We start from the raw sequence: 230,686 nt of genomic DNA, 5'->3' as shown, positions 1-230,686 counted from the left end.
CACTATATAGCGATAGTCGATAGTTCTCTCCCTGAATTGCCAGAGGTCAAACAAACTCTCAGTGAGTTAGAGCACGTAGATGCGACTGTATTGGTCAACGCAGAACCGAATCTGAGGATCGAGAGCTTACTCACTTGGTCAAACTTGAAAGGTTTGTTCTATTTTGAGGATGATTTCGACAAGGTAATGATGGGGCTAAAAGGCATTTTGAACGGAGAGAATTGGCTCTCTCGCGATATTCTCAATCAACTGATTGGCCACCTATTGAGCCTAAACAATACCGTCGGTGAGCTAGAAACGAAACTCGAAATGGAACTGACCCGTCGTGAGATGCAAGTGCTCTCTGCACTGTGTCAGGGTGGCTCAAACCTTGATATTGCCGATTCGCTCTTTGTCAGTGAGCACACGGTGAAATCGCACCTCTATAGTATTTTCCGTAAGCTCGAAGTCAAAAACCGCATGCAGGCCATTACGTGGGCAAAACGTAATTTGCTCTAGTGTGAAACAACAAAGGGAGCATGGAAGCCCCCTTTCAACGTTGAGTTTGTGTTTACTGCATCAAATGGTAAACCCGTAATGATGCCGACATTGCGGCCAGATCGTCTCCCAAAAACTCAATCGTTACAGGTTGGTTCGCCAGAAGAGTGAGGCTGGAATCACTAAAACGACCTTGCGTATCACACTCCACATGCACAAAGAAAGCAGGCTTATCCGCAACCAATGTAATTTGGCTGCTCTCAATCGAGACATCAATATTGGCTTTCGCCATCGGTAAAGTTTTCAGCTCATGAGTGCAAAACCATGTGTTGCTTATTCTGTCTTCACCGATTTGCGCTTCAACGTAGAAGAAGCCTGACGTAAGTTCATCCTTCTCAAACGATTCATCCAATTGCCACAAAATCGTATTACTGTCTGCTATGACCGTCTGTTCTAAGCTCCAACATTGCTTTTCTTCCCCTTGCCAATCTACCCACTTGAGCTGTGCACTGACGCTTGCGGGATCTTTGGCATCATTGAGCAAATGCAGGCTCAACTTGCCTGTATGCTCGGAAAATACCAAATACTGCGGCGCAAAAAATCGCTTCGCATGGTAGTGCAACTGCTTCCAACGGCCGCTGTACTCCAAGCTTGACCACGAACTGACGGGCCAGTTGTCATTGAGCTGCCAATACAGCATACCTCGACAAATTGGAGAAATCGCACGCCAGTGATCACACGCGGTTTTGATGGCCATCGCTTGTTGCACCTGGCTCAAATACAACATCTGCTCAAAGCCCGATGGAAAACGGAAGTAACGAGTAAACATCTCAGTGATGATGCTGTTACCACGTGGATTCTTTTGGTGTTGCTCGAACGTTGGTGAAGTGATGTTCCAGTCTCGCTCGGGTACAAACTGCTTCACCTCCGCGAAAGATGGCCAAGATTGGAAGCCAAATTCAGAGCAAAAACGCGGGTTAATGTTTAGATACGCGCTAAATGATTTACCCGAATGCCATACATCCCAAAAGTGCATGTCGCCTTTACTATCGTCGTGCCATGCGTCACCAAAATCCAACTCGCCATTGCAGGGAGAGCTCGGCCAAAAGCGGCGCGAATCATCTTGCTGAGTAATCACTTGTTCAATCATGCGATTGAGGCGGTCATAATTGACGGTGTATTTCACTTTGTTGTGCTTAGATTCGTCATACCAACCAATGGCACCAATTACTTCGTTATCGCCACACCAAAGTGCAATGGAAGGATGCGCTTTAAGACGCGGAATTTGGAATCGAAGTTCTTCTTCTACGTCTCTTAAAAACTCGTCGTTTGATGGGTACAACGAGCAGGCGAACATCATGTCTTGCCACACCAGCAAACCGAGTTCATCGCAAAGGTTATAAAAGGTTTCACTCTCGTACTGACCGCCGCCCCACACTCGAATCATGTTCATGTTGGCATCAACCGCACTTTGCAGTAGGTCTCGATAGCGGCGTTCACATTCTCGCCCCGGCATCGCATCGACAGGAATCCAGTTCGCACCTTTGGCATTAATAGGCGTGCCATTGACGATAAATTCCATCGCAGAGCCATGTTCATCTGCCTGACTATTTAAGCTCAACTGACGAAGTCCAATCTTGCGCGACAGCGTTTGCTCACCACAACCAACAGAAATGGTGTACAAATGCGCATCGCCGTAACCTGCTGGCCACCAGAGTTGCGGCTTTTGAACATGGAACTGACAGTGATAGTGACCACTTCCTTCGGTTTGAATAAATTGAACTTCGCCATCAAATTCCACGGTAACATGATGGCTTTGGTTGCCGGTTTGCACTTCCACCAGCGCGTCTAAAATCACACTGCCATCGGCTTGCCATTGTTGCTCGGTTGAGACATTTTTTAACCAAATGTCGGTCACTACATCTATTTGGATTGGGTCGTAAATTCCCGATACCATCAAACAAATGCCCCAATCCCATCCGGAATGGCATTGTGTTTTGCGGATCAAATTCATGTGTGGAATTTGGTTGTTGCCCATTGCCGATGGAATAGGAAATGGCAGTTTTTTTGCTCTTGCGATACCTTCTAAATCCACCCGAGCAAACTCAACCCGAATTGTGTTAGTACCTTGTTTTAAATACGGTTTAATATCCACACGTTGCTGGGCAAACATATTGCTGCTAGTTAGTACTCGCTCACCATTGATAAAGAACTGAGCCAAAGTGTCAACGCGAGTCAGCGTCATCCAAATATGAGAAGCGCGCAGCGTGGAATCGCCCACTTCAAACTGTCGTTCAATATGCCAATCACACGCTTCGATCCAGCGGACTTTGGCTTCGTTGTCAGCAAAGTAAGGATTGGGGATGAGCTCTGCTTGCAATAATGCCGAGACATTATCGCCGGGTAAATTCATAGGAATATCGATATCTGAACGCTGTGGTGAGGTAAGTTGCCACGTCCCGTTGAGTTCAATTTGAGCCATAGGGTAAGACCTTTAATTTTTATTAGAACAGGTTGGCTCAATGTAATTCTGATGAGTCCCTACAAGAATAAGGGGAATGTCATTTACAAACGAAATGCGGCGCACTTCACGCTAAAATTTCAGTCAAAATCTCTGCAAAAAAATCAGAGGCTTGGCTAAAGTGTTAAAAATTAATCTAAATCTACGGTTATATTCGCTATCTCGACATGTTACCATCAGCGGCTTTTTGAACATCCTCACACTTTTCATCGACTTGATGTGAGGGGAAATGCACGGCTTCCGAGCCCTAAAAAGCGAAGTAATTATGTCAAATATGACGAATGCCGCCCCCCATACTCCTATTCAGGAAGCAGACTATTCTGCCATTCATCCCCCTTCCCTACTGAAACGCCTCGAACTCACCAATCCAGTATTCTGGTTGAGTGGTAGCTTCCTCAGTTTGTTCGTTCTGCTTGCATTGACGAACACCGAATCTCTAACCGCAATGGTTAACGCAGGCTTTGGGTTTGCGACAAAATATTTCGGAGCTTACTGGCAAGTATTGCTTCTTCTCAATTTCCTTATCGGTTTGGCTCTCGCGTTTGGTCGTACAGGGTATGTACGTTTGGGCGGCTTAGCGAAACCAGACATCGACACATTTAAATGGCTGTCGATTGTACTGTGCACCCTACTCGCTGGTGGTGGTGTTTTTTGGGCTGCTGCCGAGCCAATTGCTCACTTTGTTACAGCGCCACCTTTGTATGCTGAAGCTTCACCAAAAACTTCTGCAATCAATGCATTATCTCAGTCGTTTATGCACTGGGGATTTTTGGCTTGGGCGATTCTCGGTTGCCTTTCTTCCATCGTATTGATGCACCTGCACTACGACAAAGGCTTGCCACTTAAACCACGCACGTTGCTTTACCCAATCTTTGGCGACAAAGCGATTCATGGCTGGATTGGTAACCTGGCGGATGCGTGCAGCATCATCGCCGTTGCCGCTGGCACTATCGGCCCTATTGGCTTTCTTGGTTTGCAAATCAGCTACGCGCTGAACTCATTATTTAGTTTCCCAGATAACTTCATTACCCAAAGCATGGTGATTGTCGCTGCCATCGTTATGTACACGCTTTCGGCGCTAAGTGGCGTAAGCAAAGGCATCCAACTTGTGAGCCGTTACAACATCATCCTGTCGGTACTGCTGATCGGTTACATCCTGTTCTTTGGCCCAACGAGCTTTATTATTGATGGCTATGTGCAAGGCGTAGGCCGCATGGTGGATAACTTCTTCCCGATGGCGCTTTATCGCGGTGACACTGGCTGGTTAAGCTGGTGGACGGTGTTCTTCTGGGGTTGGTTTATTGGTTACGGGCCAATGATGGCAATCTTCATCGCACGTATTTCGCGTGGCCGTACAATTCGCCAATTGATTTTGTCCATCAGTATTGCTGCGCCGCTGATCACCTGTTTTTGGTTCAGCATCGTGGGCGGTAGCGGTTTAGCATTCGAGCTCGCGAATCCGGGATTGATCTCTTCGGCTTTTGAAGGCTTCAACCTTCCAGCCGTATTGCTTGCAATCACTGGTGAACTGCCATTTCCAATGATCATTTCCGTGCTGTTCTTGATTTTGACCACCACCTTCATCGTTACGACTGGAGACTCGATGACCTACACCATCAGTGTAGTAATGACGGGTTCTGCCGAGCCAAACGCAGTGATTCGCTCGTTTTGGGGATTGATGATGGGCGTTGTGGCTATCGCGCTGATTTCTATGGGTTCTGGCGGCATCACTGCGCTGCAATCCTTCATTGTGATTACCGCAGTTCCTGTATCTTTCATTTTGCTACCTAGTATTTTGAAAGCACCGAGCATTGCCAATCAAATGGCGAAGGATCAAGGTTTGGTTTAAGTCTGGTTTAGATACCCAACCCCATAAAATGCAAAGAGCCCTTAATTGGGCTCTTTTTAATTCTGCTGTTTATCCCACGCTGTCTATGCGAATCATCACCGCGTCAGGTCGCCAGTATTCCAACTCGCAATCCATTAGCTCGCCGTCTTGCTTGTAGTTCACGCGACATATTTTCAGTACAGGTTGTCCTTCAGCCAGATTCAATGCTTTAGCCACATGTGCTGGTGCTGACGTTGGAATGACATCGAATCGAGAACGCATTGTTTCGTAGCCATATTTCTCACGGTAAATGCCCGTCAGCGACATAGTCAGATTCTCTGCCAAAATACCATCGAACAAACTCGCTTTTAGCACGTTTTCAACAAACAGCACGGCTCGCCCATCAATACAACGCAAACGCTCAATGATGTGGATTGGCGTCATCTGCTCGATATCAAGCGCTTTTGCGTAATCCCCTGCCGCCATTTCACTGCGCACGCTGATCAGTTGGGTGGCTGCAATCCGATGCTGCTCACGAATCATTTGATGAAAGTGAGAACGCGACAACGGGTTGTAGCAGATTCGCTCAGGAGACACGTACCAACCACGGCGTTCTTCTCGATAAATCAGTCCTTCGGTTTCCAACGAGACTAACGCATCTTTAATCGTGATTCGGGTGGTAGAAAACAGCTCACTTAACTCTCTTTCTGAAGGCAGTTTTTGCCCTTGAGAAACCACGCCAGAGTGAATTTGCTGTCTCAAGCTGGTTTTAATTTTTCCTAACTGCGTCCCTAACTGGCCCGCACCTGTTGCTTTCATTCTGACCTAGTCCAATAGATATTTTCTCAACAACATAAGCGGCTTAAGTAACAGAAATATGACAAGTCAAACTGCTCACTTCTTCATCAAATGAAATACAAACGCCACAGAAGTGAATCATAACTGTCAAATTATCTGCACCAAACCGTCACATTCCCCCCATAGGATAAAAAGCGAACTTACTGACCTAGTCCAGAAGGATAGAGACAATGAAAACTTTGCTTAGCCGTTCCACTGCCGTGCCTGCCAAACTGCTTGCAGCCACCGCAATTACAGCAACATTATCGGCGCCTGCTTTTTCAGCGAATGCCAATGTAGAATCCCTAGTAAAAGCCGCTCAAAAAGAAGGCTCGGTTTACAGTGTGGGCATGCCAGACAGTTGGGCAAACTGGAAAGACACGTGGGCTGATTTGCAATCAAACTACGGTTTGAAACATCAAGACACTGACATGAGCTCTGCACAAGAAATCGCGAAATTCGAAGCAGAGAAGAAAAATGCGACCGCAGATATCGGTGACGTCGGTTTTGCATTTGCGCGAGTTGCCGTGAAAAAAGGCGTAACTCAACCGTATAAACCGACCACTTGGAATGACATTCCCGATTGGGCGAAAGATAAAGATGGCCATTGGGCGCTGGCATACACTGGCACTATCTCTTTTATCTCAAACAACAACCTAGTCAAAGACGCACCAAAAACTTGGGGTGACTTACTCAAAGGTGACTACAAAGTGACGGTTGGAGACGTAGGCGTTGCGGCGCAAGCGAACAACGCGGTTTTGGCAGCCGCTTTTGCCAACGGTGGTGACGAATCGAACCTTAAACCAGCAATCAAGTTCTTTGCTGAACTGGCGAAACAAGGTCGCTTGTCATTTACCGATCCGAACATCGCCAACCTAGAAAAAGGCGAAGTTGAAGTGGCGATCATGTGGGACTTCAACGCGCTGAACTACCGCGACAAGATTGACCGCGAGCGCTTTACTGTCACGATTCCACAAGATGGTTCCGTGATTTCTGGTTACACAACCATCATCAACAAATACGCGAAAAATCCAAACGCAGCCAAATTGGCTCGTGAGTACATCTTTAGTGACCAAGGCCAAATCAACCTAGCAGAAGGTTACGCACGTCCAATTCGCACCAGTATTACTCTGCCAAAATCTGTGCAAGACAAGCTGATTGCAAATGACCAGTACAGCAACGTTCACCCAGTGACCGACTTCTCTGCATGGGAAAAATCAGCACGTAAGCTGCCACGTCAATGGCAAGAAAGTGTGTTGATTCACCAACAGTAACCTCCCTCCAAGAAGTATTGAGAATTTATCATGAGCAATAAGGTTATCCTTGTTGTTCTAGATGGACTGAACTATCAGGTAGCCCGCAATTGTATGGGCTACCTAAACGGTCTACTAGAACATGGTCATTCACGACCAGAAATGCGCGCCACGCTTTACCCCGTGCAATGTGAACTCCCTTCAATGTCGCGTCCACTGTATGAGTGCATTTTAACTGGGGTTCGCCCCGTAGAAAGCGGCATTGTGAACAACAATATCGTTCGTCTGTCGAATCATGATTCCATCTTTAGTTTGGCAAAATCGCAAGGCAAAGTGACGGCGGCGGCGGCTTACCACTGGGTGAGCGAGCTCTATAACCGCGCCCCATTTGAGCCGATTCGCGATCGTTTTACGAACGATGAAACAATGAATATTCAGCACGGCTGTTTCTATCATTGGGATCATTATCCTGATGAAGCGCTTTTCATAGACGCTGAACATTTGCGTCGCACTCACCAGCCTGATTTTTTGCTGATCCACCCAATGAACATTGATGACATGGGTCACAAGCACGGATTGGATTCTCGCCAATACCGCAACTCAGCACGTGGTGCAGACATCATTCTCTCCAATTACATCGTGCAATGGTTGGCCGATAGCTATCAGATCATCGTCACCAGTGACCATGGCATGAACAACGATCTTTCTCACGGCGGTATTCTCCCTGAAGAGCGTGAAGTTCCGATGTTTGTGATTGGCGACAAGTTCACACATCAAGAGTGTCACGTTAAGCAAACCGAGATTTGTGGCACGGTTTGTCAGTTGTTAAACCTTGACCACAATAAACCTTACACGCAAGCGTTGTTAGCACTATGAGCAGTTCTGTTTTATCACCAAGCGCGAGCCGCACGGCGAAACCAACAACGAGCGTTTGGCTCAAGCGCATCAAACCCGCAATCTGGCTGGTTCCCTTTGTGCTTTTTTTCTACCTATTTCAACTCGCGCCCATGATTTGGGTGCTGTTTAACAGCTTTATCTACGATGGAGAGTTCGCTCTTGATAACTACATCGAAGTACTCGATTCTGCGTTCATGCTGCAAGCATTCGGAAACAGTTTATGGCTGTCCGTTTGGTCGAGTATTTTCGGACTCGCCATCGCGACGCTGTTGGTTTCTTCCTTACGCCGAGTAGACAGTAAGCTAAAAGACGCCGTGATTGCCTTCACCAACATGAGCAGCAACTTTGCAGGCGTACCTCTGTCGTTTGCCTTCATCATCATCTTAGGCACAAACGGCGCGATTACGTTGTTGCTCAAGCAATATGGTTTGCTCAGTGATTTTGACTTGTACGGCAAATGGGGCTTGCTGGCGATTTACATCTACTTCCAAATCCCACTGGCGGTTTTACTGCTTTATCCCGCTTTTGATGCGCTGAGCGATGATTGGCAAGCGGCGGCTGCACTGTTGGGGGCAAGAACTTCGCATTATTGGGCGAAAGTGGCTTTGCCTGTGCTTTCTCCTGCCCTGTTTGGCACTTTCATTATTTTGATCGCCAATGCGATCGGCGCGTATGCCAGCGTCTATGCGCTCACTTCTGGTAACTACAACGTCATTACCATTCGTATAGCTAGTTTGGTGTCTGGTGATTTGTTCCTAGAGCCAAATTTAGCAGCCGCCATCTCGGTCATCTTAATGGCGCTGTTGGCGTTTATTACGGTGATTAACCAGTGGCTGATTGCCAAAAGTTACGCAGCTAAAAAAAGCAGGAAGTAAACCATGCAAGACATAAATTCTCGATTCCATAAAAGCGTCGTTTACACCATCGTCGGAATCATGCTGATCCCGATTCTAGCGACGTTCATTTACTCGATTTCTTCTCGCTGGGGCGCAACGATTCTGCCTGATGGTTTCACTTTTGACTGGTACATTAAACTGCTTACGGATCCTCGCTTCTTACAGGCGTTTGGTCGCTCGCTCTTTATTGGCCTTTCAGCACTAGCGCTAAGTGTTGTTCTCGTACTGCCTGCGATTTTCGTAGTGTTTTACTACTTTCCGAAACTCGACAAACTGATGAATATCCTGATTTTGCTGCCATTTGCAGTACCACCCGTGGTTTCGTCTGTGGGCCTTCTTCAACTCTATGCTGACAGCGAAATTTCCCTCATCGGTACACCCTGGATTTTAGTGGGCACTTACTTCACCATCGCATTGCCATTTATGTATCGCGCCATTTCCAACAGCTTTGACGCCATCAATTTACATGATTTGATGGACGCCGCGCACTTGCTTGGCGCAAGTACGACCAAAGCTTTTTTGTTGATCATTTTGCCCAATTTAAAGAAAGGGTTAATGGCATCGTTGTTCCTCTCCTTCTCATTCTTACTAGGAGAGTTCGTGTTCGCCAATATTTTGGTTGGCACTCGCTACGAAACCCTACAAATCTACTTGTACAACATGCGTCAAACCAGCGGCCACTTCACATCTGCGCTCGTGATGACCTATTTCCTGTTTATTTTCTTACTGACTTGGTTGGCAAGTCGTTTCAGCCGAGGAGTCGAATAATGAGTTACGTAACCGCAAAAAACCTTACCAAACGTTTTGGTGACAATACGGTATTTGAAGACATTCAATTCGCTATCGAACAAGGCGAGTTCATCACGCTTTTAGGGCCTAGTGGCTGTGGTAAATCCACCCTACTTCGCAGTCTTGCGGGTTTAAATCCGGTTGATGGTGGAGAAATCTGGGTAAATGGCGAAGAGATCACCCACCAAGTGCCACAAGAAAGAGGCATCGGTATGGTTTTTCAGTCTTACGCGCTGTTTCCAAACATGACGGTTGAGGGCAACATCGCCTTTGGCTTGAAAATGAAGAAACTCGCCTCTGATGAAATTCAACGCGAAGTGACAAAAGTCATAGAGTTAGTTGACTTAAAAGGCAAAGAAAAACACTACCCACACCAACTTTCTGGAGGCCAACGTCAGCGTGTGGCGTTAGCCCGAGCGCTCGTGGTTAAACCTCGTATTCTTTTACTTGATGAACCGCTTTCGGCACTGGATGCAAAGATCCGTAAGCATCTTCGCCAACAGATCCGCGATATACAAAAAGAGATGAACCTAACTACCATCTTTGTGACTCATGACCAAGAAGAAGCGATGATCATGTCTGATCGAATCTTTTTGATGAACAAAGGGGAGATTGTTCAAGCCGGCACACCAGAAGCGATCTACACTCACCCTGCCAATGAATTTGTGGCTGGGTTTATGGGGCATTACAACTTGGTCGATGCTAACAAAGCCAAACAACTTTTTAATATCGATACCGAATGGAAGGTGGCAATTCGTCCAGAGTCCATCTACGTGAAAGAGCATGGTCGCCAATACGGAAACCATATTTCTGCACCGCAGATGGGAACCATCAAAAATCACCAACTGCTTGGCAATGTAATTCGCTACCAAGTATGCGTCGAAGAGTGCAATCTTACAGTCGATTTGCTCAACCGTTCATCCGAACGCTTGCTAGCTAACGGCAGTCAACTAGAGCTGCTGTTTAACCTTAATGAAATTCAACCAGTGAGAGCCTAACATGTCCAAACCTTTGTACGTCTTTGATATGGACGAAACTCTAATCAACGCCGACTGTGCGATGATTTGGAATGCGTTTTTGGTTGAAAAAGGCATAGCAACGCAACCAAACTTCATCGAGGAAGATCAGCGTTTAATGGCCTTGTACGCAGAAGGGAAAATGGACATGGAGGACTACTTAGAATTCTGTATGACACCATTGGCTGACATGCCCGTTGCACACGTCCATACGTTGGTAGAGGAGTGTGTAGAGCACCACATCCTGCCTAAGCAGTTTGAGCAATCCAAAACGTTGATAGCACAGTTGGATCGCGATGACATCGATATGGTTATCATCTCTGCGAGCGTGACATTCTTAGTCGAAGCGGTCGGCCGTCGATTAGGAATTCCCGTCGCATTAGGAATTGATTTGGTTGAGAAGCACGGCAGCTACAGCGCTGAAATTGCAGGCGTTCCGAGTTATCGAGAAGGCAAAGTTATACGCTTGAAAGCATGGTTAGATTCTCAGCCAGAATCTTATTCTGAAGTCCATTTTTACACCGACTCCATCAATGATTTGTCTTTATGTGAATATGCAGATTACGCATATTTGGTGAATCCATGCCCTCAATTAAAAGCACGCGCAGATAACGCCAATTGGACGGTTTTGTCTTGGGATTAGCCGTCAACATCTCAAGCGAATCTTAACAAAGTAAAAGAGCGAAATAGGCTGCTCTTTTACTTTCTTGGCTTTAATTTCCATCGCACCTAAGAGCATAACCTACCACTCAAACACGCTGCTGCTCTCGCGCAAAAACAAAACACATCATTAACAAACGCAAGGACTTTATGTCACCTTAATCTGAGATATGAAAGATTGAGAACATACTGAGAGCGAATTTATATAACAAAAACAAATAAGCAAAACTCAATTTATGAGTCAATTGGTTATCAAAAACTGAGTTTATGCACACTGCGCGTACAGTCGAACAACATATTCACAATCCAGACTAACGATAATGAAATCATTGATTGAAGAATTAACATTTTAACAATGATTACAACAATGTTAACTTTAGCCCCGTTGGTCGCGCTGGTGGTAAGCCTTTCACCAAGCCTATTGTCAGTTTTATATGGACGTTCGACCACCTCCAAAATGAATAGACACCCAATTTGGTGCCCTTTTTACGCCCGCAGAGGAAATTCTTTGCGGGCTTTTTTCTTTAAGTTGAAAGTCAGAGCGCACAGGATCAGTTTTGTTTCGTCAATCTCTCTACCTTGGAGGTAGTATACGAATCAACAAGCGGAGACAATTCTAGTAACTCTAACACCTTTTTCTCAAAGGTTTCATCAGCACTTCTCACCCAATCTAAAAACTTCTTTTGAGCAAACATAGGCTCGATTTCGTATAAAAACTCGATACTAAAGTAAAACTCGTTTTTGATATGCAAATTGTAAACTCTTCGATAGTCCTTCTTATACTCCAAGTTACCTTCTACGTATTTTGAGTAAGTTTTCTCTCCAACATCAATAGCTTGGCATTTAATTGGGGGGTAGCCGCGAAGAAACTCCCCTACGAGAAACTCTTCTTTCGCTCTCTTTTTTTCTTCGTTTATCGGCTCTAATCCCCAGCGATGATTTGCGTAATCGATAGCATCATTCATCATCTCTGTATGATCTCCTTGCTTAGATCCATCAGGAGACTCTAGAGCATGATAAAACTCCACATACTCTTTTTCTATGAATAAAGACAACTGATTGATAGAATGAATACTCTCATTGGCAGACTTGATCCGTAGCCTAATATATAAACCACCTTGTTTATTTATAGGTAATAGAGGGTTTAATATTTTTTTTTGAAATGAGAAATAAATAGAAGCCAATTTTATTAACTGTTCATGCCGTTCTACTTTTGAGTCAACATCGAATTGTTTTAACTCCACAAGATCTTGGTATACATGCCCTTCATATATATTGTTCGGACACTCAAATGACAATACTAAGTCATCTATCTGGAATACATTATGTAGCAAGTTTGAAAAATCTGGTTTTCCTCGAAAGCCACCTTTACAAATTTTAATAAGGCCCATATTTCTAACTCTTGTTCTTTAAATATGCATCAGTATCTTTTAAACGTTTACTAGCCATATTAGTACCAGATACTCTGCTAACAAATTAGTAATCTTCATGCCGACTTTTTAAAAATAATGAAAATTTACATAATATCCCATGAATTATATAATAAAAATGGATAACGAGAATAATACCCCACTCAAGGTGCATTCAAACTTAACAACCAGAATTATAGAAGTAACATAGCAATATATGTCACTAAAACTAACTACATGTTATGTCTTTCGCTTGTGGCAAGTTTATAGCCAGTGGGACATTCAAGCTCATCTAAAATGAATGTATCTCCTCTTAGTTTGAAGCCCTTTTTCACCCGTGAAGTTATTTTTACATTGAAGTGCATTACTCTGCATTAGTGTCTTCGCCCAACCTCTTTATCCTAGCGGTCGTACAGGAATCGATAAGTGGCGACAAATCTAGTAACTCTAGTACTTTTTTTTCAAAAGTTTCATCGGCACTTCTCACCCAATCTAAAAACTTCTGCTTGGCGAACATCGATTCGTACTTATACCAAAATTCTATGCTCAGATAGAATTCATTTTTTATAGGTAAATTGTACACTCTTCGTAATTCATTCTTATACTTCAGGTTGCCTTCTGAGTATTTTGAGTATTTATTTTTTCCAACTTTAACGGGCTCACACTTTATTGGTGGATAACCTCTTAAAAAACCTCTAATTAAATATTCTTCTTTTTCCCTTTTTCGGTCTTCACCTTCTGGGTTCTCCCCCCATTGTTTGTTCGCACGTTCAGTCACATCTTTCATCAAGCCTGTATGATACCCCCGCATAGAGCCTTCGTTTTGCTCAGATGCATGGTAAAACTCATAATATTCCCTTTCTAAAAATGAAGATAATTGATTAATATTATTAATACCTTCACCAGCAGATTTTACCTTTAACCTAATATATAAACCACCTTGTTTATTAACAGGAAACAAGGGGTTTAACATTACTTTGTGAAACAAGAAGCATACCGTAGCTAACTTTATAAACCTTTCATGCCTCTCTATTTTTGATTCAACATCGAACTGTTCTAAATTAACAAGATCCTGGTGTACATGTCCTTCATAAATGTTATTCGGACACTCAAATGACAGTACTAAGTCATCTATCTTAAATGCATTATGTAATAAGTTAGAGAAATCCGGCTTTCCTCTAAAACCATCTTTACACATTTTAATAAAGTTCATATTTCTATCTCTTGTTCTTTAAATATGTATCAATATCTTTTAAACGTTTACTAGCCATGTTGGTACCAGACATCATCAGTTGTCTTCGATAGGATTCAACACCAAAATAGGGTAATGTATGTGGGCTCTCTGTGACCTCTCCATTCATCACCAATCCTAAAAACTTACAGCAACGGACGAGACTACTTGTCGACAATGGAGTTTGCCTCGCAGCAATGTTGGGGACAATATCAAAAGGGTTAGTCCTGGTTTTCGTGTAATTAATCTTCAAGCCAAGCTGCTGTGCATTTTTCCCTATCTTCGTTGTGTTTGCGCCCCCTGCGTGCACCACGACTTGTTGATTCAATAATCTTAAGCTCGGATTCTTTTTTCTAACATACTCAAGCGCAGAGTTAAAAATAATGGCACCTTGGCTATGTACTGTCCATTTGACTTGTTTACCCTGCTTCGCACATTGTTTCATTACCGCTGCAAGGTGTTGAGCATTGTGCGAAGTGAAACGAGTTTTGTCATAAACACATTCAATCAGATCTAGCTTCGCATTATCAGAAGGGTTGTGAAACAACGTATACTCTGTAGGCTTATCTTCTGTATATGCCACCTGCGTATGAACTCCCATTAATGTCGCTGCTTTCTCATAATCATTCAGCATTCCATTTACCGAGGCGTGAAGCGTGTTAACTTGATGTGTAGAGCGTGCCTGAGCATGATCCCACTCAGCCAAAAGTAACTCCGCTTCCTCGTTACTCTGTGTTCCATCGTATTCACTTCTTCTACCTTCTATTTTTTTCACATGGTACATCTGGGTTCTTTGTTCTGGATGTCTTCCGATCTCCTTGCCATGCAATCTTTCATCAAATGCAATATCATGAATTACAACGTTTCCATCTATAAGTATGCAAGTTAACAGGTAATGGTAATTTTTGAAGGGATATCTGGTGCGAAATATTCGAAGCAATGGATTACGTTTATGTCTAACTACCGACGGTGCGCTTGGATTCGATGAAAGAAAATACATTTCTTTGATAACTTGTTTCTGATCATACTCATTTAGAGACGCAAGCATGATGAGAGATTGTCTTGATAGATACAGCTTTTTATTGCTAAAGAGTGCAGCCGAAATTCTCACTCGCCCATGTAAGAATTGTTCAATTTCATTAACCGATTTATTATTTAGCCCAATGTAATCAAAAGCCTCTTTCCTTTCAATAAACTCCCAAGTCATTACGAATCCCTATTCAAATAAAAGTGGGACATATACTAAGGTATGATGAAGGATAAAAAGGAGACTAGATCTTTTCGAAATTTCAAATATATAGCATCGCCTCCAATTTAATGAAAACAACAATTTTAAAAATTACACTCATTCCTATACTTGATGATAATTCACTAGATATATACATCTATTGATACAGAGGTTAAGTGCCTTAAATCTCGTTTGAAACAAGAGACACTTAACCATTGAACTAGAAATTATTGAGATACTTATCCATAGATACTAATTATACAGTACACCTGTAACAAAAAGGCCAGCCTGAAAGGCTGGCAAGTAGAGCAACAAGGTCAACGCCTACTGCTAACTAGCGTCGAACTCGTATTGGATACATCATTTTAATTTTATTGATTGTTCACAATCGGAGGTTATGACTTGCTCGCTTCGTCTTTGCGGCACTTCACCTTTACTAGCTGTGCCTGCTCATCTTTGATGTTTTTCACGATTCGAGCATCACGCGCATCAATTGCGTCTATGTTCATTTGCTGAATATCTGCTACAGCTTCATGCTTCATTTCAGAAAAGTCCTGACGTAAATCTGAGCTCCACTCTTCTCTGTCTAAAGTGTTAGCAGCAGCGATTGGCGATGAAGTTACAACAATAAGACCTAGAGTAGATAGAATTACGCTTTTCATAATAAGCTCCTTGAGGATTAGCAGTTCATTTTGGTTACAATTTAGATATTGCACATACAATGCCAACTTTTTAATCCTTTAAATTCAATAACTTAATAAATTTTTTATTTTTATATTTATATCAGCATGGTAAATTTCGCACCCCAAGTGTTAAATTAACCAAGCAAATCCAACATCCAATTTCATTCAGTTAATCTATAGTATAGAGCGCCATTTCTCCTCACAGTTATCGGCTCAAAACGTGCGCCTCAAACATTCATCTAAAGTCATTCAGGCCTAAATCCTCGGCATAAAAAAAGCAGCCCGAAGGCTGCTTTTTTATTAAGACAAGAGATGCTAGTTCGATGTATTCGCAGAAATATCTGAAGATACTGACGATTTTCTAAAACGACCAATGACACGCTGGAACAATCGCTTAATCGCTCGAAAGATGTTTTTAATATCTTCAAGCATTAGATACAGACAAGGTACTAACACCAACGTCAGGACTGTGGCATACAGCACAGCAAAGCCCAAAGCGACGGCCATTGGTATTACGAAACGTGCTTGTAGACTGGTTTCGAACATAATAGGCAATACACCCGCAAAGGTCGTGATGGATGTCAGCGTAATCGCTCGGAAACGCGCGCAACCAGCCTCAACCACCGCCTGCTTGATGGTCATCCCTTTCTCTCGCACTTGGTTCACATAATCTGTCATCACCAACGAGTCGTTGATCACCACACCTGCAGCTGCGATCAAACCAAATGTCGACATCATGCTAATGTCTAGCCCCAACCAGAAATGCCCCCAAATAGCCCCTGTTAAACTAAACGGGATAACAGACATCACGATAAGAGGCTGGGTATAGCTCTTCAATGGTACGGCAAGCAAGATATAAACAATGATCATCCCTGCCACAAAGAACATGATTTGTTCGTTGCGTTGCGCGGCTTGCTCTTCGATGTCACCACCCAGCTCTGTTTTGACACTTGGGTGAAGCTTCTTCATATCAGGCAAAATACTATCGTCGATGATTTCCACAATTTCTTGTGGCTCAACGAGTTCTTCATCAATAGAGCCGTACACATAAACGGTTTGATAACCACCTTCGCGACGAATTGTGCTAACCCCAGGCTGCTCACTGATATTCACGACATCGCCCAACATCACTTTCTTGCCTGCTGGCGTAGTAATGACAGCGTAACGTAATGAAGAAAACGCTTCACGAGTCAGTTGAGGATAGCGAACCATGACTTTGATCTCTTCACCGTCGCGAATCAAACGCTGTGCTTCTCCGCCGTAAAAACTGCCGCCGACTTGTTGCGCAATCATGGTCAAGTCAAGACCGAGATCGTACGCAACAGGTGCAAGAGAAAGAAGTACTTCTTTGCTTCCTGAATCAATGGATGACGAGATATCGTACAGCCCTTCTTCTTGCTGCAAACGTTCAATCAAGTAACGTCCTGCTTGATTAAGTTCATTGATGTTGGAGCCAAACAGTAAGTAGCCAAACTCATCACGATCGCCACCACCGGCACTTTGTTCGCGGATCTTGATACTCTTCATCCCCGGAATAACAGGCATCGCCTCACGCCAGCGTCGAGCAAGTTCAAAGGTATTGAACGGACGAATTTCCTCATCGACAAGCGGCACTAACACTCGTCCTTCGGTGCGGCTTCTGTTGTAAGAAAGCACATCGCGAATCATACCTTGCCCATGTTCAGCAATAGTTTGAGACTCGACCTCTTGCATGACACGCTCGATGGTTTTCAACGCTTCAATGGTTTGCTCACTGGAAACCGTGTCATTCATCTCGATAGTAATCGCAGGGTAATCCGTCGGTACTTTCGGGTTAGGGATAACACGCACATAGTTGGATTTAACCAATGCAGCACTGATCAGCAATAAACCACAAAACACAGCAAATACCGTCCAACGCCAATGCGTACAGGCTTTCACGAAGTTACGATAAGTGCCGTTTACAAAGCCGAAGAAACGTTGGTTGAAACGATCTCGCCATCCACCAGGTTTGACGGGTTTAAAATGGGTATGCGCCAAGTGCGCTGGTAGGATCAACTTTGATTCAATCAAACTGAAGATCAAACACAGAATCACGACACCAGCAATGCCGTAAAAGAAAGCGCTATCAATACCACTCGAAAGCAAGAATGGTGCGAATACAGCAATCGTTGTCAGAACACCAAATGTCGCTGGCGTAGCAACGCGTTTGACACCGCGTACCACGTTCTCGACACCGCCGCCCTTTTCTTCGATTTCACTGTACGCACTTTCTCCCATGACGATGGCGTCATCCACCACAATTCCGAGCACCATGATGAAAGCGAACAGCGAGACGATGTTCACTGTAATACCCAAAGCTGGCATCATCATCACCGCACCAAGGAAACACACTGGTAAGCCGATCATTACCCACATCGCCAAACGGAAACGTAGGAAAATCGTCAACATGATCGCAACAAGCACCGCGCCTTGCAGCAAGTTTTTCAGCATCATGTCGAGACGACCATTTAGGTAGTACGTCATGTCGACCAGAATTTTTAGCTGAACATCACTCGGCAAGGTTTTGTTTTTGGCTTCGATGTAGTCACGAACTGACTGAGCAACCGGAATGATGTTTTGATCGCGCGTCGCTTCGACTGACATGTAGATAGCATTTTGACCCGAATACTCGAAGTAGCGCTCTTCTTCGGTAAAACCATCTTTGATGGTGGCAATGTCTTGCAACAATACCTTGGCACCATTGGCACCTAGCTTAACGGGAATATTTCTAAACTCATCTCCACGGTAATATTGGTTCTCAATTCGAACAGCAATCATCCCAGAGTTTGTTTTGACTTCGCCTGCCGAGAAGTTCGCAGAGTAACGACGAATGGCATTGCTTACGTCATTCAACGTTAGGTCGTACTTACGCAGCACGAGGGGATCGACTTCAATCGCAATCTCTTCCTCTGGCGCACTTAAATACACCAACATGACGTTATTAAGCTGCAGAAGCTCATCTTCAATCTGCTTCGCAATCGGCTTAAGCTCTTCAAGAGGCCTGTCCCCCACCAGCCCCATTTCTATCACGTCTTGTCGCCATTCAACCTGATAGACATTGATGGGCTCCATGCCAAGAGGCAGGTTAGAAATAGTATCGATGCGCTGATTCACATCATCAAGCACTCGCTTGATATCCGCGTTGACATCAACTTCGATAGAAATATAAGCACTGCCACGAGAAGCTCGTGACACCACTTTTTTAATGCCAGTAACGTCTTTGATCGACTCTTCCACTTTGACCAAAATACTCTCTTCAATTTCTTGAGGAGACGCACCTGGATAAGTCGCGCGAACGTCGATGTAGTTCACTTCGATATTCGGGAACATCTGACGCTGGATAAACATGTAACTCACGATACCCATGATGATGATAAACACCATCAACAGGTTGGCAGCCACAGGATTATTGGCAAAATAGGCAATGATGCCCTTTTGATTCGTATCTTCCATGACAAACTCCTACTTACTGTACGACGGTTTCGGAGTCGTCATTCTTTTTTGCAATTTGAACCGCCATGCCTTTTTGCGGGTATTCAGGAAGAGTCAGGACCAATTGGTCACTTTGTTCCAAACCTTCACCTACCAACATGAATTCTCCCTCCGCTCTTAACACTGTGACAGTGCGAGGCTGAAGTTGATTTTCATCGTTGACGACCCAAACCGTGCGGTTTTTCACTAATTCTTGTGGAAGACGATAGATGTGCTTGAGCTCTTTGCCCGTAAAGCTGACTTCTACGTAAGAACCAAATTTGATTGGCGGTTGCTGGTTATCGATGCCATAAGGGTCTTCAACCTGAATCACCATATTGATCATGCGCGTGGCGCTATCAATCATTCCCAAATCGCGAACGACTTTACCTTCACGTGTGGTCGAGAGAATGCCTTGCTGAGTTACGGTTGCTGTCAGCTCTTTGATTGACTCCGGCAAAAACGCACTATCAAAACCAGCAATTGGAACATGCACTTCCGCCACTTCGATGTTATTCAAAGTTGCGACACGAGATCCCGACGTCACAAACTGACCCACACCGACATCACGCTCGACCACTAAAGCATCGTATGGCGCAACCACTCGGCAGTTTTCCAAGTCGCGATTTGCACGTTTGAGAGCGGCTTGAGCAGACTTCACTTGCGCTTGCGCGCTAAGCACCTGAGGTTTACGCAAGTACAGATCGGTAACTTGCTTGTCGCTAAGTTTCTTCGCTTGGCGTTTCGCCACTTCCGCTTTTGCTTGTTCTTCAATTAACGATGCACGAGCGCTAGCCAGACCCGCTTCAGCTTGAAGTACGGCCGCTTCATAATTATCGCTTTCTATCGTGAATAGCACTTCCCCACGCTTCACGATGCCACCGGTTACAAAATTAGGGTGCCAACTGATCACTTCACCGCTGACTTGAGCAGAAAGGTGTGTTTTTTCGAATGGAACCAATTCGCCATGGCTGGTAATCACGACTTTATGGTCAGTAGGAAAAAGAGAAGAGGCTCGAACTGTGGGTTCGGTTATGGTTTCTTTTGTTGACTCTTTCTCTGGTGCTGTCGCTGCAATCGCAGCATATCCAGCGTAAGATCCGCCGACGACAACGAAGGGTAAAAGCCAACGTACTATGGGTTTTGCTAACATCAAAAATCCTTTTTTATTGTTGTATTCAGCCGAATGCTCGTGTTGGTTTTTTCAACCTAAATGCGACATCAAAAAGCATAATGCTCAATGAGTTAGCAAGTACTCCCTGTGAGCAATCGGTGAGTTCATTGCATCTGAAATAGACGAAGATATTTGTACTTCTGTAGCGACTAACAACATAGTGTGTGGCCGTTACATCATTCAACTAACTTGAAACGAAATCATGCAGTTCAAGGCAAGGAACCCGTGTTCGTTGCCTGCTTGCTGAGGCCAATTACAAGTAAAGTAAGAGAGCTGCGTTTTTCTGTGGTGACTAGCCACAAATAACCGTCTATTCAAAGTTAATAAAATTAACAAAAAATTAACCAGTTCCGCAAGTTGTGCTGACTTACTTCTTTTGTCTCTAGGCAAACGCTGTGCCAAACATTTACCTCAATAAATTCATATGGTTATATATTTCAATTGATTTATTACAGAGCGCTATTGGTTATTATCGCCAGATATTAGTGATATTGACCAATACAACAAGAAACATAAGTAAAATAAATGATTTTGTGCGCCATAAAAATAAACTGAAATTAGGAGAAAAACGCGCCCAATACCGCTTTCTTCCCGCAGTATGATCTCACTTCATGGATTTACTTGACTAAACACTCGTTCTTTAGCCGTGATAACTGCACGTTGAAAGCACTTATGTCTATACTTCAATACAGTAAGGTTTTGTAAGACAAGGAAATGTGCCATTGTTACATACGCTCTCCAAATTCATTTTCGTATCCATGTTCTCAGTGCTTTCAGCATGCTCATCAATCGAATCAAATCAGCCAAGTGAGAAATCCACAACTTTTCATTTCGGCTATCAACAAGATTCGGTTCTGGCTCATTACTTTGAAGCTTATGGCAAAGATCCTAAAACCATCACTGGCTTTTACCCGCTCAACCAAGGACACGATGCCCTTCTTGCTCGTACTTCTCTCATCGAGTCCGCACAAAAAAGCTTGGATCTTCAGTACTATATTTATCGCGGTGACGAAACCAGCCAGCTGATCACTTGGCGTTTGTACGAAGCAGCCAAACGAGGCGTCAGAATCCGACTGCTGCTTGATGACATGCAAAAACGCAACGACAACGTCATGGCGGCTCTAAATGCGCACCCCAATATTGAAATACGCCTGTTCAATCCTCATCAATACCGCTCTGCACGAATCTTTGCGTTAACCAGTGACTTCGAACGTCTGAACCGCCGAATGCACAATAAATCGCTGATTGCTGACAGTGTCTCTGCGATTGTCGGTGGACGAAATATTGGTAACGAGTATTTCTCTTTTGAATCAGAAGTAGAGTTCGGCGACTTCGATTTACTGCTCTACGGGGAAGCCGTGCAGCAAACGGCGGATCAGTTTGATCTTTATTGGAACAGCGTACACGCCGTGCCGATGGAGTGGATATCGCCAGAGTCTCAAAGCGTCTCCGATGCCGCGATTCAAAAACAAGTCACCAAACTGAACTTGCAAGAGAAATTCTCTTCTGGCCGATACGATTTTACCGCCTTGGATATGTATCAAGACCTCAAACAAGGCAAACTGAACTTGTACTGGGGTGACGGACAAGTTTGGTTCGATTTGCCAGATAAAGTCACGACACACGATAGCCAATTAGTCGGAAACTTAACCGAGCTACTAAAAAGTGTTGAGCACTCTTTCGTGCTCATCTCGCCTTATTTCATCCCAACAGAAGCTGGCACAAAAGCTCTGACGAATGCAGCTAAGCGAGGTGTCGACATCACCATCGTCACCAACAGCCTTGCGTCGAATGACGTCTTTGCCGTTCATGGCTGGTACGCCAAATATCGTGAAGATTTGCTCGAATCCGGCATCAAACTTTGGGAAATGAAATCCAGCGCGAAGCTCAAGAGTAAATGGAGCTTAACGGGCAGTAGCCGTGCGAGCTTGCACGCCAAGGCAATGACGATTGATGACAAAACATTGTTCGTCGGCTCCATGAACTGGGACCCTCGATCTGCGGCTTTGAATACCGAAATGGCCGTTGTGATTGAACAACCGGAATACGTGCAAGCATTTTTGGCAAAATTACCCAGCCAACTGAAAGACAACGCGTATCGACTCACTCTACGTGACGGAGACATTGTTTGGACAAACACCAAAACTGGTGAGGAATATGATTCAGAACCCGAAGCAGGCGTTTTTCGCCGATTAGGCGCTTGGTTCTCCGGCATTTTACCAATAGAAGATCAACTTTAACTTGGTCACATTCTCTGCATTTCGTTAGCGCCGCAAAAAATAGAGTTGTGTAGGCTAGCTTCAAAGACAGCAAAAACGCTATTCAAATTTGAATGGCGTTTTTTATAACGAAAAGGAAATTCAATGTCAGTTTCATGGGATCCGTACTATCAAAAAGTCGCTCAACAACCACACAGGGTCAATGTAGAGAAAGCCCTACAATTTCACACATTAGCAAAGAAAATTGCCGTTGACGCTGGCTGCGGTACAGGGAGAGACTCCAATTTTCTTCTCGCACAAGGCTTTCGTGTTCACGCATTCGACAACAACTCAGATGCAATAAAAACCTGTGAGACGCGTTTTTCTGAACAGCCGAACTTCTCCATCTCGCAAGCGTGTTTCAGCGATTTTGATTACCCTAAGTGCACCCTATTTATTGCTAGCGCCAGCCTGTTCTTTTGCCCAAAAGCGCACTTTGAAAACGTGTGGAATCAAATCGATTCTTCTTTGCCATCAGGTGGTGTTTTCTGCGGGGACTTTTTAGGCGTGAACGATTCTTGGGTTGATTCAAACTCGCATGCTCATCTAACCTCACTCACTCGCCAGCAAGTCGAGCAATGTTTTGAAGGCTATGACATCGTCTCCATGCATGAAAGAGATGAAGATGGCACCACCATAGTCGGGACGCCTAAACATTGGCATGTATTCAGCGTCACGGCAGTGAAACGCTAATCTGAACGCAGGAATAAAAACAAAAAACAGCACCAAACTCGGTGCTGTTTTTTAGTCACTCAACGCTGATTATTCAAATGGATACACCACTTTAAAGCGTTCTAGAACCAGCAAACGTTGCTCATGCCAATCGATGTTCAACTCATCGCACTCGGCTTTAAAAAATGCAGCATGTGCGTCACGCCACCAGTTCAAGGTTCTATCACCTTCGCCTTCTGCGTAGGCAAACTCTGCGGTGACTTCATCATATCGACAAGTGCTCACGTCCGTCATTTGAATCACACAAACAGGCTCACCGTCCCAATTGGTGACGACTTGCAAATGTCCGACCTCTGGCATCGGCTCCCCGTGCTCGCTGTACCACAACTCCATACTGCACGATGCCGTTTTCTGCCCAATACGAACGAGTTCGGCGCACACATTCGCGTTGTATTCATCGGCACAATAGTAGTCAGTACTGACTGATGGAATAGCACTTTTCTGCTCTGGGGAGAGCGAATCAAGATACCGATTTAAGTAGTTTTTTGCTTTTGCGTCCATGCACTTATCACACTTGAGAAAGAATTAAGGACGAGCATAACCAGTTGTAAAACAAAGAACAACTGACCAAAGAATTTACCGTTCACAAACCCGTCTTTCTGCTTCCACTTTTGTCTTGAGCCATAAAAGTTGCGCACAAGCGTGACAAGCATTTCTTTTGTAATAACTTTGCTAAACGTTTGTTCGATTTGCTATGGTTGCAGGGTCTATCTGTACTCTTCACGCAAAAGGACGTTTTATGCGCTTATTTATTGCCTTCTTCTTCTCCCTGATTCTTTCTCTCCCGACTCTGGCATCCGAAGAAAAATATTCTGAATCAGATCTATTAGATAGACCGTTAATGGAACGCTATATTTTAGATGAACTTAAATCCTTACGTCAGGATTACCAAAGCCTTGAAAAACGAATGATCACCGAGATCACCGATCGTGAATTAACGGTGGCGGATAAATCGCTGAACTACGCAAATGTGACGGTAACGTACTTCTTCTACATCATCGCGGGCGTGGCATCATTGATCGCCTTTGTAGGTTGGCAGTCGCTGCGCGAGTTTAAGCACAACACAAAAGAAATGGCGGACAAGCGATTGGAAAAAATCGCTCAAGAATATGAAAAGAAATTTGTTGCGCTGGAACGAGATTTAAAACGCAAAACTCGCATCATCAGTGAAAACAACAAAGAGATTGAAAAGATCAACGAAATCCACAACTTGTGGTTACGTGCTCAAAGTTCGCAAACGCCGGAACAGCGTATTGAGATTTATGACGAAATCTTGGTAATTCGACCTGGTGACCTTGAAGCATTGACTTACAAAGCCGATGCGGCCATGGAAATCAACGAATACCATTGGGCGCTAAGCATATGTAACCGAGTGCTCGAGGTAGATTACACCAATGGCCCTGCGCTTTACCAACGCGCTTGTGCGTACTCTCGATTAGGGATTGAGGAACAAGCGATTGAAGATCTGGAACGCGCCATTGACTACAGCCCTTCAATTCGCGATTTGTTGGCAGAAGAACGCGATCTTGAATTGCTGCACGGTAACGAGCGATTCGAGAAGCTGTTGCAGCTGAACAATAACAACGAATAACGGAACCTACAACATGAGCAGCCACTTTAATCTTGAAGATGCCAGCCAAGTGTTGGTTGGCGCTTTTGCCCTTGCTGTGCCTATCTCTTTTTCGGAAGAAGCATGGCGATTGGGTGAAAGCTTACCCATGATAAACCTGCTCATGTTGTTAAGCCTTTCTGTGATTTTTCTCAGCTTTTTCGCTTATCAAAGCGTATTTCAAAGCCACATTAGAAAACGCATTCCCATCTTTGTATTTCGCGTTGTGATCGCCTATTCCATCGCCGCTATCGTGGTGGCTTTGGTGCTATTTTGTCTCGACAAGTTGCCACTCTTTACTGACCCGATCGTTGCGATAAAACGCGTTATCGTCATCACAATGCCAGCGTCGATGGGCGCGATTGTGGTGGACAGTTTCGACAAAGAATAACGCTTACGCCTCTTCTTCTAAGGTCAAATTAGAACCTGAGTGATCTTTGCCTAACACATCTTCTGGGTTTCGCAGTGCGCAAGTTTCTAACGACAAACATCCGCAGCCAATGCATCCACCCAAATCGTTTTGCAAGGCTTTGAGCTTTTGAATCTTTTGTTCTAACTGTACATGCCAATGGCTTGCCATGACTTCCCATTGCTCTTTGTTCGGAGCTTGATGTTTCGGCAGCTCATCTAGCGCATGTTTGATTTCTTCTAACGATAACCCAACTTGCTGAGCCGCTTTAATCACCGCGACACGGCGCAAAACGCTACGGTGGTAGCGGCGCTGATTGCCTTGATTTCTCCAACTCGAAATCAGTCCTTTTTGTTCATAAAAATGCAGGGCAGAGACTTTCACTCCGGAACGTTTTGCCACTTCTCCTACGCTGATTTCCATCCTTGACTTCCCGTGTTTCTATTTTGTTAAAAAAAAGCTTTACCTCAAGTTTACTTGAGGTTCTAAAGTTACACCATCTTAAATAACGCTAAACCCAGACGGTCTCGAAATATTGCGTTCAGGACGCATAACTTGGTTGACAAACACAGCACCGCTAGAAGCCAACGTTTGAAATCCATTGGGAATTTGAGGCAAACATAATGAAAAATAAAACTCAGCCGTACTTAGCAGGCCGCTTCTTCGACAGTATATCCTCTGGCTTGTTCATGATGGCACTGCCATGGGTCATGCTTTCCGAGCCCAAAATGGGCACATTCGTCGCTTTAGTTTCTCTGAGCTGCACCGCGATTTCTTTTCTGACAACGCCTTTCTTTTCCACTTTAGTGGACCGACACTCACGAAAAGCACTCCTCGTGCTCAATCAATGGATTCAATCGGGCATGGCTTTGGTGGTGTTCATTGCTTATTGGTTAGGGTTTGAGTCCCATTGGCTGTTGGCTTTTGCGCAATTGGTGTATTGGGTTTCGAGTAACTTTGCATGGACGACCAACAACGCCTTCACTCAAGAAAATTATCAGCATCACGAATACGCAAAAATTTCGGGGCAGCAAGAAATTGTAATGCAATCCACGACCCTCGGCGCTGGTGCGTTGGGTATTGTTTTGCTTGAAATGTGGGGCATGAAAGAGTTTGCTTTGTTTGCGGCCAGCGCTTCCGCTTTAGCGGCGATGTTCTATATTCTGACGCCTTATACCCAACAATTAAGGGCATCAAAATCCGTTGCTTTCATCGCACAACTCAAAGAGAGCAAACAAATATTCCGTCTCGAACCCCGCTTTTATGGCTTTATTCTGCTCTCTTGCCTCTCTTATCCAGCATTGACGTATTTGAGCAAATTGGTGCCGATTTGGTTTTCTGAACAAGGCATCTCTGGCGATTGGTTTGCAGGGTTCAACATCAGTTTTGGTCTCGGCTCGTTACTAACAGGTTTCATTGTCACCAAAGTGCTGAGTCGCGCCTCCCATAGCCACATTATGTTTGCTTCGATGGTCATGGTATCTCTAGCGTTTATCGGAATGAGTTTTGCGATAAGCCCGCTGACCATCTTATTGTTTACGGCGCTGTTTGGTGTGTTTAACGCGCTAAATCGCATTGCGAGAGTCAACTGGATGCATCACACCGCAGCGGTTCATCAACGAGGTCGCGTCGATGGCGGCATCAGCATGTTTGCCACCACCATTCAATCTCTCAGTTACGTGTTAATCGCGATGTTGAGTCATTACGAGCTAACACAATACGGTTTTGCAATAGCAGCTGTTGTCATGGTGTTAGCAGTGGTTTTGATGGGATTACTCAGCCGAGACGTCGAGCCGTTTAACGACCTGCCCCTTCATGCAGCAGCAAAGTGAAGCATAGAAATTGAGAAGTTGAGAAATTGAAAAAGCGAGATAAGAAGGCAACCAACATCCTCTTCCTATTTTTTACGCCAGCACTTTTGCCTCTATCGCTCATCAGCAAGGTTGGGTATTCTGAGGTGACCAATATGAGCAGAGGGAAATCGTCGTGAACTTAAGACAATTGGAAGTCTTTTACGCCATTATGCAAGCAGGAACGGTGTCTGGTGCTGCTCGCTTACTGCACGTTTCCCAGCCCAATGTCACTCGGGTTCTCGCCCATACAGAGCAACAACTGGGCTTCGCTTTATTTGAACGCGTAAAAGGTCGTCTCGTTCCCACTCAAGAAGCCAAAGCCTTATTGCCAGAGGCAGAAAAAGTCTATCAACAACTCGGACAATTTCGCTCTCTGACCAACAAAGTCAAACAGGGAACTCAACATTTACGAGTCGGTGCCCCGCCTGTTTTGGCCGCGCACTTGTTAGCACCGACTGTCGCGTTGTTGTCGAAAGAGCACGGCATCTCCTTTGAGCTCTTAACGGCCAATCGCGATGAGCTGTGCTCAGGATTACTGAAACATGAATTGGATCTCGCCATTGCGTTCGGTGAAGAAACACCACCAGCGATCATGGGGCACGTGTTATTGAAAGAAAACTTGGCGCTAATCGCCCCTAAAAGCGCAGTGATACTCGAAGAAAAAACCGTCATTTTAGAAGAACTCATCAGTCACGATTTACCTATTATCGGTTTAGATAGCCGAGATCCTCTGGGCTTATTGCTGCATCAAACCTTATCGGCGCGTGACGAGCATTATCAACATGCCATCACTGTACGCAGCTACTCCGCGGCGGCTGAACTGGTGAAACACCAAGCAGGGTTCGCCATTGTAGACCCATGGACCACAAAACAATATCGCCAAGATGATGCCGTATCCGTGCATGCTTTGGAGCCAAACATGTCCTTCTCTGTCTCTATGTTATTCGCAGAGCACACACCTCAATCCATTGCGACAAAGCAATTTATCACCGCCCTAAAACAACAGATGGTTTAAAGGTATAACTTGAAGTTATACCTGCCTAACAAATAAGCATTCGGTTTCTTAATTCAGTCTGGCTACATTAATGAGCAATAACGATGACGAAGGGAACCATCATGCAAATTGCTCAACCTTACCTACTCTTTCTTGGCGATGTAACCGATCCACTCGCAGCAAAAACCGCGCGTGGCATTTACCAGTGGCGACCTGAGATTTGTCTTGGCCAAATCCGCCTGACGCCAGAAACCGTATCGCTTGGTTTAACCAACATGACACTACAACAAGCGCAGCAGCAAGGAGCAAAAACGCTGGTGCTTGGCACAGCAAACCCCGGAGGCGTCATTCCCGAAGCTTGGCAAGCAACCTTACTTGAAGCGGCAGAAATGGGATTTGAAATTGCATCGGGCATGCACCAACGTTTGGCGGAGTTTGCTCCTCTTGCCGATCTAGAACAACGTGGATTAACCAAACTGTATGATGTTCGCCATTATGATGCCCCGCTCAAGGTCGGCAATGGCAAAGCTCGCGCAGGCAAGCGAGTACTTACTGTAGGAACAGATTGCTCCGTTGGCAAAATGTACTCTGCCCTCGCCATTGAACACGCATTAAAGCGTAAAAACTGTCGCGCAGAGTTCAAAGCAACAGGTCAAACCGGAATTCTCATCGCAGGCTGTGGCATTTCAATTGATGCCGTAGTTGCCGATTTTATCTCCGGCGCAGTAGAAGCGATCAGCCCCGACTTCACTGACCACGATTGGGACATCATCGAAGGGCAAGGTTCGTTATTTAACCCTTCGTTTGCTGGCGTAAGTTTGGGCTTACTTCACGGCGCACAAGCGGACGCTCTGGTACTGTGCCATGAGATTGGTCGCCCGCACATCCGCAACTTACCACATGCGAGCTTGCCAACCATTGAACAAACGATAGAAGCGAATCTGGCCGCTACTCGCCTAACAAATCCTAAAGCTCAATTAGTGGGTATTTGCTTAAACACTTCGGCGATCAGCGAAGAAGATGCGGCGCAGTTATGCCAGGATTGGTGCGACACATATCAGGTGCCCGTCACCGACCCTGTGCGTTTTGGCGTTGATGCGGTTGCAGATAAGATCCTTACTATTTAGGAAACATTTACGGTTTATAAAATAACTGCGGTTTAGGGAAAACTAGTGAGATGAAAATTCATGTAGAACCCGTCACGATTGCTATGGCGACACCATTTCGCATCTCTCGCGGCAGTCGGACAGAGTGCCACGTAGTCCGCGTGACAATTGAACATCGAGGCATGATCGCCCAAGGAGAATGCACGCCATACCCTCGTTATGGTGAATCGGTTGAATCGGTAATTAAGGCGATTTCTCACGCCGCGCAAGAACTGCAAAGTTTGTACGCCAAAGGTGACGCTGATGTGATGGCTCTCAAAAGCCAGCTTCAATCGTTATTGCCCGCAGGAGCGGCAAGAAATGCATTGGATTGCGCCCTTTGGCATCTTCACGCGCTTTTGAGCCACAAGCAGCAGGTTCACGACCTCTTTACGTTACCCGAGGCGATTGTGACGGCGATGACGGTTTCTATCGACACGCCGCAAGCGATGGCCAAACAGGCGCAAGCTTACCTTAGTCAAGGCGCAAAACTGCTTAAGGTAAAACTGGATGGTGAAAACGTGATTGAGCGCGTTGCAGCAGTACGCGATGCCGCGCCGCACGCGCAAATTGTTTTAGATGCGAATGAAGCATGGCAAAACCTCGACCTCGCTACGGTATTTGCTCAACTCGAACCGTTTAATATCACCATGATCGAGCAACCGTTGCCACAAGACTGCGACGACGTACTCACCAGCATTCCGCACCCCATTCCACTTTGCGCCGATGAAAGTTGTCACACCAGAGAGCAATTGCATCAACTGGTTGGAAAATATGAAATGGTGAACATTAAGCTAGATAAAACAGGCGGGCTCAGTGAAGCATTATTGCTGGCCGACGATGCAAAAAAACTCGGTTTTAGCCTCATGTCCGGTTGTATGTTGGGGACGTCGCTTGCGATGCGTGCTGCGTTACCCATTGCTGCTCAGGCAAGCGTTGTCGATCTTGATGGCCCGGTGTTGCTCGGACAAGATGTAACGCCGAGCTTAGTTTATCGCGACGGCGAAATCGTTCTTTCCAAATAGCCTAAACAATCCAGAGGTTTTGATCGAAAAGTCAGAACCTCTGAGTTTATGATCTCGATTAAAAAACAATCAGCCCCATCATGAAATAAGTCACATAAATTATACGGTTATTACGGCATGCTAAGATTACAGTAGTCCAAGAAGGTGGTCTTATGCATCGAGTCATCCGGAAAATGACATGGAAGACGAATAGGCGGTAATCCCGCCCTACTCCAATGCTGTGCGTGGGTTTCTATAGCAACCCACTTCCTAGCAATTCGTAGGTTTTTCACGCCATCTTGCAAGGAGGCTCTATGCCTATCAACAAAATACGCAATATCGCTTTTGTCGGCCAAACCGGGACCGGTAAAACCACGCTGATAGAAAAACTGCTCTTCACCTGCGATGCCACGCACCATTTAGGCAGCGTAGAAAAAGGCGATACCGTTACCGACTTCGACCCTCAATCCATCCAATATCAACACAGTATTGAAGCAACGCCAGTCGCACTGCGCTGGAATAAACACCGGCTCAATATCATCGACACTCCGGGACAAAACGAGTTACTTGGCCGTACGATCAGCGTTTTTCCTGCCGTTGAAACATCCGCCCTTGTCATCGACCCTCAAACACCACTAAACCAAACTTCCGATCGCCTATTCACCTTTGCAAAAGAGCAGCAAAAATGTCAGATGATCATCATCAATAAGCTCGATAACCACGGTAATCAGTTAGAAAGATTGATGGGGAACATCGTTGAGCATTTTGGGGACCACTGCTTGCCGATCAACTTACCTTCGGCTGACGGGGAATCTGTAGTTGACTGCTATTTCGAACCAGAATTGGGACGAGAAACCTTACTTGCAACGGTAGATGAAGCTCATGAGACCTTAATTGACCAAGTTATCGAAGTCGATGAAGAACTGATGGAACTGTATCTGGAACAAGGCTCCGAACTCACCGCAGAGCAACTGCATGATCCGTTTGAAGAAGCACTGAGAACTGGACATGTGATTCCGGTCTGTTTTGTCTCAGCACAAACCGGGGCGGGCGTCGAGCTGCTGCTACGTACCTTGTCGGAGATCATGCCCATGCCAAACGAGGGTAACCCTCCTCTACTGGAAAAGAACGGCAAAAAAATCAAAGTAAATTGCGAAACCTTAGAACACACCGTCGCACACGTGTACAAAGTCAGCGTCGACCCATACATGGGTAAACTTGCCTACTTACGTGTGTATCAGGGTGAAATCAATGCAGGCAGCCAGCTTTATATTGGCGAAAGCAACAAGGCATTTAAAGTTGGGCACTTATATCAACTGCAGGGCAAAGATAGAACCGAGATCCCTCGCGCGCTAGCAGGCGACTTCTGCGTTTTAGCCAAAGTGGATGATCTCGAATTCGATTCAATCGTTCATGACTCTCACGAAGAAGATGGTGTTCAACTCAAAACGTTGGATCTTCCTGACTCCATGTATTCTTTGTGCTTGAAGCCTCTTAAGCGTGGAGATGAGCAAAAATTAGGAGATGTGCTGAATAAAATCGCCAGTGAAGATCCTTCGCTGCGCATCGAACATCGCGCTCGCACCAACGAAACCATCATCAGCGGACAAGGGGAGTTTCACCTCAAAGTCGCATTAGAAAAGATGGCGAACGTGTACAAACTGGACGTCGAAACCTGCCAACCAAGCGTCGAATATTTTGAAACCATCACCAAACCTGCCGAAGGGCATTATCGACACAAAAAACAAAGTGGCGGTGCAGGCCAGTTTGGTGAAGTGCAATTGAAGGTTCGTCCACTCGAGCGTGGCGCCGGATTTAAGTTCATCAACAAAGTGGTGGGTGGCGCCATTCCAACCGCGCTCATTCCTGCTGTTGAAAAAGGTATTTTGCAAGCGTTAGAGGAAGGCGCGATTTCTGGCAACCCAATTAAGGATGTGGAAGTCACCGTTTATGACGGTAAATATCACTCCGTCGATTCGAAAGAAATTGCATTTGTCATCGCAGGTAAGAAAGCCTTTTTAGATGCGATTAACAACGCCGATCCTATTGTGCTAGAACCCATTGTCCAGATGGAACTGCACATCCCAACCGCGAACGTTGGCGATGTTTCTGGTGATTTATCTGGAAACCGAGGCTTGATCGAAGGCACCGAGCCAATCGACAGCAGCTTCACCTTACTCAGAGCCAAGTCACCAGTAAACGAGCTGCAAGATTACGCTCGTCGATTACGCTCCATCACTGGTGGTGAAGGCAGCTTTAGTATGACCTTAAGCCATTACGAGCCCGCGCCACCAGCAGTGCAGAAACAAGTCTGCCAAGGCAGTACACAACAAGGTTAACTCCCTACGATTCAAATCAATCATATAAATAAAAAAGCGCCCTCATTTTGAGGGCGCTTTTAGGTAAAAGAAAAATTATTTATCGAGAGACAAACCTATCTGACTGATTTTGCTTTCAAACTCTTCGATGCTGTTCGCTTTGTAAGTCGGAGCACCGTTAAAGTAGCGCGGTTTCTCTGGCAGCATCGCATTTTTCAGCTCTTGTTCTTGGTCGATATTGTCATGGTAAACCGTTACACGATTTGGAATATCCTGCTTCATTACAGCCATTGTGGTTCTCCTTTATTAAGACGAATAGTAAGCGTAGAACGAATTTATCGGAGTACAGGCGTAACTGTGTAAAATTTAGACACTCACAGCAAAATCATATTTAAACAGTTGCATTTAATGTTTTTGAGGCACTTTGTCATGGCTATTGGCAAACGTGAGTGCAGCGATTAAGGTGAGCTCTCTCTACATGAAGACAGGAAGTCCGGTGTCACAACAAGAACTCAACCAAATGGGCAGTGCAAAAGTTTTTCTCATCGAAAAAGATGGCGTCCAAGTAATAGAAAAACGTAACCCTACTCAAATAGAAGTGGCGTTTTATCAACGCTATGCCGAACAGTTTAACGCGCTTGGAATACACGTACCGCGCTTGATTCAATTCGACGACCAGAAAAACGTTCTGCACATTGAATACGTTCCCCACGCAGTCGAGCAAGCATTCTTACTTGAAGATGGTCGAGTCATTGAACAACTCGTCAAACTGCACCAACTTCCACCAACATCAGATGGTATTTATCACCGCCACCAGTGGACACCACAAGCGACTCAACAAGCACTCGCTACACTTGAACTGGGCTCAGAGACAGAACAGTTCTTCCACAACCTCCAACAACGATCGGCGCACCTTTTCGATGGACAGAACTTGATCTCCGGAGACTCGAATGCTGGAAACTGGGGACAGCGCGAAAATGGCGAGCTAGTGCTGTTCGACTGGGAACGCTTTTCTACAGGGCATGTCGCGATAGATTTAGCGCCGCTCATCGAAGGCATGGGCACATTTGATGATTACTTGAAGGTGGCAGGCAGGTATATAAAGTGCGCCGAGAAAGGTGAAACAACAGAATTGGCGCTCGATATAGGATTAGCAAAAGCGTGGATCGTCGTCGAGGTAGTCAACATACTGGTCTCCAGAAAAAATCCGCAGACCAGCAAATATTTGGACTGGTTTCGACAAACCTTGCCGCAATGGGCCAAAAGCCTTAGCGCTCAGGTGATGAGTTAGGCTCTGAGATTTGATACAAGTGACGCTCAGGCTCTGCGCACGTGGTTTCGCAGTTACATACTTTATCAACACCAACGTTGTTTAAACCGCCGCAACTTCCTTGAATACGCTTGTTATGAAAGATAACCCCAAGTGACATCAACAAAATAATCGCGAGAAAACCAAGAAAGGTAAACAACCAAACCATACTAACCTGCCTTTTTAATCGACGCCTTTACGCTAAGTATAGCTGGGCTCGATTTTGCGGCGAATAATGCAGCAGCCTGTTTGGGACGTGCTAGCAACGAGGGTTTGGCTTTTTTACCGCCGCAGCCACATGATCCGCATCCACCTTTTTTCTGATGATTGGTTGATGGACGACCTTGCGATGCGTCTGTCAGTGGCTCTCTCGGAACGGCAAGTACATCTTCCAATGAGCTGCGCGTTGAAAGTCTGAACACTTGTTTGCCACTGTGCAAAAGCTTTTCTAATGCGCGCTCGCCGATGTTGCGCACCAGCACAGCTTCTACATTGTAGTCTTGTAAAGATTGGATAAGCTGGGACTTCGCTTTGCAGCCAGCTTGGGGCATTGCAGCGATGTTTGCTAGGTTTTTAAGCATTCCGTCAGTATCAGAATAAATAGCGATGTAAGGCGCTTTGACAAAATGGTTTGCCACCCGCTCACCATCATTAGGAATAGCATAAATCATAAGTTTGACTCCTCATTCGGAAAAACTAATGCATGACCTTCAACTAAACTTTTTGCGACCTTGAACCGCGCACTTTTTACTGTGTTGCCAAAAGTTTGTCTAGATATGCCCATTTGATCTGCGGCTTGTTGTTGGCTGAGTCCCTCTAAATCAGCCAAGCGCAGTGCTTCAAGTTCTTCTGGCAATATGGCGACTTGCTCCAACTGATGGAATGGCACGCCATTGGGCTTGAAACAATGGTGCGCTGCACGGCCGCATATTCTTCTTTCTATTTTTGGTCTTGCCATTATCGTCCCTCTCAAACACTGTGCTACGTTACGCCCAAATTATGGCATATGCCAATAACATTTTTAGCATATGCTAATAATCTAAGTTTGCAAAAATCGTATTTAATAAGATGCTGGCTGTTTTCACACCACAACGCATCTTCAATTGCCACTTGCTTAAAGCCAGCTCAATACTCAGTCCTACAATTCAAGCATTTACATGCGTTTGATGATTCTGACTACTTTGTCTCCAAGTCATGGCGCGACGCTTGGATAGCGCCAAAAACACCGGTTTTATTGACACAGATAGATCATTCTATTGCTTTGTTATGACGTAAACGTCGGAAACAGGGCTAATATTAACGGCATACAAAATCTTGATTTAAAGAGGGATAAAATGAAAAAGACAATGTTGGCATTAACTGGTGCGGTAATTATTCTTGCAGGCTGTCAAGACGAGAAACCAGTAGAAACAAGTGCAGTTGAAACTCCTCAAGCAGTAGAAATGGAAGTCACTGACACTGAACTGCCTGTCGATGCAGTACCAGTGGAAGAAGAACAAGTGATCACCACAGAAACGTTTGTAGACTCAGAGCACAACGCGAAAAACGCGCTAGATTGGAATGGCGTTTACAAAGGCACACTACCATGTGCTGATTGCGCAGGCATCGACGTAACTCTGACGCTAAATCAAGATGGCAGCTACGTGCTTGAGCAAAACTACCAAGACAAAGAAGATGGCAAGTTCAAATCAGAAGGCCACTTCACATGGGATGAAAACGGCAGCATCGTAACGCTGACCGACGAAGACGCACCAAACCAATACTTCGTAGGCGAGAACATGCTTATGATGCTAGACATGAACGGTGAGAAAGCAACTGGCGAATTAGCTTCGTTTTACAACCTAACAAAGCAACAATAATCGTCACTCTGACCTGATAGATGTTGAAAACCGAGCCTCCCCAAGCTCGGTTTTTTTGTCCTCCTCAACCTTCCCTTCCCCCAACCATACTGTTTTGTCATTAAGCAAAAAGCGAAATCACCGAAAGCCATACATTTCCATACGCTTTGCTGATAGAGGCTTACAACACCATTTTGTACACTGTTCAAAATAAAATAAACGGTACAGGAAATACAAATGAACAAGACACTTATCGCACTACTAACTTTGGCAGCAGCTGGCACCGCAACGGCAGGTGACACATACATCCGTAACGGCAACATCTACAACAACCAAGGTGGTTGGATTGCGGAAGTGGGCGTAGCTCAAGGTAGTGATCTATTTAAAGATCAAAAACACAATACTGCACCAATCCTAAACGGTGGTTACCACGGTGAAGACTTCAACGCAGATTTAGGCGGCATCAACTACCGCTTCTTGGGTGAAACCAACGATCTGATCAACATGAGCGCATACGTGGTAGGCAGCGGCATTATTCGTGATGGCGATGTAGCAAAGAGCTTGAAAGGCACACAAAAACGTCGTTTAGCGGTTGATTTAGGTCTAAATACCGATTTCACTCTAGATGAGCACAACGTCATCTCGACATACCTACAACACGACATCAGCGGCGCATACAAAGGTTACTTAGCGGGCGCGACGTACTTCCACATCATGAACTTCGGTAGTGTTGATTTTGTTCCTTTTGCTAACCTAACTTATCAAAGTGAAGACTACGTAGATTACTACTTTGGCATCAAAGATCGTGAAGCGACGGCAAACCGCAAAGCATACAAAGGTGATGCAACGGTAAGCTACGGTCTGGGCTACAAGCTGGTTATGCCAATTAATGACAAGTGGCAAATTAACCAAACAACTCAATACACTCGCCTAGGCAGTGGTATCAGTGATTCATCTGTTGTAGACAGCGCAAACCAATGGGTTGTTGGCGCAAGCGTGTCTTACAACTTCTAACTCAGATTTTAATTTAAAATCTGAAAAAGCCATCGTACTGATGGCTTTTTTGCTTTCTAGAATATGATGATGCGATTGCCATCAAACGGGCTAACTACTGTGAGCAAGCCAAAGTCGGTGTAAGTCGCTGTAGCCTGTATTCTTAACTTGCACGCCCCGAACTTGTTGGGTTTTTGTCACTTCTTCGTAGCCAATGAACAAAGGCAAATAGACATATTGCCCGCGCAGCGCTTCTTCAATACCCAGCAAATGAGAAATCGGTTGTTCATAGGCAATGGCTTCTTGAAGCTGCTCGCGGTGACGCTCCATCTGGTTTTGTTCGAAACTAAAACGTAAGCCAGTCGCCACCGATAGCCATTCAAATACCCCATATTCAAATGGCGCTTCCATGACCTCTTCAATGAACAATAAATCCGCCAAGTGTGAAACTGACTCGGGAAAACTAATGTCTTCCACTTTGATGACCTCTAACTCTAGCCCCGTGCTACGAATCACCTCATGCAACCATTCAGAATGTCGCATCAGGCTCGGGATAGTCCATATCGGTTCAGCAAGCACGACTTTGCCTTGTAGCGTTGGCGCTGTCTCAGCGCTACAACTAGGCTCAAGAGGCGATAACTGAATACTGTCGACGGCACTTTGTGGCTCATGGTGCCGCTTTTGCTGATTAATATAGTTGGCAAGCTGGAGCCACTCTTGTTTCGTCAGTTGCGAATCTTGCCTCTCACGATAGGTGAGATAGGAAAGTGCGCTGATTTTTTCAATCTCAACATGGTCTGAAACTTGATTGAAACTCAGCATATTCAAGTTTTGAACATCGCCGTGAGAAAGCGTAATTTGATCCAAAAGCGCGCGTGCAGAAAAATACTCTTTGTGCGCTTGCAGCGTGATGCTCTCTTTGTTCCAACTGCTGATTCGAAATGGCCCAGTGCCGATATGATATGAATAACCCGAGCCAAAAGAGGCCGTGTCTCGACACAATATTGAGGCATGTGGCGTGGCTAACATGTACGGAAAGAATTGGTTTGCGCGTTTGAGCACTATCTTCAAGCAGTTCGGTGTTTCGGCTGTAACGGTTTCAATGCATTGCCAAAGCTCATAAACCGGCCCTTTAATTTGCTTGAGTCTTTCTAAACTCCAAACCACGTCGTCTATGCTCAGAAGCTCACCATCATGACGAAAAATGCCTGGCCTTAACCATAACGTCATGACGTTTTCTTCCATTTTCCATTCATGCGCTAAAGCGGGCTCGATGCCACCATTGGAGTTTTGTGTTAGCAGCCCATCATAAACACTTTTGACTACGTGTAATTCGGTATGACGGAAGGTTTCTGCGGGATCGATATTTGAAACCCACGGATAAGAAGAAATAAGAATGGCGTTTTTAGACTCATTCAGCTCGTTCACTTTTTCTGATGCAATCGTAAGCGAACGAACTGCCGTTTGACCGAACCAGTCGATAAGCTTTGTTATCGAATTCATTCTGCCCCTAGCAAGCTCTTCCACCAAAAACTCGGTCATCGCTTGTTGCAAAGTAATGGTGATACTCAAGCGGCTTGGGTTGCTTCGCCCAATCGCCGGTTGCCAATCCACCCAACCGTAAGCCGCCAGCTTTTTCATCACAATGGAAACGTTACGTCTGGACGTGCAAATCACAGATTCGAGTTCACTAAGCGTCACTAAATGATGCTTATGCGGTTCAAAATGTTTGAGCAGAAAATCTAAATATCTAAGATTTACATCGTTCACAGTGCTTCCTGAGCGTTTTTCTAAAAACCAAAAATAACACAGGAAGCTTAGTGACCAAACTTCCTGTGTCATATCTATATGAATTCAAACTGAGGGCTTAACTGAACAAACAACAGCACACCGCTTGGGTTAAGCCCAAAGAACTTGAATAAAAATGCTTAGAAACGGTAGCTCATACCGACAGAGAACGCGCTGATTTCAGCTTCAACGGTGACTTTTTCACTGCCGAGTTTCGCTACGTCTAACTCAGGTTTCATGTATTCCCATTCAACCTGTAGTGCTAGATTTTTTGTGATCGCGAACTCAGCACCTAAGCCGTAAAGTCCGGTTACTGTCGTTTCAGAAAACGTCGTGTGGCCTTCGTCACCAGTTAGCACAGAATTGCTTACTTTAAATTCCGCGTTGAAGTAAGAAAGACCCGCTTTCGCGAAAAGATTGAAACGGTCACCGATTGGCAGCGTTAATTTAGGTTGGATAGCCAAAAACTTCATATCACCAACGGTAACGACGGAGCCGTCTAGAGCGTCGTAACCACCGATCGCACCTTCAAGAGAGATGTACTCGTTGAATGTGTAACCACCAAAAACTTTGCCAGACAGACTTTCGTTGTCTTTAACTTCAAGTTTCTCGCTTGCGTTGTAGGTATTTGATTTGATTGAACCACTGATATCATCAAACGTTGCTTTACCGATCGATGCACCAATGTAAGGAGCGGCGTTTGCCATAGAACAAGTTGCTAGAAGGGCTGCTGTTAGCCATGTTTTCTTTAACATTGTATTTCACTGCCTGTTTTATTATTGAGTTTGTGTATCGCCCTTCCTTAAGCATGTCGCGTTATCCATCTCGCTTGGCGTTAAACCGAGCGAGATGTTAGTGAATAAAAACTCAATAAAACACGAAATAATTAGACACAACTTTTCTATTTTCCTTCTTAATTAAGAATATTTAATCTTAATTACAGACACTGTTGCTTTAACCAGTTGGTCAGTTTGACGATCTCGGCCTGCTTTGCTCGGTTCTTCTTGTGCACAAAATAAAAACTGTCGCCGGTTTCTAAACCATGAGATGGGATGTAAACCAAGTCTTGTGCTTTATCTCGCTCGTTCAACATGAAGTCATTGGCAAACGCGATGCCTTGATCGTACCTTGCAGCCTCGATCGCCAAGAGCATGTGGCTAAAATGCTGAACATCGACATCATTTGGTAACGTGTAACCGCCCGCTTTGCACCATTCGGCCCAATCTTTCCCTCGTTCACGATAAATAGAATCTGTCGAGAGAATGGGATATTGCCACAGTGCGTCGGGGATAGATTGGTCTTGGATTTCTTTCCAAATTTTATGGCTACAAACTGGGTACAGCGTTTCAGCATAAAGCTTAACCGCCATATAGTTTCGTTTCGGTTTTTGCACAGTAATAAAGCAGTCGCCCACGCTGTCCGTTTGCTCTGGATCGCCCGCGACCATATTGAGTGTTAGGTCGATTTCAGGATACAAGCGCTTAAAGTCTGCCAAACGTGGGATCAACCACTTCACCGCCAACGAGCTGTAAATCGCTAGCCGAATACTGCCTTTATCCCCTTCTCTCACCTTTTGGCTCGCCATCGCAATTGAACTAATAGCCGGGCTGATGTCTTCTAAATACCGCGCGCCCGTATCCGATAGTGAAAGCTTGCGACCTTGGCGAATAAAAAGCGATTCGCCCAAATAATCTTCAAGTAAACGAATCTGATGGCTCACCGCACTTTGCGTCACATTAAGCTCCTCGGCAGCAAGGGAGAAACTCAGATTTCTCGCAACAACTTCAAAACAGTGAACCGCTCGCAATGGTGGCAATTTCATTATCTAAAAATCTCATACTTAAACTAATAAATATCACTTCACTTCATCCTATGACATCACCTAATCTTTGGCAAAGAATGAGGAGAAAAATGTGAAAGTCACATCTGTCGGGGCAGCAATGCTGCTATTAATTGTCGGGAATCTTATTGCGGTGCTTTCGGACTCTTTGATCAAAAGTGTCGCGAATGAAGTGCCGATGTTTCAGTTTGTCTTTTTTCGACAAATATCAGCGGTTATGTTCCTCCTTCCTGTTTGTTTGTTAGCAAAACAAACCAACTTTATGGAAGGATTTAAATGGCATGCGGTTCGTGCTCACGTGTGGCTGTTGGGCGCGGTATTTATGGTCATGGCGATCTCATCTTTGCCGCTCGCAACTGCGAACGCTATCTTTTATGCCGCGCCATTGATCATGCTCCCTCTCGCTGCGATTTTTTTCGGTGAACAGCTATCTAAACAATCGGTCGCTGCGGCGGTAATGGGATTTGCAGGGGTCTTGGTGATTATTCGCCCAGATCAAATTGATTGGGCAGCAATCTCAGCGTTTGTGGTCGCGTTAACGTTAGCCATTAACAATCTGTTGATTCGTAAGTTGCCAAAGAACCAATCAGTGATGCAAACCTTGCTGATGACCAACTTGGCCGGTATTCCGGTTGCGTTGCTGTTGGTGCTCATAGAGGATCAACCTTGGCAATGGGGTGCGTTCCCTGTCGCGGCAGGGTCAAGTTTGTTCATTATGATCTATGCGGCGACTTGTGTACTGGCGTACCGTTCTATCGATAGCAACAAAATCGCGAGTGCAGAATACAGCGGTTTGATTGGTGCGGTTGTCGTTGGCTTTATCTGGTTTGGTGAAATACCAGATATTTTCATGGCCATCGGTACGGTGATGATCGTGGTGCCACTGATCTGGCTATCGAAACGCGAGCGTCGCAAGCAGAAAGAACATGCTCAGCTTCAGGCTCAAAAGGAGCACGAGCAGCAACAAGCACACGTTGCTTAATAAAGCCTACAAAACAAAAACCGAGCTTTCTGTGCTCGGTTTTTTTGTTGGTATCGAGAATCGAATAAGCCGCTAGGTTGTTCTTACGTAGGCAACCACGTGAGATAAAAACTGCATGGCATAACGTTCATTGAATCGCATTCTATATTCGTGCTCGGCTTCAGAAACAAAACGCCAGTCTTCACCAAAATACGCTTTGATGTCATCGACTGCTTCTGCCCGATCCTTAATATGCTTAGCATTCCATTGATATGTGCAGGAAACAACAAGTACGCCACCGATTTGCGTCGCTTGTTTCAACGCGTTAATAACTCTTAATGGCGATTCACACTGATCCAGCACGTTTAAACACACCACCAAGTCGTAAAACTTAGAGACGGTGTCTTTCTCTAACGGTTGATTAATCAACTCTAAATCGACGTGTGCACAATTTTGCACTAACTCTCGATTATCTACCTCAACAGTTTTGAACGTGTTGAGCCCATGAATATAAGTCAGCTCGACCTGTTGTTCTTCCACCAACAACTGTTTCAATCCATTCAACAACATACCTGACGGCTCAACAAGCGTTGCTTGTTTTAGGCTATCTAATCGCTGAACTAACTCATAATAGTTTCTACCTAACGCGGCGCCAACCTCAAGCAAAGCATGAGGCGGTTTTCCATTCTTCGATACCGCTTGAGTAATAAAATCCGCCACTTGCGAACAATGGGATGATTTAGCAAAAGAAAGTGGAACAAGTTTCGACTCACTGGTGATCGCATCAACCTGCTTATCTTCCACAAATTTATCGAACCATTGTGCCTCAAAATAACCCGCCAAACCTCGACTGTTTAGGTAAAAATCTTCCATGCTGATTCCGTGTGTACTTTCAAAGGTTCTATTGTATCGAGCAGAGAAATTTAAGCGGGTTCTAGCTACACATTCTTGCGAGCAAAAAAATGAAAATACGATGAATGCAAAAAAGCCCTTTCGTCTATCAGACCAAAGGGCTTGTCTTTATCACTCAATTCAAGCGTAGATTATTGTGGCAGAACCACTTTGCCATCTTGAATTGGGAAAGTTTTCGTCGCAGGTTTGCTTGCCATACGAACTGTGGTTGGTGCACCAGCCACTTCATACGTTACGTCGTAACCTACCACCTTCTCAGAAGTCGTGTATTCGGTGTGACACTGCTTCTTCGTGGTCGTAATTACATCGCCCTTCTGCACATTTTCTTGAATCTTACGACCCGTCAATGCGCCTGCGATCGTGCCTGCTGCGGTTGCGATGACTTTACCAGAGCCACCACCAATTTGGTTGCCTAGTGCTGCACCAGCTGCCGCGCCGCCTACCGTACCGATGATTTTGTTGTCATCTGTTGGCTCAACTTGCTGAGTCACTACCACATCTTTACATACTTGGTGAGGTTTTTTCACAGTTTCAGTGACCGCTTCCACCAAAGTAATGTTTGCTTGAGTTGGCGCTGGTGGCGTTTTGTCTTTACAGCCAGCTAGTACAGCAACAACTGCCGTTGCAATTGCGATAGATTTCATATTCATGATTTACATCCCAGTATGGTTTGCTTTGATGAACGGTATAGTAAATCGCGAAGAGAAATTCACATCAGGCGAAAACAAAGCCTCTGTCATTACGGAGTAAAAAAACGGTGTTTTATAAAGAGAGCGTCAGAACAATCTCAGCAAGAGGTTAATTGAGGCCAATTCACATCACTGAGGTTTATTGTTTTGCGCTATTCACTGTGGGAGGTGATGGCTTGCACTTGGGCAAAACCATCACTAAAGACATTTGAGTTACGCCAAACTCAAAAACAGCTCGTCGTCTGTGAGGTACTTATGACGATGGCTCAAATTGCGAACATGCATGAACATAAAATCCGGAAAACCAGGGGCGATGATGTTGTTTGGTTCCCAGCACACGCCGCCAACAAATACGTAGCGGCCTTGCTTCTCTTCATCATGCAGTTGATTGTTAACAACTGAAGATAACTCGGCGCGACACCCTTCTACCACACAGACGATTTGGCCTTTAAACAAGCCAATGACACGTCGCACGAGGTTCGCTTTAATACCGCATTTCCAGGCTTGGCGTGTTGCCATCTCATAGCCGTGTTTTCTTATCGCTTTCTTTTGCAAATGTACAACTAAATTCATTTTTGACTCCTGATTCAAGCTATTACGTGAAGCCCAAAGTCATGAAAAAGCAGATAAACGCATAGATAAACTATGTGATCAGGCTAAGTGAGTGCTCTGCGAAAGAACACTTTCCACAATGCCGCAACGTTGGGAGTATCTATCAATCATAGTCTCTAGCGAGTCAAAAAACGCAAGGGAGCAAAGATTGATATAAGACTTACTATAACGAAATCACCCTCTTCGTTTACCGATATAAATTTATCGAAACGATAGAGGGTGATTATCAAGAAAGGAGCTAAAAAGCGTGGTGTTTACGCATCAATAAGGTAGTTCTGCCCTTCGCTTTCGAGGCGATCAATGAGCTTACGACATTCATTTAAATCAAGCGGTTGTTCAAAACGACGTTTAAGATTCATCAAAAAGAAAATGTCTTCACACATTGCCTTTTCTGGCTCGTCACTGATCTTGGCGACTGGAGAGCCATTACAAGTCACCATTTTAATCACGATGGAAAGCGGCTGATATGCCTCGCCTTGATCGTTAACGTAATTACCCATGTCATTTGCCAGCGACGTACCGATACCGAAGCTCACTTGCACACGGCCTTGGAAATGCTCACAAATGTCTAGCGCTTGCTCGAAGTTCAAACCATCCGTAAAGACTAGTGTCTTCGTCATCGGGTCGATGCCAAGCGACTCATAGTGCGCAATCATCTTTTCGCCCCAAGTGAATGGGCAACCGCTGTCGTGACGAACGCCAACGTACGCATTACTCAGCTCTTCATCGAAGTCTTTGAGAAATGCGTCGATGCCGATGGTATCCGTCAGTGCGATACCCAGTGCACCATTGAACATTTTTTGCCAACGTTGCAGGGCAATTTTCTGCGAATCACGCACGTTTACTAACGCTTGATGGCCCATAAACCACTCGTGAGCAACCGTGCCAATTGGGGTAAGATCTAACTCTCTCGCCAAATGGTAGTTACTGGTTCCCGTCAAGCATTGTGGCAATTCCTTGCTTAAGTACTCCAGCATGGTGCGCTGCGCTTGAAAAGAGAAACGGCGACGCGTCGACATATCTGCGAATTTGAAGTTAGTAATGTTGCGACGTTCTAGTTCGGCTTTCAAATAGCGAACTTTGTCTTCCAATACGGTTTGGAACTGCTCGAACGGGATATCTGACCAACGTTGACGGCTGCGAACTTCCGACACAATGCTCATGATGATGGTTTCGTACAGAATGGTTTCCTTCCACAAACCATTGATTGTAATGCGTAACTGGCTTGAGCCATCCGACATGGTTTTGTTATGGAAAGAGACATCGCTTTGCGGGTTAAAACGGAAGTGACGTAACGCTTCGACAAACTCGGGCTTTAGGTACGGCGCAACGCGCTTCATGTACGCAATTTCATCTTCAGTAAAGCGAACATCTTGAAGTTTAAGAACTTCTGCCTTTACCTCTGGCAGCAATTCCGACAGATCTTCTTCGCTACGCACGATGAATTTGTATGACACCATCGCATCAGGATAAAGTGCGGCAACGGCACTCATCATGTTTACTTTGTACACATCAAAGTCCAATGCACTTTGAATGATGCGATAAGAAAATAGTGTGGTCGTCATTCGGAGCCCTTCTACATGCCCTTCCGTGGGTATATAACTTTTTGTTACTAACTAATTTGCGTAAACAATAAACACCCATCTTTAGTTTGTCAACTTTTGTTACTAACCACTCTTTTTTATATGGTTTTTCCGTTTAAAAATTCAGCACTGATTGTGAATAAGTCAGATTTATAGGCATTGTTATGCTCAATCGATTTCGTTAACAGCGTCGACAATGTTTCTAACAACTCGTTACTTACCCATTGATTGACCACTTGTTATGCGCTAGATTACTTACAAATCAATATTAGGACCCAACCATGATCGTAACTGTCGACATTATTCCATTCAGGCTATCTGGCTGTGCCGATAAAGGATTGGAAGTGTTGCTGATTAAACGTTCAAATCCGAATCGGCCTTACCATGGTGTCTGGGCATTACCGGGCGGGTTTGTCTTTGATAAAGACTTGACCAGCGAAGGCGGACGTCCGGCAGATGAAAACTTTGAAGCGGCGCGCCGACGCATTTGCCGCGAGAAGATTCATACCTATCCTCGTCACTTCAGCGAAGCGTTTATCGACGGTGATCCTAAGCGCGATCCGGAAGATTGGAGCTTAAACATCACCCATTACGCATTAGTTGACCGCAACAACGTCGAGCAAATCAACAATGCTGGCGTGCCCGAGTGTCAGCTCAAATGGTTCCCATTGCAGGCGATCCTCAATGGAGAAGAAACTCTAGCGTTTGACCACCAAAAAACCATCGAAAAAGCATGGCAGAAACTGCGTGCTTCGATTGAGTACACATCAGTGCTGCTGTTCGCACTCGATAAAGAATTTTTGGTCGCAGACATCATTTCTGCATATCAAGAATTTGGCATCGACATCAGCCGCATGACTATAAAACGCCGTTTGATCGACTCAGGTGTGTTGAAGCCGACCAACAAAGTCGCGTCCACCAACAAAGGCAAAGGCGGTAAGCCAGCCATGGTGTACACGCTAACAAGCGATGAAGTGACCTTTTTTCAAAACTGTTTGCGTGGCTAAACGCAAGCAATCAGACAGACAAGGAGTCTGCCATGACTGTTCGAGTTAACTATCAAACTACAGCCGTGATCGACGTTGATCCAGAGAAAGGCTTTAGTGAGCTTTGTCCAGATGAATTACCTGTAGCAGGCGCATTGGACATCGTGCCGGAGCTACTAAAAAACCATGCGAAAGGTCGCTTGAAGCTAGTAAGCCGTGACTTGCACCCACCGAAAGCTGCTTGGGATGCAGAAACGCCCGCGAACATGCTAGAGCCTGTTGGCTTGCCAAATGTCGACGTAAAATGGAATCGCCACTGTGTGCTTGGCACAACAGGCGTAGAGCTTCTGGATGGATTACCTCCAGTGCTTGACTACGATTTCCAAGTTAATAAAGGGATGGATCCGGACGCACACCCTTACGGCATCTTCTTCCATGACGTGGCTGACACCAAAACTACGGGCGCAAATGAGTTTCTGAAATGCAATAAAATAGATACCGTCGTAGTTGGTGGACTAGCGCTCGATTTCTGCGTCAAGAAATCCGTTATGCAAGCGTTAGATCTCGGCTTTAAGGTGATTGTGAATCTAGCTGCAACTCGCGCCGTTCTGCCAGATACGGTCGACAGCGTGATCGCAGAGATGAAAGAAAAAGGCGCACTGTTTGTTGCAAATGCCGATGACATTATTGTTGAGCGCTTCGCGTAATTAACCGCTTTCCTTGTGTAAAAACGGCCCAGATTTCTGAGCCGTTTTTATTTGCTTATTTTGGGATCGCGTCTTACTCATCATTTGCTTGCTTGGTTTTTCTTGATCTGTTTTTGCTCTATTTATTCTGAAGAGATTTCAACACTTCCGACTGGCCATAAATCTCTGCAAACGTCTTCAAGTCGAGTCCGGCTTTGTTGCGCAAATCGGGCGAACATTCCGCTTGATACAAGTCTTTCGCTATACTAATTTCGCGCTTAATCAGCGCCCCCATCAGGGCCGTGTTACCACGCTTGTCTTGTAAACAGGCATTCGCTCCAGAGTCGAGCAGTAACCGTACCGTGTCTTTATTACCCTGATATGCCGCCACCATTAGCGCGGTGTAACTTTCATTGTTGCGTTGATCAATCGGGAAACCTTGCGATACAAAGGTTTCAACCACTTCATTGTTACCAATGCGCGCAGCATCAAAAAAGAGCTCTACTAAGGATTGATATTGAGTTTCGAGTTTATCTTGAGAGGCGAGCAAGCTAAAAGATAAACCCAAAGAAAATAGTACAGAGCTGAGCAAGAATACGTTTTTCATTCACCCATCCTCATTAAAAATGACAGAAAATGGCCTACGGGAGCCCTGATTTTCGGGCAGAAAAGAGCAGATACTTCTCCCGCAGGCCAAAACTTTACGCCTTACATCATCGCTTTGTTTTTCACTTGCGAGAGATTGGTATCGGTCGCTTCAGCAAGACGCGAACCGTATTCTTTGTCTGCACGATAGAAATAGCTCACCATCGTCGCTTTGATGTCTTTATCCATTACCTTATTCAGGTCGCCCGCTAGGTTACCAATCAGATCGCTTCTGTCTTGTTCATTCATGCTGCGGTACAATACGCCAGCTTGGTAAAAATCTCGTGGTTCACTGATCGCTTTTTGCTGAACCGTACCGACGAGCTTGGTTTCTACCGCTTTAAACTGATTGTCTTCAGCCAAGTTAAGCTTGCGGCTTGGTTCATAATTTACGTCCCCATTGCTCAGCTGCGCGTTATTGCTCAAACCATTTTGATTATGGTTACTAACAGACGTTAACGGACGGTTCACTGGCAGCTGGAACAAGTTCGCGCCTAAGCGGTAAAGCTGAGTGTCAGCGTACGCAAACAAACGGCCTTGCAACAAACGGTCTTCCGATGGCTCAATACCTGGGATCAAGTTTGAAGGTGCGAATGCCGACTGTTCGGTTTCTAAAAAGAAGTTTTCCGGCAGACGATTAAGCGTCATTGTGCCCACTTTGCGATCCGGTACATTCAACCACACTTTGGTTGCATCAAGGCCGTTGTAATCTAACTTGCTTAACGCTTCTGGCGACAACACCTTCACGTACAGATCCCACTTAGGGTAGTTTCCACGACCAATTTCGGCATACAAATCATTCGTAAGGTGATTGAAGTCTTTACCCTGCATTTCCGTCACGTCATTAGGACGAAGACTCTTAATGCCTTGTTGGCTCTTCCATTGGAACTTCACATAGTTCACATCACCTTGTTGGTTGATCCACTTGTAAGCGTGAACGCCAAAGCCATCCATTGTGCGATAGCTCGCTGGCGTACCAAGATTGCTGTACACCCAAGTCAGCATGTGAGTCGCACTTGGTTCATGGCTAAAAAAGTCAAAGAATCGGTTTGGATCCTGAACATTGTTCACTGGTGACGGTTTCAGAGAGTGCACCATATCCGGAAACTTGATTGAATCACGGATGAAGAACACAGGCAGGTTGTTCCCTACCAGATCCCAGTTACCCTGTTCAGTATAAAATTTAGTGGCAAAACCTCGTGGATCACGCAGCGTCTCTGGCGACCCTTTTGAGTGAATAACGGTCGAAAAACGAACGAAAACAGGAGTTACCTTCCCCTTTTCAGTGAAGGGAGCGGATACCGTTAAATCACTAAAATCGCCAGACGCAACAAATTCACCGTGCGCACCCGTGCCACGAGCGTGTACAACTCGCTCAGGAATACGTTCTCTGGCAAAACGTTGCAATTTTTGGATCAGGTGAACGTCTTGCAGCAATACGCTGCCGTTTTCACCTGCTGTGATTGAATTTTGGTTGTCACCGACTGGTGCACCGTTATCTCTTGTCAGGGTTTGCGCCTGTAGAGATGTGCTGGCTAAGCCAACTGTAATTAATAAAAAGCTTTTTGACATCTGCATGGTTGCTCTCCAATGCGTGCTAACCATTTAGTCCACGAGTGGTAAATGGATATTCAAAAGCTCTTTTCTGCCCACGAAGAATATATCTTCAAAGATTCCATTTGTTTAATGGGAATTGGCGATAGATTTGATAGGGATAAACGATGAAAGTTTTCGTTTTTCATCTATTTAGATTAAAAAACAAACCAAAAGCATGAGAATCTCGTGGCGAGAGTGATTACACTGAATAAACATCACCAAGCAGAAAGGATATCGCATGCATCAACATGAAAAATTGAACTACGTTGAATTTGGTACGCCCAATATCGGTGCCACTAAGGCGTTTTTTGAGCACGTTTTTGGTTGGCAATTTGTCGACTACGGCCCTGACTACGCGGCCTTTTCTGGCCAAGGTTTGGATGGCGGATTTTATTCGGCAGAACAAGTCAGTCAAACCTCAAACGGAGCAGCACTATTGGTGTTCTATAGCTCTGATATTCATGCCACGTTAGAAAAAGTAGCGAAGTTTGGCGGACAAATCATCCGCCCTATTTTCGAGTTTCCGGGCGGATGTCGTTTCCACTTCACTGAGCCAAGCGGAAACGAGTTTGCAGTGTGGTCGGAGAGTCACTGAGTCACTGAGTCACTGAGTCATCGGTATTGTGTTGTTAACCCAACACCACTTCAACGCCGAGTTTTTTCAACTGTTCGAGGTCGCTTTTCGGAGCGGCTTTGTCAGTTAACAACACTGAGATTTCGTTTGTCTTGCCAATCGACGAAGGATAAATCTGACCGAACTTGCTGGAATCCGTCAGGACGATATTGCGTCTTTTCTTTGCCAGAATGGCCTCTGCAATGTCAGCACGCATCATGTCTCGGCTAGTAAAACCTGTGTCTTGGTGAAATCCGTCAATACCTAAGAAAGCCGTGCTGAAATGAATGTTTTCAATACAGAGTTTGGTGAGCGGGCCAACGAGGCTTTCGCCTTGGTGCTGATACACGCCACCCAACAAGATGATATTGGCCGATGTATTGCGGATAAGATGCGCAATATAGGCCGATGGCGTAATGATGGTCACATCGCCGCGCTCGGCTAACGTGCGAGCCAACAGCGCATTTGCACTGCCCCCTTCAATCAGCACCGTCTCATTCGGTGCGACCAAATCCGCGGCTTTGTTAGCAAGTGTTTGTTTAATATCAAAACGCACTTCTAAGCGGGTATCTATATCATCACTTTGCAGTGCGGTAGCAGCGCCGTGAACACGCTTTAAGTAGCCCTGTTGCTCAAGAAAATTCAAATCCTGCCTGATGGTCACGCCCGACACGCCGATGATGTCAGAAAGCTCCGTCACTTGAACGCGTTTACGGTCATTCACTAATTGCAGGATTTCATTTTGTCTTGGATTCACAGGCTCGCTCCTTATTGATGAGCTTGCAGTATACGCCCGAATACTTTCATATGAAAGCAGCCTGTGAACAGGATCAATAAGCTAAGTCGCGTTAAACAGTAAGCTCAATACGGTTGCCATCTGGATCTAATACGCAGCTTTCGTAATAACCATCACCAGTGTATCTCGGCCCGTCAATCCTTTGATAACCATCTTCCACCAAGGTTTTGGTTATTTGGTCAACGGCCTGCTCTGATCCTAATGCGAAGGCAAAGTGTGCCAACCCTGTTACTTGCATCGAGTGAGAGTTTTCACAGGTGGTCACTCCTTCCATCGACATCAACTCCAATCGAGCACCACTTTCAAACGAAAGAAAGTAAGACGAGAAGTGCTTCTTCGGATTGTGGTATTTATCGTTGGATACGGCGTTAAAATATTTCTCATAAAAGCCTTTCAGCTCTTCCAAACGCTCTGTCCAAATTGCGACATGTTCTATTTTCATGTTGGCTCTCTTCGTAAGTATTTGTGATTCAATAATTGCTGGCATTGGCATCAAATCTAACGAGGACGACTTGAATGAAAAAGAGAGCAAATCACTGCAACCTTGTTCCTGTTTTATGGTAGGAGTTGTGTTTGCATGACGGTGATGTCCATAATGGCGCAAAATTTTACAGGATAAAATGATGGAAGAGATTTACTTCGCAGGCGGCTGCCTTTGGGGCGTACAAGAATTTATGCGCCACCTTCCGGGCGTAATCAGCACCGAAGCTGGACGCGCAAATGGCAAGACGGATAACACTCAATCTGAATACGATGGCTACGCAGAATGCGTTCGCACCGAGTTTGATCCAAGCCAAGTGTCGGTTGAAACCTTAATGGGCTATTTCTTTGAAATCATCGACCCATATAGCATCAACAAGCAAGGGGACGATGTTGGTGAAAAATACCGTACCGGCGTATACAGCCGTGATACCAAGCACCTTGAAATCGCCAAATCGTTTATAGCAACAAGAGACGATGCCGATAAGATTGCGGTTGAAGTATTACCACTAAAAAACTACGTTCCAAGCGACGAAGAGCATCAAGATAGGCTCACTCGTTTCCCAAACGATTACTGCCACATCCCGTTAGATTTGCTGCATAAATATAAGAACAAGTAGCCCGCTGAGTGTAAGCGACAAGTAGCTCCAGCATACCTTGTAGTACGGAATCATCCGATTTAGCAACGGCAGGATTCACGAACTGAAGAAATAGCGAAGCAGCGAAGATTTTCACTGTAATATTTTCATTTTATGACCTAATCATTATCGTTACATAGACTAAATAATGGCCATCATTTTTGGTTGTAAAAAATAACGAGAGGAGCAATTAAATTACTCCTCTGTAAACCATCAAATAAATTTATAAATATTGATTCTTTCTATTTGATTTTTAACACGTCGTCAGGCTTCCAAGTCTGGTCAAAGAATTCAATACCCGTTCCGTACAAACGAATTGCGGTTAAGAAATCTCTGCCCGGAATGGTTTTAATATAATTGGACTCTGGTGCGCCATTAGGAAGCTGAGGTCCAAAATATAAATCGATTGAACCGTCTGTGTTTTTCTCTATGTTGTCAAAACCATTTTTAGAAGGGAGTAACTGCGATGTTTCTGGCATGGTGCCATCCACCACGTTGTACAGTGTCACAGCCCAAAAGAGTTTCGCTGGTGGGTTTGCAGGCAGATGAAGCTTGTATTGATGGCTACCATTTAGAATGTCACCCTTACTATCTCGCACAGTGAAAGGATACTTCGAGCCTGCATTCATCGTACGCATCACCATCGCTGGCGCTGAAGAGTACGCATACTGGAAGAAAGCGGCACGTTGGTCAATGTCCAAATATGACTCCTGCATGTATTCAGACGTCGCACCAGCCCAAGCTCGTTCATATTGACGATCCTTGTAGTAAAGATTACGTTCGTCTTTGCGGCCCAATAGGCGCTGCGCGGTAATCATTTTAGGAGCGGTTTTTACCGCTTTCTCAAGCAGTTGTTTTTCTTCAACGGTGGGATTAAACGGCTTACCTTTTACGATACCAATCGACGCAAGTACGCCTCGTAGCTCTGGAGAGATGGCAGAAATTGGCTCTTCATCAACAAACTGTTTCATTTTCTCCCAGTAAGAGAAGTCGGTTGGGTACATCATGTTGATGCGTTGACCAGAAGCGTTTGGAAATTTCATCGGTTGGATGTTTTTCTCTTCATCCCACAATGGATAAATACGAGTCTGTTCTGCAATCTTGACAGCATCTGATGGGTCAGCGCCGTTTTCGCCTTTCTTCATGACGGTTCTAAAGAACAAGAACACGTTGTTGGTGCTCGATGTAAATGTGAAATATCCTTTCGGTACAGGTCCGTCATAGTTCGGTGGGAGCAACAAATACAAGCCACCGCGAGCACGATCTGGGCCAATCAAACCGACATCAGTGATCGTTCGTTGGAAAAAGTCTGTGAACATGCCAATTACTTTTGGCGGCGCTGCGACAACCAACGGGCCTGTTTCTTTCAGATCGAGATAGTTCATAGAGTAGACAACATCCGCATTTGGTGTCGGAACTAACGTTCTCGAATCCATTCGGTCTTTCCAAATTGGCAACACGTTGTAACCCTTGCCAAACTTACTTTCCGAACCATCACGCATGCCAATCACATTCATAGCAGGCTGCATTTGGTAGTACGCACTAATGGCTCTTTGGTAATACAACTCTTGGACGAGTTTTTCCGCTTCGTTTTGCGTGGGCCAGTTACCTTCCCATTGCTGTTGAACAAGAGAGGACTCATTGGCATTCGGCGCTGCATAAGCGACGGAAGAAAGTGGTAAAGATGACGCAAGTAAGGTCACTAATAGCGCTTTGGGTACCGCTTTTAGGTTCATAATGTGCTCCTGTTTAAGAAATCAACACGTCTCCTAATCACATTACTTCCAACAGCACTTTGGTGATATTGACTTATGTTTATGTCAACTATACCAAATAGAGCATAAATAAACGGCCACAAGTGTGGTACGTTTAGCTGGTATAAAAACCACTATTTGAGCCACGTGATCAACGATGTCCCCATCCAGAAAATTAACGAAAGGTTTATTGCATCAGCTCGATCTTAACCTCTTGAAGGTTTTTATCGTGCTCGCAGAAGAACAGAAAACCGTGCTTGCTGCCAAACGACTGAACATGACTCAGCCAGCAGTCAGTCGCGCGTTATCTCGACTGCGCCAGCACTTTAACGATGAGCTTTTTGTTCGCACTCGGCATGGTTTAAAACCGACTCGAAAAGGTCAACTCTTGGCAGACAACTTACCTCGAATTATTGACGAGTTATCCATCGTTCTCGAAGGTTTGGATGACTTTGATGCAGGCTCTCATGCTGCGCATATTCGAATTGCGATCAACAACTTTTTTGGCGTCTCTTTGCCCGCGAAGTTTTACTTAAAGCTCAATAAACTGGCTCCAAACATGGTTTTTAGCATCGAGAACTGGGGGCCTACAACGTTAAACCGGCTGGTGAATGGCGACATTGACCTTGGCATCAACTACAGCCTCAATAACGTTCCGAAAGAAATCTCTCGCCGATATTTAGCCAATGATCATTTCCAAATTTTTGCGAGAGAAGGTCACCCTCTGACGGAGAAGATCGTCACGGTGCAAGACATTGCCTCTTTCCCTATCGTCAGTGCGATCGTGCCAGATTGGAACGAGAAAAAGCCTCGCATCATTCAACTCGATCAATCTCAAACACTTGGATTCAACGTCGCCTTTCGATCTGAGTCTATCGCCTCGCTTTTAGAAATTACCGCCACTAGTGATGTTCTCTTTCCCACGTCCATGTATCTGCTACAAAATCATCACCCACGACTCTCAAAACTGACATTAGCAGAATCGATTGTCGAAACACTGGTGTCAGAATCTCAGGAAATCGAGCTCTACATGCATTATCGAAACCGTAGCAACCCGATGTTTAAGTGGCTACTTTCCATCATCAATGAACTTTTCGAATACGATTTTCCTCAAGATTGAGCCGATTTGTCGGTTCAATCATCACCGCATAAATATCCACCAGCCCTTCACTCACGTTTAATTATTGTAACTACAGCGGCCACCACAAATAAATGGAATATAAATCACATAATAAATTTTATAATATTCCGCGTTATTAATGACGGCTATCACACTTAAGCTTGGGTGATACAAAAGTATAGTTATTGTATTTTTTTTACTATTTCCGAAAACCACTTCATTAATTAAATTTGACTCATTACTTCAGTACCAATGAGTCAAAAAATGATTACAGAACTAACAAACGTCAATTTAATTAAAGGCAATCTTCAAGCAAATAATAAAAAAGAAGTCTTTGAAGAGCTAGCGCAAGTGCTATTCGAAAATAATCGAATCAGCAGCAAAGAGGCTTTTTTAACCGACATAGAAGCACGTGAAACATTAAGCGTGACTTCAATGGACGGCATCGCCTACCCACACGCAAAAAGCAAAGCGGTCACAGAGCCTGCAATCGCTGTTGGCGTAAAGCGCGAAGGCATCGAGTATGGCGACGAAGAGGGAGTCAAACCGACCGTATTCTTCATGATTGCTTCACCAGATAACGGTGCCGACCACCATATTTATGTTCTTCAAGAATTATTCGGAAAATTTAGCGAAGAGTTTATTGAAGATATTCATAACGCAAAAGACGAAAACCAAATACTAAATATTTTAATTAATTCATAAGGCGTGAAATTATGAGTACAATCACAGCTCAAGCTACTAATAATAGCGATTTCAAAAAACTACTCAGTACCATGAAAGGTCACCTTTTATTCGGTACTTCTCACATGCTTCCATTTATCGTTGCGGGTGGTGTACTACTGGCGCTGGCGGTAATGGCATCAGGTAAAGGTGCGGTTCCTGCGGACGGTTTATTGGCGGATATTTCTAATATCGGTATTAAAGGTCTGGTGCTGTTCCCAATTATTCTTGGTGGCTTCATTGGTTACTCAATTGCAGACAAACCGGCACTTGCTCCAGCGATGATCTCTTCTGGCATCATGGCTGACATGGGCGGCGGCTTCCTTGGTTGTATCGTAGCGGGCTTCATCGCTGGTGGTGTGGTATTCCAACTTAAGAAGATCCCTCTTTCTGCTAACATGACTGCGTTGGGCGCTTACTTCATCTACCCACTTGTTGGTACGCTTATCTCTGCAGGTATCGTTCTATGGGGTATCGGTGAGCCAATCAAGATCTTCATGGCTTCTATGAACGAATTCCTAGCTTCTATGGCTGGCGCTTCTAAAGTGGTTCTAGGTACGATTCTTGGTGGTATGACTGCATTCGATATGGGCGGTCCAATCAACAAAGTAGCAACGCTATTCGCTCAAACTCAAGTTGATACTCAACCATGGCTAATGGGTGGTGTTGGTATCGCAATCTGTACGCCTCCTCTAGGTATGGCACTAGCAACATTCCTATTCAAGAAGAAGTTCACTAAGCAAGAGCAAGAAGCAGGTAAAGCAGCAGCAATCATGGGTTCTATCGGTATCTCTGAAGGTGCTATCCCATTCGCAGCAAACGACCCAGTACGCGTTCTTCCTTCAATCGTTGCTGGTGGTATCGTTGGCTGTGTGTTCGGCTTCCTAACAGACGTACTACTACACGCACCATGGGGCGGTCTAATCACAGCACCTGTATCAAGCAACATCCCAATGTACGTTGTAGGTATCGCACTAGGCTCACTAACAACAGCAGTTATCGTTGGCTTCTGGAAACCAGTTGCTGAAGAAGAAGCAGAAGACGAAATCGTAGAAGCAGCACCGACGCAAGCTCAAGCGGCTCCAGCAGCAGGCGAAGGCGAGTACGACATCGTAGCAGTAACATGTTGCCCATCAGGCGTAGCACACACATTCATGGCAGCGAAAGCACTAGAGAAAGCAGGTGCAGCAGCGGGTCTGAAAATCAAAGTAGAAACTCAAGGTCAAAACGGTATCCAGAACCGCATCACTGACCTAGATGTAGCAAACGCGAAGCTGGTTATTCTAGCTCACGATATCCAAGTAAAAGACGCTCACCGCTTTGCAAAAGCAAACGTTGTTGAGTGTTCAACGAAAGAAGCGATGCGTAACGCAACGACTCTTGTGAAAGCTTAAACCTTAAGCTCCTCCCCCTAAGAGCCCTTTCCCCCAAAGGGCTCTATTTCAAGTTTTTAAGTTTTAGTAATACCCCTGATTTTTTTAATTATATAACCCTACAATTTACAAGGCTTTAAAAATGAAATTCAAACCTTCCCTACTCGCTTGCGCAGTTTTAAGTGGTCTAGTCGGTCTGACTGGCTGTAACGACGACACAACCAACATTTATGAAGGCGGTGACACCAACCCTGCACTGCCGGATATTCCTGACGGTGGCAAGCCAGTATGTCCTCCAGTTGGCGATGGCGACTGCGATGACAAGCCAAACCCAGAAACACCTGAAATCGACATGGGCGTTCACATCCCAGTAGATTTCACCGATATGGACGTAACACGCTACGTCAACCCATTCATCGGCACAGGTAACCTAGGCAACACCTACCCTGGTGCAACCACACCACACGGCATGGTGCAGCTTTCTCCAAACAACGGTTCTAACGGCTGGGAATACATTTCAGGCTACTACTACCACGACGCACGTACTTCCGGTTTCTCTCATACCCACCTTTCCGGAGCAGGTGCAGGCGACTTGAACGACATTCTCGTCATGCCAATCAACTCGCGTTCGGATTACATGATTGATGAAGGTTCGGCAACGCTAAACCTAGAAGCGTCTCGCTTCCAACATCGTGACGAACAAGCGACAGCAGGCTACTACAAAGTCGACCTATTGGATTACGACATCAAAGCCGAGTTAACGGCGTCGGATCGCGTTGGTGTACACCGTTACACCTTCCCTCGTGATGAGAAGTCAGAAATCATCGTGAACACTGGCTTCAAAATTAACTGGGACTACACCTCTGATTCTTACTTGAAATGGGACAAAGAAAATAACCGCCTAGAAGGTCACCGTTTCTCTGATGGTTGGGCACCAAGCCAAAAAGAATTCTTCGTGATGGAATTCGACCAACCAATCAAAAACGTTCGTTTTGCTTACTACGATAAAGAGCAAGGTCGTTACATGGACGTGCCAGAAGGCATTACAGAAATCGGTAACGAAACACGTGGCAAGTATCAATACGCACGCGCTTACGTTGAGTTCGATACATCCAAAGACGGCTTAACGGTTGAAGCGAAATTAGCGCTATCAAACGTTGAGATCGGCGAGAACGGCAAGTCAGGTGCTTCTCTTAACATGACAGAAGTTGCGGGCATGAACTTCGACCAAGTACGCGAAGCGGCAACGAAGAAATGGGAAGACGAACTCGGCAAGATCCAAGTCTCTGGCGACGAAGATTACAAACAGACGTTCTACACCGCGATGTACCACTCGTACCTAGGTCAAACCATTCACTCTGACTTAGATGGTCGCTACCGCCAAGTTCACCAAGGTCGTAACGCCTACCCAGATGGCAACACGCCTTGGGGCGATAAGATTGATACGCTGAAAGAGTCGATCCGCACTGCCGATGCTAACAAAGATGGCAAAGCAGACTTCACGCGCTACGACACTTTCTCACTGTGGGATACCTACCGCGCGGTTCAACCGCTGTCTTCGATTCTTGAACCAGACCGCCTAGCAGACGTGGTGCTGTCTATGCTGTCTTACGCCGAAGAAGAATGGGTAGATGACAAAGGCAACGTGCGCAAAGGTCGTCTGCCTGAGTGGACATTCAAAGGCAACGAAACTGGCATGATGATGGGCATGCACTCAACGCCTGTGATTCATGATGTGTTGTCGAAAGGCTCACTAGAAAAACGCATGATCGATCTTGGCTTCACAGAAGCAGAGCGCAAAGACGTAAAAGAGCGTTTAGTTGAAGCGATGATCACAGACGCACGCGCCGCAACGAGCCAAGGCGTAGCATGGATCAAAGAGTACGAGAAACAAGGTTACGTACCAGCGCAATTGCACGACACTCCACCAGATTCTTACGGCGGTCACTCACCATTTAAAGATTCTTGGACAGCATCTTACTCGCTTGAATACTCAATGAACGACTGGGCAATCGCACAATCGATCAAGGAAGTCTTCGGTGAAGAAGATCCACGCTACACCGAGTTCGCTAACCGTTCTAAAAACTGGCAAGCGCAATTCGACTTTGGCGGTAAGCAATACCAAGGTTGGTTCAAAGCCCGTGACTACGATGGCGAGTTTATCGATGCAGGTTGGGTAGACCCAATCACCGGTCGCGCGGTGGGTAAAGACTGGCGTCCAGACATGTTCAACTGGGCATTCTCTGAGTCGAACGGCTGGCAATACTCGTTCAGTGTTCAGCACGACATTCATGGCTTGATTGACCTGATGACACGCTTCGACAAGACACAAAACCCTGAAGCAGAACGCGGTGACTTGTTCGCAGCACGCTTAGATGAGTACTGGTCAACCTACCCAGACCGCAACGCAGGCGACAACCAATTCCCAGTGTTCAACACAGGTAACGTTGGTCAGCACGTTCAAGGTAACGAACCAGATATCCACGTGCCGTACTTGTACAACTACGTCGGTCAACCTTGGAAAGGTCAAGCAGCCATCGCCGCAGCAACCAATATTTGCTACAAGAACACCGCTGACGGCATTTGTGGTAACGACGACTTCGGTACGCTCTCTGCGTGGTTCGTGTTCCGTGCACTTGGCTTCTACCCAGTGAACGCTTCTTCTGGCATCTACGAAATCGGTACTCCGCTGTTTGAAAGCTCGTCTATCGATGTCGGCAACAACCAGAAGTTCACGGTGACCGCGAAGAACGTTAGCCGCGAAAACATCTTCATTCAATCGGCTCGCTACAACGGCAAAGACTTCAACCGTACTTACTTGACTCATGACGAAATCATGTACGGCGGTGAGTTGGAGTTCGTGATGGGCGACAAACCAAATCAACGTTGGGGCTCTCTAGAGCAAGATCTTCCACCAGCACAAGGCATCGGTGAGTTCTTGCATGAAGACGAGATGCCAGCAGGTTCTCGTTAATCCCAATAGTGACCACTCAGCCGGGGGAGCGCATCTCCCGGCTATCCCTACAAGCAAATTTTATAAGCAGTCCTTTATAAACAGTCTCTTATAAACACTTTTTATATACGAATAACGACAAAACGGTATGCACATGTTTAAACGTAATCTTATCTCTTTGGCTATCCTGGTTGGTCTGACGGGTGGCTTGGCTGGCTGTAACAGCGACAACGATTCTTCCTCTTCACTGCCTGGCGATCCAATTGTTGATCTTGCGGTGTTGAAATACGTCGATCCAATGATCGGCACAGCAGCTTCTGGTCATACATTCCCGGGCGCGACGGTACCGGCAGGTATGGTTCAACTGTCTCCAGATACTTTCATCGGTTCTAACACTGATCATGAATCAGGGCTTAACCCTTGGCACTCAGCTTCTGGCTACTGGGATTCATCCAACTACGAAACTGGCGAAGTGGTTAACACTGACGTTCCGCTGTACGGCTTCTCCCATACTCACCTTTCAGGTACAGGCGCAACGGACTTAGGCGACATTTTGGTTCTGCCATACGCAGACATGGCGAACACACAGCTGAACTCGTTCGACAAAGCCAATGAAGAAGCAAGCGCAGGCTACTACAAAACCAAGCTGAACCAAGGTCAAATCGAAGTAGAGTTGAGCGCAACCAAACGCGTTGGTTTGCACAAATACACTTTTGCTGAAGGCGCAGACCGCAACGTGAAGTTCGATTTAGGTCATACCCTAATGAACAACAACGGCAAGTCTTTGAAGAACAAAGTAGAAGTGGTGGACGAATACACCATTCGCGGTCGTAAAACATCAACAGGCTGGTTCCAAGGGCAAGATCACCAAGGTCAGGACATCTTCTTCTACGCGAAATTCAACCAACCAATCGCCAAAGCACTGTTGGGCGAACAAGATCTAGAACCAACGCGCGAAATGCGTAATGGCGCGGTTTACTCAGGCGATGATCTGACCGCTTACCTAAACTTCGGCACAGGCGAAGAACCAATTGAAATCCGCGTGGGTATCTCTCCTGTTAACTGGCAAGGCGCACAGAAAAACTTAGAGGCGGAAGCACCAAGTTTCGACCTAGCACAAGTGAAAGAAGACGCGGAATACGCGTGGGCTGAGAAACTAGCAAAAATCAAAGTTGAAGGCGGCACAGACGCAGAGAAAACCAACTTCTACACTGGCATGTACCACATGATGATCGCCCCAATCGAGTTCTACGATGTGGACGGTCAATACGTCGATATGCTTGGCACAGTGCGCACACTGAAAGATGGTGACACACCAAACTACTCGATTTACTCAACGTGGGATACGTTCCGCGCGGTTCACCCAATGTGGACCATCATCGACCCAGACCAAGCAACGCTATACGTGAAAGACTTGATTCGTAAATCCAACGACGAGTTTGGTCTGTTGCCGAAATGGGAAGGTCACGGCTCAGAAACCGGCACCATGATCGGCTACCCATCGGCAGCAATTTTGGGCGATGCGGTAACCAAAGGCTTGATTGATGCCGAGCAGGCTTACACCGCATCAGTAAAATCAGCTCGCTACACACCGCATGAATACCCACAGATTCATGACGACATCCTAAGTTCACTTATGGCAGGTCAGTTGAACTACCACGAGAAAGAACAGTGTGTTCGTTACCCGAACTGGAACTCAGTGTCGTACTCGTTGGAATTCTCATTCTACGATTGGACGATCGCAGAAATGGCGAAAGCCGCTGGCGATATGGACGCGTATGAAGAGTTCAAAGCTCGTTCTTACAACTCTTTGAAACACTGGGATGCAGAAGCAGGTAACGCAGACGGCACGGGCTTCTTCGTACCAACAGAGCTGAAAGAAGGCGACCCATGTGCGCTGAAATACGCTTCTACTGACTTCGACCCATACAAGTCTGACGCGTTCTACTACACAGAAGGTAACGCGTGGCAGTGGCAATGGGCGTTCATGCAAGACTTGGACAAGCTGACTGAAATCATGGGCGGCACGCAAGGTCTGAACGACAAGCTGAACAACCTATTTACTGCCGATCCAAATGGCGGCGAAGCGCACCAAGACATGACTGGCTACATCGGTCAGTACATTCACGGTAACGAGCCTTCGCACCACGTTATCTACTTGTACAACCGTACTGAAGAATCTTACAAGGCGCAGGAATACCTAGACCAAGTTTACGACCAGTTCTACAAACCGACGCCAGACGGCATCATCGGTAACGAAGATGTGGGTCAAATGTCGGCGTGGTACTTGATGTCGGCACTGGGCTTCTACCAAATCTCGCCAACCGATCCAACCTACAGCATCGGTCGTCCAATCTTCGACAAAGCGACGGTAGACATTGGCTCTGGCACCTTCACGGTAACGGCTGAGAACAACGGTCCAGACAACATGTACATCAAAGAAGTGACCATAAACGGTAAGCCTCTGGATGTGTACAACACCTTCCAGCACAGCGAATTCAAAGCAGGCGGCGAACTGCACTTCGTGATGACAGCTGACAAGTCTGAAGCAATGCAAGCCAACCTAGGCGAATAATGATTTTGAGGGGACCTCGTGTCCCCTTTTCGCGTGGAATAAAAACAATGAAACTAAAAAGAACCCTACTCTCTACCGCAGTGTTAACCGCCATGCTTGGTCTTGCTGGTTGTGGCAGCGACTCTGATCCGGAAACTCCGGTTATCTCTACCCCTACTTTGGAATTCGTTGATACCTTGATCGGCACTAAAGGTCTTGGCAACGTCAACCCGTCTCCAGTCATGCCAGAAGGTATGATTCAACCGTCACCAGATAACTTCGATCCAAACGGTTGGAATGGCAAAGGCTCGCCTGTAGAATACGATCCTGTGCACAGCCTGCTTTCTGGCTTCTCAATGACCCACATTTCCGGCGCAGGTAAAGGCGATCTAAACGACTTCGCTTTCTTGCCATACACAGGCTTCAATACCGATGCCGTGACCATGGATAAAAGCTCGGAAGTGGCAGAGGTTGGTTACTACTCGGTTGACCTTGTAGAAACTGGCGTAAAAGCCGAGCTTTCAGCAACCGACCGCGTAGCGTTCCAACGTTACACTTTCAAACCGGGTGAAGACCGCAAAGTACGTATCGACCTGCAACACGAACTGTTGGAACAATACGGCAACCACTCTCGCAGCATCTACTACAAACGCGTTAACGACACTACCGTCGTAGGCGCGCGTACCTCAAACGAATGGGGTCAATGGCAAACCGTGTTCTTCGCGGCAGAATTCTCTGATCCAATCGTCGAAGAGAACCTGTACACCAAGCTGGCTTCTGAAAGCAAACTCACTCCAACTGACGCTACCGAAGTCGGCTTGGAAGATTACCGCGGTTACGCAGAGCACAAACCAATGCCGGGCGAACCAGAACCTGATCCAGAACGTTTGGCAAAACGCGCAAACGATGTCCTGACTCACTTGAACTTTGGTAAGAGCGATGAGCCATTGGTGGTCAAAGTAGCGATTTCTGGCACTGGCGTTGACGGCGCACTGAAAAACCTAGAAGCAGACACTAACGGTTGGGACTTCGACAATGTCGTACAACAAAACCGCTTGGCGTGGGAAAACATCCTTGGCGAGTTTGAACTGGAAGGTGGCAACAAAGCCGACAAAACCATGTTCTACACCTCGCTCTACCGTACGTTCGTTGCTCCATTCCTATACCAAGACGTGGATGGCAAATACCGTGGCATGGATGGCAAAGTGCACCAAGCAGAAGACGGCTTAGTGAACTACTCGGTATACTCAATGTGGGATACCTTCCGCGCCGCACACCCACTGAAAACCATCATTGATAAAGACCGCGCGATTGAACACGCACGCGATCTATTGAACAAATACCAAACGGGCGGCGTGCTGCCAAAATGGGAACTGCACTCGGATTACACCGGTGAAATGGTCGGTCATCCTGCGGTCTCGGTTATTGCTGATATCATGGTCAAACACCCAGAAGCCTTTACTGCCGCTGAGTTTGATTTGGCGTTGAAAGCCGCTGACGAAACGGTCAACTTTAACCTTGATAAAACCGAAAGCTGGGTGCCTTACCAAGATGCTTGGAACGGTGACAAACGCTTCACGGTCATGACACGTCATAACGACTACCAAGAAGACGTCGGCTTTATTCCAGCCAACACCAAATGGGCGCCGGATTCTGGTGACAAACCGGGTTACGTAGAAGGCTTAAAAGTCGATAAATACGACGAGCTCGTGAACGAGTCAGTGTCTTACGGTCTTGAGAATGCTTACTACGACTGGTGTATCGCTCAGATCGCTAAACTTGCGGGCAACGACCAGCAGTACGACCGCTACATGGCACGTTCTGAATCGTTCAAGAACTACTTCGATTACAACCCAGAGCAATACGGTAAACTGCAAGACACCAAAGGCAACGCATTGGGTGCGACGGGTTTTATGCGTCCGGCTTACATGAACAGCGGCAGCAAGGTTTGGGCAAACAACCTGAAAGCCGAATGTTTGGACGAGAACATGGCACTGTCTATCCCAGACGGTATGGACTACAACGGCTGTAAAGACCGCAAAGCACTCAACGAAAGCGATGTGTTCTGGCCTTACCGCGCCGAGCACCGTGGTGAAGACTTCACCGAAGGCAACACATGGCAATGGACATGGTTTGCACCGCACAACTTGAACGGTCTGGCTAACGTGATGGGCGGCGAGCACATCGACCGCACCGACTTCTCTCTTCCAGAAGACGTAACAGAACAAGGCAGAGCAGCATTCTTAGCTAACTTGAATGCGCTGTTTAATGCGGACTCCAACGCCGATACGAGCCAATCACACGACATGTCTGGCTACATCGGTCAGTTCGTGATGGGTAACGAGCCTGATCATCACGTGCCTTACCTATACAACTGGACGGCAGAACCTTGGAAAACACAAGAAATCGTCGACCAAGCGATGAACGAGTTCTACCACCCAACCCATGAAGGTCTGATTGGTAACGAAGACGTCGGTCAGATGTCGGCATGGTATGTGATGTCTGCATTGGGCTTCTACCAAGTCACACCGGGCGAGGCAAGTTACACCATCGGTCGTCCTCTGTTCGACAAAGCCGTTATTCCAGTCGCGGACGGTAAATTCACCATCACCTCAGAAAATAACAGCCAAGAGAGCATCTACGTGAAGTCGGTGACCATCAACGGCAAACAATTGAGTGACAACTTCAGCTTCGCGCACAGCGATTTGAAAGACGGTGGAGAGCTGCATTTCGTCATGACTTCAGACAAATCTGAAGCGATGAAAGCGCAGTAGCCGATACCCATCCAAATAACGAAAGGGGGCACCTAGCCCCCTAAAAAACTTCACTTCAGTGGAACCAAAAAAAATGAAACTAAAAAGAACCCTTATCTCTACCGCTATTCTCGCTGCCATGTTTGGTCTTGCTGGTTGTAACAGTGATGACAACAACAAATCTGGTACTCCATCCCTCGACACCACACTAACTCAATACGTCAATCCATTGATTGGTACAGGCGCAGATGGTCACACCTTCCCTGGGGCGGTTGTGCCTTACGGTTTGGTGCAACTTTCTCCTGATACCGAAATGGAAGGCTGGGGCTCTGCTGCAGGTTACTTCGACCACGGCAAGCTGACTGAAATCCCAGTGTATGGTTTTTCCCACACTCACCTTTCTGGCACAGGCATTACCGACCTTGGTGATATCTTAGTTCTGCCTTTTACCAAGAAAGAAAACGCCGTTTTCAACACCTTCGATAAAGACAACGAAACGGCAGAAGCGGGCTACTACGCGGTTGAACTGAACAAAGGCGAAATCAAAGCCGAGCTAACCACCACACAACGTGTTGGCTTCCACCGCTACACCTTCAAAGAAGGCACTACGCCACACATCAAGTTCGATTTAGACCACACTCTCAACAAAGGTCACTTCAACAACCGCACCATGAAGGGTGATTTAGAGTTCATCGACGCTTACACCATCCGCGGTTTACGTAGCTCGAACGGTTGGGCGAACAACCAGCACGTTTACTTCTACGCCACTTTCAACCAACCTATCGTCAAAGCCATCGCTTTGGTTGACGGCGCAGAAACGGAAATCGATGTAAACAACGACAACATCGACGCAGTGAAAACCATCGCTTACCTAGAATTCGCACCATCATCAACACCGCTAGAAATCCAAGTAGGCTTGTCACCAACAGGCACAGAAGGTGCGGAGAAGAACTTAGAAGCAGAAGCGAAAGGTGTGTCATTTGATACTGCGCGCGCTCAAGCCAACGATGCATGGCACCAAGAGCTCAGCCGCATGATGGTATCTGGCGGCACGGAAGATCAAAAAGAGATCTTCTACACCGCGCTTTACCACGCTTCTATCGCGCCAATGATTTTCCAAGATGTCGACGGCCAATACCCTGCGATGCGTACTCGCATTCAAAAAGACGCGGGCGATACGCCAAACTACTCCGTGTACTCGATGTGGGATACTTTCCGCGCAGCGCATCCACTGAAAACCATCATCGATCCTGAACGTGCCGAAGAGTTTGCCAACGACCTGATTCGTAAATACGAAGACGGTGGCATCTTGCCGAAATGGGAACTGCACAGCCATTACACGGGTACTATGATCGGCTTCCCTGCGGTTTCTATCATTGCTGACGCGATGGCGAAAGGCTTAGACATCGACCCACAACTGGCTAAAGAAGCGGCTGAGTTTACGGTGCGTTACCAAGAGGCATCTGAATTCCCAGATTGGACGGAAGACAACAACATCGGCGCAGCAAACGTTGTGCAAGTGAAGGTGTACGAAGAAAACGGCTTTGTTCATCACGGTTACTGGAACAGTGCGTCTTACACGCTTGAGTTTGCTTACGGTGACTGGGCAATGGCAGAAATCGCGCGCATGGCTGGCGATGTAAAACTGCAAGAAGAGTTTATGACTCGTGCCGACAACTGGCTTAACCATTGGGATGCGGAAACTGGCTTCTTACGTCCGAAAAACCACCCGCTGAGCTCATCACCAAACAAACCGCCTTTGGAGTTCAACCAACCGATTGATGAAGAGCGTTTGGATGAGTGTGAAATGGTTGAATGGCCGGAAGGCTCAGGTGTGATGAAAGAGAAATGCCCACTGCTACCATTTGACCCTTACTACGTGGACGAGTTTGCCTACACCGAAGGGAACGCGTGGCAATGGAAGTTCCAACCAATGCACGATTTCAATCGCCTGAAACAAGAAATCTATCAAGCCGACTTGGCGCAAGGCAAAGACACCACGCCAGAGAAAGCCTTCCGTGAAGACTTAGACGAGTTATTCAATGCGCGTTCTTCAAACACAGGTGAAGAACTGCCAGACCTAACGGGTTACATCGGTCAGTACATGCACGGTAACGAGCCATCGCACCACATTCCTTACCTATACGCGCTAACCGATGAGCCATGGAAAGCGCAAGAGTACCTAGACCGCATCATGTCAGAGATGTACACCAGCGAACCAACTGGTTTGATTGGTAACGAAGACGTAGGTCAGATGAGCTCTTGGTACTTGATGTCAGCAATGGGCTTCTACCAAGTGACGCCTGCAGATCCGGTCTACACCATCGGTCGTCCTATGTTTGATGAAATCACCATTCCAGTGGAAGGCGGCGAGTTCACAGTCATCGCGGACAACAACAGCCCACACAACAAGTACTTGAAGTCCGTAACCATCAACGGTAAACCGCTGGATGCCAACTTCACCTTCAAGCACAGCGAAATCAAAGCGGGTGGCCAGCTTCACTTCGTCATGACGGGTGACAAGCAAGAAGCGCTTCAAGCTCAGTAACGTTTTATGTAATTCGTGTTTAAAGAATAAGTAGATAGATTAACTCAGTGGCAGGAAGTGACGCGCTTCCTGCCTAAGGAATCAAGATTATGAACTTTACGAAAACCGCTATCGCCACCGCAGTGATTGCAAGTGTTATTGGTTTGGCTGGCTGCAACGATGACGACGATAACACCTCACCAAGCGTCGATACTTCCAACCTAAAATACGTCGACCCATTCATTGGTACCGGCTTTAACGGACACACCTTCCCGGGTCCTGTTGTGCCAGAAGGCATGGTGCAACTCTCTCCAGATACCGAGCTGATCGGCTGGCACTCTTCATCAGGTTACCACTTCGATAAAAAGACTCTATTTGGCTTTTCACACACTCACCTATCCGGCACGGGTATGGGCGGCTTAGGTGACATTCTGTTCCTGCCGTTTACCGAAGATAAAGCTAAATACATCGAAGACAGTGACGACTACCGCGAAGCGATTTCAGTCAAGATGGACAAAACCTCAGAAGTGGCAGAAGCGGGTTACTACTCTGTGAAGATTGCTGAGAACGGTATCAAAGCTGAGCTTACGGCGTCTGAACGTGTCGGCTTCCATCGTTACACCTACCCGCAAGGTCAACCACAACGTTTGAAGATAGACCTCAACTCCATCCTTAACAGTGATTGGGGTTCGACCTCTCTGCGCAACAAACTGACGGTGAGCGAAGACGGTCATACCATCACAGGCGAGCGCGATGCAGCGCACTTCTCTGGCTGGGCGAAAAACCAAAAAATCTTCTTCTATGCGACTTTCGATAAGAAGATCAAAGACGTCTACATCCTTGCCAATGGTGAGCCTGTTGACGGCCTAACGGCAGAGCACGTTTCTGAATTGATTTACGATGACCAAGGCAATGCCATCAAACGTGTCAAAGCGGACGTCACTGCCTACATCGAATTTGAAGAGGAAGGCTCACAAGAGTTAAATGCGCAAGTGGCGTTGTCTGCGGTTGACCCACAAGGCGCAGAAAACAACTACGATGCCGAAGCGAATGTCTCTTTCGATACTGCGCGCAATAACGCGCGTGAGAAATGGGCAAAAGCACTCAACTTCTCTATCGAAGGGGGCACAGAAGATCAGAAAGAGATCTTCTACACCGCGCTTTACCACACCAAGATTGCACCTATGGTGCATCAAGACGTGGATGGTCGATTCCGTGGCATGGGCAAAGGCTCAATTCGTGAAGGCGAAGGGGAATACTCCATCGCTTACGGTCAAGCAACAGAAGAGCAGCCAAACTTCTCGGTTTACTCTCTATGGGATACCCAACGTGCATTACACCCACTGAAAACCATCACAGAGCCAACTCGCGCGGTGCAATACGCGAAGAACCTAGTTCAGAAGTACACTGAAAGCGGCTTGCTACCGAAATGGGAGCACTTAGGTGACGAAACAGGCACCATGGTAGGCTACCCAGCGGTAGCAGTGATTGCAGATGCGATCACTAAGTTCCCAGAAGAGTTTACTCAGCAAGAGAAAGAGCTGGCGCTGAAAGCCGCGATCGACTCTTCGACTTACGAGAACTACCCTGCATTGCAAGCAGATTGGGATCAAGGCGTATTGGATCGCACTTTAACCAAGCACATCGATTACATTGAGAAAAACGGCTTCACGCCTGCTATTCAGCGTGTCGATGGTGAACCTGTATTTGAAGACTACACGGTTGAGTCTGTTTCTTACGGTCTGGAAAATGCGTTCTACGATTGGGCTATCGCACAAATTGCCAAAGCAGCCGGTGATACTCAAGCGGAAGAGCAATACCTTGAACGCTCAAAAGACTACAAGAAGTACTTCGATTACAACCCAACGGAATACGCAGAACATGGCGTGACGGGCTTCATGCGCCCAGTGATGATTGATGAAACCTTCATGACGCCATTCGACCCATACGGCACAGAACACGAGACAGGCAACTACACCGAAGGTAACGCGTGGCAGTGGACTTGGTTTGTACCGCATGACATCGCGGGCTTAAAAACCATCATGGGTGGCGATGCTGAGTTCCAGAAAAACCTAGAAGCAACCTTCACCGCAGAAAGCCAAGGCACAGAAACACCGGATATGTCTGGTTTGATTGGTCAAGTTGCGTTTGGTAACGAGCCTTCGCACCACATTCCTTACCTATTCAACTGGACAGCAGAACCTTGGAAGACACAACAAGTCGTCGACCACATTCTGGATGACATGTATTTCGCTGCGCCAGAAGGCGTCATTGGTAACGAAGACGTGGGCGCAATGTCCGCTTGGTATGTGATGTCTGCATTAGGCTTCTACCAAGTGAACGCAGCAGAGCCTATCTACACTGTGGGTCGTCCGCTATTCGACAAAGCGGTGATTCCGGTGAAAGGCGGTACGTTCACCATCACCACAGAGAACAACGCCGATGACAACATGTACATCAAGTCTGTCACCATCAATGGCAAAGCTTTGGATGACGGTTTCTTCTTCGACCATTCCGAGTTCCAACCGGGTGGCGAGTTGCACTTCGTGATGACGGGCGATCAATCAGAAGCGATGAAAGCGCCTCAATAACCTTCACTTGAAATGTGTTCCTCAGGCCAAATCAGTCTGAGGAACATAAGCTCAAATCAATCCCTTCCACTAATGACAGTGTCATTTCTGCTGCCGAAACTTCTTTGCAACCCGACGAATTTTGTCCGCACCACAACGGCGTAAATTCATCTCGGTTTTGCTTCTCCATAAGCGCTCTTAACTGTGTCATTTCAATGGAAGCATATGGGAATTTCGGCGCAGATTCACAGATGTAGCCTAGCTCCGACATCGCGCGATTCACAATGCCTCGTGCAGGTCGGCCCGAGAAAACATTGGTCACCGCCGTATGCTGCGCGCGCTCACTGGCAATCGCATATCGATGTAAAGACGAGGTTTTTGCCTCATCACACAACAAATAGGCGCTGCCAACCTGCACGGCACTTGCTCCTAACTTTAGCGCGGCTGCAACACCGCTTTTATCGGCGATTCCTCCTGCTGCAATAACAGGTAAATTCACACGCTTGACGATTTGCGGTAACAACGCCATCAAGCCTAATTGAGTAGATAAATCATCTGATAAAAACATTCCTCGGTGTCCACCAGCCTCCAAGCCTTGAACGATAATGCCGTCAACGCCTTTTGCTGCCAGCCACAGTGCTTCATCCACAGTGGTCGCTGTCGAAAGGATCTTCCCTCCCCAGCCTCTAATTCGCGCTAACAAGTCATCGGCAGGCAAACCAAAGTGGAAACTGATTACTGGTGGTGCAAATGGTTCAATCGCGTCAGCAATATCATGATTGAAAGGCATCCTTGTCGGAGCGTTTGGCTGAGCCTGTACGGTTGCACCAACTTCAGCAAAATACGGTTGCAGCGTTTTTTGCCACTCTTCGTGCTTGTTAGCGTCGTATTTCGGCATTTCATGGCAAAAGAAGTTGAGGTTGAACGGTCGATTGGTCGCCTGTTGAATAAGTTGAAGTTCTTTAACGATGGCGTCTTTATTCAACATTCCACAAGGTAACGAGCCAAGCCCGCCAACATTACTCACAGCAATGGCCATTTGGCTATCTTGCACGCCAGCCATTGGGGCTTGAATAATCGGTAACTCTGTCCCCAAAAGTGCATTAAATGCGTTGTTTTTCATCGTTCTTCCTTGAGTTCATCCAACTGAGTTTTTGTTGTTTTATGCGCGCTTTCACTGATACGCATCAATATGTCCACTATCTCATATCGATTAATTTTCACCCAACTGCGTTGTTATTTCTGTGCACTCAACACCAACTCAAAATAACATTCCGCGTCAATTAGCGATTACTGACATGAATTTATGTGATCCAATTCAATCGCCTGAGTTACGTGCTTTTTTAAAGTTGCTCTGTTTCGCGAAACCTTACTTCTTACTCAACTTTTACCGGATCAACTATGAAGACATTTTCTAAAAAGCCGTTGCTGTATGCGTTAGCGGCGTTCTCTATCGGCGTGTCATTTTCTTCCTTTGCGGAAATTCGCAACGTCACGTTGCTGCACACCAACGACATTGAAAGCGTTTATGAGCCCGTTGACGCATTTTGGAATCCAGACATTAGCCGCATTGGCGGTATTCCTTACCTTGCCACACTGATCAAACAAACCCGCGCGCAAGAGGAGACCAGTTTCTTGTTCGATGCGGGGGACATTTTCACTGGTTCACTCGCGAAAAAAACGCAAGGCAAGCTCTCTTTCGATTTGTACAGCGCGATGGGCTACGACGCGATAACGCTCGGTAACCACGAATTTGAATACGGCTGGCAAACCTTGAAAGAGAACATGCCAAGAGCCGCCTACCCCGTGCTCAATGCCAACATCAAGTTTGAGCAAAACAACGCGCCTTTTGCTTCGCCATATACCATTGTTGAACGCGATGGCATTCGTGTCGGTGTGATTGGGGTAATGGGCGTTGATGCCTTCTACAACACTATGTGGAAAGGTAATCGCAAAGGTTTGACTATCGACGATCCAATCAAAACCACTCAGTTCTGGGTTGATAAGATCCGCGACGAAGTGGACATGGTTGTCGTGCTCACCCACCAAAATAAAACGGCACCAATGCAAACCGACAAAGAAGCCGATCCTGAAGTGCAACGCGGCTTTGATGAAGATTACGACATGGCAGGCAAGCTAAAGGGGGTCGATGTGATTTTTGGCGGCCACTCTGACCATGGCTTATGGAAGCCTGTCGTGCATCCAAAAACGGGCACAGTTATCGGCCTCACTTTCGGTCAAGGTAAATACTTGGGTTACACTAAATTTGCAGTAGACACCGAAAAGCACGACGTAAAACTGCTGGACGGAAAACTGATCCCTGTCGAGTCAGACAAGCTTGAACGCGACAAGAAAACCAGCGATCTTATCGCCAATGCTCGCAAACAATACCCAGATCTTGGTCAGCAGTTGGCGACCATTAATGACACGGCGTACCGACGTTATTATCGCGAATCCAACGTAGGTAATTTAGTAGCAGATATGATGCGCGAAGCCGCTAAAGCGGATGTGGGTATGATCAGCTCGGGCAGTATTCGCGTTGACCTCAACAAAGGCCCAGTAACGATGGAAAACGTAATGGATCTTTTCCCATTCACAGATAAACTTTCCGTCGTAAAACTCAACGGTGTACAGTTGAAAGAACTGTTGGAGTACAGCTACACCTTGCCTTACGGTCTGGCACAATTCTCCGGTATTGAAGCGCACTACGACAACGCAAAACCGCAAGGTAAACGCCTGCTCAGCCTGAACGTAAATGGCAAACCAGTGAACGACTCGCAATCATACAAAGTGGCCACTTACTCTTACGCAGCGAGCGGGGGCGACGGTTATCATGTATTTGAAAAAGGCACGTTAGAGTCGCAAGGTGATTCAGTCACCCAAGTATTGATTGACCAATTTAAAGCCAAGAAAGACGTTACCGTTCCTGCGTTGGGTCGCCAAGTGGATGTCAGCGTCAAAGAGTGAGTCTCTGACAAATAACCTCAAAGGATAAGCACCATGACTTTTCGTCAAGAATACAATGGCTGTAAGTCATTTGGCTGCCCTAATTGCGGCGTGCCTGATCTCAGTTTGTATTCGCGCTCAAATCGGCTTGGCTACGACGCGTGGCATTGCCCTGAGTGTGGTGCTTATCCTCCGGTTTTGATTAACGAGCCGATACTCGCATTGGCTCATCAACTACAACAGCAAACCTTTAATTTGAAGCTATTACCTCATTGTGACTGCCGCTTATCCGCTTGGCAACGTTACGGGAGAACCGCCGTCGGTAGCCCAAGAGTAAAGTGTCGCTGCTGTCAAAAAACCGCAACGCTGCTGAACCCGAACAAAGAATCCCACACACTCCAACCACTGCTTGATGCTCTATTGGCCGAGGTTTCACCCAAAGATTTACAGTATAAATTGGGCTTGAATCATCGCCGTTTTTCACAATCTCTTGAACGTTTGGCAAGTATGCTGGACACTTTTAGTCGCTTATACGAACGTCACTTATCGTTCTCGAATATCCAAACTCGCTCCTTTGTTCAAGTGGCGCGCTCTGGTTTTCGCCACCATGGCCGAGAACAACGTGCAGCGCATGTTTGGACACTATGCAGCGCCGATGCCCAAACGGGTTACGTGCTTTTGCTCAGTGACAACGCTTGGTTTCCTCAGACAGAGATGTCAGAGCACGTCATTCCTCAACCGCTTTGGGAGCCAAGCCGTTACCAATTAACGCAGCAAGAAGAAATGCCAAACGAATCAGATGTATTTCTCCAAGCACAGCGCACTTACGACAAAATTCTTAGCCGCAGCCAATTTGACCAACTCGCTTACTGCGATGGTTCGCACGCGAAATCAAAAGAAGTGCTACTCACTCGCCCAGTTTTTGCTGCGCACGCGCACATGCAAAACTTGGCGAAATACTTTGCTAACAAAGTGCCGAAACGCTTTGTCCTCGAACATGAAAGCTTTTTACGAGGGGCAGCGATCACCGCTTTTACCTCCGCCATTAAGCGGGGCACGACGCAACTCTATTATTGCCATATTGGACAAAGTGAGGAAAACCTGAGCTTCAATCATGCAAAGCAAAAGATGAGTTGGTGGGATGAAACGTGGCGTCGTGGAAACATCCAAAATCAATATGGGAGTTGGCAAGTGGGGATGGGTTGGCTGACTCAAAAAAGCGCCAGACTGTCGGAATCGATAGACGAATTAATCCCGGCACACCCGAATTGGAACAGCGAGTTTTGGAACCGTTATACCCAATGGTTACCACCAAGCTACGCTGCCCACTTGAGTTTGCAGCGCATTAAACAGTGGCAAGCGATTTATCGATTTCTCTATAACTACTCAGCCATCCAATCACCACCAAAAGTTGGGGTGGATGAGATCGACCTGTCTCGCGTCGATTGCATAGCCGAATCAATCAACCGCTCGATAAACGCTCCTGTACACCTTTGAACGCTCGAACAAGAAGGCTTCATCAAAACCGATGTTGTTTGAATATGCTGGAGCTAAGATTCGACTTTTAGCCATTAGCCAAGTGATTCAATGGGAATGATTTGCCGAAACTTAGCATGAAGATCTGTAAGCGCGGCTTCAACATCCGGTTCTGCTCGGCTTAAATGTGCGATTAGCGTCATGAAGTAGCAGTCAAAAATCAACGGCATTTTGTCTTCAAGAACAGAACTTACGCTCGCAGATTGAAACAAAGCTTGGTTAAACGACTGGTAATAATCCAAATCCCAAATCACCTCTTTCAACAAGGCTCGGCTCAACTCGACGTTCGCAAAATAGTAGCGATAGTATTTCTCTGTCAGCGCCAAACCAATGTCGATAGCTGTCTTACCTTCCACACTGACTAGCGTCTCTTGGCTGATCTGTTGCAGTTGCGTCAGCATCCCTTCGCGCAAAATCGACAGTTTGGTCGGGAAGTGGCTGAATACCGTACCATCGGCGACTCCTGCTTCTCTCGCAATCTGCCTTGTGGTCGTAATGTCATAGCCATTCTGAGCAAAAGATGCCCACGCGGCTTTTAGGATTTTGTCTCTGGTTTGTTGTCGCTTCATCATTGATGTATCTGCTTAATGATCCTGAAATGATCATACATTGAGCGGCTGACATTGACAAATTGAGCGCGCTCAATTATAAAAAATGAGCACGCTCAATTTTATATAAAAACAAAAGGAATCGCTCATGTACGTATTAAACAAACTAAGCCAAGGATTGATTTTCTTGCCGACCATATTCTGCTTTTCTTATATTTTAAGACCAATATTGATGGTGATTCTCATACCAGGTGGACTCGCACTTTTGGCGTTAATAGGTGGGGCAGAAGTCAGAGCAGAACTCAAAGCCATGCTGCTTGATGAACTTTTTGGGGTCAGTCCATCACACACCACCTCGAAAAAGGCGTGAGTGCGCGAGAAACGTTGGCAAGGTTAAGCAAAAAACAAAAACGCGCAGGTATCGAGATTTCAATACCTGCGCGATATGGATGTGGTGAAAAGAGGACTGGCGTTAATCAGTATTCATGTTCTGACCGATCCGCCATAAAACGCCACTAGGGTCAAACAAACAACATTCGCGCATACCCCAAGGTTGCTCGACCAGCTCAGTTAAACGCGAACCAAATTCTTCATGACCCACTTTGGACAAGTGCTGATGCCAGCTTTCTGCGTCTTCTACGAGCAAGTGCATCATGAAGTTGTTGCCGTGTTCTGGCTCATAAAAATTCTGTAAAAGAAACGCGCAACTGCCTTGAGAGAAGTACGCCACATCACCGAAGTCTGACGCCATATCAAAGCCTATCGCCTCATAAAAACGTTTTGAGAGCGCGTAATCTTTCGCTGGAACAAATGATTTGATTTCAACAATATTGAGGTTTTCCATTTCCAATTTCCTAAGCCCTTTTCCATCAAACTGACTGACGTAATCACACTCTACGCCTTCTATTCGCCTTGCGTATTTTGCTGCGATGGTAGTGGTACACACTCTACCATTTGCGTTTGTAACCACGTGATGAATTTATGTTCGAGTTCTGTACGCTTTTTATCTTGGCTCAATAAAACATAATTGCAACCTGATAGCACAAAACCAAATGGCGCGACCAAATTACCGCGCTTAATATCGTCCATAACAAAAGGATACGATCCCATCGCCGCGCCTAAGCCATCCACCGCGGCTTGTATGCAAAAATAAAAATGCGCAAATGATTGCTGAGTGTTGCCGTTGAAGGTTTCACAACGTGTTGATTGCTGCCAATCCGCCCAAGCATGCGGTCTAGTTTGGCTATTCAACAATCGAACTGCATCCAAATCGTCTTGAATGGATTGCCAATACTCAGGAGAAAATACTGGCCCCACCCACTCTTCCACAAGAATGGTTTTGTTGTAATCGTGCTGCTGAGCAAAATCGTCTCGACGAATCGCCATCGAAAGCCCTGTCGATCCTAATGTTACCGGGCCTCCCGCCGTCGACAAACGAACATCAGCACGGTGTTCATCATTAAACGCAGCAAGCCTTGGCATCAACCAACGCATGGTTAATGTCGGTTCACAAGACACTTCAAGATGCTGATGCTTTTCTTGAATGAGTGTATTCACGCCTGTTTCTAGCGTTTGGAATGCCGTTTTTGTGTATGTCTTGAGTAATTCACCTTCTGCCGTCAACACGGCTTTCCTACCCTCTTTCAAAAACAAAGGTTGCGACAGATATTGCTCAAGTTGCTTGATCTGCTTACTCACTGCTCCGTGGGTGATGTTCAGTTTGTCAGCCGCTTCAGTGTAGCTTGAAGAGCTCGCCGCAACGTGGAAGACATAGAAAGATTTTAGGTGGCGCATCTGTGAGTTTTTCTCACCAATATGGGAATATTTTTCGATTATAGTCAGTAACAAAGACGCCTACAATTCCGCTACATCACAGACTTCATCATTCAAACAGGAAACCGATATGGAATTTGTAACTCTTGCGCTATTGGGGGTGCTTATTGTTATTAGCCCTGGCGCAGACTTTGTTTTGGTATTAAGAAACAGCTTAAATCAAGGACGAGAAGCTGGCGTGTACAGTGCGATTGGTATCAGCATGGCGATAAGCATCCACATCGCTTACTCCATGCTAGGAATCAGTTACTTAATTTCACAAAATGAATGGTTGTTTAATCTCGTGCGCTATCTTGGGGCTGCTTATCTTGTCTACCTTGGGATTAAAGGAATATTCTCCTCGCAGCCTGCGTCAAACTCAGAAACCATTCAACAGAGCGAGTATTCAATGTGGCGATTTTTCATGCAGGGATTTCTGTGTAATTTACTCAATCCTAAGACGATGCTGTTTTTTCTGAGTATTTTTAGCCAAGTGATTTCTCCCGATTCTAGTCAGCAACATATCGCCTTGTTTTACGGGATTTATATGATTGCGCTGCACGGCATTTGGTTTTCTATCGTTGCAGTTTTATTCACGTCCCCCCAATTACAAGCCTTCTTGTTGAAGATTAAGCATCGACTCAATCAAGCATGTGGGGCGGGTTTGGTCATTTTCGGCGCGATGCTGGGCTTAAAGGCTTAATACGTTTGCGGTCAGAGTTTGAACACAAAAAATGCGGCTACTGGAGCCGCATTACAATCCACAAACCTTCGGTCTGATAAGTGAAACGTTTATTGAGTGATAACGGTAAGCTTATCCCAATCAATCGTGAAGCGAATTTGCGCTTCAGTGTAATGGCTCGTTGTGCCTTGATCGTACCAGTTACACGCATTGCGAGAGAAACCTTCGTCAACTTCTTTCATGCCCGCTCGTGCAATCATCTCCGTTTTGGGCTCTTCTCCGCGCTCAAATTCTGGTGTGAACACGTACTGGAATTTCGGTTTGAAGCCGTAGATCAGACGCGGCAAGTTCTCTTCTGGTAATAGGTTTTCGTTTGAACAACCTGTGTAGTGGTAAACACCCGCCCATTTACCGTAGTACTGGTAGTCGTTGGTGTAAATCTGACTAAGAGAGGTGGTCCACTTAACGCCCATACCGCGTTCCATGGAAGCTTTTGGCTTGGCTGCGGTGACGTAATCCTTACTTGAGTAGCGAGACGTATAAGCCACACCGAGATCGGTCGTCAACGAGCCAGAAAAACTTGGTGCCGAGCCCGGTGTTGCAGTCGCGGTTAAGCCGATAGACGGTGCAACCGTGGTTGTCGATACCGAAACATCATTGGCTTCGTTTTGCGGTGAGTAATCCTCACTAAATACAGGTGTGCCACCAGCTTGATAGATGCTGTAATCGAACGCAACTGGGTAGTTTTGAGTAAAACGGTCAACAATCGCTGCATCAAAAGTGTGTTTTACACCCGGCTTACCTGGTACATAACCATTCCCTAGAGTGATCACGCGAGCCGCTTTTTTATCGTTCTTTGAGTTATGGAATAACTCAACCAGTAACTTCATCTGCACACGGCTACCACGAAACTCGTACGGGAAAAGCTCAGGCTCGCTTTGCATCACGACCTCATAACTTTTCTTTACGTAACCTTCTAGCGCGATGTTATCAATCAAGACACTTTCTACAACCTTGTTATCAGAAGCAGCAGCAGTAGCGGAAATCCCTAACATTAGGGGAAGCAGTATTTTCTTATTCATTATTTTATTACCTTACTTGGGAACAGTCCCAAATCAAGCTAACATATTGAATACACTGCATCAACGTGACGAAAACGATTCACATTATCAATAGTTTGACCTACACCCAGAAATGAAAAAAAACAGCCAACTTACGCTGGCTGTTTCGATGCAGTTAATGAATGACCCGAGCGTCCCCTTTAAGTAACTGAGACAGATCGATAGTGAATATCGTCACTGTCGGACGTTTAGGCAGAGCATTTTCGATCGAAAACTCTGGCCCAGCTGGAACGAGGGGGAAGTGAATAGCAGTCGGCCACGTTGACGAAGCTTCATTACCGCCCGGCTCAGATATTGAGAAAGAAAACGCAGGCAAACGGGTCATAACACTTACCTCAAATGACTGATTCGCGGGCTCAAGCGAGCCCGCTTAGGTTTTGCAATGTTATTGTTGTTTTAACGCTTACTTAATCACTAACGATTGGTAACGTTAGATATCAAGTTCTTTATCTTCAACGTGGTTGGTGATCATCGCTTCAGTGGTGATCATCAAGCCAGCAACAGACGCTGCGAATTGAAGCGCTGAGCGTGTTACTTTCGCAGGGTCCAAGATACCCATTTCGATCATGTTGCCGTATTCACCTGTCGCAGCGTTGTAACCGTAATCGGCATCACCCGCTTTGACAGCATTCGCCACAACTGAAGCTTCATCACCTGCGTTGGTTGCGATTTGACGAAGAGGCTCTTCCATTGCACGTAGCGCAACTCGGATACCCACGTTTTGGTCATCGTTGTCGCCTTTTAGATCCGCCAATTCTTTCGCGATCTTAGTTAGGGCAACACCACCACCAGCAACAATACCTTCTTCAACCGCTGCGCGAGTAGCGTGTAGCGCATCGTCCACTCGGTCTTTCTTCTCTTTCATCTCAACTTCGGTTGCAGCGCCGATCTTGATCACCGCTACGCCGCCAGAAAGCTTCGCAACACGTTGTTGAAGCTTGTCTTTATCGTATTGAGAAGTGGTTGTTTCGATTTGTTTTTCAATCGAAGCCACACGATCAGCAATCGCGCTTGCTTCTGCTGCGCCACCCACGATGGTTGTTGTGTCTTTGGTGATGGTCACTTTCTTCGCACTACCTAGTTGCTCTAGCGTTGCCTTTTCAAGCTCTAGGCCGATTTCTTCAGAGATGACCGTACCTGCGGTTAGTACCGCAATGTCTTCCATCATGGCTTTACGGTTGTCACCAAAACCAGGTGCTTTCACCGCCGTCGCACGCACGATGCCGCGCATGTTGTTCACAACCAATGTCGCTAGCGCTTCACCTTCGATGTCTTCAGCAATGATCAATAGCGAGCGAGAAGATTTCGCCACTTCTTCTAGCACTGGCAATAGCTCGCGGATGCTGCTGACTTTTTTGTCCACCAATAGGATGTAGGGGTTGTCTAGCTCTACGCTGCCATTTTCTTGGTTAGTGATGAAGTATGGCGACAAGTAACCGCGGTCGAATTGCATACCTTCAACCACAGACAATTCGTTGTCTAGACCTTGGCCTTCTTCCACCGTAATCACGCCATTGCGACCCACTTTTTCCATCGCTTCTGCAATGATTTCACCAATCGCGCGATCGCTGTTTGCAGAAATGCTACCCACTTGGGTGATGGATTCTTTGTCGCTGCATGGCTTAGACATTTCACGTAGTTTCTCAACCGCCGCTTCAGTGGCTTTGTCGATACCACGTTTTAGGTCCATTGGGTTCATGCCAGAGGCTACCGCTTTAAGACCTTCATTGATGAAAGATTGCGCCAGTACGGTAGCCGTCGTTGTACCGTCACCCGCTTCATCATTCGCTTTGGACGCCACTTGTTTCACCATTTGTGCGCCCATGTTTTCGAACTTGTCTTTCAGTTCGATTTCTTTCGCTACAGACACGCCATCTTTAGTGATCGTTGGCGCGCCGTAAGATTTATCAAGCACAACGTTGCGGCCTTTAGGGCCTAGTGTCACTTTTACTGCGTCCGCCAGTAAGTTCACACCTTTCAGCATTTTTTGACGTGCGTCATTAGCAAATAATACGTCTTTTGCAGCCATAATTATCTCCTCAAAAAACTACTACAAAAATAATTACTCAACGATTGCTAACACATCAGATTCGGACAGAATCAAGTATTCTGCGCCGTCAATTTTCTCGGTTTTCACGCCGTAACCGTCATTGAAAATGATTTGGTCGCCCACTTTGACTTCCATCGCAGCGCGTTCGCCATTTTCAAGGCGTTTACCTAAACCAACAGCAATGACTTTCCCGCGGTTTGATTTTTTCACCGACTGAGAAGTTAAAACGATTCCCCCTTCAGATTTATTTTCCACCTCTTGTCTTTCAACAATTAGCTTGTCATTTAAAGGACGAATTTTCATTTGAAGTGCCTCCTACTTAGAACCAAAAATAAAAGACATAGTTTGAACATAAAGATGGATTAACGAGTCGTCTGCTCGTTTCGATGAAAATAATAAGGTCGAAAAATTGGAGTTCAAGGGGGAAATTTAATAAAAATTTTTTATCGAACTAAATAAAATTCTCTATCAAAAATTCTCATTCACCATCCGTCATAATGAGTCTATGATGGAGGCTATTTTACGCAGTAGCACACATAGTTTGATAAGGATGACGAAAGAATGAAAAAGGCAATTTCTCTGTTTCTTGCAACGCTGAGCTTAGGGTTGCTCGCTCCTAACGTAGCGGCTTCTGAACGCGCGGAACAAGGATGGCAACTGATAGAGCAAGGCGCAATGATCGTCGATGTGCGCACTCCGCAAGAGTTCTCTGAGGGGCATTTAGACAATGCGGTGAATTTCCCTCTATCTGAGCTTGATGAACATTTTAAAGACGTCAAAAAAGATCAAATGATCGTGCTGTATTGTCGCAGTGGTAACCGCTCGGGCCAAGCCTATCAATATTTGCAATCGCAAGGGTTCACAAATCTGCACAATGCAGGCGGCCTGGAAGAGTTGCAAAACGCCCAATAATCCCTCGTTTTGTTACTACATGACTCGTTTTTCATCTGGAAAAACAGAGCGCGTTGCTGATTAGCGGCAACGCGCTCTGCGACTCCCCCTAGTTTTATGTACGTTGCTCAACTCCTTTTAAGCACACGCTCCCCATTATTCGCAAAGTCCGACTCTAAAAATCAATGTGGTAGTTGTTATTGGAATTGTTTAGCGCAATCGACCAATTTTGCTCAGACTCTTGCGCACTCATCGGCACCCATTGCGCATAAAGATGTGTCCAGTTGCCATTCACTTCGAGCTCTACGTCACCCGCCATGTTTGGATACAACGTCGTGATACGAGATGTCGGGTCGGCAATCACATCGCCATTTACGGTGGTATACGCCGCTTTCGAATACAAGTGCAACGCCCCCTCGGTCGAACCGGTATAATTCACAGACAAGGTAATTTTTTCACCAATATCGAATGAGAAGTCTCGTTCCGCCACGATGTCAGCCGTATTGTCGAGAACTTGAACCGATGGCGTCGGTGTTGGTGCCGGAGGCGTAGTTGAGCCACCACCTCCACCGCCGCCTCCACAAGCTACGGTTAATGCCGAAATCAACGTCGTCATAAGCAGTTTTGTAGAATGTTTCATGTCAGGCTCCTTACTGCTGAGTTGCAGGAATTACTTTGTTAGCGGTTGAGGCTTGGTACCACGTTGTTTCTGACTCGCCACTGCTGGTTACCCAAGTTGGGAAATCGGGATACGCTTTACTGATGTCGACGTTTTCAATCGGATGATCCCACTCGTCACGAATGTTGATCGCCCACGGCATGTTGTTGTTCGTTAAGAATGACTCAGCGCCGCCGGAGTTATCATCATGCAGGTTGAAAAAAGAGTTATTCATCTCACTGGTTCCCGCAAAGGACTTGAAGTGCGTTTGCCAACTCATGCCCGGAGGCGTGGCAGTAAAGTCTCCGTGATACGAGTCTTTCGAAGCAAAGATGAATGAATCGTAAGGCGGATAGCCAACTTGCTCACGTGAAACAGGCGTCGATAGCTCAACGGTGAGCTGATAATTCAGAACATCTGACGTTTGCTGACTCACACACGCGGTTTGAGTGCGATAAAAAGTACAATTGCTGTCTAACTCACCCAATGCTTCTAAGTCTTTGCGCAAGTTTTCTGAGACCACAAGCACCGCCTCACCGCCAGATTGCACCACTTGATGAGTGACGGGTTCGCCATTTCGAGTCAACACGGTCGACGCAATATTGACAGGGTTAACATTTGGTAGATGAACCGCAAAACCGTTGGAGAACCCAGCTCCCATCGCCTGTAAGGTGTAATCGAATGTAATGTTTTTGATTTCACGCTGACCATTTAGCAGTTCGGTAACACGATAACGCCACACCACATCGTTGAAATCGTAGTCGCCCATTAGCGGCCAGCGATCTTCAAACGCCATCGTCGCGTACGTGTCTGAGCTTGGATAAACCGAAGTCACCGTCACTTCTGGGTTGTTTTCTTGCACCAATGGCTCGTATTTCGAATCCGTGGAACCATCAGTGTTGACGCCATCAATGGCGGTGAATGGGCTCACTTCGACGGTAAACAGCAAGTCATTGAAATCATTGTCGCCATCAGGGCGATAAATATCTTCAAAACCCAGCACTAAGAACTCGTTTTGCGTATCGATAAAAGCCACGTTATGACGACGATTTTCTGAAGTCGACTCTGGGTTTAGATTGGAATAGCTATAAAATGGCGTGCCCCAACTGCCAAGGCTGGCAATGTTATTGTATGAGCCAGACCAGCCCCAACCATTCGGAATAATGAAGAACGCAAGCGTTTGACCGGCAGTGAGCTGCACATTCAGGTCGATAGTGTCACCTTCTTCCATCTCGCCATCTGGCGCTTTCGATGTATTCGGGAAAATGATCACATGCGCTGCGATTTCATCTTTATTGGTCGGCGGGTTATTGGTATCAAAAACAAAATAACCGAGCGTATTTCGATACCCAGCCCCTTCATTCAAAAAGGTGACTTTTGCGGTTGCAAACTCCGCGCCATTCAACTCTTCATCGATATCAATGCTGGAATAACGTTCTGGCGCAATAAAGGCGCTGTTGACGAGTGTGCCCTCTGGCAACATGGAGTAAACGTTACTAAGCACATCTTGCGGCAAGGTTTCTGCGACCGAATAGGTATTAACGGGTTTACCTTTAGCTGAATAATTTGAACTGTCACTACCAGATTCAAAGGTAAAGTCGCTGGTCATAAGCGCACTGGCTGAAAATGATAAGCAGCAGCCAGAAAGCGCGATTAGTTTCCCTGTTCTCATAATGTTCCCCTTCTTTAACCGGACGTTGGTCATATGCAAGAAGGAGCAATTATGGTGCCTAATTTAAATTATTTATCTAACAAAGAGTTATGATGACAAGGGTGTTTTTTGTCATTTTGAGAATGAACATGACAAGCGAAGTAGAAGTCTGGATAGTTCAGAAAATGCGTTCGTGTGCAGTGGAATTTTAATCCGCGAGGCGTTGATATTCGCCCCGCGATAACAACGGAATTTTCTCTAAAGTTTTGGCCCTGCTTCAAACTGGGTCAGGTTGTCGGTTATTTCTAACCACGGCGCTTTTGACGCCACGAAAATATGAAAGCTTGGTTTGTGAGATGGGGCATCGTCCAACACACCTAAGCGAATATTGACGATTCCGTTATTCTTTTTCGAATATAAACTTGAGCCGCAATGGCGACAAAAACATAGCTCGGTATTTTCACTTTTCTGATAAGTTTGAATATCCTCTTTCCCTTGGATAATGAGCAACTTATCTAGAGCAATGCCGCCCGCCGATGAATAGTCAGAGCCAGTAAATTTTCGACATTCAGAGCAATGGCAATTGCCCATGTATTTGAATTCATCCGCCACTTCGAGTCTTACCTTGCCACACAGACATGAGCCTTTGAGTACTTCCATTTGAGTCCCTTTTTATTATGAACCTACGTGAGATTGGTGATGGTCTCGTCACCATGCCACCACAAGACGACAAATTAAAGACGGGTAACGCAGGTTTTCAAAAATGAAACGAAAATGTAAAACGGGCTTTTCGGATACAAAAACACCAAGCAAGATGCTTGGTGTTTTCTTAATCTTTTATTTAACCACGCCATCGCTCTTTATAAGAGACATCGTGTTAAGCAAGTTCAGTGCTTAGAAAATGCAGTGCTTAGTAAAGCTGGTTGCTTCGTTTGCTGTCCAGTCACCTTTTGGCTTGTCTTTCAAGCTCTCACACCATTGCTCACTGCCAACACCATCTTGAAGAACACAGTGCTTTGCAAAATCGACGGCATTGTCTGCTGTCCATTCTGTTTTTGGCTTATCGCGCATGTCGTTACACCAGCCTTCGGTGCCCACTTCATCGCTACAAGCAGTTAAAGCAGACACAGCTAACATCAGCATGACTAGTTTTTTCATAAATTCAGGTTCCAGTTGCAAACAATTAAATACCCATCACTTCGACAAGCGTTGTTCATCAAAGTGACTTTTGTATCAACTATAACGAAATTATCAGTCTACGTGTTAAGACACCGAAAATTTATTGAGCGACGCTGTGATAATCACACCATATCTGGTCTTACAGACGACGTGCTTTAGTTAACGCGTTAACCTTCGCCGATCCAGTGCCAAAGCAGGCCAAACGCAACTCTAACGCTATTTGTTCAAAATGATCGACCACCAACTGCGTGCTGATGGTCGCGGCTTTCAATACTGCACCAGCTTGACCTACGAGGTTCGCGCCTAAATGAATCGCTTTCGCCGCCTCAAGTCCATTGTGGATACCACCAGAGGCGATCAAAGGCAATTTAGGATGCTGCGCACGTATTTGAGCCAAACACGTTGCCGTCGGAATACCCCAATCACGGAAAAGCTCGGCTGCACGCTGCATGTGAGGGTTGTCTTGGCAATACCCTTCAACCGCACTCCAACTTGTGCCACCAGCGCCCGCGACGTCAATTGCGTCCACGCCAACATCAACCAGTCGCTGCGCCACGTCACCGCTAATACCAAAACCTACTTCTTTGATGATGATAGGAACGTTAACGCGTGGCTTTAGTTGCTCAATAGCGTGCAATACACCAATCCAATTGTGATCGCCGTTTTTCTGAAACGCTTCTTGCATCGGATTAACGTGCACAAACAAGGCATCTGCTTGAATCGCCTCAACCGCACGTTGCGCGTTATCCAACTTGCCTTTGTCACGCAGTTGAGCAGCTCCTAAGTTTGAGTACAGCGGCACACCTTTCGCGAGTTCACGGATGGTTTTACCCAAGCCAGAGTGCTGGCTTTCTTCTAAGCTGATCCGCTGAGAGCCCACACCCATCGCGATACCTAACTCGCTTGCGGCTTCAGCTAAGCGGCAGTTGATCGTTTCGGCGTCTCTCGCGCCCCCCGTCATGGAGCTGATCAAAAACGGCAGCGCCAATCGATGGCCAAGAAACTCAGTCGATAAATCGATAGTGTTGAAGTCACATTCTGGCAGTGCACAATGTTCAAACTCGACAGACTCAAAACCCGCCGTTTTCTTTTTCATGCTCATGTCATGATGTAAAACAGCGTCTAAATGTAAGTCTTTTCGGTTAGTTTGCGGAGCCATAATGTCACCCTAAAGTAAAACAGTCGCGCAGTATTGCCATCCTTATCAGTAACGTCAATGCGAATTTTCTGAAATAGGTGCATTGCATTTCCGAAACCAGCAATGAATCGTTACTTACTCTGAAATTATAGGAAGAGAAACCCACCCTCTCGTTTAAAACGATAACGGCGAGTTACTCCCTAAGCTTGGAAAACAAACGGACAGGATGCCAACTTAAAGGCGGTGAAATAGATGTTTTGCGTTCTATTGTGCGCTTTCAGGCAGAATTAGCGACACAATGGTACTTGTCGTACTTGGCGCAAACTGATCCGGATCATCACAGAATTGGATTTTGCCTTTGTCTTCGACATTAAACAGCGGGATCACCAAATTGGTTTTGTGATGTTCCAAATAATCTTGGTAAGTGAAGTTCTCACTCAGTTTGGTGTGCTTGATTTCCGCACCTCGGCTTAATAGGCTCGCGAGCTGGGTGTAACTAACATTGCCCCCCATCAACAGCTTGCCGTGATACTCCTGAGCAACAGAGTGCTTCTCACTGCCGTTTCCATTCGTCTTCACTTTTTGCAGACAATGTACTTTATCTTCGCCGAACTCGTCGACAAATTGCATACAAGCCATGATGTTGAAGTGTTGATCTGGCGTGAGTGCGACCACTTGACCAATGCCAATCATGTTCAGGTTGTCATCCGCATGGCTAGAAATCGGGTTACCGTAATAATAATCCAGACCCATCATACGAACTTGGCTGATGTACTCCCAGTTCGAGTCCGTCATCAATACACGTCGATCATAACGCGCTAACGCTTGGCCAATTTCACGTGCGACTCGGTTCGCCCCAATAAGTAGGAAGCCTCTCGGCGCAGGTTCAGCGACACCCAATGCAATCGCCATAGGGCGAGCAGTGGCACTTTGTAATACCACCGTACCGATGATCACCATAAAGGTCATTGGCACCAGTAAGCTTGCTCCATCGACTCCGTATTCGGTCAACTTAATCGCAAACAGAGAAGAAATCGACGCAGCAACAATACCGCGTGGTGCAACCCAAGACAAAAAGAGCTTGTCTTTAAGGTTCAAGTTGCTGCGCATCGTAGAAAGAAAAATCGATAACGGACGCGACACCAACTGCATAAAGACAAACAGCAGCAACGCACCACTGCCCAGCGCTGCAAAATCATCCAAGCTGATTCGAGCCGCAAGGAAGATGAACAAGCCAGTGATCAACAAAATGGTCAAGTGCTCTTTAAAATGCAGAATTTGCTGAATGTTGATGTCTTTCGCGTTGGCAAGCCACATACCCATCACGGTAACGGTTAATAACCCCGCTTCAGATTCGATGTGGTTAGAGACCGAAAATACGCCCAGTACCACCATTAAAACCGCAAAAGGCTGCAAGTATTCCGGCAACCACGCTCGACGCAATACCGTCGCTACGGCTGCACCAGACGCCACACCTAAAATGACACCTACGGCAATGATGGTGCCAAAGACTTCCATGCTGTTTACGGCGCTGTGCGACACGATAAACTCATACACCATCACCACAAATAGCGCACCAAGAGGGTCGATTAAGATCCCTTCCCAGCGCAAAATATTGGCAAGTGTACTGTTAGGCCTTACCGTCCGAAGCAGCGGCACGATAACTGTCGGCCCCGTGACGACGGTTAAGCTGCCGAACAACATGGCGAGCTCCCATGTAAAACCAAGGAAATAGTGTGTCGCAACACTGGTTGCCGCCCACGAGATGATCGCCCCGATGGAAACAATGCTCCATACCGACCCACTCACGCCACGAATTTCTTTAAAATTTAAGGTCAAACTGCCTTCAAATAAAATGACTGCCACCGCTAATGAGACCAACGGAAAGAGCAAATTTCCCAAAATTTCATCGGGTTTGAGCCATTGCATAAATGGCCCGACGATGAGGCCAGCCAACAGCAAAAACAAAATGGCTGGCAAGCGCAGCCGCCAAGCTAACCACTGACAGCCCAAACCAATGACCCCTACCGCTGACAGCACCAGCGCTTCATTACCCACTTGCATCTATCGTCACCTATTTTTATCGTTGTTTTAGCGTCACAGCGCTAGGATGCGTTGACCCTTAGAATTATGAATATAGTTTATACCCAGTGACTTAGCGGCGATGTGTGCCGAAAAGTCGTCCAGAAACTGCATCAATACTTGCGTCATTCTCGCAGTTCCCCTCAGAGCAAGGTAAAGTGGGTACAAAATTTCACGCGGAACCTAGCATCATAAAACGCTCAGGCATAGAGCATGAACTAAGCTTTAGTGTACGTGCTCAAAGTTAAGAATCATCTATCGTGTGAGACAAACGACCAAGGATAGGGAGAAACGGATTGTTTACGACACTTGCGCTGATCACGGCTTTTTTTGCCATATTGATCGGTTTGAAAGCCGCCAGTCGGATATCGTTGCTGGAAAAAGAGCTGTCGAAATTACAGAAGGAAGTTGCCTCTCTTCGCGTCAGCACGCGTCGCGATTCGAAACTCGAAGCCTCCCAACCAGAGCCTGACACATCGGAATCCAGCCTTGGGGCGGCCTCTTCGATGCGTTCAGATTCTGGCGACTCGGCATTAAGCGCTCCAAGCAACATCGAGCCTGAATTTGAGCCTTCATACATTGCAACTCAGCAGCACCATAGTGAGCAAGAGCAAACCGAACTCAACCAAAGCCAGCAAACACAAGTTCAGTTGGCGACGTTTACTCAGCAAGAAGACCCACTAATCCAGAAGCACGCGCAAAAACTCATTGCTAACTTCCAAGAGAACTGGCTAGTTTGGGTCGGCGCATTAGCCATGTTGATCGGTGGCGGCTATCTGGTACAAGTGATTGGTAGCCATATTGAGTTTTCGCCACTTATGCGTGTTTCTTTTGCCTTTTCACTCTCGTTACTTATGGTACTCGCTGGCGAGTGGTTCCATCGAAAAGAGCAAAACAACCCGGATCGCGCCGCACGCGCTCAAGGCTTTACCTATGTGCCTGCTGCTGTCACCGGAACGGGGCTCACGGGCATTTACTGCACCGTCATTTTTGCTTTTGTGGTTTATCAAATGCTGACGCCAAGTGTCTCGTTGATCGTCTTGGCTACGGCGGCATTTTGCAGTTTAGCGTTGTCATTACGACAAGGGCCGTTAATGGCGGTGCTCGGTTTAATCGGTGGCTACACCGCTCCACTTTGGATTGGAGGTAATGAACCGAACTACTTTTTGTTAGCCGGATACATCTGCGCGATTTCGTTCGCGGCGACCTTATTGATGCAAAAAGTGCATCGGGCATGGATTGCGCCAAGCATCGCCGTTCCGCATGTCATTTGGATGCTGCTGTTGATTGAGAGTATTCCAACTGAACTGCTGTTCTCGTGGCTCGCGATTTATCTCTCCATCACTTTGTATCTCATTTTCGCGGTTCCGAGAATGGGTTGGATGCTCAATCCTCGTTTTCGCCACTATCAAAGCAAGTGGACAAATCAACCAACCGCGATCTCTCTTGCAGTAGCGTTATTGACCTTTTCTGCTATCACCAGAATGCCGGAACTGAACACTCTACAAATGGCGTACTGTTATACGCTGCTTGTGGCGTTCATCTGGCTACCAGCACTGCGTACAGGCTGGTCATTACGTGTATTTTTGCCATCCATACTCGTCTCGGCAACCGCGCTGATTGTTCTCACCATCGCGTTTGATGCGCTGTATATGTTAGAGCGAGAAGCCAGCATCCTATTCGCATTGGCGGTGAGTATTGCGCTGATTGGCTTTAGAACCTATTGCCAATCTTTGAGTGACCGTTCGCAAATCAGCAACGTGCTTTTGTTAGTGCTAGCACCAACGATGGGTTTGGTCACGTTGTTTTATGCTGACGAATTCATGCACGCTTACGCCCTGTACTGGACGTTGTTCTGCGCGCTCATCGCGGCCTATTATGCGTTCCTTAGCCAGCGCCTTCGCTCTCTTGCACTTGAATGTTCAGCGGTCGTTCACGCTCTGATTTCTGGCGTCGCTTTCGTTTGGTTAAGCGACACTTGGCTCACCACTGCAATTTCGATACAAGTCGCGGTGATGGCACTGCAAATCCAAGCCGGGTTCTTTCGCCCAGCAAGTTGGGCGGTCAAAATCGTGATGGGTATTTTGGTGGTTCGTCTCACGTTGCTGCCTTTTATTCCACAATGGCAGCCGGTTGAGAGTGGGCATTGGGCTTGGGTCATTCTTAGTTACGTGCCGTCATTGGCTATCTTAGCCTATGCCCGAAGCGTGCTAGCGAAACAAGATTCCGACCTGACCAACTGGTTCGAAGGGGCGTTTTTGCATGTGTTCTTAATGGCGTTGTTCACCCAAACCAACTACTGGTTAACGGGACAATACGGCTATTTGGGGCACATCGATTTCACAAGTGCCGTGGTCTTTGCCAACCAAGCTCTGGTTATGGGCTTGGTTTACAGTTATCGCAGCCAATTTGCTCAGCAGCTCACCCTTGTTTATCAAGCCTACAGCTACTTATTGTGGGGCGCATTCGCGCTATTGACGGTATGGCTGAACAGCGTTGAATCGCCACTCATCAGCAACAACGTATCGGCACAAGCCATGCCTGTGTTCAACATGCTGAGTGTAGGTTGGCTTCTGCCAGCGTGCATTCTCATTGCTGCGGTCATTAGACGCTGGAATACGCTGCGTGTACACCGATTAGCGGTCGCATGTCTTGGCTTTGCATTAGCGGCCATTTGGCTAGGGATGTCGATTCGACAGTTCTGGCAAACCACGTCAATGACGCTGTTTCAACCGACCAGTATGGCGGAGTTGTTTAGCTACTCAGTGGCAGGATTAATGGTTGGTGGCGCTTTAACTTGGCGTGGCGTCATTCACAAAGCGATGATGATGCAACGCATCGGCTTAATTATATTGGCCTTTGTGGCGTTGAAAGTCTTCTTGTGGGATGTAAGCTCTTTGGACGGGTTCTGGCGCGCCATCAGCTTCTTAGGCTTGGGGGCATCACTTATTGCTTTAGGGTGGCTATTTCAAAAACTGCATCGCTCAGTCACTCAGACCTCTGAGTCATAATCGACGTTCTTCAACACAAAAAGATAAGCGGAAAAGAGAGATTCCCGACAATGCATTTTCGCCGTTATTGGGGGGCAGCAAAAATGTAAAGCCGGGAATCATTGGAGTGTTCTTTGAAACGGCGTTATTTCAACAATGCAACCACCGTATGACGGCGAACATTCGCTTGCGCATTTAACGCTTGGAACGTCGAGGTAAACTGACCAGACGTCTCCATAAAACCATCCAGTTTTGCGTTCACTTCATCTACCGAAAGTTGATGACTTTTGCTTTGGATTGAGCGCATCTGCGTGTTCAACTCGCCATGAAAAGCTTTCGCTTCTTCTAAGCTGGTTTGCACTTGTCTTAAGTGCTGATTGACTTTTGAGATGGTCTGTTTGATGCCATCACGAGAGCCTAAATCGAAACTCAGCTCTGCAATGCCGTCCGGCTCAGATTTCAAGTTCAGCACATTTGGCTGGCCAGCTGGGAAGCGATGCCCTTCGCCCGTGACCAAAACCTTCTGCTGCATTTGTTGATAAGCGTTATCCCGCGCTTCAAACAAAATGGTGCCGTCTTCAGCCAATGATGCGCGCATGCCCATTGCAATTAAACTACGGTCGAGCATTTTCACCGTGCGTGCGCCGTCCGATTGACCGTCAAACTGAATCATCACCGCTTGGCCCTGAGGGAAATCCAAACGAATTTGTTCCGCTCGGTCACTGAGACGATGCACATTCAAACCTGGGATAGAGAAGCGACGAATATCGGCTTTATCCAATTTGAGATGCAATTCGTTGTCAATCACCTTCTGGCCATCAAAGCGCGCTTGTTCCACAACACGTTGAATGTTCGCTTTAGAGCGCACAAGCGTATCTTGCAACCCCGGCACATTTTGTGTGCCTTGCGTAACGGCTTGAGTTAACCCACGTTTAATGTGCGTTAGCTCTTTACCAATGGATTGCAGTGATTTTGAAGCAATTTGTACCGCTGTTGCTTGTTGCTGTCCCTGAGTCAGTTGAATGCCTGAAACAGAATAGGCTGACGCGGTGTCAGCCTGAACTTGAATTGGACGCGGTTTGATCGTACTGCTTGAATCCGCAGAGCGGGTTGGCATGATAGAGGCTTGTTCTTGGCCACCCAAGCGTATGCTATGGGCTCTAACCTCTACTGTACTCATTACCATAAAAGAACTTCCTAACCTTAAATACGGTCAAACAATGAAAGATCGTTGATCTTCACGTAGCTCGCCTGCGTAGCTTGCAGAGCAGCCATGTAGTTGCTTAAACGTACCGAAGCTTCACCGTAGTCCAATGCAGATAAGTCACCAGAGACTTTGTCGACAAACAACTTGTTTTCGCTGTGTGCGCCGTCCATCAAATCTAGGTTGTTATGGCGACCACCGATTTCCGTCATCGCGCCTAGTACGTTTGCCATCGTATCATCGATGGCGTTTAGGCTAGCGTCCACTTCGGCTTGAAAATTCGGACTCGGCTTCTCAAATTCTGCAATCAAAGCATCAATTTGGTTAAGAACGTTCTTGCCGCCACCAATATCTAGGATTTCTTGTGCGGTCATGTTCGAATCCATGGTCACGCCTTTCGCCACCGTCACCACACGAACATCGCTGTTGCCTTCGACCACATAAGCGCCACTTGATTTATTCAGAGCCGCGGTATCGGTTTTTGTGCCCGAGAACAGAAAGTGGCCTTCTTCATCTTGCGCATTGAAAGACGATTCGATGGAGTCACGGTAGCTTTTCAGTTCGGTGATCATGCCGCTACGGTCTTGATCCGTTAACGAACCGTTCGCGCCCCAAAGAACAATGTCACGCATGCTTTTCAAACTTTCGCTCACTGAGTCTAGGTGTGTCTCTTGGCTTGAAAGCGTTGTTTTCAGGTTTGCGATGTTGCTTTGGTATTGAGCAATCGCGCTGTTTTCGCGTTCCAAGTTAAGCAGCTTGATAGACGCCATTGGATCATCAGACAGTTTAGTCAGTCGCTCACGTGTCGACATTTGTTGAAGTACTTTCCCAAGGCCTGCGCTGTTGCTCTGCAGGCTTTGCAGCATCATTTGGCTGAATTGGTTATCACTGATTCGCATCTGGGTTTCCTCTAGAATAACTGCAATACAGAGTCGAACAGCTGGTTCGCCGTACTGATCACTTTCATGTTGGCATTGTGCGCGTTAGCAAACGTCATCAAGTTCGCGGCTTCTTCATCGCTGTTCACTGCACTTACGTTGTCGCGAGCGGTATGCGCTTGCTTACTCATTGCCAGTTTTGCTTGGTAATCCGCATCGGCCTGACGCGCTTTGATCGCCGTTTGGCCAACCATTGAGGTAAAGGCATCGTTCAAGCTCACTGAGCCGTAGCCCGTTACCGCAACCGGTTTGTTACTCAAATCAATCAAAGATTTAAGAACATTCGCGTTACCCGGCGTACCATCGCTTGAAAACGCCAATTCTTCCGCGCTCAAATCTGTGATGGTTAAACTTGCCGCTGGGTTATCAGGGTCGTAGTTAAACAGTGGTTTGCCAGCATTGCCTTTCAAGTCTTTACCTGTAGCAAGTACCGCGTTGTACTCATCTGCCAGAGCTTTTGCCATATCATCAAGCGCCACTTGGTTTGGCTTTAGAACGTCGGTTTGGTAATCGTTGATGGCACCCAACTTACCCCCGACCGAATCGCCAATAGCGAAGCTTTGATTAGCAAAATTCACGTGCAGATCCGCAAGATACGGATCGCTTGGATCAGGAATCGCAGACAGTTGACCAAAGTCCGAGCCCATGACTAACGGCTGACCAGAAACCAACGTCACCTGCATGCTGCCATCCGGTTGATCGGTTGTTTTCACTTCGATCACTTGTGACAGCTCACCGATCAGCTTTTCACGCGCGTCCATCAATTGAGCAGGGTTACCGCCTGTACCTTGCATTTCAACGATTTGCTTGTTCACGTGAGCGATGTTCGACATCAGACTGTTTGCATGAGTCAGCGCAGCGGTGCGCTGATCATTCATGTCTTTGTGTTGATTGTGCAAAGACTGAGTTAGTGTGTTGAAACGTCGAGCCAATGCTTCTGATTCATTGATGATTTGCTGGCGGTAAGGCATCGATTCTGGCTTCACTGTCGCGTCGTTAAGCGCGGCGTTAAGCGAATCTAAGCCAGCAGAGATACTAAATCCGTCTGCACCCAAGGTGTTTTCTAGTTGGCTCATGTTGCTGGTGTAACCAGCCGCGTAAGCCGCCAAACTATTGGTAGACCAAGTTTGTTTAACCAAGAACTGATCAGTTACACGGCGGATGCTGGTCACTTCCACACCCATGCCAGAACTTAAGCGGTTGGACTTACCATCACCAACTGTCGCCATCAACGCTTGTTGACGGCTGTATCCTGGCGTGTTGACGTTCGCAACGTTTTGCGCCGTCACGTCAAGTGCAACGCGGTTTGCGTTTAAACCTGAGAGGGCGATATTAACTAGGTTCATTTACAGCTCCATTTTCCTGATCAGCGGCTGAGAAAAAGCGGTCGTCATACCGGCTTCTCCAAGCACTTGTTTAACTGAGGCGACCGCTTGAGCCGTTGAGTTAAATGGGTCGGTAATTTCTTCGAGTTCAAGCTGTGATATCGATTCAGAATCGACCGGTTTACCGTCATTTGCAGAAGACACATTGCGCGCCGAATCGAAGGCCACTTCGCGCATTGAAGGGCTCAACTGCTGAATCAGCATATTCGCGATGCCAGAGCTTTGCTTTTTCGCCAACTCCATCGCCAACTGGCCATCGTACATGTCGCGAAAAACGCCTTGTTGCTTGCTTGAAAATGGGCTGTCTTTGTCCGCTAACACGTCGCTGCTACTGCGCATTTGACGCAGCACCAGTTGTAAGAACATAGCTTCAAACTGACCCGCCACCATTTCGAGCGCGCCTTCTTGATCACGACTGTGCTTGATGTTCGCCAACGCACTGTTGTCGTGATAAAGCATTGAGTTCAATTGAGCTTGATCGCTGCTACCATCTAGTTTCATCGTTCACTCCTTAAATCACGACCAGTTCAGCATTCAACGCACCCGCTTCATTTAGTGCCTGAAGAATCGACATTAAATCGGTTGGGGTTGCGCCTAAGCTGTTGACTGCATCGACAATGGTATTGAGCTCTGTACCCGGAGGCCAAATCACCATTTGAGCGAGCTCTTCGTTTACATCAATATCCGTTTGATTAACGACTTTTGTCTCACCATCAGCAAACGCATTCGGTTGACTGACTTTTTCTGATTCTGAAATTCGCACCGTCAAGTTGCCGTGGCTTACTGCCGCTTCGCCAACTTTGACATTCTTGCCAATCACCACAGTGCCAGTACGGGAGTTGAAGACGATACGTGCAGGCTTACGACCTTCTACGACGCTCATCTCTTCCAGCATCGACATCATGATCACGCGTTGTTGCGTGTCTTTCGGCGCTCGCATATCCACGCGTGCTTTGTTGATGGCAACAGCGACGTTCGGACCAAACGTATTATTGATTTCACGTGCGATGTTTTTTGCAGTAGTGAAACTTGGTTTGCGCAAGTTCAGCGTGATTTCATCGCGCTGGTTGAAGTCTGTTTTGATTTCGCGCTCTAACGTTGCACCATTCGGCACACGACCCGCTGTTGGCGTATTCACTTCGACTTTCGAACCACTTTTACCTTCAGCAGATAAACCGCCCACAACAACGCTACCTTGCGCGATGGCGTACACTTCACCATCGATACCGCGTAGCGGCGTAAGAAGCAGCGTACCGCCGCGCAAGCTTTTCGCATCACCAATGGATGATACGACCACATCTAAGGTTTGGCCCGGCCCCGCCATAGGGTCTACCGATGCCGTCACACTTACCGATGCTACGTTACGCAGTTTAGGGTCCATGCTGTCATCAATCTGAACGCCAAATTGGCGCAACATGTTGGTGATGGATTGTGAGGTAAATTTTACTTGGTTGCGGTCACCTTGGCCGGCAAGACCAACCACCAAACCGTAACCGACTAATTGGTTTTCGCGGATGCCTCGAACATCCACCAAATCCATAATAGGAATTTCCACTTCAGCCTGTGAAGTCGCAGGAAGCCCTAAGGTCAATGCCAGTAGGAAAGACGAAAAAAAGGTATTGATTGGCTTCATTAGAATGGTACCCATGGGCTGTTAAAGAACTGAGTCAGCCATCCAGCAGCGTTGCTGTCTGCCAACGCGCCGCGACCAGCGTAAGTGATGCGAGCATCCGCAATTCGTTGAGAAGAAACTTGGTTATTGCGAGTGATGTCATCGACGCGAACAATGCCCGTCAAACGGATAAATTCATCACCTTGATTTAAGCGCAGCCACTTTTCGCCACTGATGCGCAATACGCCATTTGGCAACACGTCATGCACCGTGACCGTGATAGCACCTTGGAGCTTGTTGCCTTGCGAGCTAGACGCACTGCCATCGAAATTTCGGCTGCCGTCAATGCTCACACCAAGTTCATCAAACTTTTTAGTGCCGATGGTTGGCGCAGCAAAGTTCACCGCTGAGCTCTTACCAAATTTGGTTCCGGCTTTTTTACTTGAAGAAGTCTCTTCAGAAAGCACCACGGTTAGCACATCACCGACTCGGTACGCACGACGATCTTGGAACAGAGTCATCGTGTATTGGTGACGATAAAGGCTACCAGATTGAGCGTCTGGTAAGGTGTAATCCAACTTCGGCGGCGCATACTCCTCAGCATTTGGCTGAGGCGGAATAAACTCCTGACGTCCGGCACATCCCACCAGCAACACGACGGCTACTGCCCAACTCTTAGAAAGCCATTTCATTGCTTTTTCCTTCATCATCACCAACTTCATCATTACATCGATTGCGAGACAAACTTCAGCATGTCATCTGCTGCTGATACGACTTTGGCATTCATCTCGTAAGCACGTTGAGTCGTGATCATGTCGACCATTTCTTCCACGACTTGCACGTTAGAGCCTTCTAGCGCGCCTTGCTTGATGCTGCCTGCACCATCTGCGCCAGCAATCAGCTCATCGGCTGGGCCACTTGCTTCCGTCTCGCGGAACAAGTTACCGCCAACGGCTTCAAGGCCAGCTGGGTTGATGAATTTGGCTAGAGTGATTTGGCCAAGCTGCTGAGGTGTTGGATCGTCTGCCGTTGTTGTTGTCACTGTGCCATCTACGCCAACCGAGAAAGAGGTCGCGTTGTCAGGAATTTGAATTTGTGGCTCAAGCGGTAGACCTTGACTGTTCACCATCAAACCTTCTGAGTTGATGTGGAACTGACCATTACGCGTGTACATAATCTGACCGTCAGAGTTTTCAATCTGGAAGAAGCCTTGACCCATTACCGCTAGATCTAAGTCTTGAGTCGTGTTTTGTGTGTTGCCTTGCGTGAACACTTTTTGCGTGCCAACAACGCGCACACCACTACCCAATTGAACACCGCTAGGCAGCTCGTTTACCTGATCCACCTGTGCACCAGGCTGACGCTGAATGCTGTAGAACAAGTCTTCAAATACAACGCGGTCGCGCTTAAAGCCGACGGTGTTTACGTTTGCTAAGTTGTTGGAAATGGCAGTCATCTTCGTGTCCTGCGCTGCCATACCTGTCTTACTTACCCATAATGCCGAATGCATTGGTTATCTCCTTTTGGGGCGAGACTTATCTCGCCGCCATTAATTTGTTACCGGCTTGCGCCAACGTTTCTGCAGTTTTCATCATGCGTACTTGCATCTCGAAGTTACGCGTTAGCGACATCACGCCGATCAGCTCATCGATCGCCGATACGTTACTGCCTTCGATGTGTTCTGGTGCCAATTGCACGGTTTCATCCGCTGCGAATGGCACACCATCAACACTGTGAAGCAAGCTGTCGCTCTCTTTTTGCAGCTGATTGATTTCTGGCTTCACCAGTTTCAATGTGCCGACTGCGATTTCTGCACCGCCGCCCGGTGGAATAACCGAGACAAGACCACGCTCACTGATTTCGATTTTTTGATAATCAGGCACCACCAACGGACCGTTTTCACCCACAACCGGGAATCCGTTGATAGACATTGCGCCAAAGGTATCGATTTGAATGTTACCGGCACGCGTGTAAGCCTCATTACCCGCTGGCGTTTCTACCGCAAGGTAACCTTCCCCCATGACGGCAACGTCGAGCGCACGACCTGTTTTCACAACGTCGCCAGAATCAAAACGCGTTGATGCAGAGTTTGTGACCACCATGGTTCGGCCATCAAAGCCCGGGCCTTGTAACTCCACGCTACGAACACGTTCCATATCCGCACGGAAACCCGCGGAATCCGCGTTCGACAAGTTATTCGAACGAACGTGTTGCGCTTTAAGAACTCGGCTTGCACCGGAGGTTGCTGTAAATAACAAGCTATCCATGCAGAACTCCTATTACACCGCGTTGAACAAGGCTTGAGTGAGCTTGTCGCTGGTCGAAATCGTTTTTGCGTTCGCTTGGTAGTTACGTTGTGCTGTCATCAGTGCCACAAGCTCACTGGTTAGGTCGACGTTTGAGCCCTCTAATGCACCTGGAGTCAAGTTACCCAGCGTGCCAGAACCCGGAACGCCCATGATCGGCGCACCAGAGCTAAAGCTTTGTGTCCAAGCAGTGCCGCTCACTTTTGCTAGACCTTGCGTATTAGCAAAATCAGCCAGAACCACTTGGCCTTGAAGCTGTGATTGACCGTTAGTGTAAGTTGCGTAAACCATGCCGTTGTCTTCTACGCGTACGCCTGCAAGCTCACCAGATGTGTAACCGTTTGGGCTGTTTGTGCTCACACCAAACGCGGCACCAAATTGCGTGCTACCTTTTAGGTTGATATCAACGCTCATTGCGTTTGCGCCCGCAGCTGGGAATGCCACATTGAAAGAGCCTGTTGGCGCCGCTAACGTACCGTCTTTATTAAACGTCACAGGAATGGTTGAAACAGGAGTTTTACCACCGTCGACTTGCACGTTCACTTCCCATGCGTTGTCTGCCGTTTTAGTGAAGTACTGCGTCACGGTGTGAGAGTTGCCAAGTGAGTCGTACACCTGTGTCGTGTAAGAAGAGTTGAACGAGGTTGGATCCGCTGGATCGAACGGCGTTACCGCTTTATCAATCGCTTTTGCACTTGCATCGAAGTTCGCAACAAAATCAAGCTTATCTGTCGCTTTCGCGTTGAGTGACGATGTTGATACTTGGATGTTACCTACAGAACCCGTCATCAGGTTGTTGTTGCTATCTACGCTGTAACCTTGCAACTTCGCGCCATTGTTCGCTGTAACAAAGTTGCTCTTATCCGTACCAAATACGCCAGAACGAGTGTAAAGCGTCTGACCCATGTGATCTTTTGTCACAAAGAAGCCGCTGCCGTTGATCGCCAAGTCCATCGAACGACCAGTACCCGTGATTGAACCGTTTTTATCGAAGTTTTGCGAAATAGACGCAACTTCTACGCCGCCAGGTTGCATGCCGTTGTATACCGCTGCGAACTCTGTACGCGCACCTTTAAAGCCATACGTTGAAGCGTTGGCAATATTGTGGCTGATCGTGTTTAGCTCTGTGTTGGTCGCGTCCAGACCACTAAGTGCGATGTTAAAACTCATAAAAGACCTCTGATTTGCTTATTTGGTTAAGCACCAAACTGAGTGATTTGATAGAAAGGAACGTTGCCAACGCCATTAACATTGACCAATGCTGCGCCACCTGAACTCGGAATACGAACCTGTTCAACTGTGCCAGCCAGTAGAACATTCGGGCTCGCTTGGCCTTCTTGAACTTCTACAGATACCGTGTATTTGCCCGGCTTTAAGCCAAGCTCTTCTGGATTGATTGAGAACTCAACGTCACCAGCGCCGTGAGCGCCAAGTGGTACGTTCGTCTTCTGACCGAACTGATCCTTCACAACTAAAGTCACTTGGTTTGAACCATGACTCAGTTCGATTTTGCCGTTTTGCGCACCATCACCCAGTTCGAATTCTTTTGAATTCACGTAAACCGTTTGACCAACCAAACCGGCGGTCGATAGCACTTGCATGTTGTCGAGTAGCACCATGCTGTTTTGCATGACCTTCGACATGTTCTCGGTACTTTGAACTTGAGAGAACTGCGCCAACTGACCGACGTACTCTGTGCCATCTAACGGGTTTAACGGATCTTGGTTTTGAATTTGCGCCACCATCAAAGAGATGAACTCATTTTGAAGTGAAGACGCGCTGTTCTTATCCGTTGGGTTTGGCGCAATGCCACTCTTTTCTTTTGCTGCCGCTTTAACTGGAGCGTCCGACGATAATGCCGTGTACTGTGCAAGACTCATTAGCTACCCTGCCCTAAACGAAGCAAGCCTTGCTGCATGCTTTTCACATTTGCCAACACTTCCACGTTCGTTTCGAAGCTGCGAGTCGCTGACATCATGTCCGCCATTTCCGCAACCACGTCGATGTCTGGGTAGTAAACATAACCTTCGCCGTTAGCGAGTGGGTTATTTGGCTCAAAGCGTTTTTCCGCCTGACCTTTGTTTTGCACCACATCGACAATACGAACTTCAGCATTTGGGTAAATGCCGTTTTCTGTCGTCATCTGCGTTTTTTGATACACGGTAGCGAACACAGGTTTAAGTGCTTTGTACGCATCATCTGGGTTTGCAGACACCGCATCCGCGTTCGCAAGGTTACTGGCAACCGTGTTTAGGCGAACGGTTTGCGCCGTCATCGCAGAGCCAGTAATCGAATAAATATCAGTGAATGACATAATTAACGTCCCTCAATCGCTTTCGCCAAGCCGTTAAATTTCATGTTCAGAAATGTCAGGCTGGTTTGAAAGTCCATGTTGTTTTGGGTGAATTTTGCTTGTTCAACACCAAGTTCCACAGTGTTGCCATCTTTACTGTTTTGGTACGGCACCGAATACTGGGCCTGAACCTGCAGCTTAGGTACAGAATTACTCACACCGTTTGTCGACATCTGGTTCATAACAGTGGTGAAACTTAGGTCTTTCGCCAAGTACCCAGGGGTGTCAACATTTGCTAGGTTACTGGCGAGGACTTTGGTACGCTGAACGCGAAAATTGAGTGCCTCTGGATGTACACCTAAAGCATTTTCAAATGTGATCGCCATGCATCTTTCCTTACAGTCGGCTCGAATACGCCAAGATACAAACAAGATACGTGCCATAAATTTTATTTATATTTATCAATGACTTACAGACAAGAGTGGAAACCAAACTTCCGGTTTACGGAAAGCAAAAAAATTAGGGGGAAAACTCTAATTTCCTCAAAGTGGATACTGTTATTAGGAATTCTTTCGACAGGACAAACTTTCGCCAGTCCGGACCAAACCACCTTCTCATCGGAGGAGCTAAAGGCCGTTGTCGCGAAACATTTTGAACAAGAAGTAGACCGCGTAGCCAAGTCCAACCAGTGGGGCGAGTATCAACTGGAGTACGATTTGTGGGTGCCAGGTTCTGCCAACCATTTACCCAAATGCGATGCCAAATTGGTGATCACGGGTCGCGATAACCAACCTTTGCCAGTCGGTAACTTAAAGCGTTCCGTCAGTTGCGAAGATCTCACTGCTCCATGGCGAATCAATGTCACGATCAAATCCTCGGTCACACTGCCAGTGGTGGTTGCGGCGACGACTGTAGGTCGCAGTGAAGTGGTGACAGCCAATCATCTGAAATTGGAAACTCGAACCATTTCGCGCTCGGACGATTTCTACACCGATCCTAAACGCGCCATCGGCTTGGAAACCACGCGTCGACTCCGCGCCGGACAAGTCGTCGATCCTACCAACTTAAGTGCCCCAGCTTTGATTGAGAAAGGCAATGAAATCATCATCATTGCTAGCAAAGATGGATTTAGTGCAAGCACCAAAGGTGTCGCCTTAGAAGATGGAGCGAAAGGCCAACAGATTGAGGTAGAAAACCTCAGTTCTGGAAGAGTCATTCGAGCGGTTGTGACAGGAAGAAACCAAGTTCATACTCAGTTTTGATTTTGGACTCAACGTAACATTTTTCAATTTTGCCTCTCGTCACATCAGGTGAGTATCGAGTACAAAAATAAAATTTAATGTTCACCACATCCTTGTCGCCTATTGGATTTAGAACATGATGATGAGGACCACAGCATGAAAATCGACAAAGTCGCGGGCGGTCATGTCCCACAAACAAATTTCCAACAAGCAAGTAAAAAGCCTGTTGAAACAATGGAACAAACCAAAGTAAGCGAGCCTGCGTTTCAAGCAAACACAGCAGCAATTGATCGTGCCCAAGCAGAAATGAAATCGCTACCAGACGTCGATATGGAAAAAGTTGAGCAAGTTCGTAACGCGCTAGCACGCGGCGAATTGAGCCTAGATACAAAAGCGCTATCTAAGGCAATTATGCAATTCCATACTGGTCACGAGTAAAAGCACAGCATTAGGAATACACCATGGCAAGCGCGGCATCGCAGCGAATTCAGTATTTTGTTCGTTCAATTTCTGAAGACATCAAACTGTATCAGCAATTATTGACCCTACTTCAACAACAAAAGGCGTTGTATTTGAAGTTTGATGGTGAGGCACTGAACACCAACGTTCAGCAACAAACACCAATACTCAATAAGCTGAGCCGCTCTTCTAATGAAAGAAGCCAATGCATGCGTGAGCTGGGGTTACCGTGTAATGACTCCAGCGTAACAAGAATTTTTAACGCTTTGCCTGCCAAGATTGGTGCGCAAGCGAGAAAACAGTGGACGTTATTGGAGACACTCATCAAGCAGTGCCAACAATACAACCAGAGCAATGGCCAAAGCTCTGCTGCGTTCCATGAGTTAGTCAGTCAACTCAAACAACCTGTGCAACACATTTATGAAGATAAATCGTTTTAAACGATGGTCGTCTTGCCTACAGATTCAGCCGCCATCTCGGCTGGATACTGTAGGCCTTTTTATTTCTGCCTGTTTGTTGTTCAGCACTTCTTTTCTTTGCCAGGCAAAACCCAATACTACTGATATAGAGCAGCAGTATCAGGTTCTTGCGCCTTATAAATTACAAATCGACCAACGTCTCACTTCCGTCAATCCACTTCTCGACCACATCTTTAAGCAACTCAAAAGCAAGTCACTGCCCAAAAGTCTCGTTTTGGTGCCAATGCTAGAATCTTCTTACAACGCAAAAGCCGTTTCTCACGCCAACGCCGCGGGATTATGGCAATTGATTCCTGCAACAGCGATGCGCTTTGGTTTAACGGTTGATTCGAATGTGGATGAGCGTTTCGATACCCAAGCCAGCACGAAAGCTGCATTGGACTATCTGGCGTTTTTATACAACAAGTTTGATCAAAACCTCGCATTAACGCTAGCGGCCTATAATGCAGGAGAAGGCCGAATTGCTCGCGCTATAAAGAAAGCGGGCACCGATGACTTCCAACAGCTCACTCTGCCAAAAGAAACACATCAATACGTCAGTCGTTTTTTTGCCTTGGAAAAACTGATAGATATCGGGCAGTTACAACACTCTTCTTTTCAGCCGTTACTTTTATTTGCTTCTGAGTCTGCGGCACCATCACAGCCTCTGATCGACTTTAGTCGACTTCCTCCACTCGTTAATTTGTGATAATAATCACCAAAACACCGAATGTCAGAAGAACGTAAAATTACAAGATCCTGTTCTGCTAATTTAAAAACTCGTGATCTCGATGCAAACGTGTGCAAAAAAGTTAAGGTAATGTATCTCAAGAATAAGAAAGAGTAGTGGTTTACTGATAATAGTCCAATTTGCACTTGTTTATTGGATAGATATGCATCACATTACGTGTGCAAAAAAGATGAAAACCAATGGTTGGACCTATTAATTATTTACACACTAAATATAAAACGGCTATTGTTTTCATAGTTTGAAACAAAACTCAGAATATCGAGATGACGCTTCGCTTGCGCGTCTGGAATAAGTCCGGGTTCCGGGGGGGAGCTCGGACTTTTTTATTGCGCTTAATTGCGTAAAGAAGTGAATGATTAAATCCCTAAACACATCTTCCTAACCACTTCTAAACAACGCTTACTGAAGCTCATTCCCATTCAATAGGTATGAGCTCAGTCTTCGGCACTCTGGTGGCAGCTAAAGCAACTCTTTAGCGATCAGGTGAAGTAAGAACGTTTCACGTTCGATACTCATTCCTTTCTTCGGGCTTTCTGCCATCGTCTTTTCGTTATGTGCTATCGCTTCATGGACATTCATCCAAACTGGACGCATACCATTCTTCACTTCGTAATCTTCATACGCTGTCTCACCCAGCTCACGATCGATTTTGCATGTGTAACAGTACGAAATCATGTGCATCACGTCGGCATCGTCTTTGTACCAAGGACGAAACTCTTCAAAAATGCCGAATGGTTTGATGCTGTGAATATTTTGCGCCCCCGTTTCTTCTTCGAGTTCACGAACTAGCCCAGCAATAACGTCTTCACCTTCATCAATTCCGCCACCAGGTAGCGTGTAATCGTGATAACGCTCTGTGTAGAGCAACAACACATCTTCACCATCAAGTACAATGGCACGCGCTGCATGACGCTGAAAGATAATTTTATCGTCCAGATGATCGAGTTCTGGATGAATGGTCGATTGTAAATGTCTCATCGAAAATACCGCCGTAAATATGATGCGCGCATACTACCGGAGTTCACCCTTTAAATCATCGTTGTGTTAATAAGCAAGCCAAAGTAGCGATACCTAACCCAATTAAAGTGTACTAAACCGTTCACGAGATCGCGTCTTGTTGAGCGGCTTACGCTCGATACATTCACTATGTATCCGCAACAGATGTGAGGTACTAGCAAGCTCTTTATGAGAAATGTCTAAAATTCTTCTAAATATGTCTACGCCCTTCTTACTTTTAACATCGATAAGACAATAATTGACGAAAGTTGCCTATAATCAAGGCAATACTCGCCTATCCCATGCGGAGATAAAGATGAAAAAAACAAGTTTAATGATGGTTATGGCAGGGACAATGGTACTTGCTGGTTGTTCAACCTATGACGGCGCAACTCGCTCAACAGAGTACACCTCTGTTGCCAATCCGGCGGCCGTTTACTGTGTACAACAAGGTGGCGAACTGGACACTGTGTCAGAGAACGGTGAGCGTGTAACTTACTGTGTGCTTTCTGACGATGAACGTGTTGAACAGTGGGAATACTACCGTAACAACCACAAAGAGAGTGACGAGCAATAAACTCGAATCTAATAAATAGTAATATTATTCAATAACTAAGGAGCCAATCGGCTCCTTTTTTTGTTCTTTGATATCCGCATTTTCCTACATGAGCTTCACACTACTCTGACTTTACCGTATGCAAATATAATATCGAACAGCGTTCTATTCCTGACATTCCTCTGACAATACTTTCCACTTGGTCAATAAAATCATGCCCAACATCACACAAATTCACATTTCTTCCACATTTTTCTGGAAACAGGTGGTCAGGATGAAAACACAAATAGTTAAACAAGCCGAAACGGCACAAAACAACGTGATTACTGATGAGTCAAAACGCATCATCTACAAATCGTGTTTAAGCGCATTGATGATTGTTGCGATCAGTATTCTCGTCAATCTGAGTATTCGTCTTGATTACGTAGTATTGGGATCAAGTTTGGGTGAAGTCTCTATCACTGAAACCTTACAAGTGATCATGCTGGCGATTGCTTCATGGTCGTTCTTCCAACTTTCTAAGCAAGAAGAACAAGTTAAACACGCCGCTATTTTGATTTCCGGCTTCTTCGCTGTGTTGATCATTCGCGAACTGGACTACTGGATGGATATGATCCGTCACGGATCGTGGGTATTCCCTGCGTTAACCGTCACTGCTCTGGCTTGCGCAAAAGCTTACCAAGGTGGTAAAGGTACAGTGAACGAAATGGCACGCATTCTACAAGTTCCGCACATGAAGCTCTTGATTGGTGCCGTCGTTCTACTGCTTGTTTTCTCTCGCCTTTACGGCATGGGAAGCTTCTGGCAGCAAGTCATGAATGAAAGCTACATCCGCGATGTTAAGAACATTTCGGAAGAAGGCATGGAGCTGCTTTGCTACTGTCTGATTGCGTTGAGTGCTGTTCGTATGCGACGCGAAATCACTGAATAGACTCGGGATCTAAACGGCGATTGAGCGCAGTTAAAATGGGATGAAACACTTCCAATGCTCGCTCTGCTGTTGCAACCGATTCATCAAAGGCCGTCATTTCGATGGCCTTTTTCATTTCCGCAATTTGCTGCAAAACATCCATTTCTAACGGTAAAGCGCGAAGTTGACTTATTGCTTGTTTAGCCCGCAGCAAAGGCTGTGCTCGAACGCTAGTTAAATCTCGTTGAAATGCCCCACTTTTAACGCCCTCTAGATACACTCGATACGTCGTCAGTTCATCAAGTAAAAGAAACGCTTCTGCCTGTGGTCCTTGATGTGGATATGGCACGCTAATGTGCTTCTGAATATTTAGAGAAATGTGTAAATCTAAACCCACGGACGCGCATTGAGATTTGAGCACGCGCAGTAAGCCTTGCTCATCCATTAGCGTTTGAATTTCTAATATGCGCTCAAGATGGTAGGCGTTTGATAGCAAAATGACCTCAACCGCCGCTTGAGACGGTAACGGAAATAAACCGCTTTCACACAGAACTTTCGCTGCATTTCGCATGTTTTCAAACGTATTCAAAGAGCGATTTTCAAGCAGAATTTGGCTTGTCGGAAAAGGCTTGGCCAGCGACGTATTCAGGGTCTGAAAATATGCATACATAGCGTCTGCTTCCGAAATGCGTTGTCCTTGCGTTTTTCCACCACAAAATACGAGAGCAGTATTCTCCATTGGCATTTCGCGGATCTTAGCGGCTAGTGCTTCGACTCTCGAGATGCCTTCGGCACTCAATTGGTTATTAACCAATCGCTTACCTAGTACGATGACCACGTTACCTAACTTCATACTTCTCTCTCAATTTCCCCTGCGACAAAGTCACTGTTGTGTGGTCTTTGGCATAGTTACAAAAATCTTCTTTGCCAACCGCCTTACAGGCATTAACATCTAGTTAACAACATTGTTCTAGAGACCTATGAAAGGTTCATTGCTGAAGGAAGTCAATTATGCTGTCGATTTTCGATATTTTTAAGGTCGGTGTCGGGCCATCCAGCTCCCACACTAACGGTCCTATGCTCGCCGGATTCCATTTCACTCAACTACTTAGCGACTCTATGGCGAAAGTGCGTCGGGTGCAAGTTGACTTATATGGCTCTTTGTCACTGACTGGTAGAGGACACCACACCGACCGAGCCACAGTGCTAGGGTTGATGGGCAATAAGCCCGATACCATCAAAATGACCAGTGCCAAAAGTGCACTGCAACACACCATCGAAAACCATACCTTATCGTTAGCTGGCTCTCATCAAATTGAGTTTAGCTACGACCACGACATTGTATTTCACAGCGACAACCTGCCGCTGCATGAAAATGGTATGACGATCACCGCGCTCGATGCCGCAGGAGATCAAGTCGCCTTTGAGACGTACTACTCTATCGGTGGTGGTTTTATTGCGACAGCGGCAGAGCTCGAACATGGCAGCCAACAAGCCAGCGCAGAAGTACCTTTCCCTTTTTCATCCGCAGACGAAATGTTGGAAAAAGCAGAGAAAAATGGCCTCAGCCTTGGTGGCATGATTCTACAAAATGAGCTGGCATTTCGAGAGCAAGAAGAAATTGACCAAAGAGCTGAACAAATTTGGAAAGTGATGTCACTGTGTATGCAGCGTGGTTTCGATACTGAAGGGATCCTTGAAGGGGGCTTGAACGTCACTCGCCGAGCTCCGAATCTGTTGAAAAAACTAGAAGCGAATGCAGCAGTTGAAAATGATCCAATGGAGATCATGGACTGGATTAACTTGTTTGCCTTTGCGGTCAGCGAAGAGAACGCGGCAGGCGGGCAAGTCGTTACATCACCAACTAACGGTGCCGCAGGTGTTATCCCAGCAGTATTGATGTACTACCATCGATTCATCAAAGAGCTGGACCTTAAGCAACTAAAAGACTTTCTCGCCGTTGCTGGAGCGATTGGTATTTTATACAAAACCAACGCGTCCATTTCTGGGGCGGAAGTCGGCTGTCAAGGTGAGGTGGGAGTTTCCTCTTCTATGGCAGCGGCTGGCCTAACCGCCTTGCGAGGAGGCAGCAACGAGCAAATTTGTATCGCAGCTGAAATTGCAATGGAACACTCTCTAGGTATGACCTGCGACCCAATAGGGGGACTGGTTCAAGTGCCTTGTATTGAACGCAATGCGATGGGCGCAGTAAAAGCGATTAACGCATCACGAATGGCACTAAAACGCACTAGCAAATGTCTTATTTCATTAGATAAAGTTATCGAAACCATGTACCAAACTGGTAAAGACATGAATAAGAAATATCGAGAGACATCTCTAGGTGGTTTGGCAATCATCCATATGGCACCACCATGTGAATAATAAGTACGCATAATTTGCATCTTTCTTTACACATCGCATTGTTGGTGGCACTTAGCATCAACAGTGCGATTTCTTCCCTTCCTTGTATCAATACTCGCCTGCTTTCCATCATTTATTTTTCAATACGTTAAATTAGTTATTAGCATTTTGTTTTGATAATAATTTATAAATTAGTTTTTATAACTACATTTATCAACTTGATCTAGAACAACGGATAAGCAAATAACAAACTTCACATTAGAAAATATAGTGCGTCTTTTGTCAGTTATGCGACAATCATTTCAATACTCAATATCTCGTTTAAGTAACATTTAACAGAAATAATCACTATCTTTCTCCGCTAATGTGAGTACAAAATTATGTGGAATAAACTAAACAAATCTATGATGTTCTGCCAAATGATGTTTGGCTTATCATTTTATGGCGTGTTAGTGAGCTTAACTCGCTTTTTTCTAGAAGATCTAAATTACAACGAAGCCGATACGATGATGATCGTGGGCGCTTTTTCTGCCATTGGGCCATTGTTTGCCATCGCTGGCGGATTTATTGCGGATAAGTTTTTAGGAGCTTACCGCTCTCTATCCATCGCCTTTCTGGCGTTCGCTGCGGGTTACGTTTTGCTGGTACTTGGTGCTTCGGCGACAAACGTTCCTTTATCGATGTGTGGTATCGCTCTAGCAAGCTACGGCCGTGGTTTGATGTCACCTTCTTACCCAAGTCTTTACAAACGCACTTTTAAATCACAAGAAGATTTCGAAAAAGGTTACCCAATCAACTATTCCGTGAACAATGTCGGCGCTTTTTTAGGCCAGTACCTGTTCCCGATGATCGTGCTGGTAATTGGCTTTAACGGCGGCTTTACCATCTCTGCCGTCATGGCAGGCGCCGCGCTTGTGATGTTGTTGATGTTCAGAAAGGGCCTAACAGGTGTAGCCGCTGAACTTGACCAAAAAGCGGTAAGCTTGAAAAACTGGGTATTCTTCGCACTGATTTCCGTCGCCATGATCGCGTTGGTGTTCTTCATGTTCTCAAACATGGATATTGGTCAAAACATCGTTTATGCCATCGGTGGCGCTGCGATTCTTTACTTCGTCTCTTTAATGCTGAAAGCCAGCAAAGCCGAGTCATTGAAGATGGGCACCATCCTCATTGTGACCTTCTTGACTACGTGTTTCTTCGTCTACTACGGACAAATGATGACGTCAATGAACATGGTAGCAATCAATACTTTGAAAGGCTCACTGTTTGGCTTTATCCCACTTGAGCCAGAAGCAGCAATGGCAATGAACCCACTTTGGTGTATGGTTGGTGGCCCTATTGTTGCGGGTTTCTTCGGTATGCTTGAAAAACGCGATGTTCACCTTTCTACAGCAACTAAAATCGCGATGGCATTTGTACTCACTGCAATTGCATTTGGCATCCTAACTTTTGCGGTCACAACCGTTGGTGAAGATGTGGTGATCATGCCTGAGATCTTCTTGGCGATTCACTTCTTCCAAGCCATTGCGGAAGTTATCGTTGGCTCAATGGTAGTAGCATTCATTCTGTCTGTAGCACCAAAACACATCGAGAACTTCTCGGTTAGTCTATTCTCCGTTGCTATCGCACTGAGTGGTATCGTTGGTGCCGCTTTCTCAACATCGATTGCGATGGAAAAAGGCCAAGAGATCACTCAAGAAATCGTACAAACCGTATACGGTGATTACTTCCAATTGCTTACTGTACTAGCGGTTGTGATGGTGGCGATTGCTATGGCAGCATCTGTTGTTATTCGCAAAATGCTGGATGCAGCAAAAGAAAGCGAAGCACAAGCGCAACCTGTCGAGATTGAAGCGGGTGTCGAGGTACAGAGCTAATCGCTTTCGCACCGCCACTTGATTACATACGCAATCAACAAACAAAAATGCCGCGAATTCATCGCGGCATTTTCGTAATGACAACGTGACCGATTAATCGCGGCGGCCACGAAGTTCAATGGGTTGGGTAGATGCATCGGTTTGAATCATCACACCGCCGTACATCGCTTCATTACGGCCTTTCAACGTAAGTTGCGAGTTTGCGCGTTCAACATCCACTTGGTTCGTATTACTCATTGTCATGTCAATGGTACCTGTGTATGAGCCATCCGCAGCAAATGCCACATTCGCTGAGCAAACCATCAAGCCTAATGCGATTAGTTTTTTCATACATCACCTCTGTTATTGTCTGTACCTGTTTCGATGTAGAAACTGTATCAACGCAAAGGGGATGAGACGAGGAAACTCCTGATTTACCAAATGGAAATCCCCCTTTCTTCACTTCCGATAGATGCCTCAAGAAAATTGACCGTTTGCTGTCTTTGGATGATCAGCTCAACGCTATGATGTGAAGCGAGCCAAATTGTTGGAGTAAAGAATGGCGATTAATCTGGATATTCAAAACATTCTTGTGCTGAAGCGCATGTATGAGCTGCGCAATGTTCGGTTAGTCGCAGAGTCGTTAGGAAAAACATCCGGAGCCATCAGTAAAAACCTCACCAAGATGAAAACCCAGTTCGATGATCCTCTGTTTGTGCAAACGAAACATGGCTTTGAACCGACGACGTTTGTTGAAACAAACATGGCACACTTCGAACAGATTCTGATGAGTATGGACTCCATTAAGCCGCAAAACTTTTCCCCAGAGACCTTTGATGGGCAACTGTCGATTTATGCCAACACGCTATTTTGGGATTACTTCGGCGATGAGCTTTACTTGAGCCTGCTAAAACAAGCACCTCGAGCCAAATTTTCGTTTCTGCGCTGGGGAAACGAGGCTAAAAACCGTTTAATAGATGGTGAAAATGCAGTCGCAATCCACTACTTTGATGAGGACTTACCTCAATCGGTCGCACAAAAAGAGTTGGGAAAAGGAAAAGCCGTCTTTTTTGTTCGCAAAGATCACCCCGCACAAGATTTTGATGACTTGCAGCTCTACCCCTTTTTACTCTTCAAAACACCAGGATGGAATGACTACCGATACCCTCTATTGGAACGCTTGAAGAACATTGGCTTTAATGCGTCGCCAAAAGTGGAAATAGAACACCCAGCGATGATCCACAAAATCATCCTTCAAACCGATCATTTCGGTATCACGATGAGTGACCATGTCCCGCAGGGATGCAGAAGTATCGCACTACCGAACCGCTTAGAATTGAATGTCAGCTACGTGATGAGTTGTCGGCGTTCACAGCAACATGCACCATTAAATCTATGGTTATTTGATAAGATTAAACACGTGATTGCAAACTAACGTTCTTTTAGTATGCCCAAAGTAATCGCTTGGTGATGTTGACGCAGATAATCGATATCTTGCAAATACGCGATGTAATGTCCCTCTTCCAAATTGGCTTGAAATCTCTCATCCCTGTTGCTTGCCATGAATCTCATGTAATCAACCAAAGCCGTGAGCCTTAACGTCATCACATCCACCAGATTTTCTCGCTCTAATTTCGAGCAGCCATACGCGTCGCAGAACAGTTTGGCACGTTGAATTTGCTGTTCCAAGTTGCCCATTCGGTCATTTTCATCCGTTTTAAAAGGAGCCCAACCGTAAATGGAAAAAGCAACGTCCCATAAACGAGGAGCAGGATGTGCGGTATCAAAATCGAATACACCAACCACGGTTTCACCATTTAGTGCAACATTGTATGGCATAAAATCCCCGTGACAGATCACCTCTTGGGGAGCGCGATCAGGTAACATCCAATGACACACTTCACTTTGATGTGAAATGAGAAAATCTTCTGAAGCATCATGCATTCTACGCAACATTTTGGCCGCGGATAAAAGTGCAGTAACAGAAGCAATAGAACCTTGCAGTGGATAGTTGAAGGTATCTCCTTCCACAAAGCTCAACCACTCTTTGCCACCCTCAATCCCAATCACTTTGGGGCATTGCGTGAATCCATTGGAATGAAGGTGATTTAACAACTGGTGGACGGTCATCGTCCAAGAGCTTGCCGGACGACTAACGCGATCACCTGTACGATAAATGGCATTATCCCGACCACCTTGTAGCATTTCCATGACTTTTCCTTGTTCGATCAGATTTGGGGCGACGATTGAAACAAGCGTCATTTTATACCTTAAGTAACGAATCTTGTTTTAACTACCGACCAAAAAGCACCCAACTTTGTTAGCTCAATCGCAGGAAACCACTTTCACTTATTCGAAGATGCTGGGCTTTTAAGCTTATAGACTTTGCATGACCCAATGAGTAAAAGCCTCAACTTGCGGTTTATCGCTTTCCCTTACCACTATATGGTGCGCGCTGGCGCTTGGCATGGACCATCCACCAATCGGAACCAAAAGTCCTTGTTGTAGCTCATCCTCCACTAAAAAGTCCCTTACAAGTAGTATGCCTAACTGATTCACCGCCGCTTGAATGGCTAGTAAGGAATGTTCAAACTCGGCGATAGGTTTACTCACTTTGCCTTCATAGCCCTGAAAACGCAGCCAAGCTTGCCACGATTCATGGTATCCGCCCGTGCACAGTTTTGGCGCTAGCGCGATATCGGTAAGATGAATGACCGAATTAAGATTTAAAAAACCAGGGCTCGCCACCACTATCCAGTTTTCTTGGGTAAGTTGAACAGCCTGCTCTGATTGCCAATCTCCATAACCGTTAATGATCTCCACATCCGCAATGGCGCTAGCATTCGGTACCGTGTTAGCTGTCGTTGAAATTTTTACCACGACATCAGGGTGCTGACGATGAAAGTCGGCCAAGCGCGGCATTAACCATTGAGAACAAAAGCTGTGAGCGACATGAAGCGTCAGTTGAGTATTTTTCTGGCGAGCAAAAAGGTGTTGAGTTGCTACAGATAGCATCTGCAAAGTCTGGCTAACAACAGGCAAGTAGGCTTGGGCAACTTGTGTTAATAAAAGCTGCGCACCATTGCGCTCAAAAAGTATCGCGTTTAACTGAAGTTCCAACGATTTAACTTGCTGACTGACCGCCGCGCGAGTGACATTTAGCTCTTTTGCAGCTTTTGTAAAGCTTCGCAAACGGGCAGTTGCTTCAAAGGCTTTCAGGGCATTAAGTGGTGGGAGGTTTTGCATCATGCTCTCCTACTAAACGGAGCATCGATATTATGAATCAGTGATGACAGAATGATGAACAACAAGCAAAGCGCACGCCGCCGCCGTCATTTCAATATACAGCCCAACAACCGTCTCGGTTCCATCCAAACATAAGTTTGAAGACAAGATCAAAAAAGCCAGCGATAAACGCTGGCTTTTTGCTTTGTTGGCTATAGCAACAAATTATTGAGCTTGTTCAGTCGTTTGGTATTCAAACGCAGGAACAACTACTTCTACACGACGGTTCGCTTCGCGACCTTGACGAGTTTCGTTGCTAGCAACTGGGTTTGCTTCACCCATGCCTTTAACTGTCATACGGTCAGCAGCGATACCTTTCGCTTCGAATTCATTAGCAACCGCTTTAGCACGCTTTTCAGTTAGCTGTTGGTTGTACTGAGCAGAACCCGTTGTGTCACTGTAACCAGTGATCTCAACTTTTGCTTGTGGGTAAGTGTTCATTAGATCAACTGTACCAGAAAGTGCTGATGCATCTTTCACTTCTGCGCTTTCTAGGCCGAATTGTACTGTTGCTGTTTGAGCTGGGTACACGTGCTCAACGATACGAGTAGATGGACGTGTTTCTACCACTTCTTCAACTGCTTCTTCTTGAACTACTGGCTCAGAACCAAACTTGTAGTTGAAGCCGATACCGAAGAAGTCAGAATCCATGTCATCAATGATGTCGTCAGACATGTCTTGGTAACGTTGGTATTCAGCACGTAGGCTCCAGTTGTAGTTGATTTTGTACTCTGCACCTAGAGAGCCAGTTGGAACGAAGTCTTTCTCATCACCAGCCATCATGTATGCCGCACCTACTTTAGCAAACAGGTTCCAAGAATCTGTTAGAGGTAGGTTGAATTTAGGAGCTAGAGTCAACGCCCAAAGGTCACCATCAACTGTGTTTAGACCAGGTTTTTTGAAGTTAGCCGTGAAATCACCTAGGTAATCAACACCGTATTCTGCAGCAACGTATTCGTTGAAGTTGTAACCAATGTGCATACCAGCTGCAAAGCTGTCGTCGTCACAAGGTTCGTTTAGGTAACATGCATCGTTTAGAGAGTTGTAACCTACTTTACCGCCAATGTAAGTGTCAGCAAGTGCAACGTTAGAGATCACACCACCAGCAAGTACAGTAGCCACTGCAATAGCGATTTTTTTCATTATTTTTTTCCTTTTTCTTGTACACAAAGCAACACAAATTAAGCAAGTCGCTGCTTATCATGTGAAGCCGCAACTTTCTCTTTTTAGTTGAATAGAAACAGCTAAATTTCGTAGGAAGGAATCAAAAAATGATATTCGAACGCCAATGATGTAACACGGATAACACCACCTCTCGATCACACGTTAATTATCTAAACGTGGGCTCTCATTTGAGGAGAAAATCCAACGACATTGGTTTAGCCATAGTCAATTCGTTGCGGAGAATATCACACTCTTAGCACTTTTCTGTGATGCAAATCACCCTATTTTTGCAGTTTCTCAAACTTGAGAAGAACTCAGTAAATGGATGAATGGCAACTAATTTTTACAATAAGAAATGCGAATAACAGGAAAGAAAACAGCCCATCAAAGATGAGCTGTTCGGTAATGAATCAATGCTGTGGAACTATTGCATTTAAATTTTGTCGGTCACCGCAAGTGTTGCTGCAAGCACGTCTTGCCCAAACATCACGCTGCGCTCAGGAGACCAACCGTACAACGGATCAGGGTGGTTGTTATTGTCTTTGAATGGCATCTCGATTGTGTACGATAAGCACTTAAATTGCTCGGCAACCCAGTTTGAACCAACCGTCAGGTTTGCCTTGCCTGGTTCGTCTTTGTCGTAGCCAATTTCATCTTGGAACTCTGGCGTAATAGTCAACAGTGCTTGTTTGAATGCATTTTCCAGCGCCGCTAAGTTTTCATCGTACGATGGGATGCCCTCAGAGCCTGCAACAAAGTTGTATGGGATCGCTTCATCACCATGAACATCTAAGAACATATCCACGCCCGTTTCGAGCATGCGTTCACGAACAAGGAACACCTCTGGGCTTTTCTCCATTGAAGGCGTTTGCCATTCACGGTTTAGGTTTACACCAACCGCATTCGTGCGTAGGTGACCACGAATACCACCATCTGGGTTCATGTTAGGTACAACGTAAAGCACTGCTTTCTCAAGTAATGCACGGGCAACCGTATCGTTTTCATCCAGCAGACGCTGAATCATACCTTCCATAAACCACTCGGCCATGGTTTCGCCCGGATGCTGACGCGCGATCATCCAGATTTTCTTTTTGCCTTCTTCTGGCTCACCAAAAGTCAGTAGGCTCATGTCGTTACCATCTAGGGTATGACCCAGTGTATCCAGCTTGCAGTGGTGCGCGCTTTGCGCCATGTGCAGTAGATCGAGATGGCGATCATAAGTGTACGGTGCAAAGTATGCGAAATAGATAGAGCCGCGCTCTGGGATCACAGTAAACGTTAATGTGTCACCATCAAATTCAGCAGGAATACGGAACCATTCTTCACGGTCATAAGACGCAACAACGTCGTAACCTTGCCAACCTTCAGGGTATGCTGACTTCGCTAGATCGAGCAGTTTGATGGTGTGTGACTGCTCTGCTTCAGTTTCTAAGCGGAAGTGGAACCATTGGTAGAATTCCGACATGTTGTCGTTAGGGATTTTCAGTTGGATGTCATTTTTATCATCCGCTTTAACGACATGGATGCTACCGCTGTCGAAGTTGCTGAATATTTTCATTCTGTTACTCACCTTTTGAATCTGAGCTTGAAAGAGAGAGGCTAACACAAGGCGAAAGTCCGCCCCAACGACTTTCACTGCAAACTGTCTCGTTTGTGGCTAAAGTCTTCAGTTTAGTCGAGCTTATCCGCTTTGCCTGCTGGTCCTGCAAGTTTTGCCAGCCACTTATCCCAGATAAATGGTTTTTGACCACAATCTTCTGCCTCTTCTTTTCGGCGTACCGCATTACGCACCGTCATTGCGCCAATCCAGCGAAACGGCTCTGGAGGGAAATGCCCCAATGGTCCTTTGGCTAAGCCACTTCGAGTCCATTCGTTATCCAACCCTAACACCATAGAAGAGAGGATTTTTCCGCCCATGCGAGTCTGCGCAACACCATTACCTGAATAACCAAAACCATAAAAGACATTACGTTGCTCGTTCAACTTCCCAAAAAATGGAAAGCCGGAGGTTGAGCGATCGGATCCTCCTGTCCATGAGTATTCAAACTCCGCCTCTTTCAAACTCGGGAAAAGTTTATCGAATGACTTCCTTAGAAGATTTGGATAACGAGTTGGTTTATTGAACATCACGTCCACTTGGTTGTTGAAAGAGAACTGATTGCCTCCCTTGCCTAACATGAGGCGACCATCTGGCGTATCGCGGTAGTAATGAACAAAAATACGCGAATCCAACACGCTCGTTCCCGCTTGCCAGCCCGTTTTCCGTAACGACTCACCAAGCGGTTTGGTGATGACCATGTCGGAAGAAACCACCACGATACTGTTTTTGAACTGCGTAAAGTGCTCCACCATCCATGCGTTCAATGTCAGCACGACCTGCTTCGCTTTTATTTGTGCGTCAGGAGTGTACACGGTAGCTGGTTGGCCAAAATCCAATTTGGTCATTGGTGTGTTTTCGAAGATTTCGATCCCCATTTCTGATGCAACTCGGCGCAAACCTCTAGCCAACAAGGCGGGCTGGACGCTAGCAGCAACCGAAGAATGGAAACCTTCAAGATGACGGGGCGAGCCTGTATTCGCGTGCAGCTCATCTTCTTTGCAGCGACGCCAACTGTTGACGCCTAAACGTGAAAGCTCATCGACGACAGGTTGCATGCTGCCCGCTTGCGCGTGATTTGTTGCCGTGTAATACACGCCTTTAAGCGACAACTGAGCATCAATATGGTGCTGTTTACAAAACGCGTCAATTTCAAGCACGGCTTGTTCGGACTCTTTGACTAACCAAGCAGCCTGAGCTTCACCAAACAAACGTTTTAAGGTCGGAAACTTTGTCGACCAAGTCAGCATGCAACCACCATTCGCTCCAGACGCGCCACTGCCGCACAGGCCCTTTTCTATCACAACAACATGCTTTTTCGGTGCTTGCTGTTTGATCATAATGGCGGTCCAAAGTCCGGTGTAACCACCACCAACAATCGCGACATCAGCGTTGATATCTTCATTCAGTGGCTTAGCTGGCTGAGGCTGTTCAAGTTCAAGCGCTTGCTTAAACCAGTAAGATAGGTGTGCCATTGTTTTTCCTTCGTGTCATTCATGAACTTGTTTTCGAGAAGCTCACTGTACAAACGATGCGCAGTTTCAACGAGCAAGAAAAACTATCGCTGCGCGTAAGAAAAAATGACGCCACGCGGCAAAGTTACGGGAGATTTTAAAGAACCGAAAAGCACAAAAAAGGAGGAGCGTGGCTCCTCCAAAAAATGCAATGATATTAACTATTAGGGATAGATTAAGGGGAATAGCGTCAGTTAGTACCTACCAGGCTCGCGCATACGGTATTCGTATGTCACATTTACTACTGGCTGGTAAGTCACCTGACCATTACTTTCCATAAATTCATCGACCGTCACTTTTGAATCGGTAATCGAAAATGACTGACGATCCACAAACTCAGACTTACGAGTAAACTCATCTCTAAGCTGGCCAGACGATTTGTTCTGGTAATCTTGGAGCATAACTCGCCCCATATCGTAAGCCGCTTCTTTACTATCCACGACACCACCGTGAATAGTTTGCGTATTGTTCGTCCACTGATAGCCACCAGCAAATACAACAGAAGGTGCAGTAGTCAGAGCGAGAAGACTTGCTAAAGTAATTAAGCGTTTCATAAACCTCTCCTTTACTTCCTTACTATCGAACCTGCATTGGTTCGATACCTATAAGTTACGTATAAAGACCTGTAGCACGTCAAATTAATTTCAAATTATGTTCAAGTTTCGTTCAATTTGGTTCTGTGCATGCTTTTGTTTATGACTCACTTCGATCTTTTTCAAACTTGAAATATGCTCTAGCAAAGACCTATCCCTGACACTTCCTTACGCACTCATACAATACCTGCCACGGTTTTTCTCTTAGAATCCCGAACAAACGAACACTGTTCAAAATTAATTTTGAGTACGTTGGAATCAGCAAGAACACACCTCCTATTTATGCCTTGTGCATCTCTCCATTTTCGTGTTCCTCGCTGTTATTTCTCGTGCTCTTAAAACAGAACCCCAGTTAAGACAAGCTCTTAAGTGAGTCGGGAGTGAAAATGACTGCAAATAAATCCATTTTTGATCATACCAAAGTGATCTATGCTGATGAGTACGCCAACACCTATAACCCTATTTGGGTATATAGAATGAAGTTCATCATGCGTGCGCTTTACTACAAACGAGCATTCAAACACCTTGCGAACAACATTGAATCGTCTTTGTTAGACATGCTTTGTACGCGTACACACCGATTCCTAGAAAAACCGTTTCGCCCGTACATCATTAAGAATAACTCTGCTTTTGATCGCTCCAACTTGGTGGTTGATCACTACAAAACGATTTCAGAACTGCTTTCTAAAGAGACCATTGCCGAGATTTACACCGATTCAAAAGGCTTAACGCTGACCTCATTTGAAATCGATGACATCGAGTACTCGGTTCGATTGGTTTACGAAGCACGTTACCAAAAAGAAGGCGACATGAGTCTTGTGCTGCACAGCGCTGAAGACGGCAACTTCTACACACTTTCGTTTACCGTTGGTCATGTAGACACTGGGCGCTGCATTATGATAGGTGGCCTACAAGGCCCTCGAAGCAGTGAAGAAAACAACGCAAAAATCAAAAAACTGACTCGAAAACTGTACGGTCAGCGACCAAAAAGCTTGATGGTGAGTTTGCTAACACTCATCGCTCAAGTATGGGAAGTAAGCACCATACTCGCCGTAAAAACGCAATCTCACACATACGCAGCACGACGTTACAGTAAAGGACGCATCAAAACCGACTACGACGCACTATGGCAAGAGTTGGGAGGCATTGAATACAACCGCCATTTCTACGCATTAAAAGTGAATGATACGCGCCGTGATACTGAGGGAATGTCTCGCTCTAAACGCTCGATGTACCGCCGTCGTTATGAGTGGCTAGACAACACCAAAGCTGAGTTTGCGACGCGTCTGCGTTAATCCAGCGTATCACGCGACATCTTGTTTATTCGTTTACTATTCGGAGTCCTTATGTCTTACAAATACGCCGTAGCATGCTTGTTGTCTGCACTTTCTGTCACCGCTCATGCCGAGCCAACCAAACACATTGTGGGGGCGAATTTAGGCTATGGTGACGTCAGTTACGACGTCAATAATGGCCATGATGACGGCGACATGTTCTTAGGGGATGTGTATTACCGTTACATGTTCGACCAAAACTTCGGCCTTGAAGCGGGTTATAAAGGCGCGTTTAACGGCATTGGTTCTGTACTCATTAGCCCAATATCAGAAATCACCGACGTGAGTTATGGCGGTCCGCGAATCAGCGGTTACGTAAGCTACCCTTTGGGTGCTGGTTTCGAGCTTTACGGTAAAGGCGGTATCACTTACTACACGTTAAGTTACACGCTTAAAAACAATGGCCAGAATAAAGAATATGACGAGTCTAGCCTTGGCGGAGAAGCCGCAGCAGGTGTCGCTTGGGGCTATAAACACTTTGGTTTGAACTTAGAATACAATTACGCCAAAAACAGCGATTTTGATTCTGGAGGCGTGATGTTTGGCGCACAAATGCGTTTCTAACTCATCCCTCTTTTCTAAGGCACCAGGAGTCCGTTTGAACTTCCGGTGCCTTTTAGTTTATGTGCTTCAAGCACCTTCTAAAGACAACACAATGCCTGCAAGGATGAAAGCCACACCGATACCTCGGGTGAGATACCATTTTTCCGCAAGTAACCAAATGCCCATCAGTAAGCCAAATACAATACTGATCTGGCGCAGCGCGACAACTAAGCTCACGTTGTCTGTCATCGTCATCGCAAACAGAACCAATCCATAAGTCGATGCCATCATAATGCCAGCCATACTTGCACTTTTTCGGATTCGCCAAGCCGCTTGCAACTCTTGATCATTTCCGGTGATCAGACACCAAAGTAAAACGGGTAAGCCCATCGCCCAAAACTGCGCACCAAGATAGAAGATCGCATTGTATTGATCGTTGAAAATAGTTGATGCTTGCTGAGTCAGTAACGTTAATGCCTCTTTGTCCACCACAGAGTAACCTGTCGTGCCAATTGCCGCGATCAACGCCCAAAACACGCCTACATTTAGATACGCCACCAAAGAAACTTGGCGAACATGAGTCAACGGAACCAAAATGCAGCCAAAGGTGATCAACACAAAACCAAGCCACTGTTGAGATGAAAGCGCATGGCCGAGTGCAACACTGAACCCTCCCACCATCATGACCGGCAAAGCGCGTGCAATTGGGTAAATCACACCAACATCGGCATGTTTATACGCCATGATCAAACCGACGAGATACACAATTTGCGCTATTCCACTAAAAGCCAGCATTCCCCAAAACTCAACTGGCAACGAAGTCCAACCGAGCGTGGTTAAATACCAAATCAGATATGGGGTAAGAACTCCACAAGCTGACAGGCTTGCAGCCATCGTGAATGACACGCCTGATCCGGAATGGTTTTTACCCAAGATATTCCAACCAGCATGCAAAACCGCAGAAAATACAACGAGTGCGATTGCCAAGAAATCCATTTGTTTTCCTGTTTAGATAAAACAAAGGCTCCGAGATGGAGCCTTTGAATATGAAAATGCGAACGTTAGTGATTGAGCTCTGCCACCGACTCAATACTGATGGCATCGTGACGCCAGTATTCAATATCGCAGTCAATCAACTCGCCATGTTGGTTATAGTTAGTGCGTTCAACAACCATTGCCGGAGTGCCCGATGTTGCTCGCAACGCTTGCGCGACTTCACCAAGCAAGGTACTGGTAGAAATACGGTAACGCGTCTTCTGATACACCACACCAAAGTGCTCGCGATAAATGTCGGTCAGCGAGTTGGTCAAATCAAAGCTCAATAAATTGGGGAAGATCTCTGGGCGAATATAGTTGGTCACATACACCACAGGTCTGTCTTCCAAATATCGAACGCGGTCGACACGAAAAACATCAGAGAATGGCTGCAGTTGTAACAAGCGCGCAGATTGCTTATTAGCTAAAGTTCCCTTTGCCGCAATCAGCTCCGTTTTTGGCACGCGATTTTGCGCTTTCGCCATGTTCGGAAAATTAAGTGTTTGAGTAGGATCGTAACGTAGTGGCTCAGGTGAAATAAACCAGCCTCTGCGATCTTCACGATAAATTCGTCCTTCGGCTTCCAATAACGACAACGCTTCGCGCAACGTAACTCGGGTTGTGTCGAACGACTCCGCCAACTTGCGCTCCGCAGGCAATTTCTGACGCGGTGATAGCATGCCCGCTTCAATCTGTTCAACAATCGAATCTTTAATTTTTACGTACTGCACGAGGTGTCCTTATCTTTTACGCCAAGCCTGAGTGCGACTTTCTAACCACTTCCCCAACGTCATCTGAACGATCTTCGCAATCGCGGCTGCAATCATGATCATCACGGCCATCGCAGCAGCTGCGCCCGTTTGGCCTGCATCGTCCATGTTTAGAATCGATACCGAAGCAGGAATCGTATCGGTTGAGTACAGGAATACTACCGCAGAAGTGGTGGTCAATGCATTAACAAACAAGTAGGTTGCGATGTCCAAAACAGCAGGCATACAAACCGGTAAGGTCACTTTGAAGAACAACTTATACTGAGGCAGCCTGACCGATGCTGCCGTCGCTTCTATCTCTGAGGGCAATTGCTTGAGAGCGGTTAACGCTGTCATGTGGCCGACTGTGTAATAGTGCACTACGGTGTTAATCACCAGAAACGCCATCGTACCGTAAAGCACATTCAATGGGTTGTTCACATCATTGAAGTAAAAGATGTATCCCAAACCCAACACCATGCCCGGCACCGCCATTGGCACCACGCTCAGCATTTGCATCGCCTGACGAACTGGCCCAAACGCACGACCTTTTTCAATACAGTAGGCACCGACAAAAATCACTGCGGTACCAATCAGCGCAGTCCAACCAGCTAAAGTGAGAGAATTAAAGAACGGGCTCCAGCCATAGGTACTCATCTCTGCGAAGTTGTAATTGTTCAGCGTCAGCGCTTTATTCCACGGCCAAAATGTCACTAGAGAGCCGTACACCGCCATGCCTAACACTGCCAGTACTGCGACAGAAATCAGTGAACAGTATACGAAGCAAAGGCCATCGCGCGTTTTGTTGGGTTCTGGTTGATAAGGTACTGAGCGAGTATCAAACAAGCTCTTTTGTTTTTTCTGCACCCAACGATCCGCACCAAACGCCATTACCGCAGGAAATAACAGCATGATGCTGGTTACCGCACCCATGGCAAAGTTTTGCTGGCCCACCACTTGTTTGAAGATGTCCGTCGCCAGAACGTTGTAGCTTCCGCCAATGACTTTCGGCACACCAAAATCGGTAATCACCAACGTGAATACGACAATCAGAGTGCTGATCAAACCGTATTTCGCCGCAGGTAACGTCACCATAAAAAAGGTCTTCATCGGTGAGGTTTTTAGAGCACGAGCGGCCTCATACAAACGGGCATCGGAAGTACGTAGCGAAGTGGTCAAAATCATCAGAGCATGAGGAAAGGTCCAAAAGATCAAACCCATTGAAATACCAATCACACCATACACTGAGTGACCACCAAGTAGCTCTTTCGCAGCCCCTTGATTGCCAAAGAGGAAGATCAAGCTGATCGCAGGCAAAAGTGAGGGAGCAAGGATTGGCGCGGTACCTAAGATGTGAAATAGACCTTTAAATGGCATGCATGAACGCGTGAGTGCGTAAGCGTAACCAAAGGCCAGAATACCGACCACCGTCGTTACAACGAGTCCCAAACTAAACGTATTACCAACGGAAACCCACAAGCTTGAAGAAGAAAAATAAGTCGCAAAGTTGGCTAACCCAACAAACTCTCCATCGCTGTTTTGTACGCTTTTGGCCAGCATCGCCCACAATGGCATCAAGATGAACAAGATCATCATCGTGGAAAGACCCGCCAACAAGCCAAACAGCACGATATTGTCGCGGCTAATGCGTCCCATCATTGATTTCGCTTTGTCTTGAGTCGTCAGGCTATTCATCGTCATTGTCTTCGCATCCATGTTTGCACCTATGCCGCCAACGCTTTTGTAAACGCATTCCCCTGAGAAGGGATTACATAGCCGTGCAAGCCACTTTCCAAGAACTGGATGTAACGCACATCACCAATGCGAATATTGAAGTTTTGCACCGTCTCGACTGGCACATCAACAACGATTGGTTTCGCTTGGCTGTCGTTTTGTAGCTCACAATCCACGCGGAAAAATGCGCCCAAAAACTCGGTAGCGGTAATGCGTACAGGCAGCGAGTTGCGGTAGTTTTCGACAAACTTGATGTTCTCGGGACGCACCGCCAAATCAAAGCGATCACCACGTTGAATCTTACGATTGGTTAAACTTGGTGCTGGCAGCAGAGTCTCCGCAATACGCACCTGAGATTCGGTCACGACAGATGTCTCGATAAAATTCATGCTGCCGACAAACTCGGCCACAAAGCGCGTTGCCGGTTGTTGGTAGATTTCTTGAGGCGTGCCGACTTGCTCAATTACGCCATGGTTCATCACCACAATTCGATCTGCCATCGAAAGCGCCTCATCCTGATCGTGCGTAACCATAATGGTAGTGATGCCCAGCTTTCGTTGCAGCTTACAAATTTCATCACGTAAGTGAACACGTACTTTCGCATCCAACGCAGATAAAGGTTCATCAAGAAGAAGCAGTCCCGGAGATAAAGCAAGCGCTCGCGCTAACGCCACACGTTGTTGCTGACCGCCCGACAACTGGTTAGGAAACTTCTGCCCTGAGGTTGGTAAGCCTATCGTTTCGAGCCACTGCTCTACTTTCTCCAGCGCCTCTTTGGTTGACATACCTTGGTTTTTCAAACCCACCGCAATGTTCTCTTGTACGGTGAGGTTTGGAAACAGCGCGTAAGACTGAAACACAATGCCGAAATCACGCTTTTCTGGTGGTAGAAATGTGGTCTCTTGGCCGTTTTGAAAAATCGCGCCAGAAGTAGGTAGATCTAAACCTGCAATGGCACGTAATAACGTAGTTTTACCGCAGCCAGAAGGGCCTAAAAAACAAACGAACTCGCCTTTTTCGATCGCCAGTGAGATTTGCTTTAATGCAGTGAACTGTCCAAATTGTTTCACTACATTTTTAATGTTCAGATAAGGTTGGTTAATTGACATAACACACACTCCAAATGGTATATACCAACTTTAATTTTTGTGTGTTACGTTCCAATGACAAATTTATAGCCAGAAGATGACAAATAGATGAATGCCCTCGATATTAAACTCTTAAATCTAAACTCATTTTGAAATACGGAATGTCTGATTTATAAAAGCGCTCACCCTCTTTCTGTAATCCAAACTTCTGATAAATTCTCAACGCCGACTCACGCGCATCGCACCAGAATACCTCTGCGTTCAACGCCTTGGCATCATCAATCATTGTCTCCAACATTCGAGAGCCGATCCCTTTACCTTGTTGACTTGAAGATACCGCAAACTTCCTTAGTCTTGCTGCGCCATTGTTGAAGAAGACTGACGCCACACCCACCAGCTCTCCGTTCACATAACTCCCGTAATGATAGCCAGTTTCATCTTCATCAACCTTGCAAAACTCAATGCTTTTGCTTGGCCATAAAACCTGCTGTCGAAGCGGCAGTGTCTGCTCCGCATTAATACGTTGTATTTCCATGCACTTCCTCTTTTCTACCTGAGTATCCGGCCATTAATGTGCCTCTACTTGTCGCAAGATGCAAAAAAGGAGAGCAACCGCTCTCCTTTTGACAATCGGATTTGTCGTAACCCTTATGATTTTGGCTCTGATTTCGCGTCAAATTTCTCAGACCATGTCGCTAAGATTTCTGCACGCTTGCTGCCCATTTGCGCGAAGTCCATCTTCGCCATGTTCTCTTGAACGTTCGGGAAGTTAGATACGGTCGCTTTCACTTCTTTATGTCCAACCACTGGGTACATTTCTACGTAAAGCTCATTTGCTGCTTTAGAGATTGACCAGTCGACAACACGCTTGGCTGCATCCGACTCTTTCACTAGGCCAACCGCTTCTGATTCCCAGCCAATGCCTTTAGGTGTGATAACCGCAAGTGGTGCACCTTGTGTTTTCAGCTTCGCGCCGCGGCTCGCCATCGAAATACCGATAGCCACTTCGCCCATACCCGCTTGAACACATGGCTTAGAGCCAGAGTGCGTGTAGTGTGCAATGTTCTTGTCTAGGTCACGCATGTAGTTCCATGCCTGATCTTCACCCATGTTTTGTAGCCAAGCAGACACCTGCATGTAACCAGTACCTGAAGAAGCTGGGTTAGGCATTGCAATGTGACCTTTGTAAACCGGCTTCGTTAGGTCTTCCCAAGACGTTGGTTTAGGCAGGTTAAGTTGTTTCGCTACCGCTTCGTTGAAACAAACTGCGTTAAAGAACGCATCGTTACCGAACCAAGCTTGGTTTGATTGAGGGTCGTTTAGGTTCGCGTGCAGCTCTTCCAAACCTTTTGGTGTGTAAGGCTTAAGAAGACCTTCATCTTTAAGCAGTGCCATTGACGAGCCAGCCAGACCCCAAACCACTTCTGCTTGAGGGTTATTCTTTTCTGCCAGCAATTTCGCCGTCATGATACCTGTTGAATCACGAACCCACTTAATCTTGATATCTGGGTTGTCTTTCTCAAACGCAGACTTGTATTTAGCAAGAATGTCAGTTTCGAAAGCGGTGTAAACCGTCACTTCCTGTGCAGCCATTGCATTGGTAGCAAGCAGAGAGACAAGCGCAGCCAGCGATCCTTTCATCAAACGGTTTTTCATCATTTTCTCCAGTTAATTTGGCTAAGTTTTCATTTTGGTCTGTACCAGTTGACGCTAATTACCCTACTTCGCCAATGTGACGAATTCATGACCATAAAATGGCAGTTTTGAGAAAATTATCGATAAATAGGCGACCAATTGATCGGTGAAATTTTGGATATGAAAGTTTTATGAAATTCACTGAATGGCTATTTACGACCCTTTTTCATCCTTGCTAGAGTGAATCCAATTTCTGGTGTAGACCAATTAAATTATTCTGATGGAAATCGAGATGAAAAACGAATACCTACTACTGACTCCAGGTCCTCTATCTACTTCTGAAACAGTACGTGAAGCCATGCTAAAAGACTGGTGTACTTGGGATGATGAATACAACAAAGACATTGTCGAAGTGATCCGCACTAAGCTTGTAAAACTGGCAACAAAGCATAGCGGCTACACCAGTGTACTAATGCAAGGTAGCGGCACCGCATCAGTGGAAGCAACGATTGGCAGTGCTATTGGCAAAGATGGAAAGTTGTTGGTTGTCGACAACGGTGCTTACGGTGCGCGTATCGCTCAGATCGCTGAATACCTAAATATTCCATGCCATGTAGTTTCCCCAGGCGAAACATCACAGCCACACTTGAACGAGGTGGAAACTGCATTGGCATCGGATCCTGCTATCACACACGTGGCAATTGTTCACTGTGAGACAACCACTGGCATGCTTAACCCAATTGAGGCATTTGCTTCTGCTGCAAAAGCGCACGGCAAAGTGGTGATTCTCGATGCCATGTCGAGCTTCGGCGGGATTCCTATCGATATCGCCGATCTTGGTATCGATTTTATGATCAGCTCTGCAAACAAATGTATTCAAGGCGTGCCGGGCTTTGGCTTTGTGATTGCGAAACAAACTGAGCTCGAAAAGTGCCAAGGTCAGGCACGTTCTTTGAGCCTTGATCTGTACGACCAATGGCACTGCATGGAAGTGAACCACGGCAAATGGCGTTTTACGTCTCCAACGCACACGGTTCGCGCTTTCTACCAAGCATTGTTAGAACTCGAACAAGAAGGCGGCATTGAAGCTCGTCACAACCGTTACCAAACTAACCAGAAAACACTGGTTGCAGGTATGCGTTCTTTGGGGTTTGAGCCACTACTGAGTTATGACCTTCACTCGCCAATCATCACTTCTTTCTACTCTCCGACGCACAGTGATTACCAGTTCAAAGCGTTCTACACGCGTTTGAAAGAGCAAGGTTTTGTGATTTATCCGGGTAAGGTATCAAACGCAGACTGCTTCCGTATCGGCAACATTGGTGAAGTTTACCCAGCAGATATCGAGCGCTTAATCGGTGCGATTGAAAAAGCGATGTACTGGCAAGTTGCTTAAAGCAGCCTTCTGATTGAGAGAGCGCTATGACTCAGAATATCAAACCGACCCATTTTCGTAGTGAAGGCGATGTCAACACGACACGGGCGCGCCAAGCTTGGAATGCATCGATGGACGACGAACGCACGCAAGCATTATTGAAGCGCGATTCCGAGGTCTTTCTTCATCAAGCCATGTCGACGCCTTGCTTAGATACCTTGGAAGCAGCGGAAGGCATCTACATCCAAGATGCTACAGGCAAAAAGTACATGGACTTCCATGGCAACAACGTCCATCAGCTGGGCTACGGTCATCCGCATGTGATTAAACGTGTGCAAGAGCAAATTGCCAAACTGCCGTTTTCACCACGTCGTTTTACCAACGAGACCGCGATTGAATGTGCCGAAAAACTCACGCAAATCTGTGGTGGAGAATTAAACCGCGTGTTGTTTGCTCCGGGTGGCACATCTGCGGTTGGCATGGCACTTAAACTAGCGCGCCATATCACGGGCAACTACAAGGTGGTGTCGCTGTGGGATTCCTTCCACGGCGCATCGCTAGATGCCATCTCAGTGGGTGGTGAAGCGTGTTTCCGTCAAGGCATGGGACCATTAATGGCAGGTGTTGAGCGCATTCCACCAGCGGTGTCTTACCGTGGCGCTTTTCCTGTCGCGGACGGCAGTGATGTGCATTACGCCGATTACCTTGAATACGTGATTGAGAAAGAAGGTGGAGTGGGCGCGTTTATCGCAGAAGCGGTTCGCAATACCGACGTACAAGTGCCGAGTAACGCCTACTGGAAACGCATCCGTGAAATCTGTGACAAACACAATGTCATGCTGATCATCGACGACATCCCTAATGGTATGGGTCGCAGCGGCGAATGGTTCACCTACCAAGCCTACGACATCGAGCCAGATATGCTCTGCATCGGTAAAGGTTTGGGCGGAGGCTTGGTGCCTATCGCAGCCATGGTAACCAAAGACAAATACAACACTGCCGAGCAAATCTCCATGGGTCATTACACTCATGAGAAAAGCCCTATCGGTTGTGCTGCAGCACTGGCAACCATGGAAGCCATTGAGCAAGACGGCTTGCTAGATAAAGTCAAAGCCGACAGCCAGTTCATGCGTGAAAAACTGCTAGAGATGAAAGCCAAGTACCCAGTGATTGGTGATGTACGTGGCATCGGCATGTTGTGGGGCATTGAACTGGTCACCGACCACGAAAGCAAAGCACGCGCGTATGACGAAGCGGAAGCTGTGTTGTACCAATGCCTCAACAACGGAGTGAGTTTCAAGGTATCGCAAGGTAACGTGATTCAACTCAGCCCACCGCTGATCATCACCCGCGAACAACTGACAGAAGCGTTGGCGATCTTCGAAGAAGCCATCGCCAAAGTGTGTAAAGACTTTAACTACTTTTAGGGTCAATAGACCTCAACAAAAACCAATTTATTCAGAGCGCCGTTTCAACGTGAAGGCAAGCGCTCCGGCAAGCAAGAAAAAGGATTGAACATGAGCAAATCACCAATTCAAGCAGTGATCTTTGACTGGGCTGGCACTATCGTCGATTTCGGCTCTTTTGCACCAACCAGTATCTTTGTGGAAGCGTTCAAGCAAGGATTTGATTTCGAAATCGACCTTGAAAAAGCACGTGAACCAATGGGGCTTGGTAAGTGGGATCACATCCAAGCTGTGGGTCGTATTCCTGCCGTTGATAAGCGTTGGAATGAAAAGTTTGGTCGCTCAATGACCAGCGAAGACATCGACGCTATCTACGCGGCATTTATGCCTCTGCAAAAAGCAAAAGTGGCTGACCACGCAGAACCAATCCTCAACGCAGTTGAAGTGGTAAACGGTCTGAAAGACAAAGGCATTAAGATCGGTTCTTGTTCTGGTTACCCTCGCGAAGTGATGGACGTACTGATTCCAGTTGCAGCGGACTACGGTTACCAACCAGATTACGTAGTAGCAACGGACGATCTGCCACAAGGCGGTCGCCCTGCGCCGTTCATGGCACTGAAAAACGTGATTGAGCTTGATGTAACCGACGTTAAAGCATGCGTCAAAGTGGACGACTCAGCACCAGGCATCTTTGAAGGTCACAATGCGGGCATGTGGACGGTGGGTCTGCTACTTTCTGGTAACGAAGCGGGTCTGACATTTGAAGAATACCAAGCCGCAGACGAAGCAACCTTAGAGAAAGCTCGTGAAAAAGCACGCGCGAAGTTTATCAAGAGTGCACCTCACTACTTAATCGATACCATCTCCGATCTGCCAGAGGTGATCGGAGATATCGAACAACGCCTAGCCGCGGGCGAACGTCCGTAGTTTTCGCTCATGAATTCAGAATGTAAAAAGCCTCTCCATCTTGAGAGGCTTTTTGTGTTTATGGAAAGCGGAGGTGTCAATTAATCGCGGTACTTGCTCGACGCTTTAGCTTAAAGCCCATACTGGTTGGCCTTTCTTCTGGCTCACCTTTGATGGCATGCAACAGTTTTTCTGCCGCCTTGGTGCCCATGCGCTCGTAATCAAATTCTGCCGATGTCAAACTTGGGTAAGCGTGCTCCCCCATAGAAGAGCCTTCAAGGCAAATAATGGCAATGTCGGTCGGGACTTTGAGCACGCGGCGATGGCACTCAAAGAGCGCACCAATTGCTATCTCCTCATGGCTACACACCAAAGCATTCAAGCTTGAATCGCGCAGCAATAACTTCGCCAATCCTTCCGCACCCAATTGTGAAGATGGCGCTTCATGAGTCGTCAGAAAATGATCTGGGGTGAGATAGTTTTCAATCATCGCACTTTGCCAACCGTGTAACTGGCGTTGCAACGTCGAGTGATTCCCGCGCGCCCCAATAAAACCAACGTTCTTAAAACCTTGTTCAATCAGGTGTCTGGTACAGGCCTTACCCACTTCGAAGTGATCCACGCCAATGTTGAGATAACTGGCCTTTGAGCTCAGTTCGGCAATCTCTAACACTGGCGTATTTGACGCCTCTAGCAGTTGATGCGTTCGCTGACTATGCTCACTTCCAAACAGTACAACGCCCGCAGGACGGCTCTCTAAAAAGGTCGAAAGCAACTTTTCTTCTTGCTCAATCGAGTAGTCGCTGTAACCCAGTAATAATTGATAACCCGCTTTGTTTAACGCCTGTTGGAAGCTTGGTAAGAAATGCGCACATGCTTTTTCAAACAGTGACGGAATGATAAGAGCGATAGAATAACTTTCTGCAGATGCGAGTGCCCCTGCGGCTTTGTTCGGGATATAGCCGAGCTCATCAACCACTTGTTGAATTTTTTCTCTCAGCTTATCGGATACCAGCTCTGGCGTTCGTAATGCTCGCGACACCGTCATCGTGCCTACGCCTGCTTGTTTGGCGACATCAGCCAAAGTGACATTGCCGGTACTTCTTCGTTTGCGAGGTTCGCTCATTGTTTTTATTTAATGTTCTCTAATTTCAGCTGCGACATCTTATCACAGCGCTTTAATGGTTTTGATATTAGCGCATTAGAACTCGAACACCAGCACATGAAACTTCGATGCCTGATAAAAATGATAGCGCTATCACAATTAATGGTAGCGCTATCAGATAGCGCTACCATTTGTGATCACTCTCAGGTTTTTCTGGCAAATTGATCGATAAAGTACGCAGCAACAAAACAACAAATCGGAAACATTCCAATGCTACGTGAACTGATTACCTCTGATGTCATTCGCATCCATTCTGACGCAACCGACTGGAAAGATGCGATCAGCAAATCTTGTGAAGCTTTGATTGAAAATGGCGCGATAGAACCAAGTTACGTTGAAGCAATTTACCGCTCGCACGAAGAGCTTGGCCCTTACTACGTGGTAGGTCCGGGCATGGCGATGCCACACGCTCGCCCTGAAGATGGCGTTAACCGTTTGTCACTGGCGATCACGGTGATCCAAAACGGCGTCAACTTTAACTCTGAAGAAAATGACCCTGTAAAAATGCTGGTCACGCTAGCGGCAACGGACAGTAATAGCCACGTTGATGCGATTTCGAAACTGGCGGAATTGTTTATGAATGAAGAGCACGTAGAGGCCATCTGCAACGCTCAAAGCAAAGAAGATGTTCTTGCGATCATCGATAAATACTGAGTTTTACTCCTGACATACCCCATTCACAAATGGGTATACCCCCTATAAAAAAGAAAAGGTCTGAATTATGAAAATTATGGTTGTTTGCGGTCACGGTCTTGGTACTAGCCTAATGATGGAAATGAGCATCAAAAGCATCGTAAAAGAATTGAACGTCGATGCCGCTGTGGATCACATCGATCTTGGCTCAGCAAAAGGCACAAGTTGCGACATTTTCATCGGCACAAAAGACATTGCAGAACAGTTGGAAGCACTTGGCGTTGAGCAACGTATCGTAGCGCTTGATAACATGGTCGACAAAGTCGCAATGAAAGAGCGTTTATCTGTGGCACTTCAAGAGCTTGGCGCTCTATAAGGTGGCGTTATGGAATTCTTCAGTTTCTTAATGAACGATGTCCTATCAGAGCCAGCGGTTCTGGTCGGTCTCATCGCTCTAATCGGCTTAATTGCCCAGAAAAAACCAGTCACCGAGTGCATTAAAGGCACGGTAAAAACCATTCTTGGTTTCATCGTACTTGGCGCAGGTGCAGGCTTAGTTGTGAGCTCGCTAGGCGACTTCGCGACCATTTTCCAACACGCATTTGGCATTACAGGCGTGGTACCAAACAACGAAGCAATTGTATCTATCGCGCAAGAAGCGTTTGGTAAAGAGATGGCGATGATCATGTTCTTCGGTATGTTGGTGAACATTCTGATCGCTCGTTTCACGCCGTGGAAATTCATCTTCCTAACAGGTCACCACACGCTATTTATGTCGATGATGGTGGCGGCGATTCTGGCATCTAGCGGCATGAAAGGTGTTCCACTGATCGCTCTTGGCTCTGTGGTTGTGGGTTCTGTAATGGTGTTCTTCCCTGCAATTGCACACAAATACATGAAGCAAGTAACAGGCTCAGACGACGTTGCGATTGGTCACTTCTCTACCCTTTCTTACGTACTAGCTGGCTTTATTGGCAGCAAGTTCGGTAATAAAGAACACTCTACTGAAGAGATGAACGTACCTAAGAGCTTGTTGTTCTTACGTGATACGCCAGTAGCAATCTCGTTCACCATGGGCATCATCTTTATGGTGACATGTATCTTCGCTGGCGGTGACTTTGTACGCGAAGTCAGCGGTGGTAAACATTGGTCTATGTTTGCGCTAATGCAATCCATCACATTCGCCGGTGGTGTGTACGTCATCCTACAAGGTGTACGTATGGTTATCGCAGAAATCGTTCCTGCATTTAAAGGCATCTCAGACAAACTGGTTCCAAACGCAAAACCTGCACTGGATTGTCCGGTTGTGTTCCCATACGCGCCAAACGCGGTATTGGTGGGCTTCCTATCGAGCTTTGCAGCCGGTCTAGTGGGCATGTTCCTGCTGTACGTGATGGGTCTTACTGTGATTATCCCAGGTGTCGTTCCACACTTCTTTGTGGGTGCTGCGGCAGGTGTATTTGGTAATGCTACAGGCGGTCGTCGCGGCGCAATTCTAGGCGCGTTTGCACAAGGTCTACTGATTACTTTCCTACCTGTATTCCTAATGCCAGTACTGGGTGATCTTGGCTTTGCAAACACAACATTCAGTGATGCTGACTTCGGCGCGGTAGGTATCCTACTTGGTTTGATTGTTCGCTAAGTTTTCTCTCTGATGAATGCGGAATTAGGCTCGTCGGCATTCATCTCTGAGAGGCTTTAGCCATAGAAAAGCACTCAAAAAAACGCCCCTCACGTGAGGGGCGTTTTTCTTATTGAGGCTATCTTATTGGGACAGCAACTTTCTCGTTGGTTCTTGCTCGGTGTACTCAACCGCATCGCTGGTGGAAAGCTTGTCGACATCTTCTTGAGAGCCGGTTACTACCAACACTTGCTGTTTCACCAAAGCATCGACCACTTCAAGGTTGTTGTGACGAAGAAGCGCTCTCACTTCGCTTTCTTTCCCTTTGTGATATTTCACAAAATAGCGAGCCGGTTGTTGCTCTGCACTTGTTGGACGCTCATCCACAAGAGGAAAGCCTTGGTTGTTGGCAAGGCTGGTGGCGCTCATGCCAATCGCCAATAGCACGGTCAAACTCCCCGCCGTTACGGAAAGTAAGGTCAGCTTCTTCATAGTCACTCCTTATTGAAATGTCAGAGACCAACTGTTGATTGTACCTGTGTCTCTTCTGGCACTGTCGACGGCTTTAAGTTCCCAAGAACCTTGTGATTCAAAACCAGAGAAATCAACTTGGAAAGTGGTTTTGATATCGTTAGCGCTGCCGCCAGTATTGTCGTGAAGCACGACTTGTCCACCTGTCGGTGAAGTCAGAGTCACTCGTAGGTCACCGATGTAAGTATGGCTAATATCTACGTCAATGCTTACAGTACCTGAGTCGCCAGTGCGATCGACATTCAGTGCGCTGATGGCACCAGAGGTTTTGTTGTCAGGAATCGCAACAGGGTTAGTGTTTGAGTAGCTAGAATCTGCAGAGCTACCGCCACCGTCAGGACCATTACAGCCAGCATCCAAGAACAGCTTCGCCGCTTCCGCATTCACTAGGCCGTGACCTGTGCGGTTATCTCGACCTGCAACATCAATGTCTGTCGCGGTTTTGATCAACGCGTTACGTACTTGCGCTGCGGTACACGTTGGGTGGTAACTCCACACCAAGCCAGCTACGCCCGTTACGTGCGGAGTCGCCATCGAAGTGCCGTTGTAGTACTCGTAGTCTTCACCTGATGTAGTTGCAACCGTGATCTCTTGGCCAACGTACCCCAATAGCTCTTGACCAAATGCACGATCAACTGTCACCGACACCATGCGATAAGCGTTGTTTTGGTCAACTAAGAATGGGTTTTGTAACCCAGCTAATGCCGTGTTGCTGTATACAATCGCCGCGCTTGCGCCTGCGTTGTAACATGCTCGGACTGCATCCACCTCTGGGTACGTACCTGAAGATTGATTGCCAATACGCTCAGTAAGACAGATTTTGCCTGACATGTCGCCACAGTTGAAGTTGCCACCAGACACATCACAGCTTGCCAATGTCGCGGTGACTGAACCTGCAACTGGTGCTGGTACAAACTCAGTGCCGTTGTGGACCAAACGGTTATGAGGCACGATGCCACGGTCAAACTGGCTAACACCGTTTAGCGTAATGTCAGACAACTTACCTTCGCCTACTGTTACGGTGGACAGGATCGCCACACCCGGCGCCGCGATTTCAACTTGATCCGTCGCTTGCGAGAACGCCGCGTGATCATTTTGATTATCGACCGCTGCAACTGACATGACAGAATCGTAAGACGCTGGGTAGCTGTGCGCTGTATTACCGTCGTTACCCGCCGCAGCGATTAACAGTACGCCTTGATCGTAGATCGCTTTCAGCGCATTTTGCTCCGTGCGGCTCGATTGGCTACCACCGAGACTCATGTTCACCACGTTTGCGCCATTATCAGCACACGTTTGTATCGCTTTCACAAGACCAGAAGAGTAACCCCAGCCCGCTTCGTTAAACACTTTCACGATGTGAAGGTTCACGTTTTGGTTTGGCATCACGCCCTTCACGCCTTCAGTATTCGCGATCGCAGCGATAGTGCCCGCTACGTGAGTACCATGCGCGTTGTTGTTGCCAGGATCGCTCCATGATCCTGTGCCGCTGTCATTGGTACCAGCAACACGGTTACCGCTCAGATCGTTGTGCGACAGATCGTAGCCAGAGTCGATGATACAAACCGTGCGGTTACCTGCATTGAAGTCATCCAACTGCTGAGCATTCACTGCGTTGTAACCCCAAGGTACCGTTTCACTGAGCAGGTAACGCGGAGGATCGACTTCCACGTATTCCACATCACCACGGTTACGCAGTGGTTCAAGATCATCCCCATCCAGCTCAACGCTGTAAATGGCACGGTTACCTAGTTTTTCCACTTTACGTGCTTTCACCTGTTGCAAAACAGATTCTTGCGCGATACGTGGTCCCCAAAACGAGTTGCCACCCATCGAAGATCGGCTTACCGGATCTTCTTTGAACTTGACGATGTATTTCGTCGGCAACTTGGATTCGTCGAATCCCATCGGTGGAGCCGCGAATGCTGACATGGAAGCAGTCAGCGCGACGGCGACAGCAGACAATGTAAATAAGCCTTGTTTTTTACTTGTTGTGTAGTGCATTTGCCCTATTCCTTAGTTGAGCTAATTTTTATTCACTATATCCTCATGAAAAATCATCATTGCGATGTATACATGAGTCACTCAGCTATAGTTCATCGTCCAAAAATGCCAAACAATTTGTTTCATGAATATACAAATTTGTACAAAATATCATTCAATCAACATTTTCAGTTAACATCAAAAAGCATCAACAAAACCTTATAAAGCAATCACTTATTTAACAAAAAATGCATGTTAAATTAATGTTAGTGAGTAATTATTCTAAATATGAGCCATTTAATCGATTGCTATGCTGAATGAATTTTTTGACCGTGATGCCAAAATCAAAATAATGAATATTTAGTTGTTGACTGTCTGGAGTATTTACTCAGAATTAGAGGGTTTAGTGAGAAAAATTCTCATCTAAACAATGTTATAGCCAAGTATTTTTTCAATGTGCTTGGGTCAATAACCATTACAAGAAGAGTGAATGATGAAAAAAACAATCACACTATTAACTGCATTACTCCCGCTTGCTTCTGCAGTTGCCGAAGAGCCAACCTTATCACCAGAAATGGTTTCAGCGTCTGAAGTGATCAGCACGCAAGAAAACCAAACCTATACCTATGTTCGCTGTTGGTATCGCACCAGCTACTCGAAAGATGATCCGGCGACCGATTGGGAATGGGCAAAAAACGAAGATGGTAGCTACTTCACCATTGACGGCTACTGGTGGAGCTCCGTTTCATTTAAAAACATGTTCTACACCAACACGTCGCAAAACGTTATCCGTCAGCGTTGTGAAGCAACATTAGATTTGGCGAACGAGAACGCAGACATTACGTTCTTCGCCGCTGACAATCGCTTCTCATACAACCACACGATCTGGAGCAACGACGCAGCAATGCAGCCAGATCAAATCAACAAAGTGGTTGCACTCGGTGACAGCTTGTCTGATACAGGCAACATCTTTAACGCATCACAATGGCGCTTCCCTAACCCGAACAGCTGGTTCTTAGGTCACTTCTCCAACGGTTTTGTGTGGACAGAATACATTGCCAAAGCGAAGAACCTTCCGCTCTACAACTGGGCAGTTGGCGGCGCGGCTGGTGAGAACCAATACATCGCGCTAACAGGGGTTGGTGATCAAGTTTCTTCGTACTTAACCTACGCAAAACTGGCGAAGAACTACAAACCAGCAAACACCTTGTTTACGCTTGAGTTTGGTTTGAATGACTTCATGAACTACAACCGTGGCGTTCCAGAAGTGAAAGCAGATTATGCAGAAGCACTGATTCGTTTGACGGACGCAGGTGCGAAGAACTTCATGTTGATGACACTGCCAGACGCGACGAAAGCGCCTCAGTTTAAGTACTCAACACAAGAAGAGATCGACAAAATTCGTGCGAAAGTGCTTGAGATGAACGAGTTCATCAAGGCACAAGCGATGTACTACAAAGCGCAAGGTTACAACATCACGTTGTTTGATACTCACGCCTTGTTCGAGACGCTAACTTCTGCGCCCGAAGAACACGGTTTCGTGAACGCGAGTGATCCTTGTTTGGACATCAACCGCTCATCGTCTGTCGATTACATGTACACCCACGCATTGCGCTCTGAGTGTGCGGCGTCTGGTGCTGAGAAGTTTGTGTTCTGGGATGTCACGCACCCAACAACAGCAACTCACCGCTATGTTGCAGAGAAAATGCTAGAAAGTAGCAACAACTTAGCCGAGTACCGTTTCTAACCAGACACGGCTTCTGAGTTGAAACCTTATCTTCGTACACACGTTGATAAGCAAAATGGCCACGACACATCGTGGCCATTTTTATCGAAGGAACGTTGTGGTCACAGCAGTCACAACGCTAAACAAGTTACAGTGGCGCGACGTCGGTCCCCCCTAAAGACTGGTAAAGCGTAACCTGAGTGAGAAACTGGTTGTAGCGGTTTTCCAACAAAGAAGCTTGCGCGTTTTTGGTGTCTTCTTGTGCATTCAAATAGTCCATGATCGACGTCGAACCATACTGATACCGCGCAGCATAAATGGACTCAGCGGCACTTGCGGCATCATACTGTTCTTGTAAACGCGTCGCCTGATACTTCAATTTCTCGCGTGCCGACAAGGCATTTTCGACATCTTGGAATGCGGCGTACAACACTTGGCGATAACTCACAATAGCCGATTGATAGTCTAAATCGGCAATGGCTTGGCTATTTTTCATCTCATTCCACTGCAAAAACGGTAGCGTCATATCCGCACCTAAGCTGCCAATCGGGTTGGAAAGCAGGTCTTTAAGCGCTTGTGACGATCCACCCAAAGCCCCTGTGAGCGTCAGCTTGGGCAAGTAGTCCAAATCTGCTGCGTCTTTATTTGCTAGCGCGGCTTTGACTTCATAAATCGCTGCTTTAATGTCGGGTCTGCGGATCAATAAATCAGACGGAGCACCAACACTCAACGATGGCATATCGCCTTCAGGCAGCATTTGGATGTTTGCACTGATGCTCTTCGGCGGTTGATTGAACAAAATCGCAAAGGCGTTGTTTGCCTCAAGTAAACTCTGTTCAAACTCACTTTGCTGCGCTTGTAAGCTTGCCAACGTACGTTTGGCTTCAAGCACATCTAACTGATCCACAGCGCCAAGTTGGTACTGTTTTTCAATCAATTGTAGCGTTTGAGCTGCGTCTGCCACATTACGCTGACTGAGGTTTAAGCGCTGTTTTAGATAGCCGATTTGCCAATATAACGATGCCGTCGTTGCCACCAAACTTTGTGCGGTCGCCTCGCGATCTTGTTGACTTGCCATCGCCGTCCACTTGGCTTGGTCAACGTCTGCCGAGATTTTTCCCCACAAATCCAACTCGTAATTGACGGACAAGTTAGTGCTGTAGCTATCTGCCGATTCCCCGCTATCAAGAGATTTTTGAACTTGTCCTGATGTGGAAGAACTCAACGTAGGGAAAAGGTCATCTTGCGCTAAACCCAGCTGTAAACGCGCTTTCTTTAGCGTTAGCGTTGCCAGCGTCAAATCGTTGTTTTGAGCCAACACCTGAGTAATGTATTGATTAAGCGTTGGGTCGTTAAACGCCAACCACCAAGGATCCATACTGACATCACCCGCAACCTGCATCTGTTGCCAATTTGCAGGCACTTGCACCTCAGGAGCTTGATAGTCGCTACGCATAAGCGACCCACAACCTGACAACCACACTGCACTTAAGGCAGCCGCGACCAATCGAGTCTTGAATTTCATTGTGTTACTCATTTTTAGTCTCTCGCTAGCGCTTCTATCGGATCGAGTTTGGCGGCATTGCGAGCGGGTAAAAAGCCGAAAGCGATGCCAATCCACGTTGAGCAAATAAACGCCCAGATGATCGAGTTCATTGAGTAAATCATTTGGAAGCTGCTGCCAGATGTACTGAATGCAAAACCAATCAAAAACGCCAAGCCAATACCAGCAATGCCACCACACAAACACACTAGTACCGCTTCAATCAAAAACTGACGCAAAATATCCGCTTGCCGCGCCCCCACAGCCATTCGCACACCGATCTCTTTCGTGCGCTCTGTCACCGACACCAACATGATGTTCATTACGCCAATTCCGCCGACAATTAGGGAGATCACCGCAATCGCTGAGATCAGTAACGTCATGGTGGCGGTGGTTTTCTCGATGCTCTGACGAATGGTGTCAGTGTTAATCGTGAAGAAATCTTCTGTACCGTGGCGCATTTTTAACAAGTTGATGATGCTCTGCTCTACCGCCGCACTTGGGGCGCTCTCATCAATCCGTACAGTAATGCCGTTGAGGTAGCGTTGTCCCATCATTCGTCCCGACATAGTGGTGTATGGCACCCAAATTTTCAGCGTGTCGCTGTTTCCAAACGCGTCTTCTTTTTTCTGCGTGACACCCACAATACGCACTGGCAATGAACCAAGAAAAATCACTTCACCAATCGGATTTCTATCCGCAAACATTTCCTTTCTGGTGTTGTCATCAATCACTGCTTCTTGGGCGAGTGAGTTCACGCTCTCTTCATCCCAAAACTGACCTTTGGCGATCTCATAACCGCGCACACGGAAATAATCTTCCCCAACCCCTTCCACAGACGCGGTTGCATCCTGATTGGCGTAACGCACGGTTAAGCTGTTGGATAAAGACGGCGTGACACTGTCGACAAAAGGTAGACTCTCCAACGATTTAGCATCGTCGGCGGTTAGCGTTTTCACTCGTCCGGAGCGGCGGTCACCAAACCCTTTGCCCGGCCTGACATCAATGGTGTTTGTTCCCATGGATGAAATATTCGACAAAATTTGCTGTTGTGAACCATTACCTAGTGCCACCACGGAAACCACCGAGGCTATACCAATAATGATGCCGAGCATGGTCAAAAACGTACGCATTCTGTGGCTAGACATCGCCAGCAGCGCCATTTTTAGCGCGTCAATAAAACTGTCCCACTTCCACCACTTACTGGCGGCTTGCGCTGGGCGATGAAAAGACGCGCTCGGTGTCTGTACTGCTTGCTCATTGATTACAACTTGTGCATTTGGCGTATCTGCAATGATTTCACCATCTTTGATTTCAATGATGCGATCCGCAAAGTTCGCCACGTTCATATCATGAGTCACTAAGATGATCGTATGCCCAAGTTGATGCAACTCTTTAAGCAGTGCCATCATCTCTTGCCCACTGTGACTGTCTAATGCGCCAGTGGGCTCATCAGCGAGAATCACCTCACCACCGTTCATCAGTGCACGAGCAACACTCACGCGCTGTTGCTGGCCACCACTCAGTTGGCTGGGCTTGTGAGTGAAACGCTCTTCCAGCCCTAAGCGAGCCAATAACGACTGCGCTCGCTCCGTTCTTTGACGATGAGGAACTCCCGCGTAAACCGCAGGTACTTCCACGTTTGCCACCGCGGTTAAATCCCCCAGCAGATGGTAACGCTGGAATATAAAGCCAAAATACTCGCGGCGCAGTTCCGCCAGTTGGTCGGATTCCAACGTCGATACATCTTGCCCATTAATGAAGTATCGACCGCTGGACGGTTTATCCAAGCAGCCGAGCACATTCATCAGCGTCGATTTACCTGAGCCTGATGCACCCACGATCGCGACCATTTCACCGCGTTTTATCTCTAAATTAATGTGGTTCAACACGGTAAGCGACTCGTCTCCAGAGACGAAACGTCGAGTTAAATCCTCAACTTTTAAAAGCACGTCACTCATCTTAGAACCTCATTGGAGGTCGACGACGATCACCTCGGCTTGATGATTCTCCATCCATAGCATTGCCAAGAACAACTTGGTCGTCCTCCTTCAAACCTGAGAGAATTTCTGCGTTCACTTTGTTGTTGATACCCACTGTCACGGGCTTTTGCACCACTTGGCCCTGTTCAAGCACTGGCACGGTATAGTTGCCTTTGCCGCCAGATTTTTGCAGCACTTGTGAAGGGACAATCAAGGTATTTTCCGATTGCTCAAGGACAATCGAAACTTGCGCAGTCATGCCAATACGCAAAATACCTTGCGGGTTCTTCACATCAAATACAGCGTTGTAGTAAATGGCGTCGCTATCTGAAATGCTCAAATCGCTGTCATCGCCATCCATGATGGTTGGCCCCGGCTCAATGGCGCGCAATGTGCCTTTAAACTGCTGATTCGGTTTGCCTAAAATGGTGAACAGCGCCGTTTGGCCTGGGTGAACAAAAATCACATCGGCTTCCGAGATTTCGGCTTTCACCGTCATCGTATCTAACTTAGCTAACTCGATAATAGTTGGCGTGGTTTGATTGGCGTTTACGGTTTGTCCTTCTTCCACCGCGGTGTAAACCACCGTGCCATCCATCGGTGCGTTGATGGTGGTGTAACCGAGATCTAACTGCGCATTGTCGACGTTGATTTTGGCTTTCTCGATTTCGGCATCCAGTTGCGCTAACTCGGCTTTGTAGATGGCGAGCGTCGCTTCGGCATTCTCGTAATCAGCTCGTGAGCTCGCTTTCGCTGCCAACATGCCTTTTTGGCGCACGTATTCATAGTTTGCTTGTTTAATCTGCGCTTGCTTAGCCTGGTACTGAGCGTTGAGACTATTAAGAGACGCTTGGGCTTCTTTGAGGCTGTTTTGCTGAGTCAGGCTGTCAATCTGTGCAATCAAGTCCCCCTGTTTGATCTCATCCCCTAAGTTCACAGCGAGGCGTTGAATTTGCCCAGATACTTGCGCACCTACATTCACCAATTTGGACGCTTGCAACATGCCATTGGCTAATACCGCCTTTTCGATATTGCCTTTGCGAACGACTTCTGTCGCGTAAGGAGAAATGGGTTCTGGACGTTGCAGATAATGATAACCACCAGCACCAATAGCAAGTAGGCCACACAAAACGAGCCATTTTTTATTGAGTTTCATAGCAGGAGTGAAGTAAATAATCGTTTTGATTTTATACTGCTATTTTTCTTAGCCGTACAGGGTACGAGGCGTAAAGATAGGTAAATTAACGTCAAGATACTGAAGGAATAACATCATTAATGTGAAAAATCCGAGATATTATAGTCACTTCAAAACTATATTATTCAATACGTATAGCAAAGACCATTTTAATATAGAAATTCAAGTTATAAGTATTATAAACAAAACTTTTAAATACCAACAAACCAGTAAAGTCCAAAATTATTCAATATGCCATCCATTTAAATTTCATTATGGTCATTTTGATGATTGAATTTAAAGAGGAGTTAAGTGGCAAGTTAAATAAAAAATACCCACATAACACAGGTAAGACCGAGAGGAGTGTGTCATGTGGGTTTAAAACGATAGTTCTCTTGCTGATTCGAACTACCAACGTTGGGATGCAATGGAAATACAAATGACTCAGAGTTTCCATCACGGACACTTTATCGCTGGATTTGCCTCTGTTTGTTAGGGAACAGTCAGCACAATAAAAATAGAGAAGTAATACCGCAAAAATAAAAATAGAGGCTCTGAGTTTAATTTACACGTAAAATAATCACCACATTCACGACATGAACCATTAATAAATTCATCAATAAATATTTATTAAGTTAAATTTATTTATTGTCAACATACTGTTAGTTTTACCCCTAAATATACTGGTCAGATTTGTTTATTTTACTGCTTTTCGTTGCAATACAACCTCTAATTAATTCATGAGAAAAAACATGCAGCGACAATTCACTCTTTCACCGATTTATTTATTAATCGGGTTAGCCTCATCGACGGCGTATGCCGGTGGTTTTCAAATTAACGAACATTCGGCGACGGGTCTTGGTCGTGCTTTTGCTGGTGATGCCGTCATTGGTGATAATGCGTCTGTAGTCAGCCGCAACGCCGCAGCGATGACGCTGTTTAAACAAAATGCCTTATCGTTCGGTGTCACTTACGTCAAACCTGACGTTACCGTTAAAAATGCGCAATATCATCGAGCTAACATTAATGCGGATGTCAATGTTGGTATGGGCGGTTTTCCTCCGTCCCCTCAAGTTGACATTACCCCGTCCTTCTCTCAAACCGTGACCGACATTGATGACGTCGATGGCGTTGGTCAACCAGCCGTTGTACCCAATTTTTACTTTATTCACCCTATCAACGACGACTGGTATCTAGGCTTATCGGCATACTCCAACTTCGGAACCGACATGGAGTTTAAACCAAACTATGGCGCACCTGTTTTTGGCGGTGTCACCAGCGTAGCGAGTGTCAACCTTGGCGCAAGCTTGGCATACAAGGTGAACGACCGTTTTAGTATCGGTGGTGGTATTGATGTGATTTACGGCTCTGGTGAGCTGTACCGCGATATGGACGTGGGTGTTTGCGTTGGTGGGAACATACTTGGAAACGAACTAGAACAACGCTGTGGATCCGTAAAAGGCAACGCACTTGATGTGGAAGCTGGCGGCATTGGGCTTGGCGCGAACATTGGCATGATGTACGAGTTTAACGAACGTCATCGCTTAGGTTTAAGCTACAAGCACAGCCCTAACATAGATGCCAAGGGCGACATCCACTTTGCTGGCGAATCGTACGACTCGCTTGCTATGCCGCTACCGGATATTGCGGAGTTTTCCGGTTATCACCGCGTCTTACCTAAATTTGCCCTGCACTATTCTGTGCAGTGGATTGGTTGGTCAGCATTTGACAGCTTGAAAGCTGATGATCAGTTGCTAAAAGATTTTCAGTGGCAAGACTCCGCGCACTACTCCATCGGTGCGACTTGGTACGCCAATGAACGTTGGACACTTCGCACGGGTTACATGTTCGACAAAACACCTGTCGATGAGCTGACTTCGCTTTCTATCCCAGATTCGAACCGTCACTGGTTATCTGCGGGTGCCTCTTACCAATGGTCATCAGATACCACGGTTGACATCGGCATGACGTACTTGATTGGTGAAGATGTCAACGTAGAAGAGTACGCGTATGAAGGTATTCCTGCACCGATGGTAACGGGCGTGACCCATTCAAATGCGTTCCTAATTGGTGCCCAACTCAGCCACCGTTTCTAATTTGTCAGGCAGTGATCAAACCTCTAGGTCATTGCCTTGTAACAACGCTTATCAAAGCGACCGAACAGAGACATTATTATGAACAAAACACTACTTGCTTTTTCACTCTCACTTCTCACTCTAAGCGCGGCTCAGGCTTCGGAATGGGGCTATGGCAATGACAAACACGGGCCAGAACACTGGGGAGAAATCGCCAAAGACTGCGCAACCACGAAAAACCAAAGCCCAATCAACATCGACAACCCAGCCGATGCAAAACTGGAAGCACTGAACCTTTCGTACACTGGTCAGGTCATTGGTTTAACCAACAATGGTCATACGCTGCAAGCGCAAGTGAACGGACGTAATAGCTTCACCATCGATGGCGAGACGTTCGAGCTGCAACAGTTCCATTTCCACACACCTTCAGAAAACCAAATCAAAGGCCGCCAATATCCACTTGAAGCGCACTTTGTACACGCCAACGCAGACGGCGAGTTGGCGGTAATTTCGGTGATGTTTGATGCTGGCGATCAAAACGCAGCGCTGTCTAAACTGATCAACGCAATCCCACAAGAGAATCAAACCACGTTCTTTAAAGATACGTTTGAGATTAACGACTTACTGCCAAAAACTGCAAACTACTATCGATTTAACGGCTCTTTAACCACACCACCATGTTCAGAAGGTGTGCGCTGGTTTGTGCTTAAAGACACTCAAACCTTATCCAAAGATCAAGCCGCGAAACTGATGGAAGTCATGGGACAAAACAATCGTCCGCTGCAACCGCTAAATGCGCGCATTGTACTTTCTAACTAAACGCCACATCCGATAAGGGGCATCGTATTTGCCCCTTATTTTGATTCGCTCTAACCTCACTTCGTTACAGGAACCCCCAATGAAAACTCCATCTGTTCTGTCACTCTTACTCGCACTCGCCCCGACATTCGCCTTCTCTCATAACCTTTCTGTCGGTCAAACCACCCCTTCCGTCAGCATTGATACCTATGGCGAAATGACGCTGCAAGGAGACGATGTGGCTTATCAACCTTGGGCAACTCAGCAGATGTTAGGCAAAGTCCGTGTGATACAAGCCATTGCAGGTCGTAGTAAAGCCAAAGAGATGAACGCGCCGCTGATGTCAGCAATCACTGCCGCTCACTTTCCTGAAGATCAGTATCAGACCACAACCGTAATCAACCAAGAAGACGCCATTTGGGGAACCGGTACATTTGTAAAATCATCGGCAGAGGACAGCAAAAAGACATTCTCTTGGTCTTCCATGGTGTTAGACAAAAATGGCGTATTAGCAACAACTTGGGATCTGCAGCAAGAAAGTTCTGCGATTATCGTACAAAATAAACAAGGCGAAATTTTATTCGTGAAAGAAGGGGCTTTAACTCAAGACGAAGTCACACACGTCATCGAACTGATTAAACAGAATATCTAAACCTAAGGTAAGGAAAAGCTATGAAACTGTTCAACACCATCGCACTCTGTCTTTTAGCGGCTGTGGCCTCTTTCCAATCGGTTGCTGGAGACAACGATTGGGACAAGATTGCAGATAAAACCGTCAGTTTTAAATCGGAAACCGACACAGTCAATCCACTGTCCCCATTTGCTAACGCTCGTTTTAGCCACATCAAAATCAAATGTACGCAAGGTACGGTCGATCTGAAAAGCGTAAAAGTAATCATGAAAGATGGTCAGGAAAAGACGTTCGACAGTTTAGGTGTTCTGACTAAAGGCATGTCATCAAGAAGTTTAAGCCTACCAACAAAAGATAACGCGAAATTAGACAAGATCGAGTTGAACTATGAATCGGTTGGCAGCACAGCGCTGCAAGTCGCGGGGGTGACCAAAAAAGCGCAAGTGGAAATCTTAGGTAAGAAAATCGACGAGTAAGCAATGGCTCAACGAGCTCACCCAAACTAAAAACAGCGGCACTAGGCCGCTGTTTTCATTAAAAAATCGTCATGGATAACTAAATGAATTTCTTCAGCTTCGCCAAACCATAAGCGGCGATGGTGACACAATCTTTGATCGTGCCGTCGATCATCATCTGTTCGAACTCCTCAACAGAAAAAGCGCGAGTGATCAAATCCTCTTCTTCACTGTCGAGTTGATTGCCCACGTCCGTTAAATCACTGGCGAAGTAGACGTGACATGTCTGATTCAAAAAGCCGTATGCGATAAACTGCGCGCCGACATACGCCATAGTGCTCGCCTGCATGCCCGTTTCTTCACGCAGTTCGCCTTTGGCAAGCTCAAGATGATCCGCATCTGGGTTTGATTCCCACGCCCCTTGTGGGATCTCCCAACAACGTTGACCTACGGTGTAACGGTACTGCTGAACCAAGTGAATCATCCCGTTATCGATAGCCAGAATCGCAGCACAATCAGGTTTGTCGACCACACCATAGATGCCCTCTGCGCCGCTCGGACGTAAAATTTTGTCCTCACGCACCGTCATCCACTTATTCTGGTAAACGACTTTGCTGTCTAGCTGTTTGATGTCTGACATGGTTATTCCTTGATTTTTCTGAGGGTTACTGCGGAATAATACCCGATTCAGTTACGCCACCAAAATGTTCTTTAGTTCACTCAAAGACTCAACGGTGTAATTTGGTGCGATACGCTCATCGACGCTTGCGCCTGTGGTATTTAACCAGCAAGTTTCAATACCAAAATTATTACCACCCAGAATATCGGAATGCAGGTTGTCACCCACCATCAGTACGCGCGTTTTGCATGGGTTGCCCATTTGCTGCATCGCGTATTCAAAAATACCTAAGTCCGGTTTTGCTACGCCCACTTGTTCAGAGATCACCACTTTATCGAAGTACTCAGTCATCCCTGTGCGCTCAAGGCGAATTGCTTGCAACTCTGTAAAACCGTTGGTGATGATGCCCATTTTAGCTTTGCCTTGCAGCGCTTCCATCAGCTCTTTTGCACCTGGCAACAAGCTGCAAATATCGGCCATTGCTTCTAAAAATGCGCTGTTGAGATCTGCTGTTGTGGTATTCAACTTCTCAGCCCACTCGGTAAAACGCTTATGTTTTAGCTCATCTGCCGTTACTTTGCCGTCTTGGTAATCCACCCAAAGCGGTTTGTTTACGGTTTGGTAATGAGCAAAATCTTGTTCAGTAAAATCTACGCCTTTGCGAGAAAACATAAGCTGCAAACCTTTGAAAGCATCAAAGTGGAATAAGGTTTCGTCAGCGTCAAACAGGATCCAATCGTACTTCATTTTCTTCTTCCCAAAATCAAGGTCGTAATACTGATGCATAGTCTAGATTGTTTTCTTCTTGAAGATAATCTCTATAATTGGAAATTAATTGTATCCTTGTGCTCAACAATAAATGCTTCACGATAATAGGAGATTGATGTGAACGCGATTGCCTCCCTGCCCGTTTTTGTTGCTGTTGTCGAATGCGGCAGCTTTTCCCTTGCGGCCAAACAGCTGAATCTGACGAAATCGGCGATCAGCAAACGCATCAACCAACTAGAAGACGATTTGGGCATTCGTCTCCTTAACCGAACCACGCGTAAGCTGAGCCTGACCGAAGCAGGAGAACGTTATTTTGAGTACGCCTCTCAAGCGCTCAACCTAGCCCAGCAAGGCGTAGACGCGGTATCGGAACTGCAAGGCTCTCCACAAGGTCGGCTCAAAATTACCGTGCCGATGTCTTTCGGTGTACTGCATATCGCGCCTTTGATCAGCGAGTTTCTCGCTCGTTACCCGAAAATTGAAGTGGATTTAAACCTCGAAGACAAAATGGTCGATTTGGTTAAAGACGGTTTTGATTTGGGGATACGTATTGGTGAACTCACCTCTTCCAATCTAATCGCAAAACGCCTCGCCCCTTGTAAAAGTGTGCTTTGTGCCTCGCCAGATTACTTAGCGGAGTTTGGAACACCACAAAAACCAAGTGATTTAGTCAGTCACAACTGCCTGCGCTACTCCTATTTCCGTGGCGGCGTCGAATGGATGTTCATCAACAACGGCAGCGAATACAAGGTGCTTCCAAAAGGAAACTTTATCGTCAATAACAGCGAAGCCATTCGCCAGTTGCTGTTAAGAGGTTCGGGCATTGCGCAACTGCCAACATTTATTGCAGGAAGAGACTTTGCCGCAGGAAATCTAAAACCGGTGATGGAAGAGTATTCTCTACCAGAACACGCCATTTATGCGGTGTTCCCTGAGCGCAAGCACATGCCGTTGAAAGTAAGAGCCTTTATCGATTTTATCAGCGAAAAACTCGGCACAGATTTACCTTACTGGGATCGTTACAACAGCCCAGAAAAATAACCATATTGATGATAAGTGAGTGAGATTTCACTACTGACATGTTCTGACATTCCATCCGCGTAACCTTATTTGGAACTCAACAGGCAATCCGCCAAAACCAATAAGGAATCACAATATGGAAACCGTTATCGAAACTGTGCAATTTCGTCTAACCGTAGGCACAACAGAACAAGACGTGATCGCCGCTGCCAAACAGTCACAAACGTTTGTGAAGAATTTGCCGGGCTTTTTGTATCGCTCACTCAGTCACGAAGCGACGGACGATGTGTGGACAGACATCATTTACTGGCGTTCAATGGACGATGCAAAACAGGCGGGAAAACAGATTAAGCAAGCCGTTGAATTTCAGCCTCTGTTATCAATGATTGACTGCGAAAGCTTCGAGCTTAAACATCACAACTTAAAAATGTGCAGTGAGCTAGAGAAGTAATCAGCCACACTACCACTAACAACCAGTAGGTCTAGATAAGGAACATCATGAGCAAATCAGAACGACTGTTTGAGCTACTGACGCTTCTGCGCGCAAAGCGTTACGCCGTGACAGCGAAAGAGCTCGCAGAAAGAATGGAAGTTAGCGAACGTACGATTTATCGCGATATTCAGTCGTTGCTTAGTTCTGGTGTTCCTATTCAAGGTGAAGCAGGTGTCGGCTACTTGTTGCAAGCTGGCTCTCATCTGCCGCCTTTGATGTTCTCAGAAAAAGAGATGATGGCGCTTGAACTGGGTATGCGGATGGTTCGAGCCTGGTCGGATGTTGAACTCGCCGAAGCGTCTCACTCTGCGTCCACCAAAATACTTTCAGTATTGCCCGATAAGCTCAAACAACAAGTGGAAGATTGTCCGCTGATTGTGCCCGATTATCACACCCAATCCGAGACTGCCAAACGAGGGCAGCTTCTGCGCCACGCGATTGATCATCAGTTTAAGGTCAGTTTGGATTACCAAGATGAAAGCGGACAGGTGACCGAGAGAAAAATCCAACCGTTAGGCCAGTTCTTTTGGGGCAAAGTCTGGACGCTGGTCGCCTGGTGCGAATTGCGCGATGACTACCGCCAGTTCCGCCTCGACCGTATCCAAGCACTGCGTATGCACGATGAAGAGTTTCAGAGTACGGAAACCAAATCTCTCAAACATTATATTGCGCAGTATGAATCGAAAGATTGAGTGTTTTTCATCCCTTCATCACAAGGATTCTAAATTGCTCTGCTCAATGCGCGATATTTGGAAAGGCACATTTAGTTAAACTAATGTTTCATTTTTAACAGATGCGTAACCAACCTAAGATCGTTAACTTAAGTAGCACGTCAACCACACCGGAGCGTGAAGCTATGAAAGTACTGATTCAATACACCCAAGCAGGGAAATATCGAGATCAAGCGTGGGAGTCTTTAACTCTTCGATCTAAAGGTGATATGCAGGCCGTTACCCCTTCTTATGCTGCCCAACTTATCGAACAAAGCAAAGCGACACTTGTGATGACAGAAGACGGACAGATCATCTTTCACTCCTAAATTCCATCAGTCCTATGACGAAAAAGGCCTGCATTGCTGCAGGCCTTTGTATGAGTGAATTAAGAGTTATTTACTGGAAACTCACTGCAGTTGGTAGGCGATCAAGCATCTTGTAGTAATCACCAGCCACAGCGCCGATATCACCACGCAAATACGCTTGAATCATATTGAGATCTTTCAGCCAAAGTTCTTTGTCAGCATCTGAAGACGCCATGTACCCTGCGTACACATTGTCGACCGCGAACATCATGTCTTCGGTGTGATCGTTGTAAATCAAAAGCATCGCATCAGTGTAAGCTTCGAACGCTTTCAGCTCATCGTGCGCTTTACCACCTTTGTAGCTCAATGTGCCCGAAGTTGCATCGATGACCAAATCACCCGAAGTCACATTCGCTGTCGTAAAGTTGATGAAAGACTGGCTGAACGACAGCACACCTGCCGCGATATCCGCATCAATGGTTCGCTTCATTGCGTTGACCATTGGCCCATCCAGCAGCAATACAGGATCGTGGAACGCTGGGACAATCGCTGTTCGGAATGGCCCCCAAGCGCTATCGATGCTCTCTGCGACCTTGTTTAGTGTTGCAGGCTCATAGCTATCTAGGTACGTTTTTAGATCGTAACCTTTGGACGTCACCAGTTGATTTGCGTAGTCGTAAGCCAGCTTGTTTGCTTTTGTTGCCACAAACTTCTCGCCGTCGATAACAAACTCAACCTTGTCACCCGCAATAATACCGTAGCGGTCTTGCTGCTTCGTAAACGTATCAAACTGAGATTGACCACGAGTCTTCACTGTGTAGTCGTAAGACTTCATTTGGCGCACACCCATTCTCAAGATGACATCGCCAACACGTCCGCGGCCTTCTGCACCAATATCAAGGAATCTTGCAATACCACGAGGCATTGGTGGTAGGGACTCCATTTGCTCAGTGATGTGTAGGTTCACGGTAACACCTTTTAGATTGGTGTATTCCTTACCGTCTTTACCCACCAATTTAACTGGCGTATTTAACGCATCATTTGCCACGATGTTGCCCATGATGTCTTCGTATTCAGCTTGCACCCCAGGGATATCAAGCAGCGATGCAAAGCTCACCTCATCGGTAAAACGGTTCGAGAATCGACGTGCTAAGAAGTGGCTCGCAAGCGCTTTGTCTGGCCAGTTACCCAACACAGACACCGCGTTTGACCAAGGATAATCAGGGTCAAAGCTACCAATTGAGTTTAGGAAGCGTCCATTCGCAGTTTCCGCAACAGCTATATAGCCCTCATCTGAATCTTCGATAAAGCGTGCTGCCAAATCATCAAAACAGCTGGCTGTTGAAAGATCGTAATCAGCCGGAATTTGGTGTGAGTTGTTGTCTAACAGTTGACCAAAAGAAATCACTTTTTGGTTGCCTGCCGCATTTTCTATCACACATTGATGCTCTGGTGTGCGCAAGATATCAAGGAAGAACGCCGCGGATTTTTTCGCCCCATTCGCGTAATCACAGAACCATGAGTTATCGGCTTTGCCTTCGCTACAGTATTGAGGGTTTGAAGCAATGCGCAATAAGAAATCACCCGGCTTATCCGTTGACGAAGTGTAACCAAGATTGGTGTACAGGTTATCGATGCGCTCAAGATCTTCCATCTTGTCACGGATAGCACTCATTTCCATGTAACGGCGCACCAAGTAACCAGGATAATCGGACGAGAATAATCCCGTCGTCCCATATAACTCCAAGTTGCGTCGATCATAGCTATCGAGATAGTTCTGCCACTCGTAAGAAACAATTTCTTCTAGGTTTGTACCTTCGTCAAAACGGTTACAGTCGCTGTTTAGAGAAACGTTCCCATCGGTACAGAAATCGTAAGACTTACGCTCAATTTCATTCACTTTATCTAGGTAGTAAAGTGCGCCATAACGAGTTTTCGCATTCAGTTCTGGATCATCAGACAACGCGGCGGTATCGAATCGGCTGAAGTCACAGTTGTAGAGTGATTTGCCTTTCTCGTTCCCCGTTAGTGCCTTCACTTCAGAACAAACCATCAGCGATGTGTTGTCTGGATTGTTGCCAAACTTGTATGCAAAGCTTTGTTGGTAGGCTTGCTGATCAGCGAGGTAACGAGCGTATGCCGCTTTGTCTTCATCACTCGCACTGTCTGCCGGTTTCGCAACAGGCGCAGGAGCTGAACCTGAAGAATCTTGAATCGTCTCGACTTTACGACCGTAACCAAACTTAAACGCCGCAATATCGTACAGACCCCAAGTTGGCGTTTCATCCAACATGCTTGGTGCGTAGTCCATTGTCGAACTGTAAGCAGGAATGTTGTTCAAACCAAGTTGATGCGCTTGCTCGAGCGTGTAGTAGTTAGCTTTGTCATTTGAGCCTTTAAAGTTATGGCGCAGACCCATGTTATGACCAAGCTCGTGAACAAGCGTATTGCTGTAAGTCGCAACCGTAATCGCATCTGCTGCTTTCACTTGCAACTCTTTTGGCAGGTATTTCCAACGCTTAAGCTGACGCGATACTTCGTGACCGGCGTCATCGAGTTTGATCTCAAAGTAACGCTCGTCATCCAACTTCAAGTTGTCCAACATGGCCTTATTGGTTGAAGAAACCCACGACGCTTCGATTGGATAGACGTTGTTCTCTGCCCAGAAAGACAAACGGTTCTCTTCAGCTTCAACCACCTTTTCAAACTCCATGTCATCATTGAAGTTTTTCATTAGCTGAGTTGGGCTCTTCGTCGCTGCTTTTCCAGAAACGATGTCTTCTTTTGAAACGAGCGGCGCATGAATGTTTTCATCCGATTTCAGGCTCGCCATCGCCGCCATTGTAGAAAGCGCTTCAATTCTATCCGCGACTTCTGTTTTCACAGATTCGCTGCTGCTTGGCAATGGATCTAAGCCATCTAAGTCCAGTTGATTACGATTATAGAAACGCGCCAAGTTATCCCAATAGAAAGGTACACCCGTTCTTGCAACGCCTGCGTATTGGTTCACGTGGCCTTTGATGATTTCCCCCGTCATCGGGTTAGAAACTGACGGGCCGTAGCCAAGCAGACCGTTCGCTAGAGGCTCGTCAATCAGGTTAATCACGTTGTAACGCAGATCACCTGGGTGAATACCAGCCGCTTTGGTTTTGTTCACAATCTCGATTTCAGGCTTGCCTGCATCCGCCCCAAATACATTCAGCGCTTGGTTCATCTTGTCGATCGATTGCAGCGTTGCATCCAAGAACAACTTGTTCTTCTCTTCAAAGAAATTGTCGCTCAAGTAATATTTGATAGAGCCTTGATCTGGGTTGAAACGATTGAGGTAAACCACATCACGGTCGTATTTATTCGTGACTGGGTTAAGCTTTTTCGTCGACGTGGTGAAGAAACCAATGTCGTTCTCATCACCCACTGGGTACAAGATCGGTTGGTAACCTTCGGTTGCCACTTCACTTTCGTGCACTAACGAGTAGTAGAAACGAGATTTAAACGCGCCATCCACAAGCGCTTCATCCAAGCTCGCTTTCGTTGCAAAGTTGATGTAGTCAGAAATATTATCTAAATCGATACGGAACGTGCGCTCTAGTTCGAAATTGAGAAGACCGTTTTTAGGGTCAAAGTCCCACGAGATCAATCGTGGTGCGCCAATTTCATCAATGCCCTCAGTAATGCCATACAGATCTTCCATATTGAATTCTGCAATTTCGAGATCTTCAGGACGAGGAGTGAAGTGGGTTTTCTTCTTGTAGTTTAGGCTTGCGTCTTCGTTGGTTTCTTCTTTGTTGGTGCAATCACCATGCGCGTCTTCTTGACAGCGATACGCCGCAAAGTCACCCGGAATCGTCAGCACTTGCGCGAAGTTAACGCCGTCGTCGTCTGCGACAAATTTCTCTTCACCGCAGTAGTTATTAGCATCTTTGCTTAGATGCGCGTCTGGGTAGTTTTTATCGTAACTGCGAACTTCCAGACCTTCTTTGGTAAAACAAAGCTCAACGTAACGAGGTGAACCTTGCAAGAATGGGAATTGGTTCAGAGCAAAGCGTGGCGCGGCACCAGTCGTCGGAACGTAAAACCAACGACCGTCTTTAAGATCTTTTACTGCGACTTCTTTTGCATCTCTTTCGACATAGTCATACGCCTGATCATCTGCGCCACAGCCTGCAAGTGCGGCCGTTATTGCTGACACCAGAGTCAATTTTTTAAACATTATTTGGATATCCTTAATTGTTGTTATTTTCCTAGAAGGAATAAGTCACTGTCGCGATGTAAGACGCTTTCTCTTGGTCCAACAAATCGATGTTGCCCAAGGTGCCTCGCTCTGCATCTTGATAGAAACCCGTTGATGACGCCGCGAGTAGCAATGACCAGCTTTCATCAAACTCGTATGTGCCGTACAACGCCCCTTCATACTGCCAACTGCTTCTGCGCGTACCTTGATAACTGATGCTGTTACCACCTAACGCCGTGATCCCCACTGCGAACGATTCCCACGACTTTTCCGCAACAGCAAACAATGAGTAAGTCCACTCAGTCAGCGAGCGTCCACCCATGGTCTTGTATTCGTGGAAATTTTTTCTCAGTCTTGGCGAAACCGAAAAATCGACGCTCCAAGCTGAAAAAGAGATCGGCACATCTAAACGAACCGCGGTGTGCAGTTCATCTTTACGAGATGTTTCTGAAGTTGGAATGGTGAGCTGACCCGCAACGCCGATTTTCCCTGTATCTCCAAAGCGATATAGGTTCGTGTATTGCAAGCCCAACACCGAATCTGTCGCGTAGGTGCCGACTTCATCTTCTAGGGCACGATAGCCACCCGTAGAAAAATAGGCTTTTGTGTCGCTCGAAAAGGAATAAACGAGATCGCCTCCCCACGAGAAATTGCGGACAGAACGGTAGTCGTCTTTATCGTAAATGTTTGTATCGTAAGATAGGTAAACGGCCCCACTAAACTTACAAACAATACAGGACGTGTCTCCTTCATTTTGTGTAGATTCAGGCGTGCTGGTGCTATCAATTACACTCGTTTCCACCGCGAATGATGGCGCTGAAAACAGCGTACCCAACAACATTGCAAGCGGCGTCATCATCCACTTTGTTGTGTGCTGCATGTTTTGAAACTTCCATGAGAATTAAGTTCATTAGAATAAACTTAAAGACAAACAGATTATTGGGATGAAATTCCATAAAAATTCAGATAATCAACCCCAATAAACCTATCAACCATAAAATTACTCTTATGGTTAAATCCTTATTTAATTTTTTAATACTATTTATCTGAGTATTGTCGCGTTCTACTTTGCTTAAAAACGTACTTTAAAATGACTTTTTATAAATAAAGCCACGCACCACAACATTAAAGAAGCAGCAAAGCAACGCCATTAAAACAAAAGTTAAAAGACAATTATTATCAATAACTTAAAATCAACAAAAACAGTTAAAATGAATAAGTCAAAATGTATAAGTTAAAATACAATAAAATATAAGAACGTCATTCCGTTTAATTTTAGTCGTTATTGTATTGAGAAAGTTTAATTTTCAATTTCTAAAATTGGTGGGATACACACAAGAGAAATCATCAAAACCATCCGTTGTTAATAATGAATTTCGCATTTAAAACAAAAGATAGAAACAAGATCAAATTCATGTTTTCTAATATATCGATTCAACCTTTCACAAGTTTGAATAGAAAATCAAACTCTCAGTCAATCTAAAAACAACAAAACATTCACTAAGTGAATAATTAAAAGATAAGTCAAAACTAAATAGCACATACGGTCAGCATATTTGTGAATTACTATTCATTAATTATTTTTTTATAAATTAAACATTAATGTGACCAATTTCACACAATTGCACTACGTACAACATAAAGCAAACGAAATTTAAGTGTTTACTGACTCAAAACGTGTCGATAGAACAGAGGTTAAACATCGAGCTGAAACACGTATTTCCCACCAAAATTTATTATACATAGCAGTGAGTTACCTGCATCCAAGCGGTTAAAATGCGTACTAATGTGACTCATTTTTGAGAGAGGAACATAAGAAGAGCAAAAGCACTAAAAGAGGATAATGCGATTTGAATAACCAGTGCTTCAAACCGCACTTATGAACTTATGCAGAGAAAGAAAGACTATCCGTTACTGTTGAATGGTTTTATGACCACAGTTTTCGCAGATCAAGTGACGTTCAAATTCATCCATAGAAGCAAGGAAGGCGCCGAAGACTACACTTTTGAGAAAGCCTGCGATGAACTCTTTCTTGTTGCGATTTTTATCGCCTTCATAGCCACTTTTCTTTCTAACTAACACCACGACATGATGCGTTTCTACCCCACATGTAGGGCACATGAGGACTTCTGTCTTGTTCGACATCTTAGACTCCTTGACGAATTATCCCTTTCTGATGGCATGATTCTCATACGCCTGTAAAGCGAGTCATCATGCCATCACTATCGATTCTTACTCTTCTTCGTTGAGACGACGAATCAACTTCGCTGGTGTGCCTCCGTATAGACAATCTGGCGGCACATCATGGTTAACGACTGAATTCGCCGCAATGACTGAGCGAGCACCTATCGTCACACCTTGGTTAATGACGGAGTTACCGCCAATCCACACATCATCTTCAATCGTGATGGGTTTACAAAACGTTTCCCAACGTCGGCGACTTCGGTAATCCACAGAATGAGAAGCGGTATACAATTGCACGCTCGGGCCAATGAGCACGTTGTTCCCGATGGTAATTTTGGCACCATCGAGCATGACCACATTCATGTTGATAAAGGTCTCTTCGCCGATTTCGATGGTTTTACCGAATTCGCAATGGAAAGGGGCTTGAACGATGCAAAGACCCGCTTTGCCAAACAGCTGTTTTTGCAATTCGTCGCGCTTACTTTCGTCAGTGTTGTTATTGAAGGCGCGCAGGGCAAGAGTGGCTTGAGTTCGAATGGCGTCAATTTCTTTGTCCATGCCATCAAATACTTGGCCGGACATCATTTTTTCTAGTTCGGTCATTGGAAAATTCCTACTACTTCAGACCAAACACACAGTACGCGAATTGCACAAGAAAAAAAGAGAAAAGCCTGCACTTTTCTCTTTCCTATTTTGCTATTTTTTCATTCTGCGGAGGGTATCGATTTACACGATTTCCCAGCTGTGTGTCATTTCGACACCTTTGCCAAGCATTAGGCAAACCGAGCAGTATTTTTCTAGCGAGTCAGCCGCCACTTTTGCTACGACTTCGGGGTCAAGCTCGTCACCTGACACTTCAAAGTGGATATTCACTTGCGTAAAGATACGCGGCGCGGTTTCACGACGCTCAGTGGTTAGCTTAGCGTTAACAGATACCACCTTTTGGCCTGCGCTTTTTAAACCATCCACAACATCCACAGAGCTACAACCACCAGCGGCCATTAGCACCATTTCCATTGGGCTTGGTGCCGTTGCACCACCGTTACCATCCATCACGATTGAGTGACCGGACTGCGATTGACCGAGGAATTTAAAATCTTCGACCCATTTAACTTCTGCTTGCATGGTTTACCTCATTTTGGCATCGCTCGTTGGGTGTAACTTTTGCCCGATTGAGCGGTGTATTTCGTGCCGATACTGTATCTTTCTTATCAAAAAGGGCAACGGAATTTTAAAAATCGCTGTAATTTTTTCGCTCTGTTGCCTTTCTATTTACGTAGCACTTTTTATTTCAGTCACACTTTCTACGGAAAACAACGTTGAGGTAGCTATGAAGAAAATATCTAAGTTATTGGTCGGATTCTCTTTCGCACTTCCTGTCTTGTTTCTACTTTTGAGTAAAACAGGCACCGCCGATACGATGGATAAGATGAAAGCTTTAGAGAATGCAGAAATCGCCACACTGGCTGGCGGCTGTTTTTGGTGTACGGAATCGGACTTAGAACAGCTTCCTGGCGTCTTGGATGTGGTGTCTGGCTACTCCGGCGGGCACGTGAAAAACCCAACCTATCGCCAAGTATCTTCTGGAAAAACCGGACACATTGAATCCATCGAAGTGAAATACGACCCGAATGTAGTGAATTACGAACAAGTACTCGATTACTTTTTCCGCCACATTGACCCAACCGACGATAAAGGATCGTTTGTCGACCGAGGTCCACAGTATCGACCTGCTATTTTCTACCACAACGCAGAGCAAAAGCAGATCGCAGAGCAGTTTATGATGGAAATCGACAATGCGAAGATTTACCCAAAACCGCTTAAAACTGAGTTGATCAAGTTTGAGACATTCTATCCAGCGGAAGAGTACCATCAGGATTACTACAAAAAGAGCAGCCTAAAGTACAAGTACTATCGTTACGCATCCGGTCGAGACAAATACTTGGATGAAGTGTTTGGTGACGATCGCAAAGAACATCCGAAAACACTGCGTCAGCTTATCGATGAGAAAAAACTGCTGTCGAAGGTAAAAGCATACAACAAGCCGTCTCAATCGAAGATCAAGTCTACGTTGACTGAGTTGCAATACTACGTAACGCAAGAAGAAGGTACCGAGCGCCCGTTTGACAACGAATATTGGGACAATAAAGAAGCCGGCATTTACGTCGACATCGTGACTGGTGAGCCGTTGTTTTCTTCTACCGACAAGTACAAATCGGGTACGGGGTGGCCAAGTTTCACTAAGCCAATCAACCCAGGTTACATCGTCGAAAAAACCGATTACAAGTTGATTTATCCTAGAACAGAAGTTCGCAGCAAGTTTGGTGATTCTCACCTAGGACACGTATTTACCGACGGCCCAAAACCAACCGGGCTGCGTTACTGCATGAATTCGGCAGCGATGAAGTTTGTGCCAGTAAGCAAAATGGCACAATTGGGTTACGGCGACTATTTGTTCTTGTTTGAACAATAATGAAGACTGGTTAGCGTTTGAGAATAAGCATGATGAAAGGCTTTAAATCGCACTTACCAACGAAGTTATGCCCCGTCTGTGAGCGACCTTTTTCATGGCGCAAGAAATGGGCGCGAAATTGGGAGACGGTGATTTATTGCTCTGAACGCTGCCGACGCAGCAAACCAGAGAAAAACCCGTAACGCTTACCAAGGCAAACGCTCACCATCGTACGTCAAAAACGCCCCGCTATCTTGCGGGGCGGCTTTTACTATCTGCCCCATTAAATCACTGGCAACGCGCTCTGGTGTAAACAACTTACCCTCAGGAACATTAGCTTGAAACGGTTCAGACAACGCGGTATCGGCCGTGCCCGGATGCAATGCCAAGACCACGCCATTTTTAAGCGTGCGTTGCCATTCAATCGACATGGTTTTGAGAAACATATTCAGCGCGGCTTTCGAGGCTCGATAACTGTACCAACCGCCAAGATGATTGTCGCTAATGCTGCCAACTTTGGCCGATACAACCGCAAATTTCGGTGCACCACTGCACTTTAAAAGTGGCGTGAAATACTTAGCGAGTAACATGCTTGGCAAGGTGTTAACGGCGATGTTTTGCAGGAAAAAGTCAGGCTCCACCATTCTGAGATTTTTCTCCGGACCTTTGTTTGGCGTATGCAGCATACCGACACAGTTGATCACCCAATCGATACTATTAACCGCTTGACTCAAATTTTTGACCTGCGCTTCATCCGTGACATCGACCTGGTGCCAAATCAAGGCTGAATGTTCATAATCGGATTTTGTGCGCCGATAGGTCGCGTGAATTTGAGCCTGCGGAAAGCGCACTAGTGCCTCTTTGACCATCGCCAAACCAATCCCTCCGTTTCCGCCGACGATCAAAATGTTCATCACAAATGCTCCAAATCCGCGATATAGCGTTCAGCCGTCTCAAGGATCGCTTGCCGTTGCGAAGCTTCCATATTGTCCCAAGACCGGAAAATCATGCCGATGCGTGGATTGGTAGCGAGTCGCTTTTCATGCTTGTCCATAAATCGCCAATAAAGACTATTAAACGGACAAGAGCCTTCACCACTGCGCGCCTTGTTGTCATAGTGGCAACCTTTACAGTAATCGCTCATTTTGTTGATGTACGACCCGCTTGCGGCATAAGGCTTGGTGCCAACAATGCCACCATCGGCGAACAATGCCATACCGCGTGTATTGGGCATTTCTACCCACTCAATCGCATCGACATAAATGCCGAGATACCAAGCATCTACTTGGTCAGGATTCATCTCGGTGAGCAAACAAAAGTTGCCCGTCACCATCAAACGCTGAATATGATGGGCGTAGGCATAATCGAGAGACTGGCCTATTGCATTGCGCATACAAGCCATCTTGGTTTTTCCTGTCCAAAAGTAGTAGGGTAAATCACGTGATGCTTCGAGCTCATTTTTCTGCGGATACTGCGGCATATTCGCCCAGTACACACCCCGAATGAATTCCCGCCAACCTAAGATCTGACGAATGAATCCTTCTACCTGTGCAATATCGATGTGTTTGTTTGATTGATACGCACTAAGTGCAGCATCGATTACCTCTTTGGGGTGCAGTAACTTACTGTTCATCGAGAACGACAAACGACTGTGATACAAACTCCATTTGGCATCGTGCTCCGCCGTCATCGCATCTTGAAACCGACCAAAGTGAGGGAGACAAACCTGACAAAAATGCGCGAGCAAAGATAGGCTTTGAGCGCGATTCACTGGCCATAACAAATCACCATTGAGTGAACCAATGGTCGAGATCTTGTGTCGCGTTAATCGCTCTACAATCTCGTCAACATTCAGGCTAAACATCAGCGGTTTGGGTAATTGCTCGATATCTTTCACTTTCAGTTTATTACGGTTGTTGGCATCGTAATTCCACTTTTCACCCACTGGCTTACCGTCTTGCATCAAAATATCAAAGCGCTTGCGCATCCGTCGGTAAAAGTGCTCCATCATGACGTGTTTGCCTTGCGGGAACTGCTGTTCTATTTCTGCAAAAGGCAGTAAAAAATGCTCAGTGTCGACACAACGTTTGACAACACCTTCTAATTTCAACTTGGTCAGTTGTTCCAACAGTCGATATTCATCAGGCCGTTGATACTCAAATTTGCTTGCCCCTACTTCACGAACGTAGTGCTGCAATACTTGGTCAAGATCGTCAAAAGCGGCAGTGTCATCCAACGTTAGATGCAGAACATGATGCCCTTGCTCTTGCTTCTCTTGAGCAAAAATAGCCATCGCGGAGAAGAAAGCGCACACCTTTTGAATGTGATGCGTAACGTAAGTGTTTTCTTGCTTGAGCTCAGCAATCAAGTAAAGCACGGTATCATCCGCTTGCTGAAACCAGGAATGTTCGCTGTTGAGTTGGTCGCCGAGAATCAATCGCACCGTGTCATAACGCATTTATTTATCTCCATTTTCTTGCAGCGTTGTGATTGGCCAGTCGACCATATCGACAACGTCTTGCTGCGCTCGGCTGTCACGCCCTTGCCATCGTTCAATGAACTCATGATTTGGGTCGTACATTTGTGTCTGCTTCTCCAAATTAAACTGACGAGAGCCTCTCGGATCTGCCCCTACTCCCGCTAAATATTGCCAGTTTCCCCAATTCGAGCCGACATCGTAGTCAATCAATTGCGTTTCAAAGTAGGCTGCTCCATACCGCCAGTCCAACCCCAGTTCATGAACAAGGCAACTTGCAACCAACTGGCGACCACGGTTAGACATATAACCAGTGTGATTCAGTTGGTGCATACACGCGTTGACGATGGGATACGGTGTGGTGCCATTTTTCCACTGCTGAAAACGATGCGCATAAAAACTGGTTAACGGCGGTTGATTGCGAATACCACCAAACCGAAACAGCTTTTGTTGATAACACCTTGCGTACCAATAAAAATATTCGCGCCACAACAATTCAAAGTAAATCCAGTAAGTAGAATCATTCGCCCCTTGGGTTTGTTCATACTGTTTGAGCATGGCATGAATCATTCTTGGCGACACACAACCAAGCGCAAGCCAAGGTGAAAATTTGGTGGAATACGCCATCCCGTCGAGTCCGTTGCGCGTCTCTTTATATGAGCTTGCCAAGCCAGAAGAAAAGTAACGCCGACAATGCGCAAGACCACTCCGTTCTCCGCCAGAAAACAGCGCAGACTCATCAAAGTAAGAAGAGGATAAAGTTGGCAGTTGAGCGCCTTTTAGCATTGGTGGTAGGCGGCTCGGCGCATCTATTGGGTGGGTGATATCTATCCCTTCAACGCACTTTCTAAACTGAGTAAAAGTCTCGGGCAGATCAGACAACGTAAACGGCAACTTGCTTTCGTCGAACAAACTGCGTACAGCGTGCTGAACAATGACAAGGTGTGGGTATTCATCTTGCAGCTTGTGCAATATGCTCTGTTCATCCGAGCCAGCCATTGCGTCTGCATAAAGATGAGTGACACCCAAATATTGAATGGCATATTTGAGGGCTTGATACGGGGATATATCTAGCGCCCAAAGTCGCTGACCTAACTGGCCGAGTGCGTCATTCAGTTCGCACAAAGACGCATCGATAAATTTCTGCCTAGCTCGTCCGAGCGTTGCCTCCTGAGCAAAATGATGGAGAAAAGGAGTTACTGAAGGGCGACAATACAAGCAAACCAATTCATCCAGAAAAGATGAGGCATCAACCAATAGCGAGTTATCGTGAAGTCTTAGGTCAAACGTAAACCAGTAAAGCCCTATTTTCTTTTTCAAAAAACGTCCTTAGGCGAGGAGCTAAATGTACTGATTTGTTTTACGCTCGGCATCGCAAGCGGATCATCCGTTCTTACTAACTACAGCGCTTTCCATGCTCTTTGCATGAATCGTGAACATAAGAGCCAAATCGTATTTCCATCCTCAATCGTTCACTTTTTAAACCGCAATTTTATAAAATCAAATTTCAGATTTATGAATATCACCGCTATTTACTCATTTTTTTATATAAACCAAGCAAAAATGATAAAAATTAAAGCGATATTAGTTAATATCCGGTAATCTAAATCCAATTCCATTTTGCTAGTAACATCGCAGAAATGACTGACGACGAGTTTAAGAAATCGACCGCTAACTTAAAAAAAGCGGTGCCACTAATGATCAAAAATCATGTAGCTGCCACCCCCGCAAACTACGCGCTTTGGTATACCTACGTAGACAAAACCATTCCAGAACTCAATTTTGAGATGGACGAAGTGTTAGAACACTACGGTATTTGTCCACCAGCAGCGAACAAACAGCTTTACAACAACTACGTGGCCAGTAGAGCAGAAACCAGTTTAGAAGATCTCAAAACCAACGTAGAAGTGCTACTGCATGAAGTGTCGAGCTCCATGAGTGATACTTTGTCAGATACCTCTTCTTTCTCTGCGATGGTCGATAAAAGCTTCAACAAATTAGAAAAAGTTGAAGACAACAGCTTGAGCATCGAAGAAGTGATGGTGGTGATCCGCCAACTCGTTGCTGAATCTCATGAGATTCGCCACTCAACTAAATTCTTAAACCGTCAACTCACCAATGCGAGTGAAGAAATTTCTCGTTTGAAGCATCAATTAGCCGAAGTACAAAAAGACGCGCTGTTTGATGGACTCTCTAATCTTTACAATCGTCGTGCCTTTGATACTGATTTGAGCATGCTGATTAACGCTAATCAGGCGATGACTCTCATCTTGCTGGATATCGACCACTTTAAAGCGTTCAACGATAACTATGGGCACCTATTTGGTGACACAGTATTGAAAGCGATCGCGCGTCGACTGCAACAGAGCTGTCGCGATGGCGTGAGTGCATACCGCTTCGGCGGCGAAGAATTTGCGTTAATTGTGCCAAACAAATCCCTACGAATCGCCCGCCAATATGCAGATACCCTACGCCGCATGATTGAAAAGCTGCGTGTTCGTGATAAACGCTCGGGCACACAAGTTCATAGCATTACCGCTTCTTTTGGTGTGGCAGAGTTCGAAGTTGGTGACACCGTAGATTCATTAGTCAACAAAGCCGATAAACAGCTTTATGAAGCAAAACAGCTCGGTCGAAACCGAGTGATGCCTATCTAAGCTAACCTCTGTGAAAATACAGTAAAGACGGTTAGAACAAATAAAGAAACCCCGCACTGTTTAGTGCGGGGTTTCTACTTTTTCGTCCTACATACCCAAAGCAGGCTACTTGGGCTTATATTTGATTAATCAATGCTGTAGCAGTAACTAAGAACATAGTCGTCACCATTTTTTGCGGTGTACTCTTTGTCTTCGCTACACGCCATCGGTTTGCCTTTCTTGTCGCCTTTAATAAGACTAATCCAATGACGCATCGCGGTTGGCGCATTGCCAGTCAACTCTGGATTGAACGTGATGCGAGTTTCCAATTGGATGTCATCGATGTCCATCAACTCCACACAACCTGTGCCTTTATGGCAACCAAACAGCACTTCTACGTGGTTACCTGAATCATCTTTGAACAAGATCGATTTTGGGTCTTCCTTTTCACCAGTGTACGCCACGAAGTGTTTTGGGCTTTTCAGGCCGCTGTGTGTACCGTCTTTGAAATAAGCCAAAACATGGCGGTAATCAATCACGTAACTTGATACATCTTGGTGCGACCCGCTCTCCAATGGGAACATGCGGTCTAGTAGTTGCTTCGCTTTTACTTGTTTCTCACTCTGCTGCTCAGCACTTACCGCTTCGACGGCAAATACGGCTTCAGCGATAAATGGGCGTTGTTGTTGTTGCATCTCTTTTTTATCGAAGTTCAGCATATTCATCGTCATATCCTCGCACTTAAAAACTCGTCCTAGAGTAAAAACTTAAATCCTTTATTTAAGTTTCAGGCAATTCTGTGAAGTTGATGGTTAATTTCCTTGCCTGCTCATTATGTAGACTAGCGAAATATTGACTACAATTTCACAACAAAAATTTTACAATGTGAATTTTACAAAATGTCTGTGTCAAAAAGTCTTATTCGTCAGTCCCATTTTCTTGGTACGAAAATTCGTAACCTAAGAAAAAACAACCATTTAACGATGGAAGATTTGTCTGCCCGTTGTGTAAGGATTAATCCTGAGTACGCGCCGTCGGTTTCTTACCTTTCGATGATTGAGCGCGGAAAACGCGTCCCGAGTATCGATATGCTCGAGGTAATCGCAGAAGTTTTTCAAAAAGATCCGGCGTGGTTTTTAGATGATGAGCCCGAATTAGAAGCCATTACCCCCAACAAAGGGAATCGAGGCGGGATTAATGGCATGGCGCTAGAACCGAGCTTCCTGTTTTCCAATGACATTCTTCAGATTGCTATTCCAGAAATGCTGTCTCAAACCGGGATCACAGGTCGTCAATTTGCTCACTTGCTGATCCGCGCGCACCAAGAGAACCATCAAAACCATTTTCCTGATTTAGAACGTGCCGCCGAAGAAGTGGGATTGAAGCGCCTTAATTTGTCGGTTGAGGATTTGATCGACATTGCCAAAAGTATGGGCTTGGATATCCGCTGGGTTGACCGAGCGCCTCAAGATGTCATCGATGAATTGGGTGTAAACGCCAAGCAATTGATTACGTCATTCATGGAACCACCGGGCACCATTTATCTCAACAAACGGATGCGCGACTACCCTACCCGTTTAAAATACGACTTATCGGTATACATTGGCCACCGCGTATTGCACAGCAGCGACGCGATGAATAACGTGCTCTCCATCGGACATCAGAATAACTGGGAACAAATGGACAGCCCCGTGTCGAACTCTGAGCTAAATTCGCAAGACATTCTGCAAGCTTGGCGAGACTTTGAGTCCAGCTTTTTTGCAGGAGCTCTGCTTTGCCCTAAAGTGCCATTTCGTCAGTTGCTCGACCGCTCCGGTTACGAAATTGATGTTCATAAAAAAGCAGGCGTTTCGCCATCCGTTGCGATGCGCCGCATGACCGTTGTGTCACCATATCCCCATTGGCACTATTTCGACGCGTACGGGCCGGGCAAGCTTAAAGCTGTGTATCGAGGTAATGGCATCCCATTACCTTGGGGCAACATGCGCAAAGTGAATGACCCATGCCAACACTGGGCGGTATTCAGACGTCTATCCCAACCTTTAGATACGAGCTCTGCGCAAATCTCGATTTTGAATGTGGGTGACGAGCCACGCATTTATTGCTGCGAATCGGTCAACGTATTTGACCCGGCGGGGAACAACCGAGTGTTGTGCGCGGGGATAGATTTAAACCCTGCGATTTCAGCACAAGGTGGCGATGCGGTTTCCATAGCGGAAGAGTTGAAGTCTCTCTGTGTCGCTTCCGGCGGAAGCAGTGTTATTCCGCCTCATATCAAAAAAGACTTAACTACGATCGCTAAAATCTTAAATATCAATTGGATAGAACGCGGCATTCAAAGCCAAGCAAGATTGATTTGTTCAAGAGGGGCGGTATGTCCAAGACAACCAAGCTGTTACAGCAAATGCGGGGAAGCGGACGAGACGGGTGACAATGTGAATATTATCGGTCTCTAGAAAGAAAAAACGCCAATCACAAGAAAGGTGATTGGCGGTATATACTTGTGAACAATGTGTATTCACTAACAACGTCAGTTGGCTAGGTGACCCTCGGCTTAATAAGGGTCACTCTAGATAAAGCACGATGCGTGCCAACTTTAAAAAAGCCGTTTTTTAATAGATCCAGGTGCATATCGACGCATTATTAACCAGCACTTTCGCAAATTGCATTTGCAAAATGCAATAGCATGCAAATATGCCACTTGTTACATTGCTACTAATCACTTTCTCAGCAAAAAACCAACTACTACTTTATGATTATCCATTAGCTTTCATATTTTTACCCTATACTGCTAATTAATGAGGAAAAATACCTCAGTAAATGGATTTCACGGTTGGTACTTAGGAGAGCTCTATGTTTGCGTTCGTTCGTCAGTTTCCCCTCTATATCATGGTCAGTGTTGTTGCAGGCGTCCCATTATTACTTGCTATTTTTCTAGCGGTTCAGCACACCATCAATTTAAACACTCAGTCCCACCAAGCCCTGAAAGATCAGCAGCTAGTGACCTTAATCACCCACTACGACAACCTTGCGCATAATCTCGCTGTCGAGCGTGGACTAACAGCCGGCGTACTGGGTAGCCAAGGCAAAACTGAGATCGTGCAAAAGCTGACTCAGCAAAGAAAAAAAGTCGATGACGCGGTCAATTCATTGGTTCAACTTAACACGCCATTAATTAGCAGCAGCGATAGCTACGACTTACTCCAAGATGTCCAAGTGCAGCTCAATCGACTCAACCAGGTTCGACAAGGGGTTGATCGCCTTTCGCCTCAAATTGCACCTTTTGGTTATTACTCCAACCTGAATCAGCTCATCATCGACAACATTGACGTTTTGATTGCACAGACTCAAAGCCGAGAGCTAGGTACACTTGGCGATGCGTTGATCTCTGTGATCGTGATGAAAGAGCGTGCAGGCCAAGCACGCGGCGCACTTAATGGGGTATTTGCGAAAGGAAGCGCCACATCTGTTTTGTTCTCCAACATTGAGGGATACATCCAATCGGGGGATTACGCATCAAGAAAAGCTCAAATCGCGTTCCCTGAACAATATCGACAGTCATTGCAATCGCACCAAAGTAGTCCTGCGTGGAAGAAGGTTGAACAAGTACAGCAATCCTTCCTTAACCAGAGTGCCAACCTAGACAGCATTCAGGGGCCTCAAGCAACTGAATGGTTTCCTATGGCAACCGAGCGCATCGGTCTCATGAACCAGTTGCGTAACCAAATGGTTGATCAGATGCTCAGTGCAGCAGAACATTCCGCGCAGCAAGCCACGTTAAATCGCAACTTGTTAATGGCTGCGACTGCTGTGATTTCTCTGCTTATGATCACGATGGTGTGGGGTTTGGTTGCAAGCCTACGAAGCCGCGTTGGTCGCCTAAAACAAACCCTGCGCAGTATGTCTGAGCACCACGATATGACGGTTGAACTCGATTCTCGCGGCAAAGATGAAATCGCTTCCATCTCGAACAGCATTAATGCTTTGATCTCTAACTTCAGAAAGCTGCTGTTTGACGTCACTAAGACCAATAACGAGAGCTCAAATCGACTACAAAACATTGTTGAATCTGCGCAGGATCTTGATAGCAGTAGCCGCTCTACCATCGCTAAGTGCGACAACATCGCAACCGCGATGACTGAACTCGCACAATCGAGTGTGGAAATCGCTCAGTCCGCAGAGCGCGCAATGGGTGACACCACAACCATGAATAACAAAGTGGTCGACTGCCAGACCCAAAGTGAATTGTCTTACCGCTCCGTGCAAAGCTTGTTGGAGCAAATCAACGCCACTGAACAATGCATGGCAGAATTGGCGAACGACACGCAGAGCATTGGCCAAATTGTCGAGACCATCAACAGCGTTTCTGAACAAACCAACTTATTAGCCCTTAACGCAGCAATTGAAGCCGCTCGTGCGGGCGAACATGGTCGCGGCTTCGCGGTTGTCTCTTCTGAAGTGCGTGATTTGGCACAGCGCAGCCAAGAAGCTACCGAGAACATCAGCAAACTGTTGGACCAAATTGGCGAGAAAACCCGTTTCTCAGTAGAAAGCATGGCAAAGAGCAAACAAGCCAGTGACGACACGTTTGAATCCGTGCAACAAGTGAATGAGAGTGTGTCTTTACTCGAAAGCAGCATCGAACACGTGAACAATCACATCAGCACCATTACGCACTCGACCATTGAGCAATCTAAAGCATGTGAAGCCATCGACCAAGATATCGACGTATTGGCGAGCATCGCGCACAAAACGGGTCAGCACGCTGATGACTTGAACCAGATTGTTTCCGGTTACCAAGCTGAAGCGATGGAGCTAAAACATCAGCTAAGTGCTTTCAAATTGGCATAGAGAATTCTTGGGGACGCAGTTTTCTGCCTTCCCTATCTTTCTCATTCTGTAAATACAACAAAGCCCAGAATCAATCTGGGCTTTGTTTTTTTATCCACCGTGTTTTTGTTGATACATCCGTTCGTCGGCGATTTTCATCATTTGTTCTGGAGAAGTCATTTGCGGATCGAAGATGGCGTAACCAATGCTCACGCGTAGGTAGATCAGCTCTTCGTCATAAATAACGGGCGTCGAACACAACGCCAACCTGAGCTTTTGCAGTAACTTCTGCACGTGCTCTTCCATTCCCAAATTGTGTACAACCACTAAAAACTCGTCACCGCCCATTCGCGCGACCATGTCTGAACGTCTCAAGCTGCTTTTGATGCGCTCTGCGGTGGCAATCAACACCTTGTCACCCGCGTCATGGCCGAAGGTATCATTGATGTGTTTGAATCGGTCTAGATCTATATTGATCAACGCAAAGCTGTAACGTTTTTTATAGCGCTTAGCGATTTCAAACTGCTGCTTGTATGACTGCATAAAGTAGCGGCGATTGGGCAAATGCGTCAGTTCATCATGCAGCGCACGGTCGTCAGCGATGATGTACAAACGGTAAATCACGATCAACGCAATACTCAGTGCAATAAGAATGGGATAGCCAATGATTCTGACGATGTTCAGCTCAAACCACGAAATTTGTTGCTCAAGCTGCCCACCCGCATAGGCCGCCATACTCCAGCCACCGTAAGGGAAGTGCACATGCTCTTTGGCGTACAATTTTCCCGTTTGATTAGGATCACCAAAGAACATATCCCCATATTCGCCGCCGCTGTCATAACCGCGTATCGTCAAAGGATAATGGTATGAGAAGTCGAATACGCCGGTTTCTCGCATTAAACCATCAAAATCCACCACAGCGCTGATCACCCCCCAATACTCTTTGTTGATTGGCGGGTCTCGAAATACTGGCACGCGTACAATAAGCCCTCGCCCACCTTGAACAAGCGACACCGGCCCCGCGATGAAAATCTCTTGAATATCTTTGGCTTTTTGAACTTGTACCCATTGCGCTGGTACTTTACGGTAATCCAGACCAAGGACGCGCTCGTTGCCTTTAGTTGGGAATATATGGCTAATTACATCATTTTCCGCAATACCGATGACCGTGATGTGCTTACTTTTGTTAAGAATACGATCGGCGGCAATGCTTAGCTCCTCTTCTTCGCTATTTGGCAGCAAAGTGATTAGCGTCGCTAATGTGCTGGCTTTGTAAATATCAGCCATGAGTACCGCTTCCAAATTGGAGCGGAGAATAGACAGTTGTTCTTTGGCTTCAACTTGCACGCGCTCTTGCTGAAGGTCTTGCTGATTCTGATGCAACAGCTCAATAACACCAACACACAAGGCAACAAAAGCGAAAAAGAACAGTGCAAAATAGCACTGCTTTCTGGGTGAATAACGCATTAGCTCCCCACTAGCTCGTCCGTTACTACGAGAATTATTCTTTTATTGTTAAAATTCTTATTATCTACAAGAATAACCAATAGCCTTTGCAAAGGTAATAATTATCTGAAATTTTTATGGTTTAAATAGGCAACGGGATGCAAGGGCAAGGCGATTTATTTGAAAGTACGGATTGGCAAGAGGTACGCCAAGGTAAGCTCTTTTATCAGCCAAACTTTCTTTCTCAGCAAGAAGCGGATACGTACTTTTCAACGCTTATGAGTACCTTGCCTTGGCAACAAGAACGCATAACCATTTTCGGGAAATCGATACTTCAACCTCGTTTGCAGACTTGGCATGGCGATGCGCCTTACACCTATTCGGGTTTAACCATGACGCCTCACCCTTGGACATCTGAGCTTTTATCACTCAAGGCTCGCTGTGAAAGCCTTGCCAACACCCCATTCAACTCTGTATTGGCGAATCTGTATCGCGACGGTCAGGACTCTATGGGATGGCACCAAGATAATGAACCAGAGCTGGGCAGAAATCCGGTGATCGCCTCGTTGAACTTAGGTGATACGCGCCGATTTGTGCTACGAAATTTACATTGTAAAACTCAAATAGAATATGAGCTCGGCCACGGCGCATTATTGATCATGGCTGGGGAGCTTCAGCACCATTGGAGACACTGCGTTCCCAAAACAGCCAAACCAAAAGGAGAACGTATCAACCTGACTTTTAGACATATTTTGAACTATTGACTCAGGTTTTACATTCTTAACAAACATTGATGATAAGTTTACATCCAGGTTATATCAGGGAATGGATTTATGCGTATCAAACCTATCAGCTTGGCGGTCTTGCTCTCTTGCTCACTCATCTTGAATGTTCAGGCATCTCAAGAAGAGGTGCCTGCACTTAATTACTCTCAATCAGCACAGCTGATTCGCGACACATACGAACGTGAGTTATTCACGCTTCCTCCCTTTAAGGAAGGCCACTTTGGGCTGCGTATGTTCCGCCAAACCTTAGATGAAAAATACTACGCAACCATTTGGACAGACATGGCTCAAGTCGCAAGCCGATTGAATCGCTTCGCGAATGACGTCGTCAAACCAGAAGACATCATTTTATATTCCTCTGAGCGGCTTACTCGCTACCAAGAAAAAGAGGACGAACGCAGCCAACGTCGTTATACCGTAACAAAACATCACCCTGAGTATTTGTATCTTGGCGTCGATTTACTGGGCGCGATGGCGAGAGCAGATGAGTACGGCTTAAAGCACCAACAAGATAAAACACTGCGAGAAATCATTCGTCGTTACGATTTTACTCGCTACGCCACCGATAAAGAGATGATTGAAGCATGGGCGGCGCAGTTGGCAAATCAGGTCTATTGGCTGCGTCAACTGGGTGAACAAGATGTGGTGAACGCGTTCATTGAAGCATTCCGAGCGACCTACCCCGACGACAATGATAAAAAGCTCTCTGCTCAGCAATACGGCAACAAAATCTATGGCATGACGCACATCATCTTTGCCGACTCTCAGTATTATCAAAAGCGCGTGAATGAAGCGGATCATCAATGGATTTATGATTACTTCCGCGACAACATCGACACGATTTTATTGCGTGCAAAAGAAGACATCATTGCCGAAGTAGGTATTTCATTTTTACTGGCTGGCCTTGACCACGATCCCGTCGTTGAGAAAACACGCCAAGCGATTCGAGATGCCATCAGCACCGAACAAGGGATGATCCCATCCGTTGATGGTGACTTTGATCTAAAGTTTGGGGAACATCGCAATGTGCTCGCGATTATGCTTTTAGATTGGAAAGGTGTGCACAAGGCACCAACATATCAAGCGCACCCGAAAGCGTTCAAATCGATCCCTTATGGGTTAGTACCTAAATCCCCCAAATAACATAGAATAAACATGGTTTGGGAATGCTCTTGCATTGACTCACACGACTTTCCCAACACCATAAAAAAACCCGCCACATCGGCGGGTTTTCATTTATTGCTCAATCATATTAAAGCGAGATAAAGATACCTGCTAGACATGCGCTCATTAGGTTCGCTAGCGTACCAGCCGCTACCGCTTTAAGACCCATGCTTGCTACATCTTTACGACGTTCAGGTGCCATCACACCGATAGAACCTAGCTGAATCGCAATCGAACCGATGTTCGCGAAACCACATAGAGCGAATGTGATGATCACTTGAGTGTGCTCAGACAGTGTCGCTTTGTGCTGTACGAAGTCGATGAACGCCACAAATTCGTTCATTACAACTTTCTGACCAATGTAAGAACCAGCCGCTAGGATCTCGTGGCTTGGCACACCAATCAACCAGGCTAATGGTGCAAATAGGTAACCCAAAATCGCTTGCAGTGTTACACCAGCAAAACCAAACATTTCACCTAGGTTTTCTAGGCCTGTGTTCACCATCGCAATCACACTCACAAAAGCAATCAGCATAGTACCGACAGCCACTGCGACTTTCATACCGCCCATCGCACCGCTTGCTAGTGCATCGATAACGTTACTTTCTTCTGATTTGTCTAGCTCAATGTTGTTGTAATCGCTTGGCGTTTGACGCTCAGGAACGATGATTTTCGCCATTAGCAAACTACCAGGCGCTGCCATGAAGCTCGCAGCGATAAGGTATTTCAGCTCTACACCCAAGCCGGCATAGCCGCCAAGCACACTGCCCGCTACCGATGCCATACCACCAGCCATCACTGCAAATAGCTCAGAACGAGTCATGTTTGATAGGAACGGACGAATAAGAAGTGGTGACTCACCTTGAGATAGGAAGATATTACCCGTTGCAACGAGTGATTCCGCTTTACTGGTACCCAAGAATTTCTGGATAGCGCCGCCGATAAATTGAATTACTTTTTGCATGATGCCCAAGTAGTAAAGGGCAGAGATAAGAGCGCTGAAGAAAATGATGATAGGAAGGACGCGAACAGCGAAGATGAAACCAGTAGAAGCGAGATCACCAAAAAGGAATCGAATCCCTTCATCAGCAAAGCTTAATAACCCGGCAACGCCATTACTTAAACTCGCTAGTGCGGCTTGTCCCATCGGGAAATAAAGCACCAGAGCGGCAAAGCCCAACTGAAGTAACAAAGCGCGAGACACAGTTTTCCAATTGATGGATGAACGGCTCTCAGACAGTAGGAAAGCACAACCTAGTAGTGCAACAATACCAAATAAACTAAATAGAACACTCATGAGTCGGACCTACTGAACGTTGAAAAAGAAAAGAGAACCAAAGGAATTGGCAGAAGAAAGGGACAACGTATCGAGTGGCAAAGCACTCGTAGATCCAGAATGTAGACTGAACGGATAGTTCGACATCTTAATTTTTACCTTATACAAGCAATTGAACTTAGCTGGTCCGGTCCGTGGGGTCATTCACTGCTGGTGAGTTTATAACTCGACCTGCTCCTTGTGACGGCTTGTATGGGTAAGGGTCCTGAACAACTAAACCCTAATTCCCGCTTAAACGGGACGCAAGTATAGCCAAGCGAACGAGATATTCATCACATTTATTGACGCAAACGTTCAAGCGTTCAAAATTTATGCAAACCTGCTATTTTGCAGCCATACTGGTAGGAAAAGTAAGGGCATTGGAACGGTTCTTTATGGTAAAAAGATCAAAAACGGCCAATAAATACGCAATCAAACGTGAAACACCAAAAATGAGCAATTTTACTCTCGCCAACAGATGGAGTTTGGTTATACAATTTGGAGTGCTTCTTTTTGAGGCCTCTGTGTATGCAGAGCATCATGATGCCGAGATGGTGAAATTGGTAGACACGCTAGCATGAGGTGCTAGTGCCTTAGGTGTGAGGGTTCGAGTCCCTCTCTCGGCACCATTATCCTTCTTCTTAAATTTCGTTTGAGTGTAATGCAAAGTTCTAAGCAGGCAAGACAATCCGCAGATGCTAACCAACTTCTGAGCGAGCTTGCAGTGCACGCCTTATTGCACCTGCACTTCAAAATTCATGCGTCTTCACGACCTCTTCCTATAACAGAGCGTAATGATCTGCTGCAAAAATGGCTAAAGCCTAAACTGAAAAGCAATCGCTACAAACTGATTAAAAAGCCGTTAAAGTCTCTGACTCAACAGGCGAAAGGGGAAAATGGCAACCTTGAAGCCTTACTTGAACGCTGCGTTGACGCGAACAAACCAAGTAATCCGCAACCTCACTTAGATAGCTACCTGCTACTAATTAACGAAATTGAGAAAAAACTCGGTACCACTGTACTGCTTTCTCGTCCTGAAGATGTCGACCTATCGCATGACCAGCATGGCTGTTTGCTGTGTGTGTTATCAAATAACTTAAACCAACATTTCGACGACAATAACGCCATGATTGCACCAATTTCGATGCTTTTCCGTGGCCCAATGAGTCAGCGCTCATTGTTCCTTGGCAGTATTTATGCCAGTGGCACATTCAATTATGAAGTGCAATATCAAGACGAACAGTTCGTGCGCATCACGTTAGAGCTAGCGTAATATCCGCTCGGAATGAACTGAACAGACAAATCAAAAAAGGCCGCGACACTCGCGGCCTTTTGCTCTTTACTAAAGTACCTAGATACCTAATTATCTAAGTGTCAAACCTACTTCAGGTTAATCAATTTCACGGAAGCGAGCCGTAAAGTGACGTAAAACCGGAGGCTCATATTCGAACGTCAAACCTTTCAATTCATGAGCTCGGTTCTTCAACTCGATCAACGCATCCGCGATATAGTCCATGTGATCGTTAGTATAGACTCGACGTGGAATCGTTAAGCGCATTAATTCAAGCTCAGAGGCTTTCTGTTCACCCGTTTCAGGGTCACGTCCGAGCAACAATGAGCCAATCTCAACAGCTCGAATCCCAGCCTCCAGATACAACGCATTGCACAAGGCTTGTGCTGGGAACTGATCGGCTGGAATGTGCGGCAATATTTTCGCCGCATCAACAAACACCGCATGGCCACCAGTTGGATATTGGATTGGAATTCCCCCCTCCCGCAGACGTTCGCCCAAGTATTGCACCTGACTGATTCGATAATGCAGGAAGTCTTCATCCGCGCCCTCATACAAGCCACGGGCTAAAGCCTCCATATCGCGCCCAGCCATGCCGCCATAAGTGACAAAACCTTCCATAGGAACGCAGCGCGTTTGCACCGCTTGGAACAACTCTTGATGATCACGAATACAACACATGCCACCAATGTTCACCATTGGATCTTTCTTGGCAGACATCGTGAGCATATCGCCGTATTGATACATTTCACGAATGATTTCCAAAATCGATTTGTCAGCGTAGCCTTCTTCACGCTGTTTGATGAAATAAGCATTCTCACAATAGCGAGCCGAGTCAATCACCACTGGGATATCGTATTTGGTGGCAATTTCGTACACGCTGCGCATGTTTTCCATCGATACCGGTTGGCCACCCGAGCTGTTACACGTCACTGTCGTGATGATGGCACAGATGTTCTTCGAGCCATGCTCTTCAATCGTTTCTACCAGTTTGTTGAGGTCGAAGTTACCTTTCCAATCGTAAGGCGTCGTGGTATCGAACGCTTCTGCCGTCACAACGTTGATAGCCTTACCGCCGTTGAGCTCAATATGCCCCGCAGTAGTATCAAAGTGATAGTTCGAGATGAACACTGGCGTTTCACCGCCACGTACTTGGCGCATACGTTCAATCAGAGCAGGGAACAATATCTGCTCCGCTCCTCGGCCTTGGTGCGCAGGCACCGTCAGTTTGTAGCCGAAGAAATGCTCCACTGCGCTGCATAAGTTGTAGTAGTTACGACTACCCGCGTAAGACTCATCCCCCAACATAATGCCAGCCCACTGGTTATCGCTCATGGCACCTGTGCCGGAATCGGTAAGCAAATCGATATACACGTCATCACTGCGCAATAAAAATGGGTTGTAACCCGCTTCTTTGAGAGCGATTTCTCGGTCAGCCAACGTGGTCATTTTGATTGGCTCAACCATTTTGATACGGAAAGGTTCTGGAATACGTTTCATTGTTAATTTCCTTGTACGCATGGCCCTACGCGCTAAAGCGTAAGAGTAGAAAACAAATAGATCAGATGCTTTTCAATGCGAGAGCATTGAGGAAATTAACGAGAAGAGATTTTGCTAAGAAGAGACAAGCAGTAGTCTAGGTTGTACCAGAACGACAGCACCAAACGGCTATCGAGAATATCCTTAATTCTCATCGTCTTCGTCCTCCTGATAAAAGAAAAGCCAGAAACCCCATGTCTCTGACTCTTTCAATATAGTGCACTTTTCGGACAAATTTCAGTGAAGCGGCGCTCATTTATGTATCGAAAGGACTCACCACTATTTTGTACGACTTTCCGTTCCAACTTCTTCTCATTATGTAAAGCAACACAGCCGTGCTTATACTCAATCAAGGACAAATAACGGAGTGTCTTTATGAGTGTTAGGAAATATTGGGGAGCCGCAGCCACTCTTGCAATCCTCACGATCACCAACAATGTCTACGCCGTGGACAAGCAAGTTTCACCCGCGATGAAAAAGAAAATGCAGGCAATTTGTTCGGCAGAAAAGAGTCAACCCGGTGGATGGCAAGTTTCTCAAGTTACTCCAGAAGCGCAGCGCTCGTTGAGTATGGTTTTGTACCAGATGAACGCCGAAGATAAATTAAAAAACATCAACGAAGTACGCACTCAAGTGGTAGCGGGTACTCACTATGCGTTTGAGTTCGAGCTTCAAGACGCTGAAGTGTGGAACGCAATGGTCTTACGCAGTGCAAGAGGCGATTACATGATCGAAAGACACGCCAAAAAAGGCGAACTTTGCCCGAAGTAGAATGCCACCAACAAAAACCTGATGAAATGAAAGAGCCAGTGTTCAAAACTGGCTCTTTATGTCTGACTAGACGACTTTAGCTACCACTTTCTCATCGACCTTATCGCAAATGTACTCTCCGATAGGCATGGCAGATGTGGCCGCAGGGGAAGGCGCATTACACACGTGAAGGCTTCTTGCGCTCTCTGCAAATAGGAAATCGTGCACTAGAGTGCCGTCCGACAACACCGCTTGCGCGCGAATCCCTGCTGGGTAAGGTTGAAGATCCTCAACACGAATACTCGGACAATATTTATTGACCAGTTTTAAATACCCAGGCTTCCACCACGAGTTTTTAAACTCTTCCAAGCCCGTTTTTAAGTGCTTTTGTGTGACTTTCCAAAAGCCAGAAAAACTCAGCATTTGCAGTGTATCTTGCAGGTTAAAGTTCACTTTTCCATACCCTTCTCGCTTCCAACCCTGAACGGCATTTGGACCAACCGTCACAGAACCATCAATCATACGAGTCAAATGCACCCCCAAAAATGGCAAATCTGGATCTGGAATTGGGTAGATTAAGTGGTTCACCACTTGGTTATGCTTACTGTCTAATCGGTAGTATTCACCGCGATAAGGCACGATTTGAAAATCGGTCGGAATGCCCATCATTTTTGTCATCCGATCGGCCATCAATCCACTGCAAGTGACTAGAAACTTGCAGTTCAGCTGCATAGATTGCCCATCGGAAACGCAAGTCAGTTGTACTTCTTCATCTTTCTCATCGGCGGCAACCACCTTGGTTCTTAAGCTAATATGACCACCTAAACTTTGGAACTCCTGTGCCATATGCTCTGTTACCAAGCGGTAATCAACAATACTGGTGGTTTTCACGTAAATCGCACCCAACCCTGTGATATTCGGCTCCGCCAACTTGAGCTGCGCTTCATCAAGCAATTCCACATCAATCCCGTTGACGTGGCAGCGTTCATAAAGGGCGTTCATTCGTTCGACTTCTTGCTCGTTAGTTGCAACCAACAACTTGCCGCAGTTTTCGACCGGAATATTATGCTGAGAGCAAAACGAGAGCGTTTTTTCTACGCCGCGTTTACAAAAGTCGGCTTTTAAACTGCCCGGCGCATAATACACACCCGCGTGGATAACGCCGCTGTTATGCCCGGTTTGATGCTTAGCAAAACCAGACTCTTTCTCAACCAATAAAATAGAACACTCTGGATGGCGTTGTTGGAGCTGCCAAGCCGTGGACACACCAACGATACCACCACCCACAACAATGTAGTCATAGACTGATTTCATACGACCTCTTATAAAACCGAAAGTTGAGACTGTTGCAATTTGAACTTGCGCCCACTGTAAACAAACACGGCAACGAATACCGCGCAGCACACCACACGAATTAAGATTGGAATGTCGTGCCAAACCAAAAGTGCACCGATAGTAAGCAGAACCAGTCTCATCAATATATTCAATGGTCCTTCTAAGTAACCTTCAATGGCTCCAATGAGCGCGTAAGTACCCACTATCGCAAAGAAGCCGACAGTAATTACGGATGTCACATCCCAACTGACCAATCCGGTATAGGCAATTAACAATGGAACCAAGTACAGCCCCTTCGCAATTTTCCAAGCCATTAAGCCTGTCCGCATTGGTGGCGTTTTCGCAATGGTCGCCGCTGCGAATGCGGTTAAACACACTGGTGGCGTAACGTTACTGTCTTGCGAAAGCCAGAAAATGATCAAATGCGCAGCCAACAATGCCAAGCCAACCGCCTCTAAACCCAGACTTTGCTCTAGTAGCGTTTCAACAAAATCAGCAGGAACCAGCGACAGCATTTCTTTCGCCGTTTCCAGCGCCATTGGCGCATTGAGAAGTTCGAGCTTATCTGGTGCCGCTAGCATGAAGATCGCTTTCGCTTGCTCAGGCAACTGCCCTGAAACCATCAACTCTAAAAGTTGGTTCTCGGCAATCAACTTATACAAGGCAGGTGCAGACAAAGTGCCCAGAACAATATACGCCGCTGTCACAGGTAAGCCCATACCTAAAACCAACGATGCCAAAGCAATCAACACGAGCATAATGAACAAATCACCATTCGCCCAACCATTGATCATCAAAGAGAAAGTGTTGCCGATGCCTGTGGTACTGATTACGTTGATCACTAAACCAATACCCACCAGCAAGACAGCGGTGGTTGCCATGTTCTTCGCGCCTTGAGACATAGCCTCGATGATCGCTTTTGGTCCCATTTTGTGATCTTTCGAAAACCACGAAGAGACAACAACAGAAATGATGGAAAGGCCTGCCGCATAAGTGGGTGTAAAACCTTTCACGAGCAACGTCACCAGAACCACCAAAGGAATGAGGTTGTGCCAACCACTCACCAGAACTTTGATAAGCGATTCGTCACTGGTTGTAATTTTCTGCACGCCGCTACGCTTCGCTTCGATACGCACAAAAAACGCGACCGATAAGAAATAAATCAACGCAGGGACAAACGATACAGCAATGATATCCACGTAAGGAATTTGAGTATAAGACGCCATAATGAACGCGCCCGCGCCCATCACCGGAGGCATCAACTGACCACCAGTAGAAGCCGCAGCCTCAACCCCTGCAGCAAAGCGCGAAGGGAAACCTGCTTTTTGCATCAACGGAATACTGATCACCCCTGTCGACACGGTATTCGCCACGCTAGATCCCGACACAGAGCCCATTAAACCCGAGCCAAGCACGGCAATGAAACCCGGCCCTCCGATGATTTTTCCTGCGGCTGCACGAGCGACATTGATGATGTAATCCCCAACGCCAGAGCGTACTAAAAACGCACCAAAGAGGATGAACATAAAAACGAATGTCCAACTGATGCGAGAAATAGAACCGAACATGCCTTCAGAAGAATAGAAACTGCGATAAAGCAGGGTTTCCATGCTCAACCCCGGAAAATGAAAAATACCCGTCGCCCATTTTCCCCACAGAACAACGTAGCTCAAACAGATCACAATCAACACAGGAATAAACCACCCCATGGTGCGGCGAATCAGTTCGATGACGATCAATATCGCCATAATGGCAAAGACCCAGTCGCTAGTGACAAACTTAACACCACGTTCATACAACGCATCTTCGGCATATGGAATGTAAAGCAAACAGGCGATAGCCCCTGCTGCGATGAGCACATCGACCGCAAGAGCCATTTTGCTCTGCTTCAAAGAGATATGAGCCGGATACCAAAGTGCACAAATTACCGCAAAGCCAGCAAAGTGCGTCGCGGATATCCAGAGTTCCGGTAACGTCGATAAGGTGTTAAACCAAATATGCAATGCAGAAAGTACCACGCCGAACACCGTGATGGTGGTGGTTACCCACGGGAAATCGGTGCGCGTGGGCAGCTCAAATTTCTGCAATTCCTTTTCCATAGAGTCGCTCATATCCTACTCCAAGCTCTAACGGCTTTTTCAATGTTTAAAACAAAATAAAAGCCCCGAGATGCACTCGGGGCGAAGTTGGCGTTATTGCGCCATCAGTTCAGATGGGATTTCGATTCCCATTTCTTTGTAGTAACGAACCGCACCCGGATGCAGCGGTAAAGGAAGCCCCGAAATCGCTTTTTCGATCGCCATCGCTTTGGTTGCTTTGTGGATGCCTTGTAGGAACGGAAGGTTCTCGTAAATGGCTTTGGTCAGTTGGTAAACGTCCTCTTCCGAGATATCGTCTCGAACCGCAAGGAAGTTGGGCTGAGCAATCGTCGTGATTGGTTTATCTAAACCTGGGTAAGTGTTGGCAGGAATGTCGTACTTGGTCCACAACTTGTAGTTGCCGTTGGCTTGCTTGATTTGCTCGTCAGTGAACGAAAGAATCGAGATATCTTTGCCTAGCGCCGCAAATGCTTGCGTCACCGCCCCAACAGGAACACCAGCTGGCGTATTCATACCATCGATGGTGCCATTTTGTAGCGCACTTGCACTGCCGCCATACCCCATAAAGGCAAGGTTGAACTTATCTGGGTCAACACTCAGGCCTTTCATGATCTGACGGCCTGAGTTCTCAGTACCGGAGTTCTTTTTACCGATAGAGAACTTTTTCCCTTCGAGGTTTTTCAGATCACTAACCGTACCGGTTTTTGCTAAGTCGCTACGAACAATGAAGTGTTCAACGTTTTGCCATAACATTGAGACTGAACGCAGCTTTTCTTGGCGACCGCTTTTCTCGTAAGGACCTTCCCCCGACCAAGCCCACGCACCGTACAAACCTTGCAAAATCGCAAATTGTGCTTCGTTTTCATTCAATAGTTTAACGTTTTCACCAGAGCCAGCAGAGCTGATAGCAGAAAGGGAGAAGTGGTGCTTTGGTGCGAGTTTCACTTTACTTAATGTCGCCAAAGCTACCCCAACTGGGTAGTAAGTGCCACCAGTAGAAGCGGTCGCAAGGATGTAGCTGCGCTCTTCCGCCGCTGCATTTGTCGCGATACCAAAAGATGTCACAGCAATAGCCAGTGCTTTTACGAGCTTATTCATTTTCATTATTACTCTCCGTGTAGTCGTTTCACGATTATGGATTTACATCATGTTAAACCTTTATTAACAACAAAACGCTAAGAGCAACTTAAATGCCAATTTTCAACTCATTGTTTTTATTTAATAAATATAATCTCCCAGCCAAAAATGAGCAAAAACTCGCTCATTTACCTGTAAAGCAATAAGCAAGATATTGCCGACGATAGAATGAGACTAAGCGGTACAACCTCGCAAAACGTTAATGAATTGTGATCGATACAAAAGATTTGCCCTTTTTAGCCATGAGCAAGTTTTTGCCGATAACAAACAAGCATTCAACTCTGTCGCGAAGTGTCCCAACGCAACATCTCTTAGCGAAATAGGTCTAAAAACGTATCGAGTTCATACCAAGTATGAGCACCACCATAAATTAGCACTCACTTATTGAGCAATACAGCTTAGATAAAAACTCCAAATGATGAACAAAATTCCAACAAAAACGGTCATGTTAACGAACTGAAAAGTTATTTATTCTGATTTACAGTTCAAATTCCAGTTTAAACCACCAACTTACAGATAAAGATTAACCATATCGACTTATTTTCTCCTTTGGGGTTGTGCCGATCCCCTTAAGTTCGTTAGGGTAAACAAACACCAAGGCAAACGTATTCCTTGGTATTTTTTCGTCATTAAGGATCTCTCATGTCAGCAACTGCGCAATCACAATTCGCATTAAAACGCCCGTCCGGCGTTGCTGCAGCGATCCTCCTGCTCTCTCTGGAACTGATTCAGAGCTGACAGGCTACATCTAAAATTTCTGTCAGCTTGAGAAGAAGCTGACGGGAACAACTACATACTCTCTCCCATTCCTTTCAGTTTCTTCCAAGCGAAACGTGTAAGAGGAATAACAATGTTAAGCGCACGCAATATCGCCGCCTTAGGCTTTATGACTTTCGCCATGTATTTGGGCGCAGGTAACCTTATCTTCCCTCCATTTTTGGGTTACCAAGCAGGTGAAAACTTTTTGAGTGGAATGTCTGGATTCCTTTTAACTGGCGTGGGTCTACCTGCTTTAGCATTGGTAATGGTGGCGATCGTTAATGGCTCAGACAAGCTAACCGCTGCGCTACCAAAACCGCTAGCAACCAGTTTTTGGGTGATGGTCTTCATCGTCATCGGGCCAGCATTTGTGATTCCGCGAGCCATTACCGTCGCCTATCAATTTAGCTTCGCCCCAATCTTTGGTGAGGCGGCATTAGTGCCGTTTACGATTGCCTTTTGTGTAGCAACCATTTGGTTTGCACTTTACCCAGGAAAGTTGGTTGATAACTTAGGAAAAATCCTAACACCGGCGTTAATGGCGATTTTGATCATCATGTCTGTCACTGCCTTGATTTACCCAGCAGGTGAGTTGACACAAGCCAGTGGCCCATACGTGAGTGGTGCGTTTGCAGAAGGTCTGACGCAAGGGTACATGACGATGGATGCGTTGGGCTCAATTGGCTTTGGTTGGATCATTTTCCGTGCCATTCGCAGCATAGGAGTGGACTGCCCGAAAGCAACGGCGAAATACACTCTAATTGCAGCCTTAATGTACGCTGTCGCGATGGCGTTTGTTTACATTTCGTTGTCTTACATCGGTTCCACTAGCTCTTACTTAGGTTCAGAGTTTAGCAATGGTGGCGATATTTTAACGGCGTTCACCTTCAACCACTTTGGTGCGTTTGGCTCGGTGTTGTTGGGTGCAGTCATGGTATTGGCCTGTTTGACCACAGCGATTGGCGTAACAACCGCAGGCAGCGAGTTCTATGACAACACCTTTAGCAAAGTGAACTACAAAATCTGTGTCGTCATCACCATGGTACTGTCAGGCTTTATCGCCAACATCGGTTTAGAGCAGCTATTGGCAATCACTTTACCTGTGGTTGTGGCACTTCATCCTGTGGCGATTGCTTTGATGATGATGGCACCCGTTCGCAACAAAATGTCTCAGTTCATGTTGGTGCTTACCGCGTTCACTGCACTAGCATTTGGTTGTGTCGATGCTCTGCACATTTTGGGCTACATGCCGGAAGCTGCAGACCAATGGATGAGTCACAACATGCCTTTGTACAATGAGTTCGCGAGCTGGATTGTACCTAGTGTCATCATGGCAACGATCGGACTTTTGTTCACTAAAAAAGCAGAAGAAATCAAAGAATTCGAGCTGGTCAACGAATAGCCGTTTAACTTAAGACATCATTCTATAATTACGCTAACATACTGGACGTTTATTGATGACGGGCAAAGGAGTTGCCCGAGTAATGGTTCGTTGTGGAGCACATATGGAGAGTCACTATTTAGATATAAGAACCCTCAACTTTATTATCATTTTGTTTTCTTGTATCTATGCTATTAGCCTGCTTTGCTATCAATATACTCAGAGCAAAATTAAAGGATTAAAAACGTTCGCCATTTCTCTGTTGTTTATTGGCTTAGGCCCTTTTTTATTGGGATTTCGTGACTCAGCCCCAGATTGGCTGACGATCATTCTTTCCAATACCATCATTATCATCGGCTTTTTGCTCACGTTATATGGCGTCAGCATTTTCCGTAAATTCCCCCTCAAGTGCGCTCATGTACTCACGTTTCTGGTACCGGTATTCAGTGGCCTTTTTTATTACTTCACCTTTTATTCGCCATCTATTCGTAGCCGAATCATTTTTCTTAGTATCTACTTGAGCTTAGTCACCTTCTGCAGTGGCGTTGCGATGTTCAAGGGAAAAAGAGACGATCTAAAGCTGCCCGTTCAAGTGATGGCGTACGCCTTCTTTGGGTTTAGTGCTTTTATGGCGGGCAGAACCGTTTGGAGCATTTGGGCACCTGAAGTCACCAGTTTTATGAATGCAGGTATCATCCACCAGCTGACGTTTCTATTTAGTATCTGCCTCATTGTTGCTTTGAGCTTTAGTATGTTGTGGTTGATCAACGCAAGATTGGTGAAATCCATCAACGATCTTTCTCATTTGGATGCATTAACTGGGTTATACAATCGACGTGCAATGGAAGTCATTGTGCCTAACCTTGTGAATCAAGCACGCGAAAAAAATACGCCTATCAGCATCGTTATGACTGACGTGGACGATTTTAAAACCATTAATGACCAATACGGGCACACCACTGGCGACTCAGTCATGGCAACCATCGCCACGATTTTTAAACAAACGTTACCAGAGTCAGCATGTACCGTTCGCTTTGGTGGTGACGAGTTTATGATTGTGTTGCTTGCCAATGCCGAAAACGCGAAAGCCTATGCCGAGTTAGTACGTCGCAGCATTGAACGTGAAACGTCGCTGCTTGCTTTTAAAAACCAAGTCACGATGAGCTTCGGCATCAGCGAGCTAATGCCCAATGACAGCTTACAAGATGCACTCACCCGAGCCGACGAAGCACTGTATTGTTCGAAGCATACCGGGCGAAATCAAGTCACGACATTCCAAGATGAAAGCGAGGTGGGTGGTAAGTTCATCCAAACACCGACTAAAAGCGCATAACGGAAAGGTAAAACGACATCGCTCCTATTATTCCATTCACGAATCGGTGTAATCGGAGCGATTCAGACCAAATTTTTGCATTTTCTGATTTAAGGTGCGGCGTGGTAAATCGAGCTCTTGCATCACTTCATTAATCCGTCCTTGGTGCCTCACTAATGAATCATGCAACACTTTGCGCTCAAAGTTGTGCAGCTGAATCATCAACGGAACACCCGCTTGAGTCTCTTCCGTGGTTGACGACGGGCGGCTAGAAAGAATTTCCATCACAGAAACCGTATCATCCAGCGCGAAACGCATTGCGACGTTACGTAATTCGCGCACATTTCCTGGCCAAGCGTAAGAAAGCACGGCATTTCTGTCGGCATCACTCAACGGTCGACTGTCTGGATTGGTTTGCAATGCAAAGTGCTCAAACAGAATCAACGCGTCTTCTTCTCGCTCCCTAAGCGGCGGTAAGTAGATCTGTGCAACATTAAGTCGATAATACAAATCTTGGCGGAACTCTTCATGATCGTTGAGATCTTCTTTCGCGGCAGCGATCACTCGCAAATCCACATTGATCTGCTGGTTACCACCAACTCGCTCGACAGTATGTTCTTGTAATGAGCGCAGCACTTTCACCTGCATTGAAAGCGGCATACTCTCGATTTCATCAAAAAACAGCGTGCCTTTATCGGCGTATTCGAGTTTGCCAATCCGTCGTTTACTTGCTCCGGTAAAAGCGCCGGGCTCGTGACCAAACAGCTCACTTTCGAACAGATTTTCGGGAATCGCGCCACAGTTTATCGGTACGAAACGATGTGATTGGCGTTGGCTTTCTTTATGCAGGCTGGTAGCCACCAGCTCTTTACCACAGCCCGTTTCACCATAAATAATGACGTTAGTATCAATACGCGCTAGCTTTGCAACTTGTTCACGCAATTGCTGCATGACTCGGCTTCGGCCAATCAGCACTTCCTCGAGCCCACTTACGCTCGCGAGATATTCTTGACGATCTTGCGTTGACGTCTGCGCTCGATAAGTCTCGACCGCTTCCGTCACACGTTGCGAGAGTCGCTCTGGCTGAAATGGTTTCTCAATAAAGTCAAATGCGCCTTTTTGCAAGGCACTCACCGCCATATCCACATCCCCATGTCCGGTGATCAGGATAACGGGCGTTTGGATATGATGGTCAATAAGGCTTTCTAAAATCGAGAGGCCATCGCTATCAGGCAAGCGAACATCACTGACAACAGCATCAAAGTCTTGACTTAGTATCGCCGCCTTTCCAGCGTCACCGGTACTGAATACCTCAACGTTAAATCCGGCCAGTTGCAGCCATTGGCTAGTTGCCTGACGAACAATGTCATCATCTTCAATAAGTGCGATGTTGGGGGTGCTTTCAAAAGCCATGAATTACTGCCTGTTTAAAACGTCTTTCGTAACGGTAGCAAAAACCACGAGGGAGAAAAGGAGCTAGATCTCACTTCTTAATTACAACTCTTTAACATCCAATCAGTTAGGCGCACTCTGTCTCAATCTGGATAAGTAATCACTGTGAACCGCACAGGAAAAATCTAAATCGGCAAACCTGCATGTGGATTGGGTCATCAATCAGGACGAGGCAGAACTGAAAATCAATAACTTATCTTAAGAAAACGAGTACTTGGATGGAGTCGATATGACGCTCAGCGGAAAAGGGAAAACGTGGTTGCTTGTGATTTTTGCAAGCGCGATGGTGCTATTTTCTTACAGTGCTAGTCGTGAAATCGCCCACCAATTGCTCAGCGCACAAACGCAAACCGAAGCGCAACAAAAACTACTGAATTACATCGGCGAAGTCCGCCGAGCACTGAAACGCTTTTATCACCTGCCTTATTTAGTCACCAACAATCCCGAAACGATTGCGTTTGTAAAAGGCAATTTGACTTACTATGAACCGCTGCAAGCCCAGTTAACCCAACTCGACAAAGCCGCGAATACCGAAGGTTGGTTGATCCTCTCCACCTCTGGTGAAGTGTTGGTTTCCAGCCTCATCGATGAACGATTTAGCCGTTCAGATCGACGTGCCATTGTTGAACAGATTCATCGCCAAGGTGAAGGCGTCTCTCTGGTAAATAAAACCAAAGGCTCAAGCCCTCTGTATTATTTATCGGCACCGATTTTTGATGGCCTCAACATCGCGGGTATTGTCGTCGTACAAATTAACTTGAGCCTTCTGACAGAACAAACCATCACCAGCCAAGACATTATTACACTGCAAAACCGCCATCAGCGTTTCTTCCTGTCGAGCAGCACCACTTACAACGCAGACTGGTTCAATGAGCCAAACCATGCAGTAGATGAGGAAACACAAAAGCTCTACGACAACACCGTGATCCATTTTTGGACGCTGGATCAACAACGCTATTTTGCCCATACCGTTAAATTGGATGACCTCAATTGGTATGTCAGTTATCTCATCCCGACCAAGCCAGTTCAACAAGCCATTAATGTCATTGGTTGGAGTGTCGCTGCGTTGCTGTTATTGATCATTTTGTTGGCCATTATCGGTTTGCAACGGCACCAGAAAAACCAGAACCAGCAGCGTATTCAAGCTCTACTGGAGGAATCCCAAAGGCGACTTAAGCAGATGATCAACAAAACTCACGTTGGGTTGCTGTTGATTAATGAGCAAGGACAGCTATTCGATCTCAATCCAATGGCTAAGCGGCTGTTTTGTTTGCCAGAAAATGTCAATCGTCAAACTTTTGCTTGGGAGTTGTTTGATGCAGGTAATCCCAACTCAACCACGCTCACACTGCTCAGAGATCTACCAAAACATAAGGAGCTGGCAGAAATCAGTGCCGTTGAAACGATGGCAAGGCGAAGTGATGGGAGCGTTTTCCCGGTGCTGTTCTCATTAACGACCTTTCCTTGGCACGGAGAGCTGTATTTTCTTGCCACCCTCATCGATATCAGTAAACGCAAAAAGGCTGAACAATCGCTACAACTCATCAACCAAGAGCTAGCGCAGCGCGTAGAAGAGCGCACGCAAGCGCTACGTCAAGCTCAGGAGCAATTGATTGAATCAAGCAAAATGGCGGCGTTGGGCCGCATGTCGAGCGCGATTACCCACGAGTTGAATCAACCTCTTACCGGATTGCGCACCCTTCTCACCACCAACGAGTTATTAGCAGAACGCGGCGAAACCGCCATGATGAAGGCCAATAATGTGCTCGTGCAAAAGCTGATTGACCGCATGGCGAGCATGACGAGCCAGCTCAAAACATTCGCGTACAACAAACCTGAAAAGCTACAAGCACTGTCGTTAACCAGCGCGTTGGAAGAGACGCTGCGTGTCTATCAATCTCAGCTGGCGAATGTGGATGTTCGCGTGCGAATACCTAGCGATCTGCCGCAAATTCAAGGGGAAGAACAACGCTTACAGCAAGTGCTTGGCAACCTGATATCCAATGCGCTTGATGCCATGCAATCTAGGGACAAGCCCCAACTTTCAATCGTTGTCACACCAACTAACAGCCACGTTGAAGTAGTGGTCAGTGACAACGGTTGTGGCGTGGCACTAGAACAACTCGACACCATTTTCGAGCCATTCCAAACCAGCAAAAAGATCGGCGAAGGCTTGGGTTTAGGACTGTCAATCACCGCGAACAACATGCGAGACATGAATGGACAAGTCACAGCACAACGCAATCCTGGTTCCGGTATGTCGTTCCTCTTGCGATTTCAGCTCGCCAATACGATTGATTGAGCCACATAAGAAACCACTTGCCTTTATCTTTATTCGTGCAAACCAATAACTCGCCCTCAGCTTTATAAAGCAGATTGCTTAACCTACGCTTAACATGATGAATAACCACCCTGCCATTCATCAATGGAATTGTTGGTTGTCGACATCCGCTTTGGCATCCAACCGTTAACTTATTACAAGTATTTACTTCAAGTAAGAATGGACGCGTTATGAGAAAAACAACTTTAGCAGTGACAAGTGCCCTTACTTTGTTGTCACTTCCTTCCTTTGCTGCGCCTTATGCAGCCGATGCTCGCAGTCACGGTATGGGAAATACTGGAGTGGTATCGGCAGATTATTTAACAGCTCCACTTCACAATCCTGCGCTTGGTGCACTTTATCGAGAAAACGATGATATTGGTCTACTGATCCCCGCCTTTGGCGTTAATATTCACGATGAAGATGACGCTCTTTCGACCGTCGATGATGTACAAGATTTGTATGACAGCATTCAGGGGCTACCCACTCCCGCAGACGAAGCTGCAATGAATCGACTGTTAGATCAGTTAGATAGCAGTATGCCGATCGTTATCAACGGTGGATTAACCTTTGCCATCGCGATACCAACACGTTTTATGTCAATGAACCTTTTTAGCGCTGGCTATGTGGAGATTCTTGCAGCACCTGATATTTCTGACGCCACCAACACCGCTGAGCGATACCTAAATTCGGCGGTTAATTTGGCGGCATTTGGCAGCGCAGAATATGGCGTCTCTCTATCAAGAACCTATACTCTTGGCGGACAAACCGTCGCCTTTGGCCTCACACCTAAATATCAACAACTTAAAACTTACACCCAACGTACAACGCTTGATGACTTTGATATTGAAGATTACGACAAAAGCGAAGTCTCAAAAAACGCCTTCAATATGGATATTGGCATCGCTTGGTATCACGAAGCCTTTCGTGCGGGTTTGTCCGTTAAAGATGTGTTCAAGCAAGACATTAAAACCAAACTCGGTAGTTATACCTACGAACTCACTCCTCAAGCAACCGTTGGGATTGGCTACGTGAGTAACTACGTAGCACTGAGCTTAGACGCCGATCTAACCACGCAAAAGCGCTTTAAAGAACTTGATGATGACACTCAATTTGTGCGCATCGGTATCGAAGGCGACGCGTGGGGATGGGCACAACTTCGCGCAGGCTATGAAATAGATCTGGAGAATAACCTAGATAACTCCGTCACTGGTGGGATTGGGATCAGCCCATTTGATGTTGTTAGCCTTGACCTAGCAGGTTCTTACGCAGGCGATAATCAATTCGGAGCAGCGGCGAACTTAGCCTTCACTTTCTGATTCACCACCTGAATAGTTACGCCAACCAGATTAGCTTCGGTTGGCGTCTTTTCTAAAACCGAACAAATCGCCCTTCAGAAAGTCGATCTGGCTACAAGAATCGTGATGTGACCTGCACTATTCTCAAGCAAAGAAAAATCCAAGTAACTGCAATTTTCTAATGATAAAAGAGTGAGAAACATGATTAAGTTTCCAGATAATTTCCTTTGGGGTGGTGCCATTGCTGCAAACCAAGTAGAGGGGGCATACAACCTTGGGGGTAAAGGTTTATCAACATCAGATATGTTGCCAAACGGCATTCTGAGCCCGCATCAAACGCGTGAAGAACGAACGCCCGGTATCAAAGATCTTGCGATCGATTTCTACAATCGCTATCCAGAAGATATTGCCTTATTTAAAGAGATGGGATTCACCTGCCTGCGCTTGTCCATCGCTTGGAGTCGTATTTTTCCTAATGGCGATGAACTGGAGCCAAACGAAGAAGGACTGGCGTTTTACGACAACATTTTTGATGAGCTAGCCAAACACGACATGCAACCATTTGTGACGCTTTCTCATTACGAGATGCCTTACGCCTTGGTTGAGAATTATGGTGGTTGGGGCGATCGTCGAGTGATCGAGTTTTTCGAGCGTTACGCTAAAACCGTGTTAGAACGCTACAAAGATAAGGTCAAACTGTGGCTTACCTTTAACGAAATCAACATGTCTCTGCATGCACCATTTACTGGGGTTGGTTTGCCAGAAGACGCAACAGAGCAACAGATTTACCAAGCGATTCACCATCAATTGGTGGCGAATGCTAAAGCAGTGAAGCTGTGCCAGGAAATTGTACCGAATGGCAAAATCGGCAACATGTTACTGGGTGCCATGAACTACCCGTACACTTGTAACCCTGATGATGTGTTAGCCGCCATGCAGGAAAACAACAAGTGGTTGTTCTTCGGTGATGTGCAAACTCGTGGTCAGTATCCTGGTTATATGAAGCGCTATTTCCGTGAAAATGGCATCGAAATTCAGATGCAAGACGGTGATTTAGAAGACATTGCCTCGGCCAGTGTCGATTTTATCTCCTTCAGCTACTACGCCAGTGGCTGTGCGAGCGCGGATCCGAAACAAAAGGAAGTCGGCAATATTGTCGAGAGCGTGCCGAACCCATATTTGGAAAAGAGCCAATGGGGCTGGTTGATCGATCCCAAAGGTCTGCGTATTTTGCTGAACTTCTTGCACGATCGCTACCAAAAGCCGCTCTTTATCGTGGAAAATGGTTTGGGAGCGAGAGATGAATTTGACGAAAATGGCGAAATTCAAGATGACTACCGCATTGCCTACCTCAACGATCACCTAGTGCAAGCGCACGAAGCCATTCTTGATGGCGTGGAATTAATGGGTTTCACCAGTTGGGGGCCGATTGATTTAGTAGCCAACTCAACGGCAGAAATGAGCAAGCGTTACGGATATATCTACGTTGATCGTCACGATGATGGACAAGGCACTTTAGAACGTAAACGCAAAAAGAGCTTCTACTGGTATCAGGATGTGATTCGTACCGCAGGTGGTTCGTTAAAACGCTAACCCACATATGTGAATGACAGCGAGACATAAGCCTAAACATCAGCCCTGCAATTGCAGGGCTTGAGTTTTAAGATCTTAATACACGATGAGATTAAACCGCTATTTCGCCACCATCTTCACGACGAATCACAACGGTTGCAGCACGAGGACGAACTGTAGTTCCAGCCGGAGTTTCTTGCGCGGCATCATCACTGTATGGCCAGTTACCAGGGTGTTGAATGTTTACAAATAACGATTTGTAATCTGGGCTAATGGTAAAGCCTGTCACTTCGCAACCGTTTGGACCAACAAAGAAGCGTTTCAGCTCTGCTTGGTTGTCTGCACCGATCACTGCTTGATCGCCATTTTCATTCGTGAGTTTAGATGGTACAACCGCCAGCATTTGGTCGTTGGTGTAAGACGTGACTTCATCTGCGCCGTTATCAGTCTGAATCCAAAGAATGCCGCGACCATCAAATGCCAAGCCATCTGGACTTGCAAATTGGTTAAGCTCATTCAAGCCAGAACGGTTTGTGTCTGCATCACCATTTGCAGGCGAACCAAAAACAAAGATATCCCAAATAAAGTCTGTCGCAGAAGTGCCTTCATCCCAACGAATAACGTGACCAAACTTGTTGTTTAAGCGTGGGTTTGCTGGATTCGTTTCGTCTGTGCGGCGCGTGTTATTGGTTAGCGTGAGGTATACAGAGCCCGTGAATGGGTCAACCGAGCACCATTCAGGACGATCCATTGGCGTTGCGCCAACAAGGTCAGCCGCACCAGCCGTATTAATGATAACTTCCGCTAACGAGTTAAAATGATCAGCAAGCGTGCCACCAGATGTCGTCACACTATCAAGCGTTAGTGGCAACCAAGTACCTGTGCTGTCTTCATTGAAACGCGCAACGTAAAGTGTGCCTTCGTCCATGTACTTGTCGCCCGTCGCCAAGCGATTTGCAGGGTTTGCATCAGCAGGATCCCAAGCCGCTGCAGACTCGAACTTGTAAAGGTATTCAAAACGAGAATCATGACCTGAGTAAAATACCACGGGTTTGCCTTCTTCTAGCTTACCGAAAGCACAACCTTCGTGGCGGAAGCGACCAAGCGCGGTACGCTTTTTCGCACGAGAGTTTTGGGTATATGGGTCAATTTCTACAATGTAGCCATGGCCGTTCGCTTCGTTACGGTAATCGTCTGCAGAGCTGGTGCCTGTTGGTGCAACATTAAAACGCGTGAACTCATCTAAACGCTCTTCTGCGTTACCTGCCAATGTTTCCCACAAGTAACGCGTGCTCTTATCATCCACACCAATACGATCTTGTTCTTCTGTACGAGTCCCCGCATTAACGAAGTAGCCAGGCCAGTTCTCTTCACACGTGAGGTAAGTGCCCCACGGCGTATAGCCGTTGCCACAGTTGTTTAACGTACCACGAGCTTGGCTGCCATCAGGCGAAAAACGCGTCACAGTAAGCGCCGTGTGAGCGACTGGGCCAGATAAATCCATCACTGTCGCACCAGTGTATCGGCGGTTAAGCGGATCGGTATCCACCAATTTCCACATATTGTCTTCTAGCTGAATACGAACAACGGAAACGCCGTGAGCGTTAATCTCTTTGCGAACTTCATCAACTATTGTGCGAACGCCATTTGAGACTGTTGGACCGTTTGGATGCAGTGCTGATGTATCAATGTATTCATGGTTGATGCAAAGCAGGCCGTCGGTCGTACTGTCATTTAATGGGAAAAAGTGCATGCCATCATGGTGCATGCCCAACGCGTTAAGTTGGTCTGAGCTGGTATTGCTGCCATCATTTTTCCACGCGCTGCCTTGAGCATTCAGCGGTGTACCCCAAGGTACCAGTACCTGAGCGGTATAACCCTGTGGAATAGAAACGGCATCAGTCAACGAGCCAGGAATTGAGTCAAAGTTAAGTACCGCTTTCGAAACGCCAGAACCGTTACTTGCCGACGTGCCAGAGCTCGAAGAGTTACAGCCCGCCAATCCAAAAGCACCAAACGCAGTCATTGCGCTGATACCAAGGCCACCTTTTAAGATGCTACGACGAGATAGACTCGCTTCTAGTACTTCTTCAAAAGGCTTGTTATCGCTTTGGTTATAACGCGTTGCGTCGAAGGTTTCCTTGCTCATTTTTACTTTCCCGATCTTATAGTTAGTGAATAAATTGTTGAACGGCAAGAAGTTTGGAGAAGAAAAATGACAGAAATGCTCAATCTATATGAAACTTGTATTTCAATGATGTGATCACTCAATAAACGAGACACGGCAACTCCGTATCCCTATCGACTCTTCATATATTCCTCCTCTCTCACTTCCCACAGCGAGCAATGCAACACTCCAGAGCTCAAAAATCGTGCACAACGCCAACCTATCCTTAGGTTTGATTACATAATCGCCAACTGTATCGCTTCATTCTGATTTTTCTTGGGCTAAAGTCTGATAGAAGGTATAAGGTGTACGTACTCAAATCATCTACGAGAGAGAATCATGAAATTAGACAAAATCGATAACAAGAACCGTCGTATCCGTAAAAAGCTGTTCTTAGGTGAGTTCGCAATCCTAGGTTTCGAAATCAGCTGTGAAACAGACATCAACGACTTCGACCGTTACGATGCATTCGTTGATGACTTTATCGACTACATTGATACTCTAGGTCTATGCTTTGGCGGCGGCGGTCTGGAGCTATTTGAAGGCTTCCTATGTTCTACAGAACGTTACGGTAGCGCGACAGAAGAGCAAAAAGCACAAGTCGTTGCTTGGTTAGAAGCTCGTCCAGAAGTGAAAAGCGCGAAAGCTGGCGACTTGCTTGACGCAAACTACCTGTAATAGCAGGCAAGCAAATACGTTAGAGAAAGCTGGTCTTCGGACTGGCTTTTTTTATGGGTGATGAAACTGAATTTAAAATTAGATTTGAAGTGTTGGTGGTGTTTGGAGCTGGCAATGCGTAGAGAACGTTTGAATTCTATTGCCAGCTCAAGGACTTCGAGTATGGTTAACTATGATTTCTTAGCTGTTGCTTCTTTCGTATCTTTCCAGTACTGGATGCGAACACGATGTAGCTGAGCTCTTCTCATTTTTTTCATAGTAATCTCCCTCATCTTCTATAAGTAACGCTCTTTATGAGCTTATTGTCTAAGGTTTTTTATCCCCTTCAATCTATAAGGGAACCAATTATTTAACCGTGACTCATTTCACAACATAATGATAAAAACGGTTCTATTGCAGCCATTTTTGACACCTAAAACCGATTATTACCTTCCTGACACGGTCAAATTACTCACGAGATATGACAGAAAAATGGCAATCAAGTTCCCTAAATTAACTGTCATTGAATCTTAATAATGATTCCTGAAAAACTTTGCAAGTAATATACCAATTGCACATCACTTTCCGTCGAGTAACTCTTTTCACGTTCTTACTAGCAGTTGCATACCATTCCCATTAAGGCTGAATTCGCTGCTGATAATGCTGGCGGTAGTCGCGTGGTGTTAGTCCTTTGTACGTTTTGAAGTGGCGATTAAACAGGGCTTGATTACGATATCCGACTCGCTCAAACACAATCCCAATCGGCAACGACGTAGATTGCAGCAAATCTGCGGCATGATTGATCCGCAATTTCATTAGACGTTGGCTAAACGGCTCTTTAAAGTGCTTTTGAAACAATCTTGTGACCGCACTTTCACTCAGCGATAAGTAGTTCGCCAAGTCTGCGAGCGTCACCTTAGTTGCAAAGTGTTGTTCGAGATACGCGTTAACACTTGCCACGCGCTCTCTTTCCTGTAGCTCGTGTTCACTCATCGATAAGTATGAGTGAGTCATCAGTGTTTTTGCTCCTTCATCGTGAGCAATCAGAGACAAAACATGGAGAAATCTCGATAGTTGCTCCATTGCAGGAAACGTCATGAGCTCATCCAGAAGATCCACAACGTGCTGAGCTGTCCGTTCAGAAAACACCACACCTTTATTGGCCGCCTTTAAAAGCGGGTCAAGCTTTCTAAGCTCTGCGCAATAGAACATCAAATTGGCAATCCACTCACGCTTAAACCAAATCACATGAGTCTCGCACTTGCTTTCGACCAATGTGGAGTGAATTGAATGAGGCACACCAGGCGCGATCAATAGCATTTGGTTGTGAGTCACTTCTAATTCGTGATGACCAATATGCAAACTGCCAGTGAAGTGTCGATGGATGACCAACTCAAACACATCATCGTGAAAATGGAGGTCGTACTCTTTCTCTACCTCATCAATGCGACGATAGCGCCAAGAAAAACCTGGTCTCTGCGGTACTTTTTCGATGTGTGCCATTGGCTACTCCACAAGATAGTATTGTTTCACGCTCAAATAATATCAGTATTGCCGGCATAATCTTCATCACGCCGAAATAGTATTGATATTAAACGGCATACTATCAACTTGGTGTTGTCCCTTTCCTTATTCTTGCCTTGTAAAGACAAGATAACTAAGGAAGCTTTTATGAGCCACTTCACTATCAAGCTACGCCAAATCCTGCACAAAACTCGCGATGAATGGGCAAAATTCGCTATCAGAGAAATGGAAATCTCACCTAACACCATCACCAAATTTTATGGCTACAAATCGAGTTGTGATCTTGAGCAAGTTCTTAAACAAGATGAAAACGACGCCAATTCGGACATTTGCTCGACACCTTGTGCGAGATCTCTCACAAGCGATGTAAGCAAAACGACCATCTTTGACTAAGATAAAATCAAAAAATACATATAACTATTTGAAAATTAAAACTTATAGTATTTTTCATAATATTCGCTGCCAAAGTTTTTTTACCTAGCTGATTGAGAGTAATCAGCAAAACATCAATACTGATTGTGTCGACAGGATGTTGGCGGGAACAGGAAAAAAGCCTAATGGACTAGGTATCTTCAGGATGAAGATTTGGTAGCTTAGGATGAGTTATCAGCAAGGATGTAGTTAAGCTCTAGGATAGAGTTCGCCCGTCAGGATGATAGGCAAGAATGGACACCGCTAGGAAGGCGATGAACAAGGAACTCGGTTAAAGGACTTAGCCACAATCAAGGATAGATGCAGGGAGCACCTATTAGTAGCTGGATTGCTGCGAAAGAGAATAAGCCCCGTCTGGGAAACCAGGCGGGGTTTTATTTTGTCTGCTATTTAGCATTCGCGAACCACCCAATTCACTTCAGCCGATTTATTTCGAGCAGTGCCATGCTATTATTTTCTCAACGTCTCTTAGCAAGCTCACAGCACATCACGCACTATGCTTAATCCCGTTTGGTTACACACGTTTAAGACTCTGGTCGAAGTCGGCCACTTTACGCAAACCGCAGAAAAGCTCTACATGACTCAACCCGGTGTTAGCCAACACATCAAGAAGTTAGAGCAAAGTTGTCAGCATGCCTTGATCAAACGTGAGAACAAAAGTTTCGAGCTCACCGAACAAGGTCGTATGGTTTACGCCTATGCGTTGGAGCTAGAGGAGCGCGAAAAAAGCTTACTAGAAGAACTCAGCTTTGATGATGCCTATTCTGGCCATTGTAAACTCGCTTGTTCCGGTGCGTTGGCCCTCATGCTTTACGGCCCTCTATTAGAGCAACAAACGCAACATCCTAGTTTGTCCATCCACTTAGAAGCCGCGCCAAACCAATCTATTCTTAATGGTATCTCTGAAGGCCGCATTGATATCGGCATCGTGACTGACGCTCCAAACAAAAGCCTCTTCCAAAGCGAACGAATCGGTCGAGAAGCGCTGTGCTTGATCCTTCCCCACGCATATAAAGCCGAGCCCTTAACGCCTGAGATCTTGCAAAAATGCGGTGTTATTGGCCATCCCGATGCCGAGCACTATATGACGTTGTTTTTTGACCAATGTGCAGAGCCACAATTAAAAGAGATAAAAATGAGTGACATGCCGCTTTCGGGCTTCGTCAATCAATTAAGCCAAATATTATTGCCAGTTAGCAAAGGATTGGGATTTACGGTGTTGCCTCAAAGTGCAGTAGAAAGCTTTCCAAATAGAGAAGAATTGCACGTCGCGCAGCTAAAACAAACCGTTTATGAAGATTTGTATTTAGTCAAAAAACGGGGGCGCACATTACCGCTGCGCTATACCACAATAAAAGAGGTGTTATCAGGCATCATTGGGAAATAAGCGTCTTTCGTAAAGAAAGTGGGTGTGCATTGGTTTAAACCACCTTTTGTATAAGTTTCGTAAAATTTATAGCGGCTAAAAAATCTTTTCTGTTGTGATTTTTGTTCCAATAACACCAATATGCATGGCCTTGCGCAAGTAAATCCGGGCGTTTTTTGCGCGAATTTCAAACTCAATGCCCATGATTTTTTCACTGGTTTTATTCGCTAAACTATTGACACACAATCGCTGTAAGGCGCGATAAATCGACAAATAATTTTTGTCGTAACGAATGCTTTTTTTCGTTTTAAACTTGTAACAAAAAAACCTAAGGTGCGCACCTCTGACGACGTGGTTGTTCAACCACACTTCTAAATCGTTGAAGTAAGTAGGTTATGTCATACCATGATCACCTGCCTACTACATTCTATACTCTATACTTATATTTTAATTTGGTACTGACTTACTAAGGAATTGCCATGCGTATTGCTATTCTCTCTCGTAATGAGAATTTATATTCAACCATGCGCCTAAAACAGGCGGGTGAAGAGCGTGGGCATCAAATCGATGTTATCGACACTCTGCACTGTTATATGGACATTACGAGCAACAACCCTATGATCCGCTATAAGGGTGAAGAATTGCCGCAATACGATGCTGTTATTCCACGTATCGGTGCATCCATCACTTTCTACGGCACTGCTGTTGTGCGTCAGTTTGAAATGATGGGCACATTTTGTGTCAACGAATCTGTAGCGATCAGCCGCTCTCGTGACAAATTGCGTTCATTGCAATTGCTATCACGTAAAGGCATCGGTTTGCCGCGTACTGGCTTTGCTCACCACCCTGACAATATTCAGGACGTGATCAAAAACGTTGGTGGCGCACCTCTAGTCATTAAATTGCTAGAAGGTACTCAAGGCATCGGTGTTGTACTTGCTGAAACAAATAAAGCGGCAGAAAGTGTGATCGAAGCATTCATGGGTTTGAAAGCAAACATCATGGTGCAAGAGTTTATCGAAGAAGCAAAAGGCGCGGACATCCGCTGTTTTGTTGTCGGTAACAAAGTTATTGCTGCAATGAAGCGCCAAGCAAAAGAAGGCGAATTCCGTTCGAACCTTCACCGTGGTGGTTCTGCGCAACTCGTACGCTTAAGCAAAGAAGAACGCGCAACCGCTGTAAATGCAGCGAAAGTGATGGGCTTGAACCTTTGTGGTGTGGATATCCTTCAATCTAAAAATGGTCCAGTGGTGATGGAAGTGAACTCTTCACCTGGCCTAGAAGGCATCGAACTAGCAACAGGTAAAGACGTTGCTGGTATGATCTTCGATTTTATCGAGAAAAACGCTAAGCCAAATTCAAACCGTACTCGCGGTAAAGGTTGATTTTTGTTTAACGCACAAGAGAGCCAAAATCCGGCTCTCTTGTTACTCGTCGCTAGGATGACACTATGAATCAGAAAATGATCATTGGGAATGCCGAAGCTATTTGCTTGCCAGAGTTAGGGATTACTCACCTTGAAGCGCGTATTGATACGGGCGCACAAACATCTTCATTGCATGTAGATAACATTGATTGCTTTGAAAAAGATGGTCAGTCTTACGTTGCATTCGATCTACACCCGGATGTTTATCACTTAGAACAAGTGGTTCGCTGCACAGCGAAGCTAAAGGCAAACCGCAAGGTTAAGTCTTCGAACGGTACTTTTGAGCACCGCTGCGTCATCACCACGATGCTGCGCTTGGGCGACCAAGAATGGCCAATCGACATTACGCTGACTAACCGTGAAAAAATGACTTACATGATGTTGTTAGGTCGTCAGGGTATGGCAGACAAAGTGCTGGTAGACCCTAGCCAATCTCACTTATTGGCGTCTTAACCCCGTAGCTTCAGATGAGTGATCGAACGTTTTTGTTGAGCATCACTCGTCTGGCTTTACCTTCATCTACTTCCTACGAAATAGCGCAAACAACAATCCCCTCGCTTTAACTTTTGTCACTCGCCAATGGGTCATCGGCTTAGTCGGCGCAGTATGCAGAATGTGCTGATACGCTTTCTCATCAAAAGTCACCTCTCCCCCATGTGCCAAAAGCAAACATTGCGGATTCATTTCAAACACGCGCTTTAATGATTGGCGATATTGGTTTGGATGAAATATGGGAAACGGCGCAATAAGATGCTTCTTAACCTGCACCATCAAATCCGCCACATACAATACATCTTGTTCAGAATGATAAACCGACAGATCTCTATCGGTATGTCCTTGCGTTTCTAGTACCTGCCAATCATCAAACCCCGGAATACACTCACCATCGATGAGTTCGATATCGGGCTTTAGCTTGCGCGAATACCACAGGTTTCGCTTTGGTTTACGCATCCGGTTCGCCATCCAGCGCGCCAACATCAAATCGGTTAAATGCATTAACCAACCATCTACACCGTCATACCACTGGCTTTCTCGCTTTGCGGCTAACACTTTGCATCCGGTCAAATCACGCAGCTTGTGCGCGCCACCAGCGTGGTCTGGATGCATATGAGTCACAACGACCAACTTTAGGTCAGAAAAAGGGCGATGGAGTTGATGTTCAATAAAATCTTTAAGGTGAGGAATGTCTGCTCGACTTGCACCATCAAGCAACATTAATTTATCGGGATATTCGGCGAGATACATGGTCTGAATGTATCCCTGAATTCTGTGCAGCTGCAAAATATGTCCTTATTTGAATGAGATTTTTCATGACCGCTTCCTTGCTGGTCAGACCAACTATAACAGCAGAATCGACGCTCCGGTAAACAAATGTTCACACCCAACGACGACAACAAATCATAATCGAGATGATAGATTTTAATCATTAGACTCAGAGGCACTTTTATCCGTTAATGCGCGCACACGGAGTTCGTGTCAGGGTATGAGGTTAATACCTCATGATTTGCTTTTTTGTACTTTTCCTTCTAATTAATTAAGGACTTAAGTACATTTTTGTGAGAATCGAGTTGGAAAAAGCAACTAAATTAGACCGCATCCGCGCGGACTACAACGTTCACTACTGGAGCCAAGGTTTCTACGGTATTGATGACCAAGGCGAGGTTTACGTATCACCTCGTAGTGATCGTGCACATCAAATCCCTTTCAGTGCCATTGTAAATGAGCTAGAAGCGCAGCAGTTAAATCTGCCTGTATTAGTGCGCTTCCCGCAAATCGTGCACCAACGTGTGCATGGAATTTGCCACGCTTTCAACCAAGCAATTGAAGAATACCAATATCCAAACAAATACCTGTTGGTGTACCCAATTAAAGTAAACCAACAACGTGAAGTGGTGGATGAAATTCTAGCGAGCCAAGCTCAACTAGAAACCAAACAGCTTGGTCTTGAAGCGGGTAGCAAGCCAGAATTGTTGGCAGTACTTGCATTGGCTCAACAAGGCAGCTCCGTGATCGTGTGTAACGGCTACAAAGACCGTGAGTATGTGCGTCTTGCACTGATCGGTGAAAAGCTAGGCCACAAAGTATTCATCGTACTAGAGAAGCTTTCTGAGCTGGATCTGGTGCTAGAAGAAGCGAAAAGCTTGGGCGTAAAACCGCGCCTTGGTTTGCGCATTCGCCTCGCCTCTCAAGGTGCAGGGAAATGGCAAGCAAGTGGCGGTGAAAAATCGAAGTTTGGTTTGTCTGCATCGCAAGTGCTCAGCGTTATTGAACGTCTGAAACGTGAAGGCAGCTTAGATGCGATGCAATTGGTTCACTTCCACCTTGGCTCACAGATGGCAAACATCCGTGACGTACGTAATGGTGTGAACGAATCTGCTCGTTTCTACTGCGAACTACGCGCATTGGGTGCAAACATCGAATACTTCGATGTGGGCGGCGGTTTGGCAGTCGACTACGACGGCACACGCAGCCAATCATCGAACTCGATGAACTACGGCCTTGCAGAGTACGCACGTAATATCGTCAACACAGTGGGCGATGTATGTCAGCAATACGAACAACCAATGCCAGTGATCATTTCTGAATCCGGGCGTTCACTGACAGCACACCACGCTGTATTGATTTCGAACGTAATTGGTACCGAAACATACCAACCGGAAGAAGTGCATAAACTGGGCGTAGATGCTCCACTTTTGCTGCAAAACATGTGGCGAAACTGGGAAAACTTACAAGATGGTACAGACGCTCGTGCGTTAATTGAGATCTACAACGATACCCAAAGTGATTTGGCAGAGGTACACTCTCAATTCGCAACTGGCGTGCTTAACTTGGAGCAACGTGCATGGGCAGAACAACTGTCACTGCGTATTTACTTCGAACTAAGCCGCAAGATGAGCACTAAGAATCGCTTCCACCGTCCGATTCTGGACGAGTTGAGCGAACGTCTTGCAGATAAGTTCTTCGTGAACTTTTCTCTCTTCCAATCTCTACCAGATGCTTGGGGTATTGATCAGGTGTTTCCTGTTCTGCCACTTTCTGGTCTTGGCGATGCGGAAGAGCGTCGTGCTGTGATGTTGGACATCACATGTGACTCTGATGGCGCGATCGATCACTACGTTGATGGTCAAGGCATCGAGAGCACGCTACCTGTACCAGCTTGGAGCAAAGACAAACCGTACCTAATGGGCTTTTTCCTAGTAGGCGCATACCAAGAAATCCTTGGTGACATGCACAACCTATTTGGCGACACCCACAGTGCAGTAGTCAATGTTGATGAACACGGTCAATTTGAGATCAGTTACATCAATGAAGGTGATAGTGTAGAAGACATGATGCGCTACGTTCATATCGACGTGGATGCGATTCGTGACAATTACAAACAATTGGTTTCCCAACGAGTTGAAGCCAATGAACAAGCACAAATCCTAGCAGAACTAGAACAAGGTCTAGCGGGATACACCTATTTAGAGGACTTCTGATATGAATGATTTGTTTACTAAAACCGATTATTCGCTTTACTCCAACTCTATGTCGTTTTTACGTCTACCGTACATTCGTAATCCGGTATCGGCAGACGCAGACGTTGTGGTGCTAGGGGTTCCTCTGGACATGGCTACATCTGGTCGTCCAGGCGCACGCATGGGTCCAGATGCAATTCGCCGTGCCTCAGTCAACTTGGCATGGGAAGGTAAGAAGTTCCCTTGGGACTTCAACGTATTGGATAAACTGAAAGTGATCGACGCGGGCGACCTTGTGTTCGATTGCGGTGATGCGGAAGATTTCACTTACCGTCTAGAGGCGGCAACCAGTGAAATTCTAAAAAGCGGCAAAACCATGTTGGGATTGGGCGGTGACCACTTCATCACACTGCCTATCCTACGTGCTTACGCAAAGCATCATGGCCAAATGGCTTTGATTCACTTTGACGCTCATACGGATACCTACGCAAATGGCAGTTCATACGACCACGGTACGATGTTCTACCATGCGCCAAAAGAAGGTTTGATCTCAGCGAAGAACTCAGTACAAATCGGTATTCGTACTGAGTACAAACAGCAAGATCACGGCTTCAATGTGATTAATGCGATGCAAGCGAATGACATGTCGGTGAACGAGATCTTAGAAGAGATTCGTCGCACCGTAGCAGACAAGCCAGTGTATGTTACTTTTGACATCGACTGCTTGGATCCAGCCTTTGCACCAGGAACAGGTACGCCAGTTTGTGGTGGCTTGAACTCAGACAAAGCGCTGAAAATTATTCGTGGCTTAGCCGGCATGAATATCGTGGGTATGGATGTTGTAGAAGTATCGCCTCCATACGACCACAGCGATGTTACCGCACTAGCGGGAGCAACCATTGCGCTAGAAATGCTTTACGCATACGCATCTGGCCGCGAATAAACATAATCATTTCTAAGGGAGCTTCGGCTCCCTTTTTCTTTATCACGGCTTGTTAAGCCTTTTCCTCACCTAAAATCGCTTTTTCCCACACTTAAGATTGGCACTTTCTCATCTACTGTTTTTATCAGTAGAACCAATGAGCTAGCAAGTACCATATGTCGAATCGACATAGAAACCTCCCCTGAATTGAGAAAATGGCATCATGCGTTTACCCCCACAAAATAAAGATTAGTTTTTCTAATCCAAATCATAGATTTTTATCTTGCTCAAGTTCACACTTTTAGATTGCTAATTATATAGGCAAGCACTAATATCTCGCGCAAATAACCCCGTAACACCAGCAATAAATTGGCACTTCGACTTGGAGAGCTAAGGGTTTTTACGTCTTAAATTTTTTGGAGAGATACGCAAATGTCTGCCTCGTTTCCATTAGCGAAACTTACCTTTTTAATCGCAATATTGACTGCCGTGGGTCAAATGACCCAGACAATGTACGTGCCTTCAATCGGTCATATGGCGGGTGAGTTTTTGGTATCTGCGTCATCACTTCAAGCAGTGATGGCTTGTTACCTGATCCCATATGGCTTGTCTCAATTTGCGTACGGCACGCTATCAGACCGCTTAGGTCGTAAACCGATCATCATCGTCGGTCTACTTATCTACATCCTAGGTACTTTGGTGGCGCTATTTGCACACCAATTTGAGTGGTTCTTGGCTGGTAGCTTCATTCAAGGTTTGGGGATCGGTTGTGGCGGCGCGATGTCACGAACTCTAACTCGCGACTGCTTTGAAGGTGCTGAGCTGCATCGTGCAAACAGCTTGATCAGCATGTGCGTGATTTTCTCACCACTAATGGCACCAGTACTTGGCGGCTACCTAACAGAAGCATTTGGTTGGCGCTCTAGCTACCTATTTCTAGCCCTGTTCGGCATCGCGGTGGTGATTACCATGATGACCAGCATGATGGAGACTCTGCCAAAAGAGAAACGCAAGTTCGAACCAGTGGCAAAAAGCTACAAGCACGTTTTGTCTGACCGCCGCTTCCAAGGCTTTTTAATCTGCCTAGTTGCGACGTTTGCTGGCGTAGGTGTGTTCGAAGCAGCAGCTGGGGTATTACTAGGTGGTGTATTGGCATTACCAGCCACTACCGTAAGTTTGCTGTTTATCTTGCCGATCCCGGGCTACTTAGTGGGAGCAGGTTTGTCTAGCTATATCGCGCAGCGTCGCTCTGAGCGTCGTGCGTTAAATGTTGGCTTGGTGTCGATCTTTATCGGTTCAGCCGTCGTATTAATCCCAGGCTTGTTTGGCGTAACAACTGCACTGACGTTAATTGGTGGCGCAACTATTTATTTCCTAGGTGCGGGCATCCTGTTCCCTGCGGCAACAACAGGCGCAATTGCTCCGTTCCCTTACCACGCGGGGACAGCTGGTGCGACTCTGGGTGGCATGCAGAACTTGGGCGCCGGTATTGCAACCTTGCTTGCATCGCTATTCCCAGCGCATAACCAAATGCCGCTTGGTGTTTTGATGATGGCAATGTCAATTGTCGCGATGCTTGGCCTATTGTGGGTACACAGAGCACACGATCACTCAAACGAAATGCCACAAGTCATTTAACCGCCATTTCAATCTGACCAACGCATTGAAAAGGGACGCACGAAATAGTGTGTCCCTTTTTTCATATCACACTACCTCTATTTATTGATGAGAATGATTTAACTTTAGAAGTGATATTTGTTAAAAATAACAGCTGCTTACACAATGCGTTTTCAAGCCAACAGGTCACAACAATGAGCCGTTCAGAAATGGTGAGAGTATTCACTTCTCGAACCACATTTCTGCTCTCTAAAACAAAAGCGTGACCAGCCTGAAAACTCTCAATGAAACCAAAGTCCATACCCTCAGGATGAGGCAACTTAGGTATAAAATATAAGGATAAACAGATGCGTTTCACTTTAACTACGTTGGCCGTATCGGTCGCGCTTATCGCCGGATGCAGCAATCAAGGAACTCCAACCATGACTCAATATTCCCAATCACAGATCGTTGCTCAGCAAACTCAAGCCCCGGTTGCAAAAAAAATCCCTCACGCGATGACCATTCATGGTGATACTCGCGTTGATAACTACTACTGGATGCGTGACGACGAGCGTAAAGATCCAGAAATTTTGCAGCACCTAGAGCAAGAAAATCAGTATGCGGAAACCGTTCTCAAGCACACTGAAACTCTTCAAAATGAGCTATTTGAAGAAATTAAAGGTCGCATAGCAAAAGACGACAACTCCGTTCCTGTGCGTAAAGGAAACTACTTCTACTCAAGTGAAGTTACCGGAGATAACGAATACGAAGTTCATCTTCGAGCGAAAGATTTTGCTGGTAAAGACAAACAAGTCATCTTAGATGTCAATGAACTTGCGAAAGAGCATGAATTTTTCAGTATTGGTGGCCTGTACGTCAGCCCGAATGAAAACTTATTGGCGTATGGCGAAGATACATTAAGCCGCCGTGTTTACACCATTAAGATTAAAGATCTGACCACAGGTAATTACTTACAAGATGAAATTGAAGGGGCGTCAAGCGCTGTCGCATGGCAGAACGACAACAACGCGTTCTATTACATCAAAAAAGACCCACAAACCTTGCTAGGCTATCAAGTTTATCGTCACGTATTAGGCACACCACAAAGCAGCGATGAGCTGATTTTTGAAGAAACCGACAGCGCCTACTACACCTCACTAGGCAAAAGCAAAGATGGTGACGACGTTTACATTTGGCATTCGAGTACAGAGACCAGCGGCGTCTCCATCATCGATGCGAACAATCCTAAAGCGAAGGCGGAACCGTTCTACCCTCGAGAAGATGGCATTGAATACAGCATTTCCAAGCTAGACAATTGGTATTACATTTATACCAACTATCAAGCCGTCAACTTCCGTTTGATGAAAGTTAAGCAAGAGGAGATGCACGATCGTTCTAAATGGCAAGATGTGATTGCCGCAGACGACAATACTCAACTTGTTGACTTCGAGCTATTCGATGACCACCTCGTCTATGAGCAGCGCTCTAACGGTCTAGCGAGCGTCACTGTGCGTCAGCTTTCAACAGGAAAAGAATTCCCGCTCACATTTAATGACGATGCGTTCGCGGCATACTTAACAGGCAACTTCGAACTGGATAACAAAAAAGTTCGCATTTACTACAGTAGCTTGACTACTCCAGGAACCTACTACGACTTCGATCTGAAAACGGGCGAATCTGAAATCATGAAGCAGACACCTGTATTGGGTGACTTTGATGCGGATAACTACCAATCAGAGCGCATCATGGTCAAAGCACGTGATGGAAAAGAGGTCCCTGTGTCACTGGTGTATCGTAAGGACTTGTTTAAGAAAGATGGTACAAATCCGCTTTACCAATACGGTTACGGCTCTTACGGTGCGACCATCGAACCGACGTTCGGCTCTGCACGACTAAGTCTGTTGGACCGTGGTTTTGTATTTGCAATCGCTCACATTCGCGGTTCTGAAATGCTAGGCCGACCTTGGTATGAAGATGGTAAAAAACTCACCAAACAGAATACCTTCAACGACTTTATTGATGTGACTAAAGGTTTGGTTGAGCAAGGCTACGGCGCGAAAGACAAAGTCTTCGCCGTTGGGGGCTCCGCTGGCGGCTTATTGATGGGTGCCATTATTAATCAAGCCCCTGAGCTGTATCGCGGTATTGGCGCACATGTTCCATTTGTCGATGTTGTTACAACGATGCTTGATGAATCGATTCCACTCACCACTAATGAGTATGATGAATGGGGTAACCCGAACAACAAAACATACTATGACTACATGTTGAGTTATTCGCCTTACGACAATGTCAAAGCGCAAAACTACCCGAACATGTTGGTGACAACAGGCTTACACGACTCTCAAGTGCAGTACTTTGAACCGATGAAGTGGGTAGCCAAGCTTCGTGAAATGAAAACCGACGATAACGTCTTGTTGTTCAAAACCGATATGGAAGCAGGACACGGCGGTGCATCTGGCCGATTCAAACGTTTGAAAGAAGATGCACTGGAATACGCGTTCTTCCTCGACTTGCTCGATAAAAAATAAGCATATACACGCCACTCATAAAAATGCCCGCACACTGCGGGCATTTTTGTTTGGACACATTCTCGAAGCAGAGAAGCAATTTAAGCCTAAACCTCATTCCACCTGCTTAGGGGGAAATCACCACCAAAGCGTAAAGAAAAACGCCTACTCACAACGAGTAGGCGTTAACACAATAAACGTGTTTAGGCAGTAGAAACTGTCCTATTTATTAGAAGTAGTAACGAGCGCCTAGAGTCCAGTAATCGTTCTCTTCGTTGTTGTAGTCATTACCTAGGTCGAACTGGTAACCAACGAAAGTAACGAACGAAGGAGTCACTGAGTACTCAGCTTGTAGTGCTGTTTCGCTCTTAAGTGTCTTGTTGTCTTTGTCGTCTTCTACGCCTTCGTAGTTAACGCTGAACGTCCAGTTATTTACACCGTACGCCAATAGACCTTCAAGCTGAGATGTCTCTTCACGCATCTCGTAGAAGTAATCGTTCATACCGTAAACAACAGCTGCGTATAGACCAGAACCGTACTCACCGTAATTTACAGAGAATAGGTGTGATTCAGCTGTTTTAGTACCTAGAGCTGCGTTCTTAACATCACCGCCGCTATATACGTAACCAAGACCGAAGCCTGCTACCGCACCGCTAAGTGCGATTTGACCACGTTGCTCGTAAGTTGTTGCGTCTGAAGTTTGCTCACCTTGCCAACCTAGACCTAGGTTGAAAGCAAAACCTTCACCAAATTGGAAACCTTTGCGGTAGCTAACCATTTTGTCTGCACGACCAGTACCTAGGTTGCCGTGGTTGTCGTACAAGAAATCGTTAGCAAACGCGATTGGTAAATCCGCAACGCCACCGACATCGTAATATGGTGCCCATTGTGTACCAACAACAAGACGACCAAGTTGCTCGTGAGTTGCGCCGATGTAACCTAGACGAGTTTTGAATGACTGATCGCCACCGTTAAGGTAGTTAAGAGCCCACTCACCTTTCGCATCTACAGTAACACCGTTGCCAATGTCCTTTTTACCCGCCACGTTGATACGCGGAGACACTTGGTGAACTTTCACTTCATCTTCGAAATACTCACCCACGCCAACAGAAACGTGACCGCCAATCGATAAAGATGTACCATCGCTGTTATAAACTTCTGCTGCGAAGGCCTGTGAACCACATGCTAGTGCCGCCACTGCAACGGCTAGAGTTTTCATTTTCATTGTTAACATCCGTATAGTTGTTTGTACCGGTTCGTTTCAAAACAGAATAAAACTGAATCGTTCGCAACGAACAGATAACAAAGTAGTAATGAAATATAAATGAAACAAACACTTTCTTATGCAACTGGTGTTATTTGTGCTCAATTCTTGATCTACGCCACAAAAAAATAGGGAACTTTTCATTCCCTATCATTACTTCTGTGGCATTTTACGTGTTACATCTTCCACCGTGCGAGTGGCTTCTCAGTTTTGATACCCTTACTGCCCCAGCGGTCAATATTATCAATTTGCAGTATGCGATCCGGTGATACCAAAGAAGTTAAGATTTTTGATGGTTTTTTATCCGTCACCAACCATAGTGTTTTATCTTGTTCAAACTGAGCTTTTAAAGATAGTTTGTCTTTTTCACTCCATTCTAACTCTGGTTTGAACTGACGTTTGACGACAAAAAGTTGGTTTCCTAAAGCAAAATCTTCTAGTGATTCACTCACCAACACGATTGAATCGATCTCTTTTTCAAATATCACTGCTTGTTGTTGGTTAATCAACTCACGCACGCTAAGCATTAATGCTTGTTGATTACTTTGGATTTGCTCTTGGAACTGCGGATACAACTTTTGCAGATCGTCACCGACAATCGCTGTCATACGAATTAAATTACTTGGGTTCAACCAAACGTACTTAGATGTGGCTCCATCTTCCAGCTTTAAGGCTGCAACGCCTTGAGCTCTAGGGGAAATCGCTTGTGATGCATCAATTTCGATCAAACGAATGTTGCCTTGTCGTGCGTAGACATACGTCGGGTCTTGGTCCCAAATGGCTCTCATGGTGATGGCCACGGTTGCGCTCTTTCCTGCCTCTGAAACTTGGTTTGCACCTTTAGTGGCGAACCAATTCGCCACGCGTTCAATGCCATAGCGTTTGGGAGGCAGATATGCGGTTTCCACGCCCGTTCCTTTCATCAATTGCTCTGACAGCATGTAAGTCACAGGGGTAGTGGTTAAAATATCTTTGGCCATCGCCAATGATGACAATGTACTCACCGCCATCAATCCTAAACCTAAAGTAAGAGTTTTCATTTTCATGTCGAGATACTTAAGTTGGGTATGTAAAAGCGTGGTCACGCCTTACGAATAATTCGATAAACCGTTGCAGTTAAGAAGAAAGCAGCGGAAACAATGATGATCGACGCGCCCGATGGCACCGGTAAGTCGAGCTCCATTGGCAATATGGTGCCAACCAAGCAAGCAACCGTCGCAAGCAAAGAAGAAAGCAATACAAAGCTTCCCATTCGCTTGGTGAGCAACCGAGCTGTCGCACCAGGGATCAATAACAGCGCACCCACTAACACGGCACCAATGATCTTCACTGCGGCGATCGTCACTAAAGTGATCATCATGACGAATAGGTAATCGTAAAAGCTGGTATTGAAGCCACGCACGCGAGCAATATCTGGGCTGATACACGTGAGCAAAATGCGATTAAATGTCGGAATCAGCAGCAGCAGGATGATCAAGCAGCTCACTGCAAGCAACGTGATGTCTCTATCGGTCACCGTCAAAATCGAACCGAACAGTACGTTTTCTAGCATGTGTATGTTGATCTTACGTGCGACGTACATCAGCAACGCCGCCCCGACCGCCAGAGCTAACGCCAGAAATACACCGACCAACGTGTCATAAGGTACATTGGTGCGATTTCTCACGAAGTGCAGCAGCAACGCAAAGATCATGCAGAAGCTAAACAACCCTATGATTGGGTTTTCTGGCGGTTCACCAAGTAAAACACCAATAGCGATCCCCGTCAGTGCTGCGTGGCCAACTGCTTCGGAGAAAAACGCCAAACGCTTAGCAATCACTAATGTGCCCAGCCCACCGAGTAGCGGCCCCAAAATCAGCGCAGCGACCATCGCGTTCACCATAAAAGCGTACGCAAAGCTGTCGCTCAACCATCCAGCGTCTACACCACTCACCGCCAGTGCTCGTAACCACTCCATTACGCCGCCTCCGCTTTGGTTGTGTAGTGCTTAAATAGTGTTTCAATACGATCTGGACTCAAAACATCCGAGTGGTGTCCGGACGCCACAATCTGACGGTTAACAACGTGCACTTCTGCATCCAAACGACGCACCGCAGTGACATCATGATGAACCGCTAACACCGTTTTGCCCTGCGCGACAACTTCATGTATCAACCCTTCAAGGTAACGCACACCTTGCTCGTCCATCCCTGTTGTAGGCTCATCCAACACCAACAAGCTTGGGTCATCTAACAAAGCCTGAGCGAACAACACACGCTGTTGCTCACCACCAGAAAGTTGCCCCATACGACGATCTGAGCGAGCGGCCATGCCGACGCGATCTAATTGCGCCAACGCACGTTGTGTTTGTTTGGTTTTACGGTGCCAGAATAGTGGGATTCGTGTTTGGTTCAGCAACACAAAATCCATCACCGTTAGCGGTAAGCTGGCTTCAAACATCGCTTTTTGAGGAACATAACCAACGTTTCCGCCAAGCTTATTGTGAGTCTTATTCGGCCAGTGAACGGAAATGTCGCCAGTAAAAGGCGTAAGTCCAAGTACGGAGCGCAACAACGAGGTTTTTCCTCCACCATTTGGACCCATGATCACATGGCACTTACCCGGCTCGAAGGTTGTCGTGACATTTTGCAATATCACGTTGTCACCGTATTGGAGACTTAAATTATCTATCGAGATAGAAGGACCAAGCATTACGCTTTCTCCTGTGCGTGTTTGCTTGCCACGAACTTCATCGCTTTAATCAAGGTCTCAACATTTTCGCGCATCTCAACTTCCACTTTGTTCGCCTCGTATTCCCCATGCGTCATGTGAGAAAAACGGTAGAGCTTGACTCCTGTCGCTTCTTCGATGGTGTCAACAAAGCGATTTGGCATATTCAGCTCGTAAAACAACACATCAATGCCAGATCGTTTGATCTTCTCGATCGTCTCTTGCAGTTGGCTCGCGCTCGGCTCCACGCCATGAGCTGGCTCAATCACTGCAGCAACATCCACACCAAACTCTTGCAGAATGTAGCCGTATGCGTTGTGCGTTGTCGCAACCTTCATTCCTGCCGTGTCCAATTCGCCCAACGACAACATGGCATCACGTTTCATCATGCGAAAAGTTTTAGCGTATTGACGCGCGTTTTTACGGTAGAAATCGGCATTGTCAGGGTCGAGTTTGCTCAACTCGCTCGCGATGGTATAAACCTTTTGAATCGTTGTTGAGAGCCCAACGAACGTATGTGGATTCACCGCGCCTTGCCCGACTGATTGTCCCATTGCTGGCAATAGCGGAACTTCTTTGTTGGCTTCAATGACAACGAGATCATCGCGTTGCGACGCGTTGATCACCTTCAACGCAAAATCATCATGGCCAATACCATTCACCACGATGACATCCATTTCATTGAGACGTTTTAGATCATTCGGTTGCGGTAAGTAGTTATGTGGATTAAAGCCAGCATCCACCAGCGGCAAGATTTCCGCTTTGTCACCAACAACAGCGTGCACATAGCTGAAATAAGGCTGAAGCGTGATACCAATTTTCATTTTGTCACTCGCAAAACTGGACGTGCTAGCGACCAATAAAGCGCAAGATGCAAACATGGAACGTAAAAGCGAACGTGTGATCATAATATGTATTCTTTGAATTGAGTTAAGTGTGCGAAGGATGAGCAGAAGATGGAGAAGAGAGAATTAGCTGTTGCCACCCCTGTTGATGGCGATGGCTTTCTTCGCTCAATGTTGGGGTTGGCGCAAAACCATGGGCATCGATTAGCCAAATGTCGGCGTGGCTTTGACGACTGTCCAGAATCATTGATGCTGCTCCCTGCTCACTCTGTCTGATACCCAGATAGATCCCGTCACCAATGCTCTGCCATTGATGCGAACCTTTACGTTTCCAGTTTTGGTCTTGAACAAAGGGCGCAATCCACAGTGACGCCATCTCTTCCGTATCTGGCCAGCTGCCGGATTCTGCGTGTAAATCGCGCAGTTCTTCGTGCGCCAGTTTTAGCTCGGCAATCAAACCGAGCTCTTCTTGGTGCAAGTCCGTGATTCGAACTTGATGAGAAAGCACGTCAGAATGTGGGGAGTCAACTTGGTGCAGAGGCATCAAAAAGCTGGCAGTCGCAAGAATACCAACGATGCTGAGCGCCACCCATTTCCCTTCACGACTGCCGTTATCGGGACGAACTTTTTGTGTGATCATTTCTCTTTCAGCTCAACCACATCCACTTCAACTGGGCTTTCATGACCGGCATCGAAAACCAAGTAGAAATCAGTCTCTGGATGAGAAAACTCGGCAATAGAACGCTTGTCTGTTCTGACTCTGGCGATGAGATTATCTTCGTAGTCGTACATTTCGACATCGTAATCGATCGCGGTTGAGCCATCAGAGTAGCCAGTTTCGCAAATCACTTTATTTTGAGATAAATGACAACTCATTAAAGGAAAGTGAGCAGAAGCGTGAAAGGAAGATAATCCAACCATTAGCACCGCAGCTTTAAAAATAGAAGTGTTGTTCATGTTGATTCCAAAATGGCTCAGAGCTTGCTGAGCCTAATTCGATTAGTTGAGTAGAGTTTCAAACGTTAGGTGTACATTCGCGCTGGCTTTGTCAGCTAGCGGATGATTGTTCAACTCACCTTTGTAGTTCGCTTTCATTAGATAGCGCCCTGCCACGTCTGGCGTAAAAGTAATTTTTCCGTCTTTATCACTCACCACGTCAATTTGCTCTTGATGGTTGCGATACAACGTACCTTCACGCGTGATCTCTGCCGTCACACCTTGTTGAGGTTTGCCATCGAAGAAGAACTGGAACGTCACCGCTTCACCTTCAATGATGTCAGATGGGTGAGTCAGCGGTTTTAGCTCTAGCAATTTGCCTTCAATTTCTAACGCTTTTTCTGTTGGTTTACCGACCGTGATGTAGCTTTCTGCGCGGGTGTAGCTTAGCTGAGTCACCACATCACGCGTTTTTTCTGGTAGCACATCAGCGCGCTCAGCTTTATTGGCTCTAACCCACTTCACAGTATCGCGGCGACCTGCTTTGTACTGGGTGTAGTAGCTCGGCTCATTGTTGATCGCAACCTTATGCGTGCCCTCTTCAACAAAGAAGAAATCGAACATCGAACGACGCTTACCGCGTATTACAAAGTTCGGACGCTCAGAGCGCCCATCCGGCATGATGACAAAAGCTTGTTCGCTACCTGCTGGCTTATCGAATACAAATGTGCCATGAGAAGCAGTCACATCGAACGTGAGCCAATCACCACCTTCTTTAGAAACGGTAAAGTGTGAAGGCAAAACCCAACGAGGATGCGCTTGTGCCGTTGTCGCTGCAGCTAATCCCATTGCCATTACGCTTGCTAACGCCACTGCTTTCATTTTGGTTTTCATTGTTGTGTCCTTCTATCACTTAACTTGGTAATTGACGGTGATGACCCCCGTCTCTTGAGTTGGTTTGAGTTGGTAGCGCACCTCACTGTCCGCTAATGTCATTTTTTGGCGCAAGTAGTTGCGACCACCGTGTTCACGAACGACCTCAACATGTAAGGTATAATCACCTTGCTCAAGGCGTTCGCCTGCGTCGTTAGTACCATCCCAAACAAATCGATACTGCCCAGCAGGGCGAGTCGCAGACGTCACAGCGTCAATCAGATCGCGATCATAACGACCCACTTTTCGCCACCAGCTGCGCATGTCTTTGAGCCACTCATCCTTACCGACCCAAAGCTGAATGGTTTTAACGGATTGACGTTGTTCATCTTCAACCCACACTGCGACGTAAGGACGGGCGTACATTGAGGTATCGATCTTCGGCAATTCAAATTCAAAGTCGATTTTGGCAGCATCAGGTAAAGGCGCAGCCAAAACTGGCCATGGTGCTAAAGCCGCTACCAACGCCGCTTTGCAAAATAGGTTTTGGCGAAGTAACTTGCCTGTGTTCAACATAAGCTTTTCTCTACAACTGGCTGTTAAGGCACAGCAACAAAATAAATGACGAGCGACAGCAACGAGCCAAAGCTCATCCACTGTAGTGATGTTCTGAACGTCTTTTTCTTCGGCAATAACAGGCATACACCGGTCAGGACGAAAAACACCATCAGCAGCGCAGTGATGTCGATAAACCACTTCCAAACATCACCACTGTTACGACCTTTATGCAGATCATTCAGCAGTGCGATCGCACCATAATTGGTGGTTTCAATATCGGCGTCGCCAGTGGTCATATCAACGAAAACCGTGGCGTTATAACCCGGCCCTTTGAAATCCAGAGAGAGCTCGCCAAGCACCAATTCACCTTGCTCCACTTCGGTGTAAACGTCCAAAGTAGATGGAGTGCCGCGTAAAGCCACTTCTTGGGTCAAAAAGTCAATCAGTGCAACGCGGTTTGGCTGGAAGCTTTCGCCGTTCAAAAACAAGGTCTGCGGCGGGATGATGATGGTGTGCTGTTGAATGATGGGTTCTTTTCGCTCAAACAGCTCAGGACGATTTAGCGTGATGCCAGTGAGCGCAAAAAATAGCGTCACCAATAAAAGAGCCATCGAAATATAGATATGTAGACGGCGCGCCCACGTTTGAACACCTTTGCTTTTAAGCAACATAGAAAACAATCATCACCAATAAATGTGGAGCATAATTTAGGTGATAATCATTCTTATTGGCATTTAATTTACATTGTTTACGTTTAGTTGAGATGGAACGATAAACACCTTCTAGAGCAAGGTAATACAAGGCTCAAAAACAAAAAAGACCCGAGAATGACTTCGGGTCTTTTCATTTGTTCTGCGTTAAGAGCTTTGTGTTGCTTCCGCTTTACGCCGTTGGGTTAAGTATTTCACCCAACTTTTGGCTTGATTCGATGGTTTGATTTCATTCGCACGTTTGGCATTCGCCAATGCGTCATCCAATCGATTCAACTTGTAGTAGGCTCTGGTTTTGATGAGCGCGACGTCAGCATTACGACCTTTTACCTTATCCAAAGCAGCCAATGCTTGTTGGTAATGGCCTTGTTGAACAAGTAGTTGAGAGTAGTTCCAGTAGTATTTAGAATCCAACTTCGCGGCAATTCGCCAACTATCGATGGATTTATCCCACTCTTTTGCCATCTGCCAATAGGTCGCCTGCTGAGCTTTTAACTGGCTATCGACGTTAAGGTCTTCCAATTGCTCCATAATTAAAGCAGCACGCTCCGGGATTCCACGTTTCGCATATAGCTGTGCCAGCAGTTTAAAATCATCTTGACTGAGCGCGACACCTTGTAGCTTGGCTAAAGCCATTGCATCTAGTGCGCGTTTGCTGTCATCAACACGTAAATGCAAAGCGACGAGCTGACGCCACCACTCCACCCGTTCAGGCTCTATTGCAATCAAACGTTTGATGGTGACAATAGCAGGCTGCCACTTTTTGAGTTCCAGTTCAGACGAAAGCTTAATCGACAATGGACCGAGTTCATCTGGCTGACCAAACTTCTCGTAGCGTCCCATCGCTGATAACACTTTATTCCATTGACTCAACTGATAATGCGATTGTGCGATGCGCAGCCAAACTTCATGAGCTTTCTGGTTTTTGGGTACGGCTTTACTCAACTCGTAATAGTGCGGCAAGGCTTTAGCAAACTGTTGTTCGTTCAACAAAATATCCGCTAGCATTTTACGTGTTTGCCACGCTTGCTCGTCTTGCAATAAACCGCTGCTTACCGCGAAATCCAGTTGCTTGATAGCAGGCTTAACTTGCTCATTCTGCCAATAAAAAATACCGAGCATACGAGCAACAAACGCTTGATCGTAGCCACGCGATAGATCTAACGATTCGAGAGTTGAGATCGCTTCTTTAAACTTCTCTTCTTGAGCTAAGCTGTGCGCACGCTGCACTCTAGATGCGGTGTACTGGCTAAGCTCTTGAGCTATCGCACTGGCTGCGGTCAAACTAAGCAGCGTTGTGATTAAGAATTTCTTCATCATTTGCCTAATTTGAACTCCACTTTTGCGGTTTGTCCGAACTGCTCAATCGACACACCATTTTCAACTTTGGGTTGGTATTTCCACTTCTTCAACGCGCTAATGGCTTCTTTTTCAAACATACGCTTTGGCTCTGCATCGATCACTTCAATGTCTTTTGGACGACCTGTCGTGTCAATCGTAAAGCGCATGATCACATAGCCTTCAACCTTGCGTTTTAATGCTTTACTTGGGTAACGAGGTTCAACTTTATACAGCGGTAACGCTTGTTGATTGCCCATGGTTCCCTTTAGGTTTGGCGCATTAATCGCAATACCATCTAACGCCGTGTTTAACCCAAGCGCGCTGATCGGTGTTACTTGACTCATCGGCTCAACTTGCGTATTGGCTTGAGACAGCTCCATCGGCTCTGGTGCTTGAGGTGGCTCTGGCTGCTCTGGTACCGAACGTTGACGACGCTGCACATCGGCATCGTTTTCCACCATGACCATATCAAAACGCACTGCCTCAGACGGTTTTGGTGCGCGTTGATTGCCGTTATCGACCATCCACGCCATAAAGCTAAACAAACTCACGGCGATCAATAATGACGCTGGTAACGCAATTAACAGCCTACCCATTAAGGTTTCTCCGCTGCCAGTGCAATGTTCTTCACGCCAGCACCTTTAGCTGCATCCATCACTTTCACAACGGTGCCGTTGTAAGCGTGTTCATCAGCCTGAATAACTAACGATGCATCTGGCTGGTCTAGCAATAGGTGCTCAATAGAGGCTTCTACGCGTTCCAGATCGACCAAGCGTTTGTCGATGTATACATCGTTTGCTGCCGTAATGGCGATGAAAATACCTGCGTCTTTTTGACTGACTACGTTCGATGCTTGGGGGCGGTTCACTTCCACACCAGACTCTCGCACGAAAGAGCTGGTAACAATAAAGAAAATCAACATGATAAATACAATATCAAGCATCGATGTTAAATCGACTTGAGCTTCGTCTTGTTGATTTGGTCTGCGTCCGAGTCTCACTTCTGACTCCTTAAAGATTGTTCTAATTGGATCGCTTTACGTTCACATACTTTGCTTAAACGAGCATGTACAAACATGCCCGCCAATGCTGCCACCATACCTGCCATAGTAGGCAGCGTTGCTAAAGAGATGCCCGAAGCCATCAATTTTGGATCGCTGCTGCCTTGTGAGGCCATCACGTCAAAAACGGTAATCATGCCAGTGACAGTACCCAACAAACCAAGCATGGGACAAATGGCCACCAATAGCTTGATCGTCGAAAGGTTTTGGCGCAATTCGATTTGTGCCTTTGCAATCCATCCATCGCGGATTTGATGTGCATACCAAGAGTGGTGCTCTGACCGTGCCAGCCACTGTTCACGAAGCTGTTTGTTCACCTTCGGAAATACCGTCGTTAAGTAAACCACTCGCTCCATAACCAGTAACCAACACACCGCTACAACGGCAGCCAACCACCATAGGATTTGGCCACCTTGCTGCATAAAGCTCATCAAGGTATTGGCCCAATCCTCACTGATCAAACCCAAAGTGTTGAGTAGGATCTGCTCCATTACGCTGCGTTCTCCGCTATCGTGTTACGGTTGCCTTTGTTGTTAGACATATCGCGCTCTGCTTGTTCAGCAACTAAGCCAATACCCTGCTTTTCTAGAATGTTGCGAATGCTCTCGGCTTGAGAACTCAGCACATTATGCGCCAGAAGCAGTGGCATTGCGGCTACCAAGCCGAGAACCGTTGTCACCAACGCCATCGAAATACCGCCCGCCATGACTTTTGGATCGCCATTACCAAACTGAGTGATCACTTGGAATGTTTCGATCATGCCCGTTACCGTACCTAGCAGACCTAACATTGGTGCCAGCGCTGCAAGCAGTTTGAGCATCGATAGTCCTTTTTCAAGGTGCGTTTGCTCATCAACCACCGCCTCAAGTAGACGCAATTCTAATGCTTCGACACTTCGATGTTTGTCGTTTTGATAAACAGAAAGAACGCGACCTAGAGGGTTATCTTCTGCTTTGGTTGGATTCTTTAGCTGCTTCGCGATTTTTTGGCGAGCAATGAAAAGAGACACACCGCGAACCAATGCGATAATCAAACCAATCGCTAATAGAACAAGGATGATCTGGCCAACTACGCCACCCGCATTTAGACGATCTTTCAGCGTTGGCGAGTTCGCTAGTTGTTCTAAAAGAATGCCACGCGATGGATCAATAACTAACGAATCCAATTCGCCGTTGGTGAATGCGCTCGCTGTCGGACCATTTTCTGGCTGACGCAAATAGTTCACTGCGTCACCACGCTGGCCGTTCCATTTCACATAGCCATTGTCATCAAGTAGTGCCATTGCGCCAAGACGAACACCGTTGACTTTCTGTTCTTTACCTTCTCCATCGAGCAAAGTGAAAGAGACCTTCGCCAGTTCGCCACTTGCGGTAACTTGCTCTTCCATACTGCGCCACATCGCTTGCAGCTGCTTCAACGTCGGTAGAGACTTCGCCGCGACAATAGCTTCAATGTCTTTTTGATATGAGTTGGCATCTACGCCTGTCACTGCGTGTTTCAGTTCTGACTCAAGCTCTTTCGCGTTTTGACGAACAACACCAAATAGTTCGCCTAGGCTGCCCGTTTCTAAACGCAATTTTTCTTCTAGCTGAGCCAGTTCCGCTTCATTTTCACTAAACGTGACGCTTAATGTATCAGCTTCGGTTTGAAGGGCTGCACGTTCAGCAACGAGCTTGTTTTTAATTGCTTGCAGCTCTTGTTCGGTTTTCTTGAAACCCGATTCACGTGACGCATTGTGCGTTTGTTGCTGACGATTTTCTTGCTGCGCTTTTTGCAACAACGTATCGCTCGCGAACGTTGTGTGAGGCATCATCGCCGCGGTTGAGATAAGAGCAACCGATAGCCATTTCTTGATCATTTACTTGCCCTCCGCAGCCGTTAGTGACACTGGCAGAGTTAACATACTCGGTGCAATTTGTTTGTTTGCCATAGCAAACGCCTTATCTAGCTCGGTCTTTTGTTCCGAACCAACAGGCTGCCAGGCTTGTTGCTGTTGCGACCAACTCCAGAATTTGTCACCAGACAGGCTACGCGCAACCAAAGATACACGGCCCAAGTAAAGGACATCTGCTTCCACTTTTTCGTTAGCATCTAGGTTAATTTTACCTTGGTAGATACCAAGCTTGGTGCCGTAGTCCATTTCAATTTGGTAGGCTTCTAGGATTCGACGGAATTTCTCTGCGTCGGCAACATCGGCTCGCGTCATCAGATCATCAAGCTTCGCAATGCGTTCTTCACGCTGAGCTTTACGAATAGGTTTGTCGCTGGCCACTATGCGCTTGAGTCCTTCAAGCATGTGATACATCAATGGCACGACACCCTGACGAGTTTGAGCAATCTGCTCAATTTGCTCGTTCAAACTGTTCACTTCTTGATGTTGGCTTTCGACCAAACTTGAAAGATGATCACGATAAATCTTCAAGTTGCTGACTTCTTCCTGAAGCTGTTCGATTTCCGCTTCCAGCGTCAGAGACTTTTCTGCGCTTGCATCAATACGTTTTTGGCTAACCGCTGATGCTTGGTTAGTTTTACTCTGCACTGCTTGTGCATCGTTTAAATTCGCCGCCTGAGCAGGAATCAAAACGGATGAGATCAACAGAGCGATACTTGATTTCATTAGATTCATACGAGTTTAAATGCTATTTCCTAAAAACGACTAAAGGGGAAGACCGGACTTCCCCTTTACTAATCAAATTGTTATCAGTACTTGAACTGGATTGTCGCCATGTAGTTTCGTTCTTCTCCAACCACTACGCCACTCGCGCCTTTTTGATCACCGTTCGTGCTACCACCACCTGCGAGGTAGTCAGTATCGAATAAGTTTTCGACATTGAATCGAGCGATGATGTCCAAGTTTTCATCGTACTTATGTTTGTATGACACGCCCATATCAATGCGAGCGTAGCCATCTTTCTTGAAGGTGTTCTTTGCATCACCGTAGCGATCACCTTCATAAATCAAACCAAGGTTTAGGTTCGTATTGTCCTGAACCTTGTAGCTAGACCATAGACTTGCCGAGAACTCTGGCACATCTGCAGGGCGGTTGCCTTCAAATCTTTCAGCCTTCTTCAACTCGGCATCCAAGTACATTGCAGAAGCGGTTAGCGACAACTCTGGAGTCACAAAACCTTGAGCCATCAACTCAGCACCTTTGTGAACTTGCTCACCACCTTGCGTTTTCTTGTGTAGGAGCTGATTACTAGCATCTTTACCACTTTCAACATCTAGCGAGATATTTTCTAACGTGATATCAAATACAGCACCTGATACAAATAAACGCTGATCAAACAGTTCCCACTTCGTACCGATTTCATAAGAGATACCACGCTCAGCGTCGAGTTTCTCACCATCATTGATGTAAATACGACTACCGTTGCTGACTTCACCTTGCGGCATAAAACTCTCAGAGTATTGCACGTAAATCGAACCATTCGATGTCGGGTGGAAAATCACACCTAACTTTGGAGAAACTTGGTTCTCTGTTAGCGAATCTTCACGCTTTTCGTCATAACGAGCACCCGCAAGTACTTGCCAGTAATCGTTAATCGTCATCATGTTTTGCGCGTAAATCCCCCAAGTGTCATGCTCGCGTCTTGGGGATTTTTTCGAGCGTACGGTTCCAGGACGAGTAACTGTCGTGCCTGCCGCTACATCCTCTCCTGCATGGAAAGCCATAAAGCGGTCGTATTTGTAGTCGAGGTAGTTCGCCCCCACCAAAAACGTATTTTCTGTACCCAACAAAGAGAAATTGGTTGTTACGTCTAAGTACGCGGTATCGAATACCCAGTTATCTGTGCGCTCGTTCCCTTTATGTCGAATCACACCATCTTTGTCATAATTGTCAAACTTAGGGTAAGACTCTACATCAAAACGCTTAAAGTCTTGACGGTTGTAACCCGCTTTCACATTCACGTTATCAGTCACTTGAGCATTAATATCGATACCGTAGTTTTCTACGTCGTTATCAATTTTTGACCACTGAGCGTCCCAGATGTACTTATCACCACGAACTGGCTTTCCGTCCACGATGTAAGCACCTGAATCTACGCTACCTTCGTCTTTTGTACGGTCATAATGCGCTGACACCATGATGTTTTCAGTGATGTCATACTCAACAACTAGGCCACCCACAACACGGTCAGTTTGCGGCTTTGTGCCATCGCCATACGTACGCCAAGAGCTGTAGTTTTCTTTCGCAAAAATAGCGCGAGCACGTAGCGTTTCTGCGTCATTTAAAGAACCACTTACATCAAGTACGGTACGCGAATGTTCGTTTGAACCGATATCTTGGCTCAAGCTTACCTGTGTTTGTGTTGTTGGTTTCTTAGAAACCATGTTTACTAAGCCACCCGGCTCAGACTTACCATAAAGTAGACCAGATGGACCTTTTAGCACTTCAACGCGCTCTAAAAGCTCAATTGGCTGACGGTAATGTGACCAGTGCTGACGACCATCACGTAAGAAGCCATCAGAACTACTTAGTTCAAAACCACGTAGCGAGAAACGTTCACGGTTACGGCTAGTACCACCCGCGCTTACACTCGCGTCATTACGTAACACTTCACCTAGTGTACTTGCGCGTTGCTCATCGATGACGGTTTCATCGATGACCGCAACCTGTCCCGGAGTTTCTAGCTGCGTCATTTCCATACGCATCGCTGTACTGTTGGTATCAGCTTTGTAGCCGAACTCGCGACCTTCTACAACTAGGTGCTCATCTGTTTGAACGTTTGCCACTGCAGGCGCTGCTAGCACCGCACCGATCACTAATGCCAAATGGCTCTTAGTAAACATATCCTTTCACTCCGATTATTTTCGGGTCGCACATTCAGTGAATGTGATTCCCTCTTATTTATTTTGCGAGTGAATATAAGTGATAAGTATTACCATTTGCATTAAATTTACATTCTTTGCATTTGCAAAGTTTTGTAAAGAACTCTCTGATGAAGAACCGCTCATACGAGATCCAGATCACAAATCGAGGTCACTTCATTATTACCCGTTATTGTCTGAACACCAAACTCACGGTTAAACCACCTTGAGAACGATTCTCTGCATTGACGGAACCACCCATCATTCGCATCGATTCCTTAACAATCGCCAGTCCAAGCCCGTATCCACCAAGCTTTTTGTCTCGCGAGGCATCCAAGCGGGTAAACGGGTTAAAAATATCGGACAACTTGTTCTCTGGGATGCCTGGTCCATCGTCAGAGACAGACATAACCAGATAAGCCTGCCCATTGAGTTCTTGATTAGTCAGAGCCACTTCGATCCGAGCATCTTCACCCGCGTATTTGATAGCGTTGCCAACAAGATTATTCAGACAACGCACCACGAAAGTATCTTCACAGTAAGCTCTCGGCTCGGTCACACGAGAAACAAATACAATGCTCTGTGATTCCCTCAAATCGATTTTGCAACGCTCAACTTGTGGGGCTAGTAGCACTTCAAGATCACTACGCTTGGTCTCTTTGTCGTAGCGAGCATTCTCAAGGCGACTAAATTCCAAAATGTCACTGATTAGATGATTCAGCTCTTTGGCTTCGTCTTCCAGCCGCGTCACTAATTCTTGTTCGCTTTCACCAACTCGTTTACGCAAAAGGTGCAAAACCAAGTTCTGTCTAGCAAGAGGCGTTCTTAGTTCATGGGACACATCGCGAATCAAAAGACGTTGCTTCTCCGCTAGCGAGTGAATCTCTTTCGTCATGTGGTCAAAGTCTTGCGCGAGTTCATTAAATTCTCGCGTGTTGGACTTTAGCTCCTGCACAACACTGACATTAAAATCGCCGTTAGAAAGCTTCTTGCTCGCCTCTCTGAGTCTGTCCAACGGTTGCTGTAAGTTGCGTGCCATTAAAAGCGAGAACAAAGCCAAAATCACGGCGGCAATCACCACTTTGATAATGGAAAAGTACAGTATGAAGTCATTCGCAGGATGTAAGCGATGCGGCAGTTGAATGACTAAGTTGTGCTGCTGAACCAATGGAATGCTGATGATTGGTCGATTCACTTTGTCTTCCAATTGATCATCAATGCTGCGTTTGAATTGGAGCTTAAATTCAAAATGTGGATGCATGAGACGATGCGTCACTGGTTGAAGTTGCTCGTTCAGTACAAACAAATAGAACTGCTGCGCATTCGCCCAATCAGCCAACTCATCCATGTCGCCATGTTCAATCAGCACGTTGGCTTGGTGAGCAAGATCCAACATTTCCATTTTGACGCTATTTGGAACTTTCAACATGGCTTTCACCAAGGCTTGTTCCGCTAACGCTTGCACCAGCAAAATGCTGATGACTATCGCGGTCATGTAACTGAAAAGCTTAAACGCAAGGCTGTCTTTGCGTTTTGCTATGTAGGATGGACACACCAGCTTCATCACGCGCCCACAGATTCTAAATAACTGTAGCCTTTGCCTCGAAACGTTTTGATGTGCTGTTTAGATAAGCCCGCTTCAACCAATTTTCGGCGAATGTTACTGATGTGCATATCTAGGTTGCGATCAAACGGGCTGAGTTCTTTTTTCAACACTTCTGTCTGTAGCTCAGCTTTGGAGATCACCACGCCTTGATTCTTAACCAAATGGCTTAAAAGCTCCGCTTCTGTGCTGGTCAACGGTAAGCTGGTTAGCTGATCACTGATACTCTGGGCGGTATTACAAATGGTTTGGCGTTGACGCTCCAAGCCCACTCGACGCAAGATCGCTTTGATGCGCATTAGCAACTCAGCAACGTTGAATGGCTTACCAATGTATTGATCGGCACCCGCTTGATAGCCATCCAGCATCGAGTTTTCATCGTTCAATGCAGTAAGCATCAGAATTGGTGTAGCAAATCGTTGGCAAATACGACGAGCAACTTGCATCCCATTTAAGTTTGGCAACATCACATCGAGTAACACTAAATCGACTGGCGTTTTCTCCATGTACTGCAGCGCGCTTTCACCACAATGCACAGAAGAGACGGTATATCCTTCATCTTGCAAAACTACTTCTAAAAGCTCACACAAAGGAACGTCATCATCAACAATCAGAACTCGAGACATGCCAAATTACCACTTAAATAAAAATGGTTCGCATTCTATTACTCATTTGCAAATTAAACAACCATAGTTTATGGGGCTTTTCTCTGTTTGGAAGACACAAAAAAGCCTACTAAACAGTAGGCTATATAAGGCAAAACGGAGAATTTCTTTGTTTACAATCAGCACTTCAAACCTGTCGATTGCGCGACATTCTCAACAATGGATCTCAAGTTCATACTGATAGAGTGTAATGTTTCAAGCTCCTCTTCTGTAAACGGGTGAGTAAGAACCGACTCTGCACCTTTTTTCCCGACCACCGTCGGTAGACTTAGCACGACGCCACTCACACCATATTGACCCGACATCATCGTGCCAACTGGCAACACAGAGCGCTCATTGATTTTGATGGCTTGAATGATTCGAAATACGCTGGCTGCAATACCATGCACCGTATTATGTTTGCGACGAAATATCTCGTAACCCGCTTGCTTAACCGCTTCGAGCAACTCATCAGCATCGATTCTCTCGATATTGTGTGTATCGCAATAATAATCCGCAGGCTGGCCAGCAATAGAGATCAAACTCTTTGGTGTGAAACAGTGGCTTCCGTGCTCTCCCAGTACATAACCAAATATGTTTTTAGGGTCAAGATCCACACGGTTAGCAACAATGCTCATCAAGCGGGCTGTATCGATAACACACCCGCTGCTGATCACTTTGTTTGGCTCAAAGCCTGTATTGGTAGTAATAAAATGAGCAACAATGTCACAAGGGTTGGACACGACAATCAAAACCGCCTTTGGCGCAACACGCTCTATTTTTCTAGCGATCTCGACGCCAATCTTCGCGTTGATTTCTGCGATATCTAAACGTGTTTGTCCTTGTTGAATTTGCGCACCTGCCGTTATCACAACAATATCGGCACCTAACAAATCGAGGTAATCATCTGAGGGAATAATGCGGGTATTTTTGGAAAAGGTTAACGCCGCTGTGTGACGAAAATCGAAGACTTCCCCTTCAGCTCTTTCTAAGTTTTGGTCTAACAGAACAAGTTCACTGACGCTGCCTAGCGTGAGCAAATAATTGCAAACACCAACTCCAACGGCGCCAGCGCCAATCACACCAATTTTCATCTTACTCTCCCTGAAAAAATGCGGCTCTTGAAAGATACGTCGCTCTTTAAAAATGAGCGGCAAGAGCATAAAAGTCCAACGTCATTTTGTAGCTCAGAATCTCTTACCAATCTAGTCTTTCATTTCCGCACCATGCTTGTTTGATGAAAATTACACCGTTGAATCGTGACGTTACCGCCCTGAAGAAGCCTTTCACCTCTATATCAACGGCCAAAAGCGAGTACAATCTGGACATCTAATTCAAGAAGGCAAACAAAATGGAAACTCTGTTAATTGGTCACCGCGGCGTTGCCGGCTCGTTCCCAGAAAATACAAAAGTCAGCGTTCAAGCTGCAATTGATCTCGGCCTAAAATGGGTAGAAGTGGATGTTCAGCCAACAAAAGATAACGTACTTGTGGTTTGCCACGATCATACGTTAAATCGATGCAGCAATGGCAAAGGACGAGTTGATGCACATACGTTGGAAGAACTAAGACAATTAGATTTTGGTGGCTGGTTCAGCGAAGATTTTGCAGGCGAAACTATCATGACTCTTGAGGAGCTATTAAGCTTGGCTACTGAGCGAGGTCTAAATCTGAATATTGAAGTTAAAGTAGACCGCCATCCAGCGGATGAGGTCGCACAAACGCTCGCAAAAGTGCTTACCGAAAGTTCAATGCCTAGAGAGAACCTTTTACTCTCAAGCTTTAGTCATGATGTCATCAGAGCACTTTACCAGCATTGCGAAGGTTATCATTTGGGTGTTTTAAGTGAGTTTTTTACAAAAAAAGACAGGCTATTATTAGATGAAGTGGCAGCCTACAGCTGTAACCTAAATATTAACTGGGTTCGTTCGCGTCAGATCATTAAGCTGCAAGAAGCGGGCTATAAGGTCATGTGTTACACGGTCAACAACCCGAATAAGCTCAAGCACCTTCCGCAATTAGATGGCATTTTTAGTGACCATCCAAAACGTTTTATGCAGTAACCTTTCAAAGCTCCCGTGGGATAACGAGTCCTACCACTCGATCGTGATCGGTGTTCCCATGGTGACAAGCTGGATGAATTCATCCATTTCTTCATTGGTGAGCGCAATACACCCGTTGGTCCAATCAAAACTCTGAATAAAACTAGGATCTTGCGTCTCACCATTCTTTAAACCATGAATTTTAATGTTCCCACCCGGGGAGACACCTCTCCGGTGCGCCTCTAACGTGTCAATAGCATCGGGATAGCTAATGTGCACCGAGCGATAAAACGCAGAATCCTCAATCACGTAATCGAGCGTGTAACTGCCTTCTGGCGTTCGGTTGTCGCCTTCTTCTTGCTTATGGCCTTTAGGACTGGCACCCAATGCAATACGATATTCTTTTAGTATGATGCCATCTTCTATCAAGTACATTCTGCGTTTCGATTTATCAACTTTAACCAGATCGACAGCCGCGTGCGTACTGAACGTAACCAATCCACACAGAATTAAAGCACACCATTTTATCGACATTGCCAGAACGCCCAAACCAAGAGTCAGAAGGAAATAAAAGAGAAGCTATGCTAGTCAGATGATGCTCACAAAGCAATCTGATTATAACGTTGAGACGTAAAAAAGACGGTGCTAATCGCATCTTGATATTACTGAGATTTAAGCAAAGATTTCGCTATTCATTAGGCCTAAGTTGCATTACTTTATAAGTAGATTTATTTATAAAACCCATACTTTTTGGGAGGGAACTATGATTAACATTGCTTTTTTTAGTGCAAAATCCTACGACGAAGCCTCTTTTAATAAAATTAAGAACAATCGCGACTTCGAATTTCACTATCACGACTTTCGACTCACCGAAAAAACCGCAAAAATGGCGCACGGTTGTGACGTGGTGTGCGCTTTCGTCAATGATGATCTTTCTGCTCCCGTTCTAAAACAACTTTCTTTGGGCGGAACAAAACTCATTGCGATGCGTTGTGCTGGCTTCGATAAAGTCGATCAACAAGCGGCTAAAGAGCTTGGCCTTCAAGTTGTGCGAGTGCCTGCATACTCTCCCGAAGCGGTCGCCGAGCATACCGTCGGTTTGATGATGTGTTTGAATCGTCGTCTCCACAAAGCGTATCAACGCACCCGTGATGCCAACTTCTCTTTAGAAGGATTAGTTGGCTTCAACTTTTTCGGCAAAACCGTTGGCGTTATCGGCACCGGCAAGATTGGTATCGCCACGATGCGAATCTTTAAAGGCTTAGGGATGGAGCTGCTTTGCTACGACCCTTACGAAAATCCTCTGGCTTTAGAAATGGGTGCACGATACTGCTCTCTTGAAGAGATTTACGCCAATGCAGATATTATCTCTCTTCACTGTCCAATGAGTGAAGAAAACTACCATCTATTGAACGAAAACGCTTTTGCTCAAATGAAAGATGGCGTGATGATCATCAATACAAGCCGCGGTGAGTTACTCGACTCTGTCGCCGCTATCGAAGCACTTAAACAGGGCAAGATTGGCGCTCTAGGTTTAGATGTGTACGACAACGAAAAGGACTTGTTCTTCCAAGATAAATCCAACGACGTTATCGTGGATGATGTTTTCCGCCGCTTATCGGCATGCCACAACGTTCTGTTCACTGGCCATCAAGCTTTCTTAACTCACGAAGCGCTGAATAACATAGCATCTGTGACATTGAACAACGTAGAAACCTTCTTCTCCGGCCAAGTTTCAGGGAATGAACTAATCAACTAAACATAGAATCGAGGAGGATAGTAGAGCGTAGATTTTCAGCTATGCTATACTCCTCGACCATTAAAAAATTGAGTCTATTTACCATGAGCATTAAAACTGATATTCAAAAGCTGCATAACCGCGTAGATACCTGCCAACGTAAACTGGATGCAGCACGTTCTCGTGGTGATCACGAAATGATTTCTAAATTCACGGATGAAGTTGAAGATCTAACAAAGAAGCTTAACCAACTTAAGCACAAACAAACATACGAACTAAATAAAGAACGTAAAAGCCTGTTAGATATGCCATTCTCTCGTGAAATCACTAGAGCAGAACAGGCAGACATCGGTAAACTGAAGAAACGCGTACGCGGCCTGGTTATCGTTCACCCTATGACTAAAATGGGTAAAGAACTACGCCTAGACGTGATGACTGGCTTCGCACCGAAAGAGTTCTAATACACTCGACAAACACATTAAATGTAAGAACGCCCAAGCCCATCGCTTGGGCTTTTTTGTATCTGAATTAACCAGAGAAAAGAGAAGCTGAATAGCTGCAAGGTGTGCAACAGTAAAACTCAGTTGCCAGTCACTCAATCTCACAGCGTTTAAGTCTTGCTGCTTTAGAAAGCGTCACTTTAGTAGGTTCGAAAGCTTTAATTGAACATCTGTATGCTAAAGATCATTCATTTAAGAACAAACCTTGTATTGAGTGATTGTGTGCTGAATATTAGAACAAGGGCGCCTAGCTTGAAGGGGATCTCAACCGGGGATTTTCTAAACCTCTATCATTTCCAGTTTGCGGTGAAATAAAAAAGCCTCGCTATTTCTAGCGAGGCTTTTTTATTGTACTGAGAGTCAGGGTCACGACCGACTTGGGATTTAATACAAACCCCATCTAATTATCAAACGTCGAA

General features: G+C 46.1%; 206 protein-coding genes and 1 tRNA gene (1 of these 207 cut by a window edge). 92 read left to right on the top strand and 115 right to left on the bottom strand.

From position 1 onward, the window contains the following. Positions 1 to 498, top strand: partial view of a LuxR C-terminal-related transcriptional regulator gene (locus ACF8OV_RS18860; protein ID WP_025508663.1) — the 3' portion only. It extends 156 nt beyond the left edge of the window; only the last 498 of its 654 coding nucleotides appear in the window; its start codon lies beyond the left edge, outside the window; the stop codon is at positions 496 to 498. Between the two features lie 52 nt (positions 499 to 550). Here ACF8OV_RS18860 and ACF8OV_RS18855 read toward each other — a convergent pair whose 3' ends face one another. Further along, positions 551 to 2,959, bottom strand: coding sequence for a glycoside hydrolase family 2 protein (locus tag ACF8OV_RS18855; RefSeq protein ID WP_203504409.1), 2,409 nt, complete (start codon positions 2,957 to 2,959; stop codon positions 551 to 553). A gap of 304 nt (positions 2,960 to 3,263) precedes the next feature. Between ACF8OV_RS18855 and ACF8OV_RS18850 the strand changes: the two genes are divergently transcribed. Then, positions 3,264 to 4,847, top strand: a complete 1,584-nt coding sequence (locus ACF8OV_RS18850) for a BCCT family transporter (RefSeq protein ID WP_317676219.1) — start codon at positions 3,264 to 3,266, stop codon at positions 4,845 to 4,847. 69 nt (positions 4,848 to 4,916) lie between these two features. Here ACF8OV_RS18850 and ACF8OV_RS18845 read toward each other — a convergent pair whose 3' ends face one another. Further along, complete coding sequence (locus tag ACF8OV_RS18845) at positions 4,917 to 5,645, bottom strand: UTRA domain-containing protein (RefSeq protein ID WP_021452453.1); 729 nt, start codon at positions 5,643 to 5,645, stop codon at positions 4,917 to 4,919. A gap of 209 nt (positions 5,646 to 5,854) precedes the next feature. On the opposite strand from ACF8OV_RS18845, the gene ACF8OV_RS18840 reads away from it, so the two are divergent. From ACF8OV_RS18840 to ACF8OV_RS18815, 6 genes are read left to right on the top strand one after another with little or no spacing between them, the layout of a single operon-like run. Continuing rightward, the gene (locus ACF8OV_RS18840; protein WP_023583961.1) at positions 5,855 to 6,937 is read left to right on the top strand and encodes an ABC transporter substrate-binding protein; all 1,083 of its coding nucleotides are present in this window, start codon (positions 5,855 to 5,857) and stop codon (positions 6,935 to 6,937) included. Positions 6,938 to 6,967: 30 nt separating this feature from the next. Then, complete coding sequence (locus ACF8OV_RS18835; RefSeq protein ID WP_023583960.1) at positions 6,968 to 7,792, top strand: alkaline phosphatase family protein; 825 nt, start codon at positions 6,968 to 6,970, stop codon at positions 7,790 to 7,792. After that, complete coding sequence (locus ACF8OV_RS18830; protein ID WP_203504405.1) at positions 7,789 to 8,688, top strand: ABC transporter permease subunit; 900 nt, start codon at positions 7,789 to 7,791, stop codon at positions 8,686 to 8,688. Before ACF8OV_RS18835 ends, ACF8OV_RS18830 begins: the two co-directional genes overlap by 4 nt. Before the next feature lie 3 nt (positions 8,689 to 8,691). Beyond that, positions 8,692 to 9,477: an ABC transporter permease gene (locus ACF8OV_RS18825; protein WP_065766918.1), complete on the top strand. Its 786-nt coding sequence runs from the start codon at positions 8,692 to 8,694 to the stop codon at positions 9,475 to 9,477. Further along, positions 9,477 to 10,496 (top strand): ABC transporter ATP-binding protein, encoded by a 1,020-nt coding sequence (locus tag ACF8OV_RS18820; RefSeq protein WP_029792262.1) that lies wholly within the window; start codon positions 9,477 to 9,479, stop codon positions 10,494 to 10,496. The genes ACF8OV_RS18825 and ACF8OV_RS18820 overlap by 1 nt, the downstream gene beginning before the upstream one ends. A gap of 1 nt (position 10,497) precedes the next feature. Beyond that, positions 10,498 to 11,157 carry an HAD family phosphatase gene (locus ACF8OV_RS18815; protein ID WP_140203247.1) on the top strand — a complete coding sequence of 220 codons (660 nt, stop codon included), beginning with the start codon at positions 10,498 to 10,500 and terminating at the stop codon, positions 11,155 to 11,157. A 568-nt stretch (positions 11,158 to 11,725) separates the two neighbouring features. Here ACF8OV_RS18815 and ACF8OV_RS18810 read toward each other — a convergent pair. The 6 genes from ACF8OV_RS18810 to ACF8OV_RS18785 form a co-directional block, all read right to left on the bottom strand. Then, complete coding sequence (locus tag ACF8OV_RS18810; protein WP_203504403.1) at positions 11,726 to 12,565, bottom strand: DNAase; 840 nt, start codon at positions 12,563 to 12,565, stop codon at positions 11,726 to 11,728. A 382-nt stretch (positions 12,566 to 12,947) separates the two neighbouring features. Continuing rightward, positions 12,948 to 13,796 (bottom strand): DNAase, encoded by an 849-nt coding sequence (locus tag ACF8OV_RS18805; RefSeq protein ID WP_140275728.1) that lies wholly within the window; start codon positions 13,794 to 13,796, stop codon positions 12,948 to 12,950. 4 nt (positions 13,797 to 13,800) lie between these two features. After that, the gene (locus ACF8OV_RS18800) at positions 13,801 to 15,021 is read right to left on the bottom strand and encodes an alpha/beta hydrolase (RefSeq protein ID WP_023583954.1); all 1,221 of its coding nucleotides are present in this window, start codon (positions 15,019 to 15,021) and stop codon (positions 13,801 to 13,803) included. 416 nt (positions 15,022 to 15,437) lie between these two features. Next, positions 15,438 to 15,704, bottom strand: coding sequence for a hypothetical protein (locus ACF8OV_RS18795; RefSeq protein WP_005464185.1), 267 nt, complete (start codon positions 15,702 to 15,704; stop codon positions 15,438 to 15,440). Between the two features lie 336 nt (positions 15,705 to 16,040). Beyond that, positions 16,041 to 19,199 carry an efflux RND transporter permease subunit gene (locus ACF8OV_RS18790; protein WP_203504401.1) on the bottom strand — a complete coding sequence of 1,053 codons (3,159 nt, stop codon included), beginning with the start codon at positions 19,197 to 19,199 and terminating at the stop codon, positions 16,041 to 16,043. Positions 19,200 to 19,212: 13 nt separating this feature from the next. Continuing rightward, positions 19,213 to 20,370: an efflux RND transporter periplasmic adaptor subunit gene (locus ACF8OV_RS18785; RefSeq protein ID WP_011106254.1), complete on the bottom strand. Its 1,158-nt coding sequence runs from the start codon at positions 20,368 to 20,370 to the stop codon at positions 19,213 to 19,215. Positions 20,371 to 21,113: 743 nt separating this feature from the next. Here ACF8OV_RS18785 and ACF8OV_RS18780 point away from each other — a divergent pair. Together ACF8OV_RS18780 and ACF8OV_RS18775 are read left to right on the top strand one after the other, a co-directional pair. Further along, positions 21,114 to 22,631 (top strand): phospholipase D family protein, encoded by a 1,518-nt coding sequence (locus ACF8OV_RS18780; protein ID WP_203504399.1) that lies wholly within the window; start codon positions 21,114 to 21,116, stop codon positions 22,629 to 22,631. A 123-nt stretch (positions 22,632 to 22,754) separates the two neighbouring features. Then, positions 22,755 to 23,342, top strand: a complete 588-nt coding sequence (locus ACF8OV_RS18775; protein WP_029822752.1) for a trans-aconitate 2-methyltransferase — start codon at positions 22,755 to 22,757, stop codon at positions 23,340 to 23,342. A 69-nt stretch (positions 23,343 to 23,411) separates the two neighbouring features. Here the strand turns inward: ACF8OV_RS18775 and ACF8OV_RS18770 are convergent, their stop codons facing one another. Next, positions 23,412 to 23,882 (bottom strand): ASCH domain-containing protein, encoded by a 471-nt coding sequence (locus ACF8OV_RS18770; protein WP_025442529.1) that lies wholly within the window; start codon positions 23,880 to 23,882, stop codon positions 23,412 to 23,414. A gap of 238 nt (positions 23,883 to 24,120) precedes the next feature. Here ACF8OV_RS18770 and ACF8OV_RS18765 point away from each other — a divergent pair, with 238 nt between their 5' ends. Continuing rightward, positions 24,121 to 24,972 (top strand): tetratricopeptide repeat protein, encoded by an 852-nt coding sequence (locus ACF8OV_RS18765; RefSeq protein WP_031848548.1) that lies wholly within the window; start codon positions 24,121 to 24,123, stop codon positions 24,970 to 24,972. A gap of 13 nt (positions 24,973 to 24,985) precedes the next feature. Beyond that, on the top strand, positions 24,986 to 25,381 hold the full coding sequence (locus tag ACF8OV_RS18760; protein WP_005464146.1) for a DUF2391 family protein: 396 nt from the start codon (positions 24,986 to 24,988) through the stop codon (positions 25,379 to 25,381). 3 nt (positions 25,382 to 25,384) lie between these two features. Here the strand turns inward: ACF8OV_RS18760 and soxR are convergent, their stop codons facing one another. Then, a complete protein-coding gene (soxR, locus tag ACF8OV_RS18755; protein WP_031848547.1) occupies positions 25,385 to 25,822 on the bottom strand; it encodes a redox-sensitive transcriptional activator SoxR in 438 nt (145 codons plus the stop codon). Positions 25,823 to 26,022: 200 nt separating this feature from the next. Between soxR and ACF8OV_RS18750 the strand changes: the two genes are divergently transcribed. The 5 genes from ACF8OV_RS18750 (at position 26,023) to fusA (ending at position 32,734) form a co-directional block, all read left to right on the top strand. Further along, the gene (locus tag ACF8OV_RS18750; protein WP_203504397.1) at positions 26,023 to 27,231 is read left to right on the top strand and encodes an MFS transporter; all 1,209 of its coding nucleotides are present in this window, start codon (positions 26,023 to 26,025) and stop codon (positions 27,229 to 27,231) included. Positions 27,232 to 27,385: 154 nt separating this feature from the next. Further along, positions 27,386 to 28,267 carry a LysR family transcriptional regulator gene (locus ACF8OV_RS18745; protein WP_258496311.1) on the top strand — a complete coding sequence of 294 codons (882 nt, stop codon included), beginning with the start codon at positions 27,386 to 27,388 and terminating at the stop codon, positions 28,265 to 28,267. Between the two features lie 101 nt (positions 28,268 to 28,368). Continuing rightward, positions 28,369 to 29,373 (top strand): N-acetyltransferase DgcN, encoded by a 1,005-nt coding sequence (gene dgcN, locus ACF8OV_RS18740; protein ID WP_203504486.1) that lies wholly within the window; start codon positions 28,369 to 28,371, stop codon positions 29,371 to 29,373. A 50-nt stretch (positions 29,374 to 29,423) separates the two neighbouring features. Further along, positions 29,424 to 30,416: an N-acetyl-D-Glu racemase DgcA gene (dgcA, locus tag ACF8OV_RS18735; RefSeq protein ID WP_203504393.1), complete on the top strand. Its 993-nt coding sequence runs from the start codon at positions 29,424 to 29,426 to the stop codon at positions 30,414 to 30,416. A gap of 293 nt (positions 30,417 to 30,709) precedes the next feature. Beyond that, entirely contained in the window at positions 30,710 to 32,734 is a 2,025-nt protein-coding gene (gene fusA / locus ACF8OV_RS18730) for an elongation factor G (protein WP_203504391.1), read from the top strand. A gap of 75 nt (positions 32,735 to 32,809) precedes the next feature. On the opposite strand, the gene ACF8OV_RS18725 is transcribed toward fusA, so the two are convergent. After that, positions 32,810 to 33,004, bottom strand: a complete 195-nt coding sequence (locus ACF8OV_RS18725) for a hypothetical protein (protein WP_005373920.1) — start codon at positions 33,002 to 33,004, stop codon at positions 32,810 to 32,812. A gap of 187 nt (positions 33,005 to 33,191) precedes the next feature. Here ACF8OV_RS18725 and ACF8OV_RS18720 point away from each other — a divergent pair, with 187 nt between their 5' ends. Then, entirely contained in the window at positions 33,192 to 34,004 is an 813-nt protein-coding gene (locus ACF8OV_RS18720; protein WP_203504389.1) for a phosphotransferase, read from the top strand. Here ACF8OV_RS18720 and nqrM read toward each other — a convergent pair. Genes nqrM through ACF8OV_RS18705 form a run of 3 tightly spaced genes read right to left on the bottom strand, consistent with a single transcriptional unit; the run spans position 33,982 to position 34,980 of the window. Next, positions 33,982 to 34,191, bottom strand: coding sequence for a (Na+)-NQR maturation NqrM (gene nqrM / locus ACF8OV_RS18715; RefSeq protein ID WP_005464141.1), 210 nt, complete (start codon positions 34,189 to 34,191; stop codon positions 33,982 to 33,984). The genes ACF8OV_RS18720 and nqrM overlap by 23 nt on opposite strands. Before the next feature lies 1 nt (position 34,192). Beyond that, positions 34,193 to 34,693 (bottom strand): NifB/NifX family molybdenum-iron cluster-binding protein, encoded by a 501-nt coding sequence (locus tag ACF8OV_RS18710; protein ID WP_005479888.1) that lies wholly within the window; start codon positions 34,691 to 34,693, stop codon positions 34,193 to 34,195. Further along, positions 34,690 to 34,980, bottom strand: coding sequence for a DUF134 domain-containing protein (locus ACF8OV_RS18705; RefSeq protein WP_005464150.1), 291 nt, complete (start codon positions 34,978 to 34,980; stop codon positions 34,690 to 34,692). Before ACF8OV_RS18705 ends, ACF8OV_RS18710 begins: the two co-directional genes overlap by 4 nt. Before the next feature lie 376 nt (positions 34,981 to 35,356). On the opposite strand from ACF8OV_RS18705, the gene ACF8OV_RS18700 reads away from it, so the two are divergent. After that, the gene (locus ACF8OV_RS18700) at positions 35,357 to 35,881 is read left to right on the top strand and encodes a copper resistance protein NlpE (RefSeq protein ID WP_005464155.1); all 525 of its coding nucleotides are present in this window, start codon (positions 35,357 to 35,359) and stop codon (positions 35,879 to 35,881) included. Positions 35,882 to 36,097: 216 nt separating this feature from the next. Then, the gene (gene ompV, locus ACF8OV_RS18695) at positions 36,098 to 36,874 is read left to right on the top strand and encodes an outer membrane protein OmpV (RefSeq protein WP_102599897.1); all 777 of its coding nucleotides are present in this window, start codon (positions 36,098 to 36,100) and stop codon (positions 36,872 to 36,874) included. A 90-nt stretch (positions 36,875 to 36,964) separates the two neighbouring features. On the opposite strand, the gene ACF8OV_RS18690 is transcribed toward ompV, so the two are convergent. The 3 genes from ACF8OV_RS18690 to ACF8OV_RS18680 all read right to left on the bottom strand — a co-directional run bounded on the left by ACF8OV_RS18690 (position 36,965) and on the right by ACF8OV_RS18680 (position 40,463). Next, complete coding sequence (locus ACF8OV_RS18690) at positions 36,965 to 38,623, bottom strand: ABC transporter substrate-binding protein (RefSeq protein ID WP_203504387.1); 1,659 nt, start codon at positions 38,621 to 38,623, stop codon at positions 36,965 to 36,967. A 158-nt stretch (positions 38,624 to 38,781) separates the two neighbouring features. After that, on the bottom strand, positions 38,782 to 39,396 hold the full coding sequence (locus ACF8OV_RS18685; RefSeq protein WP_005464189.1) for an outer membrane beta-barrel protein: 615 nt from the start codon (positions 39,394 to 39,396) through the stop codon (positions 38,782 to 38,784). Positions 39,397 to 39,578: 182 nt separating this feature from the next. Then, positions 39,579 to 40,463, bottom strand: a complete 885-nt coding sequence (locus tag ACF8OV_RS18680; RefSeq protein WP_005464181.1) for a LysR family transcriptional regulator — start codon at positions 40,461 to 40,463, stop codon at positions 39,579 to 39,581. Positions 40,464 to 40,554: 91 nt separating this feature from the next. Between ACF8OV_RS18680 and ACF8OV_RS18675 the strand changes: the two genes are divergently transcribed. Next, a complete protein-coding gene (locus ACF8OV_RS18675) occupies positions 40,555 to 41,463 on the top strand; it encodes a DMT family transporter (RefSeq protein WP_005479806.1) in 909 nt (302 codons plus the stop codon). A gap of 72 nt (positions 41,464 to 41,535) precedes the next feature. Here the strand turns inward: ACF8OV_RS18675 and ACF8OV_RS18670 are convergent, their stop codons facing one another. The 4 genes from ACF8OV_RS18670 to pncB all read right to left on the bottom strand — a co-directional run bounded on the left by ACF8OV_RS18670 (position 41,536) and on the right by pncB (position 45,220). Further along, positions 41,536 to 42,315, bottom strand: coding sequence for a methyltransferase domain-containing protein (locus ACF8OV_RS18670; protein ID WP_015312897.1), 780 nt, complete (start codon positions 42,313 to 42,315; stop codon positions 41,536 to 41,538). 170 nt (positions 42,316 to 42,485) lie between these two features. Further along, on the bottom strand, positions 42,486 to 43,004 hold the full coding sequence (locus ACF8OV_RS18665; RefSeq protein ID WP_086458530.1) for a glycine zipper 2TM domain-containing protein: 519 nt from the start codon (positions 43,002 to 43,004) through the stop codon (positions 42,486 to 42,488). Between the two features lie 252 nt (positions 43,005 to 43,256). Beyond that, positions 43,257 to 43,616 carry a hypothetical protein gene (locus ACF8OV_RS18660; RefSeq protein ID WP_005479882.1) on the bottom strand — a complete coding sequence of 120 codons (360 nt, stop codon included), beginning with the start codon at positions 43,614 to 43,616 and terminating at the stop codon, positions 43,257 to 43,259. A 293-nt stretch (positions 43,617 to 43,909) separates the two neighbouring features. Next, positions 43,910 to 45,220 carry a nicotinate phosphoribosyltransferase gene (pncB, locus tag ACF8OV_RS18655; RefSeq protein WP_203504385.1) on the bottom strand — a complete coding sequence of 437 codons (1,311 nt, stop codon included), beginning with the start codon at positions 45,218 to 45,220 and terminating at the stop codon, positions 43,910 to 43,912. Between the two features lie 299 nt (positions 45,221 to 45,519). Between pncB and ACF8OV_RS18650 the strand changes: the two genes are divergently transcribed. Both ACF8OV_RS18650 and ACF8OV_RS18645 read left to right on the top strand, forming a co-directional pair. Beyond that, positions 45,520 to 46,245, top strand: coding sequence for an NUDIX domain-containing protein (locus ACF8OV_RS18650; protein WP_005463941.1), 726 nt, complete (start codon positions 45,520 to 45,522; stop codon positions 46,243 to 46,245). Between the two features lie 32 nt (positions 46,246 to 46,277). Continuing rightward, positions 46,278 to 46,931 carry a nicotinamidase gene (locus tag ACF8OV_RS18645; protein ID WP_017447976.1) on the top strand — a complete coding sequence of 218 codons (654 nt, stop codon included), beginning with the start codon at positions 46,278 to 46,280 and terminating at the stop codon, positions 46,929 to 46,931. 118 nt (positions 46,932 to 47,049) lie between these two features. On the opposite strand, the gene ACF8OV_RS18640 is transcribed toward ACF8OV_RS18645, so the two are convergent. Continuing rightward, positions 47,050 to 47,517 (bottom strand): ankyrin repeat domain-containing protein, encoded by a 468-nt coding sequence (locus ACF8OV_RS18640; protein WP_029809476.1) that lies wholly within the window; start codon positions 47,515 to 47,517, stop codon positions 47,050 to 47,052. Between the two features lie 101 nt (positions 47,518 to 47,618). Next, the gene (locus tag ACF8OV_RS18635; RefSeq protein WP_029809477.1) at positions 47,619 to 49,133 is read right to left on the bottom strand and encodes a catalase; all 1,515 of its coding nucleotides are present in this window, start codon (positions 49,131 to 49,133) and stop codon (positions 47,619 to 47,621) included. 256 nt (positions 49,134 to 49,389) lie between these two features. On the opposite strand from ACF8OV_RS18635, the gene ACF8OV_RS18630 reads away from it, so the two are divergent. Next, positions 49,390 to 49,746 (top strand): VOC family protein, encoded by a 357-nt coding sequence (locus ACF8OV_RS18630; protein ID WP_005463914.1) that lies wholly within the window; start codon positions 49,390 to 49,392, stop codon positions 49,744 to 49,746. Between the two features lie 34 nt (positions 49,747 to 49,780). Here ACF8OV_RS18630 and ACF8OV_RS18625 read toward each other — a convergent pair whose 3' ends face one another. Together ACF8OV_RS18625 and ACF8OV_RS18620 are read right to left on the bottom strand one after the other, a co-directional pair. Continuing rightward, positions 49,781 to 50,521: a DNA-binding transcriptional regulator YciT gene (locus tag ACF8OV_RS18625; protein WP_005463954.1), complete on the bottom strand. Its 741-nt coding sequence runs from the start codon at positions 50,519 to 50,521 to the stop codon at positions 49,781 to 49,783. A gap of 91 nt (positions 50,522 to 50,612) precedes the next feature. Next, a complete protein-coding gene (locus ACF8OV_RS18620; protein ID WP_005481479.1) occupies positions 50,613 to 51,002 on the bottom strand; it encodes a VOC family protein in 390 nt (129 codons plus the stop codon). A gap of 181 nt (positions 51,003 to 51,183) precedes the next feature. Between ACF8OV_RS18620 and ACF8OV_RS18615 the strand changes: the two genes are divergently transcribed. Continuing rightward, complete coding sequence (locus ACF8OV_RS18615) at positions 51,184 to 51,660, top strand: peptide-methionine (S)-S-oxide reductase (protein ID WP_015312890.1); 477 nt, start codon at positions 51,184 to 51,186, stop codon at positions 51,658 to 51,660. Positions 51,661 to 51,920: 260 nt separating this feature from the next. Here ACF8OV_RS18615 and ACF8OV_RS18610 read toward each other — a convergent pair whose 3' ends face one another. After that, positions 51,921 to 53,414 carry a DUF1254 domain-containing protein gene (locus tag ACF8OV_RS18610; protein ID WP_015312889.1) on the bottom strand — a complete coding sequence of 498 codons (1,494 nt, stop codon included), beginning with the start codon at positions 53,412 to 53,414 and terminating at the stop codon, positions 51,921 to 51,923. Positions 53,415 to 53,589: 175 nt separating this feature from the next. Between ACF8OV_RS18610 and ACF8OV_RS18605 the strand changes: the two genes are divergently transcribed. The 8 genes from ACF8OV_RS18605 (at position 53,590) to ACF8OV_RS18570 (ending at position 70,026) form a co-directional block, all read left to right on the top strand. Next, positions 53,590 to 54,552 carry a LysR family transcriptional regulator gene (locus tag ACF8OV_RS18605; RefSeq protein WP_025557018.1) on the top strand — a complete coding sequence of 321 codons (963 nt, stop codon included), beginning with the start codon at positions 53,590 to 53,592 and terminating at the stop codon, positions 54,550 to 54,552. 264 nt (positions 54,553 to 54,816) lie between these two features. Next, a complete protein-coding gene (locus ACF8OV_RS18600) occupies positions 54,817 to 55,257 on the top strand; it encodes a PTS sugar transporter subunit IIA (protein ID WP_203504383.1) in 441 nt (146 codons plus the stop codon). 11 nt (positions 55,258 to 55,268) lie between these two features. Further along, a complete protein-coding gene (locus ACF8OV_RS18595) occupies positions 55,269 to 56,669 on the top strand; it encodes a fructose-specific PTS transporter subunit EIIC (RefSeq protein ID WP_031855296.1) in 1,401 nt (466 codons plus the stop codon). 121 nt (positions 56,670 to 56,790) lie between these two features. Beyond that, positions 56,791 to 59,622, top strand: a complete 2,832-nt coding sequence (locus ACF8OV_RS18590) for a GH92 family glycosyl hydrolase (RefSeq protein WP_203504381.1) — start codon at positions 56,791 to 56,793, stop codon at positions 59,620 to 59,622. Positions 59,623 to 59,755: 133 nt separating this feature from the next. Further along, a complete protein-coding gene (locus tag ACF8OV_RS18585) occupies positions 59,756 to 62,176 on the top strand; it encodes a GH92 family glycosyl hydrolase (RefSeq protein WP_029809482.1) in 2,421 nt (806 codons plus the stop codon). 47 nt (positions 62,177 to 62,223) lie between these two features. Then, positions 62,224 to 64,929: a GH92 family glycosyl hydrolase gene (locus ACF8OV_RS18580; protein WP_203504371.1), complete on the top strand. Its 2,706-nt coding sequence runs from the start codon at positions 62,224 to 62,226 to the stop codon at positions 64,927 to 64,929. Between the two features lie 73 nt (positions 64,930 to 65,002). Next, positions 65,003 to 67,456, top strand: a complete 2,454-nt coding sequence (locus tag ACF8OV_RS18575; protein ID WP_203504362.1) for a GH92 family glycosyl hydrolase — start codon at positions 65,003 to 65,005, stop codon at positions 67,454 to 67,456. Between the two features lie 89 nt (positions 67,457 to 67,545). Continuing rightward, entirely contained in the window at positions 67,546 to 70,026 is a 2,481-nt protein-coding gene (locus ACF8OV_RS18570) for a GH92 family glycosyl hydrolase (RefSeq protein WP_276397701.1), read from the top strand. A gap of 31 nt (positions 70,027 to 70,057) precedes the next feature. Here ACF8OV_RS18570 and ACF8OV_RS18565 read toward each other — a convergent pair whose 3' ends face one another. Beyond that, entirely contained in the window at positions 70,058 to 71,128 is a 1,071-nt protein-coding gene (locus tag ACF8OV_RS18565) for a nitronate monooxygenase family protein (RefSeq protein WP_276397702.1), read from the bottom strand. Between the two features lie 278 nt (positions 71,129 to 71,406). On the opposite strand from ACF8OV_RS18565, the gene ACF8OV_RS18560 reads away from it, so the two are divergent. Then, positions 71,407 to 72,972 carry a bifunctional UDP-sugar hydrolase/5'-nucleotidase gene (locus ACF8OV_RS18560; RefSeq protein ID WP_140244338.1) on the top strand — a complete coding sequence of 522 codons (1,566 nt, stop codon included), beginning with the start codon at positions 71,407 to 71,409 and terminating at the stop codon, positions 72,970 to 72,972. A 33-nt stretch (positions 72,973 to 73,005) separates the two neighbouring features. Continuing rightward, complete coding sequence (locus tag ACF8OV_RS18555; protein ID WP_276446801.1) at positions 73,006 to 74,448, top strand: hypothetical protein; 1,443 nt, start codon at positions 73,006 to 73,008, stop codon at positions 74,446 to 74,448. Between the two features lie 74 nt (positions 74,449 to 74,522). On the opposite strand, the gene ACF8OV_RS18550 is transcribed toward ACF8OV_RS18555, so the two are convergent. Further along, complete coding sequence (locus ACF8OV_RS18550) at positions 74,523 to 75,059, bottom strand: TetR/AcrR family transcriptional regulator (protein ID WP_276397704.1); 537 nt, start codon at positions 75,057 to 75,059, stop codon at positions 74,523 to 74,525. A gap of 124 nt (positions 75,060 to 75,183) precedes the next feature. Between ACF8OV_RS18550 and ACF8OV_RS18545 the strand changes: the two genes are divergently transcribed. Further along, positions 75,184 to 75,405: a hypothetical protein gene (locus ACF8OV_RS18545; RefSeq protein WP_276397705.1), complete on the top strand. Its 222-nt coding sequence runs from the start codon at positions 75,184 to 75,186 to the stop codon at positions 75,403 to 75,405. Between the two features lie 102 nt (positions 75,406 to 75,507). Here ACF8OV_RS18545 and ACF8OV_RS18540 read toward each other — a convergent pair whose 3' ends face one another. Next, positions 75,508 to 75,879, bottom strand: coding sequence for a VOC family protein (locus ACF8OV_RS18540; RefSeq protein ID WP_005395273.1), 372 nt, complete (start codon positions 75,877 to 75,879; stop codon positions 75,508 to 75,510). A 59-nt stretch (positions 75,880 to 75,938) separates the two neighbouring features. Further along, on the bottom strand, positions 75,939 to 76,829 hold the full coding sequence (locus ACF8OV_RS18535; RefSeq protein ID WP_025571758.1) for a LysR family transcriptional regulator: 891 nt from the start codon (positions 76,827 to 76,829) through the stop codon (positions 75,939 to 75,941). 109 nt (positions 76,830 to 76,938) lie between these two features. Between ACF8OV_RS18535 and ACF8OV_RS18530 the strand changes: the two genes are divergently transcribed. Further along, positions 76,939 to 77,550: a LysE family translocator gene (locus tag ACF8OV_RS18530; RefSeq protein WP_005463897.1), complete on the top strand. Its 612-nt coding sequence runs from the start codon at positions 76,939 to 76,941 to the stop codon at positions 77,548 to 77,550. 89 nt (positions 77,551 to 77,639) lie between these two features. Here ACF8OV_RS18530 and ACF8OV_RS18525 read toward each other — a convergent pair whose 3' ends face one another. The 4 genes from ACF8OV_RS18525 to ACF8OV_RS18510 form a co-directional block, all read right to left on the bottom strand. Beyond that, a complete protein-coding gene (locus tag ACF8OV_RS18525) occupies positions 77,640 to 78,611 on the bottom strand; it encodes a leukocidin family pore-forming toxin (RefSeq protein WP_005463923.1) in 972 nt (323 codons plus the stop codon). 154 nt (positions 78,612 to 78,765) lie between these two features. Then, on the bottom strand, positions 78,766 to 78,975 hold the full coding sequence (locus ACF8OV_RS18520) for a hypothetical protein (protein ID WP_005464025.1): 210 nt from the start codon (positions 78,973 to 78,975) through the stop codon (positions 78,766 to 78,768). A 105-nt stretch (positions 78,976 to 79,080) separates the two neighbouring features. Beyond that, positions 79,081 to 80,679, bottom strand: coding sequence for a chaperonin GroEL (gene groL, locus ACF8OV_RS18515; protein ID WP_005463958.1), 1,599 nt, complete (start codon positions 80,677 to 80,679; stop codon positions 79,081 to 79,083). Positions 80,680 to 80,712: 33 nt separating this feature from the next. Continuing rightward, on the bottom strand, positions 80,713 to 81,003 hold the full coding sequence (locus ACF8OV_RS18510) for a co-chaperone GroES (RefSeq protein WP_005373989.1): 291 nt from the start codon (positions 81,001 to 81,003) through the stop codon (positions 80,713 to 80,715). 258 nt (positions 81,004 to 81,261) lie between these two features. On the opposite strand from ACF8OV_RS18510, the gene ACF8OV_RS18505 reads away from it, so the two are divergent. Beyond that, a complete protein-coding gene (locus ACF8OV_RS18505) occupies positions 81,262 to 81,612 on the top strand; it encodes a rhodanese-like domain-containing protein (RefSeq protein ID WP_031381966.1) in 351 nt (116 codons plus the stop codon). 154 nt (positions 81,613 to 81,766) lie between these two features. On the opposite strand, the gene ACF8OV_RS18500 is transcribed toward ACF8OV_RS18505, so the two are convergent. The 6 genes from ACF8OV_RS18500 to ACF8OV_RS18475 all read right to left on the bottom strand — a co-directional run bounded on the left by ACF8OV_RS18500 (position 81,767) and on the right by ACF8OV_RS18475 (position 88,281). After that, a complete protein-coding gene (locus tag ACF8OV_RS18500) occupies positions 81,767 to 82,231 on the bottom strand; it encodes a hypothetical protein (protein ID WP_025516812.1) in 465 nt (154 codons plus the stop codon). A 10-nt stretch (positions 82,232 to 82,241) separates the two neighbouring features. Continuing rightward, the gene (locus ACF8OV_RS18495; RefSeq protein ID WP_203504338.1) at positions 82,242 to 83,921 is read right to left on the bottom strand and encodes an LruC domain-containing protein; all 1,680 of its coding nucleotides are present in this window, start codon (positions 83,919 to 83,921) and stop codon (positions 82,242 to 82,244) included. Positions 83,922 to 84,158: 237 nt separating this feature from the next. Further along, a complete protein-coding gene (locus ACF8OV_RS18490) occupies positions 84,159 to 84,560 on the bottom strand; it encodes a GFA family protein (RefSeq protein ID WP_021450275.1) in 402 nt (133 codons plus the stop codon). A gap of 234 nt (positions 84,561 to 84,794) precedes the next feature. Continuing rightward, a complete protein-coding gene (locus tag ACF8OV_RS18485; protein WP_005481466.1) occupies positions 84,795 to 85,058 on the bottom strand; it encodes a DUF3012 domain-containing protein in 264 nt (87 codons plus the stop codon). A gap of 160 nt (positions 85,059 to 85,218) precedes the next feature. Next, on the bottom strand, positions 85,219 to 86,238 hold the full coding sequence (gene fni / locus ACF8OV_RS18480; RefSeq protein WP_005497990.1) for a type 2 isopentenyl-diphosphate Delta-isomerase: 1,020 nt from the start codon (positions 86,236 to 86,238) through the stop codon (positions 85,219 to 85,221). A gap of 243 nt (positions 86,239 to 86,481) precedes the next feature. Continuing rightward, positions 86,482 to 88,281, bottom strand: coding sequence for a sodium:proton antiporter (locus ACF8OV_RS18475; protein ID WP_005463905.1), 1,800 nt, complete (start codon positions 88,279 to 88,281; stop codon positions 86,482 to 86,484). Positions 88,282 to 88,595: 314 nt separating this feature from the next. Between ACF8OV_RS18475 and ACF8OV_RS18470 the strand changes: the two genes are divergently transcribed. Next, positions 88,596 to 91,310, top strand: coding sequence for a DUF2339 domain-containing protein (locus tag ACF8OV_RS18470; RefSeq protein WP_203504336.1), 2,715 nt, complete (start codon positions 88,596 to 88,598; stop codon positions 91,308 to 91,310). Between the two features lie 124 nt (positions 91,311 to 91,434). On the opposite strand, the gene ACF8OV_RS18465 is transcribed toward ACF8OV_RS18470, so the two are convergent. The 12 genes from ACF8OV_RS18465 to flgB are packed head-to-tail and all read right to left on the bottom strand — an operon-like array spanning position 91,435 to position 101,413. Continuing rightward, complete coding sequence (locus ACF8OV_RS18465) at positions 91,435 to 92,475, bottom strand: flagellin (protein WP_025538277.1); 1,041 nt, start codon at positions 92,473 to 92,475, stop codon at positions 91,435 to 91,437. A gap of 17 nt (positions 92,476 to 92,492) precedes the next feature. Continuing rightward, positions 92,493 to 93,392 carry a flagellar hook-associated protein FlgL gene (gene flgL, locus ACF8OV_RS18460; RefSeq protein WP_005497981.1) on the bottom strand — a complete coding sequence of 300 codons (900 nt, stop codon included), beginning with the start codon at positions 93,390 to 93,392 and terminating at the stop codon, positions 92,493 to 92,495. A gap of 11 nt (positions 93,393 to 93,403) precedes the next feature. Continuing rightward, entirely contained in the window at positions 93,404 to 94,777 is a 1,374-nt protein-coding gene (gene flgK / locus ACF8OV_RS18455) for a flagellar hook-associated protein FlgK (protein WP_025542565.1), read from the bottom strand. Then, a complete protein-coding gene (locus ACF8OV_RS18450) occupies positions 94,778 to 95,317 on the bottom strand; it encodes a rod-binding protein (protein WP_005463927.1) in 540 nt (179 codons plus the stop codon). 10 nt (positions 95,318 to 95,327) lie between these two features. Next, on the bottom strand, positions 95,328 to 96,449 hold the full coding sequence (locus ACF8OV_RS18445; RefSeq protein WP_005463987.1) for a flagellar basal body P-ring protein FlgI: 1,122 nt from the start codon (positions 96,447 to 96,449) through the stop codon (positions 95,328 to 95,330). Beyond that, a complete protein-coding gene (gene flgH / locus ACF8OV_RS18440; RefSeq protein WP_011106240.1) occupies positions 96,449 to 97,120 on the bottom strand; it encodes a flagellar basal body L-ring protein FlgH in 672 nt (223 codons plus the stop codon). The genes ACF8OV_RS18445 and flgH overlap by 1 nt, the downstream gene beginning before the upstream one ends. A gap of 32 nt (positions 97,121 to 97,152) precedes the next feature. Then, positions 97,153 to 97,938: a flagellar basal-body rod protein FlgG gene (flgG, locus tag ACF8OV_RS18435; protein ID WP_005481471.1), complete on the bottom strand. Its 786-nt coding sequence runs from the start codon at positions 97,936 to 97,938 to the stop codon at positions 97,153 to 97,155. A gap of 25 nt (positions 97,939 to 97,963) precedes the next feature. Then, the gene (locus tag ACF8OV_RS18430; RefSeq protein WP_203504334.1) at positions 97,964 to 98,695 is read right to left on the bottom strand and encodes a flagellar basal body rod protein FlgF; all 732 of its coding nucleotides are present in this window, start codon (positions 98,693 to 98,695) and stop codon (positions 97,964 to 97,966) included. A gap of 12 nt (positions 98,696 to 98,707) precedes the next feature. Further along, complete coding sequence (flgE, locus tag ACF8OV_RS18425; protein ID WP_005463978.1) at positions 98,708 to 99,904, bottom strand: flagellar hook protein FlgE; 1,197 nt, start codon at positions 99,902 to 99,904, stop codon at positions 98,708 to 98,710. A 26-nt stretch (positions 99,905 to 99,930) separates the two neighbouring features. Continuing rightward, entirely contained in the window at positions 99,931 to 100,614 is a 684-nt protein-coding gene (flgD, locus tag ACF8OV_RS18420; RefSeq protein ID WP_025554931.1) for a flagellar hook assembly protein FlgD, read from the bottom strand. Further along, on the bottom strand, positions 100,614 to 101,048 hold the full coding sequence (flgC, locus tag ACF8OV_RS18415; RefSeq protein ID WP_005464013.1) for a flagellar basal body rod protein FlgC: 435 nt from the start codon (positions 101,046 to 101,048) through the stop codon (positions 100,614 to 100,616). Before flgC ends, flgD begins: the two co-directional genes overlap by 1 nt. Positions 101,049 to 101,050: 2 nt before the next feature. Then, the gene (gene flgB, locus ACF8OV_RS18410; protein ID WP_005463947.1) at positions 101,051 to 101,413 is read right to left on the bottom strand and encodes a flagellar basal body rod protein FlgB; all 363 of its coding nucleotides are present in this window, start codon (positions 101,411 to 101,413) and stop codon (positions 101,051 to 101,053) included. A gap of 78 nt (positions 101,414 to 101,491) precedes the next feature. Between flgB and flgA the strand changes: the two genes are divergently transcribed. The 4 genes from flgA (at position 101,492) to ACF8OV_RS18390 (ending at position 103,894) form a co-directional block, all read left to right on the top strand. Continuing rightward, positions 101,492 to 102,289, top strand: coding sequence for a flagellar basal body P-ring formation chaperone FlgA (gene flgA, locus ACF8OV_RS18405; RefSeq protein ID WP_203504332.1), 798 nt, complete (start codon positions 101,492 to 101,494; stop codon positions 102,287 to 102,289). Positions 102,290 to 102,424: 135 nt separating this feature from the next. Then, positions 102,425 to 102,706 (top strand): flagellar biosynthesis anti-sigma factor FlgM, encoded by a 282-nt coding sequence (flgM, locus tag ACF8OV_RS18400; protein ID WP_005464040.1) that lies wholly within the window; start codon positions 102,425 to 102,427, stop codon positions 102,704 to 102,706. 23 nt (positions 102,707 to 102,729) lie between these two features. Further along, a complete protein-coding gene (flgN, locus tag ACF8OV_RS18395) occupies positions 102,730 to 103,167 on the top strand; it encodes a flagellar export chaperone FlgN (RefSeq protein ID WP_203504330.1) in 438 nt (145 codons plus the stop codon). Beyond that, positions 103,148 to 103,894 (top strand): lytic transglycosylase domain-containing protein, encoded by a 747-nt coding sequence (locus ACF8OV_RS18390; protein ID WP_029805669.1) that lies wholly within the window; start codon positions 103,148 to 103,150, stop codon positions 103,892 to 103,894. Before flgN ends, ACF8OV_RS18390 begins: the two co-directional genes overlap by 20 nt. 501 nt (positions 103,895 to 104,395) lie before the next feature. On the opposite strand, the gene ACF8OV_RS18385 is transcribed toward ACF8OV_RS18390, so the two are convergent. After that, positions 104,396 to 104,914 (bottom strand): NUDIX hydrolase, encoded by a 519-nt coding sequence (locus tag ACF8OV_RS18385; RefSeq protein WP_021484196.1) that lies wholly within the window; start codon positions 104,912 to 104,914, stop codon positions 104,396 to 104,398. Positions 104,915 to 105,248: 334 nt separating this feature from the next. Here ACF8OV_RS18385 and ACF8OV_RS18380 point away from each other — a divergent pair, with 334 nt between their 5' ends. Then, complete coding sequence (locus tag ACF8OV_RS18380) at positions 105,249 to 105,509, top strand: DUF333 domain-containing protein (RefSeq protein WP_203504328.1); 261 nt, start codon at positions 105,249 to 105,251, stop codon at positions 105,507 to 105,509. Positions 105,510 to 105,762: 253 nt separating this feature from the next. After that, positions 105,763 to 106,419: a hypothetical protein gene (locus ACF8OV_RS18375; RefSeq protein WP_005481502.1), complete on the top strand. Its 657-nt coding sequence runs from the start codon at positions 105,763 to 105,765 to the stop codon at positions 106,417 to 106,419. Here ACF8OV_RS18375 and ACF8OV_RS18370 read toward each other — a convergent pair. Further along, on the bottom strand, positions 106,409 to 107,251 hold the full coding sequence (locus ACF8OV_RS18370; protein WP_203494797.1) for a YdcF family protein: 843 nt from the start codon (positions 107,249 to 107,251) through the stop codon (positions 106,409 to 106,411). The genes ACF8OV_RS18375 and ACF8OV_RS18370 overlap by 11 nt on opposite strands. A 158-nt stretch (positions 107,252 to 107,409) precedes the next feature. On the opposite strand from ACF8OV_RS18370, the gene ACF8OV_RS18365 reads away from it, so the two are divergent. Continuing rightward, the gene (locus ACF8OV_RS18365) at positions 107,410 to 108,780 is read left to right on the top strand and encodes an L-serine ammonia-lyase (RefSeq protein WP_020834902.1); all 1,371 of its coding nucleotides are present in this window, start codon (positions 107,410 to 107,412) and stop codon (positions 108,778 to 108,780) included. 359 nt (positions 108,781 to 109,139) lie between these two features. Next, positions 109,140 to 110,636: a peptide MFS transporter gene (locus ACF8OV_RS18360; RefSeq protein ID WP_005463935.1), complete on the top strand. Its 1,497-nt coding sequence runs from the start codon at positions 109,140 to 109,142 to the stop codon at positions 110,634 to 110,636. A gap of 93 nt (positions 110,637 to 110,729) precedes the next feature. Here ACF8OV_RS18360 and ACF8OV_RS18355 read toward each other — a convergent pair whose 3' ends face one another. Then, complete coding sequence (locus tag ACF8OV_RS18355; RefSeq protein ID WP_005464033.1) at positions 110,730 to 110,966, bottom strand: hypothetical protein; 237 nt, start codon at positions 110,964 to 110,966, stop codon at positions 110,730 to 110,732. A gap of 208 nt (positions 110,967 to 111,174) precedes the next feature. Here ACF8OV_RS18355 and ACF8OV_RS18350 point away from each other — a divergent pair, with 208 nt between their 5' ends. Continuing rightward, positions 111,175 to 112,050 carry a LysR family transcriptional regulator gene (locus tag ACF8OV_RS18350; protein WP_025442496.1) on the top strand — a complete coding sequence of 292 codons (876 nt, stop codon included), beginning with the start codon at positions 111,175 to 111,177 and terminating at the stop codon, positions 112,048 to 112,050. Here the strand turns inward: ACF8OV_RS18350 and ACF8OV_RS18345 are convergent. From ACF8OV_RS18345 to ACF8OV_RS18320, 6 genes are all read right to left on the bottom strand, one after another. Then, entirely contained in the window at positions 112,047 to 112,826 is a 780-nt protein-coding gene (locus ACF8OV_RS18345; RefSeq protein WP_180919328.1) for a phosphotransferase enzyme family protein, read from the bottom strand. The genes ACF8OV_RS18350 and ACF8OV_RS18345 overlap by 4 nt on opposite strands. Before the next feature lie 165 nt (positions 112,827 to 112,991). Beyond that, positions 112,992 to 113,861 (bottom strand): LysR substrate-binding domain-containing protein, encoded by an 870-nt coding sequence (locus ACF8OV_RS18340; protein ID WP_031845787.1) that lies wholly within the window; start codon positions 113,859 to 113,861, stop codon positions 112,992 to 112,994. 204 nt (positions 113,862 to 114,065) lie between these two features. Continuing rightward, positions 114,066 to 115,043 carry an OmpA family protein gene (locus tag ACF8OV_RS18335; RefSeq protein ID WP_015312861.1) on the bottom strand — a complete coding sequence of 326 codons (978 nt, stop codon included), beginning with the start codon at positions 115,041 to 115,043 and terminating at the stop codon, positions 114,066 to 114,068. Positions 115,044 to 115,497: 454 nt separating this feature from the next. Further along, on the bottom strand, positions 115,498 to 116,622 hold the full coding sequence (locus ACF8OV_RS18330) for a M14-type cytosolic carboxypeptidase (RefSeq protein ID WP_015312860.1): 1,125 nt from the start codon (positions 116,620 to 116,622) through the stop codon (positions 115,498 to 115,500). Between the two features lie 113 nt (positions 116,623 to 116,735). Then, positions 116,736 to 118,136 carry an FAD-dependent oxidoreductase gene (locus tag ACF8OV_RS18325; RefSeq protein WP_023583905.1) on the bottom strand — a complete coding sequence of 467 codons (1,401 nt, stop codon included), beginning with the start codon at positions 118,134 to 118,136 and terminating at the stop codon, positions 116,736 to 116,738. Between the two features lie 233 nt (positions 118,137 to 118,369). Further along, entirely contained in the window at positions 118,370 to 118,729 is a 360-nt protein-coding gene (locus ACF8OV_RS18320; protein WP_025794640.1) for a DUF3316 domain-containing protein, read from the bottom strand. A gap of 425 nt (positions 118,730 to 119,154) precedes the next feature. On the opposite strand from ACF8OV_RS18320, the gene ACF8OV_RS18315 reads away from it, so the two are divergent. Next, positions 119,155 to 120,063 carry a VirK/YbjX family protein gene (locus ACF8OV_RS18315; protein ID WP_029865268.1) on the top strand — a complete coding sequence of 303 codons (909 nt, stop codon included), beginning with the start codon at positions 119,155 to 119,157 and terminating at the stop codon, positions 120,061 to 120,063. A 51-nt stretch (positions 120,064 to 120,114) separates the two neighbouring features. Further along, positions 120,115 to 120,666 (top strand): outer membrane beta-barrel protein, encoded by a 552-nt coding sequence (locus tag ACF8OV_RS18310; RefSeq protein WP_017448000.1) that lies wholly within the window; start codon positions 120,115 to 120,117, stop codon positions 120,664 to 120,666. A gap of 66 nt (positions 120,667 to 120,732) precedes the next feature. Here the strand turns inward: ACF8OV_RS18310 and ACF8OV_RS18305 are convergent, their stop codons facing one another. The 6 genes from ACF8OV_RS18305 to ACF8OV_RS18280 all read right to left on the bottom strand — a co-directional run bounded on the left by ACF8OV_RS18305 (position 120,733) and on the right by ACF8OV_RS18280 (position 126,910). Then, on the bottom strand, positions 120,733 to 121,641 hold the full coding sequence (locus ACF8OV_RS18305) for a multidrug transporter (RefSeq protein ID WP_140111811.1): 909 nt from the start codon (positions 121,639 to 121,641) through the stop codon (positions 120,733 to 120,735). Between the two features lie 65 nt (positions 121,642 to 121,706). Next, complete coding sequence (phnR, locus tag ACF8OV_RS18300) at positions 121,707 to 122,411, bottom strand: phosphonate utilization transcriptional regulator PhnR (protein ID WP_005463955.1); 705 nt, start codon at positions 122,409 to 122,411, stop codon at positions 121,707 to 121,709. A gap of 9 nt (positions 122,412 to 122,420) precedes the next feature. Next, the gene (locus ACF8OV_RS18295) at positions 122,421 to 124,145 is read right to left on the bottom strand and encodes a putative 2-aminoethylphosphonate ABC transporter permease subunit (RefSeq protein ID WP_203504326.1); all 1,725 of its coding nucleotides are present in this window, start codon (positions 124,143 to 124,145) and stop codon (positions 122,421 to 122,423) included. An 8-nt stretch (positions 124,146 to 124,153) separates the two neighbouring features. After that, positions 124,154 to 125,272 carry a putative 2-aminoethylphosphonate ABC transporter ATP-binding protein gene (locus ACF8OV_RS18290; RefSeq protein ID WP_005464010.1) on the bottom strand — a complete coding sequence of 373 codons (1,119 nt, stop codon included), beginning with the start codon at positions 125,270 to 125,272 and terminating at the stop codon, positions 124,154 to 124,156. A gap of 103 nt (positions 125,273 to 125,375) precedes the next feature. Beyond that, entirely contained in the window at positions 125,376 to 125,786 is a 411-nt protein-coding gene (locus ACF8OV_RS18285) for a GNAT family N-acetyltransferase (RefSeq protein ID WP_140067109.1), read from the bottom strand. 113 nt (positions 125,787 to 125,899) lie between these two features. After that, the gene (locus ACF8OV_RS18280; RefSeq protein WP_025533230.1) at positions 125,900 to 126,910 is read right to left on the bottom strand and encodes a putative 2-aminoethylphosphonate ABC transporter substrate-binding protein; all 1,011 of its coding nucleotides are present in this window, start codon (positions 126,908 to 126,910) and stop codon (positions 125,900 to 125,902) included. A 268-nt stretch (positions 126,911 to 127,178) separates the two neighbouring features. Here ACF8OV_RS18280 and phnW point away from each other — a divergent pair, with 268 nt between their 5' ends. The 3 genes from phnW (at position 127,179) to phnX (ending at position 130,594) form a co-directional block, all read left to right on the top strand. After that, entirely contained in the window at positions 127,179 to 128,282 is a 1,104-nt protein-coding gene (gene phnW / locus ACF8OV_RS18275) for a 2-aminoethylphosphonate--pyruvate transaminase (RefSeq protein ID WP_203504324.1), read from the top strand. A gap of 26 nt (positions 128,283 to 128,308) precedes the next feature. Further along, positions 128,309 to 129,688 (top strand): aspartate aminotransferase family protein, encoded by a 1,380-nt coding sequence (locus ACF8OV_RS18270; RefSeq protein WP_258496304.1) that lies wholly within the window; start codon positions 128,309 to 128,311, stop codon positions 129,686 to 129,688. Positions 129,689 to 129,778: 90 nt separating this feature from the next. Continuing rightward, the gene (gene phnX / locus ACF8OV_RS18265) at positions 129,779 to 130,594 is read left to right on the top strand and encodes a phosphonoacetaldehyde hydrolase (protein ID WP_258496302.1); all 816 of its coding nucleotides are present in this window, start codon (positions 129,779 to 129,781) and stop codon (positions 130,592 to 130,594) included. Positions 130,595 to 130,670: 76 nt separating this feature from the next. Here phnX and ACF8OV_RS18260 read toward each other — a convergent pair whose 3' ends face one another. Beyond that, complete coding sequence (locus ACF8OV_RS18260; RefSeq protein ID WP_005463961.1) at positions 130,671 to 131,699, bottom strand: LacI family DNA-binding transcriptional regulator; 1,029 nt, start codon at positions 131,697 to 131,699, stop codon at positions 130,671 to 130,673. Positions 131,700 to 131,948: 249 nt separating this feature from the next. Between ACF8OV_RS18260 and ACF8OV_RS18255 the strand changes: the two genes are divergently transcribed. The 3 genes from ACF8OV_RS18255 to ACF8OV_RS18245 all read left to right on the top strand — a co-directional run bounded on the left by ACF8OV_RS18255 (position 131,949) and on the right by ACF8OV_RS18245 (position 134,013). Then, positions 131,949 to 132,392 (top strand): PTS sugar transporter subunit IIA, encoded by a 444-nt coding sequence (locus ACF8OV_RS18255; protein WP_005463973.1) that lies wholly within the window; start codon positions 131,949 to 131,951, stop codon positions 132,390 to 132,392. Between the two features lie 67 nt (positions 132,393 to 132,459). Beyond that, positions 132,460 to 132,747, top strand: a complete 288-nt coding sequence (locus tag ACF8OV_RS18250) for a PTS sugar transporter subunit IIB (protein ID WP_005463968.1) — start codon at positions 132,460 to 132,462, stop codon at positions 132,745 to 132,747. Between the two features lie 9 nt (positions 132,748 to 132,756). Next, positions 132,757 to 134,013 carry a PTS ascorbate transporter subunit IIC gene (locus ACF8OV_RS18245; protein WP_025794628.1) on the top strand — a complete coding sequence of 419 codons (1,257 nt, stop codon included), beginning with the start codon at positions 132,757 to 132,759 and terminating at the stop codon, positions 134,011 to 134,013. Positions 134,014 to 134,136: 123 nt separating this feature from the next. Here the strand turns inward: ACF8OV_RS18245 and ACF8OV_RS18240 are convergent, their stop codons facing one another. Together ACF8OV_RS18240 and ACF8OV_RS18235 are read right to left on the bottom strand one after the other, a co-directional pair. After that, complete coding sequence (locus ACF8OV_RS18240) at positions 134,137 to 134,484, bottom strand: ATPase (RefSeq protein WP_129147101.1); 348 nt, start codon at positions 134,482 to 134,484, stop codon at positions 134,137 to 134,139. A 9-nt stretch (positions 134,485 to 134,493) separates the two neighbouring features. After that, the gene (locus tag ACF8OV_RS18235) at positions 134,494 to 136,527 is read right to left on the bottom strand and encodes a S8 family serine peptidase (protein WP_129147100.1); all 2,034 of its coding nucleotides are present in this window, start codon (positions 136,525 to 136,527) and stop codon (positions 134,494 to 134,496) included. A gap of 469 nt (positions 136,528 to 136,996) precedes the next feature. Here ACF8OV_RS18235 and ACF8OV_RS18230 point away from each other — a divergent pair, with 469 nt between their 5' ends. Next, positions 136,997 to 138,253 carry a type 2 secretion system lipase gene (locus tag ACF8OV_RS18230; protein WP_017448010.1) on the top strand — a complete coding sequence of 419 codons (1,257 nt, stop codon included), beginning with the start codon at positions 136,997 to 136,999 and terminating at the stop codon, positions 138,251 to 138,253. Positions 138,254 to 138,380: 127 nt separating this feature from the next. Here ACF8OV_RS18230 and ACF8OV_RS18225 read toward each other — a convergent pair whose 3' ends face one another. The 3 genes from ACF8OV_RS18225 to ACF8OV_RS18215 are packed head-to-tail and all read right to left on the bottom strand — an operon-like array spanning position 138,381 to position 142,913. Continuing rightward, positions 138,381 to 139,757: an efflux transporter outer membrane subunit gene (locus ACF8OV_RS18225; RefSeq protein WP_317676220.1), complete on the bottom strand. Its 1,377-nt coding sequence runs from the start codon at positions 139,755 to 139,757 to the stop codon at positions 138,381 to 138,383. 14 nt (positions 139,758 to 139,771) lie between these two features. Further along, entirely contained in the window at positions 139,772 to 141,736 is a 1,965-nt protein-coding gene (locus ACF8OV_RS18220) for a MacB family efflux pump subunit (RefSeq protein WP_203504318.1), read from the bottom strand. Position 141,737: 1 nt separating this feature from the next. Continuing rightward, positions 141,738 to 142,913 (bottom strand): efflux RND transporter periplasmic adaptor subunit, encoded by a 1,176-nt coding sequence (locus ACF8OV_RS18215; RefSeq protein ID WP_023583888.1) that lies wholly within the window; start codon positions 142,911 to 142,913, stop codon positions 141,738 to 141,740. A 770-nt stretch (positions 142,914 to 143,683) separates the two neighbouring features. Here ACF8OV_RS18215 and ACF8OV_RS18210 point away from each other — a divergent pair. The 4 genes from ACF8OV_RS18210 to ACF8OV_RS18195 all read left to right on the top strand — a co-directional run bounded on the left by ACF8OV_RS18210 (position 143,684) and on the right by ACF8OV_RS18195 (position 146,911). Continuing rightward, entirely contained in the window at positions 143,684 to 145,027 is a 1,344-nt protein-coding gene (locus tag ACF8OV_RS18210; RefSeq protein ID WP_180762830.1) for an OmpP1/FadL family transporter, read from the top strand. A gap of 78 nt (positions 145,028 to 145,105) precedes the next feature. Then, the gene (locus ACF8OV_RS18205; protein ID WP_203504315.1) at positions 145,106 to 145,825 is read left to right on the top strand and encodes a carbonic anhydrase; all 720 of its coding nucleotides are present in this window, start codon (positions 145,106 to 145,108) and stop codon (positions 145,823 to 145,825) included. Positions 145,826 to 145,904: 79 nt separating this feature from the next. After that, positions 145,905 to 146,456, top strand: coding sequence for a YtfJ family protein (locus tag ACF8OV_RS18200; RefSeq protein WP_005480925.1), 552 nt, complete (start codon positions 145,905 to 145,907; stop codon positions 146,454 to 146,456). 20 nt (positions 146,457 to 146,476) lie between these two features. After that, positions 146,477 to 146,911: a hypothetical protein gene (locus ACF8OV_RS18195; RefSeq protein WP_005480927.1), complete on the top strand. Its 435-nt coding sequence runs from the start codon at positions 146,477 to 146,479 to the stop codon at positions 146,909 to 146,911. Positions 146,912 to 146,990: 79 nt separating this feature from the next. Here the strand turns inward: ACF8OV_RS18195 and ACF8OV_RS18190 are convergent, their stop codons facing one another. Both ACF8OV_RS18190 and yjjG read right to left on the bottom strand, forming a co-directional pair. Then, positions 146,991 to 147,530, bottom strand: a complete 540-nt coding sequence (locus tag ACF8OV_RS18190) for an NUDIX hydrolase (RefSeq protein ID WP_005374107.1) — start codon at positions 147,528 to 147,530, stop codon at positions 146,991 to 146,993. A gap of 51 nt (positions 147,531 to 147,581) precedes the next feature. Continuing rightward, positions 147,582 to 148,256, bottom strand: coding sequence for a pyrimidine 5'-nucleotidase (yjjG, locus tag ACF8OV_RS18185; RefSeq protein WP_005374109.1), 675 nt, complete (start codon positions 148,254 to 148,256; stop codon positions 147,582 to 147,584). A gap of 138 nt (positions 148,257 to 148,394) precedes the next feature. On the opposite strand from yjjG, the gene ACF8OV_RS18180 reads away from it, so the two are divergent. From ACF8OV_RS18180 to ACF8OV_RS18165, 4 genes are all read left to right on the top strand, one after another. Beyond that, positions 148,395 to 149,318, top strand: coding sequence for a LysR family transcriptional regulator (locus ACF8OV_RS18180; RefSeq protein WP_005384329.1), 924 nt, complete (start codon positions 148,395 to 148,397; stop codon positions 149,316 to 149,318). A 115-nt stretch (positions 149,319 to 149,433) separates the two neighbouring features. Then, complete coding sequence (locus tag ACF8OV_RS18175; protein ID WP_086584635.1) at positions 149,434 to 149,748, top strand: hypothetical protein; 315 nt, start codon at positions 149,434 to 149,436, stop codon at positions 149,746 to 149,748. Between the two features lie 47 nt (positions 149,749 to 149,795). After that, on the top strand, positions 149,796 to 150,482 hold the full coding sequence (locus ACF8OV_RS18170) for a YafY family protein (RefSeq protein WP_140122310.1): 687 nt from the start codon (positions 149,796 to 149,798) through the stop codon (positions 150,480 to 150,482). A 164-nt stretch (positions 150,483 to 150,646) separates the two neighbouring features. Beyond that, positions 150,647 to 150,829, top strand: a complete 183-nt coding sequence (locus tag ACF8OV_RS18165; RefSeq protein ID WP_005393690.1) for a hypothetical protein — start codon at positions 150,647 to 150,649, stop codon at positions 150,827 to 150,829. 70 nt (positions 150,830 to 150,899) lie between these two features. On the opposite strand, the gene ACF8OV_RS18160 is transcribed toward ACF8OV_RS18165, so the two are convergent. From ACF8OV_RS18160 to ACF8OV_RS18140, 5 genes are all read right to left on the bottom strand, one after another. Next, the gene (locus tag ACF8OV_RS18160) at positions 150,900 to 155,018 is read right to left on the bottom strand and encodes a M66 family metalloprotease (protein WP_203504311.1); all 4,119 of its coding nucleotides are present in this window, start codon (positions 155,016 to 155,018) and stop codon (positions 150,900 to 150,902) included. 31 nt (positions 155,019 to 155,049) lie between these two features. Beyond that, the gene (locus tag ACF8OV_RS18155) at positions 155,050 to 155,919 is read right to left on the bottom strand and encodes a hypothetical protein (RefSeq protein WP_005479976.1); all 870 of its coding nucleotides are present in this window, start codon (positions 155,917 to 155,919) and stop codon (positions 155,050 to 155,052) included. Positions 155,920 to 156,950: 1,031 nt separating this feature from the next. Beyond that, on the bottom strand, positions 156,951 to 157,184 hold the full coding sequence (locus tag ACF8OV_RS18150; RefSeq protein ID WP_005497910.1) for a hypothetical protein: 234 nt from the start codon (positions 157,182 to 157,184) through the stop codon (positions 156,951 to 156,953). Positions 157,185 to 157,271: 87 nt separating this feature from the next. After that, positions 157,272 to 157,826, bottom strand: coding sequence for a sugar O-acetyltransferase (locus ACF8OV_RS18145; protein ID WP_005459239.1), 555 nt, complete (start codon positions 157,824 to 157,826; stop codon positions 157,272 to 157,274). A gap of 123 nt (positions 157,827 to 157,949) precedes the next feature. Beyond that, positions 157,950 to 158,348: an OsmC family protein gene (locus ACF8OV_RS18140; RefSeq protein ID WP_005459319.1), complete on the bottom strand. Its 399-nt coding sequence runs from the start codon at positions 158,346 to 158,348 to the stop codon at positions 157,950 to 157,952. A 205-nt stretch (positions 158,349 to 158,553) separates the two neighbouring features. Between ACF8OV_RS18140 and msrB the strand changes: the two genes are divergently transcribed. Both msrB and ACF8OV_RS18130 read left to right on the top strand, forming a co-directional pair. Next, on the top strand, positions 158,554 to 159,696 hold the full coding sequence (gene msrB / locus ACF8OV_RS18135; protein WP_021450307.1) for a peptide-methionine (R)-S-oxide reductase MsrB: 1,143 nt from the start codon (positions 158,554 to 158,556) through the stop codon (positions 159,694 to 159,696). Positions 159,697 to 159,728: 32 nt separating this feature from the next. Then, a complete protein-coding gene (locus ACF8OV_RS18130; RefSeq protein WP_024103812.1) occupies positions 159,729 to 159,878 on the top strand; it encodes a DUF2256 domain-containing protein in 150 nt (49 codons plus the stop codon). 3 nt (positions 159,879 to 159,881) lie between these two features. On the opposite strand, the gene ACF8OV_RS18125 is transcribed toward ACF8OV_RS18130, so the two are convergent. Genes ACF8OV_RS18125 through ACF8OV_RS18115 form a run of 3 tightly spaced genes read right to left on the bottom strand, consistent with a single transcriptional unit; the run spans position 159,882 to position 163,471 of the window. Beyond that, the gene (locus ACF8OV_RS18125) at positions 159,882 to 160,589 is read right to left on the bottom strand and encodes an SDR family oxidoreductase (protein WP_031847183.1); all 708 of its coding nucleotides are present in this window, start codon (positions 160,587 to 160,589) and stop codon (positions 159,882 to 159,884) included. Then, positions 160,589 to 162,133 (bottom strand): cryptochrome/photolyase family protein, encoded by a 1,545-nt coding sequence (locus tag ACF8OV_RS18120; protein WP_258496296.1) that lies wholly within the window; start codon positions 162,131 to 162,133, stop codon positions 160,589 to 160,591. Before ACF8OV_RS18120 ends, ACF8OV_RS18125 begins: the two co-directional genes overlap by 1 nt. Continuing rightward, a complete protein-coding gene (locus tag ACF8OV_RS18115) occupies positions 162,134 to 163,471 on the bottom strand; it encodes a DASH family cryptochrome (RefSeq protein WP_083135292.1) in 1,338 nt (445 codons plus the stop codon). It lies immediately after the preceding gene. 320 nt (positions 163,472 to 163,791) lie between these two features. Between ACF8OV_RS18115 and ACF8OV_RS18110 the strand changes: the two genes are divergently transcribed. Next, a complete protein-coding gene (locus tag ACF8OV_RS18110) occupies positions 163,792 to 164,808 on the top strand; it encodes a GGDEF domain-containing protein (protein WP_025629543.1) in 1,017 nt (338 codons plus the stop codon). 125 nt (positions 164,809 to 164,933) lie between these two features. Here the strand turns inward: ACF8OV_RS18110 and ACF8OV_RS18105 are convergent, their stop codons facing one another. Next, entirely contained in the window at positions 164,934 to 165,512 is a 579-nt protein-coding gene (locus tag ACF8OV_RS18105) for a malate synthase (RefSeq protein WP_025535763.1), read from the bottom strand. Positions 165,513 to 165,686: 174 nt separating this feature from the next. Between ACF8OV_RS18105 and ACF8OV_RS18100 the strand changes: the two genes are divergently transcribed. After that, positions 165,687 to 167,243, top strand: coding sequence for a DUF3612 domain-containing protein (locus ACF8OV_RS18100; protein WP_005479975.1), 1,557 nt, complete (start codon positions 165,687 to 165,689; stop codon positions 167,241 to 167,243). Between the two features lie 397 nt (positions 167,244 to 167,640). Beyond that, the gene (locus ACF8OV_RS18095) at positions 167,641 to 169,638 is read left to right on the top strand and encodes a methyl-accepting chemotaxis protein (protein WP_025557591.1); all 1,998 of its coding nucleotides are present in this window, start codon (positions 167,641 to 167,643) and stop codon (positions 169,636 to 169,638) included. A gap of 90 nt (positions 169,639 to 169,728) precedes the next feature. Here the strand turns inward: ACF8OV_RS18095 and ACF8OV_RS18090 are convergent, their stop codons facing one another. Beyond that, the gene (locus ACF8OV_RS18090) at positions 169,729 to 171,084 is read right to left on the bottom strand and encodes a diguanylate cyclase (protein ID WP_023624819.1); all 1,356 of its coding nucleotides are present in this window, start codon (positions 171,082 to 171,084) and stop codon (positions 169,729 to 169,731) included. A 137-nt stretch (positions 171,085 to 171,221) separates the two neighbouring features. On the opposite strand from ACF8OV_RS18090, the gene ACF8OV_RS18085 reads away from it, so the two are divergent. Both ACF8OV_RS18085 and ACF8OV_RS18080 read left to right on the top strand, forming a co-directional pair. Beyond that, complete coding sequence (locus tag ACF8OV_RS18085) at positions 171,222 to 171,827, top strand: alpha-ketoglutarate-dependent dioxygenase AlkB (RefSeq protein ID WP_203504307.1); 606 nt, start codon at positions 171,222 to 171,224, stop codon at positions 171,825 to 171,827. 69 nt (positions 171,828 to 171,896) lie between these two features. Beyond that, positions 171,897 to 172,991 carry a DUF3541 domain-containing protein gene (locus tag ACF8OV_RS18080; protein ID WP_024701568.1) on the top strand — a complete coding sequence of 365 codons (1,095 nt, stop codon included), beginning with the start codon at positions 171,897 to 171,899 and terminating at the stop codon, positions 172,989 to 172,991. Positions 172,992 to 173,100: 109 nt separating this feature from the next. Here ACF8OV_RS18080 and ACF8OV_RS18075 read toward each other — a convergent pair whose 3' ends face one another. Further along, positions 173,101 to 174,309, bottom strand: a complete 1,209-nt coding sequence (locus tag ACF8OV_RS18075) for a NupC/NupG family nucleoside CNT transporter (RefSeq protein ID WP_005459233.1) — start codon at positions 174,307 to 174,309, stop codon at positions 173,101 to 173,103. A 563-nt stretch (positions 174,310 to 174,872) separates the two neighbouring features. On the opposite strand from ACF8OV_RS18075, the gene ACF8OV_RS18070 reads away from it, so the two are divergent. Together ACF8OV_RS18070 and ACF8OV_RS18065 are read left to right on the top strand one after the other, a co-directional pair. Next, positions 174,873 to 174,956: transfer RNA gene (locus tag ACF8OV_RS18070), tRNA-Leu, on the top strand. A gap of 32 nt (positions 174,957 to 174,988) precedes the next feature. After that, complete coding sequence (locus tag ACF8OV_RS18065; RefSeq protein ID WP_021484342.1) at positions 174,989 to 175,600, top strand: DUF2913 family protein; 612 nt, start codon at positions 174,989 to 174,991, stop codon at positions 175,598 to 175,600. Positions 175,601 to 175,717: 117 nt separating this feature from the next. On the opposite strand, the gene ACF8OV_RS18060 is transcribed toward ACF8OV_RS18065, so the two are convergent. Next, the gene (locus ACF8OV_RS18060; protein WP_140050785.1) at positions 175,718 to 177,118 is read right to left on the bottom strand and encodes a tryptophanase; all 1,401 of its coding nucleotides are present in this window, start codon (positions 177,116 to 177,118) and stop codon (positions 175,718 to 175,720) included. Between the two features lie 414 nt (positions 177,119 to 177,532). On the opposite strand from ACF8OV_RS18060, the gene ACF8OV_RS18055 reads away from it, so the two are divergent. Beyond that, a complete protein-coding gene (locus tag ACF8OV_RS18055) occupies positions 177,533 to 177,928 on the top strand; it encodes a cystatin domain-containing protein (protein WP_317676221.1) in 396 nt (131 codons plus the stop codon). 66 nt (positions 177,929 to 177,994) lie between these two features. Here the strand turns inward: ACF8OV_RS18055 and lhgO are convergent, their stop codons facing one another. From lhgO to ACF8OV_RS18040, 3 genes are all read right to left on the bottom strand, one after another. Next, the gene (gene lhgO / locus ACF8OV_RS18050) at positions 177,995 to 179,221 is read right to left on the bottom strand and encodes an L-2-hydroxyglutarate oxidase (protein ID WP_005459316.1); all 1,227 of its coding nucleotides are present in this window, start codon (positions 179,219 to 179,221) and stop codon (positions 177,995 to 177,997) included. A gap of 8 nt (positions 179,222 to 179,229) precedes the next feature. After that, a complete protein-coding gene (locus ACF8OV_RS18045) occupies positions 179,230 to 181,353 on the bottom strand; it encodes a TRAP transporter permease (protein ID WP_020834858.1) in 2,124 nt (707 codons plus the stop codon). Positions 181,354 to 181,434: 81 nt separating this feature from the next. Continuing rightward, positions 181,435 to 182,445 carry a TAXI family TRAP transporter solute-binding subunit gene (locus tag ACF8OV_RS18040; protein ID WP_005484315.1) on the bottom strand — a complete coding sequence of 337 codons (1,011 nt, stop codon included), beginning with the start codon at positions 182,443 to 182,445 and terminating at the stop codon, positions 181,435 to 181,437. An 883-nt stretch (positions 182,446 to 183,328) separates the two neighbouring features. On the opposite strand from ACF8OV_RS18040, the gene brnQ reads away from it, so the two are divergent. Further along, the gene (gene brnQ / locus ACF8OV_RS18035; protein ID WP_153644380.1) at positions 183,329 to 184,639 is read left to right on the top strand and encodes a branched-chain amino acid transport system II carrier protein; all 1,311 of its coding nucleotides are present in this window, start codon (positions 183,329 to 183,331) and stop codon (positions 184,637 to 184,639) included. A gap of 103 nt (positions 184,640 to 184,742) precedes the next feature. After that, positions 184,743 to 185,951, top strand: coding sequence for a GGDEF domain-containing protein (locus ACF8OV_RS18030; protein WP_021450318.1), 1,209 nt, complete (start codon positions 184,743 to 184,745; stop codon positions 185,949 to 185,951). Between the two features lie 36 nt (positions 185,952 to 185,987). Here the strand turns inward: ACF8OV_RS18030 and ACF8OV_RS18025 are convergent, their stop codons facing one another. After that, complete coding sequence (locus ACF8OV_RS18025; protein WP_153644379.1) at positions 185,988 to 187,343, bottom strand: sigma-54 dependent transcriptional regulator; 1,356 nt, start codon at positions 187,341 to 187,343, stop codon at positions 185,988 to 185,990. Between the two features lie 268 nt (positions 187,344 to 187,611). Between ACF8OV_RS18025 and ACF8OV_RS18020 the strand changes: the two genes are divergently transcribed. The 3 genes from ACF8OV_RS18020 (at position 187,612) to ACF8OV_RS18010 (ending at position 192,593) form a co-directional block, all read left to right on the top strand. After that, positions 187,612 to 189,684, top strand: a complete 2,073-nt coding sequence (locus ACF8OV_RS18020) for a sensor histidine kinase (RefSeq protein ID WP_258496291.1) — start codon at positions 187,612 to 187,614, stop codon at positions 189,682 to 189,684. Positions 189,685 to 189,893: 209 nt separating this feature from the next. Beyond that, complete coding sequence (locus ACF8OV_RS18015) at positions 189,894 to 191,021, top strand: conjugal transfer protein TraF (protein ID WP_025503788.1); 1,128 nt, start codon at positions 189,894 to 189,896, stop codon at positions 191,019 to 191,021. A 180-nt stretch (positions 191,022 to 191,201) separates the two neighbouring features. After that, positions 191,202 to 192,593 carry a glycoside hydrolase family 1 protein gene (locus ACF8OV_RS18010; RefSeq protein WP_203504301.1) on the top strand — a complete coding sequence of 464 codons (1,392 nt, stop codon included), beginning with the start codon at positions 191,202 to 191,204 and terminating at the stop codon, positions 192,591 to 192,593. Between the two features lie 91 nt (positions 192,594 to 192,684). On the opposite strand, the gene ACF8OV_RS18005 is transcribed toward ACF8OV_RS18010, so the two are convergent. Continuing rightward, complete coding sequence (locus ACF8OV_RS18005) at positions 192,685 to 194,721, bottom strand: PhoX family phosphatase (protein ID WP_140092770.1); 2,037 nt, start codon at positions 194,719 to 194,721, stop codon at positions 192,685 to 192,687. Between the two features lie 357 nt (positions 194,722 to 195,078). Between ACF8OV_RS18005 and ACF8OV_RS18000 the strand changes: the two genes are divergently transcribed. After that, complete coding sequence (locus ACF8OV_RS18000) at positions 195,079 to 195,417, top strand: YggL family protein (RefSeq protein ID WP_005459294.1); 339 nt, start codon at positions 195,079 to 195,081, stop codon at positions 195,415 to 195,417. Positions 195,418 to 196,032: 615 nt separating this feature from the next. On the opposite strand, the gene ACF8OV_RS17995 is transcribed toward ACF8OV_RS18000, so the two are convergent. Continuing rightward, positions 196,033 to 196,899: a helix-turn-helix domain-containing protein gene (locus ACF8OV_RS17995; RefSeq protein ID WP_031413947.1), complete on the bottom strand. Its 867-nt coding sequence runs from the start codon at positions 196,897 to 196,899 to the stop codon at positions 196,033 to 196,035. Between the two features lie 168 nt (positions 196,900 to 197,067). On the opposite strand from ACF8OV_RS17995, the gene ACF8OV_RS17990 reads away from it, so the two are divergent. The 4 genes from ACF8OV_RS17990 (at position 197,068) to ACF8OV_RS17975 (ending at position 200,597) form a co-directional block, all read left to right on the top strand. Next, positions 197,068 to 197,313, top strand: coding sequence for a hypothetical protein (locus tag ACF8OV_RS17990; protein ID WP_025507391.1), 246 nt, complete (start codon positions 197,068 to 197,070; stop codon positions 197,311 to 197,313). Between the two features lie 535 nt (positions 197,314 to 197,848). Further along, positions 197,849 to 198,739 (top strand): LysR family transcriptional regulator, encoded by an 891-nt coding sequence (locus ACF8OV_RS17985; protein ID WP_005484243.1) that lies wholly within the window; start codon positions 197,849 to 197,851, stop codon positions 198,737 to 198,739. Positions 198,740 to 199,197: 458 nt separating this feature from the next. Continuing rightward, a complete protein-coding gene (gene rimK, locus ACF8OV_RS17980) occupies positions 199,198 to 200,103 on the top strand; it encodes a 30S ribosomal protein S6--L-glutamate ligase (protein ID WP_005459235.1) in 906 nt (301 codons plus the stop codon). Between the two features lie 65 nt (positions 200,104 to 200,168). Continuing rightward, positions 200,169 to 200,597 carry a RimK/LysX family protein gene (locus ACF8OV_RS17975; RefSeq protein WP_005459284.1) on the top strand — a complete coding sequence of 143 codons (429 nt, stop codon included), beginning with the start codon at positions 200,169 to 200,171 and terminating at the stop codon, positions 200,595 to 200,597. Positions 200,598 to 200,663: 66 nt separating this feature from the next. Here ACF8OV_RS17975 and ACF8OV_RS17970 read toward each other — a convergent pair whose 3' ends face one another. Continuing rightward, entirely contained in the window at positions 200,664 to 201,389 is a 726-nt protein-coding gene (locus ACF8OV_RS17970) for an MBL fold metallo-hydrolase (RefSeq protein ID WP_021450327.1), read from the bottom strand. 323 nt (positions 201,390 to 201,712) lie between these two features. Between ACF8OV_RS17970 and speA the strand changes: the two genes are divergently transcribed. From speA to ACF8OV_RS17950, 4 genes are all read left to right on the top strand, one after another. After that, a complete protein-coding gene (speA, locus tag ACF8OV_RS17965; protein WP_203504299.1) occupies positions 201,713 to 203,623 on the top strand; it encodes an arginine decarboxylase in 1,911 nt (636 codons plus the stop codon). A gap of 1 nt (position 203,624) precedes the next feature. After that, positions 203,625 to 204,545 (top strand): agmatinase, encoded by a 921-nt coding sequence (gene speB, locus ACF8OV_RS17960; protein ID WP_005393578.1) that lies wholly within the window; start codon positions 203,625 to 203,627, stop codon positions 204,543 to 204,545. Between the two features lie 411 nt (positions 204,546 to 204,956). Beyond that, positions 204,957 to 206,162, top strand: coding sequence for a multidrug efflux MFS transporter EmrD (gene emrD / locus ACF8OV_RS17955; RefSeq protein WP_005459347.1), 1,206 nt, complete (start codon positions 204,957 to 204,959; stop codon positions 206,160 to 206,162). A gap of 326 nt (positions 206,163 to 206,488) precedes the next feature. Further along, positions 206,489 to 208,654 carry a S9 family peptidase gene (locus tag ACF8OV_RS17950; protein WP_276397723.1) on the top strand — a complete coding sequence of 722 codons (2,166 nt, stop codon included), beginning with the start codon at positions 206,489 to 206,491 and terminating at the stop codon, positions 208,652 to 208,654. 208 nt (positions 208,655 to 208,862) lie between these two features. Here the strand turns inward: ACF8OV_RS17950 and ACF8OV_RS17945 are convergent, their stop codons facing one another. The 20 genes from ACF8OV_RS17945 to ACF8OV_RS17850 all read right to left on the bottom strand — a co-directional run bounded on the left by ACF8OV_RS17945 (position 208,863) and on the right by ACF8OV_RS17850 (position 227,082). Next, the gene (locus ACF8OV_RS17945) at positions 208,863 to 209,858 is read right to left on the bottom strand and encodes a porin (protein ID WP_069548953.1); all 996 of its coding nucleotides are present in this window, start codon (positions 209,856 to 209,858) and stop codon (positions 208,863 to 208,865) included. A 215-nt stretch (positions 209,859 to 210,073) separates the two neighbouring features. After that, the gene (locus tag ACF8OV_RS17940) at positions 210,074 to 210,943 is read right to left on the bottom strand and encodes an ABC transporter substrate-binding protein (protein WP_276397724.1); all 870 of its coding nucleotides are present in this window, start codon (positions 210,941 to 210,943) and stop codon (positions 210,074 to 210,076) included. Between the two features lie 35 nt (positions 210,944 to 210,978). Beyond that, positions 210,979 to 211,854 (bottom strand): metal ABC transporter permease, encoded by an 876-nt coding sequence (locus tag ACF8OV_RS17935; RefSeq protein WP_005479618.1) that lies wholly within the window; start codon positions 211,852 to 211,854, stop codon positions 210,979 to 210,981. Further along, positions 211,854 to 212,588 carry a metal ABC transporter ATP-binding protein gene (locus tag ACF8OV_RS17930; protein WP_276397725.1) on the bottom strand — a complete coding sequence of 245 codons (735 nt, stop codon included), beginning with the start codon at positions 212,586 to 212,588 and terminating at the stop codon, positions 211,854 to 211,856. Before ACF8OV_RS17930 ends, ACF8OV_RS17935 begins: the two co-directional genes overlap by 1 nt. Next, on the bottom strand, positions 212,588 to 213,514 hold the full coding sequence (locus ACF8OV_RS17925) for a metal ABC transporter substrate-binding protein (protein ID WP_276397726.1): 927 nt from the start codon (positions 213,512 to 213,514) through the stop codon (positions 212,588 to 212,590). Before ACF8OV_RS17925 ends, ACF8OV_RS17930 begins: the two co-directional genes overlap by 1 nt. Positions 213,515 to 213,536: 22 nt before the next feature. Beyond that, positions 213,537 to 214,091: a DUF6162 family protein gene (locus tag ACF8OV_RS17920; RefSeq protein ID WP_063517928.1), complete on the bottom strand. Its 555-nt coding sequence runs from the start codon at positions 214,089 to 214,091 to the stop codon at positions 213,537 to 213,539. Next, positions 214,088 to 214,408 carry a hypothetical protein gene (locus ACF8OV_RS17915; protein WP_169609181.1) on the bottom strand — a complete coding sequence of 107 codons (321 nt, stop codon included), beginning with the start codon at positions 214,406 to 214,408 and terminating at the stop codon, positions 214,088 to 214,090. The genes ACF8OV_RS17920 and ACF8OV_RS17915 overlap by 4 nt, the downstream gene beginning before the upstream one ends. Before the next feature lie 42 nt (positions 214,409 to 214,450). After that, a complete protein-coding gene (locus ACF8OV_RS17910; RefSeq protein WP_020841698.1) occupies positions 214,451 to 215,281 on the bottom strand; it encodes a DUF4198 domain-containing protein in 831 nt (276 codons plus the stop codon). Positions 215,282 to 215,296: 15 nt separating this feature from the next. Continuing rightward, a complete protein-coding gene (locus ACF8OV_RS17905) occupies positions 215,297 to 215,836 on the bottom strand; it encodes a DUF2271 domain-containing protein (RefSeq protein ID WP_005479631.1) in 540 nt (179 codons plus the stop codon). Positions 215,837 to 215,859: 23 nt separating this feature from the next. Continuing rightward, the gene (locus tag ACF8OV_RS17900) at positions 215,860 to 216,489 is read right to left on the bottom strand and encodes a PepSY-associated TM helix domain-containing protein (protein ID WP_025817175.1); all 630 of its coding nucleotides are present in this window, start codon (positions 216,487 to 216,489) and stop codon (positions 215,860 to 215,862) included. 186 nt (positions 216,490 to 216,675) lie between these two features. Continuing rightward, positions 216,676 to 217,848, bottom strand: coding sequence for a tetratricopeptide repeat protein (locus tag ACF8OV_RS17895; RefSeq protein ID WP_025635047.1), 1,173 nt, complete (start codon positions 217,846 to 217,848; stop codon positions 216,676 to 216,678). Then, complete coding sequence (locus tag ACF8OV_RS17890) at positions 217,845 to 218,465, bottom strand: energy transducer TonB (RefSeq protein ID WP_005484262.1); 621 nt, start codon at positions 218,463 to 218,465, stop codon at positions 217,845 to 217,847. Before ACF8OV_RS17890 ends, ACF8OV_RS17895 begins: the two co-directional genes overlap by 4 nt. Then, positions 218,465 to 218,869 carry a biopolymer transporter ExbD gene (locus ACF8OV_RS17885; RefSeq protein ID WP_005459364.1) on the bottom strand — a complete coding sequence of 135 codons (405 nt, stop codon included), beginning with the start codon at positions 218,867 to 218,869 and terminating at the stop codon, positions 218,465 to 218,467. The genes ACF8OV_RS17890 and ACF8OV_RS17885 overlap by 1 nt, the downstream gene beginning before the upstream one ends. Beyond that, the gene (locus tag ACF8OV_RS17880) at positions 218,866 to 219,420 is read right to left on the bottom strand and encodes a MotA/TolQ/ExbB proton channel family protein (protein WP_005497833.1); all 555 of its coding nucleotides are present in this window, start codon (positions 219,418 to 219,420) and stop codon (positions 218,866 to 218,868) included. The genes ACF8OV_RS17885 and ACF8OV_RS17880 overlap by 4 nt, the downstream gene beginning before the upstream one ends. Further along, entirely contained in the window at positions 219,420 to 220,787 is a 1,368-nt protein-coding gene (locus tag ACF8OV_RS17875; RefSeq protein ID WP_021450337.1) for a MotA/TolQ/ExbB proton channel family protein, read from the bottom strand. The genes ACF8OV_RS17880 and ACF8OV_RS17875 overlap by 1 nt, the downstream gene beginning before the upstream one ends. After that, the gene (locus tag ACF8OV_RS17870; RefSeq protein ID WP_180932465.1) at positions 220,788 to 221,555 is read right to left on the bottom strand and encodes a DUF3450 domain-containing protein; all 768 of its coding nucleotides are present in this window, start codon (positions 221,553 to 221,555) and stop codon (positions 220,788 to 220,790) included. A gap of 74 nt (positions 221,556 to 221,629) precedes the next feature. Beyond that, entirely contained in the window at positions 221,630 to 223,723 is a 2,094-nt protein-coding gene (peuA, locus tag ACF8OV_RS17865; protein ID WP_024701591.1) for a TonB-dependent siderophore enterobactin receptor PeuA, read from the bottom strand. 208 nt (positions 223,724 to 223,931) lie between these two features. After that, positions 223,932 to 225,305: a sensor histidine kinase gene (locus tag ACF8OV_RS17860; RefSeq protein WP_203504292.1), complete on the bottom strand. Its 1,374-nt coding sequence runs from the start codon at positions 225,303 to 225,305 to the stop codon at positions 223,932 to 223,934. Further along, positions 225,305 to 225,970 (bottom strand): response regulator transcription factor, encoded by a 666-nt coding sequence (locus ACF8OV_RS17855; RefSeq protein WP_005459337.1) that lies wholly within the window; start codon positions 225,968 to 225,970, stop codon positions 225,305 to 225,307. Before ACF8OV_RS17855 ends, ACF8OV_RS17860 begins: the two co-directional genes overlap by 1 nt. A gap of 158 nt (positions 225,971 to 226,128) precedes the next feature. Further along, positions 226,129 to 227,082, bottom strand: coding sequence for an L-lactate dehydrogenase (locus ACF8OV_RS17850; protein ID WP_005479617.1), 954 nt, complete (start codon positions 227,080 to 227,082; stop codon positions 226,129 to 226,131). A 257-nt stretch (positions 227,083 to 227,339) separates the two neighbouring features. Here ACF8OV_RS17850 and ACF8OV_RS17845 point away from each other — a divergent pair, with 257 nt between their 5' ends. Then, a complete protein-coding gene (locus tag ACF8OV_RS17845) occupies positions 227,340 to 228,050 on the top strand; it encodes a glycerophosphodiester phosphodiesterase family protein (RefSeq protein ID WP_025524848.1) in 711 nt (236 codons plus the stop codon). 30 nt (positions 228,051 to 228,080) lie between these two features. On the opposite strand, the gene ACF8OV_RS17840 is transcribed toward ACF8OV_RS17845, so the two are convergent. Further along, positions 228,081 to 228,563, bottom strand: coding sequence for a murein L,D-transpeptidase family protein (locus ACF8OV_RS17840; protein WP_005479613.1), 483 nt, complete (start codon positions 228,561 to 228,563; stop codon positions 228,081 to 228,083). Positions 228,564 to 228,792: 229 nt separating this feature from the next. On the opposite strand from ACF8OV_RS17840, the gene ACF8OV_RS17835 reads away from it, so the two are divergent. Together ACF8OV_RS17835 and ACF8OV_RS17830 are read left to right on the top strand one after the other, a co-directional pair. Further along, positions 228,793 to 229,788, top strand: coding sequence for a 2-hydroxyacid dehydrogenase (locus tag ACF8OV_RS17835; RefSeq protein ID WP_063517920.1), 996 nt, complete (start codon positions 228,793 to 228,795; stop codon positions 229,786 to 229,788). An 83-nt stretch (positions 229,789 to 229,871) separates the two neighbouring features. Continuing rightward, positions 229,872 to 230,228, top strand: a complete 357-nt coding sequence (locus ACF8OV_RS17830) for a YibL family ribosome-associated protein (protein WP_203504291.1) — start codon at positions 229,872 to 229,874, stop codon at positions 230,226 to 230,228. Positions 230,229 to 230,686: the final 458 nt, after the last annotated feature.

It is taken from the genome of Vibrio sp. GLN_1 (genome assembly GCF_043106015.1).
Lineage (GTDB): Bacteria > Pseudomonadota > Gammaproteobacteria > Enterobacterales > Vibrionaceae > Vibrio > Vibrio parahaemolyticus.
Note: the sequence above shows the minus strand (reverse complement) of the source record. Positions and strands in the feature narration are given on the sequence as shown.

Coding starts and splice junctions, on each gene's coding strand:
- fusA (WP_203504391.1), top strand. CDS start 30,710: ATGCCTATCAACAAAATACGCAATATCGCTTTTGTCGGCCAAACCGGG.
- ACF8OV_RS18850 (WP_317676219.1), top strand. CDS start 3,264: ATGTCAAATATGACGAATGCCGCCCCCCATACTCCTATTCAGGAAGCA.
- ACF8OV_RS18250 (WP_005463968.1), top strand. CDS start 132,460: ATGAAAATTATGGTTGTTTGCGGTCACGGTCTTGGTACTAGCCTAATG.
- ACF8OV_RS18445 (WP_005463987.1), bottom strand. CDS start 96,449: ATGAAGCCAATCAATACCTTTTTTTCGTCTTTCCTACTGGCATTGACC.
- ACF8OV_RS18630 (WP_005463914.1), top strand. CDS start 49,390: ATGCATCAACATGAAAAATTGAACTACGTTGAATTTGGTACGCCCAAT.
- ACF8OV_RS18830 (WP_203504405.1), top strand. CDS start 7,789: ATGAGCAGTTCTGTTTTATCACCAAGCGCGAGCCGCACGGCGAAACCA.
- ACF8OV_RS18645 (WP_017447976.1), top strand. CDS start 46,278: ATGACTGTTCGAGTTAACTATCAAACTACAGCCGTGATCGACGTTGAT.
- ACF8OV_RS18245 (WP_025794628.1), top strand. CDS start 132,757: ATGGAATTCTTCAGTTTCTTAATGAACGATGTCCTATCAGAGCCAGCG.
- ACF8OV_RS18045 (WP_020834858.1), bottom strand. CDS start 181,353: ATGAGCGACTCTATGGAAAAGGAATTGCAGAAATTTGAGCTGCCCACG.
- ACF8OV_RS18500 (WP_025516812.1), bottom strand. CDS start 82,231: ATGAAACATTCTACAAAACTGCTTATGACGACGTTGATTTCGGCATTA.
- pncB (WP_203504385.1), bottom strand. CDS start 45,220: ATGACGACCACACTATTTTCTTATCGCATCATTCAAAGTGCATTGGAC.
- ACF8OV_RS18285 (WP_140067109.1), bottom strand. CDS start 125,786: ATGGAAATACAACGTATTAATGCGGAGCAGACACTGCCGCTTCGACAG.
- dgcN (WP_203504486.1), top strand. CDS start 28,369: ATGCAAATTGCTCAACCTTACCTACTCTTTCTTGGCGATGTAACCGAT.
- nqrM (WP_005464141.1), bottom strand. CDS start 34,191: ATGGTTTGGTTGTTTACCTTTCTTGGTTTTCTCGCGATTATTTTGTTG.
- ACF8OV_RS18230 (WP_017448010.1), top strand. CDS start 136,997: ATGATGAAAAAAACAATCACACTATTAACTGCATTACTCCCGCTTGCT.
- fni (WP_005497990.1), bottom strand. CDS start 86,238: ATGGCTCCGCAAACTAACCGAAAAGACTTACATTTAGACGCTGTTTTA.
- ACF8OV_RS18710 (WP_005479888.1), bottom strand. CDS start 34,693: ATGATTTATGCTATTCCTAATGATGGTGAGCGGGTGGCAAACCATTTT.
- ACF8OV_RS18785 (WP_011106254.1), bottom strand. CDS start 20,370: ATGTTAGCAAAACCCATAGTACGTTGGCTTTTACCCTTCGTTGTCGTC.
- yjjG (WP_005374109.1), bottom strand. CDS start 148,256: ATGAAGTACGATTGGATCCTGTTTGACGCTGACGAAACCTTATTCCAC.
- ACF8OV_RS18215 (WP_023583888.1), bottom strand. CDS start 142,913: ATGAAACTCAATAAAAAATGGCTCGTTTTGTGTGGCCTACTTGCTATT.
- ACF8OV_RS18330 (WP_015312860.1), bottom strand. CDS start 116,622: ATGAAAATATTCAGCAACTTCGACAGCGGTAGCATCCATGTCGTTAAA.
- ACF8OV_RS18315 (WP_029865268.1), top strand. CDS start 119,155: ATGACTGCAAATAAATCCATTTTTGATCATACCAAAGTGATCTATGCT.
- ACF8OV_RS18610 (WP_015312889.1), bottom strand. CDS start 53,414: ATGAACCTAAAAGCGGTACCCAAAGCGCTATTAGTGACCTTACTTGCG.
- ACF8OV_RS18150 (WP_005497910.1), bottom strand. CDS start 157,184: ATGTCGAACAAGACAGAAGTCCTCATGTGCCCTACATGTGGGGTAGAA.
- phnW (WP_203504324.1), top strand. CDS start 127,179: ATGAAAAACGAATACCTACTACTGACTCCAGGTCCTCTATCTACTTCT.
- ACF8OV_RS18175 (WP_086584635.1), top strand. CDS start 149,434: ATGGAAACCGTTATCGAAACTGTGCAATTTCGTCTAACCGTAGGCACA.
- ACF8OV_RS18565 (WP_276397702.1), bottom strand. CDS start 71,128: ATGAAAAACAACGCATTTAATGCACTTTTGGGGACAGAGTTACCGATT.
- ACF8OV_RS18380 (WP_203504328.1), top strand. CDS start 105,249: ATGAAAAAAACAAGTTTAATGATGGTTATGGCAGGGACAATGGTACTT.
- ACF8OV_RS18310 (WP_017448000.1), top strand. CDS start 120,115: ATGTCTTACAAATACGCCGTAGCATGCTTGTTGTCTGCACTTTCTGTC.
- ACF8OV_RS18835 (WP_023583960.1), top strand. CDS start 6,968: ATGAGCAATAAGGTTATCCTTGTTGTTCTAGATGGACTGAACTATCAG.
- ACF8OV_RS18670 (WP_015312897.1), bottom strand. CDS start 42,315: ATGGAAGATTTTTACCTAAACAGTCGAGGTTTGGCGGGTTATTTTGAG.
- ACF8OV_RS18240 (WP_129147101.1), bottom strand. CDS start 134,484: ATGAAGAAGCTGACCTTACTTTCCGTAACGGCGGGGAGTTTGACCGTG.
- ACF8OV_RS17915 (WP_169609181.1), bottom strand. CDS start 214,408: ATGAACAACACTTCTATTTTTAAAGCTGCGGTGCTAATGGTTGGATTA.
- ACF8OV_RS17995 (WP_031413947.1), bottom strand. CDS start 196,899: ATGGCACACATCGAAAAAGTACCGCAGAGACCAGGTTTTTCTTGGCGC.
- groL (WP_005463958.1), bottom strand. CDS start 80,679: ATGGCTGCAAAAGACGTATTATTTGCTAATGACGCACGTCAAAAAATG.
- ACF8OV_RS18615 (WP_015312890.1), top strand. CDS start 51,184: ATGGAAGAGATTTACTTCGCAGGCGGCTGCCTTTGGGGCGTACAAGAA.
- msrB (WP_021450307.1), top strand. CDS start 158,554: ATGAAGAAAATATCTAAGTTATTGGTCGGATTCTCTTTCGCACTTCCT.
- ACF8OV_RS18665 (WP_086458530.1), bottom strand. CDS start 43,004: ATGAATATGAAATCTATCGCAATTGCAACGGCAGTTGTTGCTGTACTA.
- ACF8OV_RS18075 (WP_005459233.1), bottom strand. CDS start 174,309: ATGAGTGTTCTATTTAGTTTATTTGGTATTGTTGCACTACTAGGTTGT.
- ACF8OV_RS18770 (WP_025442529.1), bottom strand. CDS start 23,882: ATGGACGCAAAAGCAAAAAACTACTTAAATCGGTATCTTGATTCGCTC.
- ACF8OV_RS18345 (WP_180919328.1), bottom strand. CDS start 112,826: ATGGAAATGCTACAAGGTGGTCGGGATAATGCCATTTATCGTACAGGT.
- ACF8OV_RS18010 (WP_203504301.1), top strand. CDS start 191,202: ATGATTAAGTTTCCAGATAATTTCCTTTGGGGTGGTGCCATTGCTGCA.
- ACF8OV_RS18055 (WP_317676221.1), top strand. CDS start 177,533: ATGAGTGTTAGGAAATATTGGGGAGCCGCAGCCACTCTTGCAATCCTC.
- ACF8OV_RS18430 (WP_203504334.1), bottom strand. CDS start 98,695: ATGGATAGCTTGTTATTTACAGCAACCTCCGGTGCAAGCCGAGTTCTT.
- ACF8OV_RS18765 (WP_031848548.1), top strand. CDS start 24,121: ATGCGCTTATTTATTGCCTTCTTCTTCTCCCTGATTCTTTCTCTCCCG.
- dgcA (WP_203504393.1), top strand. CDS start 29,424: ATGAAAATTCATGTAGAACCCGTCACGATTGCTATGGCGACACCATTT.
- ACF8OV_RS18335 (WP_015312861.1), bottom strand. CDS start 115,043: ATGAAAAAAATCGCTATTGCAGTGGCTACTGTACTTGCTGGTGGTGTG.
- ACF8OV_RS18845 (WP_021452453.1), bottom strand. CDS start 5,645: ATGAAAGCAACAGGTGCGGGCCAGTTAGGGACGCAGTTAGGAAAAATT.
- ACF8OV_RS18095 (WP_025557591.1), top strand. CDS start 167,641: ATGTTTGCGTTCGTTCGTCAGTTTCCCCTCTATATCATGGTCAGTGTT.
- ACF8OV_RS18060 (WP_140050785.1), bottom strand. CDS start 177,118: ATGAAACGTATTCCAGAACCTTTCCGTATCAAAATGGTTGAGCCAATC.
- ACF8OV_RS18295 (WP_203504326.1), bottom strand. CDS start 124,145: ATGGATGCGAAGACAATGACGATGAATAGCCTGACGACTCAAGACAAA.
- ACF8OV_RS17945 (WP_069548953.1), bottom strand. CDS start 209,858: ATGAAAATGAAAACTCTAGCCGTTGCAGTGGCGGCACTAGCATGTGGT.
- ACF8OV_RS18110 (WP_025629543.1), top strand. CDS start 163,792: ATGACTGACGACGAGTTTAAGAAATCGACCGCTAACTTAAAAAAAGCG.
- ACF8OV_RS18260 (WP_005463961.1), bottom strand. CDS start 131,699: ATGAGCGAACCTCGCAAACGAAGAAGTACCGGCAATGTCACTTTGGCT.
- ACF8OV_RS18155 (WP_005479976.1), bottom strand. CDS start 155,919: ATGCAGCACACAACAAAGTGGATGATGACGCCGCTTGCAATGTTGTTG.
- ACF8OV_RS18465 (WP_025538277.1), bottom strand. CDS start 92,475: ATGGTAATGAGTACAGTAGAGGTTAGAGCCCATAGCATACGCTTGGGT.
- ACF8OV_RS18510 (WP_005373989.1), bottom strand. CDS start 81,003: ATGAAAATTCGTCCTTTAAATGACAAGCTAATTGTTGAAAGACAAGAG.
- ACF8OV_RS17845 (WP_025524848.1), top strand. CDS start 227,340: ATGGAAACTCTGTTAATTGGTCACCGCGGCGTTGCCGGCTCGTTCCCA.
- ACF8OV_RS18375 (WP_005481502.1), top strand. CDS start 105,763: ATGAAAACACAAATAGTTAAACAAGCCGAAACGGCACAAAACAACGTG.
- flgA (WP_203504332.1), top strand. CDS start 101,492: ATGACTTACAGACAAGAGTGGAAACCAAACTTCCGGTTTACGGAAAGC.
- ACF8OV_RS18800 (WP_023583954.1), bottom strand. CDS start 15,021: ATGACTTGGGAGTTTATTGAAAGGAAAGAGGCTTTTGATTACATTGGG.
- ACF8OV_RS18660 (WP_005479882.1), bottom strand. CDS start 43,616: ATGAATTTAGTTGTACATTTGCAAAAGAAAGCGATAAGAAAACACGGC.
- ACF8OV_RS18560 (WP_140244338.1), top strand. CDS start 71,407: ATGAAGACATTTTCTAAAAAGCCGTTGCTGTATGCGTTAGCGGCGTTC.
- ACF8OV_RS18685 (WP_005464189.1), bottom strand. CDS start 39,396: ATGTTAAAGAAAACATGGCTAACAGCAGCCCTTCTAGCAACTTGTTCT.
- ACF8OV_RS18195 (WP_005480927.1), top strand. CDS start 146,477: ATGAAACTGTTCAACACCATCGCACTCTGTCTTTTAGCGGCTGTGGCC.
- ACF8OV_RS17940 (WP_276397724.1), bottom strand. CDS start 210,943: ATGAAAATGAAAACTCTTACTTTAGGTTTAGGATTGATGGCGGTGAGT.
- ACF8OV_RS18775 (WP_029822752.1), top strand. CDS start 22,755: ATGTCAGTTTCATGGGATCCGTACTATCAAAAAGTCGCTCAACAACCA.
- ACF8OV_RS18700 (WP_005464155.1), top strand. CDS start 35,357: ATGAAAAAGACAATGTTGGCATTAACTGGTGCGGTAATTATTCTTGCA.
- ACF8OV_RS18290 (WP_005464010.1), bottom strand. CDS start 125,272: ATGTCAATTAACCAACCTTATCTGAACATTAAAAATGTAGTGAAACAA.
- lhgO (WP_005459316.1), bottom strand. CDS start 179,221: ATGAAATCAGTCTATGACTACATTGTTGTGGGTGGTGGTATCGTTGGT.
- ACF8OV_RS18570 (WP_276397701.1), top strand. CDS start 67,546: ATGAACTTTACGAAAACCGCTATCGCCACCGCAGTGATTGCAAGTGTT.
- ACF8OV_RS18065 (WP_021484342.1), top strand. CDS start 174,989: ATGCAAAGTTCTAAGCAGGCAAGACAATCCGCAGATGCTAACCAACTT.
- flgM (WP_005464040.1), top strand. CDS start 102,425: ATGAAAATCGACAAAGTCGCGGGCGGTCATGTCCCACAAACAAATTTC.
- ACF8OV_RS17835 (WP_063517920.1), top strand. CDS start 228,793: ATGATTAACATTGCTTTTTTTAGTGCAAAATCCTACGACGAAGCCTCT.
- ACF8OV_RS18525 (WP_005463923.1), bottom strand. CDS start 78,611: ATGAATAAGAAAATACTGCTTCCCCTAATGTTAGGGATTTCCGCTACT.
- ACF8OV_RS18725 (WP_005373920.1), bottom strand. CDS start 33,004: ATGGCTGTAATGAAGCAGGATATTCCAAATCGTGTAACGGTTTACCAT.
- ACF8OV_RS18190 (WP_005374107.1), bottom strand. CDS start 147,530: ATGTCAGACATCAAACAGCTAGACAGCAAAGTCGTTTACCAGAATAAG.
- ACF8OV_RS18030 (WP_021450318.1), top strand. CDS start 184,743: ATGGAGAGTCACTATTTAGATATAAGAACCCTCAACTTTATTATCATT.
- phnX (WP_258496302.1), top strand. CDS start 129,779: ATGAGCAAATCACCAATTCAAGCAGTGATCTTTGACTGGGCTGGCACT.
- flgC (WP_005464013.1), bottom strand. CDS start 101,048: ATGTCATTCACTGATATTTATTCGATTACTGGCTCTGCGATGACGGCG.
- flgN (WP_203504330.1), top strand. CDS start 102,730: ATGGCAAGCGCGGCATCGCAGCGAATTCAGTATTTTGTTCGTTCAATT.
- ACF8OV_RS18705 (WP_005464150.1), bottom strand. CDS start 34,980: ATGGCAAGACCAAAAATAGAAAGAAGAATATGCGGCCGTGCAGCGCAC.
- ACF8OV_RS18325 (WP_023583905.1), bottom strand. CDS start 118,136: ATGGCACACCTATCTTACTGGTTTAAGCAAGCGCTTGAACTTGAACAG.
- ACF8OV_RS18080 (WP_024701568.1), top strand. CDS start 171,897: ATGCGTATCAAACCTATCAGCTTGGCGGTCTTGCTCTCTTGCTCACTC.
- ACF8OV_RS18805 (WP_140275728.1), bottom strand. CDS start 13,796: ATGAACTTTATTAAAATGTGTAAAGATGGTTTTAGAGGAAAGCCGGAT.
- ACF8OV_RS18000 (WP_005459294.1), top strand. CDS start 195,079: ATGAAATTAGACAAAATCGATAACAAGAACCGTCGTATCCGTAAAAAG.
- ACF8OV_RS17830 (WP_203504291.1), top strand. CDS start 229,872: ATGAGCATTAAAACTGATATTCAAAAGCTGCATAACCGCGTAGATACC.
- ACF8OV_RS18490 (WP_021450275.1), bottom strand. CDS start 84,560: ATGGAAGTACTCAAAGGCTCATGTCTGTGTGGCAAGGTAAGACTCGAA.
- ACF8OV_RS17910 (WP_020841698.1), bottom strand. CDS start 215,281: ATGAAAACCAAAATGAAAGCAGTGGCGTTAGCAAGCGTAATGGCAATG.
- ACF8OV_RS18680 (WP_005464181.1), bottom strand. CDS start 40,463: ATGAAATTGCCACCATTGCGAGCGGTTCACTGTTTTGAAGTTGTTGCG.
- ACF8OV_RS18340 (WP_031845787.1), bottom strand. CDS start 113,861: ATGCAAAACCTCCCACCACTTAATGCCCTGAAAGCCTTTGAAGCAACT.
- ACF8OV_RS18040 (WP_005484315.1), bottom strand. CDS start 182,445: ATGAAAATGAATAAGCTCGTAAAAGCACTGGCTATTGCTGTGACATCT.
- ACF8OV_RS18220 (WP_203504318.1), bottom strand. CDS start 141,736: ATGAGTGACGTGCTTTTAAAAGTTGAGGATTTAACTCGACGTTTCGTC.
- ACF8OV_RS18160 (WP_203504311.1), bottom strand. CDS start 155,018: ATGTTTAAAAAATTGACTCTGGTGTCAGCAATAACGGCCGCACTTGCA.
- ACF8OV_RS18640 (WP_029809476.1), bottom strand. CDS start 47,517: ATGAAAAACGTATTCTTGCTCAGCTCTGTACTATTTTCTTTGGGTTTA.
- peuA (WP_024701591.1), bottom strand. CDS start 223,723: ATGTTTACTAAGAGCCATTTGGCATTAGTGATCGGTGCGGTGCTAGCA.
- ACF8OV_RS18790 (WP_203504401.1), bottom strand. CDS start 19,199: ATGGAAGATACGAATCAAAAGGGCATCATTGCCTATTTTGCCAATAAT.
- ACF8OV_RS18795 (WP_005464185.1), bottom strand. CDS start 15,704: ATGAAAAGCGTAATTCTATCTACTCTAGGTCTTATTGTTGTAACTTCA.
- ACF8OV_RS18720 (WP_203504389.1), top strand. CDS start 33,192: ATGAAGACAGGAAGTCCGGTGTCACAACAAGAACTCAACCAAATGGGC.
- ACF8OV_RS18020 (WP_258496291.1), top strand. CDS start 187,612: ATGACGCTCAGCGGAAAAGGGAAAACGTGGTTGCTTGTGATTTTTGCA.
- ACF8OV_RS18495 (WP_203504338.1), bottom strand. CDS start 83,921: ATGAGAACAGGGAAACTAATCGCGCTTTCTGGCTGCTGCTTATCATTT.
- ACF8OV_RS18810 (WP_203504403.1), bottom strand. CDS start 12,565: ATGGGCCTTATTAAAATTTGTAAAGGTGGCTTTCGAGGAAAACCAGAT.
- ACF8OV_RS18585 (WP_029809482.1), top strand. CDS start 59,756: ATGTTTAAACGTAATCTTATCTCTTTGGCTATCCTGGTTGGTCTGACG.
- ACF8OV_RS18650 (WP_005463941.1), top strand. CDS start 45,520: ATGATCGTAACTGTCGACATTATTCCATTCAGGCTATCTGGCTGTGCC.
- ACF8OV_RS18600 (WP_203504383.1), top strand. CDS start 54,817: ATGATTACAGAACTAACAAACGTCAATTTAATTAAAGGCAATCTTCAA.
- ACF8OV_RS18370 (WP_203494797.1), bottom strand. CDS start 107,251: ATGAAGTTAGGTAACGTGGTCATCGTACTAGGTAAGCGATTGGTTAAT.
- ACF8OV_RS18535 (WP_025571758.1), bottom strand. CDS start 76,829: ATGCGCCACCTAAAATCTTTCTATGTCTTCCACGTTGCGGCGAGCTCT.
- ACF8OV_RS17950 (WP_276397723.1), top strand. CDS start 206,489: ATGCGTTTCACTTTAACTACGTTGGCCGTATCGGTCGCGCTTATCGCC.
- ACF8OV_RS17990 (WP_025507391.1), top strand. CDS start 197,068: ATGAGCCACTTCACTATCAAGCTACGCCAAATCCTGCACAAAACTCGC.
- flgG (WP_005481471.1), bottom strand. CDS start 97,938: ATGCATTCGGCATTATGGGTAAGTAAGACAGGTATGGCAGCGCAGGAC.
- ACF8OV_RS18025 (WP_153644379.1), bottom strand. CDS start 187,343: ATGGCTTTTGAAAGCACCCCCAACATCGCACTTATTGAAGATGATGAC.
- speB (WP_005393578.1), top strand. CDS start 203,625: ATGAATGATTTGTTTACTAAAACCGATTATTCGCTTTACTCCAACTCT.
- ACF8OV_RS18365 (WP_020834902.1), top strand. CDS start 107,410: ATGCTGTCGATTTTCGATATTTTTAAGGTCGGTGTCGGGCCATCCAGC.
- ACF8OV_RS17935 (WP_005479618.1), bottom strand. CDS start 211,854: ATGGAGTGGTTACGAGCACTGGCGGTGAGTGGTGTAGACGCTGGATGG.
- ACF8OV_RS18825 (WP_065766918.1), top strand. CDS start 8,692: ATGCAAGACATAAATTCTCGATTCCATAAAAGCGTCGTTTACACCATC.
- ACF8OV_RS18505 (WP_031381966.1), top strand. CDS start 81,262: ATGAAAAAGGCAATTTCTCTGTTTCTTGCAACGCTGAGCTTAGGGTTG.
- ACF8OV_RS18475 (WP_005463905.1), bottom strand. CDS start 88,281: ATGCAAGTGGGTAATGAAGCGCTGGTGCTGTCAGCGGTAGGGGTCATT.
- ACF8OV_RS18550 (WP_276397704.1), bottom strand. CDS start 75,059: ATGATGAAGCGACAACAAACCAGAGACAAAATCCTAAAAGCCGCGTGG.
- ACF8OV_RS17860 (WP_203504292.1), bottom strand. CDS start 225,305: ATGAAGCTGGTGTGTCCATCCTACATAGCAAAACGCAAAGACAGCCTT.
- ACF8OV_RS18360 (WP_005463935.1), top strand. CDS start 109,140: ATGTGGAATAAACTAAACAAATCTATGATGTTCTGCCAAATGATGTTT.
- ACF8OV_RS18105 (WP_025535763.1), bottom strand. CDS start 165,512: ATGAATATGCTGAACTTCGATAAAAAAGAGATGCAACAACAACAACGC.
- ACF8OV_RS18200 (WP_005480925.1), top strand. CDS start 145,905: ATGAAAACTCCATCTGTTCTGTCACTCTTACTCGCACTCGCCCCGACA.
- ACF8OV_RS17925 (WP_276397726.1), bottom strand. CDS start 213,514: ATGATCACACGTTCGCTTTTACGTTCCATGTTTGCATCTTGCGCTTTA.
- ACF8OV_RS17930 (WP_276397725.1), bottom strand. CDS start 212,588: ATGCTTGGTCCTTCTATCTCGATAGATAATTTAAGTCTCCAATACGGT.
- ACF8OV_RS17920 (WP_063517928.1), bottom strand. CDS start 214,091: ATGATCACACAAAAAGTTCGTCCCGATAACGGCAGTCGTGAAGGGAAA.
- ACF8OV_RS18225 (WP_317676220.1), bottom strand. CDS start 139,757: ATGAAATTCAAGACTCGATTGGTCGCGGCTGCCTTAAGTGCAGTGTGG.
- ACF8OV_RS17870 (WP_180932465.1), bottom strand. CDS start 221,555: ATGAATCTAATGAAATCAAGTATCGCTCTGTTGATCTCATCCGTTTTG.
- ACF8OV_RS18485 (WP_005481466.1), bottom strand. CDS start 85,058: ATGAAAAAACTAGTCATGCTGATGTTAGCTGTGTCTGCTTTAACTGCT.
- flgK (WP_025542565.1), bottom strand. CDS start 94,777: ATGAACCTAGTTAATATCGCCCTCTCAGGTTTAAACGCAAACCGCGTT.
- ACF8OV_RS18605 (WP_025557018.1), top strand. CDS start 53,590: ATGTCCCCATCCAGAAAATTAACGAAAGGTTTATTGCATCAGCTCGAT.
- ACF8OV_RS17975 (WP_005459284.1), top strand. CDS start 200,169: ATGAATCAGAAAATGATCATTGGGAATGCCGAAGCTATTTGCTTGCCA.
- ACF8OV_RS18385 (WP_021484196.1), bottom strand. CDS start 104,914: ATGAGACATTTACAATCGACCATTCATCCAGAACTCGATCATCTGGAC.
- rimK (WP_005459235.1), top strand. CDS start 199,198: ATGCGTATTGCTATTCTCTCTCGTAATGAGAATTTATATTCAACCATG.
- flgL (WP_005497981.1), bottom strand. CDS start 93,392: ATGCGAATCAGTGATAACCAATTCAGCCAAATGATGCTGCAAAGCCTG.
- ACF8OV_RS17880 (WP_005497833.1), bottom strand. CDS start 219,420: ATGGAGCAGATCCTACTCAACACTTTGGGTTTGATCAGTGAGGATTGG.
- ACF8OV_RS18595 (WP_031855296.1), top strand. CDS start 55,269: ATGAGTACAATCACAGCTCAAGCTACTAATAATAGCGATTTCAAAAAA.
- ACF8OV_RS18140 (WP_005459319.1), bottom strand. CDS start 158,348: ATGCAAGCAGAAGTTAAATGGGTCGAAGATTTTAAATTCCTCGGTCAA.
- ACF8OV_RS18545 (WP_276397705.1), top strand. CDS start 75,184: ATGTACGTATTAAACAAACTAAGCCAAGGATTGATTTTCTTGCCGACC.
- ACF8OV_RS18350 (WP_025442496.1), top strand. CDS start 111,175: ATGGCGATTAATCTGGATATTCAAAACATTCTTGTGCTGAAGCGCATG.
- flgH (WP_011106240.1), bottom strand. CDS start 97,120: ATGAAATGGCTTTCTAAGAGTTGGGCAGTAGCCGTCGTGTTGCTGGTG.
- ACF8OV_RS18255 (WP_005463973.1), top strand. CDS start 131,949: ATGCTACGTGAACTGATTACCTCTGATGTCATTCGCATCCATTCTGAC.
- ACF8OV_RS18120 (WP_258496296.1), bottom strand. CDS start 162,133: ATGCGTTATGACACGGTGCGATTGATTCTCGGCGACCAACTCAACAGC.
- ACF8OV_RS18085 (WP_203504307.1), top strand. CDS start 171,222: ATGCAAGGGCAAGGCGATTTATTTGAAAGTACGGATTGGCAAGAGGTA.
- ACF8OV_RS17890 (WP_005484262.1), bottom strand. CDS start 218,465: ATGGGTAGGCTGTTAATTGCGTTACCAGCGTCATTATTGATCGCCGTG.
- ACF8OV_RS18635 (WP_029809477.1), bottom strand. CDS start 49,133: ATGCAGATGTCAAAAAGCTTTTTATTAATTACAGTTGGCTTAGCCAGC.
- ACF8OV_RS18760 (WP_005464146.1), top strand. CDS start 24,986: ATGAGCAGCCACTTTAATCTTGAAGATGCCAGCCAAGTGTTGGTTGGC.
- ACF8OV_RS18270 (WP_258496304.1), top strand. CDS start 128,309: ATGACTCAGAATATCAAACCGACCCATTTTCGTAGTGAAGGCGATGTC.
- ACF8OV_RS18165 (WP_005393690.1), top strand. CDS start 150,647: ATGAAAGTACTGATTCAATACACCCAAGCAGGGAAATATCGAGATCAA.
- ACF8OV_RS18235 (WP_129147100.1), bottom strand. CDS start 136,527: ATGCACTACACAACAAGTAAAAAACAAGGCTTATTTACATTGTCTGCT.
- ACF8OV_RS17855 (WP_005459337.1), bottom strand. CDS start 225,970: ATGTCTCGAGTTCTGATTGTTGATGATGACGTTCCTTTGTGTGAGCTT.
- ACF8OV_RS17840 (WP_005479613.1), bottom strand. CDS start 228,563: ATGTCGATAAAATGGTGTGCTTTAATTCTGTGTGGATTGGTTACGTTC.
- ACF8OV_RS18855 (WP_203504409.1), bottom strand. CDS start 2,959: ATGGCTCAAATTGAACTCAACGGGACGTGGCAACTTACCTCACCACAG.
- ACF8OV_RS17875 (WP_021450337.1), bottom strand. CDS start 220,787: ATGATCAAGAAATGGCTATCGGTTGCTCTTATCTCAACCGCGGCGATG.
- ACF8OV_RS17850 (WP_005479617.1), bottom strand. CDS start 227,082: ATGAAAATTGGTGTGATTGGCGCTGGCGCCGTTGGAGTTGGTGTTTGC.
- flgB (WP_005463947.1), bottom strand. CDS start 101,413: ATGGCGATCACATTTGAAAATGCTTTAGGTGTACATCCAGAGGCACTC.
- ACF8OV_RS18450 (WP_005463927.1), bottom strand. CDS start 95,317: ATGAAACTAGATGGTAGCAGCGATCAAGCTCAATTGAACTCAATGCTT.
- ACF8OV_RS18520 (WP_005464025.1), bottom strand. CDS start 78,975: ATGACCCGTTTGCCTGCGTTTTCTTTCTCAATATCTGAGCCGGGCGGT.
- flgD (WP_025554931.1), bottom strand. CDS start 100,614: ATGAGTCTTGCACAGTACACGGCATTATCGTCGGACGCTCCAGTTAAA.
- ACF8OV_RS18750 (WP_203504397.1), top strand. CDS start 26,023: ATGAAAAATAAAACTCAGCCGTACTTAGCAGGCCGCTTCTTCGACAGT.
- ACF8OV_RS18130 (WP_024103812.1), top strand. CDS start 159,729: ATGAAAGGCTTTAAATCGCACTTACCAACGAAGTTATGCCCCGTCTGT.
- ACF8OV_RS18320 (WP_025794640.1), bottom strand. CDS start 118,729: ATGAAACGCTTAATTACTTTAGCAAGTCTTCTCGCTCTGACTACTGCA.
- ACF8OV_RS17970 (WP_021450327.1), bottom strand. CDS start 201,389: ATGTATCTCGCCGAATATCCCGATAAATTAATGTTGCTTGATGGTGCA.
- ACF8OV_RS18355 (WP_005464033.1), bottom strand. CDS start 110,966: ATGAAAAAACTAATCGCATTAGGCTTGATGGTTTGCTCAGCGAATGTG.
- ACF8OV_RS18210 (WP_180762830.1), top strand. CDS start 143,684: ATGCAGCGACAATTCACTCTTTCACCGATTTATTTATTAATCGGGTTA.
- ACF8OV_RS18575 (WP_203504362.1), top strand. CDS start 65,003: ATGAAACTAAAAAGAACCCTTATCTCTACCGCTATTCTCGCTGCCATG.
- ACF8OV_RS18100 (WP_005479975.1), top strand. CDS start 165,687: ATGTCTGTGTCAAAAAGTCTTATTCGTCAGTCCCATTTTCTTGGTACG.
- ACF8OV_RS17900 (WP_025817175.1), bottom strand. CDS start 216,489: ATGTTGCTTAAAAGCAAAGGTGTTCAAACGTGGGCGCGCCGTCTACAT.
- ACF8OV_RS18015 (WP_025503788.1), top strand. CDS start 189,894: ATGAGAAAAACAACTTTAGCAGTGACAAGTGCCCTTACTTTGTTGTCA.
- brnQ (WP_153644380.1), top strand. CDS start 183,329: ATGTTAAGCGCACGCAATATCGCCGCCTTAGGCTTTATGACTTTCGCC.
- soxR (WP_031848547.1), bottom strand. CDS start 25,822: ATGGAAATCAGCGTAGGAGAAGTGGCAAAACGTTCCGGAGTGAAAGTC.
- ACF8OV_RS18005 (WP_140092770.1), bottom strand. CDS start 194,721: ATGAGCAAGGAAACCTTCGACGCAACGCGTTATAACCAAAGCGATAAC.
- ACF8OV_RS18590 (WP_203504381.1), top strand. CDS start 56,791: ATGAAATTCAAACCTTCCCTACTCGCTTGCGCAGTTTTAAGTGGTCTA.
- ACF8OV_RS18390 (WP_029805669.1), top strand. CDS start 103,148: ATGAAGATAAATCGTTTTAAACGATGGTCGTCTTGCCTACAGATTCAG.
- ACF8OV_RS18820 (WP_029792262.1), top strand. CDS start 9,477: ATGAGTTACGTAACCGCAAAAAACCTTACCAAACGTTTTGGTGACAAT.
- ACF8OV_RS18125 (WP_031847183.1), bottom strand. CDS start 160,589: ATGAACATTTTGATCGTCGGCGGAAACGGAGGGATTGGTTTGGCGATG.
- ACF8OV_RS18620 (WP_005481479.1), bottom strand. CDS start 51,002: ATGAAAATAGAACATGTCGCAATTTGGACAGAGCGTTTGGAAGAGCTG.
- ACF8OV_RS18555 (WP_276446801.1), top strand. CDS start 73,006: ATGACTTTTCGTCAAGAATACAATGGCTGTAAGTCATTTGGCTGCCCT.
- ACF8OV_RS18280 (WP_025533230.1), bottom strand. CDS start 126,910: ATGATGAAAAACCGTTTGATGAAAGGATCGCTGGCTGCGCTTGTCTCT.
- ACF8OV_RS18580 (WP_203504371.1), top strand. CDS start 62,224: ATGAAACTAAAAAGAACCCTACTCTCTACCGCAGTGTTAACCGCCATG.
- ACF8OV_RS18205 (WP_203504315.1), top strand. CDS start 145,106: ATGAACAAAACACTACTTGCTTTTTCACTCTCACTTCTCACTCTAAGC.
- ACF8OV_RS18530 (WP_005463897.1), top strand. CDS start 76,939: ATGGAATTTGTAACTCTTGCGCTATTGGGGGTGCTTATTGTTATTAGC.
- flgE (WP_005463978.1), bottom strand. CDS start 99,904: ATGAGTTTTAACATCGCACTTAGTGGTCTGGACGCGACCAACACAGAG.
- ACF8OV_RS18305 (WP_140111811.1), bottom strand. CDS start 121,641: ATGGATTTCTTGGCAATCGCACTCGTTGTATTTTCTGCGGTTTTGCAT.
- ACF8OV_RS17905 (WP_005479631.1), bottom strand. CDS start 215,836: ATGTTGAACACAGGCAAGTTACTTCGCCAAAACCTATTTTGCAAAGCG.
- ACF8OV_RS18540 (WP_005395273.1), bottom strand. CDS start 75,879: ATGGAAAACCTCAATATTGTTGAAATCAAATCATTTGTTCCAGCGAAA.
- emrD (WP_005459347.1), top strand. CDS start 204,957: ATGTCTGCCTCGTTTCCATTAGCGAAACTTACCTTTTTAATCGCAATA.
- ACF8OV_RS18815 (WP_140203247.1), top strand. CDS start 10,498: ATGTCCAAACCTTTGTACGTCTTTGATATGGACGAAACTCTAATCAAC.
- ACF8OV_RS18840 (WP_023583961.1), top strand. CDS start 5,855: ATGAAAACTTTGCTTAGCCGTTCCACTGCCGTGCCTGCCAAACTGCTT.
- ompV (WP_102599897.1), top strand. CDS start 36,098: ATGAACAAGACACTTATCGCACTACTAACTTTGGCAGCAGCTGGCACC.
- ACF8OV_RS17895 (WP_025635047.1), bottom strand. CDS start 217,848: ATGATGAAGAAATTCTTAATCACAACGCTGCTTAGTTTGACCGCAGCC.
- ACF8OV_RS18170 (WP_140122310.1), top strand. CDS start 149,796: ATGAGCAAATCAGAACGACTGTTTGAGCTACTGACGCTTCTGCGCGCA.
- ACF8OV_RS18090 (WP_023624819.1), bottom strand. CDS start 171,084: ATGCGTTATTCACCCAGAAAGCAGTGCTATTTTGCACTGTTCTTTTTC.
- ACF8OV_RS18145 (WP_005459239.1), bottom strand. CDS start 157,826: ATGACCGAACTAGAAAAAATGATGTCCGGCCAAGTATTTGATGGCATG.
- ACF8OV_RS17985 (WP_005484243.1), top strand. CDS start 197,849: ATGCTTAATCCCGTTTGGTTACACACGTTTAAGACTCTGGTCGAAGTC.